This is a genomic window from Mesorhizobium sp. CNPSo 4671, from assembly GCF_057784245.1.
On record NZ_JBWLUW010000008.1, the window covers coordinates 52781 to 276189 of the forward strand.

228 protein-coding genes, 3 tRNA genes and 2 pseudogenes (1 of these 233 cut by a window edge) are annotated in these 223409 nt (G+C 62.5%); 102 read left to right on the forward strand and 131 right to left on the reverse strand.

Annotation, left to right across the window (positions count from 1 at the left end):
- Positions 1–133: 133 nt before the first annotated feature.
- The 5 genes from AC04SF_RS22085 to AC04SF_RS22105 form a co-directional block, all read right to left on the reverse strand.
- Positions 134–922 (reverse strand): GGDEF domain-containing protein, encoded by a 789-nt coding sequence (locus tag AC04SF_RS22085; RefSeq protein ID WP_488479518.1) that lies wholly within the window; start codon positions 920–922, stop codon positions 134–136.
- Positions 923–1097: 175 nt separating this feature from the next.
- Complete coding sequence (locus tag AC04SF_RS22090) at positions 1098–1319, reverse strand: hypothetical protein (RefSeq protein WP_096459099.1); 222 nt, start codon at positions 1317–1319, stop codon at positions 1098–1100.
- A 174-nt stretch (positions 1320–1493) separates the two neighbouring features.
- Complete coding sequence (locus tag AC04SF_RS22095; RefSeq protein ID WP_488479519.1) at positions 1494–1739, reverse strand: hypothetical protein; 246 nt, start codon at positions 1737–1739, stop codon at positions 1494–1496.
- Between the two features lie 139 nt (positions 1740–1878).
- Positions 1879–1955: transfer RNA gene (locus AC04SF_RS22100), tRNA-Arg, on the reverse strand.
- Between the two features lie 46 nt (positions 1956–2001).
- Entirely contained in the window at positions 2002–2307 is a 306-nt protein-coding gene (locus tag AC04SF_RS22105; protein ID WP_015318428.1) for an ETC complex I subunit, read from the reverse strand.
- 125 nt (positions 2308–2432) lie between these two features.
- Between AC04SF_RS22105 and AC04SF_RS22110 the strand changes: the two genes are divergently transcribed.
- The 3 genes from AC04SF_RS22110 to AC04SF_RS22120 all read left to right on the forward strand — a co-directional run bounded on the left by AC04SF_RS22110 (position 2433) and on the right by AC04SF_RS22120 (position 3325).
- Positions 2433–2509: transfer RNA gene (locus AC04SF_RS22110), tRNA-Pro, on the forward strand.
- Between the two features lie 112 nt (positions 2510–2621).
- Entirely contained in the window at positions 2622–2747 is a 126-nt protein-coding gene (locus AC04SF_RS22115) for a hypothetical protein (RefSeq protein WP_488479520.1), read from the forward strand.
- Positions 2748–2878: 131 nt separating this feature from the next.
- Entirely contained in the window at positions 2879–3325 is a 447-nt protein-coding gene (locus AC04SF_RS22120; RefSeq protein ID WP_488479521.1) for an integrase core domain-containing protein, read from the forward strand.
- A gap of 439 nt (positions 3326–3764) precedes the next feature.
- Here the strand turns inward: AC04SF_RS22120 and hdaA are convergent, their stop codons facing one another.
- From hdaA to AC04SF_RS22135, 3 genes are read right to left on the reverse strand one after another with little or no spacing between them, the layout of a single operon-like run.
- Positions 3765–4469 (reverse strand): DnaA regulatory inactivator HdaA, encoded by a 705-nt coding sequence (gene hdaA, locus AC04SF_RS22125; protein ID WP_488479522.1) that lies wholly within the window; start codon positions 4467–4469, stop codon positions 3765–3767.
- The gene (locus AC04SF_RS22130) at positions 4466–5674 is read right to left on the reverse strand and encodes an AI-2E family transporter (RefSeq protein ID WP_096456604.1); all 1209 of its coding nucleotides are present in this window, start codon (positions 5672–5674) and stop codon (positions 4466–4468) included. The genes hdaA and AC04SF_RS22130 overlap by 4 nt, the downstream gene beginning before the upstream one ends.
- A complete protein-coding gene (locus AC04SF_RS22135) occupies positions 5646–6203 on the reverse strand; it encodes a CDP-alcohol phosphatidyltransferase family protein (RefSeq protein WP_488479523.1) in 558 nt (185 codons plus the stop codon). Before AC04SF_RS22135 ends, AC04SF_RS22130 begins: the two co-directional genes overlap by 29 nt.
- 215 nt (positions 6204–6418) lie before the next feature.
- Here AC04SF_RS22135 and purM point away from each other — a divergent pair, with 215 nt between their 5' ends.
- The 4 genes from purM to AC04SF_RS22155 are packed head-to-tail and all read left to right on the forward strand — an operon-like array spanning position 6419 to position 9080.
- Positions 6419–7513, forward strand: a complete 1095-nt coding sequence (gene purM, locus AC04SF_RS22140; protein WP_488479524.1) for a phosphoribosylformylglycinamidine cyclo-ligase — start codon at positions 6419–6421, stop codon at positions 7511–7513.
- Positions 7510–8217 carry a phosphoribosylglycinamide formyltransferase gene (gene purN / locus AC04SF_RS22145; protein WP_096456598.1) on the forward strand — a complete coding sequence of 236 codons (708 nt, stop codon included), beginning with the start codon at positions 7510–7512 and terminating at the stop codon, positions 8215–8217. Before purM ends, purN begins: the two co-directional genes overlap by 4 nt.
- Before the next feature lie 12 nt (positions 8218–8229).
- Positions 8230–8574, forward strand: a complete 345-nt coding sequence (locus AC04SF_RS22150; protein WP_488479525.1) for a hypothetical protein — start codon at positions 8230–8232, stop codon at positions 8572–8574.
- Positions 8571–9080, forward strand: a complete 510-nt coding sequence (locus tag AC04SF_RS22155) for a SixA phosphatase family protein (protein ID WP_488479526.1) — start codon at positions 8571–8573, stop codon at positions 9078–9080. Before AC04SF_RS22150 ends, AC04SF_RS22155 begins: the two co-directional genes overlap by 4 nt.
- Before the next feature lie 45 nt (positions 9081–9125).
- Here the strand turns inward: AC04SF_RS22155 and AC04SF_RS22160 are convergent, their stop codons facing one another.
- The 3 genes from AC04SF_RS22160 to AC04SF_RS22170 all read right to left on the reverse strand — a co-directional run bounded on the left by AC04SF_RS22160 (position 9126) and on the right by AC04SF_RS22170 (position 10664).
- Positions 9126–9365 carry a DUF680 domain-containing protein gene (locus tag AC04SF_RS22160; protein ID WP_096456592.1) on the reverse strand — a complete coding sequence of 80 codons (240 nt, stop codon included), beginning with the start codon at positions 9363–9365 and terminating at the stop codon, positions 9126–9128.
- A 375-nt stretch (positions 9366–9740) separates the two neighbouring features.
- The gene (locus AC04SF_RS22165) at positions 9741–9974 is read right to left on the reverse strand and encodes a DUF680 domain-containing protein (protein WP_488479527.1); all 234 of its coding nucleotides are present in this window, start codon (positions 9972–9974) and stop codon (positions 9741–9743) included.
- A 462-nt stretch (positions 9975–10436) separates the two neighbouring features.
- Complete coding sequence (locus tag AC04SF_RS22170) at positions 10437–10664, reverse strand: DUF680 domain-containing protein (protein ID WP_488479528.1); 228 nt, start codon at positions 10662–10664, stop codon at positions 10437–10439.
- A 478-nt stretch (positions 10665–11142) separates the two neighbouring features.
- On the opposite strand from AC04SF_RS22170, the gene AC04SF_RS22175 reads away from it, so the two are divergent.
- Together AC04SF_RS22175 and AC04SF_RS22180 are read left to right on the forward strand one after the other, a co-directional pair.
- A complete protein-coding gene (locus AC04SF_RS22175; RefSeq protein WP_096456586.1) occupies positions 11143–11811 on the forward strand; it encodes a response regulator in 669 nt (222 codons plus the stop codon).
- Positions 11801–13159: a sensor histidine kinase gene (locus AC04SF_RS22180; RefSeq protein ID WP_488479529.1), complete on the forward strand. Its 1359-nt coding sequence runs from the start codon at positions 11801–11803 to the stop codon at positions 13157–13159. Before AC04SF_RS22175 ends, AC04SF_RS22180 begins: the two co-directional genes overlap by 11 nt.
- Positions 13160–13172: 13 nt before the next feature.
- Here AC04SF_RS22180 and AC04SF_RS22185 read toward each other — a convergent pair whose 3' ends face one another.
- From AC04SF_RS22185 to AC04SF_RS22210, 6 genes are all read right to left on the reverse strand, one after another.
- Positions 13173–14051 carry an ABC transporter permease gene (locus AC04SF_RS22185; protein WP_488479530.1) on the reverse strand — a complete coding sequence of 293 codons (879 nt, stop codon included), beginning with the start codon at positions 14049–14051 and terminating at the stop codon, positions 13173–13175.
- A gap of 11 nt (positions 14052–14062) precedes the next feature.
- Positions 14063–14872, reverse strand: coding sequence for an ABC transporter ATP-binding protein (locus AC04SF_RS22190; RefSeq protein ID WP_488479531.1), 810 nt, complete (start codon positions 14870–14872; stop codon positions 14063–14065).
- Positions 14873–14978: 106 nt separating this feature from the next.
- The gene (locus AC04SF_RS22195) at positions 14979–15935 is read right to left on the reverse strand and encodes an ABC transporter substrate-binding protein (RefSeq protein ID WP_488479733.1); all 957 of its coding nucleotides are present in this window, start codon (positions 15933–15935) and stop codon (positions 14979–14981) included.
- A gap of 257 nt (positions 15936–16192) precedes the next feature.
- The gene (gene dapB / locus AC04SF_RS22200) at positions 16193–16969 is read right to left on the reverse strand and encodes a 4-hydroxy-tetrahydrodipicolinate reductase (RefSeq protein WP_488479532.1); all 777 of its coding nucleotides are present in this window, start codon (positions 16967–16969) and stop codon (positions 16193–16195) included.
- Positions 16970–16977: 8 nt separating this feature from the next.
- A complete protein-coding gene (locus tag AC04SF_RS22205; protein ID WP_488479533.1) occupies positions 16978–19071 on the reverse strand; it encodes an ATP-dependent helicase in 2094 nt (697 codons plus the stop codon).
- 54 nt (positions 19072–19125) lie between these two features.
- Positions 19126–19299 (reverse strand): hypothetical protein, encoded by a 174-nt coding sequence (locus tag AC04SF_RS22210; protein ID WP_202350694.1) that lies wholly within the window; start codon positions 19297–19299, stop codon positions 19126–19128.
- A 303-nt stretch (positions 19300–19602) separates the two neighbouring features.
- On the opposite strand from AC04SF_RS22210, the gene AC04SF_RS22215 reads away from it, so the two are divergent.
- A complete protein-coding gene (locus AC04SF_RS22215; RefSeq protein WP_488479534.1) occupies positions 19603–19776 on the forward strand; it encodes a hypothetical protein in 174 nt (57 codons plus the stop codon).
- Positions 19777–20076: 300 nt separating this feature from the next.
- Here AC04SF_RS22215 and AC04SF_RS22220 read toward each other — a convergent pair whose 3' ends face one another.
- From AC04SF_RS22220 to AC04SF_RS22230, 3 genes are read right to left on the reverse strand one after another with little or no spacing between them, the layout of a single operon-like run.
- Positions 20077–21237: a M20 aminoacylase family protein gene (locus AC04SF_RS22220; protein WP_488479535.1), complete on the reverse strand. Its 1161-nt coding sequence runs from the start codon at positions 21235–21237 to the stop codon at positions 20077–20079.
- A gap of 4 nt (positions 21238–21241) precedes the next feature.
- Positions 21242–22474: an allantoate amidohydrolase gene (locus AC04SF_RS22225; RefSeq protein ID WP_488479536.1), complete on the reverse strand. Its 1233-nt coding sequence runs from the start codon at positions 22472–22474 to the stop codon at positions 21242–21244.
- Complete coding sequence (locus tag AC04SF_RS22230) at positions 22471–23679, reverse strand: diaminopropionate ammonia-lyase (RefSeq protein WP_488479537.1); 1209 nt, start codon at positions 23677–23679, stop codon at positions 22471–22473. Before AC04SF_RS22230 ends, AC04SF_RS22225 begins: the two co-directional genes overlap by 4 nt.
- Positions 23680–23784: 105 nt before the next feature.
- Between AC04SF_RS22230 and AC04SF_RS22235 the strand changes: the two genes are divergently transcribed.
- Entirely contained in the window at positions 23785–24264 is a 480-nt protein-coding gene (locus AC04SF_RS22235) for an Lrp/AsnC family transcriptional regulator (protein ID WP_488479538.1), read from the forward strand.
- Positions 24265–24300: 36 nt separating this feature from the next.
- Positions 24301–25488 carry a flavin-containing monooxygenase gene (locus tag AC04SF_RS22240; RefSeq protein WP_488479539.1) on the forward strand — a complete coding sequence of 396 codons (1188 nt, stop codon included), beginning with the start codon at positions 24301–24303 and terminating at the stop codon, positions 25486–25488.
- A gap of 33 nt (positions 25489–25521) precedes the next feature.
- Here AC04SF_RS22240 and AC04SF_RS22245 read toward each other — a convergent pair whose 3' ends face one another.
- Both AC04SF_RS22245 and AC04SF_RS22250 read right to left on the reverse strand, forming a co-directional pair.
- Positions 25522–27630 (reverse strand): molybdopterin-containing oxidoreductase family protein, encoded by a 2109-nt coding sequence (locus AC04SF_RS22245; protein WP_488479540.1) that lies wholly within the window; start codon positions 27628–27630, stop codon positions 25522–25524.
- 182 nt (positions 27631–27812) lie between these two features.
- Positions 27813–28715, reverse strand: a complete 903-nt coding sequence (locus tag AC04SF_RS22250; RefSeq protein ID WP_202350701.1) for a LysR family transcriptional regulator — start codon at positions 28713–28715, stop codon at positions 27813–27815.
- A gap of 131 nt (positions 28716–28846) precedes the next feature.
- Here AC04SF_RS22250 and AC04SF_RS22255 point away from each other — a divergent pair, with 131 nt between their 5' ends.
- The 3 genes from AC04SF_RS22255 (at position 28847) to AC04SF_RS22265 (ending at position 31972) form a co-directional block, all read left to right on the forward strand.
- Positions 28847–30127, forward strand: coding sequence for a serine hydrolase domain-containing protein (locus tag AC04SF_RS22255; RefSeq protein WP_488479541.1), 1281 nt, complete (start codon positions 28847–28849; stop codon positions 30125–30127).
- Between the two features lie 38 nt (positions 30128–30165).
- Positions 30166–31041, forward strand: a complete 876-nt coding sequence (locus AC04SF_RS22260) for an NmrA family NAD(P)-binding protein (RefSeq protein WP_488479542.1) — start codon at positions 30166–30168, stop codon at positions 31039–31041.
- A 103-nt stretch (positions 31042–31144) separates the two neighbouring features.
- Positions 31145–31972, forward strand: a complete 828-nt coding sequence (locus tag AC04SF_RS22265) for an aldo/keto reductase (protein WP_488479543.1) — start codon at positions 31145–31147, stop codon at positions 31970–31972.
- A 64-nt stretch (positions 31973–32036) separates the two neighbouring features.
- Here the strand turns inward: AC04SF_RS22265 and AC04SF_RS22270 are convergent, their stop codons facing one another.
- Entirely contained in the window at positions 32037–33914 is a 1878-nt protein-coding gene (locus tag AC04SF_RS22270; RefSeq protein WP_488479544.1) for an ABC-F family ATP-binding cassette domain-containing protein, read from the reverse strand.
- Positions 33915–34550: 636 nt separating this feature from the next.
- On the opposite strand from AC04SF_RS22270, the gene AC04SF_RS22275 reads away from it, so the two are divergent.
- Both AC04SF_RS22275 and AC04SF_RS22280 read left to right on the forward strand, forming a co-directional pair.
- On the forward strand, positions 34551–34757 hold the full coding sequence (locus AC04SF_RS22275) for a hypothetical protein (RefSeq protein WP_488479545.1): 207 nt from the start codon (positions 34551–34553) through the stop codon (positions 34755–34757).
- A 438-nt stretch (positions 34758–35195) separates the two neighbouring features.
- A complete protein-coding gene (locus AC04SF_RS22280; protein ID WP_488479734.1) occupies positions 35196–35732 on the forward strand; it encodes a Crp/Fnr family transcriptional regulator in 537 nt (178 codons plus the stop codon).
- A 65-nt stretch (positions 35733–35797) separates the two neighbouring features.
- Here the strand turns inward: AC04SF_RS22280 and AC04SF_RS22285 are convergent, their stop codons facing one another.
- From AC04SF_RS22285 to AC04SF_RS22300, 4 genes are all read right to left on the reverse strand, one after another.
- Positions 35798–36247, reverse strand: a complete 450-nt coding sequence (locus tag AC04SF_RS22285; protein ID WP_096459093.1) for a Ros/MucR family transcriptional regulator — start codon at positions 36245–36247, stop codon at positions 35798–35800.
- Positions 36248–36408: 161 nt separating this feature from the next.
- On the reverse strand, positions 36409–36612 hold the full coding sequence (locus AC04SF_RS22290) for a hypothetical protein (RefSeq protein ID WP_095202476.1): 204 nt from the start codon (positions 36610–36612) through the stop codon (positions 36409–36411).
- Entirely contained in the window at positions 36605–37483 is an 879-nt protein-coding gene (locus tag AC04SF_RS22295; protein WP_488479546.1) for a DMT family transporter, read from the reverse strand. The genes AC04SF_RS22290 and AC04SF_RS22295 overlap by 8 nt, the downstream gene beginning before the upstream one ends.
- Positions 37477–38313 (reverse strand): hypothetical protein, encoded by an 837-nt coding sequence (locus AC04SF_RS22300; protein ID WP_488479547.1) that lies wholly within the window; start codon positions 38311–38313, stop codon positions 37477–37479. The genes AC04SF_RS22295 and AC04SF_RS22300 overlap by 7 nt, the downstream gene beginning before the upstream one ends.
- A 112-nt stretch (positions 38314–38425) precedes the next feature.
- Between AC04SF_RS22300 and AC04SF_RS22305 the strand changes: the two genes are divergently transcribed.
- On the forward strand, positions 38426–39385 hold the full coding sequence (locus AC04SF_RS22305; protein WP_488479548.1) for a LysR substrate-binding domain-containing protein: 960 nt from the start codon (positions 38426–38428) through the stop codon (positions 39383–39385).
- A 65-nt stretch (positions 39386–39450) separates the two neighbouring features.
- Entirely contained in the window at positions 39451–40041 is a 591-nt protein-coding gene (locus AC04SF_RS22310) for a GNAT family N-acetyltransferase (RefSeq protein WP_488479549.1), read from the forward strand.
- A gap of 39 nt (positions 40042–40080) precedes the next feature.
- On the opposite strand, the gene AC04SF_RS22315 is transcribed toward AC04SF_RS22310, so the two are convergent.
- Positions 40081–40593, reverse strand: coding sequence for a DinB family protein (locus AC04SF_RS22315; RefSeq protein WP_095202479.1), 513 nt, complete (start codon positions 40591–40593; stop codon positions 40081–40083).
- A 68-nt stretch (positions 40594–40661) separates the two neighbouring features.
- On the opposite strand from AC04SF_RS22315, the gene AC04SF_RS22320 reads away from it, so the two are divergent.
- Positions 40662–41354 (forward strand): glutathione S-transferase family protein, encoded by a 693-nt coding sequence (locus AC04SF_RS22320; RefSeq protein ID WP_488479550.1) that lies wholly within the window; start codon positions 40662–40664, stop codon positions 41352–41354.
- Positions 41355–41437: 83 nt separating this feature from the next.
- Here the strand turns inward: AC04SF_RS22320 and AC04SF_RS22325 are convergent, their stop codons facing one another.
- Positions 41438–41695: a DUF2934 domain-containing protein gene (locus AC04SF_RS22325; RefSeq protein ID WP_096456543.1), complete on the reverse strand. Its 258-nt coding sequence runs from the start codon at positions 41693–41695 to the stop codon at positions 41438–41440.
- A 367-nt stretch (positions 41696–42062) separates the two neighbouring features.
- Between AC04SF_RS22325 and ndk the strand changes: the two genes are divergently transcribed.
- Positions 42063–42485, forward strand: a complete 423-nt coding sequence (gene ndk / locus AC04SF_RS22330) for a nucleoside-diphosphate kinase (RefSeq protein WP_008875017.1) — start codon at positions 42063–42065, stop codon at positions 42483–42485.
- A 129-nt stretch (positions 42486–42614) separates the two neighbouring features.
- Here the strand turns inward: ndk and AC04SF_RS22335 are convergent, their stop codons facing one another.
- The 9 genes from AC04SF_RS22335 to AC04SF_RS22375 form a co-directional block, all read right to left on the reverse strand.
- Complete coding sequence (locus tag AC04SF_RS22335; protein ID WP_488479551.1) at positions 42615–43196, reverse strand: LutC/YkgG family protein; 582 nt, start codon at positions 43194–43196, stop codon at positions 42615–42617.
- Complete coding sequence (locus AC04SF_RS22340; protein WP_488479552.1) at positions 43193–44578, reverse strand: lactate utilization protein B; 1386 nt, start codon at positions 44576–44578, stop codon at positions 43193–43195. Before AC04SF_RS22340 ends, AC04SF_RS22335 begins: the two co-directional genes overlap by 4 nt.
- Positions 44575–45318 carry a (Fe-S)-binding protein gene (locus AC04SF_RS22345; protein ID WP_488479553.1) on the reverse strand — a complete coding sequence of 248 codons (744 nt, stop codon included), beginning with the start codon at positions 45316–45318 and terminating at the stop codon, positions 44575–44577. Before AC04SF_RS22345 ends, AC04SF_RS22340 begins: the two co-directional genes overlap by 4 nt.
- A 196-nt stretch (positions 45319–45514) precedes the next feature.
- The gene (locus AC04SF_RS22350; RefSeq protein ID WP_488479554.1) at positions 45515–46279 is read right to left on the reverse strand and encodes a YbaY family lipoprotein; all 765 of its coding nucleotides are present in this window, start codon (positions 46277–46279) and stop codon (positions 45515–45517) included.
- A 93-nt stretch (positions 46280–46372) separates the two neighbouring features.
- Positions 46373–46852, reverse strand: coding sequence for a molybdenum cofactor biosynthesis protein MoaE (locus AC04SF_RS22355; RefSeq protein ID WP_488479555.1), 480 nt, complete (start codon positions 46850–46852; stop codon positions 46373–46375).
- A 5-nt stretch (positions 46853–46857) separates the two neighbouring features.
- Positions 46858–47115, reverse strand: a complete 258-nt coding sequence (gene moaD / locus AC04SF_RS22360; protein ID WP_027034532.1) for a molybdopterin converting factor subunit 1 — start codon at positions 47113–47115, stop codon at positions 46858–46860.
- 1 nt (position 47116) lies between these two features.
- The gene (gene pgsA, locus AC04SF_RS22365; protein WP_013896263.1) at positions 47117–47713 is read right to left on the reverse strand and encodes a CDP-diacylglycerol--glycerol-3-phosphate 3-phosphatidyltransferase; all 597 of its coding nucleotides are present in this window, start codon (positions 47711–47713) and stop codon (positions 47117–47119) included.
- A 97-nt stretch (positions 47714–47810) separates the two neighbouring features.
- Complete coding sequence (gene uvrC / locus AC04SF_RS22370; protein ID WP_488479556.1) at positions 47811–49880, reverse strand: excinuclease ABC subunit UvrC; 2070 nt, start codon at positions 49878–49880, stop codon at positions 47811–47813.
- The gene (locus AC04SF_RS22375; protein ID WP_488479557.1) at positions 49877–50641 is read right to left on the reverse strand and encodes an SDR family oxidoreductase; all 765 of its coding nucleotides are present in this window, start codon (positions 50639–50641) and stop codon (positions 49877–49879) included. Before AC04SF_RS22375 ends, uvrC begins: the two co-directional genes overlap by 4 nt.
- 413 nt (positions 50642–51054) lie before the next feature.
- Here AC04SF_RS22375 and AC04SF_RS22380 point away from each other — a divergent pair, with 413 nt between their 5' ends.
- The 6 genes from AC04SF_RS22380 (at position 51055) to AC04SF_RS22405 (ending at position 57257) form a co-directional block, all read left to right on the forward strand.
- On the forward strand, positions 51055–51711 hold the full coding sequence (locus AC04SF_RS22380; RefSeq protein ID WP_488479558.1) for an outer membrane protein: 657 nt from the start codon (positions 51055–51057) through the stop codon (positions 51709–51711).
- Positions 51712–51973: 262 nt separating this feature from the next.
- Positions 51974–52903 carry a sugar ABC transporter substrate-binding protein gene (locus tag AC04SF_RS22385; RefSeq protein ID WP_488479559.1) on the forward strand — a complete coding sequence of 310 codons (930 nt, stop codon included), beginning with the start codon at positions 51974–51976 and terminating at the stop codon, positions 52901–52903.
- 54 nt (positions 52904–52957) lie between these two features.
- Positions 52958–54019: an ABC transporter permease gene (locus AC04SF_RS22390; protein ID WP_488479560.1), complete on the forward strand. Its 1062-nt coding sequence runs from the start codon at positions 52958–52960 to the stop codon at positions 54017–54019.
- A gap of 3 nt (positions 54020–54022) precedes the next feature.
- Positions 54023–54811, forward strand: coding sequence for an ATP-binding cassette domain-containing protein (locus tag AC04SF_RS22395; protein WP_488479561.1), 789 nt, complete (start codon positions 54023–54025; stop codon positions 54809–54811).
- A complete protein-coding gene (locus AC04SF_RS22400) occupies positions 54808–55767 on the forward strand; it encodes a cyclase family protein (protein WP_488479562.1) in 960 nt (319 codons plus the stop codon). The genes AC04SF_RS22395 and AC04SF_RS22400 overlap by 4 nt, the downstream gene beginning before the upstream one ends.
- A gap of 14 nt (positions 55768–55781) precedes the next feature.
- Entirely contained in the window at positions 55782–57257 is a 1476-nt protein-coding gene (locus AC04SF_RS22405) for an amidase (protein WP_488479563.1), read from the forward strand.
- Between the two features lie 159 nt (positions 57258–57416).
- On the opposite strand, the gene AC04SF_RS22410 is transcribed toward AC04SF_RS22405, so the two are convergent.
- The 6 genes from AC04SF_RS22410 to AC04SF_RS22435 form a co-directional block, all read right to left on the reverse strand.
- Positions 57417–58097, reverse strand: coding sequence for an N-acetylmuramoyl-L-alanine amidase (locus AC04SF_RS22410; RefSeq protein WP_096456519.1), 681 nt, complete (start codon positions 58095–58097; stop codon positions 57417–57419).
- Between the two features lie 428 nt (positions 58098–58525).
- Positions 58526–59797, reverse strand: a complete 1272-nt coding sequence (locus AC04SF_RS22415; RefSeq protein ID WP_488479564.1) for an ROK family protein — start codon at positions 59795–59797, stop codon at positions 58526–58528.
- Positions 59798–59918: 121 nt separating this feature from the next.
- On the reverse strand, positions 59919–60611 hold the full coding sequence (locus AC04SF_RS22420) for a GFA family protein (RefSeq protein WP_488479565.1): 693 nt from the start codon (positions 60609–60611) through the stop codon (positions 59919–59921).
- Entirely contained in the window at positions 60514–60897 is a 384-nt protein-coding gene (locus AC04SF_RS22425) for a TfoX/Sxy family protein (RefSeq protein ID WP_096456513.1), read from the reverse strand. Before AC04SF_RS22425 ends, AC04SF_RS22420 begins: the two co-directional genes overlap by 98 nt.
- Positions 60898–61023: 126 nt before the next feature.
- The gene (locus AC04SF_RS22430) at positions 61024–61620 is read right to left on the reverse strand and encodes a glutathione S-transferase family protein (RefSeq protein ID WP_488479566.1); all 597 of its coding nucleotides are present in this window, start codon (positions 61618–61620) and stop codon (positions 61024–61026) included.
- Positions 61621–62042: 422 nt separating this feature from the next.
- Positions 62043–62417, reverse strand: coding sequence for a hypothetical protein (locus AC04SF_RS22435; protein ID WP_202350711.1), 375 nt, complete (start codon positions 62415–62417; stop codon positions 62043–62045).
- Between the two features lie 599 nt (positions 62418–63016).
- Between AC04SF_RS22435 and AC04SF_RS22440 the strand changes: the two genes are divergently transcribed.
- The gene (locus AC04SF_RS22440; RefSeq protein WP_488479567.1) at positions 63017–63328 is read left to right on the forward strand and encodes a transcriptional regulator; all 312 of its coding nucleotides are present in this window, start codon (positions 63017–63019) and stop codon (positions 63326–63328) included.
- A gap of 85 nt (positions 63329–63413) precedes the next feature.
- Here the strand turns inward: AC04SF_RS22440 and AC04SF_RS22445 are convergent, their stop codons facing one another.
- The 7 genes from AC04SF_RS22445 to AC04SF_RS22475 all read right to left on the reverse strand — a co-directional run bounded on the left by AC04SF_RS22445 (position 63414) and on the right by AC04SF_RS22475 (position 68193).
- Entirely contained in the window at positions 63414–64028 is a 615-nt protein-coding gene (locus AC04SF_RS22445) for a LysE family translocator (RefSeq protein ID WP_488479568.1), read from the reverse strand.
- Positions 64029–64104: 76 nt separating this feature from the next.
- The gene (locus AC04SF_RS22450; RefSeq protein ID WP_488479735.1) at positions 64105–65277 is read right to left on the reverse strand and encodes an MFS transporter; all 1173 of its coding nucleotides are present in this window, start codon (positions 65275–65277) and stop codon (positions 64105–64107) included.
- A 5-nt stretch (positions 65278–65282) separates the two neighbouring features.
- Positions 65283–66119 carry an EamA family transporter gene (locus AC04SF_RS22455; RefSeq protein ID WP_488479569.1) on the reverse strand — a complete coding sequence of 279 codons (837 nt, stop codon included), beginning with the start codon at positions 66117–66119 and terminating at the stop codon, positions 65283–65285.
- Positions 66116–66697 (reverse strand): TetR/AcrR family transcriptional regulator, encoded by a 582-nt coding sequence (locus AC04SF_RS22460; RefSeq protein ID WP_096459082.1) that lies wholly within the window; start codon positions 66695–66697, stop codon positions 66116–66118. Before AC04SF_RS22460 ends, AC04SF_RS22455 begins: the two co-directional genes overlap by 4 nt.
- Before the next feature lie 137 nt (positions 66698–66834).
- Positions 66835–67287, reverse strand: coding sequence for a hypothetical protein (locus AC04SF_RS22465; RefSeq protein ID WP_488479570.1), 453 nt, complete (start codon positions 67285–67287; stop codon positions 66835–66837).
- A 90-nt stretch (positions 67288–67377) separates the two neighbouring features.
- Positions 67378–67740 (reverse strand): DoxX family protein, encoded by a 363-nt coding sequence (locus tag AC04SF_RS22470; protein WP_488479571.1) that lies wholly within the window; start codon positions 67738–67740, stop codon positions 67378–67380.
- Positions 67741–67770: 30 nt separating this feature from the next.
- The gene (locus AC04SF_RS22475) at positions 67771–68193 is read right to left on the reverse strand and encodes a VOC family protein (RefSeq protein WP_488479572.1); all 423 of its coding nucleotides are present in this window, start codon (positions 68191–68193) and stop codon (positions 67771–67773) included.
- A 186-nt stretch (positions 68194–68379) separates the two neighbouring features.
- Between AC04SF_RS22475 and AC04SF_RS22480 the strand changes: the two genes are divergently transcribed.
- Entirely contained in the window at positions 68380–69147 is a 768-nt protein-coding gene (locus AC04SF_RS22480; protein ID WP_488479573.1) for a helix-turn-helix domain-containing protein, read from the forward strand.
- Positions 69148–69178: 31 nt separating this feature from the next.
- Here the strand turns inward: AC04SF_RS22480 and AC04SF_RS22485 are convergent, their stop codons facing one another.
- The 3 genes from AC04SF_RS22485 to AC04SF_RS22495 are packed head-to-tail and all read right to left on the reverse strand — an operon-like array spanning position 69179 to position 71305.
- The gene (locus tag AC04SF_RS22485) at positions 69179–70027 is read right to left on the reverse strand and encodes a 23S rRNA (adenine(2030)-N(6))-methyltransferase RlmJ (RefSeq protein WP_096456493.1); all 849 of its coding nucleotides are present in this window, start codon (positions 70025–70027) and stop codon (positions 69179–69181) included.
- Entirely contained in the window at positions 70024–70635 is a 612-nt protein-coding gene (locus AC04SF_RS22490) for a hypothetical protein (protein WP_488479574.1), read from the reverse strand. Before AC04SF_RS22490 ends, AC04SF_RS22485 begins: the two co-directional genes overlap by 4 nt.
- A gap of 19 nt (positions 70636–70654) precedes the next feature.
- Positions 70655–71305, reverse strand: a complete 651-nt coding sequence (locus AC04SF_RS22495; protein WP_488479575.1) for a TetR/AcrR family transcriptional regulator — start codon at positions 71303–71305, stop codon at positions 70655–70657.
- Between the two features lie 112 nt (positions 71306–71417).
- Between AC04SF_RS22495 and AC04SF_RS22500 the strand changes: the two genes are divergently transcribed.
- Both AC04SF_RS22500 and AC04SF_RS22505 read left to right on the forward strand, forming a co-directional pair.
- Positions 71418–71888 (forward strand): carboxymuconolactone decarboxylase family protein, encoded by a 471-nt coding sequence (locus AC04SF_RS22500; RefSeq protein ID WP_488479576.1) that lies wholly within the window; start codon positions 71418–71420, stop codon positions 71886–71888.
- Between the two features lie 180 nt (positions 71889–72068).
- Positions 72069–73226 carry an ATP-grasp domain-containing protein gene (locus tag AC04SF_RS22505; protein WP_488479577.1) on the forward strand — a complete coding sequence of 386 codons (1158 nt, stop codon included), beginning with the start codon at positions 72069–72071 and terminating at the stop codon, positions 73224–73226.
- Positions 73227–73295: 69 nt separating this feature from the next.
- Here the strand turns inward: AC04SF_RS22505 and AC04SF_RS22510 are convergent, their stop codons facing one another.
- From AC04SF_RS22510 to AC04SF_RS22535, 6 genes are read right to left on the reverse strand one after another with little or no spacing between them, the layout of a single operon-like run.
- Positions 73296–74303, reverse strand: coding sequence for a Rieske 2Fe-2S domain-containing protein (locus AC04SF_RS22510; RefSeq protein ID WP_488479578.1), 1008 nt, complete (start codon positions 74301–74303; stop codon positions 73296–73298).
- A complete protein-coding gene (locus AC04SF_RS22515; RefSeq protein WP_488479579.1) occupies positions 74300–75436 on the reverse strand; it encodes a GNAT family N-acetyltransferase in 1137 nt (378 codons plus the stop codon). The genes AC04SF_RS22510 and AC04SF_RS22515 overlap by 4 nt, the downstream gene beginning before the upstream one ends.
- Positions 75433–76689 (reverse strand): F390 synthetase-related protein, encoded by a 1257-nt coding sequence (locus AC04SF_RS22520; RefSeq protein WP_488479580.1) that lies wholly within the window; start codon positions 76687–76689, stop codon positions 75433–75435. The genes AC04SF_RS22515 and AC04SF_RS22520 overlap by 4 nt, the downstream gene beginning before the upstream one ends.
- Complete coding sequence (locus AC04SF_RS22525) at positions 76686–77510, reverse strand: MBL fold metallo-hydrolase (RefSeq protein WP_488479581.1); 825 nt, start codon at positions 77508–77510, stop codon at positions 76686–76688. Before AC04SF_RS22525 ends, AC04SF_RS22520 begins: the two co-directional genes overlap by 4 nt.
- Positions 77507–78517 carry an NAD-dependent epimerase/dehydratase family protein gene (locus AC04SF_RS22530; RefSeq protein ID WP_488479582.1) on the reverse strand — a complete coding sequence of 337 codons (1011 nt, stop codon included), beginning with the start codon at positions 78515–78517 and terminating at the stop codon, positions 77507–77509. Before AC04SF_RS22530 ends, AC04SF_RS22525 begins: the two co-directional genes overlap by 4 nt.
- Positions 78514–79503, reverse strand: coding sequence for a 3-oxoacyl-ACP synthase III family protein (locus AC04SF_RS22535; RefSeq protein WP_488479583.1), 990 nt, complete (start codon positions 79501–79503; stop codon positions 78514–78516). The genes AC04SF_RS22530 and AC04SF_RS22535 overlap by 4 nt, the downstream gene beginning before the upstream one ends.
- A 125-nt stretch (positions 79504–79628) precedes the next feature.
- Between AC04SF_RS22535 and AC04SF_RS22540 the strand changes: the two genes are divergently transcribed.
- From AC04SF_RS22540 to galE, 3 genes are all read left to right on the forward strand, one after another.
- Positions 79629–80051, forward strand: a complete 423-nt coding sequence (locus tag AC04SF_RS22540; RefSeq protein ID WP_488479584.1) for a hypothetical protein — start codon at positions 79629–79631, stop codon at positions 80049–80051.
- A gap of 1136 nt (positions 80052–81187) precedes the next feature.
- Positions 81188–82228, forward strand: coding sequence for a UDP-glucuronic acid decarboxylase family protein (locus tag AC04SF_RS22545; protein ID WP_096456471.1), 1041 nt, complete (start codon positions 81188–81190; stop codon positions 82226–82228).
- Positions 82225–83256, forward strand: coding sequence for a UDP-glucose 4-epimerase GalE (gene galE / locus AC04SF_RS22550; protein WP_488479585.1), 1032 nt, complete (start codon positions 82225–82227; stop codon positions 83254–83256). The genes AC04SF_RS22545 and galE overlap by 4 nt, the downstream gene beginning before the upstream one ends.
- 1 nt (position 83257) lies before the next feature.
- On the opposite strand, the gene AC04SF_RS22555 is transcribed toward galE, so the two are convergent.
- The 4 genes from AC04SF_RS22555 to AC04SF_RS22570 all read right to left on the reverse strand — a co-directional run bounded on the left by AC04SF_RS22555 (position 83258) and on the right by AC04SF_RS22570 (position 87666).
- Positions 83258–83683 (reverse strand): hypothetical protein, encoded by a 426-nt coding sequence (locus AC04SF_RS22555; protein ID WP_488479586.1) that lies wholly within the window; start codon positions 83681–83683, stop codon positions 83258–83260.
- Between the two features lie 411 nt (positions 83684–84094).
- Positions 84095–84595 (reverse strand): DUF995 domain-containing protein, encoded by a 501-nt coding sequence (locus tag AC04SF_RS22560; RefSeq protein ID WP_488479587.1) that lies wholly within the window; start codon positions 84593–84595, stop codon positions 84095–84097.
- Positions 84596–85077: 482 nt separating this feature from the next.
- Positions 85078–85491: a hypothetical protein gene (locus AC04SF_RS22565; RefSeq protein ID WP_488479588.1), complete on the reverse strand. Its 414-nt coding sequence runs from the start codon at positions 85489–85491 to the stop codon at positions 85078–85080.
- A 300-nt stretch (positions 85492–85791) separates the two neighbouring features.
- A complete protein-coding gene (locus AC04SF_RS22570) occupies positions 85792–87666 on the reverse strand; it encodes a glycosyltransferase family 2 protein (RefSeq protein WP_488479589.1) in 1875 nt (624 codons plus the stop codon).
- Positions 87667–88284: 618 nt separating this feature from the next.
- Between AC04SF_RS22570 and AC04SF_RS22575 the strand changes: the two genes are divergently transcribed.
- On the forward strand, positions 88285–89208 hold the full coding sequence (locus AC04SF_RS22575; RefSeq protein ID WP_488479736.1) for a glycoside hydrolase family 26 protein: 924 nt from the start codon (positions 88285–88287) through the stop codon (positions 89206–89208).
- A 68-nt stretch (positions 89209–89276) separates the two neighbouring features.
- Positions 89277–89795 (forward strand): DUF995 domain-containing protein, encoded by a 519-nt coding sequence (locus tag AC04SF_RS22580; RefSeq protein ID WP_096456459.1) that lies wholly within the window; start codon positions 89277–89279, stop codon positions 89793–89795.
- Between the two features lie 93 nt (positions 89796–89888).
- Here the strand turns inward: AC04SF_RS22580 and AC04SF_RS22585 are convergent, their stop codons facing one another.
- Together AC04SF_RS22585 and AC04SF_RS22590 are read right to left on the reverse strand one after the other, a co-directional pair.
- A complete protein-coding gene (locus AC04SF_RS22585) occupies positions 89889–90338 on the reverse strand; it encodes a DNA polymerase III subunit chi (protein ID WP_115145199.1) in 450 nt (149 codons plus the stop codon).
- Between the two features lie 9 nt (positions 90339–90347).
- Complete coding sequence (locus AC04SF_RS22590) at positions 90348–91859, reverse strand: leucyl aminopeptidase (protein WP_488479737.1); 1512 nt, start codon at positions 91857–91859, stop codon at positions 90348–90350.
- 364 nt (positions 91860–92223) lie between these two features.
- Between AC04SF_RS22590 and lptF the strand changes: the two genes are divergently transcribed.
- From lptF to AC04SF_RS22625, 7 genes are all read left to right on the forward strand, one after another.
- Positions 92224–93426 (forward strand): LPS export ABC transporter permease LptF, encoded by a 1203-nt coding sequence (gene lptF / locus AC04SF_RS22595; protein WP_096456455.1) that lies wholly within the window; start codon positions 92224–92226, stop codon positions 93424–93426.
- Entirely contained in the window at positions 93423–94508 is a 1086-nt protein-coding gene (lptG, locus tag AC04SF_RS22600) for an LPS export ABC transporter permease LptG (protein WP_202353805.1), read from the forward strand. Before lptF ends, lptG begins: the two co-directional genes overlap by 4 nt.
- Positions 94508–96934, forward strand: a complete 2427-nt coding sequence (locus AC04SF_RS22605; protein WP_488479590.1) for an LPS-assembly protein LptD — start codon at positions 94508–94510, stop codon at positions 96932–96934. The genes lptG and AC04SF_RS22605 overlap by 1 nt, the downstream gene beginning before the upstream one ends.
- 90 nt (positions 96935–97024) lie before the next feature.
- Positions 97025–97957: a SurA N-terminal domain-containing protein gene (locus tag AC04SF_RS22610; protein ID WP_488479591.1), complete on the forward strand. Its 933-nt coding sequence runs from the start codon at positions 97025–97027 to the stop codon at positions 97955–97957.
- Between the two features lie 13 nt (positions 97958–97970).
- Positions 97971–98987: a 4-hydroxythreonine-4-phosphate dehydrogenase PdxA gene (gene pdxA, locus AC04SF_RS22615; RefSeq protein WP_488479592.1), complete on the forward strand. Its 1017-nt coding sequence runs from the start codon at positions 97971–97973 to the stop codon at positions 98985–98987.
- A 25-nt stretch (positions 98988–99012) separates the two neighbouring features.
- A complete protein-coding gene (rsmA, locus tag AC04SF_RS22620; protein ID WP_488479593.1) occupies positions 99013–99852 on the forward strand; it encodes a 16S rRNA (adenine(1518)-N(6)/adenine(1519)-N(6))-dimethyltransferase RsmA in 840 nt (279 codons plus the stop codon).
- Between the two features lie 67 nt (positions 99853–99919).
- Entirely contained in the window at positions 99920–100213 is a 294-nt protein-coding gene (locus AC04SF_RS22625; protein WP_096456447.1) for a DUF1330 domain-containing protein, read from the forward strand.
- Between the two features lie 5 nt (positions 100214–100218).
- On the opposite strand, the gene gmk is transcribed toward AC04SF_RS22625, so the two are convergent.
- The 3 genes from gmk to mltG form a co-directional block, all read right to left on the reverse strand.
- A complete protein-coding gene (gmk, locus tag AC04SF_RS22630; protein WP_027053294.1) occupies positions 100219–100875 on the reverse strand; it encodes a guanylate kinase in 657 nt (218 codons plus the stop codon).
- A gap of 21 nt (positions 100876–100896) precedes the next feature.
- Positions 100897–101787, reverse strand: coding sequence for a YicC/YloC family endoribonuclease (locus tag AC04SF_RS22635; protein WP_488479594.1), 891 nt, complete (start codon positions 101785–101787; stop codon positions 100897–100899).
- A gap of 156 nt (positions 101788–101943) precedes the next feature.
- Positions 101944–103053: an endolytic transglycosylase MltG gene (gene mltG / locus AC04SF_RS22640; protein WP_488479595.1), complete on the reverse strand. Its 1110-nt coding sequence runs from the start codon at positions 103051–103053 to the stop codon at positions 101944–101946.
- On the opposite strand from mltG, the gene AC04SF_RS22645 reads away from it, so the two are divergent.
- Complete coding sequence (locus AC04SF_RS22645; protein ID WP_488479596.1) at positions 103052–103324, forward strand: hypothetical protein; 273 nt, start codon at positions 103052–103054, stop codon at positions 103322–103324. The two genes, mltG and AC04SF_RS22645, sit on opposite strands and share 2 nt — an antisense overlap.
- Here the strand turns inward: AC04SF_RS22645 and fabF are convergent.
- The 4 genes from fabF to fabD form a co-directional block, all read right to left on the reverse strand.
- On the reverse strand, positions 103312–104574 hold the full coding sequence (gene fabF, locus AC04SF_RS22650; protein ID WP_096456441.1) for a beta-ketoacyl-ACP synthase II: 1263 nt from the start codon (positions 104572–104574) through the stop codon (positions 103312–103314). The two genes, AC04SF_RS22645 and fabF, sit on opposite strands and share 13 nt — an antisense overlap.
- A gap of 34 nt (positions 104575–104608) precedes the next feature.
- The gene (locus AC04SF_RS22655) at positions 104609–104845 is read right to left on the reverse strand and encodes an acyl carrier protein (protein ID WP_006203723.1); all 237 of its coding nucleotides are present in this window, start codon (positions 104843–104845) and stop codon (positions 104609–104611) included.
- A gap of 199 nt (positions 104846–105044) precedes the next feature.
- Positions 105045–105782, reverse strand: a complete 738-nt coding sequence (fabG, locus tag AC04SF_RS22660; protein ID WP_096456439.1) for a 3-oxoacyl-[acyl-carrier-protein] reductase — start codon at positions 105780–105782, stop codon at positions 105045–105047.
- Positions 105783–105842: 60 nt separating this feature from the next.
- A complete protein-coding gene (gene fabD, locus AC04SF_RS22665; RefSeq protein ID WP_488479597.1) occupies positions 105843–106790 on the reverse strand; it encodes an ACP S-malonyltransferase in 948 nt (315 codons plus the stop codon).
- Positions 106791–107035: 245 nt separating this feature from the next.
- On the opposite strand from fabD, the gene AC04SF_RS22670 reads away from it, so the two are divergent.
- The 14 genes from AC04SF_RS22670 (at position 107036) to AC04SF_RS22735 (ending at position 122601) form a co-directional block, all read left to right on the forward strand.
- Positions 107036–108997 (forward strand): LTA synthase family protein, encoded by a 1962-nt coding sequence (locus tag AC04SF_RS22670; RefSeq protein ID WP_488479598.1) that lies wholly within the window; start codon positions 107036–107038, stop codon positions 108995–108997.
- A 349-nt stretch (positions 108998–109346) separates the two neighbouring features.
- Positions 109347–111023, forward strand: a complete 1677-nt coding sequence (locus AC04SF_RS22675) for a hypothetical protein (RefSeq protein WP_488479599.1) — start codon at positions 109347–109349, stop codon at positions 111021–111023.
- A 377-nt stretch (positions 111024–111400) separates the two neighbouring features.
- Positions 111401–111901, forward strand: a complete 501-nt coding sequence (gene rpsF, locus AC04SF_RS22680; RefSeq protein WP_010915168.1) for a 30S ribosomal protein S6 — start codon at positions 111401–111403, stop codon at positions 111899–111901.
- Positions 111901–112149 carry a 30S ribosomal protein S18 gene (rpsR, locus tag AC04SF_RS22685; protein ID WP_006203718.1) on the forward strand — a complete coding sequence of 83 codons (249 nt, stop codon included), beginning with the start codon at positions 111901–111903 and terminating at the stop codon, positions 112147–112149. The genes rpsF and rpsR overlap by 1 nt, the downstream gene beginning before the upstream one ends.
- A 217-nt stretch (positions 112150–112366) precedes the next feature.
- Positions 112367–112951 (forward strand): 50S ribosomal protein L9, encoded by a 585-nt coding sequence (gene rplI, locus AC04SF_RS22690; RefSeq protein WP_010915167.1) that lies wholly within the window; start codon positions 112367–112369, stop codon positions 112949–112951.
- Positions 112952–113126: 175 nt separating this feature from the next.
- Positions 113127–114419: a cyclopropane fatty acid synthase gene (locus tag AC04SF_RS22695; protein WP_488479600.1), complete on the forward strand. Its 1293-nt coding sequence runs from the start codon at positions 113127–113129 to the stop codon at positions 114417–114419.
- A 91-nt stretch (positions 114420–114510) separates the two neighbouring features.
- Positions 114511–114834: a YnfA family protein gene (locus AC04SF_RS22700; protein WP_202350732.1), complete on the forward strand. Its 324-nt coding sequence runs from the start codon at positions 114511–114513 to the stop codon at positions 114832–114834.
- Between the two features lies 1 nt (position 114835).
- Positions 114836–115813, forward strand: a complete 978-nt coding sequence (locus tag AC04SF_RS22705) for a small ribosomal subunit Rsm22 family protein (RefSeq protein WP_488479601.1) — start codon at positions 114836–114838, stop codon at positions 115811–115813.
- A 219-nt stretch (positions 115814–116032) separates the two neighbouring features.
- Entirely contained in the window at positions 116033–117523 is a 1491-nt protein-coding gene (locus tag AC04SF_RS22710) for a replicative DNA helicase (RefSeq protein ID WP_096456423.1), read from the forward strand.
- 66 nt (positions 117524–117589) lie between these two features.
- Entirely contained in the window at positions 117590–118993 is a 1404-nt protein-coding gene (gene radA / locus AC04SF_RS22715; RefSeq protein WP_096456421.1) for a DNA repair protein RadA, read from the forward strand.
- Between the two features lie 46 nt (positions 118994–119039).
- Positions 119040–119702: a CvpA family protein gene (locus AC04SF_RS22720; protein ID WP_488479602.1), complete on the forward strand. Its 663-nt coding sequence runs from the start codon at positions 119040–119042 to the stop codon at positions 119700–119702.
- A gap of 104 nt (positions 119703–119806) precedes the next feature.
- Positions 119807–121276 carry an amidophosphoribosyltransferase gene (purF, locus tag AC04SF_RS22725; RefSeq protein ID WP_488479603.1) on the forward strand — a complete coding sequence of 490 codons (1470 nt, stop codon included), beginning with the start codon at positions 119807–119809 and terminating at the stop codon, positions 121274–121276.
- A 127-nt stretch (positions 121277–121403) separates the two neighbouring features.
- Positions 121404–122144, forward strand: a complete 741-nt coding sequence (locus tag AC04SF_RS22730) for an SDR family NAD(P)-dependent oxidoreductase (protein ID WP_488479604.1) — start codon at positions 121404–121406, stop codon at positions 122142–122144.
- A gap of 238 nt (positions 122145–122382) precedes the next feature.
- Positions 122383–122601, forward strand: a complete 219-nt coding sequence (locus AC04SF_RS22735; RefSeq protein WP_096456416.1) for a hypothetical protein — start codon at positions 122383–122385, stop codon at positions 122599–122601.
- 49 nt (positions 122602–122650) lie between these two features.
- On the opposite strand, the gene AC04SF_RS22740 is transcribed toward AC04SF_RS22735, so the two are convergent.
- A complete protein-coding gene (locus AC04SF_RS22740) occupies positions 122651–123157 on the reverse strand; it encodes an OsmC family protein (protein WP_488479605.1) in 507 nt (168 codons plus the stop codon).
- A 231-nt stretch (positions 123158–123388) separates the two neighbouring features.
- Here AC04SF_RS22740 and AC04SF_RS22745 point away from each other — a divergent pair, with 231 nt between their 5' ends.
- Positions 123389–124276 (forward strand): DMT family transporter, encoded by an 888-nt coding sequence (locus tag AC04SF_RS22745; RefSeq protein WP_488479606.1) that lies wholly within the window; start codon positions 123389–123391, stop codon positions 124274–124276.
- A gap of 60 nt (positions 124277–124336) precedes the next feature.
- A pseudogene (locus AC04SF_RS22750) lies at positions 124337–125244 on the forward strand (DMT family transporter).
- Positions 125245–125441: 197 nt separating this feature from the next.
- Here the strand turns inward: AC04SF_RS22750 and AC04SF_RS22755 are convergent.
- Positions 125442–126305, reverse strand: a complete 864-nt coding sequence (locus tag AC04SF_RS22755; protein ID WP_488479607.1) for a LysR substrate-binding domain-containing protein — start codon at positions 126303–126305, stop codon at positions 125442–125444.
- Between the two features lie 113 nt (positions 126306–126418).
- Here AC04SF_RS22755 and AC04SF_RS22760 point away from each other — a divergent pair, with 113 nt between their 5' ends.
- A complete protein-coding gene (locus tag AC04SF_RS22760; RefSeq protein WP_488479608.1) occupies positions 126419–126826 on the forward strand; it encodes a tautomerase family protein in 408 nt (135 codons plus the stop codon).
- A 36-nt stretch (positions 126827–126862) separates the two neighbouring features.
- Here the strand turns inward: AC04SF_RS22760 and AC04SF_RS22765 are convergent, their stop codons facing one another.
- Entirely contained in the window at positions 126863–127369 is a 507-nt protein-coding gene (locus AC04SF_RS22765) for an RES family NAD+ phosphorylase (RefSeq protein ID WP_488479609.1), read from the reverse strand.
- Entirely contained in the window at positions 127366–127851 is a 486-nt protein-coding gene (parS, locus tag AC04SF_RS22770; RefSeq protein ID WP_488479610.1) for a type II RES/Xre toxin-antitoxin system antitoxin, read from the reverse strand. The genes AC04SF_RS22765 and parS overlap by 4 nt, the downstream gene beginning before the upstream one ends.
- A gap of 169 nt (positions 127852–128020) precedes the next feature.
- On the opposite strand from parS, the gene AC04SF_RS22775 reads away from it, so the two are divergent.
- The gene (locus AC04SF_RS22775) at positions 128021–130243 is read left to right on the forward strand and encodes an AMP-binding protein (RefSeq protein WP_488479611.1); all 2223 of its coding nucleotides are present in this window, start codon (positions 128021–128023) and stop codon (positions 130241–130243) included.
- A gap of 4 nt (positions 130244–130247) precedes the next feature.
- On the opposite strand, the gene AC04SF_RS22780 is transcribed toward AC04SF_RS22775, so the two are convergent.
- Entirely contained in the window at positions 130248–131066 is an 819-nt protein-coding gene (locus AC04SF_RS22780) for a CDP-alcohol phosphatidyltransferase family protein (protein WP_095204975.1), read from the reverse strand.
- Between the two features lie 3 nt (positions 131067–131069).
- Entirely contained in the window at positions 131070–131768 is a 699-nt protein-coding gene (locus AC04SF_RS22785) for a phosphatidylserine decarboxylase (RefSeq protein WP_488479612.1), read from the reverse strand.
- A gap of 204 nt (positions 131769–131972) precedes the next feature.
- Between AC04SF_RS22785 and AC04SF_RS22790 the strand changes: the two genes are divergently transcribed.
- The gene (locus AC04SF_RS22790) at positions 131973–132122 is read left to right on the forward strand and encodes a hypothetical protein (RefSeq protein ID WP_488479613.1); all 150 of its coding nucleotides are present in this window, start codon (positions 131973–131975) and stop codon (positions 132120–132122) included.
- An 18-nt stretch (positions 132123–132140) separates the two neighbouring features.
- Here the strand turns inward: AC04SF_RS22790 and AC04SF_RS22795 are convergent, their stop codons facing one another.
- Entirely contained in the window at positions 132141–133223 is a 1083-nt protein-coding gene (locus tag AC04SF_RS22795) for a DMP19 family protein (RefSeq protein WP_488479614.1), read from the reverse strand.
- Between the two features lie 407 nt (positions 133224–133630).
- Here AC04SF_RS22795 and AC04SF_RS22800 point away from each other — a divergent pair, with 407 nt between their 5' ends.
- On the forward strand, positions 133631–134494 hold the full coding sequence (locus AC04SF_RS22800; RefSeq protein WP_488479615.1) for an SMP-30/gluconolactonase/LRE family protein: 864 nt from the start codon (positions 133631–133633) through the stop codon (positions 134492–134494).
- 8 nt (positions 134495–134502) lie between these two features.
- Here the strand turns inward: AC04SF_RS22800 and AC04SF_RS22805 are convergent, their stop codons facing one another.
- From AC04SF_RS22805 to AC04SF_RS22820, 4 genes are all read right to left on the reverse strand, one after another.
- The gene (locus AC04SF_RS22805) at positions 134503–134850 is read right to left on the reverse strand and encodes an antibiotic biosynthesis monooxygenase (protein ID WP_488479616.1); all 348 of its coding nucleotides are present in this window, start codon (positions 134848–134850) and stop codon (positions 134503–134505) included.
- An 86-nt stretch (positions 134851–134936) separates the two neighbouring features.
- The gene (locus AC04SF_RS22810; RefSeq protein ID WP_488479617.1) at positions 134937–136820 is read right to left on the reverse strand and encodes an ABCB family ABC transporter ATP-binding protein/permease; all 1884 of its coding nucleotides are present in this window, start codon (positions 136818–136820) and stop codon (positions 134937–134939) included.
- A gap of 25 nt (positions 136821–136845) precedes the next feature.
- Positions 136846–137193 (reverse strand): ArsR/SmtB family transcription factor, encoded by a 348-nt coding sequence (locus AC04SF_RS22815; protein ID WP_202350741.1) that lies wholly within the window; start codon positions 137191–137193, stop codon positions 136846–136848.
- 67 nt (positions 137194–137260) lie between these two features.
- Positions 137261–138193: a LysR family transcriptional regulator gene (locus AC04SF_RS22820; protein WP_488479618.1), complete on the reverse strand. Its 933-nt coding sequence runs from the start codon at positions 138191–138193 to the stop codon at positions 137261–137263.
- Between the two features lie 93 nt (positions 138194–138286).
- Between AC04SF_RS22820 and AC04SF_RS22825 the strand changes: the two genes are divergently transcribed.
- Positions 138287–139084 (forward strand): NAD(P)H-dependent oxidoreductase, encoded by a 798-nt coding sequence (locus tag AC04SF_RS22825; protein ID WP_488479619.1) that lies wholly within the window; start codon positions 138287–138289, stop codon positions 139082–139084.
- 13 nt (positions 139085–139097) lie between these two features.
- On the opposite strand, the gene AC04SF_RS22830 is transcribed toward AC04SF_RS22825, so the two are convergent.
- The gene (locus tag AC04SF_RS22830; protein WP_488479620.1) at positions 139098–140633 is read right to left on the reverse strand and encodes a LysM peptidoglycan-binding domain-containing protein; all 1536 of its coding nucleotides are present in this window, start codon (positions 140631–140633) and stop codon (positions 139098–139100) included.
- A 115-nt stretch (positions 140634–140748) separates the two neighbouring features.
- On the opposite strand from AC04SF_RS22830, the gene AC04SF_RS22835 reads away from it, so the two are divergent.
- Positions 140749–141360, forward strand: coding sequence for an LOG family protein (locus AC04SF_RS22835; RefSeq protein ID WP_096456384.1), 612 nt, complete (start codon positions 140749–140751; stop codon positions 141358–141360).
- A gap of 21 nt (positions 141361–141381) precedes the next feature.
- On the opposite strand, the gene AC04SF_RS22840 is transcribed toward AC04SF_RS22835, so the two are convergent.
- Complete coding sequence (locus AC04SF_RS22840) at positions 141382–142266, reverse strand: LysR substrate-binding domain-containing protein (RefSeq protein WP_202350745.1); 885 nt, start codon at positions 142264–142266, stop codon at positions 141382–141384.
- Between the two features lie 107 nt (positions 142267–142373).
- Between AC04SF_RS22840 and AC04SF_RS22845 the strand changes: the two genes are divergently transcribed.
- The 4 genes from AC04SF_RS22845 to AC04SF_RS22860 all read left to right on the forward strand — a co-directional run bounded on the left by AC04SF_RS22845 (position 142374) and on the right by AC04SF_RS22860 (position 147822).
- Complete coding sequence (locus AC04SF_RS22845; RefSeq protein WP_096456380.1) at positions 142374–142664, forward strand: muconolactone Delta-isomerase family protein; 291 nt, start codon at positions 142374–142376, stop codon at positions 142662–142664.
- 145 nt (positions 142665–142809) lie between these two features.
- Positions 142810–143886, forward strand: coding sequence for a glycosyltransferase (locus AC04SF_RS22850; RefSeq protein ID WP_488479621.1), 1077 nt, complete (start codon positions 142810–142812; stop codon positions 143884–143886).
- 76 nt (positions 143887–143962) lie between these two features.
- Positions 143963–146671: a class I SAM-dependent methyltransferase gene (locus AC04SF_RS22855; protein ID WP_488479622.1), complete on the forward strand. Its 2709-nt coding sequence runs from the start codon at positions 143963–143965 to the stop codon at positions 146669–146671.
- Positions 146672–146823: 152 nt separating this feature from the next.
- The gene (locus AC04SF_RS22860) at positions 146824–147822 is read left to right on the forward strand and encodes a transporter (RefSeq protein ID WP_488479623.1); all 999 of its coding nucleotides are present in this window, start codon (positions 146824–146826) and stop codon (positions 147820–147822) included.
- Positions 147823–147858: 36 nt separating this feature from the next.
- Here AC04SF_RS22860 and rarD read toward each other — a convergent pair whose 3' ends face one another.
- The 9 genes from rarD to cysS all read right to left on the reverse strand — a co-directional run bounded on the left by rarD (position 147859) and on the right by cysS (position 155438).
- Positions 147859–148773: an EamA family transporter RarD gene (gene rarD, locus AC04SF_RS22865; RefSeq protein ID WP_488479624.1), complete on the reverse strand. Its 915-nt coding sequence runs from the start codon at positions 148771–148773 to the stop codon at positions 147859–147861.
- A gap of 136 nt (positions 148774–148909) precedes the next feature.
- A complete protein-coding gene (locus AC04SF_RS22870; RefSeq protein WP_488479625.1) occupies positions 148910–149449 on the reverse strand; it encodes a hypothetical protein in 540 nt (179 codons plus the stop codon).
- 4 nt (positions 149450–149453) lie between these two features.
- Positions 149454–151076 carry a citramalate synthase gene (cimA, locus tag AC04SF_RS22875; protein ID WP_488479626.1) on the reverse strand — a complete coding sequence of 541 codons (1623 nt, stop codon included), beginning with the start codon at positions 151074–151076 and terminating at the stop codon, positions 149454–149456.
- Positions 151073–152038 (reverse strand): prolyl aminopeptidase, encoded by a 966-nt coding sequence (gene pip, locus AC04SF_RS22880; RefSeq protein ID WP_488479627.1) that lies wholly within the window; start codon positions 152036–152038, stop codon positions 151073–151075. The genes cimA and pip overlap by 4 nt, the downstream gene beginning before the upstream one ends.
- Positions 152035–152511: a GFA family protein gene (locus tag AC04SF_RS22885; protein WP_488479628.1), complete on the reverse strand. Its 477-nt coding sequence runs from the start codon at positions 152509–152511 to the stop codon at positions 152035–152037. Before AC04SF_RS22885 ends, pip begins: the two co-directional genes overlap by 4 nt.
- On the reverse strand, positions 152508–152999 hold the full coding sequence (locus tag AC04SF_RS22890) for a GFA family protein (RefSeq protein ID WP_096459066.1): 492 nt from the start codon (positions 152997–152999) through the stop codon (positions 152508–152510). Before AC04SF_RS22890 ends, AC04SF_RS22885 begins: the two co-directional genes overlap by 4 nt.
- 6 nt (positions 153000–153005) lie before the next feature.
- Entirely contained in the window at positions 153006–153392 is a 387-nt protein-coding gene (locus AC04SF_RS22895; RefSeq protein WP_096456362.1) for a VOC family protein, read from the reverse strand.
- Positions 153389–153796 carry an endonuclease domain-containing protein gene (locus AC04SF_RS22900; RefSeq protein WP_488479629.1) on the reverse strand — a complete coding sequence of 136 codons (408 nt, stop codon included), beginning with the start codon at positions 153794–153796 and terminating at the stop codon, positions 153389–153391. The genes AC04SF_RS22895 and AC04SF_RS22900 overlap by 4 nt, the downstream gene beginning before the upstream one ends.
- 208 nt (positions 153797–154004) lie before the next feature.
- Positions 154005–155438, reverse strand: a complete 1434-nt coding sequence (gene cysS, locus AC04SF_RS22905) for a cysteine--tRNA ligase (protein WP_488479630.1) — start codon at positions 155436–155438, stop codon at positions 154005–154007.
- A gap of 417 nt (positions 155439–155855) precedes the next feature.
- Here cysS and AC04SF_RS22910 point away from each other — a divergent pair, with 417 nt between their 5' ends.
- The gene (locus tag AC04SF_RS22910) at positions 155856–156011 is read left to right on the forward strand and encodes a hypothetical protein (protein ID WP_488479631.1); all 156 of its coding nucleotides are present in this window, start codon (positions 155856–155858) and stop codon (positions 156009–156011) included.
- 68 nt (positions 156012–156079) lie between these two features.
- On the opposite strand, the gene AC04SF_RS22915 is transcribed toward AC04SF_RS22910, so the two are convergent.
- Positions 156080–156841: an SOS response-associated peptidase gene (locus tag AC04SF_RS22915; protein WP_488479632.1), complete on the reverse strand. Its 762-nt coding sequence runs from the start codon at positions 156839–156841 to the stop codon at positions 156080–156082.
- Between the two features lie 127 nt (positions 156842–156968).
- On the opposite strand from AC04SF_RS22915, the gene AC04SF_RS22920 reads away from it, so the two are divergent.
- From AC04SF_RS22920 to AC04SF_RS22935, 4 genes are all read left to right on the forward strand, one after another.
- Complete coding sequence (locus AC04SF_RS22920; protein WP_488479633.1) at positions 156969–157403, forward strand: NUDIX hydrolase; 435 nt, start codon at positions 156969–156971, stop codon at positions 157401–157403.
- A 62-nt stretch (positions 157404–157465) separates the two neighbouring features.
- Positions 157466–157843 (forward strand): TIGR02301 family protein, encoded by a 378-nt coding sequence (locus AC04SF_RS22925; RefSeq protein ID WP_140768500.1) that lies wholly within the window; start codon positions 157466–157468, stop codon positions 157841–157843.
- Positions 157844–158196: 353 nt separating this feature from the next.
- The gene (locus AC04SF_RS22930) at positions 158197–158454 is read left to right on the forward strand and encodes a hypothetical protein (protein ID WP_015318556.1); all 258 of its coding nucleotides are present in this window, start codon (positions 158197–158199) and stop codon (positions 158452–158454) included.
- Between the two features lie 71 nt (positions 158455–158525).
- A complete protein-coding gene (locus AC04SF_RS22935; RefSeq protein ID WP_488479634.1) occupies positions 158526–159314 on the forward strand; it encodes a hypothetical protein in 789 nt (262 codons plus the stop codon).
- Between the two features lie 34 nt (positions 159315–159348).
- Here AC04SF_RS22935 and AC04SF_RS22940 read toward each other — a convergent pair whose 3' ends face one another.
- Positions 159349–160680, reverse strand: a complete 1332-nt coding sequence (locus AC04SF_RS22940) for a dihydroorotase (protein ID WP_488479635.1) — start codon at positions 160678–160680, stop codon at positions 159349–159351.
- 75 nt (positions 160681–160755) lie between these two features.
- Here AC04SF_RS22940 and ygfZ point away from each other — a divergent pair, with 75 nt between their 5' ends.
- The 3 genes from ygfZ to AC04SF_RS22955 all read left to right on the forward strand — a co-directional run bounded on the left by ygfZ (position 160756) and on the right by AC04SF_RS22955 (position 164456).
- Positions 160756–161616: a CAF17-like 4Fe-4S cluster assembly/insertion protein YgfZ gene (gene ygfZ / locus AC04SF_RS22945; RefSeq protein ID WP_488479636.1), complete on the forward strand. Its 861-nt coding sequence runs from the start codon at positions 160756–160758 to the stop codon at positions 161614–161616.
- Positions 161616–162251 carry an HD domain-containing protein gene (locus AC04SF_RS22950; RefSeq protein WP_488479637.1) on the forward strand — a complete coding sequence of 212 codons (636 nt, stop codon included), beginning with the start codon at positions 161616–161618 and terminating at the stop codon, positions 162249–162251. The genes ygfZ and AC04SF_RS22950 overlap by 1 nt, the downstream gene beginning before the upstream one ends.
- 63 nt (positions 162252–162314) lie before the next feature.
- Positions 162315–164456, forward strand: a complete 2142-nt coding sequence (locus AC04SF_RS22955) for a putative bifunctional diguanylate cyclase/phosphodiesterase (RefSeq protein ID WP_488479638.1) — start codon at positions 162315–162317, stop codon at positions 164454–164456.
- Positions 164457–164478: 22 nt separating this feature from the next.
- Here AC04SF_RS22955 and AC04SF_RS22960 read toward each other — a convergent pair whose 3' ends face one another.
- Complete coding sequence (locus tag AC04SF_RS22960; RefSeq protein WP_488479639.1) at positions 164479–165396, reverse strand: LysR family transcriptional regulator; 918 nt, start codon at positions 165394–165396, stop codon at positions 164479–164481.
- A gap of 93 nt (positions 165397–165489) precedes the next feature.
- Between AC04SF_RS22960 and AC04SF_RS22965 the strand changes: the two genes are divergently transcribed.
- Positions 165490–166245 carry an SDR family oxidoreductase gene (locus AC04SF_RS22965; RefSeq protein WP_488479640.1) on the forward strand — a complete coding sequence of 252 codons (756 nt, stop codon included), beginning with the start codon at positions 165490–165492 and terminating at the stop codon, positions 166243–166245.
- Positions 166246–166305: 60 nt separating this feature from the next.
- Here AC04SF_RS22965 and AC04SF_RS22970 read toward each other — a convergent pair whose 3' ends face one another.
- Positions 166306–167196: a fatty acid desaturase family protein gene (locus AC04SF_RS22970; protein ID WP_488479641.1), complete on the reverse strand. Its 891-nt coding sequence runs from the start codon at positions 167194–167196 to the stop codon at positions 166306–166308.
- A gap of 112 nt (positions 167197–167308) precedes the next feature.
- Here AC04SF_RS22970 and AC04SF_RS22975 point away from each other — a divergent pair, with 112 nt between their 5' ends.
- Entirely contained in the window at positions 167309–168226 is a 918-nt protein-coding gene (locus tag AC04SF_RS22975; RefSeq protein ID WP_488479642.1) for a LysR substrate-binding domain-containing protein, read from the forward strand.
- Positions 168227–168244: 18 nt separating this feature from the next.
- Here the strand turns inward: AC04SF_RS22975 and AC04SF_RS22980 are convergent, their stop codons facing one another.
- From AC04SF_RS22980 to rpoZ, 19 genes and pseudogenes are all read right to left on the reverse strand, one after another.
- The gene (locus AC04SF_RS22980) at positions 168245–168517 is read right to left on the reverse strand and encodes a DUF3303 domain-containing protein (protein ID WP_488479643.1); all 273 of its coding nucleotides are present in this window, start codon (positions 168515–168517) and stop codon (positions 168245–168247) included.
- Between the two features lie 117 nt (positions 168518–168634).
- Entirely contained in the window at positions 168635–170101 is a 1467-nt protein-coding gene (locus AC04SF_RS22985) for a RimK family ATP-grasp domain-containing protein (protein WP_202350765.1), read from the reverse strand.
- Complete coding sequence (locus AC04SF_RS22990) at positions 170098–171204, reverse strand: peptidase C39 family protein (RefSeq protein ID WP_488479644.1); 1107 nt, start codon at positions 171202–171204, stop codon at positions 170098–170100. The genes AC04SF_RS22985 and AC04SF_RS22990 overlap by 4 nt, the downstream gene beginning before the upstream one ends.
- A 207-nt stretch (positions 171205–171411) precedes the next feature.
- Complete coding sequence (locus AC04SF_RS22995) at positions 171412–172203, reverse strand: anti-sigma factor family protein (protein ID WP_488479645.1); 792 nt, start codon at positions 172201–172203, stop codon at positions 171412–171414.
- Positions 172200–172718 (reverse strand): RNA polymerase sigma factor, encoded by a 519-nt coding sequence (locus AC04SF_RS23000; RefSeq protein WP_096456335.1) that lies wholly within the window; start codon positions 172716–172718, stop codon positions 172200–172202. Before AC04SF_RS23000 ends, AC04SF_RS22995 begins: the two co-directional genes overlap by 4 nt.
- Before the next feature lie 174 nt (positions 172719–172892).
- Positions 172893–175643: a DUF2339 domain-containing protein gene (locus AC04SF_RS23005; RefSeq protein WP_488479646.1), complete on the reverse strand. Its 2751-nt coding sequence runs from the start codon at positions 175641–175643 to the stop codon at positions 172893–172895.
- Between the two features lie 83 nt (positions 175644–175726).
- Positions 175727–176245 carry a PaaI family thioesterase gene (locus AC04SF_RS23010; RefSeq protein ID WP_488479647.1) on the reverse strand — a complete coding sequence of 173 codons (519 nt, stop codon included), beginning with the start codon at positions 176243–176245 and terminating at the stop codon, positions 175727–175729.
- Positions 176242–177018, reverse strand: a complete 777-nt coding sequence (recO, locus tag AC04SF_RS23015; protein ID WP_096456329.1) for a DNA repair protein RecO — start codon at positions 177016–177018, stop codon at positions 176242–176244. Before recO ends, AC04SF_RS23010 begins: the two co-directional genes overlap by 4 nt.
- Positions 177019–177150: 132 nt before the next feature.
- Positions 177151–178323, reverse strand: coding sequence for a porin (locus AC04SF_RS23020; protein ID WP_202350770.1), 1173 nt, complete (start codon positions 178321–178323; stop codon positions 177151–177153).
- Positions 178324–178922: 599 nt separating this feature from the next.
- Positions 178923–179812 (reverse strand): annotated as a pseudogene (locus AC04SF_RS23025) (aminoglycoside phosphotransferase family protein).
- 5 nt (positions 179813–179817) lie between these two features.
- A complete protein-coding gene (gene era / locus AC04SF_RS23030; protein WP_488479648.1) occupies positions 179818–180750 on the reverse strand; it encodes a GTPase Era in 933 nt (310 codons plus the stop codon).
- Positions 180735–181448, reverse strand: a complete 714-nt coding sequence (gene rnc, locus AC04SF_RS23035; protein ID WP_183457799.1) for a ribonuclease III — start codon at positions 181446–181448, stop codon at positions 180735–180737. Before rnc ends, era begins: the two co-directional genes overlap by 16 nt.
- A 2-nt stretch (positions 181449–181450) precedes the next feature.
- Entirely contained in the window at positions 181451–182200 is a 750-nt protein-coding gene (gene lepB / locus AC04SF_RS23040) for a signal peptidase I (RefSeq protein WP_095203241.1), read from the reverse strand.
- 77 nt (positions 182201–182277) lie between these two features.
- Entirely contained in the window at positions 182278–182691 is a 414-nt protein-coding gene (acpS, locus tag AC04SF_RS23045; RefSeq protein WP_488479649.1) for a holo-ACP synthase, read from the reverse strand.
- Positions 182688–183287, reverse strand: coding sequence for a DUF2062 domain-containing protein (locus tag AC04SF_RS23050; RefSeq protein ID WP_488479738.1), 600 nt, complete (start codon positions 183285–183287; stop codon positions 182688–182690). The genes acpS and AC04SF_RS23050 overlap by 4 nt, the downstream gene beginning before the upstream one ends.
- A 261-nt stretch (positions 183288–183548) precedes the next feature.
- Positions 183549–183929, reverse strand: coding sequence for a VOC family protein (locus tag AC04SF_RS23055; RefSeq protein WP_488479650.1), 381 nt, complete (start codon positions 183927–183929; stop codon positions 183549–183551).
- A 13-nt stretch (positions 183930–183942) separates the two neighbouring features.
- A complete protein-coding gene (gene pyrE / locus AC04SF_RS23060) occupies positions 183943–184521 on the reverse strand; it encodes an orotate phosphoribosyltransferase (RefSeq protein ID WP_488479651.1) in 579 nt (192 codons plus the stop codon).
- A 30-nt stretch (positions 184522–184551) separates the two neighbouring features.
- Positions 184552–186780: a RelA/SpoT family protein gene (locus AC04SF_RS23065; protein WP_488479652.1), complete on the reverse strand. Its 2229-nt coding sequence runs from the start codon at positions 186778–186780 to the stop codon at positions 184552–184554.
- A gap of 128 nt (positions 186781–186908) precedes the next feature.
- A complete protein-coding gene (rpoZ, locus tag AC04SF_RS23070; RefSeq protein ID WP_056563448.1) occupies positions 186909–187310 on the reverse strand; it encodes a DNA-directed RNA polymerase subunit omega in 402 nt (133 codons plus the stop codon).
- A gap of 326 nt (positions 187311–187636) precedes the next feature.
- Between rpoZ and AC04SF_RS23075 the strand changes: the two genes are divergently transcribed.
- Positions 187637–188218 (forward strand): LabA-like NYN domain-containing protein, encoded by a 582-nt coding sequence (locus tag AC04SF_RS23075; protein ID WP_010915096.1) that lies wholly within the window; start codon positions 187637–187639, stop codon positions 188216–188218.
- 11 nt (positions 188219–188229) lie between these two features.
- Positions 188230–188886: a uracil-DNA glycosylase gene (locus AC04SF_RS23080; RefSeq protein ID WP_096456309.1), complete on the forward strand. Its 657-nt coding sequence runs from the start codon at positions 188230–188232 to the stop codon at positions 188884–188886.
- Between the two features lie 10 nt (positions 188887–188896).
- Here AC04SF_RS23080 and AC04SF_RS23085 read toward each other — a convergent pair whose 3' ends face one another.
- Positions 188897–189910, reverse strand: a complete 1014-nt coding sequence (locus AC04SF_RS23085; protein WP_488479653.1) for a zinc-binding alcohol dehydrogenase family protein — start codon at positions 189908–189910, stop codon at positions 188897–188899.
- 110 nt (positions 189911–190020) lie between these two features.
- Between AC04SF_RS23085 and AC04SF_RS23090 the strand changes: the two genes are divergently transcribed.
- A complete protein-coding gene (locus AC04SF_RS23090; RefSeq protein WP_202350776.1) occupies positions 190021–190383 on the forward strand; it encodes a winged helix-turn-helix transcriptional regulator in 363 nt (120 codons plus the stop codon).
- Positions 190384–190534: 151 nt separating this feature from the next.
- Here AC04SF_RS23090 and AC04SF_RS23095 read toward each other — a convergent pair whose 3' ends face one another.
- The 3 genes from AC04SF_RS23095 to dapA form a co-directional block, all read right to left on the reverse strand.
- Complete coding sequence (locus AC04SF_RS23095; RefSeq protein ID WP_488479654.1) at positions 190535–191245, reverse strand: glycoside hydrolase family 25 protein; 711 nt, start codon at positions 191243–191245, stop codon at positions 190535–190537.
- 86 nt (positions 191246–191331) lie between these two features.
- On the reverse strand, positions 191332–191811 hold the full coding sequence (smpB, locus tag AC04SF_RS23100; protein ID WP_006202221.1) for an SsrA-binding protein SmpB: 480 nt from the start codon (positions 191809–191811) through the stop codon (positions 191332–191334).
- Positions 191812–191836: 25 nt separating this feature from the next.
- Positions 191837–192718 (reverse strand): 4-hydroxy-tetrahydrodipicolinate synthase, encoded by an 882-nt coding sequence (dapA, locus tag AC04SF_RS23105; protein WP_488479739.1) that lies wholly within the window; start codon positions 192716–192718, stop codon positions 191837–191839.
- A gap of 292 nt (positions 192719–193010) precedes the next feature.
- Between dapA and AC04SF_RS23110 the strand changes: the two genes are divergently transcribed.
- Both AC04SF_RS23110 and AC04SF_RS23115 read left to right on the forward strand, forming a co-directional pair.
- Positions 193011–195041, forward strand: a complete 2031-nt coding sequence (locus tag AC04SF_RS23110) for a lytic transglycosylase domain-containing protein (protein WP_488479655.1) — start codon at positions 193011–193013, stop codon at positions 195039–195041.
- 180 nt (positions 195042–195221) lie between these two features.
- A complete protein-coding gene (locus AC04SF_RS23115) occupies positions 195222–196106 on the forward strand; it encodes an alpha/beta fold hydrolase (protein WP_488479656.1) in 885 nt (294 codons plus the stop codon).
- A 230-nt stretch (positions 196107–196336) separates the two neighbouring features.
- Here the strand turns inward: AC04SF_RS23115 and AC04SF_RS23120 are convergent, their stop codons facing one another.
- A complete protein-coding gene (locus AC04SF_RS23120) occupies positions 196337–197413 on the reverse strand; it encodes a tyrosine-type recombinase/integrase (RefSeq protein ID WP_488479657.1) in 1077 nt (358 codons plus the stop codon).
- Between the two features lie 240 nt (positions 197414–197653).
- Positions 197654–198847 carry a porin gene (locus AC04SF_RS23125; protein ID WP_488479658.1) on the reverse strand — a complete coding sequence of 398 codons (1194 nt, stop codon included), beginning with the start codon at positions 198845–198847 and terminating at the stop codon, positions 197654–197656.
- A gap of 450 nt (positions 198848–199297) precedes the next feature.
- Between AC04SF_RS23125 and AC04SF_RS23130 the strand changes: the two genes are divergently transcribed.
- From AC04SF_RS23130 to AC04SF_RS23140, 3 genes are all read left to right on the forward strand, one after another.
- A tRNA-Ser gene (locus AC04SF_RS23130) sits at positions 199298–199388 on the forward strand.
- A gap of 172 nt (positions 199389–199560) precedes the next feature.
- Entirely contained in the window at positions 199561–199803 is a 243-nt protein-coding gene (locus tag AC04SF_RS23135; protein WP_488479659.1) for a GIY-YIG nuclease family protein, read from the forward strand.
- Between the two features lie 124 nt (positions 199804–199927).
- Positions 199928–201100, forward strand: coding sequence for a porin (locus AC04SF_RS23140; protein ID WP_488479660.1), 1173 nt, complete (start codon positions 199928–199930; stop codon positions 201098–201100).
- 440 nt (positions 201101–201540) lie between these two features.
- Here AC04SF_RS23140 and AC04SF_RS23145 read toward each other — a convergent pair whose 3' ends face one another.
- Both AC04SF_RS23145 and AC04SF_RS23150 read right to left on the reverse strand, forming a co-directional pair.
- On the reverse strand, positions 201541–203223 hold the full coding sequence (locus AC04SF_RS23145) for a tetratricopeptide repeat-containing sulfotransferase family protein (protein ID WP_488479661.1): 1683 nt from the start codon (positions 203221–203223) through the stop codon (positions 201541–201543).
- A 264-nt stretch (positions 203224–203487) separates the two neighbouring features.
- Positions 203488–205170 (reverse strand): tetratricopeptide repeat-containing sulfotransferase family protein, encoded by a 1683-nt coding sequence (locus tag AC04SF_RS23150; protein ID WP_488479662.1) that lies wholly within the window; start codon positions 205168–205170, stop codon positions 203488–203490.
- A gap of 245 nt (positions 205171–205415) precedes the next feature.
- On the opposite strand from AC04SF_RS23150, the gene AC04SF_RS23155 reads away from it, so the two are divergent.
- Positions 205416–206528: a pyridoxal phosphate-dependent aminotransferase gene (locus AC04SF_RS23155; protein ID WP_488479663.1), complete on the forward strand. Its 1113-nt coding sequence runs from the start codon at positions 205416–205418 to the stop codon at positions 206526–206528.
- On the opposite strand, the gene AC04SF_RS23160 is transcribed toward AC04SF_RS23155, so the two are convergent.
- Positions 206525–207133, reverse strand: coding sequence for a MarR family winged helix-turn-helix transcriptional regulator (locus AC04SF_RS23160; protein ID WP_488479664.1), 609 nt, complete (start codon positions 207131–207133; stop codon positions 206525–206527). The genes AC04SF_RS23155 and AC04SF_RS23160 overlap by 4 nt on opposite strands.
- 106 nt (positions 207134–207239) lie before the next feature.
- On the opposite strand from AC04SF_RS23160, the gene AC04SF_RS23165 reads away from it, so the two are divergent.
- From AC04SF_RS23165 to AC04SF_RS23195, 7 genes are all read left to right on the forward strand, one after another.
- Positions 207240–207524 (forward strand): acylphosphatase, encoded by a 285-nt coding sequence (locus AC04SF_RS23165; RefSeq protein ID WP_488479665.1) that lies wholly within the window; start codon positions 207240–207242, stop codon positions 207522–207524.
- A gap of 84 nt (positions 207525–207608) precedes the next feature.
- The gene (locus AC04SF_RS23170; protein ID WP_488479666.1) at positions 207609–208259 is read left to right on the forward strand and encodes a TetR/AcrR family transcriptional regulator; all 651 of its coding nucleotides are present in this window, start codon (positions 207609–207611) and stop codon (positions 208257–208259) included.
- Positions 208260–208318: 59 nt separating this feature from the next.
- Positions 208319–209482, forward strand: coding sequence for an isovaleryl-CoA dehydrogenase (locus tag AC04SF_RS23175; RefSeq protein ID WP_488479667.1), 1164 nt, complete (start codon positions 208319–208321; stop codon positions 209480–209482).
- A gap of 1 nt (position 209483) precedes the next feature.
- Entirely contained in the window at positions 209484–211091 is a 1608-nt protein-coding gene (locus tag AC04SF_RS23180) for a carboxyl transferase domain-containing protein (protein WP_488479668.1), read from the forward strand.
- A gap of 1 nt (position 211092) precedes the next feature.
- Positions 211093–211623 (forward strand): O-acetyl-ADP-ribose deacetylase, encoded by a 531-nt coding sequence (locus tag AC04SF_RS23185; RefSeq protein ID WP_488479669.1) that lies wholly within the window; start codon positions 211093–211095, stop codon positions 211621–211623.
- A gap of 120 nt (positions 211624–211743) precedes the next feature.
- Positions 211744–212112 (forward strand): hypothetical protein, encoded by a 369-nt coding sequence (locus AC04SF_RS23190; RefSeq protein ID WP_488479670.1) that lies wholly within the window; start codon positions 211744–211746, stop codon positions 212110–212112.
- Between the two features lie 175 nt (positions 212113–212287).
- A complete protein-coding gene (locus AC04SF_RS23195) occupies positions 212288–214270 on the forward strand; it encodes an acetyl/propionyl/methylcrotonyl-CoA carboxylase subunit alpha (protein WP_488479671.1) in 1983 nt (660 codons plus the stop codon).
- Between the two features lie 83 nt (positions 214271–214353).
- Here the strand turns inward: AC04SF_RS23195 and AC04SF_RS23200 are convergent, their stop codons facing one another.
- Both AC04SF_RS23200 and AC04SF_RS23205 read right to left on the reverse strand, forming a co-directional pair.
- Positions 214354–215475: a branched-chain amino acid ABC transporter substrate-binding protein gene (locus AC04SF_RS23200; RefSeq protein WP_027046653.1), complete on the reverse strand. Its 1122-nt coding sequence runs from the start codon at positions 215473–215475 to the stop codon at positions 214354–214356.
- A 427-nt stretch (positions 215476–215902) separates the two neighbouring features.
- Positions 215903–216169, reverse strand: a complete 267-nt coding sequence (locus tag AC04SF_RS23205; RefSeq protein ID WP_010915070.1) for an SEL1-like repeat protein — start codon at positions 216167–216169, stop codon at positions 215903–215905.
- Positions 216170–216607: 438 nt separating this feature from the next.
- On the opposite strand from AC04SF_RS23205, the gene AC04SF_RS23210 reads away from it, so the two are divergent.
- The 5 genes from AC04SF_RS23210 to AC04SF_RS23230 all read left to right on the forward strand — a co-directional run bounded on the left by AC04SF_RS23210 (position 216608) and on the right by AC04SF_RS23230 (position 220277).
- Positions 216608–216949 carry a DUF2147 domain-containing protein gene (locus tag AC04SF_RS23210; protein WP_096456274.1) on the forward strand — a complete coding sequence of 114 codons (342 nt, stop codon included), beginning with the start codon at positions 216608–216610 and terminating at the stop codon, positions 216947–216949.
- 224 nt (positions 216950–217173) lie between these two features.
- Positions 217174–217326 carry a hypothetical protein gene (locus AC04SF_RS23215; RefSeq protein ID WP_488479672.1) on the forward strand — a complete coding sequence of 51 codons (153 nt, stop codon included), beginning with the start codon at positions 217174–217176 and terminating at the stop codon, positions 217324–217326.
- A 39-nt stretch (positions 217327–217365) separates the two neighbouring features.
- Positions 217366–217560 carry a hypothetical protein gene (locus AC04SF_RS23220; RefSeq protein ID WP_488479673.1) on the forward strand — a complete coding sequence of 65 codons (195 nt, stop codon included), beginning with the start codon at positions 217366–217368 and terminating at the stop codon, positions 217558–217560.
- 116 nt (positions 217561–217676) lie between these two features.
- Positions 217677–219140, forward strand: a complete 1464-nt coding sequence (locus AC04SF_RS23225) for an AMP nucleosidase (protein ID WP_488479674.1) — start codon at positions 217677–217679, stop codon at positions 219138–219140.
- A gap of 126 nt (positions 219141–219266) precedes the next feature.
- Positions 219267–220277, forward strand: a complete 1011-nt coding sequence (locus tag AC04SF_RS23230; protein WP_244571325.1) for an endonuclease/exonuclease/phosphatase family protein — start codon at positions 219267–219269, stop codon at positions 220275–220277.
- Between the two features lie 39 nt (positions 220278–220316).
- Here AC04SF_RS23230 and AC04SF_RS23235 read toward each other — a convergent pair whose 3' ends face one another.
- Positions 220317–220913 (reverse strand): DUF922 domain-containing Zn-dependent protease, encoded by a 597-nt coding sequence (locus tag AC04SF_RS23235; protein WP_488479675.1) that lies wholly within the window; start codon positions 220911–220913, stop codon positions 220317–220319.
- Between the two features lie 138 nt (positions 220914–221051).
- Positions 221052–222731: an electron transfer flavoprotein-ubiquinone oxidoreductase gene (locus tag AC04SF_RS23240; protein WP_488479676.1), complete on the reverse strand. Its 1680-nt coding sequence runs from the start codon at positions 222729–222731 to the stop codon at positions 221052–221054.
- 220 nt (positions 222732–222951) lie between these two features.
- Between AC04SF_RS23240 and AC04SF_RS23245 the strand changes: the two genes are divergently transcribed.
- A protein-coding gene (locus AC04SF_RS23245) for a hypothetical protein (protein ID WP_488479677.1) crosses the window boundary here: on the forward strand, positions 222952–223409 show its 5' portion. The gene runs 187 nt beyond the window's last position; only the first 458 of its 645 coding nucleotides appear in the window; it begins with the start codon at positions 222952–222954; the stop codon falls past the right edge of the window.

The following is a 223409-nucleotide window of genomic DNA, read 5'->3' on the forward strand; positions in this document are numbered from 1 at the left end:
ATGATCGATGAAATCAAGAAAGCAGGAATGTCTGTGGCGATGCCCCGTACATCACCTCGGCCGGAGGAAGCACACCGACAAGAAGGCGTCAAGGAAGCGACCGACATCAGCCTTCACTGCCGGAAGGCTACGGTCAATGCACCGTGGTGGCGCTGGGCTGAGACACCAGGGCGGCTTCCGCCGGGTCGAAGCTGACCTGGTCGCGCCCATTCGACTTGGCGGCATAGAGCCGTCTGTCGGCGGCGGAGAATATCGCCTCATAGGTCGTCGGCCCGCTGAAGCTGGTGCCGCCGATCGAGACGGAAAGCGGACAGGCGCGACCGTCGGGCGAAAAGTCCATTTCGCGAATCCGTCGGCGGATGCCTTCGGCAACCAGCCAGGATTGCGAGGGGTCGACACCGGGAAGAAACACGCCAAACTCCTCGCCGCCGATACGGCCGACGATATCGCTGCCGCGCAACTGTCCCTTGATCGCCTGGGCGATCAGTTTGAGCGCCTGGTCGCCGCAGTCATGGCCGAGGCGGTCATTGATCGACTTGAAATGGTCGGCGTCGATGATCAGCAGAGCGCCAGAGCGGGTATCCTCCTGCTTGCGGGTCTGCTCGAGATAGGCCTCGACCAGCATCGAGAAGGCACCGCGGTTCAGCACCGCCGTCAGGCTGTCGGTCGCCGCGATGACGCTGAGGTCACGCTGGGCTATGGCCAGCTGGCGGATCTTCCACATGAGGAAAAACAGAAACGACCCGCCCAGCACCAGGGGCAGCATCAGGTCCGTCATTTGTGCCCGCCAGACGGCCTCGGGCGAGAGATAGGGGAAATTGAACGAATCGACGAAAAACGCCACGGCAATGAAGAATGCCGTGCCGGCAGCGGTGACAGCGACCACCCTGCCCCAGCTGGTCGGCGACAGGTCGAGCTTCATCCCATTTCACTCCGTTAGCCGCCTCTACTATGACGTGCCAACGCAAACAAAATGATAAGACTTTCCTTTCAATTCGAGATCAGGGAGCCGGGGCACGCTCGCTGGACGGCGTGCTCCGGCGATAAAAGCAAGCTCGTTCACTGAATTTTGCGCTAATGCGGAGAAATCCCGAACGTCAGCGGCTGGACGCCGATTCACCCGCCTCGACGACGAACGATGCCGCGATCAGGTCGTCAGCATCCAGTCGTAGGGACCCGTCGCTTGCCCCCATGATGGCTGCGACCTTGTGGAAGGTCTTCATCTCATAATCGGAAATTTCGGCATGCTGCATTCTGGCCTTGAGTTCAGCAATACGCCGCCCCAAGGCAGGGGACGTTCCAATTTCACGTTTCGACATGGCCTCGTTTTCTCCTCCCCCAACCCGCGCTTGTTTTGCCCCGCCCATTCGCCGGCCCGCACATTGCCTTTTATGAGGCTCCGCGAATACAAGGCCCCGAACGCTCGGTGTGCGCTAAGGTTCCAACCTCGGCGGATCACGAAATAATTCCTGATGGCCCCAGGCAGCGTTGCTCTATTGGCCGGCCGCCAGCACCAGTGTCGTAATAGAGTTGCGCGCCTCAACCCGCTCCAGACATCGATCCGGAATGTTCGGCCACGTCGCGGCGGCGCATTCCTTGTCGGTGACGGCAACGGGTTGGCCGTACTGCACGTCGGCCGCTTCAGTCGCTGTGGATGCGAAAAGAACCGTCTGCGTTATCAGAGCCGAGAAAACGGCAACCTGGAACAGCACGGCGGCGAAGGCGATCTTCTTGAGCATGCGAGGCAACGCGCCGGCAAGCGTCAGGTTCCCGCCGGTCATTTCTTGCGGCGCAGACTGGCATCATGGCGACGCGGCAGAGGGTAAGCCGACACGCCTTTAACAGAGCAGAAATAATCTCTTAAAATCAATTATTTAATGGCGATCCCGACAGGATTCGAACCTGTGACCATCGGCTTAGAAGGCCGGTGCTCTATCCAGCTGAGCTACGGGACCGCTGGCCGGCCAAAGAGGCCGGCTGGGTATCTGGCGCTGGCGCCGTTCAATGCGTCCAGGGCGTCCTGCGGTCATAGCGGAAATTCTCCGCATAGGAAATCTGGCGGCGCTTGGTCTCTTTCGGCTCCTCGACGCGAAAGGCAAGGCCTTCCTTTTCGGCGTAGGCCACGGCCTCTTCGCGTGTGTCGAAGGTGAGTCTGATCTGGCTTCTCATGTCTCCCGAGGTCGTATAGCCCATCAAGGGATCGATCTTCTTGCGCATCTCGGGGTCGAATTCTAACACCCAGTGGCCGGTCTTGGCCTTGCCGGACTGCATCGCGGTTTTGGCTGGGCTGAAAATGCGCGCGGACATGGCCACCTCATGGTTGTGCAAGGCAGCATCGCCGCCCCTTCGCCCGTCATTACTGCGCAATGCGCATGGCGGCAAGGTTTTTGCACTTGCCATGTAACACCGAAATGAATAGGCAACAGACCGTTCGGAGTGTAGCGCAGGCTGGTAGCGCATCTGGTTTGGGACCAGAGGGTCGGGAGTTCGAATCTCTCCACTCCGACCATCCTCTTGAAAATGCAGCATTGGCGTGGCCGCATGGCCATCTTGCGCCGCCCCGGTCGCGGGCCCTTGCTGCGACGGTTTTCCGGTGCGAGTCTGAGACCGGAGCGCTTCGAATGGCAGCCAATGACAGGCCGGTGATCACCCGGAAAGGCCAGGAGAGCAGCAAGACCAGCCAGTCCGGCGGCATGGCGCTGGTGACCGACGTTGGGCCGCAGCATACCTCGGCAACGAAATTGTAGTTTGGCAAGGCCAGCAACGCGCCGGCTTCAGATCGCCGCCGCCGGGCTGCGTCCATCACTCGGATCGAGGGGCGCAATATGCCGCGCGCCTCTATCGCAATCTTCTCGCCGAGCACGATCTTATTGGATCGATGGGTCGGCGCGGCAATCCCTACGATAATGCCAAAGCGGAGAGCTTCATGAAGACGATGAAGGTCGAAGCCATCTATCCGATGGCCTATGAAACCTTCACCGACGTCGCTGAGGACCTTCCCCGCTTCATTGATGAGGTCTACAACACCCGCCGATTGCATTCAGCGCTCGGCTATCTCAGCCCGCAACAGTTCGAAGACCAACACGCCCGGAAGATGATTCTTAGAGAAGGGTTGATCCCAGTATCCGGGTTTCACTATTTCAAGCTCGCATCCGTCGACATTGCCGGCTTACACTCCCGCAAAACGGGGGTAGCCGATGCTTGGGATCGATGCGGGGGTGTCGCTGTTCGGACCGGCTTATTTTGCTTATGCGGGCGTGACGGTTCCATTCATGGTGGCGTGGGCGGTCGCTTGTGCGGCGCTGGCGGCATGGAACAATCGTGAGAGCCGCAGGCAGGCCAGGCTGTCTCCGGGCACGCTCGCCTCCCGTTCCTGGCCTGTCAGTATCGGGATTTTTGTGCTGGTCGCAGCCTGCTACGTCGCCGCTCATTCGGCTGTCTATCTGCTGGTCCGGCATTTCGTCAGAATGTGGCTCTGAGATTGGCCAGGCTTGCTCCGCATGGACCATTGAATGGTCCATCTCAATAGTTTCGATGATTGAAGCGATGCGTGTCGCATGCCCGCTGCCGCGGTGGGGGCGATCGCTCGATACACCTGAAGGCAAGCTCGCCGGGCGAGAACCCCAAACTCATTCCCGGCGAGCCTACAACCTGATTTGGAACGCAATCAGGACCGGGGTCAGCCGGCAAGCTGGTGCAGCAAGATAGATGCCAGTCCTGTTTCCCAAAATGGGACACGCCTGGGTTCACCGGTCGTTTGAGATCTAAATCTCGAACGCTCCCTGCCCCTCGTCCATGGCGTTGACCGTTTCGGCGGCAAGCGCCCGGGTGATCGGCATCTTGCGCTCGAGTGCGGTGCGGTCCAGCCGCTCCACCACGCGCATGGCTGTGCCGAGCGAGCGTTCGATGCGCCGGACCAGATATTGCACGACATGCGGTTCGACCTCGACCTGGCGGTCGGCGAACAGTTTGGTGATGACACCAGCCAGCAGAAGATCGTCGGGCTCGTGGATTTCGACGGTTGCCGCCGCCTTCAGCCGCGAGGCCAGATCGGGCAGCGAAACACCCCAGGCCGAGGGAAAACGCCGCGCGGTCAACAGCAGCGTCGAGCCGGCGCCACGCACCGCATTGATCAGATGGAATAGGCCTTGTTCGTCGACCGCGCCCGCATCGACATCGTCGATGAGCGCCGGCCGCGCACCGAGACTGGCAATGCTGTCGCCGATGCGCCCGGCGTCGACGGCAACCGCTTTGGCACGCGCACGCCAGATGGCGGCCAGATGCGTCTTGCCGGAGCCGGCGGGGCCGGCCAGCACCACCACCGGTGAAGGCCAGTCCGGCCAGCGGTCGACCAGGGCCGCCGCCTGATTGTTGGTGCCGGAGACGACGAGTTCGTCGCGGGAATAGCCGGTGCCGTGGCCGAGATCGAGCGGCAGCTGGCGCGGCGGATCGGTTCGCTGGGCGGTCACTTCGAGCGACGCGGTTGCGTGCGGTGGCCGCCGCCGCGATCGGCCGGCAGCGGCGGCGCGGACTCTGTCGCGTGGCCCTTGTAGAGCGGCGATTCAAGATAGCGGGCGATGGCAAAGCGCACGAGAACGGCAACGGCGGCGGAAGCCGGCACGGCAATCAGCAGGCCGACAAAACCGAAAAGCGCGCCGAAGGCGAACAGCGCGAACATCAGCCATACCGGATGCAGGCCGACGCTTTTGCCGACCAGCCTGGGCTGCAGGATGTTGCCTTCGATGAACTGGCCGATGAAGAAGACCACGGCAACCGCGACGATCATGGTCCAATCCGGCCAGAACTGGACGAAAGCGACGCCGACGGCCAGCACCAGCCCGGTCAGTGAGCCGACATAGGGAATGAAAGAGATCAGCCCGGCGAACAGGCCGATCAGGATGGCGAAGTTCAGCCCAGTCAGCGTCAGGCCGGTTGCATACATGGCGCCCAGCACCAGGCAGAGCGTGCCCTGGCCGCGCACGAAGCCGGCGGTCGCCGTGTTGATGTCGCGCGCAATGGCGCGCACGGTCGCGACATTGTCGCGCGGCACCCAGCTGTCGATGACCGCGACCATACGATCCCAGTCGAGCAGCATGTAGAAGGCGACGACAGGTGTCACCACGAACAGGCTGACCACCGAAACCAGCGCCACGCCCGAACTCCAGATCGAGGTGAAGACCGTGGTGAGCAAGCCGAAACCGGAAGTCAGCAAAGAATTCAGCCCGTCGCGCAAGCCATTGGCGTTGACGCCGAATTTCTGCTCCAGCCATTTCGGGTCAAAGGAGGTGATCAGGCTCTGCAACCGGGTCAGATATTCCGGCAGCTTGCCGGCGAAATCGGCCATCTGCGTCGCCAGGACCGGAATGAGGATGACGAAGGCCAGCACCAGCAGAATGAGGAAGGTGATGAGGATGACCACCGTCGCCATGAAACGCGACAGGCCGAGCCGCTGCAGCCTGTCGGCAACCGGATCGAGGAAATAGGCCAGCACCATGCCGGCGACGAAGGGCAGCAGGATGTTGCTGAAGACATAGAGGAACAGCGCAAGTCCGGCGACGCCGGCCAGCCAGAAGAAGATCTGCCGGCGGAACGCGGAGGCCGCGGCAAGATCAGCAGCTGCAGCCTCGATCACTGCCGCGTCTTTCTCAGATGTCCGGATTGGAGCCTTCGCCATAGCCGCTCATATGCCTCAGCCAAGCCACGAGATAGGCTGCGGCCGAAGCCACGGTCAAGACCCCGGACAGCAATATGAGGCTTGGCCGCAAAGGGTCGAGGTGCACGGCAAAGGCCAGTTCCCCCAGCACGACCGCCGCCAGCACGATCTGGATGGCGGTGTTGGCCTTCGACACCAGAAACGGCTTTATCTCGACCGGATGGGCCATCACCGTGGACAACAGAACCGCGCAGATGATCAGTGCATCACGCGACACCATGGTGACGACCAGCCACAACGGCAAATGCCCAATGAAGCCCATGACGACGAACACCGAAACCAAAAGCAGCTTGTCGGCCATCGGATCGAGATAGGCGCCGAGCCTGGACTGCTGGTTGAAACGGCGGGCGATGAAACCGTCGACGCCGTCCGAGACGCCGGCAATGACGAAGCCGGCAAAGGCCCAGTCCCAGCGTGCCTGCAGCATGGCCAGCACCACGGCAGGCACCAGGACAAGGCGCAGGATGGTGATCAGGTTGGGGATGGTCAAATGCTCAGCCGTCCTCTCAGGTCAGGGATAGATGATGGAGATGGAGAGGCGCCGCAAGCTCCGTGCCGCGCAATTCGGCTGTCACGGTGTTCGCCGCGAATGTCGGAAAATGCTATCCACGCTTTTGTCAGGCCAAAAGGCGCTCGGTTCCGCCGTTATCCTTGCGGACCGAAACCGTTCATGCGAAGAGCCCGCAAACGAGCAGGAAAATTGCGATGAGCAAGCGCGAAACTGGCCAGAACAAAACGGGCAAGCGCAGGAACGGGCTCACCTATGCCGAGGCGGGCGTCGATATCGATGCCGGCAATCTCATGGTTGAGAAGATCAAGCCGCTGGTGCGTGCCACGCGCCGGCCGGGTGCCGATGGCGAGATCGGTGGTTTCGGCGGGCTGTTCGACCTCAAGGCTGCCGGCTTCAGCGATCCCGTGCTGGTCGCCGCCAATGACGGTGTCGGCACCAAGCTCAAGATCGCCATCGATGCCGGCAAGCACGACACGATCGGCATCGACCTTGTCGCCATGTGCGTCAACGACATCGTCGTGCAGGGCGCCGAACCGTTGTTCTTCCTCGACTATTTCGCCACCGGCAAGCTCGACCCCGATCAGGGCGCGGCGATCGTCGGTGGTATGGCCGAGGGCTGCCGGCAGGCCGGCTGTGCGCTGATCGGCGGCGAGACGGCGGAAATGCCGGGCATGTATCACGGCAAGGATTATGACCTCGCCGGCTTTGCCGTGGGCGCGGCCGAACGCGGCCAGCTTTTGCCCACGGACGACATCGTCGAAGGCGACGTGCTTTTGGGCCTCGCTTCCTCGGGCCTACACTCGAACGGTTTTTCGCTGGTGCGCCGCATCGTCGCCGCCAGCGGCCTTTCGTGGAGCGATCCGGCGCCATTCAACGACGACGCGACACTGGCCGAGGCGCTGCTCGAACCGACCCGCATCTACGTCAAGTCGATCCTCAAGGCCATCCGCAACACGCATGGCATCAAGGCGCTGGCGCACATCACCGGCGGCGGTTTTCCTGAAAATATTCCGCGCGTGCTGCCCAAGGATTTTTCGGCCGAACTAGACCTCGAGGCCATCGACGTCCCGGCGGTGTTCTCGTGGCTGGCCAAGACCGGCGGCGTGGCGCCCGAAGAGATGATGCGCACCTTCAATTGCGGCATCGGCATGATCCTGGCGGTCGCTTCCGGCCAGGCGGCGCAGGTCGCCGCCGTGCTGCAGGAAGCCGGCGAGACGGTGACGCCGATCGGCCGCATCGTGCCGCGCCGCGACGCCGGCGTCATCTATCGGGGCTCGATCGGCCTATGAGCAGGAAACGTACAGTCGTCCTGATCTCGGGGCGCGGCTCCAACATGACCGCGCTGATCGCCGCCGCCAGCGACCCGGCCTTTCCGGCCGAGATCGTCGGCGTCATTTCCGACAAGGCTGATGCCGCCGGCCTCGGCATCGCCAAGGCGCGCGGCATCGCCACGCAAGTCATTGCCCGCGCCGACCATGGCAGCAAGCAGGCGCATGACGCCGCGATCGACGCGGCGCTCACCGCCTTCAATGCCGAGATCGTGGCGCTGGCCGGCTACATGCGCATCCTCTCTTCCGGCTTCGTCCAGAAATGGCAGGGCCGGATGATCAACATCCACCCTGCCCTGCTGCCGGCATTCAAGGGCCTCGACACCCATGCGCGAGCGCTGGCCGCCGGCCTGCGCATCCATGGCTGCACCGTGCATTTCGTCACGTCGGAGATGGACGACGGGCCGATCATCGCCCAGGCCGCCGTGCCGGTGATGGTCGGCGACAATGCCGATACGCTGGCTGCCCGTGTGCTGAAGGCCGAGCACCGGCTCTATCCGCTGGCGCTCGGGCTGGTCGCCGAAGGCAAGGCACGCATGGAGGCCGGGCGCACGGTACTTGCCCACTTCGCCGACGATGCCGACAACGGCACCTCGGTGGTGATGGCGCCAGATCCGCTGCGCGAGGAAGCCGACCTCGAGCATCTGGCGCGGATTACGCCCTGAGGGCCCAGGCCAATGGACGTTTTCGACAGTGCGATCCGGACGAAAGGCGACCTGGCCGGAGTCTTTGAGTATGACGAGGCCGGAGACCCGCGAAACGCCACTGCGTATTTTTACCTCTATCGAGCACAAGGCGACGAGTCAGGCTCCGTCGTTGATACAATTCACATACGATCGGGCGCCTGGGCCATCAGCGGATCGGATATCGTTGTCCGGTGGGATAAGGATGAGCGGCGTGTCGGGTTGTTCATCTTCGGTGCCCTTTCCGCAGCTTTCGATACGAAAGCCGGCACAAAGCACGGCGGCGGATATGGCAAAGACTTTCATGCCGACATCCCCTGGTCGGACTCAAATCGATGAAACAACTACTCCTGCTACGCCACGCCAAATCGAGCTGGGACGACCCTGACCTCGACGACTTCGACCGGCCGCTCGCGCAACGTGGATTGAAGGCGGCCCAATTGATCGGGCGAGAGCTTGCAGCGCGCGACTGGCTGCCGGATCAGGTTCTGGTGTCGTCGGCGCTGCGCACCCGCGACACTTGGCGGCTGGTCGCCGCGGAACTGCCGGCGCACCCCCGGGTCGTGTTTGCCGAAGCGCTTTACGAGGCTTCGGCGGCCGATATTCTGAGCCAGATTCGTCTGGTCGAGCCGTCGAGCGGTTGTCTGGCGGTGGTCGGCCATAATCCGGGCCTGGAGGATCTTGCAAAACAGCTTGCCGGCCCAGGCTCGGAGACCAAAGCACGCAGGAGGCTCGAGGAAAAGTTCCCGACAGCGGCCCTCGCGCGCTTTGTCTTCGATGGCGACTGGTCTGGCCTGTCGTCCGGGCGGCTGACGCATTGCCTGCGGCCTAAGGACCTGAGCTAGACGTTTCATGACGGGCGGATGCAGCAGGCAAGCCCGTCGCGCTCCTCAGTTGCCCCAGATACCCTGGCCGGGTTCCGGCCAGTCGGTGGTGGTCTTCATCCTGGTGTCGGCTGCCTTGTGCCCGGCCGTGTCCGTGTTCTTGACCGCGCCGGTGACGGCATGATCCACGCCGGCGACCGAGGCTACCGGCTGATTGGCATTGTCGGAGCCATAATGGTCGCTGCCGGCAAAGGCGCTGCCGGTCGCAACGAGGATAGAGGCAATGGCGAAAGCGATCTTGTTCATTTCAATCTCCTGTTTCATCCGTTAAGCGGCGTCTTGGGAGGACGGTTCCGCTAGAGCATGATGCCGAAAAAGTGCGAAGCGGTTCTCGGACACATCATGCTCTATCTCTTTGATTTAGAGGCAGATTCAGATTTCAGGTCGGTTCGACCTGAAATCATCCGGCTCTAGGGATAAGACCCGAGGCTGTCCGATTTTATTCCTGGAGGTGGAGGCTTTTTCTGCCGGTTGAGACGACCGGCTGATCAAACCGTTGGCCGCCGGTGCCTGCCCTGTTGCGCAAAAAACAAGAGCAGTGGGCCAAGCCCACCGCTCTTTGTTATCAAGGCCTGCTGCGCGGGCAGCGGCCCAGGTGCTGCGGCCCTGTTGAGCGTTGGCTTAGTTGCCCCAGATGCCCTGGCCGGATTCCGGCTGGACTGAATCGGGCGTCAGCTTGAAGCCGTGGTGCTCGACCGGCTTGCGGGTCGAAGCCGTGTAGCTGTGGTCGATGTCGCTGGCGTGCGAGGTGATGGCCGGCTGGTTGACGTTGTCCGAACCATAATGGTCGCTGCCGGCGAAGGCGGTGCCCGTGGCAACGAGGATGGCGGCGGCGGTAAGTGCGATCTTGGTCATTTTAGGTACTCCAGTATTTCTCTGTTCTGTCCGTCTAGTGGCGTGCCCTTGGGAGGAATTTCGCGTCGCTCGGACAGGTCGGAAGTGGGTTTTTCGTTCGTCGACTTCCAATCACGAAGATGTTCCATCACGCGGCGAATCCAGACCTTGAACTTCCGCCAGGAGGTCAGGCAAGAAGGATTTTATTTATTAATATCATATGGTTATATGGAAACATCCAGCGAACGATGCGGCGATCCACCCAGCCGGCATCAATCATCCGCTCACGGTTCGTCAACATAACTTGAACCGACCGGTTCGATTTCGATCAGCACACCCGCGTGAACGTCTGGGCGCACCACGTCGTTCGACATGCCAGGCGGTAAGTTGCCAACCCGACCGGCAGACATCTGTCCCTGCGCACAAAAACAAGAGCGGCGGGCTAAGCCCACCGCTCTTTGTCGTCTTCCGGGATTGAAGGAATTAACGGCCCCAGATGCCCTGGCCCGACTGAACCCGTACGTTGGCATTGGCGTCGCCCTGTGCCTTCACGGACTTCGCGATCGAACCGGTATGCGTGGTATCGACGTTGGCGGACGACTGGCTGGCAGCCGGCTGGTTGACATTGTTGGAACCGTAGTTGTCGCTGCCGGCAAAAGCGGTGCCGGTGGCAACGAGGATGGCGGCGACGGTAAGAGCGATCTTGGTCATTTTAAGTACTCCGGTATTTGTCTTCCTGTCCGTCTGGTGGCGTGCCCTTGGGAGGATTTTCGCGTCGCTCGGACCACCCCGAAGTAGGGAATGCTTTTTAGGATTTCCAGCCGCGTCGGCTTTGAAGAATTTCATTATATTATAGACAATGCATGCTGCACCGCAGCAATCTCGAAGCGATTTACGAAGCAATTTCAGTCTATTAAGCTCATCACCTCCAACGGAACCAGCGTGCTTTTGGAGATCATTGTTCACTGTTTGCGATACAATCCGTCAATCAGAACCGAACCGTTCGGTTTGATTTCAGATAGAAATTGGCCGACCTGAACCTGTAACGATCTGCTGTTGCCGCGAGCCTAGATCGCATTTGTCTTGCTTTGGGATCGATACTGTCGCTCATTCAACGGAGATCAGGGATGCCGTGGCCGATCACGCCCAAGGCGATCCGCAGGGAAATGGGATCCGGACTGCCATAGATATGCGACTGCTGCTTGTTGAGGACAATCACGAACTGGCCGACTGGTTAGGCAAGACCTTGCGCCAGGCGAATTATGTCGTCGACATCGTCCATGAGGGCGAGGATGTCGAGCATGCGTTGGCCGCTGGCGACCACGCGCTTGTCATCCTCGACCTGGCGCTGCCGCGCATGAGCGGCCTGGAGGTGCTGCGCATGCTGCGGGCGCGCGGCAACCGGGTGCCGGTGATCGTGCTGACTGCCAATGCCAGCCTCGACGGTCGGGTCAAGGGGCTCAATGAAGGCGCCGACGACTATCTGGCCAAGCCATTCCAGGTCGAGGAGCTCGAGGCGCGCATCCGGGCGCAGCTGCGACGCGCCAATGACCGGACCGCGCCTGTCGTTGCCTGCGGCGATCTCGTCTTCGACACCAACACACGGCTGTTTTCGCTGGCCGGCGAGACACTGGCGCTGACGCCGCGCGAACATGCGGTGCTGGAGCAATTGATGGTCAAGGCCGGGCGTACGGTGAGCAAGGCAGCGCTTTCGGCGGCGATCTACGACTTCGAGACAGACGCCGACCCCAGCGCCATCGAGATCTATGTGCACCGTGTGCGCAAGAAGCTCGAGGGGTCGCGGGTCCAGATCGCCACCTTGCGTGGCCTCGGCTATCTCTTGCGACATGAGGATTAACAGTCTCCGCTTGCAACTGCTGGCCTGGGTGGTCTTGCCGCTCGTTGGGCTGGTCACCATCAATCTGTGGACCAGCCATCGCAACGCGCTGGCAACCGCGGATCTGGTCACCGATCGCATGCTGATGGGCTCGGCCCGGGCTATTGCCGAACGTGTCGCCGTGACTGACGGCGTGCTCGACGCGACAATACCACCGGCGGCGCTCGAGATGTTCGACACCGGCGACCGCGACAGCGTCTACTACCATGTCAAGGCCCGTGGAGGGCGGCTGCTGACCGGCTATCCCGATCTGCCGGAGGCGGTGAAGTATCCCGGCACCGAGGCAAGCTATCGGGACCATCTGCTGAGATTGCTTACTTACAGCCATACGGTGGTCGGCGCCGGAGACGACTCGCCGATATCAGTTACCGTTGGCGTCACGCTTGCCGGACATGATGCCATGGTGCGGCGTCTCTGGTTTGGCGCCTTTGCCCAGCAGCTGGCACTGGTGGCGATTGCCGGCCTGTTCGTTCTGCTCGGCCTGCATCGCGGCCTTGCACCGTTGATCCGGTTGCGCGACGCGGTGCGCTCGCCAAGTCGCAGCGATCTCGACCCGGTCGAGGTGCCAGGTGCGCAAAGCGAGATCCGCCCGCTGATCGATGCGCTCAACGTCTATATGGAGCGCGTGCGGGCGCAGATGGCAGCCCAGCGCCGCTTCATCGCCAACGCCGCGCACCAGCTGCGCACGCCGCTGGCGCTGCTGTCGACGCAAGCGAGCTACGCGCTGCGCGAAACTGTCCCCGACGCACGCCAGGAGGCGCTGGTGGCGCTGCAGACAAGCTCCGGCAAGCTCGCGCGGTTGGCAGAACAGTTGCTCACCCTGTCGCGAGCGGAACCGGGCAGCCGGCGACCGCGCGCCGACCGCATCGACCTGACCGAAGCGGCCCGACACGTGCTGGAGGCGCAAGCGCCGCTGGCAATCAGTCGCAACATCGATCTCGGCCTTGAGGAGGCCGGCCCTGTGCCGGTCATCGGCGACGGCACCATGCTGCGCGAGATGATCGTCAACCTCGTCGACAACGCGCTGCGCTACTCCAGATCAGGCGGCAGCGTCACGGTGAGGCTGGCAGCCGTCGATGGCGAAGCCATGCTGACGGTCTCCGACGACGGTCCGGGCATCCCTGTGGACGAAAGAGACCATGTGTTCGAGCGCTTCTACCGCATCGCCGGTTCGACCGAGGAAGGCAGCGGGCTCGGGCTCGCCATCGTGCGCGAGGTCGTCGAAAATGCCGCCGGCCGCGTCACCCTGCGGGATGGCGCGGCCGGCGGTCTGGTGGTCGAGGTCAGGCTGCCACTGGCAGGCAGCTGAAGTATTTCGCCGCTCACTGCGTCTCGTGCAATGGCTGGGGGCGCCATTTTGCGAGGCGGTTCTCGACCATCGTCATCAGATACTCGGCACCAAGCGCCACCACCATGACGATGACGATCGCGGCATACATGCCGGCGGCGTCGAAGGACCCTTTGGCGATATTGATCAGGAGGCCGATGCCGAAGCGCGCGCCGACGAACTCGCCGACGATCGCGCCGATGATGGCAAAGCCGAAGCTGACATGCAGGCTGGCAAAGATCCAACTCATCGCCGAAGGGACGATCACCGAGCGGGTCAGTTGCCAGTTGGATGCGCCGAGGATGCGGGCATTGGCGATCATTGCCCTGTCGGCCTCCCGCACGCCCTGGAAGGCATTGTGGAAGACGACAAAGAAAACCATCACGAAGGCAAGCGCCACTTTCGAGGCGAGGCCGAGGCCGAGGATCATGATGAAGATCGGCGCCAGAACCACGCGCGGAATGGAATTGATGACCTTGATATAGATCGAGAAAATGTCGGCGGCCATCCGGTTGCGGCCGAGCGCGACACCGATGATGATACCAGCGACCGAGCCGGTCGCGAAGCCGATGACCGACTCCTCCATGGTGACATAGAGATGATACCAGAGAGGCCCCTCGGACGTTCCTTCCGTCGTCCATTCATAGAGCCGCTGCGCGATCGCGCTCGGCATTGCGTAGAAGAACGGATCGATCCAGGCCTTGCGCGCGGCGACTTCCCAAAGGCCGAGAAAGGCAACGAGAATGGCGACCCGCCAGAACATCACGGTGCGGCGGCGATGCGTTGCCGCCTTCGCGGCGGCGGCTTCGATTTCGGCGTCTGATGTGCCAGGCTTGAAGGCCCCTGCTCTGATGTCGATGGCGGCATCGGTCATGGCTTTCCTCCTCAGGCTGCCGCACGCGCATAGCTGGTCTCGACCTCTTCCTTGAGGTCGGCCCAGATCGTGCGCGAGTAATTGATGAAGCTCTGTTCGTAGCGGATATCGGCGACGACGCGCGGGCGCGGCAGATCAATCGTGTAGAACGATTTTACCGTGGCTGGCCCGGCGGTCAGGACATAGACCTTGTCGGCGAGCGCAATCGCCTCCTCGAGGTCGTGTGTGACGAATACCACGGAGGCCTTGGCGTCGGACCACAGACGCAGCAACTCCTCGTGCATCAGCACGCGTGTCTGTACGTCAAGCGCTGAAAACGGCTCGTCCATGAGCAGGATCTCCGGGCCGTTTATGAAGGTCTGGGCGAGCGCCACGCGCTTGCGCATACCGCCGGAAAGCTGGTGCGGATAGTGGTGCTCGAAACGCGACAGGCCGACGCGCGCCAGCCAATCACGTGCGGCGGCCGTGGCATCCGACTTAGCCCTGCCGCGAAAGAGCGGGCCGGCCATCACGTTCTCGATCACGGTTCGCCAGGGGAACAAAGCATCGCTCTGGAAGACAAAGCCGATGCGAGGGTCTATCCCCTTGACCGGCGCGCCCATGACACGAACCTCGCCGGCACTTGGGCTTGCCAATCCAGTGACCAGGTTGAGAGTGGTGGATTTACCGCAACCGGTCGGGCCGACGACGGCGACGAATTCGCCGCGCTCTACGGTCATGGTGAAATCACGCAGTGCCGTCAGCGATTTGCCGGTGGGCGAGAGGAAGCGACGGCTGACATTGATCAGCTCAATCGCTGGTGTGGTCTTTTCAGGGGCCATGGTGGAACTCCGGGTTCGAGCGGACGCCAGCCGTCAGCCAAGGCCGACGGACGTCAAGAACTGACGATTGCCGGCGCGATGTCTCGCATCGCGCCGGCTCGCTGTGCTACTTGGCGTTCTTGACGAATTCGGAGGTGTAGGTCTTGGAGAGGTCGATCTGCTTGCCCTGCAGTTCCTTCTTGAAGGCTGAAAGAACCGTCAGCACCGTCTCCGGGCCCCCTTCGGGCATTATCCCGTCGGGGGTGAACATCGCCTTGCCGGCATCGAGGGCCTTCACATAGCCTTCCTTGTCGCCGACATAGTAGTCCTTCGGCATCTTTTCGGCGATCTCGGCGCCGCTATGCGTGTTGATGAACTTCTGCGTCTTGACGAAGGCATTGGCCAGCTTCTGCACGATGTCCTTATGCGCTTCGACCCAGTCGGTCTGCATATAGAGGGAGGCGGCCGGGTAAGTGCCGCCGAGCGCGGCCTTGGTGCCCTCCATCGTGCGCATGTCGATAAGAACGGTCGCTTCGCCGGTCTTCAGCAACCGGGTGATTGTCGGCTCGGTCGTCATGCCTGCCTGGATCTTGTCCTGCTGCATGGCGGCGATGAAGGTAGTGCCAGCGCCAACCGGAACCGAGGTGAAATCGCCCAGCTTCAAGCCGTTCTTGACGGCGAGATATTCCGTAAGAAAATTCGTCGATGAACCCAGACCGGTCACGCCCAGGCTTTTTCCCTTGAAGTCGGCGGGTGATTTGATCTCGGGATGCTTGGTCGAAACAAGCTCGACTTCGCCAGGTGCCTGGCTGAACTGGACAACGGATTCGACGAACTTGCCCTTGGCCTGCAGATCGATGCAGTGATCGTAGAAGCCGACAACCCCTTGCACGGCTCCGGCAAGCATCTCGTTTTCGGCATCGACGCCGGCCGGTTCATTCAGCAGCTCGACGTCAAGGCCCTCGTCCTTGAAGTAACCGAGCGCTTCGGTCAGCTTGGCGGGCAGATAGATCTGTTTCTCGTAGCCGCCGACCATGATGGAGATTTTTTCTTCGGCGTGTGCGGACGGCGCTGACAAGGCCATGGTGGCGACGAGTGCGGTTGTGGCGGCTGAATCAAGCAGAATTCGCGTGAGCGACATGGCCTCTTCCCTTTGTTCGTTTACCGCGCCCCTCTCTCTCCCATCGCTTTTGCACGACAATATGGGGGCGCCAAACAACAAGTTATGGCACCAACCTTTCATCCAGCTTTCAAGGAAAAGCTGAAATCAAAGCTCACGGATTGGTAAGCCGCCGCTTGCCCGCCACCACAGGGCAACATGCCGGGACGACGTGCGCCTCATCAATCGTTCAGCCTCAGCACGTCACGCATATCATATTCGCCAGGCGGGCGTCCCGATACCCAGAGTGCCGCGGCAATGGCGCCACGCGCGAACATGATGCGGTCGCCGGCGGAATGCGACAAGGTAACAAGCTCGCCCTCGGCACAGAAGCTGACGCTGTGCTCGCCGATGATGCTGCCGCCGCGCGTCACCGCGAACCCGATCTCACCCGTGGGACGCGCGCCGGTGACCCCGTCGCGGACGCGCCTTGCAACGGCATCCAGTTCGACGCCGCGTCCACCAGCAACAGCCTGTCCCAGCATCAGCGCGGTGCCCGACGGCGCATCGATCTTGTGGCGATGATGCGCCTCGAAAATCTCGGCATCCCAGTCATCGGCATCGAGTGCTCTGGCCGCCTGCTCGACCAGCCCGACCAGCATGTTGAGCCCAAGCGAAAAGCTGCCGGAGCGGACGATGGGAATCGTTTTCGCGGCATCGGCAATATCAGCCAGTTCGGCGGCATCGAAACCGGTGGACCCGATCACCAAAGCCGGTCCATCGCGCTTGGCACAGAAGCTCGCCAGATCGGCGGAGGTGGCCGGCGTGGTGAAATCGATCACCACATCGGCCATGGCAAGCGCCTCGTCGCGGGTCACCAGCCCGTCACCGACACTGCCTGGCCGATGGAAGCGGGCCGTAAGCGCCAGCCGTGGATCGGCCTGCACGGCCTCCGCCATCTGGCGGCCCATGCGCCCCAGCGCGCCGGCGATGGCGATCCTGATCGGCGGCTGCGCCATGATTTCAGCTATTTCCACATGCCGCGCATGCGCGCGCCGATGTCGACGCGCACCTCCGGCCGGGGCGCCCTGCCCTCAGCCGCTTGCGCGCCCGGCCACGACATCTGCTGGAACGCGCCAAGGATCGAGGCCGGGATGAAACGGGTGCGCGAGGCATAGAGATGGCGGTCGCCGCGTGCGGCCTGGCCGTGCGGAAAGAAGCGTTGCGGCATGACGAGGTTGAGGCTGTCCTTGGCTCGCGTCATCGCCACGTAGAGCAGCCGGCGCTCCTCCTCTATGTCTTCCTTGGTGCCGACACCGAGATCAGCCGGGATGCAGCCATCGACGGCGTTGAGCACGAAAACATTCTTCCACTCCTGGCCCTTGGCCGAGTGGATGGTCGACAGGATCAGATAGTCCTCGTCGCGATGCGGCGGCCCGGCCTGGTCGCTGGTCGCATCCGGCGGATCGAGCGTCAGCTCCGTCAGGAAGCGTTCGCGCGAGGCGTAACCCGAGCCGATCTGCTCGAGCTGCAACAGATCGGCGCGGCGCGTAATGACATCCTCATGGATGCGCTCCAGATGCGGCTCGTACCAGAGCCTGACCTGTTCGAGGTCGGCCGGCCATTTGGCGCCGGCCCGCAGGCCGGAATAGAGCGAGACAAAGGCTGGCCAGTCATCGGCCGCGCGTTGCGGCGGCCGCCAGCCGGCCAGCCCCATCGCCTCGTCCAGCGCCGACGTCATTGTCTCGACGATCTGTCCTGCGGCCGAAGGGCCGATGCCCGGCATCAGCTGCAGCACACGAAAACCAGCGACGCGGTCGCGCGGGTTTTCGGCAAAACGCAGCACCGCCAGCACGTCCTTGACATGGGCGGCATCGAGGAATTTCAGCCCGCCAAACTTGACGAAAGGAATGTTGCGCCGCGTCAGCTCGATCTCCAGCGGCCCGCTGTGGTGCGAGGCGCGAAACAGCACCGCTTGCGATTTCAGCGCCGTACCGGCCTCGCGCTCGGCCAGGATCGTATCGCAGACGAAGTTGGCCTGCTCGACCTCGTCGCGCACGGTCACCAGCCTTGGCTTGTCGGCGGATTTGCGTTCCGACCAGAGATTCTTGGTGAAGCGCTCCGAGGCCTCGCCGATCACCGCATTGGCGGCCGCCAGAATGGTTTCTGTCGAGCGGTAATTGCGCTCCAGCATCACCACATCGGCGGCCTGGGCGAACTGTTTGGGAAAATCAAGGATGTTGCGCACCTCGGCGGCGCGGAACGAATAGATCGACTGCGCATCGTCGCCAACCACCGTCAGCCCGGCGCCGTCGGGTTTCAGCGCCATCAGGATAGAGGCCTGCAGCCGGTTGGTGTCCTGGTATTCGTCGACCAGCACATGGTCGAAACGCCCACCCAGATGCGCCGCAATTTCCGGCTCGGCCGCCATCTGCGCCCAGTAGAGCAGCAGATCATCGTAATCGAGCACATTCTGCGCCTGCTTGGCCTCGACATAGCCGGCGAACAGCTGCTTGAGCTGATCGGCCCAACCGGCACACCAAGGGAAGGCGGATCCCAGCACTTCGCCGAGCGGCGCCTGCGCGTTGACGGCACGCGAATAGATGGCAAGGCAGGTGCCCTTGGTCGGAAAGCGCGCCTCGGTCTTGGAGAAGCCAAGCTCGTGGCGCACGAGATTCATCAGGTCGGCCGAATCCTCACGATCGTGGATGGTGAAGGCCGGATCGAGGCCGATCTCCAGCGCATAGTCGCGCAACAGCCGCGCGCCGATGCCGTGAAACGTGCCGGCCCAGGTCAGCGCATCGGTGATCACGGCGGCGTCACGGCCAAGCACCTCGCCGGCGATACGCTCGACGCGCTTGGCCATTTCGGAGGCGGCGCGCCGCGAAAAAGTCATCAGCAGGATGCGGCGCGGGTCGGCACCCCTAACGATCAGATGAGCGACGCGATGCGCCAGCGTGTTGGTCTTGCCCGAGCCGGCGCCGGCAATGACCAGCAGCGGCCCGGCGATCCTGCCGTCGCCATGCTCTACGGCCTGGCGCTGGGCGTCGTTCAGCCGGGCGAGATAAGCGGGCTGGGCAGTCGATTCCACAAAGGTCGAATCATGGGCGACGAGGTTCATCGCCCATCAAGCATCGTTTCCGCTTTGTTCGCAATACACAAGCGGCACGAGGAATTAGCGCCGGGGATCGACACCCATGGCCGCCGATTGGCGGCGCAGAGCCTCGCGGTCGCTTCTCGATGCAGGCAGCAACAGGGGATCGATGTCGCCGGGCACGTCATCGATCATCTTGCGCGCGAGGCGGTAAGCGAGAAAGGCAAAGGTGCCTGCCAGAAGCAAACGGATCATGCTGCGGTCCTCCTCTAATAGAGATCAACCGCATGCATGGTGTTTTGTTCCCTCAACGCTAATTCGCAACCAAACCAACATCGCCTCGTTTTGAATTGGAGGCTCGTTGTAGATTGGAGGCGGTAGCGATGAAAAAGCTAAGATTAAGCCTCGTTCTGGTGGCTTTGGCTGTCTCTGCCTGCGACAACAAACTGCCACCGACCAAGGCTCCTGGCGCCGAACAAAGCTCCCACGCTGGCAATCCTGTCATGAACGCAGGGACTGTCGATAAGTAAGTGCAATAAGGTTACCGTCGAAACCTCATTGCATTACCGCGATGCATTCCTCAAGGCGCTCAAGGCGGAACTTGGCGTTGCGCAGTTCGTGCCCAGCTTCCTGTCGCTGCTGACGGCCCCGGGACGGAGACGACGCCGTCAGGTTTTTCTCGAGTTCAGCGATGCGCGCACGCACCTGCCGCGCCTCGTCCTAACGCCTTAATCCAGTTTCGCCCGCGCATCCGTCTTCCCGCAAACACCTAACGACCGGTGGCTTCCCATGCCAGAAAGACGCTAACTTCCGGCAAGTGCGGATATTCTAAATTTAATAAATGCTAATCTAGACGAGGGTCGGCGCAACGAAGAAGGCCGGCGCCGCTTGGGAGGAGAAGGCGCCGGCCAAGCGGATAAATCAGGTCCGCCGCACAAGATAGGTTAGCTGAGTCTTGCCGCTGCGTCATCCGGGATCGCGGATTTCGGCCTTTTCCGGGCGTTTTTCCCCGCAAAAGCGCCGACAAGGCTGTCAAACCTCGAGCCGTTGCCTGGCGATGGCGACATGGAAATTCGCGCCGAACACCAGCCCGTCATCATTGAAGTCGTAGCTGGAATTGTGGAGCGGCGCTGAGGCCTCGCCATTGCCGAGGAAGACGAAGCAGCCCGGCACGTGATCGAGGAAGCGAGCGAAATCCTCCGACGCCGTCATTGGATCACGGGCACGCGCGATATTGCCTGGATCGAAGACGTTCCTGGCGGCGACGAAGGCCGCCTCGACCAGTTCGGCATCGTTGCGCAAAGGCACGAATTCCCGGCTGTAATTGACTTCGGCGGCAACGTTGTAGGCGGCAGAGGTACCCTCGGCGATGATGCGCATCTGGCGTTCGATCTCCGCGCTGACCTCGCCGCGAAAACTGCGCGCGTCGCCAAGGATACGGGTAAGACCGGGCAATGCATTGCGGGTGCCGTCAGTGATCAGTTCAGTCACCGAAACCACCGTTATGTCGGCCGGGCTCAGCCGACGCGAGACGATGGTCTGCAGATTGGTGACCAGGGCACAGGCGGCGACCAGCGTCTCGTTGCCCGAATGCGGCCGTGCCGCATGGCCGCCGAGTCCCCTGAGCACGATCTCGAAGTTATCCTCGGCTGACATGATCGGGCCGGCGCGGGTCTCGAAATGCCCGATGGGAAGGCCGGGCATGTTGTGCAGGCCAAAGATCTCGTCAAAAGGGAAGCGCTGCATCAGCCCATCATCAAGCATGGCCAACGCGCCCCTGCCCCACTCCTCGGCCGGCTGGAAGATGAAGCGGACGGTGCCGTCAAAACGCCCCTCGCCGGCCAGCAGCTTTGCCGCGCCAAGCAGCATGGCGGTATGGCCGTCATGACCGCAGGCATGCATCACGCCGGGATTGCCGGAGCGGTAGGGCGCGGTCGATTGCTCCGCTATGCGCAGCGCATCCATGTCGGCCCGCAGCGCAATGGCGCGGTTGCCGGTGCCGCGCTTCAAAGTGCCGACGACACCGGTGCCGCCGACACCTTCAGTGACATCGTCCAGGCCGAATTCACGCAGTTTTGTCGCGACGAAGGCGGCGGTGCGTTTCTCCTCAAAGCCGAATTCTGGGTGCGCGTGCAGGTCGCGCCGCCAAGCGGTCATCTCGCGCTTCAGTGTTTCGCGATCGAGTTCAGCCATCTCTTCAGCCTTCGAGTTCGGCAAGTTCGGCGACCACATCAAGCAGGATGTTGGCGCCGGCAACAAGCTCGGCATCTTCGGTGTGTTCGCTCGGACTGTGGCTGATGCCTCCGGCGCTCGGCACGAAGATCATCGCCGCCGGCGCGATGCGCGCGATCATCTGCGCGTCATGGCCGGCGCCCGAGGTCATGCGCCGCGAGGCAAGCCCGTGCTTCCTCGCTGCAGCCTCGATCAGTTCGACGACGCGACCGTCGAAGATAACCGGCTCGAAGCGCGCCAGTCTTTCGACCGTCACGGTGATGCCCTCGGCGACGAGCTGTTCCAAAAAGGCGGCCAGCGCTGCCTCCTGCGCCTGCAGGCGCTGCTCGTCGGGATCGCGCAGATCGACGGTGAAGACGGCGCGCGACGGAATGACGTTGATGGCGTTCGGCTCCAAACGCATCGTGCCGACCGTGGCAACGGTTGGCGAGTTGGATGCCCCTGCCCGGTCATGGAGGAAGGTGACCACGCGTGCCGCGGCATATCCGGCATCGCGGCGCATCGACATCGGCGTAGTGCCGGCATGGTTGGCGATGCCATCGAGGGTGATGCGCTGCCAGGAAATCCCCTGCAGGGTTTCCACCGCGCCGATCGGGATGCCCTCCCGCTCCAGAACCGGCCCCTGTTCGATATGCAGTTCGACGTAGATGTGCGGCTTGAGAAAACCCGGCTCGCGCTCGCCGGCATAGCCGATGCGGGCGAGTTCCTGCCCGAGGGTGCTGCCGTCGGTGCCGACAGCGGCAAGTGCTGCCTCGACATCGACGCCGCCGGCGTGGACCGACGACCCCATCATGTCGGGAGAGAAGCGCACGCCTTCCTCGTTGGTGAAGGCGGCGACCGCGAGCGGGCGCGATGGCGACCTTCCGGAGGCCTTCAGCGTCTCGATCACTTCCAGCCCGGCAAGCACGCCGTAGCAGCCGTCATAGATGCCGGCGTCGATGACCGTGTCGATGTGCGAGCCGATGAGCACCGGCGCCTTGTCTGCATTGTCAGCGCTTTGCCAGATGCCGAAAATGTTGCCGATGCGGTCGATGGCGACATCGAGCCCGGCCTGGCGCAGCCAGCCGACGAAGAGGTCGCGGCCCTGTCTGTCGGTGTCGGAGGCGGCCAGCCGGGTCAGCCTGCCCTCACTGTTGCGGCCGACAGCACCGAGTTCACGGATGCGGCCAAGCAGGCGCTGTGCGTCGATCGCGATCATGCTGTTGCCCCGGCAGCGCGCTTGCCGGCCAGCACATCGGCCGGGCTCAAGCCGACCAGTTCGGCATAGCGATGCGGGTCGGTGGCGCCTTCGGTGTTGATCACCAGCACGCGGGATTTGCCGTCGAGGCCGAGATCGTTCCTGTTCTCTGCCATTGCCCGGATCAGTCCGGCAAGGCCGACGCCGCCGCTCTCGCCGGCGATGATCAGCGGATCGCCGCCGGCAGGCCGGGCCAGCCGACGCATCACCGCGATGGCGTCGTCCTCGTCCACGGTCATGAAGGCATCGGCGGCGCGCGCCAGCACGCGCCAGGCGACCTGCGAAGCCTCGTAGCATTCAAGCATGGCCATGACCGTCGGCTGGTCGTGCGCTACCTTGACCACGCGCCCTTCCCGGGCAGCCCCGACAACGCAGGCCGCGCGTGACGGCTCGACGACGATGAAGGTTGGCCTGGCGTCGCCAAGCACAATGGCGAGATGGCCGGCCACCGCGGCGGCAATGCCACCGACGCCGGCCTGGACGAAGACATGGGTCGGCGGTTCGCTGAGCTGGCGCAGCGCTTCGCGCACGATCGCCGTATAGCCCTGCATGACGAGGCCGGGAATGCGCTCATAGCCCGGCCACGACGTATCCGACACCACGGTCCAGCCTTTCTCGGCGGCGACCTGCGCGGCTTGCCTGACCGAATCGTCATAATTGCCGTCGACGCGGACCATCTCCGCGCCATAGCGGGCGATCGCGGCGATGCGCTCGTCGCTGACGCCGGCGTGGACAAAGATCACCGCCCTGGCGCCGGCAAGTTCGGCGCCTTGCGCGACAGAGCGGCCGTGATTGCCGTCGGTGGCGCATGCAAAGGTCATCTTTGCCGCGACCGCGCGAACATCGGGGCTGTTGAGATCCTCGACATCGACAGGGCGGCCAAGCCGCTTGCCTGCCTCCTCCAGCACAAGTCGAAAGACAGCATAGGCGCCGCCCAGCGCCTTGAAGCTGCCCAGGCCGAGACGAAAGCCCTCATCCTTGACATGCAGTTGAGCGAGGCCGAGTTCGCTTGCCAGCGCCGGCAGCGCGTGCAGCGGCGTCATCGCGTGATTGTCGCGATGGGCAAGAAAGCGCTCGACCGTGTCGGCCCCGGCGATCCCGAGGGTTTCGGCATCGGCCGCATCAAGCGGCTTGCCGTACAAGGCATTGCGATTGGGCAGGAACACTGGCGATCTCCCTTGTCAGTGAGCGAGACCATATTGCAGGACAGACGCAAAGAGCGCTGTAATTGGCCCTGCGAAATGCAAGTTTGTTTCACCGGGATACCGACATTGCCTCCATCGCCACCCCCACTCGACAGTTTCGATCTCGCCATCCTGGCCATTTTGCAGCGGGACAACACGACGCCGCAGCGGCTGATCGGCGAAGCGGTGAACCTGTCGGCGCCGGCCGTGCAGCGCCGCATCAAGCGCATGGAACAGACCGGCGTCATTTCAAGCAATGTCGCTGTCATCGAACCCGCGGCGGTCGGCCAGCCCATCACCATCTTCGTCGAGGTGGAGCTGGAGAGCGAACGCACAGAACTGATCGACGCGGCCAAACGGCTATTCTCGCAAACGCCTGAAGTGCAGCAATGCTATTATGTCACTGGCGAAGCCGATTTCATCCTCATCATCACCGTGGCCGACATGGGCGCCTATGAGGCGCTGACGCGAAAACTGTTCTTCGACAGCAACAATGTCCGGAAGTTCCGCACCTTCGTGGCCATGGACCGTGTCAAAGTCGGGCTTACGGTGCCGTTGCCGGATTGAGCTCCTGCCGGCAGGCAGGCTCCGGTCCGTCCCGCCATGCTTTTGACATTCTCAGGACGCGAATTGAGCCGGGAGGCGCGCTTGGACGACACCATGACAGTTGCGATCATCGGTGCCGGGCCGGCTGGTCTGGCCGTTGCCGCATGCCTGCGACAGGCCGGCGTCGACTTCATCATCATCGAAAAAGAACGGCAGGCCGCGTCCGCCTGGCGGCGCCATTACGAGCGCGTCCACCTGCACACCACCAAGCGCTATTCGTCCCTGCCTTTCGTGCCCTTCCCCAAGCGCTATCCGCGTTATGTGCCGCGCGCTCTGTTCGTCGACTATCTCGACGGCTATGCGCAACGCTTCGACCTCAAGCCCCGCTTCGGGGAAACGGTGAAAGCGGTCAGCCGGGCTGGTCACGGCTGGCGTTTGGACGCGACCTCCGGCCCGTTGCGCGCCAAACATGTGGTGATCGCGTCAGGCTACAATGCCGAGCCCTTGCGGCCCGGATTTGCAGGCATCGACACCTTCGCAGGCAAGACACTGCACAGCGCCGACTATCGCAATGCCACGCCTTTCGCAGGTCAGTCGGTGCTGGTCATCGGCATGGGCAACACCGGCGCCGAGATCGCGCTCGATCTGGCGGAAAACGGCGCACGACCGACGATTTCCGTGCGCGGCGGCGTTCACATTGTGCCACGCGAACTGTTCGGCGTGCCCATCCAGATGGTCGGCATGGCGACGCGCCTGGGGCCGCAACGCCTCAATGATTTTATCTTCCCGGTCATCCTCGACCTGGTGCTGGGCAGGCTGGAAAAATATGGGCTCAAACGGCCGGGACAGGGGCTGCTGGAACAGATCGCGGTTGCATCGCGCATCCCGGTGATCGACGTGGGCACCATCGGCAAGATCCGCGAAGGCGCCATCAAGGTCGCGCCTGACATCGCCGAAATCTCGGAACGCGGCGTCCGTTTCGCCGACGGCAAACGCAGCGAATTCGACGCGATCATCTTCGCGACCGGTTACCGGCCGGGCTATGCCAGATTTCTCGAGACCGGCATCCAGCCGGACCGCAGCGGCGTTACCCCCAAAGCCTCGGATCTCGGCCTCTACCTCATCGGTTTCCACAATGCGGTCACCGGATTGCTGCGCGAAATCGGCATCGAAGCCCAGGCGATCGCCGACGACATCCGGCACCGGCTGAACAGGAAAAAGGCATCCGAAATCCTGCCAGTATAGTCAGGCCCCAGACGCCCGACACGCCCGCCCAGCTCAATTTGCCTTGCGCAGCCAGACCTTGTTGTCATGGAAGGCAGCGCCGCCATAGGGTGCCGGTGCATCGGCTCCGGTCAGGACGTTGATGCCCTCGCCACGCTCATGCGCGCTGTTGGGCCAGATGCCTTCGGCGATCACCACGCCGCGCTTGATGCCGCCGAAGACTTTCGCGTGCAGCACGAGGTCGCCGCGGCGGTTGCCGACCTCGACACGGTCGCCATCGGCAAGCCCGAGGTCCGCCGCATCGTCGGGATGCAGCAGCAGCACCGGCCTACCTTCCTTTTCCTTCGACACCGGCGTTTCGGCAAAGGTCGAGTTGAGAAAGTTGCGCGCCGGCGAGGTCGTCAGCCGGAACGGATGCGCCTCGTCGGCCACTTCGATCAGGTCGACATGGTCGGGAAACTCAGGCAGCCGTTCCACCGGTCCGAACAGGCCCATGCTCTTCGGCGGCCGGTTGGGAGCCGCCTGGCCGGTCCAGTCGGCGCGGAAGCGGAATTTTCCATCCGCATGGCCAAACCCCTTGATGAAATGCGCGGTCTCGAAATCCGGCTGCAGATCGAGCCATTTTTGCTCTTTCAAGCTGTCGAAGCTGCCCAGCCCGCGCTTGCCGAGAATGATGTCGATATGCTGCTGCTCGGTGAGGCCAAAGCCCGGGCGGTCGGCGACCCCCAGGCGCTCGGCCAGCTGCTCGATGACGAAATGGTTGGTGCGCGGGCCCTCCGGGGGCTCGATCAGCTTGGGGCCGAGCGTGATGTGCTGGTTGCCGCCGCCTTTGTAGACGTCGTCGTGCTCCAGGAACATCGTTGCCGGCAGCACGACATCGGCAAGCTTGGCCGTGTCGGTCATGAACTGCTCGTGCACGCACGTGAACAGGTCGTCGCGCAGAAAACCCTGCTTCACCAGCCGCTGCTCGGGCGCGACATTCACCGGGTTGGTGTTCTGGATCAGCATCGCCGTCACCGGCGGTCCGCCATAGAGCGCGTCGCTGGCGCCAGTCAGCACCGGGCCGATGCGCGAATGGTCGAGATAGCGGATCGAGGGATCGCGCATCCTGGTGCCTTCCAGCACCTCCTGGTTGAGCTTGAAGATGCCGGAATTGGAATGGAAGGCGCCGCCGCCCTCATATAGCCAGCTACCGGTGACCGCGGCGATGCAGGACGCGGCATGCATGTTGACGGCGCCGTTGCGCTGTCGGGCAAAGCCGTAGCCGAGACGGAAATAGGTTTTCTTGGTCGTGCCGACGAGGCGGGCGAAGGCTTCGATTTCAGCGACGCCAAGGCCGGTAATCGCGGCGGCCCATTCCGGCGTGCGCGTCTTTAGATGCGCTTCCAGACCGGCCGGATCGTCGGTGTATTTCGAGAGATAGACGCGGTCGGCTAGGCCTTCCCTGAACAGCACATGCATGACCGCGCAAGCCAGCGCGCCGTCGGTGCCGGGCTTCAGGACCAGACCCATGTCGGCCTGCTTCATGGTCGCGTTTTCATAGACGTCGATGACGACGATCCTGGCGCCGCGCTCCTTGCGCGCCTTGATGGCATGGGTCATGACATTGACCTGGGTGACCACGGCATTGGTGCCCCAGATCACCACGCAGTCTGATTTCGCCATCTCGCGTGGATCGGGCCCACGCAAGGCGCCGGCCCCCATCATCCAGCCGGTCCAGGCAAGATTGGTGCAGATCGAGCCGAAGAAGCCGGAATACTTCTTCGCGTGACGCAGCCGGTCGATGCCATCGCGCTGCACCAGGCCCATCGTCCCGGCATAGTAATAGGGCCAGACCGTCTCCGAGCCGTATTTTGCCTCGGCCGCGATGAACTTTTCGGCGACGAGGTCGAGTGCCGCCTCCCAGCTCGCTTCCTTCCAGGCGCCATCGCCTTTGGCGCCGGCGCGGATCAGCGGCTTCAGCAGCCGGTCGGGATGGTGGACGCGGTCGGCATAGCGCGCAACCTTGGCGCAGACGACACCGGCCGTATAGCTGTTGGACTTGGCGCCATGAACGCGGCCGATGCGGTTGCCGTCGAGCAGTTCGACCTCGAGCGCGCAGGTCGACGGGCAATCATGCGGACAGGCCGAATGGCCGATGCGAAGCTTGGCGTGCTGGTTCATGGGGGCAAGTTAGCTGGTTCCGAACGTGGCGTGTAGGGCCAGATTTGCCCATAAACTGCCTTTCGGGGATGCCTTTTCCACCCGATGGGTGGCGGCGCATTGCAAGCTCCGCACGTGGCGCCGGACATGGGCTGCCTGCTTCGATCCATAGTTCCATCGACATCGATGGCCTCCGGTATCGATTACAACCCAACGGCAATCTCCTGGATAAAATCCAGGAATGCCCTGACCTTGGCCGGTGGCAGATGGCGTGATGGGTGGTAGGCGTAGAGGGGATAGAGCTCTTCCGACCACTCCGGCAGGATCGGCACGAGGTCTCCCCGTGCCAGGAACGGCGCCAGGCCGATGGCGAGGCTTTGGAAAATGCCTTGACCCGCGACGCAGGCCGTTACCGCAACGGAAGGATCATCCAGCACCAGACGGCTTGGGATCTTGACCTCGACGATCTCCCCGCCTCGGTGAAACTCCCATGGAAAAGGAAGGCCGGTCTGGGGATCGCGGAAGAGAAGCGCCTCGTGATGGACGAGGTCGTGCGGCGATCGCGGCTCGCCGTGCCGTTCGAGATAGGCCGGCGCCGCAACCGTCAGAATCGGGGCTTCCAGGAGCTTGCGCACGATAAGGGACGATGCGTCGGGCGGCCCGAAGCGTATCGCCACGTCCACGCCGCTCATCATCTCCTCGCGATAGTTGCTGGTCAATAAGTCCAGCACGAGCAGCGGATAACGGGCGAGGAACCGCTGCAGCCCGCCTGCGAGCACCGTGCGTGCGAACCATGGGTCCACCGATACGCGCAACCGTCCGCGCACCACTGCCGCCGCGCCCGCGGCCTCGGCCGCCGCCTCGTCCAGGCCTGCGAGCAGCGGCATCACCTGCGCATGAAAGCGCCGGCCTTCCTCGGTCAGGCTGACCTCGCGTGGATTGCGATCGAAGAGCCGCACGCCGACCCGGGCCTCCAGACGCGCGACGGCGCGGCTCACCCCTGATGGCGTCAGGCCGAGCATCTCCGCGGCGCGGGCGAAGTTCCCGGCCTCCGTGACCGCTGCCAGGACCCCAACGCCGGTGAGAAGCCGCGTGTCGAAGACCATTGGATCTCCCTTCGCTTACACCTCGATGACGAAGATCGGTGATTTCCGATCATCATAACACTGATCTTAATGCGCGTGAATCACTGGATGGCGAGACTTACAAGCATGGCGTCACCGGAAAGGAGTTAGCCATGAACCACCTCACACGCAGAACGATGCTTCAGCGCGGCGGAATGCTGGGAGCCATCCTAGCTCTCGATGCGGTCAGCCCCGCTCTGGCCAAGACAACGCCAGCCGGTTCGTCGGTGCGGTTCAAGGCAATCGACGCCGCCTTGCGTGAAGGCGTTTCGAAGAACGACGTGGCCGGCGTCATCGCCGTCGCGGCGACGCCGAAAGGCATGATCTATGAGGGTGCCTTCGGCAAGGCGAACACTGCAACGGGGGCGCCGATGACGCTCGACACGGTGTTCTGGCTGCTGTCGATGACCAAGGCTTTCACGGCTACGGCCTGCATGCAGCTGATCGAGCAGGGCCGCCTCAATCTGGACGACGACGCGGCGAAATATCTGCCTGAGCTGGCCTCGCCGCAGGTTCTTGACGGCTTTGCCGAGGATGGAACGCCGCGACTGAGGCCGGCCAAGCGCGCGATCAAAGTGCGCCATCTGCTGACGCATACGTCCGGCTACACCTACTCGATCTGGAGCGAGGCTCTGACCCGCTACGAGAAGGTGACGGGCATGCCCGACATCGCGGCCTGCAAGAACGCTGCCTTCACCGCCCCGCTCGAATTCGAACCCGGCGAACGGTGGGAATACGGCATCAGCATGGACTGGATTGGCAAGCTCGTCGAAGCGGTGTCCGATCAGTCGCTCGAAATCTACTTCCGCGAGAACATCTTCGCGCCGCTCGGCATGAAGGATTCAGGCTTCCTGATCGGCACCAAGCAGAAGCAGCGCGTCGCCACCTTACACAACCGCGGGGCCGATGGCAGGCTGGAGCCGGCGCCCTTCGAGATGCCGCAACGGCCGGAGTTCTTCATGGGCGGCGGCGGTGCCTTCTCGACACCGCGGGACTATTTGGCCTTCCTGAAGGCACTGCTGAATGGCGGCGCGCTGCACGGCGCGCGAATCCTGCGTCCGGAGACGGTCGCCATGATGATGCAGAACCAGATCGGCGAGCTGAACGTCCAGAAGATGCGCTCGGCGCAGCCGTCCTATTCCCGCAGCTTCGACCAGTTCCCGCAACAGCCGCATAAATGGGGGCTGTCCTTCGACATCAACACGCAGCCGGGACCGAATGGGCGCTCCGCGGGCAGCATCTCCTGGGCAGGTCTGCTCAACTGCTACTTCTGGCTCGACCCGGTGAAGCACGTTACCGGCGCGCTCTTCACCCAGGTCTTGCCCTTCTACGACGAGCGGGTCGTCGCGCTCTACGGCGCGTTCGAGCGCGGTCTCTATGCCGGCTTCGCTTGAGCCCCTGGCGATCGACATCAACCTTTTGGAGAACCACCATGTATGCAATCACCGGAGTAACCGGCAAGGTCGGCGGCGCGCTTGCGCGCAGCCTTCTCGCCGAGGGATTGCCTGTCCGCGCCGTCCTGCGCGACGCGGCCAAGGCGGCGGAGTGGAGACGTCGCGGCTGTGACGTCGCCCTGGCCGAGATGGATGATGCGGCAAGCCTGGCCTCGGCCTTCAGGGATGCCGCGGGCGTCTTCGTCCTGCCTCCCTCCGAGTTCGATCCGGAGCCCGGCTTTCCCGAGGCTATGCGCGTCATCTCGGCCGTGACCGCTGCCTTGGCCGAGGCGCGTCCCGGCAAGGTGGTCTGCCTGTCGACCATCGGCGCGGACGCGCCGCACGAGAACCTGCTGACCCAGCGCACACTGATGGAACAGGCGCTGGACGGGATCGGGCTTCCGGTCACCTTCCTGAGGCCCGGCTGGTTCTTGGAGAATGCCCTCTGGGATATTCCCTCGGCGCGCGACGAAGGCGTGCTGCGCAGCTTCCTGCAGCCGACCGACAGGCCGTTGCCGATGGTCGCGACGCAAGATGTCGGCCGCCTGGCCGCCGTGCTGCTCCAGGAGAATTGGATGGGGACGCGGGTCGTCGAACTGGAGGGCCCTGTCCGCGTCTCGCCCAACGATCTCGCCCTCGCCTTCGCCACGGTGCTGGAGCGCCCGGTCAAGGTCGAGACGGTGCCGCGCGAGAGCTGGGAGCAGATCTTCCGTTCCCAGGGTACGCAAAATCCGTTGCCGCGGATCCGGATGCTTGACGGCTTCAACGAGGGCTGGATCGAGTTCAGCGACCAAGGCCGGTCGGCGATCAAAGGGACAACGACGCTCGATAGCGTTGTCGCCAACCTCGTCGCGGCGAGCCGGGCAGCCACCTGACACGATCACGATTTGCCGCATGGACTTGCGAACCAGCCACCCGCGCGAAGCGGTGGCGGTCGCCCGTGCCCTGCCGCCGCCACAGCTTCGAAAGGAAAACATCATGGAATCGATCATCACGCACGGCATTGCGATTCCGCGCCTTGGTTTCGGCACGTTCCGCATGCCGGGCGACGACGCCCAGCCGGTCATCGAGAGCGCCATTGCGCTCGGCTACCGGCATATCGACACCGCGGCGATGTACGAGAACGAAGCCGCCGTCGGCGCCGCCATAGCAGCGTCAGGCGTGAACCGGAACGAGCTCTTCGTTACGACGAAGGTATGGCACGACCAGCTTGCGCCGGCTGCGTTGCGCCGGGCCTTTGACGCCAGCCTGGGCAAGCTTCGGCTCGACCATGTCGATCTTTACATGATCCACTGGCCGTCCAAAGACCTGGACATCAAGGCGACGCTGGGGGCGTTGATGTCGCTGCAGGAGCAAGGCCTCACGCGTGCGATCGGCGTGTGCAACTTCAACATGCCGATGATGCGCCGCACCGTGGAGGAGATAGGCGCGCCGATCGCGAGCGTCCAGCTCGAATACCACCCATTCCTGTCCCAGGACCGGATGCTGTCCTACCTGCGGGGCAAAGGCATCCCCTTGACGGCCTACGCGCCGCTCGCCCAGGGCCGGGCCGCCAGTGACGCAACGCTCGCCGGCCTCGGGCGCAAGCATGGCTGCAGCGCCGCGCAGATGGCCATCGCCTGGCTTCTGGACCAGGAGGGCGTCATCGTGATCCCGAAAGCCGCCCACCCCGAAAGCCAGAAGTCCAATCTCGATGCGCTCGGCATCCAGCTCGACGATGAGGATCGCGCGACGATCGCTGCTCTCCCGAAGGACCAGCGCTTCGTTCGGCCACCCTTTGCGCCCGATTGGGATGCCGCTGCATGAAATTGCGGCATGGGCTGGCGCTGTGATCGGTCCCAATCGCGGTTTTGCGACAAAGTCGGCCGCCCTACTCCGCCGTGCCTTCCTCATATTCGGCCGACATGGTCAGCCATTTCTCCTCGTGCCCGGCGAGTGTCTGGGCAAGCTGTGAGCGTTCCTTGGCCAGGCGTGTCGCGGTCGAGGGATCCTTTTCGTAGATCGCCGGATTGGCCAGTTCGTCCTCGATGCCGTCGATGCGTTTGCGGATGCGGTCCATCAGCGCTTCGGTGGCGCGAATTTCCTTGGCCAGTGGCTCGAAGGCGGCACGGCGCGCGGCGGCGTCGCGGCGGCGGTCGGCTTTTGACGCCTTGTCCGCCTCGCGCTTGCCGCGGCGATCGCCGGACACGCCGGTGACCAGCGTCTTGTAGTCCTCCAAATCGCCATCATACGGGTTGACCGCGCCATCCTTGACCAGCCACAGCCGGTCGGCGGTCGCCTCAAGCAAATGGCGGTCGTGCGAAATCAGGATCACGGCGCCGGGAAATTCGTTGAGCGCATGGATCAGCGATTCACGGCTGTCGATGTCGAGATGGTTGGTCGGCTCGTCGAGGATGAACAGGTTCGGCCCCTCGAAGGCCGACAGGCCCATCAACAGACGCGCCTTCTCGCCGCCGGACAGGTCCTTGGCAGGCGTGTTCATCTTTTCGGTCGTCAGACCAAACTGGGCGACGCGGCCGCGCACCTTCGATTCCGGCGCTTCCGGCATCAGCCGGCGCACATGCTCATAGGCGTTTTCTTCCGGACGGAGATCGTCGAGCTGGTGCTGGGCGAAGATCGCCACCTTCAGCCCGGGCGCCACCGTCATGGTGCCGCTCTCCTGCTTCAGCCGCCCAGACAGAAGCTTGGCGAAGGTCGACTTGCCGTTGCCGTTGGCGCCGAGCAGCGCGATGCGGTCGTCGGCGTCGATGCGCAGCGTCATCTTCTTCAGGATCGGCTGGCCCTCTGTGTAGCCGACATTGACGTTGTTCAGCGCCACGATCGGCGAGGCAACCGTCTTCACCGGTTCGGGGAAGGAGAACGGCCGCACCGAATCGTTCACGATGGCCGCGATCGGCTTCATCTTTTCCAGTGCCTTGATGCGCGACTGCGCCTGTCTGGCCTTGGACGCCTTCGCGCGAAAACGCTCGACGAAGGACTCCATGTGCTTGCGGGCAGCTTCCTGTTTGACGCGGCCCTTTTCCTGCAATTCCTTCTGCTCGGTATACTGGCGCTCGAACTGGTCGTAACCACCGCGCCAGAAGGTCAGCTTCTTCAGGTCGAGGTGCACGATCGAGTTCACGGCACGGTTGAGCAGGTCGCGATCGTGCGAAATCAGCAGAACTGTGTGCGGATACTTCGACACGTAGTTTTCCAGCCACAACGTGCCTTCGAGATCGAGATAATTTGTCGGCTCGTCGAGCAGCAGGAGGTCGGGCTCGGAAAACAGCACGGCAGCGAGCGCCACGCGCATGCGCCAGCCGCCGGAGAAGGACGAGGCCGGACGGCGCTGCGCGGCATCGTCGAAGCCGAGGCCGGCCAGGATGGTGGCCGCGCGGGACTCAGCCGAATGCGCGTCAATGTCGGCAAGCCGCATGTGGATGTCGGCGATGCGGTGCGGATCGGTGGCGGTCTTTTCCTCCTCGAGCAGCGCCGTACGTTCGAGGTCGGCCTTGAGCACGATCTCGATCAGCGGCTCCTCGGTTCCCGGCGCTTCCTGCGCCACCTGGCCGATCCGCGTGTTCTTCGGCAGGCTGATCGAGCCGGTCTCGGAGGGAAAATCTCCGGTGATGGCCTTGAACAGCGTCGTCTTGCCGGTGCCGTTGCGACCGACAAGACCGGCCTTGGTGCCAGCCGGCAAGGTCAACGAGGCGTGGTCGAGAAGCAGGCGCCCGGCCATGCGGAGCGAAAGGTCATTGATGATCAGCATGGCCGCGCTTTTGCACCGGACATCAGCGCTTCGCAAGACCTTGCGGGCCAGTTGGCCGCACAAGGCTGAAGACGGGCGGGAGCGATGGTCCGAATTGGTAGCCCTGTCCGCGAAAATTCGCGCCTATCCTCGACCACCGCCGGAGCAGTCCGAACAGGCCTGATCGTGAAACGCGACGACGCTCATCGCCGGAGATCCTTGATGACCTTACGGTCAACAAAATCAGAGGGATAGGTGATCGCAGCGCGTCCAATTCGGGCCAAGAGCCGACAATAATTGACTCTTTGGAATTTTTCGATCTTTTCTTGCAAAAATCTACCCGCGATTGAGTTAGCCCCGCTTTGAATTGCAACAATTACTGCCTTCTTCCTGCACGCAAAGGCTCGAGGTGAAGTCTATCAGCACGCCCGTCCGCGCTGGGGTGGTCAATATTGAACAGACGGCCGGCCGGTGCGCATCCTAGGCTTCGCAGGCTGACGAAACCCGACTGCCCCCAGCCACAGTTGGTTGCGACAGCAGGAGCCCCGGCCGGGGATTTTCAGCACGGCAGAGGAAACAGCCCTGCATCACAGAAACGGGAGGGCCGCCAAAACTCCCATCAGGACCCGGATAAACCAAGGCGGCGGAGATTCGAGGATGCCCACGCTTCCCTTGGCGCTCAAGATTGCAGATGTCGTTTCCGATGCCGGGCGGCGTCGGCGCAGGCTGGACATAGCAGCCATTGCCAGCCTGTTGCTCGACGCTCATCCCGAGGCCGGACACAGCCTGACAGAAATTGCCGACACTTTGCGTGAGGAAGTTGCATCCCAGGGACCCTTGGCACAAGGAACTGTGTCTCGTTAGCGTCGCGATCGCGGTCCGCTTACCGCTCACCCCGGATCATCGACGTCAAACCGCTTCGCAAGCGGCTTCCCAACCATTCCGAACACTGCGACAGGCATGCCTTGCCTGACGAGAGCTCCGGCCAGGGACTCATCAAGGCGCCAGAGGATCGGGGGAGGAAGACACGAATAACGCCGGCCGCATCTGGATAGCCTTCGCAGCGAGCCGCGTCTGGTCAATATTGACCGGTCCCGCGAGATGTTGGATTCTGTTCCATCGAGGCTGAAGCCTCGCCCGCATCATGATGTCAGTGGATGAGGTCATTGATGGAAGGAAAGTCAGATCAGCCGTTCGATCCAAAGGTTTTCTGGCGAAAGCCGATCTTGGGCGCACGATTACACGTTATGGCCCAACCAGAAAATATTCTCGCAAGGCGATGTCGCAGCTTCGGTCTTCTACATCAATGAGGGCCAGGTAAAGATCAGTGTCCTGTCCGAACAGGGAAAGGAAGCTGTCGTCGCAATAATGGGGACCAACGATTTCTTCGGTGAAGGTTGCATGGCCGGCCAGACCCGGCGCATGGCAACGGCAGTTGCGATGACGGATTGCGAGATCATGCAGATAGACAAGAAGGCGATCATGCGCGTCATTCACAACGAGCCGGCATTTTCGGAAATGTTCATCGCCCACCTTCTGACACGAACCATCCGCGTCGAAGAGGATCTGGTCGATCAGCTTTTCAATTCGAGCGAAAAGCGCCTGGCACGGGCACTTCTCCTGCTGGCAAATTTCGGCAAGGAAGGAAAGCCTGAACCCATTCTCGGCAAGGTCAACCAGGAGACGCTAGCCGAAATGATTGGCACAACGCGGCCGAGAGTCAGCTACTTCATGAACAAGTTCCGTGACCTCGGATTCATCGAGTACAATGGGAAACTCGTGGTGCACAGTTCGTTGCTGAACGTGGTTCTGCACGATCAGCCGCAGATAAGGCGGTAACCCGGAAGGCAGAGCCGCATTCCGGGTTCCATTGGGTGTCGCGTCCTGGCCGGGTGGCCTCGCGCTCAGCCAGCTGCCTTGCGCTTCGCTCCCTTTGCCACGGCGGCCGGCGCTGCTGCCGGTTTGCGGCCAAGCCCTGTCGACTTTGCCAGCGCCGAACGGGTCGCCGAGTAATTCGGAGCGACCATCGGATAATCCGGCGGCAGGCTCCATTTGGCCCGATAGTCGTCCGGGCTCAAACCATAGTCTGTCCTGAGGTGTCGCTTGAGCGACTTGAACTTCTTTCCGTCCTCCAGGCAGATGATGTAGTCGGGAAACACCGACTTTTTCGGATTTACAGCCGGAACAAGGCTCGGGCTTTCCACCACGGCCGCACCAGCCAGCTTTCGAACCGATGCGCTCACGCTGGCAATCAGGTCAGGCAGGCCGGAAGCCGGAAGCGGATTGTTGCCTACATAGGCCGAGACAATATCGGCCGTTAGCTCGATAACGGTCTTATCCTCGATATTTGACAATTCTTTCACCCTATTTGCGACAAAGTCATCCACCCCAGCGAAGACTTTTGTCGATGTATCTCTTTAACCGCGTCCCCCAACGGGCCGCCAAGCTCCAAAACGAATCAAGACTTGACGTTAACTATTTTTATTGGAAATCGACGTCATGCAAATTAGAAAATCTAATACTTGGACGCGGCAGACTTGGTTGTCCGGCCATCAGCCAGTATCTCAAGAATACGCTTCCAGCGGGCACAGCGCCCGAAATCCTTCTGCTCAATCGCCTTTTCGGCCTTCATTGCAGCATAAAGCGGTGCTTCGGCCCCAAATTCCTTGATGAGCCAATGCGCTTCTTGCCTGGCGAGACGTTCATTGTCATCAAACATAGTCTTGCGCCTCCGACCGTTCCAGACCGACCGCGATACAACTGCCGATGACGAGGACGGCGCCGGCAATGGCGGTCGTCGTCAGCCGTTCACCGGACAGGGTCAGCAGCAGCGTCGACGCGATCGGCGTGAGATAAGCGACGACCGCGACCTTGCCGCTGCCTTCGAGCTTCAAGGCGCGCGACCAGAAATAGTAGCCCAGCCCCATCGGGCCAGCGCCGAGATAGAGCCCAAGCGCCAGATCCACCCCGGTCGGCCAAGCGACGCCTTCGCGAGCTGACCATAAAAGCGTCAAGGCGACGCCGATCAGCGACGAGGGCAGCAACAGTCGCTCCGGCGACGTACCGAGCCGTCCCACCGTCACTGAATAGAACGCCATGCACAATGCGGATCCAAATGCGGCGAAATAGCCGACGAGGTCGCCCTGGAACCAGGTGCGATCACGCCCTCCCGAAATCACCAGGGCGACGCCGACGAACCCAAGGGCCGCGGCAAGGCCCAGCAAAGCCGGACGCCGCGGATTTTCGAAGGCGATCACTGCCGCTGCAACCATCAGGGGCCAAGTGTAGGCGACGAGATTGGCTTCGATCACCGGCATCGAGGCGAAGGCGATGTATTGCAGCACCATGGTACCGACCAGACCGATGAGGCCGACAACGAACGCTGCGAACGCGCCGCTGGGCGCCACCGGCGGGGCGCCCTCCCGGCTCGTGAACCGGATCAGGGCGAAGACCAGTGCAGCTCCCGCAAATTGCAGGAACTGCACCTGCGATACCGGATGGGTCGCCAGCAGGGATTTGCCGACCAAGGCATTGGTCGACCACAAAGCCACCGCGCCGGCGGCAAAGACCAGCGCGGATTTGGCTACCATGATTCCCTGGCTCCACCCGGAACCCGTGCTTCGGCAGCCGGGGCGGGCGTGGGATGCTCCGCCTCGAACCGGCGATAGGCCGGCAGTTGGTTGGTCCAAACGTCTTCAGCCAGCTCGTTGACCCATTCGCGGTCGTGATCATTGTCGGCGGCAAGATAGAACATTCTGTTGTCGTCGACATAGGGCTTGGCCACCGAGCGCTGGTTGAGCACCAGGGTGACGCGGTCGCCATACTGGATCGGTGCCGTGCGATGCAGGACGCCAAGGAACTGCCCGAGCGTCGCGTAATTCATCTTGTGATCGATACGCATGATGCGGTTGCGCGGAATCTCGCGGCCGGATTCGAGGATGGCGCGGCCGGTTTCGGAATCGTCGCAATAGATTTCGAGATGGCCGCCGACCAGCGGATCGCTGATCGACAGCGGAATGAGCTCGGTAACCGGAACGCCATCGCAATGCCATTCGACGGCACCGTCCCTTGGATTCATGAAGGTGACAGTCGAACCGACGATCGACAGCGGATAGGGCTCCAGCTTCGTGCCCATCATGTCCGACAGCCGCTCCAGGCGCAGCTTGTCGTGCAGCAACTCCTTGATTTCGGGGATGAAACGGTCGGCACCCGTGATGAAGGTCAGATCGAGGTGCTTGTGCACGGCATGGCTGGCCTTGAGCTTCAAAGCGGCCTCCTCGATCGCTGCAAGCAGGGCCGGATCATAGCCATGCAGATACTGCGCAACGCCGAAACTCGATATTTTCCAAGCGGTTTCATGGCCGATAATGGCCTCACGGCTCATCGCGTAGCGCAGTTCGGGTATGGTATGTGCGTTCATTGTACTTCTCCAAGTGGGGGGCAAACACTTGGTTAACAGTCGATTAAATTAGCCCCCCCTGTAAAATTAGGAATGCTGGTGCTACTGTAAGCCCAGCTTAAGGTCGAAGCCCGTGCGTCTGCTCAGTCAGGTCAACCTCAATTCGCTGAAAATCGTGGAGAGTGCTGCGCGCCACGGCAATTTCACGCGAGCCGGCGAAGAGCAATTCATCACCGCTTCGGCGGTCAGCCAGCGCGTCAAGAGCCTTGAGGATCAACTGCGCTTCAAGATCTTCCAGCGCGGCGGCAATGCGGTGTCGCTGACGCCGGAAGGCGAGACCTATGTCTCCCGCGTTCGCGAAGCGCTGGAGCGGATCGTCGCCGCCAGTATGGAGGCGACCGGGCAATCGCAGGAGCATGTGCTGAAGATATCCGTGCTGCCGACCTTTGCCGCGCGCTGGCTGTTTCCACGCCTGCCGCAATTCCAGCGGCAATATCCCGATATCGTGATGCGGGTTTCGACCTCCTACGCGACGCATGAGTTCACAAGCTCCGATTTCGACCTCGAAATCCGCTACGGCGACGGCCAGTTCAACGGGCTGCCATCCGATCTGCTGTTTCGGGAAGACCTCACGCCAGTGTGCAGCCGCAAGCTGTTCCATGAGGTTCTCGGCCACAAGCCGGTGTCAAAGGTGACACCGGACGACCTCAAGCACTTCACGCTGCTGCATTCCGACACCTGCACCCAGAACTGGCAATCCTGGCTTGGTTTCGCCGGCGCCAGCTTCGTGCTCAGCGAAACCAAAAGCATCTATTTCGACTCGTGCATGATGTCTTACGAGGCGGCCAATGCTGGAATGGGCTTTGCCGTGGCCAACCGTGCCTATATGGCCAGCGACATCCGCGCCGAAAGGCTGGTCGCGCCTTTTGCCGTACACCACCCAAACACAGCCGGCTGGTATTTCGTCTCCCCCAACAAGAGCCTTGCCGCACGCAAGGTGCTGCTGTTCAAGCAATGGGTGATGGCGGAAGCGGCTCTCACGCAACGCCAGTTGGATAGCGAAGCCCACGACCTAGCTGCCGAAGCTGTCTGAAATTCGGAATCAGCCCCCAATTGCCCCCGATGCCCGCCGGTCAGAAAATTGAGGACCAACGGTTGATGGACGTCCAATCCATGCAACCCGCCCTGGCCGGCAAAATTGTTGAACTCAAGCCGCTTCAGCCTGGGCATTCGCAGGGCCTTCTGCTTGCAGCCTCGGACGGTGAGCTGTGGAACTTGACGGCCACCGTGGTTCCCGGGCCAGCCACGATCGATGACTATGTCGCCTGCGCCCTGGCCGGGCGAAGGGCCGGGACCGTCATGCCCTATACAATCATCCTGCGCGGCACCGGAGCGATCTGTGGGAGCACGCGGTTCTGGAAGATCGACCGCGTGAACAGAAAATTGGAGATTGGGCACACGTGGCTCAGCGCTTCGGTTCAGCGATCAGGGGTCAACACCGAAGAAAAGTACCTTCTCCTGGCCCATGCCTTCGAGGCCATGGCGTGTGTGCGGGTGCAGTTCACCACCGATGAACTCAATGACGCATCGAGAGCGGCCATTCTGCGGATAGGGGCAAAGCAGGAAGGGATCGTTCGCAATGAGCGGATCATGCCGGACGGCCGGAAACGCAATTCCGTGCGGTTCAGCATCATCGATTCAGAATGGCCTGACGTGAAGGCCATGCGTCTGCAGAAGATGCGGCGATAGTCAGCGCAGGCCGCTCGGTTTAGAACGAAACAATCTGGATCAGGCGAAAGCCCTGCCCTCTTCGGTGCGCTGGAAATGCGCCAGATCGAGCGGCACCGAAGGTCGGCCGAGAACCGTAAGGATCATATGCGCCTGGCCGCGATGATGGGTCTGGTGGTTGAAGACATGCGCCAGCGCGGGCGCCAGACGCTGCGAGACGGTGCGCATGTCCGACACCGTCATATAGGTGAAGCGGCCCGACAGCGCCTTGTCGCCCAAGCCGCCGAGCCAGTCGATGATCCGCCGGTCCTCCGCCTCGCGCGCCATCCTTAAATTGGGCAAGGCCCGGTGCAGGATGGCATCCAGCGCTGTCGGCGCATCGCCTTCGCCGGTGAAGCGCTTCATCCAGATGCGATCGGCGGCGAGCAAATGGTTGAGCGTGCCCATCAGCGAGCCGAAGAAGGCGCCGACATCGCGATTGAATTCCTCCTCATCGAGATCGGCGGCGGCATCGTAGATGCGGCCATTGGCCCATTGATTGTACGCAGCAAACATCATGAAGTGCTGTTTCATCTTTTCTCCCGCCGCCCCGTTTTCGGGATGTCGCGAGCGATACCTAGACCGCAAAGGGACCCGCGCCAATGACCATTCTGCTTTATGATCTCGTCGGGCGTGATGAGAGCCGTCCGTTCAGCCCGCATTGCTGGAAGGCGACGATGGCGCTGGCTCACAAGGGGCTCGACATCTCAACCGCGCCGACGCGTTTTCTCGAGGTCCCTACCATTGAGGGCGGTGCTTCGAAAACCGTTCCGGTGATCCGCGACGGCGACAAGGTCGTCATCGATTCCTTCGCCATCGCGCTCTATCTCGACGAGGCCTACCCGGACCGGCCGACGCTGTTTGGCGGCGAAGGCGGCAAAGCGATGGCGCGCTTCATCGAGCGCTGGTCGCAATTGACCATCCACCCCTATGTCACCACTGCTGCGATCGTCGATCTCCACACCATGCAGGACGAGGAGAACGCCACCTATTTCCGCCAGAGCCGGGAGCAGCGCCTGGGCAAGCGGCTGGAAGACGTCGTCGCGGCCCGCGACGCCGGGCTGGCGGCGTTTCGGGCGTCGCTCGAGCCACTGCGCTCGATGCTGAGCTACCAGCCCTTCATTGGCGGCGCCGCACCGCTGTTTGCGGACTATATCGTCTTCGGCGCGCTGCAATGGGCGCGCATCGCTACGCCCTATCAGCTGCTCGAAAACAGCGACGTCGTGGCGCAATGGTTCGCCCGCTGCCTCGACCTGCATGGCGGGCTTGGACGAAAGGTCGCCGCGGCGGCCTAACACCCGCAAAACGCCTGCCCTGCCCGCAAGGCAGCTTGGGCGCCGTCAATCCGTGGCGAAAATCAGCGGCAGAATAGCGGGCCTTACTTGGCCGCCTTCTTTGGCTTGCTGGTCTTCGGCTTGCTGGCTTTCGCGGCAGCTTTTTCTTCCTTGGGGGCGGCTTTCGCCTTGCCAGCGGCAGATGCCTTCTTGGCCGGCTTCTTCCCCGCGTCCTCACGATCGATGTCGGCTGCCGCCTGGTGCCAATGGCGTTCGTGGTGACCAGCCGGTTGCCCCTCTTCCTGCCAGATCTGATGTGCGCGATTGCGAATGCGCTCCTGACGATCGTCTGCCATGGTCATGTTGTCTCCATTCGGGCCGACTTCAGCGCGGCGCCGACACGTGACTATAGCAAGCAAAGCGTTGCTGTGCAGCCATCTGATCTCGTCTCCCGGCTCGCCTTGTCGACACCAGCCTTGCATAGAAACACGCACTGTTCCGGCCCTTCGCTATCGCTCCCTGCCCTTCGGGCGTTCAAACCCTTTGAAAGGTCCACTGGACCTTTCAATCCGCCCGAAGGCGGACCGGGCTTTCACCGTTCGTTACTCGGAAAGCCAAGCAATTGGCTTTCCGTCCGCTTTGCGGACCGCTCCTCACCCCTTGCTCTGGCTCCGGACGGCTTGTATAGAGCCCGCCACTCTCAATTCCATTCTCAGACAAGGACGACCCATGGCGCTCGAACGCACCTTTTCCATGATCAAGCCGGACGCGACCCGGCGCAACCTCACCGGCGCCATCACCAAGATGCTCGAAGACGCCGGCCTGCGCGTCATCGCATCGCGCCGCGTGTGGATGAGCCGCCGTGAGGCCGAAGGCTTCTACGCCGTCCACAAGGACCGTCCGTTCTTCGGCGAGCTGGTCGAGTTCATGTCGTCGGCGCCGACGATCGTCCAGGTGCTGGAAGGCGAGAACGCCATTGCCAAGAACCGCGAAGTGATGGGCGCCACCAACCCGGCCAACGCCGCCGAAGGCACCATCCGCAAGGTGCATGCGCTGTCGATCGGCGAGAATTCGGTGCACGGTTCCGACGCGCCGGAAACCGCCGCGCAGGAGATCAAGTACTGGTTCTCGGACACCGAGATCGTCGGCTGAGCCGATATCATCAAGTCTGAATTGGAAAAGGCCGGCGTTTCGCCGGCCTTTTTCTTCTGACCGATCGTATTCGGAGCACGTCGATATTCAGCGCGTCCGTATGCGTGCGGTGCTGCTACACTTTGGGCATCAAGGTACAAGCGCCACCGTCAACGATCTCACGCCTTGGGCGCCACGGATCATGATGCCTTCAATATCGGCGGTGGCGGATGGTCCGGTAACCAATGCGGCGTAGCGGGCGGTCCTGAAGTCTGGCCGGCGATAGGCTTCCTGAAGCCCACCCTCGATCCGCATGGGATCAAGCAGCACCACAAGATGCTGCACGAGATAGCCGATCGCATTGACGACGTATTCGTCCTCACTGAACCACACGGAGCCCGTTTCGGCGACGCCAAAGCGCGCCCGCACGATGCCGACGGCGACATCCTCCAGCGATGCGGGAAGGGTTCGATAATTGATCGCCCTGTTGCCATCGATTCCCCGCACCGCGGATGCGATCACAGCATCCGAGCCGAAACGATCGGCTACCCAGGTTCGAACCTCGCCAAGACCTTGCAGCGTGACGCATGTGCCGCCCATGAGCGCCAGCGCCGTCGCGAAGCGCGAGGCGCGATCGCCTGCGGGCGTGGCGAAGAGCGGCACGTCGGGCAGCGACACCGGCGAAGGTTGTGCCTTGCGTATTTTCGCCAGGAAAACGTCGCGGGAGGTCATCTCGGCTGCTTCCGATTTTCGCGGTACCAGTCGCGGAAGGTTTGCACTGGGGCATCGGGAAGGTCGCGCTGCCGGCCCCAGATATTCAGCGGGTTGTAAAGCAGGAAGTTGGGCAGCCGTTTCAAGGCACCGCCAAGCGAGGCAATGGTGGCGCGATACAATGTCGGGCTGGCGAGCAGCCGCCCGGCCATCTTCAACACCTCCGCCTTGACGAACGGTGTCTCGTGCCGTGCGCTGATCACCTCGCGCCATTTGTAGATCTGTTCGTGGATGTTGATGCGCACCGGGCAGACGCTGGTGCAACTGCCGTTCAGCGTCGAGGCAAAGGGCAGCGCGCTGAAACGCTGCAGATCGAAGGTCGGATTGATGATGGCTCCGATCGGTCCCGAATAGGTGCTGCCATAGGATAGGCCGCCGCTGCGGCGATAGACCGGACAGGTATTCATGCAAGCGCCGCAGCGAATACATTTCAGCGATGGCCAGAAGTCCTCCATGGCGAGGCGTTCAGAGCGGCCGTTGTCGACCAGGATGAAGTGCATCTCGGTGCCTGGCCGGGGGCTGCGAAAATGCGAGGTGTACTGCGTGATCGGCGAACCCAGCCCGCTGCGTGACAACATCCGGATGAAGACGCCGAGATCGGAAAGGCGCGGTATCAGTTTCTCGATGCCGATCGAGGCAATGTGCAAAGGAGGAATGTTGGCGGACAGGTCGGCGTTGCCCTCGTTGGTGCAGACGACAACTGTGCCCGTCTCCGCGACCGCGAAATTGCAGCCGGTCATGCCCGCAGTCTTGCCGCGCAGGAAATGCGGGCGCGTGTCCATGCGCTGGCTTTCGGCGAGGTAATGGATGTCGCTGTTTGCGGGATCGGTGCCGATGGTGCGGCCAAACAACTCGGCCACGTCGCTGCGCAGCTTGTGCACCGCGGGAACAACCATGTGGCTTGGGTCCTGATTGTCGAGCTGCTGAATACGTTCGCCGAGATCGGTCTCCATCACCACGATGCCACGTGGCTCGAGATGGGCCCGCATCGCGCATTCGTCGGTGAGCATCGACTTGCTCTTGACCAGCGTGGTCATGCCGCGCTCGGACAAAAGGCTGAAGACGATCTCATTGTGCTCGCGGGCGTCGGCGGCAAAATGGACGACGACGCCGTTGCCTTCGGCCGCATCGACAAACTGCTCCACGTACTGGGCGAGATGAGAGAGCGTGTGCTCCTTGATGCCGGAAGCGAGATCGCGAAGGGTTTCCCATTCGGGTAAGCCGCGCGCCTGTGCGTCGCGCTTCAACCGCAAATCCCAAAGCCGCCGGTCGTGGAACGACACGTGGTCCGGCTTGGCGAGGAAATTGCCTGCGGCCTTGGCGTGATCGACCCGCTTGCTCATGCCCGAGCGCCATTCAGAATTTGCGCAATGTGGATGAAGCGCGCATTGAGCTTCATACGATCGGCGCAGCCTTGCTGGTGCATCAGGCACGACATGTCGCCGGACACGATGTATTCGGCGCCCGCGGCCAGATGATCACGTACCCTGTCCTGACCCATTCGCACGGAAACGGCCTCTTCGGTGACGGAGAACGTGCCGCCGAAGCCACAACATTCATCCGGCCGAGACGGTGCGACGAACTCGATCCCCTTGACGCCTTCCAGCAAGGCACGCGGCTTCGAGAACGGCGGCTCATCGATTTCGGATGCTGTCGCCTGGCGCAGATGCCGGAGGGCGCTGCAGCTGTTGTGCAGCCCGACGCGATGTGGAAATTCCGCCCAGGGGAACTCACGCACGTCCAGCACGTCGTGAAGAAACTCGGTCAGGTCATAGGCCGCCGCCCTGACGTGACGCACGGACGCAGTCTGCTCGATCGCGGTCAGGTGGGACCGCACATGATTGATGCAACTCGCCGAAGGTCCGACGACATAATCGTAGCCGGCGAAGTTGCTGACGAAGACAGCCTCCGCGCCTGCCGCTTCCTTTTGTGCGCCGCTGTTGGCCATGGGTTGACCGCAGCAGGTCTGCTCTTCGGGATAGTCCACGTCCAGACCCAGGCGCTCCAGCAGCTCGAGCGTGGCAATGCCGACCCCCGGATAAAACGCATCGATAAAGCACGGGACAAAGAGAGCGACTTTCATGGCAGCGCTTTACGCATCGCATTTTCTTTCGCCTGAGGCGCACGGAGTATAGGTGGCCGCAAAGGCCGAGTCATCCGGCGGATGACGGCTGCTCTCCCCCCGGTCGAGAGCCGAGCTGAGCTGACTTGGATGCGTGTTTCGAGATCGTCAAGGTTATGGTCAAGGAGACGGCCGCGACGTGACGCCGATCCGGAAATCAGCTCGCGGCGCTGAAGCGCAGGATTTCGCGGCCGTCCTTGTCTGATATGGCGAGCTTGCCGGCATCGACATGGTATGATGCCGCCTTGGCCAACGCATCGAACAACGCCTTTTCCTCGGCCATCACCTCTGGCGCACAAGCCTTGTAGGTCGAGCCGATCTCGCTGATCGCGATCGCCAGGCCATCTACCTTGGCGGTGGCGAAATAGGTGTTGCAGGGGCCGCTGCCGCCGGCCTTGCCGGCCTCGCTGACCCTGAACGTCGCCTGCGGCGCGGTGATGGCGCCAATGCCGTCGACATAGTCGACCACCCAGAGCTGGCCAAAGACGGAAGCGGTCGGCTCGGTGCCTGGCGCGACCATTTTCACCATGATGGTCTGCGGCGCATCGGTCAGTGGATCGACTTGATGACGCACATCGGAGATGAACATCAGCTTGCCGTCGACGATGATCCGCGCCTGCAACGCATAGGTCATCTGCGGCCGGATCACCGATGGATCGAACTTAATCTCGAAGCTGATCGGCACCTGGCCGGCCGGCTTGACAGTCTGCGCGCCGATGATCTTGGCCGGCGCATCGGCCAGCGAGACATCGGCAAGCTGGACTGAAAGCACTGCGCTGGGCGGCAGGGCGATGCGCTCGCGATAGATCACCTCGCCCCTCACCGCCTTTTCAGCGGCCACGGACAGTTCCGGCACAGCCAGGATGCCGACGACCAGAGGCACGAAACCGAAGACGAAGAACTCCGCGAGCCTGCCCAGCATGACCACCTCCCTTGCCCGGGTTGCCTATCCCCGGGTTGATCAACCCTGCGCAGTTGGCCAAAGGATTGCGGTCAATGCGTGGCTGCGACAGGATTATTCGGAGGGCGATTTCCAGCGCTTCGCCGCTTGGGCGTCGGCTTCCTTGGCCTCGACCCAGCCGCCCTCCGAACCATCGGTGCGATGCTCCTTCTTCCAGAAGGGTGCCCGTGACTTCAGATAATCCATGAGGAAGTTCGCCGCCTCGAACGCCGCCTGGCGATGCGCCGAAGCGGCCACCACCAGCACGATGTTCTCCCCGGGCACGATCTTGCCATGGCGGTGGATGACGGTGAGGCCTTGCAGCGGCCAGCGCTGAACCGCCTCGGTGGCGATGCGGCCGATCTCGGCCTCCGCCATGCCGGGATAATGCTCAAGCTCCAATGCCGAGAGCGCGCCCTGCTCGTCCCGGCAAAGACCCGAGAAAGTGACCACCGCGCCGATATCGGCACGGCCTTGCGTCAACCCGGCGATCTCGGCGGCAACGTCGAAATCCTGGCGCTGGATGCGCACGCTCGGCACCAGGGCGGCCGACATGGGTGTCAGCCCCCGGTCATCGGCGGGAACAGGGCGATCTCGCGCGCGCCCGCTATCTTCTCGCGGTGGTCGACATGTTCTTGGTTGATGGCAACGCGGATCACGTCGGGATATTGCAGTGCGTGTTCGTAGCCTTCGCCCCGCGATTGCAGCCAGCGCAAAAGGTCGGCGACCGTCTCGATGCCGGCGGGCAATTCGACATCCTCCTCAGGCATGCCGATCCTTTCGCGAACCCAGGCAAAATAGATGAGACGGGTCGTCATCTCACTCGTCCATAATGTGCTTGAGGCCGGCGCGGAAATAGTCGTAGCCGGTATAGAGCGTGACGAGTGCCGCGATCCACAGCAGCACCAGGCCGGTCTGCGTGGTCAGCGGGAAGATCTTGTCACCGGCCGGCCCCGCCAGCAGGAAGGCGATGGCGACCATCTGGATGGTGGTCTTCCACTTGGCAAGCTGCGTCACCGGCACCGAGACCTTGAGCGCCGCCAGATATTCACGCAGGCCCGAAACCAGGATTTCGCGGCACAGAATGATGATCGCCGCCCACAGCGACCAGCCGGCAATGCCGGCGTGGCGGTCGGTATCGGCCGCCAGCAGCAAAAGGCAGGTGGCGACCAGCAGCTTGTCGGCGATCGGATCGAGCATCTTGCCGATGTTGGAGGTCTGCTGCCAGGCGCGGGCAAAATAGCCATCGAAATAATCGGTGATGGACGCCAGCAGGAAAATGACCAGCGCCGACCAGCGGGCGAAGTCGCTCGATTTCAGATGGCCTTCAAGAAAAAAGCACAGCACCACCAGCGGCACCGCGATGATGCGGGCGTAGGTCAGCATGTTGGGCAGGTTGAACGCGCGCTGGGCCATATCTTGTGGACTCTTTCTGCCTGCGTACTCAAATCAGAAGGCAATGTAGGGGGTCAACAGGGCAGATTCGACTGGCCAGCTGAAACTGCAGAATTTTCTAACTTTCGTGGAAATGATTGTAGACCAGTTTGGCGATCTGTTCGGAAATGCCGTCGACTTTCTTTAAATCCTCGATCGCAGCGCGGCTGACCGCCTTGGCGGTGCCGAATGCCAACAGCAGCGCGCGCTTACGGCCGGGGCCGATGCCGGCGATCTCGTCAAGCGGGCTCTTGACCATCTCCTTCTTGCGCCGCGCCCGGTGCGAGCCGATGGCGAAGCGATGGACCTCATCGCGCAGGCGCTGGACGAAATAGAGCACGGGATCGCGCACCGGCAGTGAAAACGAGGCCTTTCCCTTGACGAAAAAGCGCTCGCGGCCGGCATCGCGGTCCTGCCCCTTGGCGATGCCGATCGCCACGACGCGGTACTCGATGCCGAGATCCGAGAGAATCTTGCGCACCGCCGTCATCTGACCCTGGCCGCCATCGATCAGGATGACGTCGGGCCAGGCCGGGAAGCTGCCGGAGACATCGTCTTCGATATCATCGGCCGCCTCGCCCGCTGCCGCATCGTCGGCCACGGCAACATCGCCATGCTCCTTGAGCAATCGCGAAAAACGCCGCTCCATCACCTCGCGCATCATGCCGAAATCGTCGCCTGGCGTGATTTCGGTCGAGCGGATGTTGAATTTCCGGTACTGGTTTTTGACAAACCCTTCCGGTCCCGCCACGACCATAGCGCCGACCGCATTGGTGCCCATAATGTGCGAGTTGTCGTAGACCTCGATGCGCACCGGCGGCTTGGCCAGGCCGAAGGTCTCGGCGAAACCGGCAAGCAACCGCCCTTGCGTCGAGGTTTCGGCCAGCCTGCGGCCCAACGCCTCACGGGCGTTCTGCAGGGCGTTGTCGGTCAGATCCTTCTTCTCGCCGCGCTGCGGCACCGAGATCGCCACCTTGCGGCCAGCGCGGGTGGAGAGTGCCTCGGCCAGCAATTCCTGGTCCTCGACGGTCTGCGACAGGAAAATGGCACGCGGCGTCGGCTTGTCGTCATAGAACTGCGCGAGGAACGAGCCCAGCACTTCCGCTCCCTCCAGCGCCGGATCGGCCTTGGGGAAATAGGCGCGGTTGCCCCAGTTCTGGCCGGTGCGGAAGAAGAACACCTGGATGCAGACCTGGCCGCCTTCCTGATGGATGGCGAAGACATCGGCCTCGTCGACGGTCGCCGGGTTGATGCCCTGATGGCTCTGCACATGCGACAGGGCCGCCAGCCGGTCGCGATAGATGGCGGCGCGTTCGAAATCGAGGTCTTCAGATGCCTGCTGCATGGCGGCCGAAATCTCGGTCTTCACCTTCTGGCTGCGGCCGGACAAGAAATCCTTCGCCTCGGCGACCAGTTCGGCATAGCCCTCATGCGAGATTTCGCCGGTGCAGGGGCCGGCGCAGCGCTTGATCTGGTAGAGCAGGCACGGCCGCGTGCGGTTCTCGTAAAAAGAATTTGTGCAGCTGCGAAGCAGGAAGGCCCGCTGCAGCGAATTGATGGTGCGGCCGACGGCGCCGGCCGAGGCAAAGGGGCCGAAATAGTCGCCCTTGCGCGACCGCGCGCCGCGATGCTTGTAGATACCGGGCGACACGTGGTCGCCGGTCAGGAGAATATAGGGGAACGACTTGTCGTCCCGCATCAGCACATTGAATCGCGGCCGCAAGCGCTTGATAAGATTGGCTTCGAGCAGCAGCGCTTCGATCTCGGTGCGGGTGACGACGAACTCCATCGTCGACGTCTCGCGCACCATGCGGCCGATGCGGTTGGTGTGGAACCGGCCTTGCGCGTAGTTGGTGACGCGCTTCTTCAGGCTGCGCGCCTTGCCGACATAGAGCACGTCGCCGGCGGCGTTCATCATGCGGTAGACGCCGGGCGCGTTGGGCAGCCGCTTGACCAGCGTCTGGATCACCTCGGCACCGACCATGCCTTCGGCATCGCCGGCATGCGGCGTCCAGTCGATGGCTGTGAAGGCAACATCCGGGCCGGCCGGTTCGACGATCTCCTCCAGCGCCTCATCCTCGAGGTCAATTTCGGGAGGCAGATCATCGGCGCCGCCGCGCGGCTTGTTCTTGTGATCCAAAGGACTCATTCCGCCATGCCTGTCACATCGGGCGTCTGCCATGCAAGATGCTGGCCGCCATCGAGCGCGATCATCTGGCCAGTGACCGAGCGCGCATCCCAGAGATAGCGGATGGTGGCGCCGAATTCCGGCAATTCCGGGCCGCGCTTCAGGATCAGGCCGGCGAGCTGTGCGTCAAAGTCGGAATTGTCCTGGCGCACATTTTTCAGCGTCGGGCCGGGACCGATCGCGTTGACACGAATGCGCGGGCCGAGCGCTTGCGCCAACATCTGCGTCTGGGTCCACAACGCGGATTTGGACAGCGCATAGGAGAAATAGCGCGGCGTCGGGCGCCAGACGCGCTGGTCGATGATGTTGACGATCAGCCCCTCCTGCCGTTCCGGCAAGGAGCGGGCGAAATTCTGCGCCAACAGCGCCGGGGTTTTCACGTGAATGGCAAAGTGGCGGTCCCAGGCCTGCCAGTCGAAATCCTCAACGGAATCGTCGACGAAGAGCGAAGCGTTGTTGACCAGCAGCGAGATTGGGCCCAGCGCGGCTTCGGCCTGGCCGACGAGGTCGCTGACGGCGTCCATGTCCGTCAGGTCGGCACTTACCACCGCTGCGCGACCGCCAGACTGTTTGATTCCCGCGGCCAAGGCATCGGCCTCGTCGCCCGAGCGATTGGCGTGGATGGCGACCGCAAAACCATGGCTGGCGAGGTCTTCGACAATCGCCTTGCCGATCCGTTTGGCCCCGCCCGTCACCAGCGCCGCGGCAGTGGCTTTGCTCATCTGTTGTCAATCCTCAATTTCGGCCCGAAAACACGACGCCGACGAAATATGGCTCGGCATGCGTTAAACGGCATTCGCACCTGGGGCAGCATTGTGGCGAAACGCCCGGTTCGGCATGCCGACTCGTCTTGGAGCCGGACCCGCCGGACCGCAATATAGGACGCTGGACTCCTTGTACCAAGCGGTGTGCAGCGCAGCATGAAATGGCTGCTGACATTTCGCTGTTGCGAAGATGCAACGTCAAGGTTCCGCCTCATTCGCGCCGGGTAATGACCCAAGTTCAGGTTCGCTTCAGCCGCATTTTGACACGACATTTGGAACCGACGAACGCCAGATCCGTTTCACCCCCCGGACGGGTTGATGGCGATCGTGAGAAACAAGCCTGTGTCCTGTGGCTTAAGGAGTAAAGAACAATGCAAGCCAATCTCAAATTCGCACGGCCGTTGGCCGTTGCGCTCGGGCTCTTCGCCCTCGGTGGTACTGCCTATGCCGCAGACGTCGTCCAGGAAGAGCCCCCGGCACCCGCTCCGGTTGCCGAACTGCCTGTCGCATCCTGGGCCGGCCCTTACGCCGGTATCAACCTCGGCTATGGCTTTAGCGGCCGTACCAAGGAGAAGGATTTCGGCGATTCGACCGACACCAAGGGTTTCATCGGCAGTGTCTTCGGCGGCTATCAGTGGCAGCAGGAGAACTTCGTGTACGGCGGTGAAGCCGAACTCGGCTACAACGGCGTCAAGGGTGACGATAACGGCATCAACTCCAAGGCCGGCTTCGAAGGCTCGCTGCGTGCCCGTCTCGGCTACGCTGTGACCCCCGAAATCCTGCTCTACGGCACCGGCGGTCTCGCCGGCAGAAGCCTGAAGGTGGAAGACACCGTCCTCGGCGCCAGCGACCGCGCCACGATGATCGGCTGGACGGCCGGCGTCGGCACCGACATCAAGCTGACCGACAACATCTTCGGCCGTGTCGAGTACCGTTACACGGATTTCGGCTCGAAGGACTTCGACGGTATCGGCAAGGTCAAGGCCACCGACAACCGCGTCACCTTCGGCGTCGGTATGAAGTTCTAAGTCGTTCAAGCCACGACACGAAAAAGCCGGGCCTCGCGCCCGGCTTTTTTATTGCCTGTCTCCTCCCACCTGCCTCCCCTTGCGGAACAGGAGAAGCCCGCAAAATAGCCGTTGCACGCTCCCGAGCCTTGTGCCTATAGTTAGTACGTGTCTCGCACGAACAAACAGATGCACCTGTGACGACCCCGCAAACAGGCCTGACACAAGGCCAGGCGAGGTCGGGATGCGAACCGGAACACTCGGTCAAAAGGGGATTTGCAACGTGAACCGCTTTCAGAAACTGTCTACCGCGGCGCTCGTCGCGGCATCTTTCGCGCCGGCAGCACATGCCGATGACAAGCTGACGATCGGCATCGTCACCTTCTCGACCTCCGACGTCGACACCAACCAGATGGTCGACACGATGAGCAAGGAGGCCCAGTCCAAGGGCTGGACGGTGGAAACCCTCAACGCCAATGGCGATCCTTCGCAGGCGATCACCTCGATCAAGCAACTGGCGACCAAGAAGGTGAACGCCATCATCGTCACGGTGTTCGATTCGACCGGCCTCGCCGCCGGGCTGCAAGCGGCGGCCGATGCCAACATTCCGGTGCTTTCCGCCGGCGGCGGCATGGCCGACGGCATTGCGCTTTCGGCCAGCACCGGAGCGGCGCCGCCACTGCTCGACCTTATGCTGAAGGACATAGGCAATGCCGGCACCGTGCTCGACCTGACCTATCACCCCGGCATTCCGTGCCGCGAGCGGGCCGACGCCTTCGATGCCGCGGTGAAGGCCAATCCGGGGCTGAAGGCAACGTCGCACGAGATCAGCATTCCAGGTGCGGCCGAATCCTCGCAGGCCGCAACCAGTGCCTGGCTTGCCGCCAATGCCAATGCCAAGGGGCCTTTCGCGATCTTCAACTGCTATGACGACAACGCCATGGGCGCGATCGCGGCGCTGAAGCAGAACGGCCGCAGCGATGTGAAGGTCTATTCGTTCAACGCCACGGCGCCCGCCGTCCAGGCGGTCAAGGACGGGACGATGACCGCGACGCTCGGCGTCGACCTGACGTCCGCCGGCAAGATGCTGGTCGACCAGATCCCCGACATACTGGCGGCCGGCGACAAGTGGCAGCCGAAATCCTTCGTGCCGGGCTACACGCTGGTCACCAAGGACAATGTCGACCAGTTCATGAAGGACAATCCGCAGTAAGTCCTGCAGATTGACGGTGCGGCCGGGCACGCCCGGTCACACCGGAGTTCCATCATGCACAGAGCCGTCATGACCGCTGATCATCCCTTGCCCGAAACCTCCGCTCCGGCGGAGGCCGCCTTGCCGGTCGCGCAGGCCGGGTCTCTCCCTCCCGGCATGCGTGACCGGCGGGCGCTTCTGATGCGCCTGCTCGGCACCTATGGCACCATCATCGTGCTGGCGCTGATGCTGGCGATCTTCTCGGTGCTGCAGCCGGGGACCTTCGCGACGATCGGCAATTTCCGCAACATCATCAACGACATGGCGATCGGCACCATCGTCGCGGTGGGCCTCACCGTGCCGCTCGTGGCCGGCGATTTCGATCTCAGCATCGGCTATGTCGCGAGTTTTTGCGGCCTGCTCGTGGTCGGCCTGTTGAGCAGCGGTCTGTCCATCCCGCTGGCCGTCGTTCTCGTCATCGCGCTCGGCACGATCGTCGGCATCGTCAACGGACTCGTCGTCTCCAAGATCGGCGTCAACGCCTTCATCGCCACGCTCGGCACCGGCACCATCGTCGTCGGGCTGAACTACGCCTATTCCGGCGGCATCCCGCTGCAGCTCACCCAATCACGTGAGTTCACCAGGATCGCCATCGGCCGGATCGCCGGGGTACCGCATCTGGTCATCATCATGGCGGTGGTGCTCATCCTTCTGTGGGTGATCCTCAACCGCACGGTGCAGGGCCAGCACATCAAGGCGATCGGCGTCAGTCCGGAATCGGCGCGCCGCGCCGGCGTCGCCGTCGACCGCAGCCGCATCGTCGCTTTCGCCATTGCCAGCACATGCGCGGCCATTGGCGGCGTGCTGATGGCCTCCAACCTCGGCTCCGGCCAGGCGACGGCTGGCGACAGTTTCATGCTGACCTCGTTCTCCGCCGCCTTCCTCGGTTCAGCGGCGCTTAGGGAAGGTCAGTTCCACATTCTCGGCACGCTGATCGGCGTGCTGACGGTCGCCGTCGGCAACAACGGCCTGGCCATGATCGGCGCGCCGATCTTCACCCAGTTCCTGTTCACCGGCACCCTGCTCGTCGTCGCCGTGGCGCTCGGCGGCATCGGCCGCCGCTTCGCGAGGGGCTAGGCCATGGCACCTGACACACTGCTCAGCCTGCGCCGCATCTGCCGAAGCTTTGGCGGCATCCAGGCGCTCGACGCGGTTTCGCTCGATATCGCCAGGGGCGACATTATCGGCCTGGTGGGCGACAATGGCGCCGGCAAGTCGACGCTGATCAAGATCCTGGCTGGCGCGCATGACCCGACTTCCGGCGAGGTGCTCCTCGAAGGCCAGCCGCGCAAACTGTCGCCGCCGGCCGAGGCACAGCGCCTCGGCATCGAGACGGTCTACCAGGACCTGTCGCTGATCGGCACCTTCACGGCGGCCGAGAATTTCTTCCTCGGGCGCGAATTGGCGCATGGGCGCGGCCCGGCGCTGTTGCGCTGGATCCGCCTGAAATCGATGGGCGACACCGCGATTAAGGGGCTCGACGAGTTGCACATCGACATCCCCGGCGTGCGCTCGAAAACGGTCGAGCGCATGTCCGGCGGCCAGCGCCAATTGGTGGCGATCGCACGCGGTGCCTTCTGGGGCCATAAGCTGTTGCTGCTCGACGAACCGACGGCGGCACTCGGCGTGCGCGAATCGCGCGAGGTGCTCGAGCTGATCAAACGGCTGGGCGCCAAGGGACTGACCATCGTCATGGTCACCCACAATCTCGATCATCTCTGGCAGGTCTGCAATCGGGTGGTGGTGATGCGCAGGGGCCGCAAGGCCGCCGATCTGCCAAGTTCCGCCACCAACATGGAAGAGGTCGTCGCCTACATAACCGGCGCCAAGGAGGCGATGACCGCCGCGGCCATGGAGGCCGGCGCATGAGCGCGACCGACGCAATGACGCTGGGCCGGCTGCTGGCGAACGCCCCCAATCGCTGGGGCCATTGGGGCGCAGACGACGAGATCGGCGCGCTCAACTATCTCACGCCTGACGAGGTCAAGCGCGCGCTGGCGACAGTGCGGGACGGTCGCACCTTCACGCTTGGCGTGCCGATCGGCAGCCCCGAAGGCGACGCGGTGTTCCCCGGCCGCTGGCCGGCCAAGCATTTCATGGTCGCCGACAAGGCCGGGTTCGAGAACGGCCATTGGCATCCCCTGCCCGGCGGGCTCGAATTCGCCGATGACTATGTCACCGGCTTCGCGCAGGCCGGCACGCATTGCGAAGCGCTCGGCCATATGTGGTTCGACGACACGCTGTGGAACGGCTTTCCGGCATCGAGCACCAATGGCGGTATGACCAAGGCCGGCATCATGCCAATCGCCGAGCGCGGCATTGTCGGACGTGGCGTGCTGCTCGACATTGCCCGCTTCCGCGGCAAGCCGGTGCTCGATCGCGCCGAGACCTTCTCTCATCACGATTTGATGGACTGCGCCCGGGCGCAAGGCGTCGAGATCCTGCCGCGCAGCATCCTGCTCATCCGCACCGGCTGGGTCGGTGCGCTGGCAGCGGGAATTCAGACAGTGGGCGAAAGCTATTGGGAACCTGGCCTGACCTTCTCGTTGGACCTCGTGCGCTGGTTCGACGCCATGCAGGTGCCTTGTCTGGTCACCGACACGCTGGCCAACGAGACCACCTACGATCCCGAGACCGGCCTGATGCTGGTGCTGCATGCAGCACTGATGCGCAATCTCGGCGTCGTCTTCACCGAAATGGCCGCGCTCGACCAGCTTGCCGACGATTGCGCGGCGGACCGGCGCTACGAAGGCTTTTACTGCGCCAGCCCCGCCAAGGTGAGCAAGGGCACGGGCGGCTCGGCAAATCCGGTTTTCATCAAGTAGACGGAATGGCTTCAATGACTTCTGCGGACAATGAACTCTGTTTCCTGCCGGCTGCTGAACTGGCACAGCGCATCCGGCGCCGCGACCTGTCGCCGGTCGAGGTCACAGAGGCTTACCTGCGCCGCATCGAGGCGCGAAACCCCGTCATCAACGCTTACACGCTGGTCCTCGGCGACGAAGCGATGGACGCTGCCCGCGTTGCCGAGAAAGAGGTGATGGCCGGTGTTCCGCTCGGCCCTCTGCATGGCGTGCCGGTCGGCATCAAGGATCTCGACGATGTCGCCGACGTGCCGACATCGATGGCGTCGCGCGCCGTGCACAACAGGGTGCCGCAAACCAACGCCGCGGCTGTCGAGCGCCTGCTCGAAGCCGGCGCCATCGTGCTCGGCAAGACCAACACGCCGGAGTTCGGTCACAAGGGCATTACCGACAATCTCCGCTTCGGGCCGACCAGCACGCCTTTCGCGATCGGCTACAATTCCGGCGGCTCGTCGGGCGGCAGTGCCGCAGCCGTCGCCGACGGCATGGCGGCGCTGGCGCAAGGCACCGATGGCGGCGGCTCGGTGCGCATCCCCGCCTCGTTCAGCGGCACTGTCGGCTTCAAGCCCTCCTTCGGCCGCATTCCTTCCGTGACGCGCCCCGACGGTTTCCTGTGGGCACATCCGCTTGTCCATATCGGACCGCTGGCGCGCACCGTCGGCGACGCCGCGCTGATGACCAAGGTGATGGCCGGTCCGCACAGCCGCGATCCGCTCAGCCTGCCCGACGATGGCGTCGACTATGTCGGCGCGGCGAGCGGACCCTTCCGGCCGCTGCGCGTCGCCTACAGTCCGCGCCTCGGCAATTTCCCGGTCGACCCTAAGGTCGCGGCCGTGGTCGCCGACGCGGTCGCGGCCATGCGCGACAACGGCATTGCGGTCGACGAGATCGAACTCGATTTCAGGGCCGACCACAAGGACCTCGCGGCACTTTGGGTGCGTACGATCTCGATCCACTACGCGGCAATCGCGGTCTACTGGAAACAGGAAGGCATCGACCTGATGGGCGAGCATGCCGGCGTGCTCACCCCGCAATTCCTCGCCATGCTGAAGGACGCCTACAAAGTGTCCGCCGTCGACCACGCGCTCGACGATCTCCTGCGCACCGGCGTGCATGACGGGCTCGAGGATGTGTTTGCGAGCCACGATCTGATCGTATCGCCGACGCTTGCCATTCCGCCGGTCAAGAACGCCACCGACGGCAACACGATCGGACCGACCTCCATCAACGGCGAGGCGGTCGATCCGCTGATCGGCTGGTGCATGACCTATCCGATCAACTACACCGGCCATCCGGCAATCTCGGTTCCAGCCGGCCTGACCGCACAGGGCCTGCCGGTCGGCCTGCAGATCATCGGGCGACGGCATGCCGATGAGAGCGTGCTCAACATGGCGGCGCGCTTCGAGCGCATCAGGCCATGGTTCCAGACTTATCCGGGCTTAGCCGGGTAACCAGGCATATCACTCAAGAATGCGCAGCGGCTTGGAATAACGAGACGACGAATTGCAACCGGCTACGAAATCGCCATTGAATTTTTTGACACACTGCCAGCGGCAGCGCGGACGAACCACCGATCACGACGCAGCTATCTACTTTCGCCGGCTTCCGCTTTATTTAGGCTTTGCTGCGGGTGACGTTGCGTTCGAGGTTGCTATGCCTGCCATCGCGGCGGGTCCAATCGTATCCGATGATGGCCCCATGCTGTTGGCTATCGTTTGCGCCTTGGCGAACACCTTGCTCCATTCGAGATTACCTGGGTCCCAGTGCGTGTCTGGGCTGGGACAGTCCCCGTGGCCATACCACCCTGCGACGGTGCCGTAGTTTCCAGATGTACGGTGCGGATTTGGCCCCGCCTTGCCGAAATCGCCGTCGGCCCAAGGACGTGTAAGCGGTATTCCGTATTCGACGAAGCAAACAGCCATCAGCGAAGCCAAGGCCTCCACGGTGCCATCGTCAGGCAGCCACGGCGTGGGTTTCGAGAAGCCGATCATTTCTATTTGCACCAACGCTTTGTTGTTGTGTGCCTTCAGCGCGGCGCCAATGGTCCCCACCTGGACCAATTGAGCAATTCGTACTTCTTTGGCTGTCGCATCGTATCCGAGCATGAAGTGCGGAGCATAGTGTACTCGGAAGATTGCCAAACTGCCGGCCCAGCCTCCTTCCGTGGTATGGAGAACGCCGGTCCTCGGCGTGGTCGGAGAGACCGGTGTGTTGTAGTGCGGTATGCCGGCGATATGGGAAATTGGGAATGCTCCGGCTTGGTCCAACCATGGCTTGAATGGAAGTTTCACGGATTTCTCCCTTCGCGATTTCTGACCCCTTAAGGAAAGCTGGCTAGATCGTCTCTCTCCCAGCAAAAGGCCGACTGTCAAAACAAACAAAGCAACGCCGCCAAAGCAAGCGCCTTGACCATGCACGCTCCCCAGTAGTTTTCGATTTCAGAGTAACTGTGTATTTAGAATGCGCTAAACCACGATATTGTCAATCGCGTTTTGCGCACCACATCGGGTAGGGGCGACGACATCAATTGGCGCGGCGCCGATATTGGAGAGTAACGTTTATAGCCCTTTCTCGCGTCTCTACGAATAACCTGTCATGGGCGTCGCATGCCGCAGGACTCAAGCGATGAGGTCAGGCTTTGCGCTGAGATTGACTTGCGCGTTGCGACCGGTGCGCCATCGGGGCGCCACCCCGCTAGCCAAGTTAAAACGGCTAGGGTCTAGATCGGCAGCTGCAACAACTCCGAAATCACCAGGCCTGCGGCGCCGAGTAATGCCGCACCATCGCCCGCATCGCCGGCGATGAATTCGATCGCGCCGCCCGGGCGCGACGGCACCATAGCACGGACATGGTCAGCGATCGCGGCGAGCAGACGATCGCCGCCGAGCACGACGTCGCCATGCAGGATGAAGATGTTGGGCGCCACCGTCTGCTGCAGATTGGCGATGCCGACCGCCACGTTGCGGGCATAGCGGTCGAGCAGCTTTTCGGCGCCTGGCAGTCGGCGATCGGCCATGTCGACAAGGCGGGCCGAGTCGATTAGATGGGGTTCGGGCAGGCCAGCATTGGCACCCTCGCGCCGTAGCCAGCTCAGCGTGGCGATGGTGTCCCAGCAGCCGCGCCGGCCGCAGCGGCAGAGCTCGCCATCGAGCTGCACGAAAGTGTGGCCGAGCTCGCCGCCCGCGCCGGACGTGCCGCGATGGAGATGGCCGTCGAAATAGAGCGCACCGCCCAGCACTTCGCCGGTGTAGACGACCGCGAATTGCCTGACGCCACGGCCGGCGCCGAACCAGCGGTCACCGACCAGCAGGGCGCGCGGATGATGATCGAGCTTGACCGGCAGGCCGAAGCGCCGGCCGAGATCGTCGGCCAGCGGATAACGGTCGAGCGCCGGGGCCAGATTGACGGTGACGATCGAGCCGCGATCGGTGTCGACCATGCCGCCGACGGCCACACCGATGCCAAAGGGTTTGCGCCGTGCCTTGGCAAGCGTGTCGCCAACACATTCGGCAATCGTCTCGATGATCGGTGCGACCTGCCCCCTGCCGTCCGGCAGCACCATCTTGCGTTCCGACTCGATCTTTCCGTCGAGCGTCGCCACGCAGGCGTGCACCGCGTCCGGCATCAAGAGCACGCCGCAGATGGGACGGGCTCTCGGCGAAAACCACAGCGGCCGCGCCGGCTTGCCACCACCGGGATTGGCGGGCATGGGATCGCTCTCGACCAGCACCTCGTCGTCGATCAGCGGCTGCACGATGCCGGAAATCGTCGTGCGGTTGACGCCGGCCATGCGCGCGAGTTCGGCGCGGCTGGTGGGGCCGAGATCGAACAGCGCCTGCAGGACGCGGCCACGATTGGTCGAGCCGACCATGGAGGACGAGAGCAGCGCCTTGCGCGGGCGCCCTGCCCGCTCCACGGCAGCGCCATCACCGGGCGGCGTGAATGTGGCATGGCCTGCGCCATTCGGGCTGTCTTCGCTGGTTATGGTCATTGTCCGATTTTCGCGCCGCCATTCTCAAAAACCTTTCTAGCCCAGGAGCTTGCCGGTTTCGAGAACTTTGTGCGAGACAGCAACAAACTCGACCGTGCAGGCAGGCACGTTCGCTCCGCCCTCAGGGCGTATCGGCAGAATCCTGCGGAGCTTGCTGAAAACCCTGATGGGTGGGAAGCGACCGCAGCCGGTCGAGCCATTTCATCCGCGCGCCAATGAAGACTTGCGCGTCTGGTTGGTATTCGCCCGGATCGGTCATCGTCGCGGCGTGGACGTGAACCTCCGAAGGCCATCTCCCGGAGCGGAAATAGAGCCTTGTGCCGCAGGTCGGGCAAAATCCCCGGAACGTCCCGGGGCTGCTCTCATAGTGCACGACATCACCGGTCCAGTTCAGGTGCTCCCGCCTCATCCCCAGGAAGGCCGTCAAGGGAGAGGACGTGGCGCGCTGGCAGTCAACGCAGTGACAGACCAGATTGCGCGTGGTGTCTCCGGAGTAGGTCCAGCCAACCGCCCCGCACATACAGTTTCCCGTAAGGACCATCGCACCCTCCCCTCGCCATGCGCCCAACCCGCCAGAACTCACTGCGGAGCCTGAAGCACGTCGCGTCGAAAGGGATTTATGCGACGCGATTGAGGTTCTTGTTTCTATGCAATGTCGTTCTCCCAAAACCGACGTCACTTTGGGCGACATGCATAGAATGCGCTGAGCCAGCCGCTCAGGCGCGCTTATTTGCGACCTTGGCGGATTTCGATTTTGCTGGAAGCGTACTGACAAAGGCCAGCGCGAGATCGAGCCAGCCGCGAAGGTCGGCATCGGTCGCGGTGCCTTCCGGCGCGACACGGACGTAGCCTTCCATCGAACGCCCGCCCATCTCCATCGGTCGCGCATGGGGACGCAAGGCCGCCTCTGCATGCGCGGCCTTGCCGACGCGGACCAGCAGCCCACGCTTCGATGCGCCGACCAGCATGTTGCCGTTGATGAGGAAGCAGGTGCCGCCGAACATCTTCTGTTCGGTGAAGGTCCGGTTGCCAAGGGCACCGCGCAGACGAGCGACCATCGGGTCGACCGCGCTGCCGGTTGTGGTGGATGACTTCGCCATGCTCACCGCCTGTGTGCGATTTGCCGGGTGCTATGCGAGCACGAAAGCGAATTGTCTTCAACGCACAAGATAGCGAGAGGCAGCGAGGAAGCTGCTGATCTTCCGGCTAGGGGAAGTCAGCAGTTCTCACCCTGGAACCGCCGGCTTCAGCTCCGGGAATTTTTCGTCGAAACGCGCCGCCCAGCGGGTCAGCCGGCCACGGCCCTTTTCCCATTTGCCGGCAAAACGCAGGGAGAGATAGCCGAGGCAGGCACGCAACGCCATCTGACCGACGGTGATCTTCTTCGGCAACTTTGGCGGGTTGGCGTTGAGTAGGTCCAGTGCCGCGGTGACCTTGGCCCATTGCCGGTCGAGCCAGGGCTGATAGACCATCTCCTGAGGCCGGGTGCGGCGCTCATAGACCATGGACAGCGCGCAATCGCAGATACCGTCGGCCAGCGCTTCCAGCACTTCCGCTTCCAGCCGCTTGTCGGGATTGCGTGGGAACAACGCGTTCTTCGAAATCCGGTTGAGGTGCTGGGTGATGGCGCGGCTGTCGTGAATCGAGCGGCCATCGTCGAGCACCAGCACCGGTATCTTTCCGAGCGGATTGGCGCCGATCAACTCGGCCGGTTTGTCCTCCGTCTTGACCGGCACCAGATCCATCGCGATCCCGGCATAGGCCGCGGCCATCCTCACCTTCGAGCTGTATGGAGAGGTGGATGCGTAGAGCAGCTTCGGCATGGATCGGTTTCCTGTTTGCAGGCGTCCAGTGTTGACTGGACAGGCGCTTGCGATCAACCGCCAGAGCGCAGAAAAACAACAGCCAGAAACCGGTTGCGGTTTCCGCTCCAGATATCACGGACAAGCCTACAGACCGGTACGCTGGAAAATACGAGCAAACGACAACCGCAGGCTGACGGGATTTCAAACCTGCATTCGTATCTCACCAACCCAGGCATTGCGCCGGGGCCTTCGCCAACCGCGGCAAGGAGACAATTCAAAGGGCGAGCGAGGCAGCCAATCGGCGCCTCGCTTTGCTTGCCCCTCGGTCCCATCCCGATGGTCAGCCCTCCGGGCTGAACCTGCTGCCGGACTGTTTCGATCCAGTGCGTCAGAGCGTCCTTGCCGAGTCCCGGAGGACGCGCGACGCCCCAACGACCGGTCTACTTCTTGGCCGGAGCCTTCGCCTTCGCAGGCGCTGCCTTGGCCTTCGGCGCGGCGGCTTTCTTCACCGCAGGCTTGGTCGCAGCCGCTGCTGCTTTCGCGGCTGGCTTTGCTGCCGGCTTTGCCGCTGCCTTCGCGGCGGGCTTTGCCGCAGCCTTGGCGGGCGCTGCCTTCTTGGCCGCGGGTTTTGCCGCTGCCTTGGCTGCAGGCTTCTTCGCCGGTGCTGCCTTGGCCGCCGGCTTTGCCGCTGCCTTGGCGGGCGCTGCCTTCTTCACTGCGGGCTTCGCGACAGCCTTGGCCGCCGCCGGCTTCTTGGCCGGTGCTGCCTTCGCTGCGGGCTTTGCCGCCGCCTTCGCAGGCGCTGCTTTCTTCACTGCTGTTGCGGCCTTCGCCGCGACTGCTTTTGCGGGTGCTTTCTTTGCCGGTGCCTTGGATGCCGGCGCTTTAGATGACTGCTTAGCCATGTCATGCCCCTTCACGTTATGCCGATGGCCGTGAATGACCCCGGCGCGCAATGCATATCTGACTCGCGGCTCGCTAGCCAGCGAAGCAATGGTATGATTTTCTCAGCTTAAATTTTGGTTGAGATCGACACACGATCGCACTCATCATCGCAAAAATCCGCTGTTGATCTTTTGATACCGCCAGCAATTTCACACCCGCATTCTCGATGCGAAGCCACCATGACGCTGCAAAGATTAGCGAGCAGCTTCACGCATGATCTTCGGCCGCGAATATCATGACATGCCGCCTCGTCGTGGCGATCATCTTCTGCAGGCGAACGGCCCATGCGGATCACGAGCCTGACGCGACGACCGATCTGAAGATCACCTTGTCAAGCACGCTTCCGTCGACTGCTGACATGTTGACAGAATACTCTGTGTAGCAGAGTATTCTGCAAAAGAGCTACCGCTGCCGCGGTTGCCGAGCCCCATGGCGATGGCCCAAGGCTTTACCGCATTGGAGCCCATCGATGAGCGCCGACGACATCATCCACCAGAGCACAAGGCTCAGGATCATGGCCGTCCTGAACACGCTGGAAAGGCGCGAGGCGCTGGAATTCAGCCAGTTGAAGGCCATGATCGAAGCCACCGATGGAAATCTCGGGGCGCACATCGATACGCTGGCCAGAGCGGGCTATGTCGATGTCGAGAAGCTTTTCGTCGGGCGACGGCCGCAGACCCGGATCAAGGCAACGACGATTGGGCGGCGAGCCTTTCGCGGCCACATCGCCTATCTTCGCAAGCTCATCGACATGGCCGAGCCCGCGCGACGCAGGAAATAGCACTGCGATCGAGCGAACGCTCTAAGGCGCTTCGTTTGGCGCAATTCCCCGGGAAAACCGCTACACACCTTTCCTGGAATTGTTTTTAGCGCGTGGCGACCACGGCAACACCGGCCCCGATCATCACGCCGCCTGCAGCGCGGTTGACCCGGCGCACGATCCTGGGCGTGCGCAACAGATTGCGGGCGCGGCCGGCGAGAACGACGTGCCCGCCGATCACCACGATCTCGACGGCCATGATCACCGCGATCAGGATGCCGAGATGCGCTGATGTGAGCGAGGCTCCGACGACGTTGGGCAACAGCGCTACATAGAACAGCGGCATTTTCGGATTGCCGAGATTGAGCGCGACACCCGTGGCAAAGATCGTCAGCAGCCCGCGCCGACCGGAGACGGGCTGCAGCTCCGGCACGACGGGCACGGCCGTCCAGAGCCTGATGCCCATCCAGATCAGATAGGCCGCTCCGCCGTAGCGAAGCACCGTCATGACGCTTGCCACCTTGGCGGCGATGATCGACAGGCCGAAGGCTGCGAGCGTCAGGAAGATGAGGATGCCGACCACGGTGCCGGCGCCGTAGGCGATGCCCGACGCCGCGCCGCTGGAGATCGTGCGGGCGACGATCGTCATGTTGTCGGGGCCGGGGCTGGCGGCGAAGACGAAGAAGGCGGCCGCGAAGGCAAGGATGGTGGCAAGGTCCATGAAGGTTCCCGAAAGTGATGCGTTGCTCTCGGGTGCTCAGGTTAGCCGATTTGCCTGCCGGCGATAGCCCGAAAGTTCAGGACCTTCGTGACACCAGCAGTGCGGCCGCGGCGGATGCTGCGCCGAACAGGCAGGTGCCGCTCCACCCCCACGCCGAATAGGCAAGTCCCGCAAGACCCGAGCCGCAAGCGCCACCAAGAATCATCGTCGCCATGAAGATGGTGTTCAGGCGGCTGCGGGCGGCCGGATCGAGGGCATGGATGCGCGCCTGGTTGGCGACCTGCGAAGACTGCACGGCAAGATCGAGAATCAGCACAGCGACGATCATCGCCGCCAGTGATCCCTGGAACAGGCCAAGGATGGCGAAGGCGGCGACCACCAGGCTGGCGCCGATCGAGACGATGACATCGGGTCCGCGCTTGTCGGCGAAGCGGCCGGCGAGTGGAGCCGCAAGCGCGCCGGCGACGCTGATCAGCGCCATCAGGCCGACAGCCGTGGCGCCGAAATGATAGGGGGAGGCGTCAAAGGCCAGGGCGAGAGTCGACCAGAAGCCGATGAAGGCCGCGAAGATCAGCGCTTGCACGACGATCGCCTGCCGCAGGAGGCGGTGCGTGCGCAGCAGCGTCCACAGCGAGCCGAGCAGCCTTGCATAACTCAGATCGGTGACCGGCTCGACGCGCGGCAGGCGCCAGGCGAGTGCCGCGCCGGTGGCAAGCATCAATGCGGCGGCGGCCGCGAAGACGGCCTGCCATCCCCAGATATCCGAGATGAGGCCGCTGACGGTGCGGGCAAGCAGGATGCCGACGAGAATGCCGCCGGTGACGATGCCAAGCACGCGGCCGCGCTCATGCGGTGCCGCCAGATGCATGGCGAGCGGCACGATCTGCTGTGTCACCGTGGCGAAGAGACCAATGCCGATGCCGGCGACGACCAGCCAGGGAAAACTGGGCGCCAGTGCGGCACCGACAAGCGCGACGACCAGCGCCGCCGTCGTCGCCAGGATGAGGGAGCGCCGCTCGAGCCGGTCGCCCAGCGGCGCCAGAAATAGGATGCCGACGACGTTGCCGAGTTGCGTCACGACGGGAAGTGCCGAGACCGCGCCGGCGGACAGAGCGAACTGATGCGCCAGCAGGCCGAGCATCGCCTGGTTGTAATAATTGTTGGCGACGGTCAGGCCCGCGGCGACCACGAGTATGACAAGCAGACCATTGTCGATGGCAGTGGCGCGCGTGCCGGCAGGCGCATTCATTGCCGTCACGACTGATAGCCGAGGCAGATGGCGCCGAGCGCAACGACGGCACAGGCGCCGACCCGCCGCGGCGTCAGCGTCTCGCCGAGAAACAGCCGGCCGATGAACGCGGCGAAGACGACGCTAGTCTCGCGGATCGCGGTGATCGGACCGGCAGGCCCGAGCGCGAAGGCCGCCACCACGACGCCATAGGCCAGAAGCGCGAACAGGCCGCCGCCGAGTGCCCTCCAGGTCTCCGGCGCCCGCGGGTCGACAGCGAGCTGGCCGCGGCAGGCGACGTAGGTCGCCGGCAGCAAGACGCCATAGGCCAGCAGAACCCAGGCTGTGTAGGCGCCGACATTGCCTGCCGCACGAACGCCGATGGCATCGACCGTCGCATAGGCGGCGATGATGGCTCCTGTTGCCAGCGCATAAAGGATCGATGTCGTGGCCGATCTTCCGCGTCCGACCGAAAGACCCATGATGCCGCCACCGACCAGAGCAACGCCGACGGTCTCCAGAACGGTGAGCTGCTGGCCGGCGAGCAGGAAGCCGCCAAGGGTGACGAGCAGAGGCACGCTGCCGCGCACGATCGGATAGACCTGCCCCAACTCGCCATATCTGTAGGCTGCCACCAGAAACACGCTGTAGCCGACCTGCAGACAGGCCGAGAGCCCGACATAGAGCCAGGCCGATGTGGCCGGAAAACCGTTGAAGGTGGCCAGCGGAATGGCCAGCGCCGTGCTGGAGAAGCTCATGACGGTGACGGTCCACAGCCTGTCGGCGCCGGTGCGCAGGAAAGCATTCCAGCTTGCGTGCAGGATCGCCGCGAACAGCGCGAGGCCGATGACCAGCGGGCTCATTGCGGCCTGCGCGAGGCGGCGATGATGTCCAGGGCGGTCTTGCGGGCTTCACGAAGGGCGGTCTCCGCCTGCCCCATCTGCGCCATCAGGGTCGCGCCTTCGATCAGCATCAACAGTGTCGCCGCCACGTTCTCGGCCCTACCGCGTGGCATCACTTCCATAAGGATCGACTGCATGCGCTGCCTCAAGCCATTCTTCTGCCTGGCGACAGCCTCGAACACCGGATGCTCGGGGTCACCGAACTCGGCCAGCGCATGGGCGAACAGACAGCCATGGAAATCCGGGCTGCGAAACCAGCGGCCATGCCAGTCGAATATCCTGGCGATTTTCTGCTCCGGCGTGATGCTCTTGCGGGCAAGCTGGTCGAGCTGGTCGTCAAAACGCCTGGCGCGATAGTCGAGCACCGCGACGATCAGCTCGTCCTTGCTGGGGAAATGCCGATACATCGTCATCTTGGCCACATCGGCCTCGGCGATGATCCGGTCGATGCCGGTGGCATGGAAGCCGGCGCGCTTGAACAGCGCATAGGCGGTTTCGACGACATGCTGGCGTTTGTCAGAAAGAGGTGACGGTGTCATGGTGAGCGCCAAGTGATGAGACAGGTCTGTCTCATACCTATGAGACGGATCTCGCCTTCTGTCAACACGACATGAAAAACGCCTGCGGCTGGTCGAGCCGCAGGCGCTAAAGGAAATCGAAAATTGGAAGGCTGCGTCTAGCGGAGAACGCGGCAGCGGCCGTTGTAGACCATCCAGCGATCAAAGCCCGAGACGCAGAATTCGACATTGTCGCCGATCGAGGCAAAGCCCTGGCCTTCCTCGATCAGGTACCAGATGGTGCGGGCGCGGCCATCGGAGAGACTGACGGTGGCGCCGCAATAGCGACGGCCGATCGGCCAGGTGTCGTTGGCCGGCAGATAGCGATGCTGGTGGATGCGCTGGAAATCGGTGATCTGCACATCCGGCAGATGCGGCACGTGATGCACCTGGTAGGAGAAGCGGCTGGTGATCTTGCTCAGCACCCAGGGCTGGCCGCAGACGCCGCCATCGTCGTCGGAATAGACGGCAAGGTCGGCCGCGTGCACTGCCTGGGTGACCCCGAGCGGCGCGGCAAGCGGGGTGCATAGCGAAATCAGGGCGGCAAGAGCGGATTTGGCGAAGCGAGTCATGGCAGCCTCTCAAGGTCGGTTGCGCGCACTGTGCGGATTCGCTTGGCGCCGGTCAAGCGGTTGCCGAAACAATGGTTTCCAGAAACGAGACTAGACGGTTGCCGCAAGCAGCAATCCGCCAATAACGGCGAAATTGACCAGAAAGGCAGATCGCAACGTCTGCCGTTCCAGGCCCTCACAGGCCCAGAACCGCAACAGGAGCATGTTCACCGCCAGCGTAAACACGACCAGCGCGCCGGCGGCGAAAGGCCCCGCAATGCCCATGGCAAGCAGGGAGCCGGCGACGATCTCCAACGCCGAGCCCGCGGCGAGCAGGAAGGCCGGGGCCGGAAACTGCCGGGCGGCCAGGTACTCGGTCATTGCCTTGAACTTCACGAAATGTTCGATGCCGGCCCATGCAAACACGCCGCCCACCAGAAGTGCACCCAACGCCTGAATCGTTTGAGCGAGCATGCCAACCTCCTGCCAGACGCCGGCCAGGGTTCAATCCTCGGGAAGAAAGGCAGGGTTGAAGACGACTTCCCAGAGATGGTCATCCGGATCCTGGAAGTAGCCGGCATAGCCGCCCCAGAACGTGTCCTGGGCGGGCTTGACGGGGCGTGCGCCGGCGCTGATGGCCTGCGCCATCACGGCATCGACCTCGGCCTTGCTCGTGACATTGTGACCGATGGTGAACTCGGTCGGACTGCGGGCGGTTTGGGCGATGCCGGCGTCATGGGCGATGTTGGGGCGTTCGAAGATCGCGAACTTCAAGCCGTTCCGCAGATCGAAGAAGGCGACGGCGCCGTGCTCGAACTCCCTGCCGATGATGCCTTCGGTCGGAAACCCCAGCCCGTTTTGGTAGAATTCGAGCGACGTTTCCAGATTATCGACGCCAAGCGTGATGACACTGATGCGAGCTTTCATTTTGGTTTCTCCTTTCTATATTCGGGACTTGCACGGTATCGGTGACCGCGAAGGCACCGAGGCTTGGTGTGGTTTGCCATGGCGGGAGCGGCCCGCATTGAAGATTTCGGCCAAAATGGCCGAGGCCTCGGACCCGAATGACAAGCCGGCGAGAAGACCAAGGACGGACTGACGAAGGCTGAAGGGATGGAAGCGGTACTGGCGCAGACCACCGGCTTTTTTCGGGAACGGCCCGCAGACAGGCGGCTGGCTGCAGCTTTCACGTCCGTCTGGGTCCACCGCATGCAGGACCGGGATGCTCCGCCTGTCGTGATAACGCCGGATGCGACGATCGACCTGCAGTGGATCGACGGTCGGTTCCGGATCGCGGGACCGGACCGGGAGCCGCAGATCGAGACACTGGCATCAGGAGCGACGATTGTCGGATTCAGATTCCGGCCAGGGGCGGCAGCGGGTTGGCTGGGCGTGCCGGCCAACCGGATCGTCGGCGAACGTCTTGACCTCAGTGAACTCTGGGGTGCGAGCGCGTGCCATCTGTCAGGCCGCATCCAGGCAACGCCCGATCTCGCCAAGCTGGTGGGACAATTGGAGGAGGCAATCGGGGCACACACGCAAGACCACCGTGCGCCCGATGCGGCCATGGGCTTTGCCTTTGACGTGATCGACCGGGGTCTGCCAGCCGACAAGCCGCTGGTGCCTTTCCTCTTGCGCTCCCTGCATATGAGCGAACGAACGCTGCGGCGGCGTTTCGAGGAAAGTTTCGGCTATGGCCCGAAGACGCTTGACCGGATCCTGCGCTTCCACCGCTTCAGGCGCCTGCGGCAGGCATCCGGCGATACCTCGACCGCGGTCTTAGCGATCGAGGCCGGCTATGCGGACCAGGCCCATCTGATACGCGAGAGCAGGCGGCTCTCCGGCATCACGCCGGCCGCGCTGGCTGCCACCGGAGTATAGAATCGGCCGAGGCAGCCGAAGCCATGCCCGCCTACTCTCCGGCCAGCCATTCCAGCGACCAGTGCGCCGGCTTTTCCACCGCGAGCAATTTGTGCAGGGCCGGCAGCACGGTTCGCAATTCGCCTTCCAGTGTGAAGGGCGGGTTGACCACCACCATGCCGCTGCCATCGAGGCTTGGCTCAGAAGAAGCTGGCCTGATCTCGAATTCTATGTCGAGGATTTTCGGGATGCCGGATTGTTTCAGCGCTTTCCTGAAGGCGATCACCGCCTTGCGGTCCTTGATCGGATACCACAGCGCATAGATGCCGCCGGGCCAGCGCTTGTGTGCCCTTATGAGCCCGTCGACGAGGCGATCGAACTCGCCCTCCTCCTCGAAGGGCGGATCAATGAGCACCAGGCCGCGCTTCTCCTTCGGCGGCAGATGCGCGCCGAGCGCCAGCCAGCCATCGAGTTCCATGACTCGCACCTGGAAGTCGCCGGCGAATTCCGCCTTGAGCTTCGCGGCGTCTTTCGGATGCAGTTCGATCGCCGACAACCTGTCCTGCTTGCGCAGGAGGTGGCGTGCGAGCAGCGGCGAGCCTGGATATTTTTTCACGCCGCCATCGCGATTGAGCGACCGCACCGCCTCCAGATAGGGCGCCAACAGTGCACCCACCTTGGCGTCGAACGAGGCGTCGATCAGCCTGCCGATGCCGCCCTGCCATTCGCCGGTCTTCTGCGCCTCGAGCGACGACAGATCGTAGCGGCCAATGCCGGCATGGGTGTCGACGACGCGAAACGCCTTGTCCTTCTGTTTGAGATAGTCGAGCAGCCGCGTCAGCACGACATGCTTGACGACATCGGCGAAATTTCCGGCGTGATAGGCGTGGCGGTAGTTCACTTAGGTCCCCTGCCCCAGCGCGGCGGCGGTGGCTGCGAGTTCGGATTGTCCGGTCGGCCGCCACCGGAACGCAAGGACAGCAGGAAGCCGATCAAGCCGACCGCCATCAGCGAGAAGCCGACCGGCCGCGCACGCCGGTCGGTTTCGCCGACACCAGAGCGCAGGACAAGATCGACCGCGCGTATCGGAATGTCCTCCGCATCGCCCGGACCGACAGTGAAGGTATAGGGACCGGGACTGACGGTCGCGATCACACCAGCCTCGTCGCGAAAGATCTTGTCGGGCAGTTGCGGACTGGCCTGGCGCGGATTGTCCGAATGGTTGAACTGAAGCGTCGAGGCAAGCGCCGTGCGGCCGTTGCTGGCGGCGGTCAGGGTCAACACCGTGCGCTGCTGCGAGACGATGCGTTCGGCCCGCGCGGTCAGGTCGACCAGGACCCGCACCGGTGCATCGCGGCCCGCGAGCGACACGGTCAACGGCTTGAAGCGGCCTTGCTCATAGACCCTCCAGGTGCCGATCTCGCGACCGGAAAAATTGGTCATCGCCCAGGGATAGATGAGGCCGATGCCGGTGCCGGCAAGCAGGATCAGGACAAACAGAAAGCGCATTCAGACACTCATCTCGTATTCACACCTTGCCGGCCGACTGGCCAGCGCCGGCACCGTCGCGCAGGCGTTCCATTTCGTCCAGCAGCATGTCGAGCCCGAGATCGAATGTCTTGTCGAATTCAGCGGTGCCGAAGAAGGGCCCGGCGGCCATCACATTGGGAAAATCCCGGGCCAGCTGCTCCTCACCGACCGTGTTCACCGCCGACGGACCTCTGGCATAGCCGGCGTTCTCGTCCAGCACCGCGCCCATCAGATAGTAGCCGACGGCACGAAACAGCCGCGCGCTGAGTTCAGTGTCGAAACCGCCATCCCCGAACAGGCTCAGAATGCCGTTCAGCCAGGCGAGGCAGATCGGCGAGTTCATCCGGTAGGTGACAAGGAAAGTGGCATAGGCGGGATGGTCGCGGCCTATGCGGCGAAAATCCTCGATGGCGATGCGCATTCTTTGCCGCCAGGGAAGGCTGGCGTCGGGCATTTCCAGCGAACCGACCAGCCGGTCGACCAGCGCCTCGTGCAAATGCGCCACCGAAGGAAAGTGGTGGTAGATGCTCATCGCCTCGCAGCCGAGTGCCGCCGCCAGCTTGCGCATCGAAAAGCCGGCGAGCCCTTCCCTCTCGATCACCTCGAAGGCGGCGTCCTCGATCATTTCGCGCGAGAGGCGCCCGCGCACTCGCTTTTTTTTGATTGACGTGTCCATTGCGCCGCTTGACAACTTACACTGTAAGGTTCATTTTCCGCACTACCTTACATCGTAAGGCTAACAAAGACCAGAGGAGAATGTCATGTCCAATTATCGCATTCTTTCATCCGTGCTTTCATCGATACGCCGCAACTGCCTCGTAGTCGCCGCCGGCGGTGCGCTGGCCCTGGTCGCGGCACCTGTCTATGCCGACGACTATGATGCAACCCTCAAGGATATCCAGTCGACCATGGGCGGCGTGCCGAGCTTTGTGAAGCAGTTTCCCAAGGCCGGTCTGCCCGGTGCCTGGGCCGAGGTCAAGGCCATCGAACTCAGCGACAAGACGGCGCTGCCGCCGAAGGTCAAGTCGCTGATCTCGCTGGCGGTGGCGGCGCAGATTCCGTGCAACTACTGCATCTGGTCGGACACGCAGGACGCCAAGCGCGCCGGCGCCACCGACGAGGAGATCCAGGAAGCCGTGGCGATGGCCGCGCTCACCCGCCACTGGAGCACCATCTTCAATGGCATGCAGGTCGATTTCGACACATTCAAGAAGGAAATGGGCGGGCAGTGATGCCTGGCTAACCCCTGGCCAGCGGCATGGCCCGTCGACGGCGGGTCATGCCTGATCAAAGTACCGCATGCCTTCAGCGCTGATGACGACTTCGCCATCTCATATCGGCATTGCCAACGCCTGGGATTTCGCGCAACGCTCGTGGTGCCCGATTTCGAATGGCGCATGAGCCGATATCCCATGGCGAATAGCACGGTGCTGATCACCGGAGCCCGAGCACCGGTGGCGCTGCATCTGGCGCGCCTGCTTCACGGCGCCGGGCAGCGGGTTGTCCTGGCCGACAGCCCGGCCCGCCCTATCGCAGCGGCGAGCAACGCATGTGCGCTCTATCATCGCCTGCCGCCGCCGCGATTTGCCGGGCGCGCCTATGGCGAAGCCGTAGAGGCACTGGTCCGCAGCGAAGGCATCGAGCTGGTCATCCCGACTTGCGAAGAGATCTTCTATCTCGGCCAGCTCTGGCGCGACCGCGCCATGCCGGCAAGACTGTTCGCGCCCGACATGGCGCTGCTGGCACAGGTGCATGACAAGCACATCTTCATACAGCTGGTCGAAAGCCTTGGCCTCGCCGTGCCGGAAACAATGCTGCTGCAGAGCAAGGATGATCTGCAAGCCGTGCGCGGCCGGTCGCGCGAACTGGTGTTCAAGCCGGTCTGGTCGCGTTTTGCCAGCCATGTTCTGCTGCGCCCATCACCGGAAAAACTCGATGCCATTGACCCGTCAACGGCAATGCCGTGGGTAGCACAAGGCTTTGTCACCGGCGATGAGATCAGCGCTTATGCTGTGGCACTGAACGGCAAGCTCAAGGCACTGGGGCTCTATCGTTCGCTCTACCGCGCCGGCAAGGGCGCCGGCATCTGCTTCGAGTTGGTGGAAGACCCCGCCGCCCGCCGCTTCGTCGAGACCTTCGTCGCCGGCACCGGCTGGACCGGCCAGATATCCTTCGACCTGATGCGCGAGAAGGGCGGCCGGGTGCTGCCCTTGGAGTGCAATCCGCGTGCCGTGAGCGGCTTGCACTTCTTCCGGGATCCCCGGCGTTTCACTGAGGCCATGCTTGAGGATGGCCGCGAAGTGAAACCGGACGTCTCCACGCCGCAGACAGTGCGGCTGGCAATGTGGATCTACGGATTGCCGGCGGCCTTACGATCGCTGCGGATCGCGCGCTTCAGCCAGGCGATGCGCGCGGCCGACGAACTGCTCGACTGGCCCGGCGACCCCGCGCCGAAACAGGCGCAATGGCGTGCGCTGGCCGAAATCGCCGGCACGGCACTGCGCCAGCACATAAGCCTGCAGCAGGCGTCGACGCGCGACATCGAATGGGACGGACCGCTTCAAGACTGATCCTGGTCGAATCAAGAAATGGACCTATCTCGTTGTTCAGGAACGGTCTTTGTAAATATCGATCAAGAGCTAAAGCTCGATCTGGTGAACGCGAGGCTCCGCCGCGGCCGACGGCATATTGCCCTCTATGATGGCCGCTATGTCGCGACGCAGGAAATCCAGTGGACCGATTGCCGGCAACGCCTCCGGCAGCAAACGCGCATTGTCGCTCGCCGATTTCAGCACCTTGCGATCCTGTTCCAGGGCAATGTTGAACAGCGGTTTGAAGGCGAGCGCCTTTAAATGACCGATCCCGCCCTGGCGCTGACCGATCAGCCAGCCGACCCCCTCGACGGTCCGCTCATCGGCCTGGCGCAGATGGAAAGTCGTCGCCAGCACAAGCCCGTTTGTGCCCCAATATTCCAGTTCGGCGATACCGGGATGGCGAAAGCGGCCAATGGTCTTGGTGCGCGCGCCTTCCAGAAGCCGGCTGATCAATCCCTGCTGGCGCTCTTCGCCGGTGTAGCAGGCTTCGACCCAGCCCTCGCCGCCGGTCACCTCGACATTAACCAGATGCCGCTTGGCGCTGAGCCCGCGCAGCAAACCCTTGTGGGTGAAATGCGTGTGGGTGGCGTCAAGGATGTTTTCCGCCGCGTCGATGACCGTCGATTGCGTCGAAGAGCGCACGCGCCGCACGATCACATCCTGGCCCTGCATGCAGTGCAGATAAGGTTCGCCCTCGGGGGAGCCGACCGCGACGAAGACAACGCCGTCGCGCTCGATCGCGCGATAGCGCCGCACCCGGTAATGCGGCACCGCGCCAATATGGCCGGGAATGGCGGTGCAGCGGCCATGACCGTCGAAACGCCAGCCATGATAAGGGCATTCGATCTCGCCCTCGACGATCTTGCCGGTCGACAATTCGACCAGCCGGTGCGCGCAGCGGTCGAACAGGGCGGATATCCCGGTGGTCGAGCGGAACAGCACCACCGGCGCGCCATCCAGCAGGACCCGCTTTGGTTTGCGCCCGACATCGGTGGACAGTGATACCGCCTGCCAGTGATTCTTTTGCCCGCTCTTGCCTCTGCGCTCGCTCACAGCTCAAATCTCCGAAGCAGCGGAATGCCGCCCCATGTCAGCACCGTTTCCATGACCCGAACCGCAACGCGGCGGCGAAGCGGCAGATGCCTGACATAGACGGCGTTGTACTCGATCGCCGGCACGGCGCCGCGACGGCGTTTGAAATCGGCCGCACCGGCGCTCATGTTGAAGAACAGGCCTCGCGCCGTGGCATGATCCTGCGCCATCGCCATCATCATGCGGTAGAGCCCGTGGCCGATCGGCAGGCTGGTGTCGTAGCCGACGATGGGCTGGGTCAGCGTCCGGCCATTTTCGAACAGACCGGTGACGGCGACGAGCCTGCCGCTGCCGTCACGCAAGCCGGCAAGTCTGAGGATGCCTCGACGATGCATCTCTCCTATGAAGCGGGCCGTGTAGTGCGGATTGAGTGGCGTGTATTTGTCGAGATAGAGCATGGCGTAGAGCTCCTCGCTCCTGACGTAGTCGGCTTCGCTGAAGTCGCGATCGCCGACCAAGCGAAAGGGCGTCGAGCGCAGCCGGGTACGGTCGCGTTTCATGTCGCGCGTCGTCGACGGCGCCGCGCTGCGATCGGCGAAGATATAGATCTGCCGCGCCGCCAGCATGCGAAAGCCTTGCGCCTTCAGCGCCGCGATGGTCGAGGGGTCGGCGATATCGTTTAGCGAGCGGATGACAATGGCGCGATCGGGAAAGCGCGTGGTCAGCTCAGTCCGCATCTCGGCGACGGCGGCGCGTTCGAGCCGTGGCACCGGATTGGTCGAATAGAGCCAGTTGTTGAGCTGCACCTGATGGTCGAGGCCGCTTGCCTTCACCAGCGGCGCACAGGCATGGACCAGCGCGCGAACCGTGCGCTGCAGCAATCGGCTCGAAGCAAAGTTGCGCGTTTCGTCGATGGCATAGTCGATATAGGCGCTGGACGGGCAGCAGATGTAGCAGTTCGGCGCCTCGCTGGCGTCGTTCAACGTCAGCGGAAAGGTGCGCCCGGCGACCTCGAAAGCCTCGACCCTGACCGTCAGGTTGCGCACGAGATCGCAAGCCGGCACCTCGTTGAAAAGCTCGACCAATGCCTCGACCTGGCGCGGACTGTTCTCGACCCGATCGACTTGGCTTTCGTCAATGTTTTCAAGACTCACGGCCCCGCCCCCAGCCGGCATTCGACGCGGCGCAACTTGCGGCCGGTTTCCAGTGGCAGCGGTGCACGAACGAGCTCCACTGCAACGATTGCCTGGCGCGCGGCAAGCAGCGCGCGCACCGCCTCCACGGCAGCCTCCGCCGCGTCGTTGGCAAGGCCCGGCGCCAGCCGCAGCTCGACCCTATCGGCTGCCGTCTGTATCAGCCGGAAATCGTCGATACGGCGATCGGCCCCCAAGACCGCGTTTCGCAAAATATCTGGTGCAACCAGGATTGGTCCATGCATTGAGACCAGCCGGAAGACATCGTCCATGCGGCCGACAATCTCGTCCACCGTGCGCAGCGGCGAGCCACAGCGGCAAGGCCCCTTCGACAGGCGCAGCAGATCGTTCATCCGATAACGCGCCATGATCTGCGTCTGCCGGCGGAAGGCCGTGACCAGCGGCGTGACCAGGCCGTCGCCGACCGGCTCGAACTCGAAATACACCGAATCTTCGGCCAGATGCAGCCCGCCTTCCCGGCACGTGACCGCGAACAGTCCCTCCGTCGCCATATAGATCTGATCGAGCGGGAGCCCAAAAAACGTTTCGATGACCGGCCGGTCGACCGGATCCAGAGTTTCGGCAGCCGCGAAGGCGCGGACCGGCGCCAGCCTGAAACTCTCCGTCGCGACGTGGCGCAGTATCTTGGGCGGTGCAATGATCACTGTCGGCGCAAAATCCTCGAGCGCCTCGCGCCAATTTTCCGGGCCAAGCCTGAGGTCGAAGAAGCCGAGTTCGACGCGCCGGGATTGGCGCGCGCTGTCATAAAGTCCGCTGTTCTGCGGCAGGATCACAGCCACGCGCTGCCGGCGCCACAGAAGGTCGGGAATGGCCTTGGCCAGGATCGTACCCAGCCAGCGATATTTCTCTGCCTCGGAAATGATGAACAGGCCGCGATTGCCCGATGTACCGGTGCTGGCGCCGACGGTCAGATCGCCGAGGCAACCATCCGAGGAAGCAGCGGTCCAGGCATCGCTGGCCGACACGCCGCGACTATTGAAGCACTCGAAATTCGCCATCAGCAGCGCCTTGTCGGTCACCGGCAGATCGTCGAGACGGCGCGGCGGCTTGCCGTAGAAAGGCGCCAGCGGTAGATCGCGGTCGAGCCAGCGACGCAACGCGCGGGCCTGCCAGCGTTCGAAACTCCTGCGGCTCTTGTACGACACCCATCGGGTGTGGGCGAACGAGCCCAGCGCTTCTGCAAACCTGCTCATACGCTCTCGCCATCCAGATCGTATGATTTCGGTTCCGGATCATGGCAGAACATCACTTCGCCGCCATCCGCCAGAAAACGGCGCAGGACTTCGCTGGTCGGCTCGATAGCGGCGAAGTCTTCGGCCAGCAGGCTCGCGGGAAAGCCGGGTGTACGTCTCTGCACCAGTGCCGTGAGCAGCCATTGCACATCGACCGCGTAAAGCAGCGGCCGCTCCATTCCGGCGAACAACAGGCCGAACTGCCCGTCGGCATGACCGGGCAGATCGACCGCAACCACGCTGCCGTCGCCGAACAGATCGGCCCCGCCGGGAATGGCGCCACGCGGTGCGATCCATGCCTTGGTCGACAGCCCGTCGAGGCGGGTCTCGAAGTCGGTCGGAAACAGTTCGGCGAAGACGCCATGGCGCAGATTCTGCCACGCCGTGCGCACCTTCAGCCGCGACCAGGCGGCGTCGCTGGCAAAGAAACGGGCATTGGGAAACTGCGACAGGCCGGAAATGTGATCGGCATGGAAATGGGTGACGATGACAGTGCGCACATCTTGCGGGGTGAGGCCGAACCGCGCCAGCACCGGCAGCGGTTGCTCGGCCGCGTTGAGCTGGGGCTTCAGTATCGCGCCATAGAGGCGCAGTGCAGTGCCACGGTCGGTGCCGCTGGTCGCTTGCGGCGTATAGCCGGTGTCGATCAGCACCGGGCCGGTCCGCGGGTGGATGATGAGGCCATAGCGAACACGCAGCCGGACGCTCCGCCAGCTGCCGCCGCGCAGGATCAGCCTTTCGGCGGCACTGACCCAGGCGCTGTTGGCGAAGACAATCTTCACGCTGCCGCCCTCCCTGCTGCAAACCGGCTTTCCGCCGCTTTGCCGAATGTGCGGTCAAGTCCCTCCTCGAATGACACTTTCGGCGCCCAGCCCAGCATCCGCGCAGCCTTTGAAATATCGAGGCTCTGGGCATAGGCGAACAGGCCAAGGCCGTAGCGCGTGACCGGCGGTTCGGGCCGGCCCGGCAAGCGCAGCGCCACCGCCTCCATCGCACCCGCCGCCAGCATGGCCGGCCACAACGGCATTTTTCGCCACCGCGCCGCCACGCCGGCGCGCGCGCAGGCGGTTTCGGCAATGCGGCGCACCGGCAGCACCTCGCCACCGGAAACGTTGAAAATCTGGCCGTCGGCTGAGCTGCCGGCTTCGAGCGCCGCGACCACCGCCTCGACGACATCGTCGACATGGGTGAGGTCGATACGCGCCTGGCCGTCGCGAAACAGCGGCAATGGCCGCCGGGCCGCGGCAAGCAGGCGCGGCAGCAAGGCGCGGTCGCCAGCCCCGTAGATGCCGCGTGGCCTCAAGATGACCGGGCCAATCCCGGACGCAGCCAGCACGATCTCCTCCCCTTGCCGCTTGGTCAGGGCATAGGCATTGACCGGTTCCGGCAAAGCCATGTCCTCCGGCACGCCGAGCTGGTCGCGAAAGGCGAAGCAGACCGAGGGGCTGGATATCTGGACGAAGCGGCGCACGCCTTGCCGATGCGCGAAATCGACGAGATTGCGGGTTGCCGTGACGTTGGCCGCTTGAAAATCCGCCAGCCGGCCGAACGGCGCCGAGAGCGCCGCGCAATGCACAATGGCACCGAGTTCCCCGAATGCGGCCCCGGCATCCGCATCGAGCGGCTGCGACAGATCGCGGCGGACAACCGCATGACCGTCGGCTTCGAGCGCCGCACAGCGCCCGACATCGCGGCCTTGCGCCACCACCTGCATGCCGTCCGCTGCCAACCGGGCGACGATATGCGCGCCGAGAAAGCCGCTGGCGCCAGTGACGAGCACGCGCCTCATGCCTGCAGCGCCATGCCGCCGAACGACACGCCGGCCGAGGTGCCGAGGAAAAGTAGCTTAGCTCCCGGCGCGATGCGCCGCTCGCGCCGCGCAATGTCGAGGGCGAAGGGGATGGAGGCGGCGATCTGGTTGCCATAGCGCGCCGCGATATCGACGAGCTTCTCCCGGGCAAAGCCGGTCTGACGCGCCATATGGACCAGGGCGAAGGGGCTGGCCTGATGCGGCACGACGAGGTCTACCTCTTCGTGATCCCAGCCCGCGCGTTCCAACAAGTCAGCCAGGAAGCCGTTGAAATGTCGCGATGTGACGCGAAACAGCTCCTTGCCATCCATGTGAAACAGAGCGTGGCTGGCGAATTCCTGCGGCTGGCGATGGAAGTCGAAACGAGTTCCGCCGGAACCTATGCCACAGGCGTCATAGGCTGAGGGATAGGTTCGCATCAGACTGGCTACCATCTTGCCTTCTCCCGGCGCCGACCGACACAGAATAGCCGCCGCCGCGCCGTCGCCGAACAGGGCAGCGATTTCCGGCTGGTCTTTCCAGGGCAAGGCGCGCGAGGCGATCTCCGAGGAGAATATGAGCGCCCGTTTGCTTTGCCCGGCCTCGATCATGCGGCCGGCAGTCTCGAAGGCGGTCAGGAAGCCGAGGCAAGTGCTGTTGACGTCGAAGGCCGCCGCCGAACCATCCGCCATGCCCAGCCGCTGCATCACCAGCGGCGCGGTCGATGGTAGCGGCTGGTAGGGCACGCCGCAGCCGCCTACTACGAGATCGATCTCGCTTGCCTCGATCCCGGCATCAGCGAGCGCCAGACGGGCTGCCGCGCAAGCGAGATCCACCTGCGATTCCGCATCGCAGACATAGCGTTCGACGACACCGGTGGCGGCCTCAAGCTGGCCGAGGCTGAGTCCCAATTTTTCGTCGAGCGTGCGCGACGTCACGCACCTTGCCGGCACGGCACGCCCGGTTCCGATGATCTTGATCCGCACTCTCAGCCCGCCACGTGAGTTGCTCTTCTTCCAACTCATAGATCGATGCTAACAATTTATGGTGATATTCCGTCAATCGTCGTCGACGATGAAGTTCTTGAGTGAAGCAAAGAAGGTCTCCGCCCTTGCAAACCTCGATCGATCTTGCGTTGGTTTTGCTGCTTGGCGGAGCCACCTCTTGCTTTGCCAACACCGATTTTCTGAGAGTTTCGGTCGAGTGCCCAAATCCAGGCGGCAGCGGGATTCTCCAGACGATCGATGAAAAGCCCAATGGAAACCAATCGCGTGTCTCGACATCCTACATTGATGGGCAGGTAGACAGGATCACCGTGTCTTATTCGGGAGATGGATCGAACTTCCGTGACCGGTTCACACTCAGTCGTTCGACAAGTGTCGGAACGAAAGAGTTTCCGGCGTTTCGCGCGTTCGAAGACCGTGCCAACGAATTGCTGAGATTCTTTTGCCAGGCGGATCCGGAAACGAGGCAGCGGTATCTCGATCTGCTGCAAGCCAACCGGCAGTTGCTTATCGAAGAGAAGAGCCAGTAACAACCAAGCGCAGGCGACGATCATTTGCAAACGTTTCTCAGGCCTTGCGCTCCGGGCGCCGATCCGCCATCGGCTGTCAGTAGGCTATGGCGTCGGCGTGCTTTCATCTCTTCCAATGTCCCCTGGCCGCCTCGACCTGGATCGTGTCACGGCCGTTGAATAGGAACACGGGACGCTCGTAACCGACAAGGTCGGGCGACACCATGCCGGCATGCCGTTCCGCGCAGATACGCGATCGCGCAATGGACGGCGCTCTCTACCTATGCGCTCAATGCCATGCCGAAATGACCGATGTTACGGCATAGAATGGACATGTGCGCGCTTTCCGGCAAAAATGACCATTGATCCGCGCGGTGCGAATGAGAGGCCCTTTATGCGCAGAGCTTGCGAGCAGTGCGATGAAAACAACCCGCAATTGAGGCCTTTCTCCGCGAAGCGGCTTTCCGTTCAGGTTTTGGTTCTTGGCTTCTTTTCCGCTATAGCCGGTTGCGATCTATCCTCCCTTCATAAAGAAATATTGGCAAAATATTCTCATCCTGACGTTTATATTTGCAGCCCGAGCGGCTTTGGGCAACAATCTAGTTGCACTCTGAAAGTTTGACATCCGCCAAGATCGCGCAAGCCTCCGTCTTCATTTAGGTATATTTCCTGGGATATAGGCCGAGATGCAATAGGGTGCCGACATCGGTGTTTCCCGGCGCCCAGCCCCCTGGCAGGCCGTCAAATGGCCGATCCAAACTGTTGATTTGCAAAGGTATCCTCCTCGGACCCGCGCGGTATGGCATTGCGGGTCGAACCCACCCGAGGGTTAACCATTCGCAATTTGTTGTAGTTAACGAATTGCTAATTTAGTTGACTATGATCTCCACAGGTATATTTTCAATGCGTTGGGATGTGCAATTTGGGCGAGCAATCGACGATGATGTCACTGGGTACGTGATCGCGATTTTGGGGCGCGGAGCAGGGTAAGCGGCAGCACGTAAAGCGTGCGGCACCGGCCCGGCGAACCTAAAGAATAATTGACGCACATCAATGTTGGCGAATCCGCTGATGCGGAGGGTTTGTCACGTTCTGAAGGCGTAGTCGGACTGTTGTCCCGGCTCGGCGATAGCGTGCGCGTTGCGTAAGGGGCAAGCATGAGCAAGGTCATCAAGGTTCTGAAACTGGGATCCGGGATCGGTCAAAGAGAGCCGAACCAAAAACGACGTCGCGCCCTGGTTGCCGGGGGCGCGGGCTTCCTGGGGTCGCATCTGTGCGAACGCCTGTTGCGGGATGGGTATGATGTCGTCGTGCTGGACAATTTCCACACCGGCAAGAGGTACAATCTCAACGCCCTTCTGCGCGATCCAAAATTCACCTGCATCGAGCATGACATCGTCGATCCGCTGCCTGTGGATCTTCAAGTCGACGAGATCTACAATCTCGCCTGCCCTGCCTCTCCGCCGCACTATCAGGCGGACCCGATCCATACGTTCAAGACAAGTGTGCTCGGTTCGCTGAACCTTCTGGAACTCGCGCGCCGGAACAATGCCAAGATATTCCAGGCCTCGACTTCCGAGGTCTACGGCGACCCGTTCGTACACCCACAGCCCGAGAGCTATTTCGGCAACGTCAACACGCATGGACCGCGGTCCTGTTATGACGAAGGCAAGCGTTCGGCCGAAACCCTGTTCTTCGACTATTCGAGAACATATGGCCTCGACATCCGCGTTGCCCGAATCTTCAACACCTACGGCCGCCGCATGCAGCCCGATGACGGGCGCGTGGTCTCGAACTTCATCGTCCAGGCGTTGCGCGGCGAAGACCTGACCGTCTATGGCAGCGGCCTGCAGACCCGCTCCTTCTGTTACGCCGACGACCTGATCGAGGGCTTCATGCGGCTGATGAATGCACCGCATGCGCCCGCCCATCCGGTCAATCTCGGCAACCCCGGCGAATTCACCATCATGGAACTCGCGACGCTGGTCGTCGGCTACACCAACTCCAGATCCAAGATCGTGCACCGGCCATTGCCGGTCGACGATCCCAGGCAGCGCAAACCGGATATTTCCTTTGCCAGGGACAATCTCGGTTGGGAGCCAAAGATCAACCTGGCCCAGGGGCTCGCGCACACCGTCGACTATTTCGACACGCTGCTCTACGGCAGCCGGATGATCACGGGGGCCGCGGCTTCATGAGCCGACCGGCGATCCTGGTAACAGGTGGGGCGGGCTTCATCGGCAGTCACACCTGCAAGCTGCTGGCCGCCGCGGGCTATCTGCCCGTGGCTTTCGACAATCTGTGCCGCGGCAACCGGAAATCCGTCGCCTGGGGACCGCTTGTCGTCGGCGATATCCGGGACCGGGATGCGCTGCAAACGGCGATCGGGACATACAGGCCGACCTCGGTCATCCACTTCGCGGCGCTGGCCTATGTTGGGGAATCCGTTGGCGAGCCGGCCGATTATTATTCGACCAATGTGACCGGCACCATCGCCGTGCTCGACGCGGCACGCGCGCACGCCATTGAAAACATCATCTTCTCCAGCAGCTGCGCAACCTACGGCGTGCCGGAAGCGCTGCCCATTCGCGAGACCTCCTCGCAAAATCCGATCAGCCCTTACGGGCGCACCAAGCTGATGGGAGAACAGATCATCGGCGACTATGCGTCCGCCTATGGGATGAAATTTGCGATCCTGCGCTATTTCAACGCCTGCGGTGCCGATCCCGACGGCGAGCTCGGCGAGTGGCATTCACCGGAAACGCATCTGGTTCCCAGGGTGCTGATGGCGGCGTCAGGCATGATCGACGAAATCGAGGTCTTCGGCACCGATTATGACACGCCGGACGGCACCTGCGTGCGCGATTATATCCACGTCAGCGACCTGGCCCGCGCCCACCTGAAAGCCCTCCAGCACCTCGAGGGCGGCGGACAAAGCATGGCGGTCAACCTTGGCACCGGGCGAGGCGTTTCCATCAGGGAGATCGTACAGGCGGTCAGCCGGATAACCTCAAGACCGGTTCCGGCCGTCTTCAGAGCCCGGCGCCCGGGAGATCCGGCCGAGCTCTATGCCGATCCGGGCCAGGCACGCGCGCATCTTGGCTTTGTGCCGCAGCTTTCCGACATCGACACGATCGTCAGGACGGCGGCGCCGTTCTTCGGGCTGCAGACGAAACCGGTGAAACTGCCGCCAAGCCAGGCGGCCGCATCCGTCGCGGCTGGATAGATCAGAGATAGCGCGGGTGGCAACTTGCGAGTTGGCCAAAACCGCTAGGGCTGCAGATGTAAGGCGAACTGCCCAGCAACGCACTGTCATCGCCCGGATTGAAAGAGACTTTCAGAGGCCCCGGCGTGCGAACTTTGATCGGCTGCGGCGATGTAAAGGCGTAGGCACTTTCAGTCGTTCGTACCGCGCTCGTCATCAGAATCTGAGGATCGCTTCTGAGCGAATGAACCGTGGACATGGCGTAGACCGGCTGGGCCGCGGGCTTGGCGCGGACCGGATGGACCACAGGCTTGATGAAGACCGCATCGGTTTTGGTCGCATCCAGGCCCTGACAGCCTGCAACCGCAGAGATCATCGCCACAGCCGCAACAATAGATACTATATTTTTGCTTGGGCCAAATGCGCCCATTGCGGATTTGCTCATCATGTGTCCCTTGTTATCAGTATGAGCCAAGGGCGCATTGCGACATACCATGCCTTCGTCGCTTCTACGCCACGCGGGCGACCACTCGCACATCACGCATGAACATTAGACATCACTAATTATTAAATTTCATAAAAACCTATGGTAGGCCACCGTCTCGTCGTCCGTCAGTTGCAATTGAATGCGATCGATCGGCGGTCGGCGCGCCTACTGCCCCAGCAGAACCGCTTGATGCTTGACCATAAGCGATTCGCAAGTTCCCCGACAGGCGCCGGCAAAGCAGCGCACTGTCAAAATAGGGAAGGATTTGGGGGTTGCTCAGCCCGTCGCGACGGGCCTGGAGCGAAACGCACAATCGCTCACTGCGTCGACGCTCATGCAAGGCACCACCGGCTCAATATGGCTGAAACCGACCTAATTCTTGGAATCGATCAGCTTGCGGGTCTCCTCGAACTGCGCGCCCTTGGCGTCACCCACTTCGAATTTCTGATACTCGTCTGACGGGTCCTCAGGGGTTCGTTTGAAACTGTACCATACCCCATCCGGATCCTTGCGTTGCTGAATTGCTCCACCCACGATGCGGTGGCTGTAGCAGGTGCGCTGCTGCTTACCCTTGTAGCTCTTGGACCGCCAGGCAACGTCCATGCACATCTTGCCGTCTTTGGTCACCAGCCACCTGCCCTCTGCGACAGAGGCTGAATCCTGCCCCGACGTCCAGGCCCGAAGGGGGCGACCGATCTGTCCAAAATAGGCCGCTCCGTCTTTCCACAGCCATGTGCGGTCCGTGTAGAGAAGCTGCAGTTCAAAAGCCGTCGGCACGGCGGCGGCGGCTTCCGCAGGTTTGGGGTTCTTTTCGTTGGCCGCCTGAGCCGCTCCGGAAAGCGCCAACTGGCCACAAACGACCAGCAGGGGCAAAAGCCCGGCGCGCCTGGCAGGCTGGCCGCGTTGCGGCTCTGTGCGAGGCCGAGGCAATCCGGTCCAAACTGTCGGCACAATCAGCGGTCGCATTTCGGCTTGCGTATCCCGATCCAGCTTAACGCCGACATGATCGTGGCCGAGGACGCGCCACCTCGGAGCGTTCTCCCCATCGACGCAGCACCGGGTTTCCCGGGAGCGCGGTCTGCAGCTTTGGCTTGCGGTCATTAACAGCCGGGCAAAGACCGATGTCAACCTTTTGCGCCGTAGCGCGACGCTTCAGGCCAAGGGGTCAACAAGCCACCGCAAACACGCGCCGATGTGAGACTTCGACATCAAGCCACGAGGCCGCCCGAGGACGGTTGGAGGGCGTTTGCCGATTGATATCGGCACGAATGGAAATCCGGGCGCAAGGGGTGGCTGGCGCGCCCCGCGCCGCCTCACTTCTCGCGCCCGGATTCCAGTCCCCGCCGAAAGTCTTGCTAGCGCGCGCGGCAAGTCGCGCGCTGACCAAATCCGCTCGGACCGCAGATCCAGGGGGAATGACCCAGGAACGGGCCACCATTGCCTGGCTGGTAAGAAACCCTCACTGGCGCCGACGCGACGATCCTGGCCCGTTGCGGCCGCACGAAGGCGGCGTAGGCAGTCTCGGTCGTGCGTGTCACGCTGGTCGTCTGCATAAGCCGCTTGCGGCTAAACACATGACTCCGCTTCTTCCCGATGTAGTGGATCTTCTTGGCTGGCGCATGCACCGCAGGCTTGCCGGCGAGTGAGCCGGTCGTGGTCGCGTCCATGCTCTGGCAACCGGAAACCATCGAGATCAATGCAACAACAGCTATAGACCAGACATTTTTCCTGCTCTTGGCAGCCAAGCCCCTCATGAATTTATTCATCATCTATCCCCTGTCGATAAATGCAAGTCGATTGGACGCAGAGATATTTTTCTTTGGTGTCTTCCGCGCCGCGTGAACAGCCAACTGCCACTCACATCATTGCCAGAATATTAGAGGATACTTATTAAAATTCGCGCAAACGGCATGGTCAGTGCCGCCTTTCAGCGCTCGATCTATTATAATTAAAATTTGATCTTATTTGCTCACGCCTGAAGCTGCAGCAGGTCGCTGGCCGGCAATCGAGACCGTCAATCAAGGTGAATTCAGTTCGGGAGAACTCTTACGGGTGGATGAGTCTGGGCGTCAGCGCCGCGTTTCCCAACCTGGATCGAAGTAGAAGTTGCGGGTGCCGATATTGCCCTGGCCAGCACCGGAAACCACATAGGCGACGCGTACGATGCGCAAGCCGCCGGCGCCTTGCTGTAGCCCGTAGACGCCCTCCATGCCACGGTCGTAAAACCCCATCGCCGGCACGACGAGCGCCAACATTGCAAGCGAAGCCTGCAAGGCGAGCTTCGTCACATTCGCACGCAGCGGGATACTGTTCTCGATGACATGCCTTACGACGATGACCAACACCAGGAGCCCGTAGAGGAAGGCGTTGAGGGCAGCGAACCAGTAGAAGCCGGTGGCGTCGAAGGGGTGGTCAACGAGCAGGACGGGCAGCGCCGCACCGATCGCCAGCACCACATAGGGAAAGAAGGCGCGGAGCGGAATCAGGCTCTTTGGGCCACTGCCCTTTGGCGTGACGCGGAAATCCACGAAAGACTTCGTCAGATAGTCGCGCAGCGACGACACCGTACCGGCCAGCACCCAGGGCCAGCGCGCGAAGAAGAGGAACAGCGTACCTTCCCAACTTATCGTCTTGGCCGTCATCGGCCGCGAGAGGCCGAATGCCTTCAGCATCATTACAAGGCCAACCAGAGCGCCGGCGTTGGGCAGATAGTAGAAGAGGAAGTCGGCGTACATGACATTGGCAAAGTTGCGCCCGGTGAACAGCGCATACATCGGCATTGCGTACATCAACAGTGCAAAGACGGCGAACAGCGGATACCAGAGCTGGCAGAACAGGAACTGGAACCGCAACCTCGGCGACAGCTTGGGAAAGTATGTGGGCGAATATTCGAGCAAGATTGTCATCAGGCTGCGCGACCACTGGAATTCCTGGGTGACAAGATCGGCAAAGGTTTGCGGACCGTCGCCGTGGGCAATGGCATCCATCGCATGCACGCCGCGCCATCCGGCCGCGTTGATCAGCATCGAGGTGGAATGATCCTCCGCCAGTTCCGGACCGAGACCGCCTGCCTGCTTCAGCGCCCTCGTTCGCACGGCATAGTGCGAGCCGATGCAAAGCGGCGCCCCGCCGCCGGTATGGCCGGACTGCAAGGGGCCGTGGAACATCCCTTCCGGAAACAGCCGGCCGCGCGCCGACCAGCTTTCGGCGGCATTGTTGTCGCAGATGCTCGGCGCCGAGACATAGCCGACCCTGGGATCGGCGAAGGGATAAAGGATTTCCCTGAGATAGGTCGGCGTCGGTACGTGGTCGGCGTCCATCTGGGCGACGAAATCGTAACGCTCATAACCATAGTGATCATAGAAGAAGGCCAGGTTGCCTTCCTTGCAGCGGGTGCGGCGCGGCCATGTCTTGCGGTGATAGCCTTCCCTGCCGCGCCGCGTCGAAATCAGCACGCCGTGAGCATTGCACCAGGCGATCGTGTCTTCGGAGGGATCCTCGTCGGCAAGCCAGGTATCATGCGGGTAGTCTTGCGCCAGCATCGCTTCCAGCGTGCGCGCAACCACGGAAAACGGTTCCGATGGGGCCTTGGTGACAACCATCGCGACCCGCGAACGCTTAGGGACATTGTAAAGCTTTGAAGGTTTCCGCGACGCGTGCACGTTGAGCAGGAAATACATCGGCATCAAAGTCAGCCAGGCCAGCACAAGTGTGGCAAAGGTGAACGGTCCGATGTGTTCGATATGTTCCGGCTTCAGCCACCAGACCCAGAAAAAGCCGAGGGTGACGAACCAGAAAGCCAAGCCTGCCCGCAAGATCCATTGCTGGGCCGGAGAAAGTACGGGCACGAGAAAAGGAGCCTTCTGCGCCGCGTTGGCCAGAGCCGACCCGGGCCGCCTTGCCTGTGTGCTCGTACGGCCGATGATGCCTACGTCTAAACTCATACCCTTACACGCCGCCACTTTGGGCTGCAGCCAACGACTGCTGCAAGGCCCTTAAATCCCCGCAGCAGAATCGGCCGTCGCTCCGTTAGTGTCAACTAAATTAAACATTGCTTAACCATGCTTCTTGAGCATTGGTTAACCTAGCCGCCTTGAGCCGGAGCCCAAACTCTTCGGCACGACGGCCAATGATTGACCCTGGAATGGGATCGGGTGAAATTTTCAGCGTTGGGAAATAGCCGATTGGCCAAAGGCGCCCGGTGGGATTCCGGCAGGTCGGTCCGTTAACCATGCCGAGCGCATCATGGTTAAGCAACCGTTAATTGTACTTGACTCTTAACCGGGACCGGCTCTTAAATTAGCCAGGGATGATATGTCGGAATTTGACGCGAATTTGTGAGTATCGCGGCGAACCTTGTCTCTTGAGCTCGTCGTGTCGGCGCCTCGAGAGATGATTTCATGGCGGGATTTGTGCGTAGCACTGCCGCCAATAGTCGCTCCGAAATCCCACAGATTCCGCCGATAAAGCCGATCGGGTTTTGGATGGTTCGTGTCGATCACTCGTCGACACGCGGGCGAGGCTTCGACTTCCGCAGGATATCGAAGCCATGGGAGATCAAGATGAAACACACCGCAGTAAGTGCGCTTGCAATGGCGTTGGCTTTGGGCGGGAGCGCAGCGTTCCCAACTCTGGCGGGCGCCGGCTCGGCAGCCGCGACGGATCCCGTTCATACAAGCAGCGCCGCTTCGGCGTTCGGATCCTATGATCCCTACGGGGATTTCAGCGCCGACAAGAGTGCCAGCATCGAGGAACTCTTCCTGCCCTGGGAAGACGTCGACCTGGCGAGCCTACCGTTGGCCGATGCCTACGCTCTTCAGCGAAACCGGTCGCTCTTGATCACCATCGAGCCTTGGACCTGGTCGAAGGACTGGCGCATCACCCCGAACGAACTGCGCGACGGCATATTGAGCGGCAAATATGACGCAAACATGCAGGCAATCTGCAACCTGGTGGGGGCCATGAAGAGCCCCGTCACCATTCGCTGGGCGCAAGAAATGGAGGATAAGAACGGCCGCTTCACCTGGGCCAACTGGGCACCCAAGGACTGGATCGCCGCCTATAAGCGCGAGGTCGATGTGTGCCGCAAGGCTGCTCCAGCCGCCAAATACATGTGGTCACCCAAGGGTGAAGAGGGTCTGGAGAAATACTACCCTGGCGACGACTACGTCGACGTCATCGGCCTGTCGGTGTTCGGCCTGCAGAAAAAAGACAATGACGAAAAGGGGCGTGATCGCACGTTCGCCGAGACGCTGAAGCCCGGATATGACCGCGTCGCGGGTTTCAACAAGCCGATCGAGGTGGCGGAGCTCGGCTATGTAGGGAAGCAGGAATATGTTTCGCAATGGGCGGCCGATTCCCGCAAGTCCTATGCGGAATTTCCAGCCCTGACGTCGGTCGTCTACTTCAATCAGAAGGAAGTGTGGCCATGGTTGGGTGGCTATGGGCTGCCCGATTGGCGGGTTACCCAGCACGTCTTGCCCTAGACCTCGTGCACCGGGTGCAAATGCAGGCGTAAAGATTGGGTGTGGCGTAGAGTTGTAGGGGTAGGGTCGTGAAACGAGTACTGGGGAATTCCATTGGAACGGCACTTGCCTGTTCCATAGCAGTCTTAGTTTGCCAGCTTCCAGCGGCAGCCAAGACAGCGGCGCAAGTCGCCGAACTGGCCAAGCAGGCCGAAGCGATGCCCGACGAAGGCATCTACCAGATGTATCAGAACCGCTCGTGGCTCTGGGGCCGAAACGGCGCCGGATATTTTGCCGTGCAGCGTCGTCAGTTCAGCGCCTGGACTTCGGACAAGGGCAAGCTGGGCTACGGTGACGGTATTTGGTTCATTCCTGGCGGAGGCAAGCTTTGCTTCCGGGCGAAATGGCATGGCGCGGGAGGCGACTCGAACGCCCTCACCTGCTTCGAGCATCGCCAGGCCGGCAGGGTGCTCTATCAGCGCAAATTACCGGATGGCGACTGGTACGTCTTCAGGAGCTCGCATCGCAACCTGGCGGACGAGTTCATGAAATTGAAATACGGCGATTATGTCAGCCGGAAACAGAAACGGATCAAGGCACGAGAATAGAGCCTTATCATCCGCGCCAAATCGCTGGTTGAAACGCGTCGCATCGATACGGATCGATACGACGCGTTTCAGGCCTGTGTTCCCTGCGTGGCGTTAAGCCTTGCGCTCCCAGCGGCGGTCTGATGTCTGCTGCCAGTAGGTCACGGCATGGCCCGCGTCCTTCATCGTCTTCCAATGCCCCCTCGCCGCCTCGACCTGGGCGGCGTCATGGCCGTCGAACAGGAACACGGCACGCTCATAGCCGGCAAGGTCTGACGGTACTGCGCCGTCGACCAGGAATCTTATTTTGGCTTCGTTGGGGTTGCCGTCGCCAGTCGTCAACAGGATAGGCTGTTCGCCGGGATACGCCTCGCGATCGGTCGCGTGCGCCAGGAAGGAATCATCGCGGAAGGTCCACAGATGCTGATCGAGCGCGTCGCGTCGTTCCTCGGTGCCGGTCTGCACGACGGCGCGCCAGCCACGATCGACGCTGCGCTCGAGCAGGCCCGGCAGCGCATCCTCCAGCGTCGATTCGGTCAGGTGATAGAACAGCACATCGGCCATGGATCAAGGTCAGCTCTCGTAGTGATCGCGCACCAGCCGGTCGAGCAGCCGCACGCCGAAGCCTGAGCCCCAGGACTGGTTGATCTCGTTCGATGGCGAACCCATGGCCGTACCGGCAATGTCGAGATGCGCCCAGGGCGTGTCCTTGACGAAGCGCTGCAGGAATTGTGCGGCGATGATGGCGCCACCGTAGCGGCCGCCGATGTTCTTCATGTCGGCGTTCTTGGAATCGATCAGCTTGTCGTATTCGGCGCCAAGCGGCATGCGCCACAGGCGCTCCTGCGTCGCCTGCCCCGCCGCCGCCAGCCTTTCCGCCAGTTCGTCATTGTTGGAGAACAGGCCGGCATAATGCAGGCCGAGCGCGACCATGATGGCGCCGGTCAGCGTCGCCAGATTGACCATGAATTTCGGCTGGAAGCGGTCGTTGCAGTACCACAGCGCGTCGGCCAGCACGAGGCGGCCCTCGGCGTCGGTGTTGAGCACTTCTATGGTTTGGCCCGACATCGACGTGACGATGTCGCCGGGGCGCTGGGCATGGCCATCGACGGCGTTTTCGACCAGGCCGATGATGCCAACCACATTGGCTTTCGCCTTGCGCGCGGCCAAGGCGTGCATCAGCCCGGTGACCGCCGCGGCACCCCCCATATCGCCCTTCATGTCCTCCATGCCCGATGCCGGCTTCATCGAATTGCCCCCGGTGTCGAAGGTGACGCCCTTGCCGACGAAGGCGACCGGGCTGTCCTTGGGTTTGCCGCCGCTCCACTGCATGACGGCCATGCGCGCGCCACGTGGCGAGCCTTGCGCGACGCCGAGCAGCGAGCCCATGCCAAGCTTCTTCATCTCCTTTTCGGTCAGGATCTCAACCTTGACGCCGAGCGTCTCGAGTTCCTTGGCACGGGCCGCGAACTCGATCGGTCCCAGTATATTTGCCGGTTCGTTGACGAGGTCGCGCGCCAGAAGCACGCCGTCGATCACCGCCTCGGCATCCGCGAAGGCCTTCTTGGCGCCTGCCGGATCGGCGGTGTGGATGGTTACCTTGACCGGCTTCTTCGGATCGGCCTTCGCGTCATCCTTGTCCTTCCTGGTCTTGTACTTGTCGAAGGAATAGCTGCGCAGGAGAATGCCCGCCGCAAGGTTGGCGGCATCCTTGCCATCCGCCGAAGCGCCGACCAGGTCGAGCACCACGGAAACGTCGGTTGCCTTGCGCAGCGCCGCTGCAATGGTACCGCCCAGTTTCAGCCAGGCATGTTCATCGAGCCCCGCCGCCTTGCCGGCACCGACCGCGACCAGCCTGTCGAGTGACGTTCCTTCCGGTGCCAGAATCTCGACGACGCCGGCGAACTTGCCGGTGAACTCGGCCACCGGAAAGGCCCGTTCCAGCGTCTTGCCGGGATCGTAAGCCACGGCCGCGTCGCTCAGGCCGCCGTCATCCGCCGACAGCACGAAGACCGTGCCCTTTCTGCTTGCCGCCGTCTGAGGCGCGGCGAATTTTGCAAAGGCGATCGACGGTCTCGGATTCATCATGTCCTGCTTTCGGGGATTGCGCGATGGTAAGCGAAGCGGTTCGAAGCGATCCGCGACATTTGGTCGTTTTCCGGCATTTGGCAAGACTTTGCCGAAATGGCTACCCATATGACACGTGGAATCGATGGCGATTCGTCGCGGCACGGCCCCGCTTCATGCCGCAACCTGTTGTTAACCATCGATGTTTTCCCTTTCTTATCCATTCCCTCCGACACTCCGGTCCATTGCGGCACGCGACGTGGGACGGGAACCGGAGTGCCTGCCTGATCGAGCCTATCGGAGCCAGTTGTGCGGGCGCCGCCGGGCGGCTACCCTTAGCGTGGTGGCATGATGCCGTTCGAGAAAATCGAGTAAAGCCTTCATGAAGGTCGTTGAACGCTACATCATGCGCCGCGCTTTCGTGGTCTTCCTGGCAGCGCTGGTCTGGACGCTGGCCATCGTGTGGACCACGCAGGTGCTGGCCAAGATCGACCTGGTTACCGACAGCGGCCAGTCGTCGCTGACCTTTTTCGAGGTCGCCGCCCTCATTCTTCCCTCAATCATCCCGATCGTCGTGCCTTTCGCGCTGGTGGTGGCGGTCGCCCAGACACTCAGTGTCATGAATTCAGATTCCGAACTGGCCGTCGTCAACGCCGCCGGCGCCTCGCGCTGGACGATCGTGCGGCCAATCATGCTGCTGGCGCTCGCAGCCAGCGTTTTTTCCTTTGCCGTCGACAATGGCATCGACCCCTATGCACGGCAGAAGAACCGCGCCCTGGTGGCGGAGTCGCGCGCCGATCTGTTGTCGCTAATCATCCAGGAAGGCACTTTCCGCAAGATCGAGGACGGGCTGTTCCTGCAGATTGGCGAGCGGCTTCCCAATAACAAGCTGGGCGGCATCTTCGTCGCCGATTCGCGCGAGGAAGGCGTCAATCTCGTCTATTACGCCAAGACCGGCAGCGTCGTCGAACGCGGCGGCGAAAAGGTGCTGATGATGAATGACGGCGTCATCCACCGCAAAACGCTGACCGGCGACCTCAGTGTCATCCGGTTCACGTCTTATGCTTTCGACATGTCGGCCTTCATGGCGGCGGCCTCCGAAGTGACGCTGCTGCCGAAGGACCAGACAACCCAGTACCTGCTCAATCCCAACGTCAACGACAAGCTTTATCAGCAGAACCCCCAGGAGTACCGGGCCGAGATCGACCAACGATTTTCGGAATGGCTGTATTCCATGGTGTTCGCGCTGATCGCCCTCGCGGTCGCCGGCGACGCGCGCTCGCATCGCGAGGCACGCGTCAATCCTTTGATCACGGCCATCACCATATCGCTGTTCGTGCGCTGGCTGGGTTTCTTTGCCGCAAGCAAGGCCGATGAAGTGCCGCAATATGCCTACATGGTCTATGGCGTGCCCATAGTGGCTTCCGCAGTGGCGATCTGGTTCATCGTCTCCAACCGGACCATGGAACTGCCGGTGGCCTGGGCGGACTGGATGACGAACCTGGCCGGCCGCGTCGGTGACGGTTGGAACGCCCTCAAGCTGCGTTGGTCCAGGCGCGGCACTTCAGGCCAGGAGATCGGCTGATGGGCTGGACGCTGGGCCGTTACTTCTTCTTCCGCTACGTCACGATCACGATCTGGTTCTTCCTGGGCCTGTTGGCGCTGGTGTTCCTGATCGATTTCACCGAGCTGTCCGGCCGCACCACCGGCCTGCCCGGCTTCACCTACGGAACGGCGGTGGCCATTTCGGGCCTTCGCATGCCGATGATCATGCTGCAAACGGTGCCGTTTGTCGGCCTGTTCTCGGCAATGGCGACACTGGTTTCGCTCAACCGCCGCTACGAGCTGGTCATCGCGCGGTCCGCCGGCGTTTCCGCCTGGCAATTCCTTTTGCCATGCTGCATCGGAGCCTTGCTGTTCGGCTTTGTATCGGTCGGGCTCATCAACCCGCTCGCCGCGCACGCCTTCTCTCTGTCCGAGCAGATCGAGACGCAGTTGCGCTCCGGCAAATCAAATACGGTTTCGGCCGATGCCGCCCCCTGGATTCGCCAGAAAACCGGCACCGGCGACACCATCATCGGCGCGCGGGCCATCCTCAACCAGGGTCTGGAGATGTCCGACGCCGTCTTTTTCGTCCTCGACCAGCAAGGCAACATCGTCGAGCGCAAGGATGCCGCGCGTGCTTACCTGCGGGATGGCTATTGGGATTTGCAGGATGTGAAGACCTTCAGGAACGGCACCATCCAGCCTGCGGCAAGCGATCGTGTGCCGACCAATCTGAAGCCCGAATTCGTGCAGGAGCGACTGGCGCGACCGGAGACCATTCCGTTCTACGACCTGCCTGGAAAAATCGAGGTTGCCCGTTCCTTCGGCCTCAAGGCAAATGCGTTTGCCATGCAGTTTGATTCGCTGGTGGCGTTGCCGTTCCTCCTCGTCGCCATGACGCTGATTGCGGCAACAGTTTCAATGCGATTTGCGAGGATGGGACAATCGGCAACGATGATTCTGGGTGGCGTCGTTGCCGGGTTTCTGCTTTATGTCGTTTCGGTGCTGGTGAAGGCATTCGGCGTGGCGGGGTTCGTCCCGACAGCCATAGCCGCCTGGGTGCCGGTCGTGGTAGCTATGTTCTTCGGGGTGACTTTCCTGCTATACAAGGAAGACGGCTAGTGAGGGAGGCGTTTTTGCCCAGCAACAGGCAGGCCAATCTGGCGCGCCTCTATGCGGCGAGCGCCTTGGCGTGCCTGCTTGCCAGCGCCGTGCCATTGCCTGCGTTCGCCCAGGAAGTCGGCAAGATGGCGACCAACGTGCCGTCCGGCTCGCAGATGCTGCTGGCGGCCGACACTCTGGAGTACAACAACGACAACCAGACGGTGACCGCGGTCGGCGGCGTGCAGATCGACTATGGCGGCAACCGCCTCGTCGCCCAGAAGGTCGTATACGACCGAAACACCAAGCGGATGGTCGCCACCGGCAATGTTGAGATCGTCAACAGCGACGGCACCAAGATCAATTCGCAGCATATCGATATCACCGACGATTTCGCCGACGGTTTCGTCAACGCGCTGCGCGTTGAAACCATCGACAAGGCCTATTTCGCCGCCGAAAGCGCCGAGCGCATGGGCGGCGTGCTGACCACATTCCACAATGGTGTCTACACCGCCTGCGAGCCATGCGAGGACAAGCCCGACAAGGCACCGACCTGGCGCGTGAAGGCCAGGAAGATCATCTGGAACGGCGAGAAGAAGACGGTTCGCTTCGAGAATGCGAATTTCGAATTCTTCGGCTTTCCGCTCGCCTACCTGCCGGCGTTCGAGATCGCCGACCCGACGGTGAAGCGCAAGAGCGGCTTCCTGATCCCGGGGATCAGCTACAACAGCCACCTGGGATACAGCGTCAAGGTTCCCTATTATTTCGCCCTTTCGCCGACTTATGACCTGACGGTGACGGGAAGCGGCTACACCAAGCAGGGCTTCCTCGGAGAGGCCGAGTGGCGCCAGCGCTTCAACAATGGCGCATACAGTTTGAAGATCGCCGGAATCCAGCAGCGGGATCCGGACGCCTTCATCGACAGCGCCGGTCGCAACGTCGATTCGGGCGCGGCGGGCGATCCCAACAAATTCCGCGGCATGATGGGCACGCAAGGCCAGTTCGCCATCAACGAACGCTGGAATTTCGGCTGGGACGTGCTGCTGCAGACCGACAAGGACTTCTCGAGCACCTACAACATCGACAAGTACAATGCCGGCGTCCATCAGTCGACGGTCTACCTGACAGGTCTCAATGGCCGCAACTACTTCGATGTGCGCGCCATGCACTTCGACGTGCAAGAAAATACACTCAACAGCAATATCGCCGCGCGCAGCAACCAGCAGCCATGGGTTCTGCCGTCGCTTGACTACGCCTATATCCCCGACGCGCCGCTGGCCGGCGGCCAGCTGTCGCTCAACGTCAACACACGGGTCCTGCGCCGGAACCAGCTCGATCAGACTTTCAACGTCCCTTACAACGACGGCACGCCTGTGCAGCGCGTGCGCGGCATTGAAGGCGAATCCAGCCGTCTCACTGCCGAGACCGAGTGGAAGCGGTCGTTCGTCAGCGATGACGGGCTGGTGCTGACACCGTTGCTGGCGCTGCAGGGCGACGTCGACTACCTCAATGCCTCATCGTCTTCGCTCGCCGCCATCAACCAGATGGCGGCCAACCCTGATATTAATGCCAGCGCTGATATGCGTTCGTCGTTCGCCCGCTACATGGCAACTGTCGGGCTCGAAATGCGTTGGCCGCTGCTGTTCTCCATGGCCAGCGGATCGAGCCATGTCATTGAGCCGATGGCACAGGTATTTCTGCGTCCCAACGAACAATATGTCGGCGGCCTCGCTGTTCCGAATGAAGACGCCCAGAGCATGGTGTTCGACGCGACCACGCTCTTCGAGCGCGACAAGTTCTCCGGTTACGACCGCATCGAAGGCGGTTCGCGCGCCAATGTCGGCGTCCGCTATTCCGGCTCCTATATCAACGGCTGGGGCACCAACGCGATTTTCGGCCAGTCCTATCAGATTGGCGGCGAGAACTCCTTCGCCGAGCCGGATCTGGTCAATGTCGGCGCCTATTCGGGCCTTCAGACCACCAAGTCCGACTATGTCGGCCTGTTTGGTGTCAACAGCCCGAACGGATTTGCAGCCTCCGTCAGCGGCCGCTTCGACGAACAGACCTTCGAGATGCGCCGCGCCGAGTTCAAGGCCGCCTATTCAGGCCTGCCGGTGTCGCTCAGCGCTAAATATGCCTTCATCCAGGCCCAGCCGCTGTACGGCTTCACCACTGACCGTCACGAGGTCACGCTGGGTGCATCGACGCATCTTGCCCAGAACTGGCGCGTGTTCGGGACAGGAACCTATGATCTGCAGGAAAGCCTGCTGGTCAAGGATGGGGTCGGCTTCGCCTACAACGATTCCTGCTTCACCTATCTGATGACGTACTCGCAGTCGCGTGACCTGAACACCAGGGAAGTGACGCAGAGCATCGGCTTCAACCTGTCGTTCCGCACACTCGGCGACTTCGGCTCGTCGACCAGCGCAATCGACACCATCCAGTAGCCGGCGAGACATCGTTTCGCCGCATAGGGCTGGCACGGATTCGCGCACCCGGGAGAGGACGAAATTGGGCGGAACCGGGATAGAATTGGGATGCTAATGATGAGGAAATACCTCTTTTCAGCAGGGTTCGCGCTGCTTGTGGCGGCGACATCCGTGTCGATGACCGTCATGACGCCGCCGGCTTTTGCCAGCGAGATCAAATACGTCGTCAACGACATACCCGTCACGTCAGGCGATATCGCGCACCGCGCCGCCTTTTTGAAGCTGCAGCGCAAGAAGGGCGATGCCGCCCAGGAGATGATCGACCAGACGCTGCGCCTTGCCGAAGCCAAACGGCTTGGCATCCGCATCAGCGACACCCAGGTCGAGGCGGCCTATCAGCGCTTTGCCACCAACAACAAGATGCAGCTCAGCCAGCTTGATGGCGTGATGGAGAAATCCGGCGTCGGCAAGGACCATTTCAAGGAGTTTATCCGCGCCCAGATGGCCTGGAACCAGGCCTTGAGTGCGCGTTACCGTTCCGGCGAAGGCGGCAGCGTAACCGAACAGGATGCGGTCAGGCGCATGCTCGACAAGGGCGGGGCCAAACCAAGCGCCACCGAGTACATGCTGCAGCAGGTCATCTTCGTCGTACCGGCCGCCGAACGCAGCGCGACGCTGGCCAAGCGCAAGCGCGAGGCCGATGCCATGCGTGCCCGCTTCAACGGCTGCAACACGACGCGCGAATTCGCCAAGGGCCTCATCGACGTCACCGTTCGCGATCTGGGCCGGGTGCTGGCGCCGCAATTGCCGCCGGACTGGGCCGAGCAGATCAAGGCGACCAAGGTCGGCGGCGCCACCGTCACGCGCGAGACCGAGCGCGGCGTCGAGTTTATCGGCATCTGCTCATCCCGCGAAGTTTCGGACGACAAGACAGCCCAGATGGTGTTCCAGAGCGAAGGCTCCAACGACAAGGCGGCTGACGATCTGAGCAAGAAATATGTCGACGAGCTGAAGGCGAAAGCCCGTATCGTCAAGCGCTGACGTGAAGAGCGCGATGACTGCGCTGGCGCTGAGCGTCGGCGATCCCTCCGGCATCGGCCCCGAAATCGCCATCGCCGCCTTCCTGGCGCGCGAGGCAGCCGGCCTGCCCGCCTTCTATCTTTTGGCCGATCCGGCGCTGATCGCCTCGCGAGCAAGCCAAATGGGCCTGTCGGTGCCGATCGTCGAAACGACGCCGGTGCAAGCGGCGCAGGTTTTCGCCCATACCTTGCCCATCGTTCCACTGGCGGCCCCTTTCATCGACAGCCCCGGCCGGCCGGATCCGGCCAATGCGGCCGGCACCGTCGAGGCCATTGACCGCGCTGTCGCCGCCTGCCTTGCCGGCGACGCCGCCGCCGTGGTCACCTGCCCGATCGCCAAGAAGCCGCTCTACGACGCAGGGTTCCGCTTTCCCGGCCACACCGAGTATCTGGCGCATCTGGCGGCGCGGCACAGTGGTGTCGAGGCAATGCCGGTCATGATGCTGGCAGGCCCTGACCTGCGCACGGTTCCCGTCACCATCCACATCGCCCTGGCCGAGGTGCCAAAGGTCCTGACTACCGAACTGATCGTCGCGACCGCGCGCATCACCGCGGCCGACCTCGCCAACCGCTTTGGCATCACCAGGCCGAGGCTTGCCATTGCCGGCCTCAATCCGCATGCCGGCGAAGGCGGTTCCATGGGCCTGGAGGATGAGCGTATCGTGCGCCCGGCAGTCGACATCCTGCGTGCCGAAGGCATCGATGCTTTCGGCCCGCTGCCGGCCGACACGCTGTTCCATGCCCGGGCGCGGGCAGGCTATGACGCAGCACTTTGCATGTATCACGACCAGGCATTGATCCCGGCCAAGACGCTGGCTTTCGACGAGGCGGTCAACGTCACGCTTGGCCTGCCCTTCATCCGCACCTCGCCCGACCATGGCACCGCCTTCGATATCGCCGGCAAGGGCATTGCACGGCCGGACAGTCTGATCGCGGCGCTGAAGCTCGCCAGAAAGCTCGCCGACACCGACGCAAAGGCCGTGGCCGCATGAGCGCTGCCGTTTCGGGTTCGAACGCATGAGCATCGATGGGTTGCCACCGCTGCGCGACGTCATCGAGCGCCACGGGCTGCAGGCGAAAAAGGCGCTTGGCCAGAATTTCTTGCTCGACCTCAATTTGACCGGCAAGATCGCACGCAGCGCAGGCGATCTGACAAACACCGCGGTGATCGAGGTTGGTCCAGGGCCTGGCGGCCTGACAAGGGCGCTGCTTTCCAACGGCGCCCGCCGGGTCATCGCCATCGAACGCGACGAACGCTGCCTGGCTGCCCTTGCCGAAATCTCCGCTCATTATCCCGGCCGGCTGGAGGTGATTTCCGGCGACGCGCTGAAGACCGACTTTGCCGCCCTCGCCTCCTCGGCTGCCCAAGACGGCGGTCGGGTGCGGATCGTGGCCAATCTGCCTTACAACATCGGCACCGAGTTGCTGGTGCGGTGGCTGACGGGCCCCGACTGGCCGCCTTTCTACGCCTCGATGACGCTGATGTTCCAGCGTGAGGTGGCCCAGCGCATTGTCGCCGCGCCCGGCAGCGACGCCTATGGCCGGCTCGGCGTGTTGGCCGGCTGGCGCACGCAGGCCAGGATCGCCTTCGACGTGCCGCCCCAGGCCTTCACACCACCGCCGAAGGTGACCTCGTCGGTGGTGCATCTGGAGCCACGTGCGACGCCCCTGCCCGCTGATGTGAAAAAACTCGGCCGCGTCACCGAAGCCGCCTTCGGCCAACGCCGGAAGATGCTGCGGCAGAGTGTGAAAAGCCTGGGCGGCGAGGCCCTGCTCGAACGCGCAGGCATCGATCCGACCCGCCGCGCCGAAACGCTCAGCGTCGAGGAATTTGTGCGACTGACCAATGCGGCTTAGCACCGGCAGCCCTGGAATCGCGACGATAGCGGCATAGATAGGCTGGCGAGACTGCCGGAGAAGCCAAATGCCTGCCTATATCATTTCCGATGTCACGATCCGCGACCAAGAGGCATTCCAGACGTACCGCTCGCGTGCCGCGGCTTCCATCGCCCACTATGGTGGACGCTACCTCGTACGCGGCGGCCAAGTGGAGACGCTGGAGGGAGAGTGGCATCCCACACCACTGATCGTCGTCGAATTTCCTGATATTGAGCAGGCACGGCGTTGGTACGCATCGGCCGAGTATGCTGCGGCACTGGATGTGCGCGACGCCGCGCTCAGCCGACATCTGATCCTGGCCGACGGCATGGCGCCCTGAGCCGGTTAGACGGTCTTCTCGTCCAGCAAACCGGAGACGAAATCGAACAGACCGGGCCGGCGGTCGCGCCGCAATCGTTCGGCGACGACGATGCCGCGCACCTCGGCGAAGGCGCGGTCGAGATCGTCATTGACGATGACGAAATCGTATTCCTTCCAGTGCTCGATCTCGTTGCGGGCGTTCTTCAGCCGCGTCTCGATCACCGCTTCCTGGTCCTCGGCGCGACGCTTCAGCCGCGCCTTCAATTCCTTCATCGACGGCGGCAGGATGAAGATCGAGACGATGTCGGCGCGCATCTTCTCCTTGAGCTGCTGTGCGCCTTGCCAGTCGATGTCGAACAGCATGTCGCGGCCTTGCGCCAGCGCCAGTTCGGCGGGCTCGCGCGGTGTCGCATAGCAATTGCCATGCACCTCCGCCCACTCGAGCAGCGCATCGGAATCGCGCAGCCGCTCGAACTCGCGCATGGTGCGGAAATGGTAGTGAACACCCTCGATCTCCGAGCCGCGGCGCGGCCTTGTGGTGACCGAGACCGACAGTTCGAGGCTGGAATCGCTTTCCAGGAGGTTGCGCGCGATCGTCGACTTGCCGGCGCCCGACGGCGACGACAGCACAAGCATCAGCCCCCGGCGGCGGATGCGGGACCCCAAATCCCTGGGAACCATCGGTTCCTTGGCAACCATCGGCTACTCCAGATTCTGGACCTGTTCACGAAACTGGTCGACCACGGCCTTCAGCTCCAGCCCGATCGCGGTGACGGCGGCGGCGTTCGACTTCGAGCACAACGTATTCGATTCGCGGTTAAATTCCTGTGCCAGAAAATCGAGCTTGCGGCCGACAGCGCCGCCGCCCCCAAGCAGGGTCCGGCCAGATGCGACATGCGTTTTCAGCCGGTCGATCTCTTCGCGAATATCAGCCTTGGTGGCGAGGAATGCCGCCTCCATGTGCAGCCGGCTCGCATCCAGATTGGCGGACGCGTCCATCAGCAGCCTGACCTGTTCGGCGATGCGTTCACGGATCGCCGCCGTCTCGCGTGACGGATCCGCCTCCGCGCGTAGCGTCAGTGTCTCGATGGCGTCGATATGGCCGGACAGCAGCAAAGCCAGTGCCGCACCCTCGCCTTGCCTTGCCTGCTCCAGCCCTTTCAGCGCCACGTCGAGCGCAGCCATGATGGCGATGTCGAGCGCGGCGCGCGCCTCTTCGGTTTCCACGGTTTCGGGAATGTCGAGCACGCCACGCAGCGACAGCAACCCGTCAGCCGTGGCTGCAGCAACGCCGAATTGTTCCTGCAGCCGCTTGGCGAGGCCCGCAAGGTCTTTCAGAAACGCCTCGTTGACGACGGGTTGCGCCTGCGCACCGGCGGCGCGGCCGATGGTCAGCGTCGCCTGGAAATTGCCGCGGGCGAAACGCTTCTGCAGCGTTTGCCTGACCGCCGGCTCCAGCCGCTCGAAACCTTGCGGGAGCCGCAACCGCACCTCGACGCTCTTGCCGTTGACGGACTTGACCTCCCAGGCGATCGAGGTGCCGTCATGCTCGGCGACGGCACGCGCAAATCCGGTCATGCTCTGCAAATTCATGTCGCCTGCACACCCCTGGCGCATCACCCCAAACCAGCTTTCCGGACAGGGGCAAGTGCCGCTTAAAAATGACCACGCCGTGGGTGCGTCGAAATCGGACGCGCGGCGTTTCTTTCAAATGTCAGGCTGCCGCCTTCCGGGCAACGCCTTTTTATCTTACTGGGCGTCGCCCGCATCGCCGCCGGCATCGCCATTGTCGCCACCGGTGCCGTCGCTGCCATCGGCAGGCTTGTCGCCAGCAGGCTTTTCGGCAGCGCCATTGGTACCAGCGGCAGCAGCCTTGGCCGCGTCATCGGCCTGCTTCTTCTGCAGCGCACGATAACGGGCGACGTTCTCATTGTGCTCGTCGAGCGTCGCGGCAAAAACATGCCCGCCGGTGCCGTCGGCGACGAAATAAAGATCGTCGGTCTTCGACGGATTGGCCACGGCCTCGAGCGCGGCACGGCCCGGATTGGCGATAGGCGTCGGCGGCAGGCCATTGATCACATAGGTATTGTAGGGCGTCTGCTTCTGGATATCCGACTGGTAGATCGGGCGGTCGGCGGGCTTTCCCTTGCCGCCGAACAGACCATAGATGATGGTCGGATCGGATTGCAGGCGCATGCCCTTGGCCAACCGGTTGAGGAAGACGGCGGCGACGCGCGAACGCTCATCACCCCTGCCGGTTTCCTTCTCTACAATCGAAGCCAAGGTGACGAAGTCCTCGATATTGGCGAGCGGCAGGTCCGGCGCGCGCCGCTGCCATACCTCGTCGACCAGCTTCTTCTGATCTGCCACCAGCTTGTCGATCATCTGCTGGCGCGTCGCGCCGCGCGTGAAGCGCAGCGTGTCGGTGGCAAGGCTGCCCTCGGGGGGCGTTTTCGCCGGCATGTCGCCGCTCAAGGCGGGTTCGTCGGCGATACGCTGCAGGGCCTGGTCAACCGTCAGCCCTTCCGGAATGGTCAGCGAATACATCACCGACTTGCCGCTCTTCAGAAGCTCCATGATGTCGCGCATGGATGCCCGGGGCTTGATCTCATATTCGCCGGCCTTGAGCGCCGAATCGTTGCCGAAGGCACGCACGCCAAGGCGGAAGACGCGGGCGTCGCTGATCAGTCCTCGGCGCTCAAGCTGGTCGGCGATGTCCGCGACGCCGGTGTTCGGCTTGACCAGGAAGGTGTCGCCATTGGCCGAGGGACCAGCTTCGGTGAATTCCTGCTTGCCGAAGTAAAGCGCCGCGCCCGCAGCCAGAACCATCAGCATCACCAAGGAGATGACGAAGTTCATGAACACGACGACCTGGCTGCGCGAAGCACGCGAGCGCTTCGGCGGCGGCGTTCCGGCTTCCGGCCGCAAGGCCTCGCTGGCTGTCTTTGGCACGATCGGCCCGGTGTTCGCCGGCCTTTGCCCGAATTCTCCGTTGCCCGACGGATTTGTGTTCATCTTGCCCTACCGTTTGATCGCCCAACGAATCCCCTGCGGCAGAGTAGGGGCGAATATGGCAAAATTGACGGCACGCCGAAGCTTCGTCCGGCAGCCGGACGATCAGCCATTGTAGCGCTGGAACACAAGCGAGGCGTTGGTGCCGCCAAAACCAAAGGAATTGGACAACGCCACGTCGATCTGGCGGGAGCGAGGCTTGTTCGGCACCAGGTCGATCGCGGTTTCGCGCTCGGGGTTGTCGAGGTTGATGGTCGCCGGCGCGACATTGTCCCGGATAGCCAGGATCGAAAAGATCGCTTCGGCGGCACCCGCCGCTCCCAGCAGATGGCCGATCGACGACTTGGTCGACGACATCGAAATCTTCGACGCGGCATTGCCGACAAGCCGCTCGACGGCGCCGAGTTCGATCGTGTCGGCCATGGTCGAGGTGCCGTGCGCGTTGATGTAGTCGATATCCGCGGGCGTAAGCTTAGCCCGGTTCAACGCCGCGGTCATGCAACGGAAAGCCCCGTCGCCATCCTCCGCAGGTGCGGTGATGTGATAGGCATCGCCGGTGAGGCCGTAGCCGGTCACCTCGGCATAAATCTTGGCGCCGCGCGCCTTGGCGTGCTCGAGTTCTTCCAGCACCACAACACCGGCGCCCTCGCCCATGACGAAGCCGTCGCGGTCGCGGTCATAGGGACGCGACGCCGTCTGCGGCGCGTCATTGCGGTCGGTCGACAGAGCCCGGCAAGCGGCAAAGCCAGCGATCGACAGCCGCGTCACCGGCGCTTCGGCGCCACCGGCGACCATGACGTCGGCATCGCCCCACATGATCAGCCGGGCCGCATCGCCAATGGCGTGCGCGCCGGTCGAACAGGCCGTGACGACGGCATGGTTCGGGCCTTTCAGCCCGTGCCGGATCGAAACCTGGCCGGAGACGAGATTGATGATCTGGCCCGGAATGAAGAAGGGGCTGATGCGGCGCGGACCGCGCTCCTTGAGGATCATCGCGTTCTCGGCGATGCCCTCGATGCCGCCAATACCCGAACCGATGAGCACGCCGGTGGCGCATTGCTCTTCGTGGGTCTTGGGCTCCCAGCCGGAATCCTTCAGCGCCTCATCGGCGGCGGCAATCCCGTACAGGATGAAGTCGCCGATCTTGCGCAATTCCTTCGGCTCGAGCACGGCCTCGGGATTGAAGGTGGCATTGCTGCCGTCACCACGCGGGACGACGTGTGCGATCTTGCAGGCAAGATCCTCCACCTCGAACTCGGTGATGCGTTTGGCGGCGCTGCGGCCGGTCAGAAGTTCCTTCCAGCTGTGCTCAAAGCCCATGCCGAACGGCGACAACAACCCAAGGCCCGTGACGACGACACGCCTCATCGCAGGTCCTCCCCGGTGATGACTGCTGAAAGCGTCAGGCCGAAGCCTTGTCGATGTACTTGACCGCGTCGCCGACGGTCAGGATGGTCTCGGCCGCGTCGTCGGGAATCTCGACGCCGAATTCTTCTTCGAACGCCATGACGAGTTCGACCGTGTCGAGGCTGTCGGCGCCCAGATCATCGATGAAGCTCGCCTGCTCCGTCACTTTGTCGGCATCGACGCCAAGGTGCTCGATGACGATCTTCTTGACGCGCTCTGCGGTGTCACTCATTTGGGGCATCCTCGTCTTTTGTTTGTCTGTCTTCGTTAGCGGGCAGAATGCCGCTAATCAAGCTGAAAGATGGTCCTGCCGGAAACGCAACGGCTACAGACCGGTTTTTGCCCGAACCGCCGGGTTGCGGGCCGCATTACACGAAAAATGGCGGAGGTCCAAGGCGAAATGGTCTCTTTTCACAGCCCCGCTGTATCCGTCAAATCATGGCCATGCCGCCGTTGACATGGATGGTCTGGCCGGTGACGTAGGCGGCCTCGTTGGAGGCGAGGTAGGCAACGGCGGACGCCACTTCAACGCTCGTGCCCATGCGGCGCGTCGGAATCGCCGCCATGATCGCCTCTTTCTGCTTGTCGTTGAGCTTGTCGGTCATCGCCGATTCGATGAAGCCCGGGGCGACGCAGTTGACGGTGATGTTGCGGGTGGCGATTTCCTGGGCCAGGGATTTGGAGAAGCCGATCATGCCGGCCTTGGAGGCGCAGTAATTGGTCTGGCCGGGATTGCCGGTTACGCCGACCACCGAGGTGATATTGATGATGCGGCCATGGCGGCGGCGCATCATCGGATGGGTGAGTTCGCGGGTCAGCCTGAACACAGCAGTCAGGTTGACCTCCATCACCGTATCCCAGTCGGCGTCCGACATGCGCACGAACAGCCCGTCCTTGGTGATGCCGGCATTGTTGACCAGGATATCGACACCTTCGAGCTCGGCCTCCGCCTTCTGGCCAAGCGCCTTGACCTCATCGCGGTTCGACAGGTTGGCCGGGAACAGTTTGACCCGATCGCCGAGTTCGCCTGCCAAAGTCTCCAGTTTCTCGATGCGTGTGCCATGCAGCCCAACGATGGCGCCTTGCGCATGCAGCACGCGGGCAATCGCCTCGCCGATGCCTCCCGATGCGCCGGTGACGAGCGCCTTGCGGCCGGTCAGTTCGAACATTTTCGTCTCCTGATCTGAGGGAAACACCCTTCACACGGGTGGGGTCAAATCGCCAGTGGATTATGCAAGTGCGGCCAGCGCCGCCTCGACATCGGCCGATGTGCCGACCGACGCGGTAGCGATGTCGCGGTTGATACGCCGTGCCAGGCCCGACAGCACCTTGCCGGCGCCGATCTCGTAAAGCGTTGCAACGCCATTGGCGCCGAACCATTCCACAGTTTCACGCCAGCGCACGCGGCCGGTTATCTGCTCGACCAAGCGCCGCGCAATCTCGTCGGGGTCGCTGGTCGGGGTCACGGTGACGTTGGATAGCACGGGCACCGCCGGCGCATGCTTCGCCACACCGGCGAGCGCCTCGCGCATGACGTTCGCCGCCGGCGCCATCAGCGCCGAATGGAAGGGCGCCGAGACCTGCAGCATCAGCGCCCGCTTGGCGCCCTTTTCGGTGCACAGTTTCGCCGCAAGTTCGACCGCGGCCTTGGCGCCGGAGATGACCAGCTGGCCGCCGCCATTGTCGTTGGCGATCTGGCAGACCTTGCCGGACCCGTGCGCGGCCTCAGCGCAAGCGGCTTCTACGTCTGCCTGCTCCAGTCCGATGATCGCAGCCATGGCGCCCTCGCCCGCCGGCACCGCCGCCTGCATGGCGTTGCCACGAATACGCAGCAGCCGGGCGGCATCGGCAACGGAAACAAACCCAGCAGCGGCCAGGGCCGAATATTCGCCCAACGAATGGCCGGCGACATAGGCGACCTTGTCCTTCAGCGAGAAACCGCGCGCTTCCAGCGCCCTGATCGCCGCCAGCGACACCGCCATCAGCGCCGGCTGCGCGTTGGCCGTCAGCGTCAACGTCTCTTCCGGGCCTTCCCAGATCAGTTTCGACAGGTTTTCACCCAGCGCATCGTCGACTTCCTGGAAGATGCTGCGTGCCTCGGGAAAGGTGTCGGCGAGATCCTTGCCCATGCCGACAGCCTGGCTGCCTTGTCCCGGAAAGGTGAATGCGACGGCCATGCGAGGGCTCCCGAAGACTGGTTTTACTTGCCTGATAACACGAATTTTCCCTGCCTGTGGCGCAAGGCAGGCCGCCAAGTCAAGCCCGGTTCAACCCGGTGCCAGCTTCGAGCCGTGCGCCGAGTGCCTGTTCCAAAAGGCTTTTTGGCGATCACTCCTGATGAAAACCGCTCACGAATCGTTTGCTGGCTCTTCTTATTTCCGCCAGAGGCGCTAGCTTTGCGTGACAATTATATGACAATCGCATGACTTGGGTTGTCGCCGGGTGGGAAGTTAAAGTGGCAAAGAGTTCGAAACGCGCCAGCAAAGCTGCGCCGCAATTCCTGGAAGACGATCCGTCCACCGGCTATCTGCCGGGCCGGAGATGGCCGGTCGTCCGCTATGGGCTGATCAGCCTGGCGATCTCGGCCATCCTGGTGTTTGCCATCGAATTGATCGTGCGCGGTGACGTTGCCGGTACCGTTTCCTTCTTCCTGCAGCCGCTCAAGCCGGGCTGGACGACCATCGTCGTCTTTGCGCTTATCCTCATCGGTCTCGATGCCGTGCTCGGACGCAGCCATCAAAGCCTGATGATCGTCGCACCCTTGACCTTGTCACTGGCTTTTGTCGGCCACCAGAAATCGCATTATCTCGGCGATCCGCTCTACCCGACGGATTTCCTCTACTCCCGCCAGATCGTCGCCCTGCTGCCGCTGCTGGTGCGTGACCGGCCGATGACCGCGCTCGCGATGGTCATCGGCATCGTCGCCGGCCTGTCGCTGCTCGTCTATGGCTGGCGGCTGTGGCGCCGCAGGGTTCCCGCACTCAGCCACAAGGGCCGCCTTGCCCGTCTGACGCTGGCGGTGCCGCTGCTCGCCTTCTTCGTCTCGATCATGGACTACGCCACCTTCTCCTGGACCAGGGACCGGCTGCAGATCATCCCGATCATGTGGGACCAGAAGGAAAACTACGCCTCCAACGGCTTTGCGCTCGCCTTCGCGCTCAACGTGCCGATGGCGCATGTCTCGGCACCGCCCGGCTACTCCGACAAGGCGATCGCGGCGATCGACCGGCCGCAGATTGCCGCTTCAGTGCCCGAAGAAAAGCCCGACATCATCGTCGTCATGAGCGAGTCCTTCTGGGATCCGACCAAGCTGCCCGGCGTCACCATCACGCCGGATCCCATTCCCACCGTGCGGGCGTTGCGTTCCGGTTCGATGTTCTCGCCTGAATTCGGTGGCATGACCGCAAACATCGAATTCGAGGCGCTGACCGGTTTTTCCAACGCCTTCCTGCCCGCCGGCAGCATTCCCTACCAGCAATATGTGCGTACGCCGACGCCTTCGATGGCGACCTTCCTGAAGAGCGAGGGTTATCAGGCGCGCGCCATCCATCCAGGCACCAACTGGTTCTGGAACCGCGGCGCGGTCTATGCCGATTTTGGTTTCAACGATTTCAAGTCGGAAGAGACGCTGCCGCCGATGGAAAAGCGCGGACCGCTGGCGTCGGACGCGGCGATGACGGACGAGATCATCCGTGAAGCCGACGCCAGCGACGACCCGGTGTTCTTCTTCGCGGTCAGCCTGCAGAACCATGGCCCCTATGAACCGAACCGCTATTACAATCCGACCCACGCGGTGCAGGCGCCGATCAGCCAGTGGGCGCGCGATTCGCTGCTGAGCTATGCGGAGGGTTCGGCCGACGCTGACCGCGGCCTTGAACGGCTGATCGAGTGGGCCAAGAAGCGCTCCCGCCCCACCGTCATCGCCTTTTTCGGCGACCACCTGCCGCCGCTGGGGCCGGTCTATGTCGAAACCGGCTTCCTGAAGGACAATGTCGCGCCACGTAAGGAAGCAACACCGCAAGACGCATTGGAGCATCATCAGACGCCACTGATCATCTGGTCGAACCGCTCCGGTTCGGTCGAGAACCTTGGCGCGGTGAGCCCGGCCTTCCTGCCCTATCATATCCTCACCACCGCAGGGATTACCCATCCCTATTACACAGGTTTTCTGGGTGAGATGCGTCAACACTACCGCGTCGTCGACCGCAACCTGCTGCTGACGCCGGCCGACGAGGCCACGCCCGACTGGTCACGTCAGAAGGAGATCGACCCGGCGATCCGCGATTTCCGGCTCATCCAGTACGACATGATGTTCGGCAAACGCCAAGCCGCGCCCGACTTCTTCCCCGAGACGGTCGACAAGGTTGTCGCCCATACGAGTTGAGCCGGCCGCGCGTCGCGATCACACCGCCATTGCGGTCATTTCGCGCCGCCGGCATTCTTCGATGCCTCGCGCTTTTCGGCCACGAAATCGGCGAACGCGAGCAGCAGGCTTGCAAAAAATCGTCCTCGAACCTGATACCAGGCGTCAAGTCACGCTTGAAGGTCATCGGTTGACCCGTCGCGGACCTTTCCGTTCCCCTTCCCACAAGCCCTGAAGTTTCGTGTCCGCCGGTTCCCAACCCGGCGCCTCTCACGATTTCCAACTGAGCACCAATGAGGCAGGGCGAGGACATCCACCCCCAGTCGCCTGCTTGTACGAATTGTTCAGATACAGATAGTAACTACAACTTATGCGTTCGTACTTCCCAGTCTCGCTCGTCTTCTTTGCCGTGACCCTGGCCGTTTTCGTGCTTCAGGCTATTCCGGTCACCGGCATCTTCCTCATGTTCGCACTGGCGATGTTCTGGTCGGTATTCCTGGTCAACGCTGGAATGATCGGGATTGCAGCCGAGGTCGCGTTCGGCAGAGTGCCGCGGGGGTGGTTGCTGTTGCCGCTGGCATTCTACGGCGGCTATTTTGCATCGGCCGCCCATGATCACATGGTGCTGCATTCGCTTTCGGCCGCGTATGATGCCGCCAACGCGCGCGCTGCTATTCCATTCGATGCCAACCGCCAGTCGCTGGTTTTCACCAATGATGGAGATTCAGGTGGCTGGCTCACGCAAAACTATGCCCTGCCCATGGCATTTTCCGCCAACTCCAACTTTCCTGAAGGATATCTGTCCGATCGGATAGCGGAGGCCGCCGTCTGCACCAAGGTCAGAGAAACACCCGCGCTGCGCGCCGGCTTCGTGCATGCGTTCGGATTTCACGATGGAGACACTGTCGGCGAGCAGCGAATTGAGAACCGCTTCTGCGCGCTGTCAATGCCCGAACGGCCGGAGCTTCCTCAGGTCGAAGTGACGCGGCGGGAGGAGAAGGTTTCTCTATCAAGATTGCCAGCAACCCGTGTCACGACGACCATCCGGATGCCGGATGGACAGCGTTTCCAGCTTCTTGGAGGAGTGGCGGGGCCTCTGAGCTGGATACCCCTGCCGATAATAGGCTGCGGGGTGAACTTTTCAGGTGCAAGGTGGGATTGTGCGGCCCGGTTCTGGCGCCAGGACCTTACGCCCCTCGTTTCGGGCAATACGCGATACCGCCGGGATACAATGGTGCTTGCCCGGGCTTTGGGTTTGAAGCCAGCCACTATTGAAGAGCGCAAAGGCGGCGACCCTGCGGTCGTGCTGGCGAAGATGGCGACGGTCGAGGACGAGACGCTGACACGCCAACTGGCGAACATCGATGCCATGATCGATAATCCCGTTGCCAAGGGCCTCGATTGGCAGGTTGACGCGGTGACCACCCATCCTGGGGCCTTGGCCACTCGCGCCGATGCAATCATGCCCGGGCTGGAACGTGCGGCGGCGTTCATCGGCAAGGACCAGTACCGGGCGCGTGAAAGCGGCCTGATACTTGCCCGGCTGCTTGCCGCCATGCCTCACGAGAGGTTCGTCGGATTTGGCCCTCGCCTCCTTGCCCTCTACTCGAGGGCTGATGACAAACATTGGCTGTGGGAGGCAGGGGCTCTGCTCAGGCGACTGGGCGACCTCGGCACTGAAGCGCTACCCTATCTTGTCAATGCTCGAGCGTTGGCCCCGTCAGTTGACCAGGCCGGAATCGAGGGGCTTTGCCGCGTCGGTTCGGCTGGCCGCTCCGTTGCCGAACCAGTGCTCATTTCAATGTGGAACGGATCGCGTGACGGAATCGGCTGGAATACCCGCGTAGCCATGTTCGTTGCCATGCTTCGGATAGGGATTTCACCGCCGTTGTTGACTCAGGACAAGCCCAGCGATCTCGCCAGGCTGCAAGCTGAATGGGCCGACATCTCACCCCAGTCCCCGTCGAGGGTCTGCGCAATCGCCGCCGAACGACAGGCACGACGCGAAGAGAAGGCTGGTGGTCAGCGCCGGGCAAACCTCGACTGAACGTTCTGCGTGCTATACCAGCGTCCGGCGCGACCTGCAGGAAGCGGTCGACCGTTGGCGGACGTTGGCGTTTTTTCCACTCCTGCGACACCGTGGAAACGTGCCATAGCCCGGCCGCTCTTGCCTTCCCTATGGATTGCTGTATAGACGCCCGCAATCTGCCGGTCCCAGCTGGGGGCTGAACGGAGGGCCGGAGGTTTTATCAAAAGCCTTCGCGTGAAGCCGCAAGTGCTTCCGCCTCCCGTGTCTCCGCTCTCGACCGTCTCGTCATGCTCCTTTCTTCCCCGCCCCTTTAACCGGGACCAGCGGGTAGAGAAGTTGCAGAGGCTTTTGCCGCCGGGAACCGGGAGAGAAACGAAGAAAGGCACGAAGACATAATGGCTCTTTACGAACATGTGTTTCTTGCCCGGCAGGACCTCTCGCAGCAGCAGGTCGATGCGCTTGTCGAACAGTACAAGGGCGTCATCTCAGCGAATGGCGGGTCCGTCGGCCGGGTCGAGAACTGGGGACTGAAGTCCCTCACCTACCGGGTCAACAAGAACCGGAAGGCATACTACACGCTCATGGACCTCAACTGCCCGCCGGCAGCGCTCAACGAGATGGAGCGCCAGATGGGTCTGTCCGAGGACGTCCTGCGTTTCCTGACCATCAAGGTCGAGGCGCATGAGGAAGGTCCGTCGGCCATGATGCAGAAGCGCGAAGAGCGCTCCGAGCGCGGCAGCTTCGGTGACCGCGACCGTGGCGATCGTGGCCCGCGTTCGTTCGGCGACCGTGATCGCGGCGACCGTGGCGATCGTCCGCCGCGTTCGTTCGGCGACGCCGGTGGCGATCGTGGTCCGCGCCGTCCGCGCGAAGGCTTTGAAGGGGGTGCAGAATAATGGTCGACATCAACCAGATCCCGACCCGGCGCCCGTTCCATCGTCGCCGCAAGACCTGCCCGTTCTCCGGCGCCAACGCACCCAAGATCGACTACAAGGACGTGCGTCTGCTGCAGCGCTACATTTCCGAGCGCGGCAAGATCGTGCCGTCGCGCATCACCGCCGTCAGCCAGAAGAAGCAGCGTGAACTCGCCAAGGCGATCAAGCGCGCCCGCTTCCTCGGCCTGCTGCCCTACGTGGTCCGCTAATTGTCTCGAACGGGCGGTTCGCCGCCCGTTCCTTCCACCGGCCATGACGGGCATGACCGGTTCAGCCATCAAATCCCGAGTTGAGGTCAAAACCTCTAACTGCCGCGACAGGCAGGACAGCGACACCGGCGGCAACGCCCCTTTTGCTTCCTGACCTGTTCCAGAGAATACGGCGCCGGCCTTCATGGACGGACGCCCAACCAAAAGGAACAAAACCATGGAAGTCATTCTTCTCGAACGCGTTTCCCGCCTCGGCCAGATGGGCGATACCGTCAAGGTCAAGGACGGCTTTGCCCGCAATTTCCTGCTGCCGCAGGGCAAGGCACTGCGCGCCAACGAAGCCAACAAGAAGAAGTTCGAAGGCCAGCGCGCCCAGCTCGAAGCCCGCAATCTCGAGCGCAAGTCGGAAGCCAGCCAGGTCGCCGAAAAGCTCGACGGCAAGAGCTTCATCGCGGTGCGCTCCGCCGGTGAAACCGGCCAGCTCTACGGCTCGGTGTCGACGCGCGACATCGCCGAATTGCTGACCGCGGAAGGTTTTTCGGTCAACCGCAACCAGATCCTGCTCAACCAGCCGATCAAGACCATCGGTCTCACCAATGTGGCGATCGCGCTGCATCCGGAAGTCGAAGTCACCGTCACGCTCAACATCGCCCGCACGGCTGACGAAGCCGAGCGCCAGGCCAAGGGCGAGACGCTGACCACCGCCGAAGCCATCTATGGCGACGACATCAACGACAATGCGCGGCCGGAAAACTTCTTCGATCCGAACGCCGAGTTCGACGGCGGCGAAGACAACGCCTGATCGCATAAGACAAGCGAGGGAGCGGCGCTCCGATCACTTTGTCGTAATCCAGCCGTTCTGGACCAATGCCCGGGCCTCTCGCCCGGGCATTTTTGTGCCAAAAGGAACTTTTCGAACCCCCATATATTGTTGCAGAATTAAGGCAGCCAGTCTGACCGTGAGGGGACATTTGGTTATGAACATTCTGCTGAAGCGCGTTCTCGACCGCCTGGTGCGCACGGGCAATCTCAAGGTAACCGGGCCAAAAGGCACGACATTCGTCTTCGGCGACGGCAGCGGCGAGCCAGTGCACATGCACATCAAGACCCGACATGCCGAACGCGCCATCACCTTCGATCCGATGCTGGCGGTGCCAGAATCCTACATGGACGGCGAACTCGACATTCTCGAAGGCGGCGTGCTCGGACTGATGCGCATCGCCTTCCAGAACATGGGCAGCGGCGGCATCGATGCGACCTGGTCGAAAGCCATCGAAGGCCTGCGCCACGCCTTCCGCCGCCTTCAGCAAATCAACACAACCTCGCGCTCGCGCCGCAACGTGCAGCGCCACTACGATCTGTCTGGTGATCTCTACCGGCTCTTCCTCGATGAGGACATGCAGTATTCCTGCGCCTATTTCGAGCAGCCGGACATGACGCTGGACGAGGCACAGGCCGCCAAGAAACGCCATATCGCCGCCAAGCTCAGGCTGAAGGCCGGCCAGACCGTGCTCGACATCGGCTCTGGCTGGGGCGGGCTCGGCCTCTATTTGGCCAAGGCGTTCGACGTCGATGTGCAGGGCGTGACGCTGTCCACCGAACAGCATGGCGTCGCCACCGACCGGGCGCATGCGCAAGGCCTGGAAAACCATGTCCATTTCGAGCTGAAGGATTATCGGGAACTCAACGAACGCTTCGACCGCATCGTTTCGGTCGGTATGTTCGAACATGTCGGCGTGAACCACTTCCGCACCTTCTTCGACAAGGCGGCGACATTGCTGAAGCCCGATGGCGTCATGCTGCTGCACACGATCGGCCGCTCTGGCGTGCCGTGGGCGACCAGCGCCTTCATCCGCAAGTACATTTTCCCGGGCGGCTACATCCCGGCAATGTCCGAGGTGCTGCCGGCGGTCGAGAAGTCCGGCCTCGTGGTCACCGACGTCGAGATCCTGCGGCTCCACTATGCCGACACGCTGAAGCACTGGGGCCAGCGCTTCGCCGCCAACCGCGACAAGGCCAAGGCCATCTACGACGAACGCTTCTGCCGGATGTGGGAATTCTATCTGGCCGCTTCGGAAGCCGCTTTCCGCTGGCAGGATCTGGTCATCTTCCAGTTCCAGATCGCCAAGAAGAACGACACGCTGCCGATGACCCGCGACTATATGGCCAAATGCGAAAAGGCGCTGGAGATGCGCGACATGGGCCGCCGCGAAGCGGCTCCCGTCGAGAAGCCCGCCAAGCCAGCCCGCCGCCGCAAGGTGGCGGAATAGAGCCGAGCGTTCGCAGGCTTTCGCCATTCGCGCTTGCCATTCCCAGCCCCTGCCCTGAAAAAGGCCTTGTGATCGTCGCGAGGCCTTTTTCATGACCTATCTCCTCTATGCCGCTGCGGCGCTCGCCGAGATCGCCGGCTGTTTTTCGGTATGGGCCTGGTGGCGGCTGGAAAGATCGCCCTTGTGGCTGGCGCCAGGCTTCGTTTCGCTGCTTTTGTTCGCTTGGCTTCTGGCGCTGGTCGACACCAATGCGGCGGGCCGCGCCTATGCCGCTTATGGCGGCATCTACATCGTCGCGTCGCTGGCCTGGCTGTGGCTGGTGGAAGGCGTGCGGCCCGACCGCTGGGATTTTGCCGGTGCTGCGCTCTGCATAGCCGGCGCTTCGGTCATCCTGCTCGCACCGCGAGGAGCATAGCGTGGAACTGCCAGCCCCTCTTCGACAAGCTGTCGATCGCATCCTGGAAAAAGTCCCGCTGCTCGAGCTAAAGCAAGCGGCGAAAACACTGTCGGACCGCTACCGCGCCGAACTGCGCGACGGCCGCCTGCACATGGCGCAGGACATGGCGGTCAGGGCCTATCTGGCGACGCGGCTGCCGGCGACCTATGCCGCGGTCCGCGCCAGCCTCGATGCGCTCAACGAGGCGCGGCCGGATTTCACGCCGAAAACCCTGCTCGATGTCGGCGCCGGTCCTGGTACGGTGCTTTGGGCCACCAGCGCGCTCTGGCCCGATCTCGAACAGGCCGTTCTGCTGGAAGCAAGTGCCGCGGTGCGCAAGGTCGGCGAGACGCTCGCCGCCGATGCCATCACGGCCCGCACTGTCTGGCAGGCCGGCGACGTCACTATCGATCTTGCCGACCTTCAGCCGGCGGACCTCGTCACCTGCGCCTATGTGCTGGACGAGATCGTGCCGGCATCGCAGCCCAAGATGGTCGACCGGCTATGGCAGTTGACGACAGATACGCTGCTGATCGTCGAACCGGGTACGCCGGCCGGCTGGCAGCGCATCATGGCGGTGCGCCGGCAACTCGTCGAGGCCGGTGCGCATCTGCTGGCGCCCTGCCCGCACGCAGCGCCTTGCCCGCTCGCCCCGCCCGACTGGTGCCACTTCTCCCGCCGCGTCGCCCGCTCGCGCCTGCACCGGCTGGCCAAGGACGCGGACGTGCCGTGGGAAGATGAGAAATTCATCTATGTCGCCGCGTCGCGCCGGCCGGCCGCTTCGCACGCCGCGCGGGTCATCGCACCGCCGAAATCCGGTTCCGGCAAGGTTCTGCTCAAGCTTTGCGAACCGGACGGCGGCGCCGGCGAGCAACTGTTCACCAAACGCGACGGTGACCTGTTCAAGGCGGCGCGGCGCCTGGCCTGGGGCGATACGCTGGACGGGAGAAGCACGTGACCGTCAAAATTGTTCTTGCTCTGTTCCAGCGACTCGGATAGGGATCCGACCTCTCCGAGTCAACCGGAATCGGGACACAGGAAGACTGTCCTGTGGACGGTTTGTCGTTCCTGTGAACAACGGGAATCAAGGCCGTTTGGGCGTGCGGTGATGCAGAAAGGTCAGCACGGTTTCGTCTCGTTCTGATATCGAAAGGCCGGGATCTAAATCGGGGACATCATGGCAGAGGCAGCGCGGAAATTCGGCGTGGCGGAGCAACCGCTCTATCGCGAGGCACCGAACAATATCGAGGCCGAGCAGGCGCTGCTCGGGGCGATCCTCGTCAACAACGATGCCTTCTACCGTGTCTCCGACTTCCTGAAGCCAGGCCATTTCTACGAGCCCCTGCACCGCAGGATCTTCGAGATCGCGGCCGAGCTCATCCGCATGGGCAAGGTGGCGACGCCGATCACCTTGAAGACCTTCCTGCCGGCCGACGAAAAGGTCGGCGACATGACGGTGGCGCAATATATCGTGCGGCTGGCGGTCGAAGCCGTCACCGTCGTCAACGCCACCGACTATGGCCGCGCCATCTATGATTTGGCGACACGCCGCGCGCTGATCACCGTCGGCGAGGACATGGTCAACATCGCCTATGACGCGCCTGTCGACATGTCGCCGTCCGAGCAGATCGAGGACGCCGAGCGCCGCCTGTTCGAACTGGCCGAAACCGGCCGCTACGATGGCGGCTTCGAGAGCTTCACCGACGCGGTCAAGACCGCGGTCGACATGGCCAACGCCGCCTATATGCGCGACGGCCATTTGTCGGGCCTTGCCACCGGCATGCGCGATCTCGACCGCCGCATGGGTGGCCTGCAATCGTCCGATTTGATCGTGCTTGCCGGTCGCCCTGGCATGGGCAAGACGTCGCTCGCCACCAACATCGCCTTCAACGTCGCGGAGGCCTATGTGCCGGCGCAGCAGGCCGATGGCTCTTTCAAGGCCGCCAATGGCGGCGTGGTCGGCTTCTTCTCGCTCGAAATGTCGTCCGAACAGTTGGCCACCCGTATCATTTCCGAGCAGACGGAAATCTCGTCCTCAAAAATCCGCCGCGGCGAAATCACCGAAATGGACTTCGAAAAGCTGGTCGCCTGTTCGCAGACCATGCAGAAGATCCCACTGTTCATCGACCAGACCGGTGGTATTTCCATCGCCCAGCTGTCCGCCCGCGCGCGTCGCCTGAAGCGCCAGCGCGGCCTCGACCTGATCGTCATCGACTATATCCAGCTGATGCAGGGTTCATCCGCCAGGGCCTCGCAGAACCGCGTGCAGGAAATCACCGAGATCACCACGGGCCTGAAGGCGCTGGCCAAGGAGCTGGCGGTGCCGATCATCGCGCTGTCGCAGCTGTCACGTCAGGTCGAAAGTCGTGACGACAAGCGCCCGCAGCTCTCGGACTTGCGTGAATCCGGTTCGATCGAACAGGACGCCGACGTCGTGATGTTCGTCTACCGCGAGGAGTATTACCTCAAGAACCGCGAGCCCAAGCTTGGCACTGAGGAATACGTCAAGTGGGAAAACGAGATGAACGAGATGCGCGGCAAGGCCGAGGTGATCGTCGCCAAGCAGCGCCATGGCCCGACGGGCTCGGTGACGCTGGCCTTCCACGGCGAATTCACCCGCTTCTCCGATCTGGCTGAGGAGCACCATATTGCGGAGAGGTTTGAGTGACCTTTTGAGACAGGCCTCGACCCTTCTAGCACCCTTGTGCGCGTATCTGACGGCAGACCACGCCTGATGGCTAAATCGCGCGTCCAGTTCATCTGCCAGAATTGCGGATCGGTGCATCAGCGCTGGGCCGGCAAATGTGATGCCTGCGGCGAGTGGAACACGCTGGTCGAGGAAGGCACGTCCGGCGGCATCGGCTCGGGGCCGGCCAACACACGCAACGCCCGCAAGGGCCGCGCGGTGGTGCTGACCACGCTTTCGGGCGACATCGAGGACGCGCCGCGCATCATCTCGGGCATCGGCGAGCTTGACCGCGCCACCGGCGGCGGTTTCGTGCGCGGCTCGGCACTTCTGGTCGGCGGCGATCCCGGCATTGGCAAGTCGACGCTGCTCACCCAGGCTGCCGCTGCGCTGGCGTCGCGAGGCCACCGCATAGTCTATGTCTCGGGCGAAGAAGCCGTCGCGCAGATCAGGCTGAGGGCGCAGCGGCTCGGCGTCGCCGACACACCGGTGGAACTGGCCGCCGAGACCAATGTAGAAGACATTCTTGCCACGATCGCCGACGGCAAGCGGCCGGATCTGGTCATTCTCGATTCCATCCAGACGCTGTGGACCGACCTCGCCGATTCGGCGCCAGGCACCGTTACCCAGGTGCGCGCCGCCGCCCAGGCGATGATCCGCTATGCGAAATCCACCGGGGCAGCGATCGTGCTGGTCGGCCATGTCACCAAGGAAGGCCAGATCGCCGGACCGCGGGTCGTCGAGCATATGGTCGATGCCGTGCTCTACTTCGAGGGCGAAGGTGGCCATCACTACCGCATCCTGCGCACAGTGAAAAACCGCTTTGGGCCGACCGACGAGATCGGCGTCTTCGAAATGTCGGACAAGGGCTTGCGCGAGGTCGCCAATCCATCCGAGCTGTTCCTTGGCGAGCGGCATGCGAAATCGCCAGGTGCTGCGGTTTTCGCCGGCATGGAAGGCACAAGGCCGGTTCTGGTCGAGATCCAGGCGCTGGTGGCGCAATCTTCGCTCGGCACGCCACGACGCGCCGTCGTCGGTTGGGACGGAGCCCGCCTGTCGATGATCCTGGCGGTTCTCGAAGCCCATTGCGGCGTTCGTTTCGGCCAGCATGACGTCTATCTCAACGTTGCCGGCGGCTACCGCATCAGCGAGCCGGCGGCCGATCTCGCGGTCGCCGCCGCACTGGTTTCCTCGCTCACCGGTCTTGCCCTTCCCGCCGATTGCGTCTATTTCGGCGAAATCAGCCTTTCGGGCGCGGTGAGGCCGGTTGCGCATGCGCAGCAGCGCCTCAAGGAAGCCGAAAAGCTGGGTTTTGGTAGCGCGGTTCTGCCCTTGGGCAGCGAGGAACTTGCCGGAGGGATCGGGGCCGGCGCTTTCCAGCCCACCGAGCTTGCCGACCTCGTGGCGCGCATAGCCGGCTCACGGCGCAGCCGTGTCGACGATGAAGAGTGACGCGGCTCTCGAGCCGTGAAAAAGAGATCGGAGTGGGGCGAAAGACATGCCGATTACGCTGCTTGACGGAATCTTGGTCGGCTTCACCCTGGTCTCGGCGATGCTCGCCATGGTTCGCGGCTTCTCGCGCGAAATCCTGTCGGTCGTGTCGTGGGCGGCGGCAGCGGCGGCGGCTTTCTTCTTCTACAAGCCGGTCCTGCCCTACCTGAAGCCCTATATCGAGAATGAGAAGATCGCCATGGCGGCTTCCGCCGGCGTCGTCTTCATCATCGCGCTGATCGTCGTCTCGGTGATCACCATGAAGCTCGCCGACTGGATCATCGATTCGCGGATCGGCGCGCTCGATCGCACGCTCGGTTTCCTCTACGGCGCCGCGCGCGGCATCCTGGTCGTCGCTGTCGCGCTGCTGTTCTTCAACTGGCTGGCAGGCGCCAAGGCTCCGGCCTGGGTGATGGAGGCCAAGTCGCGGCCGCTGCTGGAACAGATCGGCGCCAAGCTCGAAAGCCTGCTGCCCGAGGATCCGGAAAACGCCATCCTGAAGAAGCTCAATCCAAATCAGCCGGCTGCCGAGACACCGGCAGCGCCTGACGCACCGGCGGCGGATGCCCCTACCGGCGGCGATGACGCCAACGCACCGGCTCCCGACGACAATGACGCTGGCCCTGCGGACAACACCACCAAGCCGGCGCCGGCAGCGCCGGCAAACTGACACCTGAAATGGGCGTCGGAGCGGACGATGGTGTGAACGACTGCACGGCGCGCGTTGCTTTCGACGCGAACCCGCACTATATGGCGATTTTAGCGGAGCTTAAGATGGCAGACGCAGACGACGTGCTTTCCGCAGAGGCCGACGACCATTTCCACGACGAATGCGGCGTGTTCGGCATTTTCGGCCGACAGGACGCGGCGGCAATCGTCACACTCGGCCTGCATGCGCTGCAGCATCGCGGCCAGGAAGCAGCGGGCATCGTTTCCTACGACGGCACCCAGTTCCATGTCGAACGTCATGTCGGCCTGATCGGCGACACCTTCACCAAGCAGCGCGTCATCGACAGCCTGCAAGGCAACCGCGCCATCGGCCATACGCGCTACGCCACGACCGGCGGCGCCGGCATGCGCAACATCCAGCCGTTCTTCGCCGAGCTTGCCGATGGCGGCTTTGCCGTTGCCCACAATGGCAATCTGACCAACGCCATGACGGTGCAGCGCGCGCTGCAGAAGCAGGGCGCGATCTTCTCCTCCACCTCCGACACCGAGACGCTCCTGCACCTTGTCGCGACCAGCAAGGAGCGCGACCTCAACTCGCGCTTCATCGACGCGGTGCGGCAGGTCGAGGGCGCCTTCTCGCTGGTGGCGATGACGGCCAAGAAGATGATCGGCTGCCGCGATCCGCTCGGCATCCGCCCGCTGGTGCTGGGCGACCTGGACGGCGCCTGGATTCTCGCCTCCGAAACCTGCGCGCTCGACATAATCGGCGCGCGCTTCGTGCGCGACCTGAAACCCGGCGAGATGGTCGTCGTCACCTCCAAGGGCATTGAAAGCCTGTTCCCGTTCGAGCCGCAGAAGACCCGCTTCTGCATCTTCGAATACGTCTATTTCGCCCGGCCGGATTCCTCGGTCGAAGGCCGTAACGTCTACGAAGTGCGCAAGCGCATCGGCGCCGAACTGGCGCAGGAGAACCCGGTCGAGGCCGATATTGTGGTACCTGTGCCGGATTCGGGCACGCCGGCGGCGATCGGCTTCAGCCAGGCGGCAGGCATTCCCTTCGAGCTCGGCATCATCCGCAACCACTATGTCGGCCGCACCTTCATCCAGCCTGGCGATTCGATCCGCCATATGGGCGTCAAGCTGAAGCACAACGCCAACCGCCGCATGATCGAGGGCAAGCGCGTGGTTCTGGTCGACGACAGTATCGTGCGCGGCACCACCAGCCAGAAAATCGTGCAGATGGTGCGCGACGCCGGCGCCAGGGAAGTGCATATGCGGATCGCGTCGCCGCCGACCAGCGCCTCCTGCTTTTATGGCGTCGACACACCGGAGAAGTCGAAGCTTCTCGCGTCACGCATGTCGGTCGAAGAGATGGCCGAATTCATCCGTGTCGATTCGCTCGGTTTCCTGTCGATCGACGGGCTCTACCGCGCCGTCGGCGAGGCCGGCCGCAATGACGAGCAGCCGCAGTTCTGCGACGCCTGCTTCACCGGCCAATACCCGACCCGCCTGCTCGACTTCGAAGGCCACGACAATGTGCGCACGCTGTCGCTGCTGGCGAACAACGGGGCGTAGGCTAGAGCAGTTCACCGTTTCACGGAAAACGGCGAACCGCTCTAACTCTTTGTTTTGACACAATTCCGGACGGAAAATCGCTTCACACTTTTCCTGGAATTGCTCTGGACCTTACGGAAATTCTCGCATGACCCTCGACCTTACCGGCCGCGTCGCGGTCGTCACCGGCGCCTCGCGCGGCATCGGCTATTTCATCGCCAAGGAATTGGCCGCAGCCGGCGCGCATGTCATCGCGGTTGCGCGCACGGTCGGTGGGCTGGAAGAACTCGACGACCAGATCAAGGCAGCCGGTGGCCAGGCGACGCTGGTGCCGCTCGATCTCGCTGACATGGCCGGCATCGACCGGCTGGGCGGCGCCATCCATGAGCGCTGGGGCAAGCTCGACATTCTCGTCGCCAATGCCGGCGTGCTCGGCGTCATCTCGCCGATCGGCCATGTCGAGGCAAAAACCTTCGAGAAGGTGATGACCATCAACGTCACCTCGACCTGGCGGCTGATCCGCTCGGTCGACCCGCTGCTCAGGCTTTCCGATGCCGGCCGCGCCATCATCCTGTCCTCCAACGCGGCGCATTCGGCACGGGCCTTCTGGGCGCCCTACGCGGCATCGAAGGCGGCGGTCGAAACCATGATGCGCTCGTGGGCACACGAGACGCAAAGCCTGCCGTTGCGCGTCAATGCCGCCGACCCCGGCGCCACCCGCACCGCCATGCGGGCCCAGGCCGTGCCCGGCGAGGATCCGGAGACGCTGCCGCACCCCTCAGAGATCGCCAAGCGTATCGTGCCGCTGGCGAGCCCCGAGCTGAAAGAGACTGGACTGATATTCCAGGCCAAGCACAATCGTTTTGTTGCCTACCAGCAACCGGAGTAGCTGCATCCTTTTGTCGGAAGAATTCGGTCACTCCCGACGTTCTTCGAATGTTTTGCGACAGACCGAGCCGATTTGGCCTCAAAATCTGGATGCAAAATCCGCTGGATCATCACGCGGCTGTGATCTGAGGGGGAAAGGCCGGGTCGCGGTCATGCTTTCGTCATTTCCAAGGAGTTGTTAGGATCGAAACGACTCCCACAACAACGAGCGCCCTGCTGGGCAGAACAAGGACATCCCCATGGCTACGACCGCAGCGTTGGTCTGGTATCTGGTAATCGCCGGCCCGCAGGGCGGCATGGTGGTACTGCCCAGCACCTTCGACAAGCGCGAGCAGTGCACCGCCGCCATCACCGAATATCAGAAGCAGCCGACACCCCCCGGCTGGTCTGTACAGTGCGTGCCGAGCGCCTCCCCCTTTACCGACGAGGGCGATGCCGAAGAGCCGGCGGCGCAGTAGGCATCCGTTACAGCAAGGCCCGCGGCCGCTGGCCGCGGGCCTTGTCGTTTCAGCTCCGGGCGCTCACCGTCAGCTCCGGCTTCTGGTTGATGGTCTGGAACACCACGCAATAGCGCTCGGTCAGCTTCAGCAGCGAATCTATCCGCTCCTGCGGTTCATCCGTGTTGAAGCTGAAATTGAGCCGGATGGCTCGAAAACCGACCGGCGCGTCCTTGGCAACACCGAGCGTGCCACGAAAATCAAGATCGCCTTCGGCCTCCACCGTGGCAGCGCCAAGTTTGAACTCGAGCGCCGTCGCCACCGCCTTCAGCGTCACCCCCGCACAGGCCACCAAGGCTTCCAGCAGCATGTCGCCGGAGCAGAGCTCGAGCCCAGAGCCGCCTGTTGCCGGATGCAGACCGGCGATGGCCAACGCCCTGCCGGTCTCCACCTTGCAGGCCACCGACTGGTCATCGATCGACCCCTTCGCTCTCAGTGTGATCAGCGCCTGCGAAGCATCGTCGCGGTAAGCCTGCTTCAGCGGCGCCTGCATGGCCTTCAGTTCGGTTGCATCCATGTCGCTGCCTCTTTCGCTTTTGTGGCCAGCCTTCGGCATGACTTTTCCAGATATAAGTGCCTATCGCCTCGCCGAAGCAAGACCGCCAGTTCCTGCCCCAACGCAAGCCCAGGGCTGGCGTAGCGCTGTGCCAACTTTCGACCGTATAGCTTGGCAAGAAGGCCTGACTTCCCGGCCATCGTGTTGATCCACGGCATCTCTGTCGCTTCCCGTAACACTGGTCCCGCGCCTATGGCCGACATCGCCATTCTCGAAACACGCGAAAGGGTTCTCGCTGGAATCCTGCTGACCGGTGCCGCCTATCTCTTGTTTTCGACGCAGGATGCCTCGATCAAGCTGCTGGTGACCGGCATGACGGTCTGGCAGATCATGTTCTTTCGCAGCATCACCATTCTGAGCGCCTGCGCGGCGATCGGCGGGCGAAAACTGTTTATCGACACGGTGCGCTCGCCGATCGTGCGGCCCATGCTGTTGCGCAGCGCTTTCACGCTTGCCGCATGGCTCTGCTACTACAACGCCGCGCGCAGCCTGCAGCTCGCCGAACTGACCACGGTCTATTACGCAGCGCCGATCATCGTCACCGTGCTTTCTGTGTTCCTGCTCGGCGAAAAGGTGCCCGTGCTGCGCTGGCTGGCGGTTTTGGTCGGTTTTGCCGGGGTCTTCATCGCCTGCGACCCGACCCATCTCGGCCTGTCCGTGCCGGTGCTGCTGGTGCTGGCGGCCGCCCTTTTGTGGGCCATCGCCATCGTGCTCCTGCGCAAGACCGCACTTGCCGAACGCTCGACGATCCAGCTGCTGCTCAACAATTTCTATTTCCTGGTGTTTTCGGCGGCACCGGCGCTGTTGTGGTGGCATACGCCTGATCTGACCCAGCTGCTGCTTCTCGGCAGCGTCGGCGCCCTTGGCGGCCTGGCGCAATATCTTCTCTTCGAAGGCATGAAGCGAACGCCGGCATCGATCCTCGCCCCGCTCGAATACAGTTCGCTGCTGTGGGCGTTCGCGCTCGGCTTTGCGATCTGGGGCGACGTGCCGCGCCGCGAAGTGTTTCTCGGTGCCGCCCTGATCATCGCCGCCGGGCTGCTGATCGTCGGCGGCGAGCATTTCCGCAAGCGGCTGTGATCGGGATGGCGCTCACTGCTGACACTACGATGTCAGGACCTGACGAGGTAGGCTGCGGGCATGACTGACGTCCCAGCCACCACAGCCGAAACCACCGAGCGCACGCTTGGCATCATCCTGGTGTCGTCATCGGCGGCCGTGTTCGGCCTGACCGGCGTGCTGACCAAGTCGATCCCGCCGATCCGCTGACGATTACCTGCTGGCGCGGCTTTGTCGGTTCAATCCTGATCAGCCTCTATGTGCTCTGGCGCCGCCGCCGGTCGGGCAACCGCGACGCGCTCCGCCTTGGCTGGCGCGGCTGGCTGCTGGCGGTGGAAGGCGCGCTGGCCAGCATCGCCTTCATCTCGGCGTTCAAATTCACCTACGTCGCCAATGTCGCGGTCATCTACGCAACGTCGCCCTTCATTGCCGCCGTGCTGGCCTGGGTGCTGGTGCGCGAGCCTTTCCGCCTGCAGACGATGCTCGCGGCCGCCGTATCGCTGTGCGGCGTGGCCATCATGGTCTGGTCGGGCTTCGGCACCGGCAATCTGTTCGGGGACGGGCTGGCGCTGCTGATGACGGCCGGCAGCGCGCTCTACATGATCATGGTGCGCGCTTTCCGCGACACGCCCGTGGTGTGGGCGGGCGCGGTTTCGGCCTTCCTGCTGTTCATTATCGGCTGGATCATCACCGATCCCTTGGCGGTTTCGGCAAGGGATGCTGTTCTGCTCGTCACCTTCGGCACATCCTTCGCATTGTCGTCGATCCTGTGGACGGAAGGCGCGCGGCTTATCCCGGCGCCCGAATCCGGCCTGCTCGGCTCGGCGGAGGTGCCGTTCGCGATCCTGTTTGCCTTCCTTTTCTTGGCCGAGATACCGCCTGTCGCCAGCATGGTCGGCGGCGTCATTGTCCTCGGCGCAGTGTTCGCCCATGCCGGCCGCGACTGGCTGGCGGCCCGCTCGCAGCAGGCAGCGTCAAATATTTCTTAAAAAAGTGACACAGTCACGGAACCATCATCCGAGTCAGACATTATTGGTGCGACGGGCCACCCCCCAAGTCCCCCCGAACCCCTCGGCCCGTCCTACTCCCAAGCCGACCGCAAGGTCGGCTTTTTCTTTGCCAGATAGGCCCGACCGCCAGGCTTTGTCCTTGCCGACAGGCTGACATGGCTCCGAGCCCTGCCAAATCAGGCAACTGGCTGGGACAGGGCCAGATTGCCGCTGAGCAGCGCCGCCAGATCGCCTGCGGAAGCATCGGCTCCAGCACGCAGCCGTATCGCGAATTCGGCCGCCGGAACCGGCGGCAGGCCCAGCTCACGCGGCGCTTCGACAATGCCGGAATGGGCAAAGCGCGGAGTTCGCAGGGTCAGCGCAAGGCCAGCATTCACGGCTGTACGCAGGCCGGCCAGGCTGGCACTGCCGGCGGCGATGCGGTAGCGGCGGCCGGCAGCATCGAGCGCCGCGAGGGCGGCCTCGCGAAAACCGCAATAGGGATCGAGCAACGCCAGCGGCAGCTCTTCCTGCCGCGAGGCCAGCCCTTTCTGCGAACACAACCAGATCATCGGCTCGCGCAGGACGCCGACCTCGTCCGGCGCCGCCGTCTGGCGCATGACGATCGCCAGATCGAGGCTGCCGGCCTGCAGCGCCTGCGCCAGTTCGGCGGAGCGGCCGACGCGCAATTCGATCCTGACGCGCGGATGGCTGGCAGCGAAGGCGCGCAGCAGGTCTGGTAGACCGCTGTCGGCGAAATCCTGCGTCGTGCCGATGGCGACGCGCCCGGCGGCCCGTGCCCCCTTCAGCGCCAGCCACGCCTCGCGATGCACGGCAAGGATGCGCCTGGCATGGCCGACAAGGTCCTCCCCGGCCGGCGTCAGGCCGCGCCCTCTGCCCTGTGGCGCCAGCAGCGGCTCGCCGACGATCTCCTCTAGCCGCTGCATCTGGGCGGTCACCGCGGAGGGCGAACGGCCGACGCTCGACGCCGCCTGCGCCAGCGAACCGCTGTCGACGAAGGCAAGGAAGGTTTTCAGCAAATCCGGATCGAGCGTTTCCATAATTCGACAATATCGAATCTTTAGTTGAAAACAATTCGATTTTTTTGATCTAGGGAGAGTGACATGGTCTCTCCAACGGCGATTAGACGCCGCTAGAACCAAGGAGACGAAAAATGCCCATCATCAACATCAGCGTCACCGGCAAGCCAGACGCCGCTTTGTCCGCCAGCATCGCCAGGGAAATCACCGAGATCACCGCCACGCAATTGCGCAAGGATCCGACGATCACCGCCGTTGCCGTGTCCTATGTCGACCCGCAGCATTGGTTCGCCGGCGGCAAGTCGCTGGCCGAGCACGGCACCAACACGTTCTGGCTGGATATCAAGGTGGTCGACGGCACCAACACCAAGCTCGAGCTGGAAGCCTATCTCAAGGCACTCTTCGAGGCCTTCGGCCGCCTGCTGGGTGGCGTGCACGAGGAAAGCTATGCCTTCGTGCATGAAGTGCCGGCAGCCGCCTATGGCTATGGCGGCAAGACGCAGGAGTTCCGCTTCATCAGCGGGCGGCTGAAGGCGGCGTAAGGGCATTTTGCTCCTGCGCCCGCTCCGACCGAACGGCTACCTGGCAGCAGGATGAAACCTTGTATCGAGGGCGAAATCCTCCTGGAGGTGTAGCCTGTAACGACCGGCCGCTTGGCCGGGGTCGAACACCAGGTTCCAGCTGTGCGGGGATACCGCACTGGGAATTAAAACCAAGGAATGTTTTGCCAGCAGGCCGTCACCAAATTGCTGCTGTCCTGCACTGGGAATGCCGGGGCGCATCCAGTTTGGGTTTGGAATATCGTCAATTTCCACCACATGAATCTTCGATGGATCGGCGATGTCGAATGCCGTCAGCACATGCGGAACCGTATCCAGCGTCCGAAACCCCTTGTGGACGCCCACCTCGAGAATGGCGGTCGAGGGGTCAATGGACGCATATACGGCCCTGACCCGTTTGCTGTTCCATCGTCCACCGAATTTGAAGGCCCCCTCACCGCTGTCCCAACTTGCCTGGAAGCGTTTGTGATCAAGTCTCCAGCCGAGGACTTCTCCCGTCCCAAGAGAGCCCGGCAAAGGCGTCACGTGTAGACACCATAGTCGAGCCGCTCGAGGAATTCCTGGACAAGGATGGTGCCCGCCGCCGTTGCCAAGAGATCAATCGGTCGCCGGTTGTCCAAGCCCATGGCGGGCTCAATCATCCATTTTTCAGCCGCTTCCTGGTTTCCCAGAACGGACGTGGCCTTGGTGAGGACCCTGGCAAAATTCCAGGTCCGTGAGCCTTGCTCCCGATTGAGCGTCCGGGAGTGATCAGATTTGTGACGCTGAAATGTCCGCTCGCTCATGCCGAATGCCGCCTCGAAGGCATCAGCATCAATAACGGTCAGTTGCCTGACAAGGCTTTCCAAGGCCTGGCTTGGAATTCCATGCAAGATCATTTCATGGGCCTCAAGCGGGCTGGATACCGAGGATCCAAGAACTTTCGGCCCGCCGAACAGGTCGACCAGCCGTTCGAACTCCGGCTCCATGTGTGGTGCTTCGGCAAATCCCGTCGGGAAACTGGCCATGCTCACTTCTCCGTCACGTGTCAGTTTATTTACGACATGTGTCGCAACCTTTCAAGTGGCGATCGAAGCACCGCATCAGTCCGCATTGACCTCGCGCGCACTTCCGCTACCCTCTGCCTCCGAAGCGGCCGCAGAGCCGTGATGACAAAAACGTTGGGAGAGACGCGGCATGATCCTGACACTGGCGCTGCTTGCGGGTCTTGCCCTGGCTTGGCTGCTGATCGGCGTTGTGGAGAAATTCCGCCTCGGCCTGCGTTTCACCCAGGCGCTGCTCTACGTGCCGTTCAAGCTCGCCTACCGAATCAGCGACAACCGCATCGGGATCGCACGCAAGGCGCAGGCTCCCGTCATCTACGTCATCTCGCACCAGTCGCGCTTCGAACCGGCGCTGATGCTGTCGCTGCTGCCGGACGACACGCTGCACATTCTCGATGAGGTCTCGGCGCGTTCGCCCTGGCTCGAACCCTGGCGTGAGCTTGGCCGCACCATTGCCTTCAATGCCGAACATCTTTTCGTCAGCCGCCGGCTGGTGCGGGTGCTGAAGGGCAAGGGCCGGCTCGCCGTCTACCTGCCGGATGCGGTCGAGCCCGACGTCAAGACGTTTCGGCTGTTTCGCGCCGTCACCCGCATCGCCATGCAGGCCGACGCCCGCATCGTGCCGATCTTCGTTGCCGGCGCGCGCAGCCTGCCTGTGTCGCTGACGCCGGCGGACAAGGCGCCGCGACACTGGTTTCCACAGCTGTCGATCAGTGTGCTGGAGCCGATGACCATCGCCGAACTGGTGGCGCGCAACCCGGACCAGGCCTCGAACACCAATGCGCTGTTCGACCGCGTCGCCGAAGCGCGGCTTTTCGGCACCAACCTCGACCGCGGCATGTTCCTGGCCATGCGCGATGCGGCGGCCAGGGTCGGCGCCTCGCATCCGATCATCGAGGACGTCATCTCGGGCGCGCTGAGCTACCGCAAGATGTTCATCGGTGCGCGTGTGTTGGGCCGGCGCTTCGAGGCGGTGACGGCGCCTGGCGAAGCGGTGGGGATAATGCTGCCCAACGCCAATGGTGTCGTGCTGTCGCTCGTCGGCCTGCTGTCGGCGGGACGGGTGACAGCGATGATCAATTATACGGCCGGGCCGGCGAGCGTCACGGCTGCCGTGCGCACGGCCGTCATCCGCACCGTCATTTCTTCCCGCGCCTTCGTCCAGAAGGCCGATCTCGCCGATATCGTCGCCGCGGTCGAAAAGGGCGGCGCCAGGCTGCTGTGGCTGGAAGATGTTCGGACCAGCGTCACCGCGCTGGACAAGCTTGCCGCCGCCTTGCTGTGGCGCTGGCCGCTGCAGCGGCAGGATGCCGCCAAGCCGGGCGTGATCCTGTTCACCTCCGGTTCGGAAGGCACGCCAAAGGCCGTTATCCTGTCGCAAAAGAACCTGCTTGCCAACGCCATGCAGGCCGAGGCGCGCATCACCATCTCGCCGGCCGATATCCTGCTCAACGTGCTGCCGGTGTTCCATTCCTTCGGCCTGACGGGCGGCACCATCCTGCCGCTGGTCACTGGGGTAAAACTATTCCTCTACCCCTCACCGCTCCACTACAAGATCATCCCCGAGATCGCGCGCAAGGTGAAACCGACGATCATGTTCGGCACCGACACATTCCTCGCCAACTATGCGCGCACCGCCAAGGACGGCGATTTCTCCAGCCTGCGCTTCGTCGTTGCCGGCGCCGAGGCGGTGAAGCCGGAAACGCGCCGCGTCTATCGCGAGCGCTTCCAGGCCGAGATCATCGAAGGCTTCGGGCTGACCGAGGCCGCTCCGGTGGTTGCCGTCAACACCGCCATCCACGGCCGCGACGGCACGGTCGGGCGGCTATTGCCGGCGATGCGCATGAAGCTGGAGCCGGTCGAGGGCATCTCGGATGCCGGGCAATTGTGGCTCGATGGACCAAACCTGATGATGGGCTACATGACCGCGGATCGTCCCGGCGAGCTGCAACCGCTGACCGGCTGGCACGACACCGGCGACATCGTCGCCGTCGACCGCGAAGGCTTCATCACCATTCGCGGCCGCGCCAAGCGCTTCGCCAAGATCGCCGGTGAGATGGTGTCGCTGGGGGCGGTCGAGATGCTGGTGCAGTCGCTCTGGCCGGAGGAACGCCACGCGGCGGTGGCGGTGCCGGATAAAAGGCGCGGCGAGCGCATCGTACTGGTCACCACCGCCGACGATGCCAATCCCGAAGAGCTGCGCCAGTTCGGCAAGAAGGCCGGGGCCGCCGAACTGATGGTGCCCAACGACATCGTCAAGGTGGAGGAAATCCCGGTGCTAGGTTCCGGCAAGACCGATTATGTCTCGACCAGGAAGCTGGCGATCGACAGGTTGGGGCTGGGTGTGGCGGCGTAGGGTTCTACCCTATATCCGAAGGCGGCACCTTCTCGCCCTCGAGCTTGGCGCGCTTGGAGTAGGCGCGCACGGAAAACGGCAGGAAGATCAGATAGCCCGCGACCGACGCCGTCAGCGTGTACCAGGGATAGGTCATCAGCAAGAGGATGTAGAGCACGACGGCCAGAATGACCGGCAGCACCCTGTCGCCCGGAATCTTGATGCTCTTGCCGGAATAGACAGGCAGCCGGCTGACCAGAAGGAAGGCGACCAGGATGGTGAAGCCGGTGGCGACGAAGGCGGCCAGGCGGCTTGGCTCCAGCCCGAGCCGCAGGAAAAACAGATAGAGCGGCAGCATCACCAGCACCGCGCCGGCCGGCGCCGGCACGCCGACGAAATATTCCGACTGCCACAGCGGACGCTCGGCTTTCTCGTCGTCGAGCACGTTGAAGCGGGCAAGCCTCAGCCCGCAGGCGATGGCGAACAGAAGGGCTGCTATCCACCCCGGCGAGCCGGCGCGGTCGAGCAGGAAGGCATAAAGTACCAAGGCCGGCGCGACACCGAAATTGACGATGTCGGCGAGTGAATCCATCTGCGCGCCGAATTTCGAAGTCGCCTTCAGCATGCGTGCAAGCCGACCGTCGATGCCATCGAGAAAGGCAGCCAGCAGCACCATCACCACCGCCGTCTCGAAGCGGTCTTCGAAGGCAAAGCGGATGCCGGACAGGCCAGCGCAGATGGCAAGCACGGTGACCAGATTGGGCAGCACCATGCGCATCGGGATCTCGCGGATGCGCGGACCGCCGCTGGCATGAGCCTCGAATTTCTTGAACGGCGCGCCCAAGGCTCAGGAAATCCGCACAAGAGGAGTGCCGGCGACGCCACCGAATTCGGCGAGCACGGTTTCGCCGCCGACCGCCGTCTGGCCAACGGCAACGCGCGGCGTCGCGGTCAAAGGCAGGAAGACGTCGACACGCGAGCCGAAGCGGATCAGGCCGAAACGCTCGCCGGTGCCGATCGAGCCGCCGGCCTCGGCCCAGCAGACGATGCGCCGCGCCACCAGGCCGGCGATCTGGACGGCGGCGACCGTGCCGTTGGGGCTCTCGATGACAAGGCCGTTGCGCTCGTTCTCTGTGCTGGCCTTGTCGAGTTCGGCGTTGAGGAATTTTCCCGGCCGATGCTCGATCTTGGCGATGCGGCCGCGCACGGGCGAGCGGTTCACATGGCAGGAAAAGACGTTCATGAACACCGAGATGCGGGTCATCTCGACATCGCCGAGGCCAAGCTCGCGCGGCGGCACGGCTGGTCCTACGGCCGAAATGATGCCATCTGCAGGGCTCACCACCAAGCGGTCGTCGACCGGGGTGACGCGCTCGGGGTCGCGGAAGAAGTAGACGCACCAGGCGGTCAGGATCAAGCCGATCCAGAACAGAATCGAGGAGAAATAGCCGAGGAAAAGGGTCGCTGCGCCAAAGGCCGCGATAAAGGGATAGCCTTCGCGATGGATCGGTACGAACGCGTTCTTGACCGTATCGACAAGGCTCATCGGGCTGGGGCGGGCTCCGTTTCAAGTCCGGCCTCAATAGCCGAAAGCCCCCCTCGCCGCAACGCAACAATCGGCGACGCGGGCGAACTGGCAAGGGCCGGCCGTGTCGCGATAGCCGGGCGCTCAGTATTTCGTGACGTTGCGACCGGCTTGCATGCCCATGCCATTGCCGCCAGAATTCCGGCCCGGGCGGGAAACAGACCGATGAAAGGCCTGAAATCCACGGGCCGCGCTATTGCGCTGATGTTGGCCATGGCGGTGTCCGGTCACGCGCTTGCGCAGACCAAGCTGTCCTTCGACTGCGCCAAGGCTGCCAGCGTGGCAATGACCGCAGAGCCAAGGGGCGCGTCCTAGCCATATCTGCCGAACAGTTTATTCGCCAGCCGCCACGGTTAGTGCGAAATATTCCTCAAGCTCGGTTCTATGAGCCTCCGCCAGACTTTCCTCATTGTCGCCGCGTAGCAGCACGCCGCGGTCTGGGTACGACTCGAAGAGAAACGCGTGACCGCCGGCCATCACCACCCAATTCACGGCCGGCCCTCCTTCCCGCTGCACGATGGAATTCGCCGAAAGGACAGCTTTGGTTGGATCGATTCCAGCCTTGCGCAACAGAAGGTCGACGGCGACTGGCGCGTGATACTCCTCGGCCAGTTCGATTACCTTCGTTACCGTCTGTGCATCGACTTGCCCGAGCTTGCGACCGACGCGAGGCGCGCCAGCGGCGAGTATATTTTCACCCGGGCGGGCAATTGGCGGATCCTCAGGAGCAATATATTCGTAGATCGCAGCATGGGTATCCGTGTCGACGCACAGGCGAAGCTCTTCTGCATTGGTACGCAGTTGAAAAGCCAATTGTTTCTCGCCCTCGACGTCCAGCATCCTCGCCACGCCGAGCGATAGTTTGACCTCGGGTGGCGACGCTTCTGCGCAGGCAAGACCAACTCCCACATCGCGCCGGCGAATCATCTGACCGACCAGTTCGGCGACCGACCGATGCAGAAGCCGGGATTCGCGGCGGGGATTGGCCATTGCCAACTGCAGGATAGCTTCATCCCAATTATCGTCGTCGACAATTTGCAAATCGGGCCATGACGCGACCCACCGCGCCAACAGGTCGATCATTGGCGCGGCCTCGTCGGCGTCATAGAAAGCATCATCAAGCGTGTCGAGAAAATCGTCGCGACCGCCCTCGAAGCCGGTCTGTCCTTCAGCTTCCTCAGGATGCTCCGCGACCCAGACGGACATATCTTCCAGCGTCGCCAACTGCCCCTTGGCGCCGGCAGCGGTGAGACCGGCACGAGCGTTGGCGACCATGGCATCGAACTCCCGGCCGGCATTATGGATGAATTGACTATGACCGCCGTTTTTTACCTCGGCGGAATATAAGTCGGCGTGGGAGACTTGCATCGCCTTCGGGCTGATCTCCGAATGATGGTAGAGCCCTTTGGAAACCATGGCGTGTATGAATTTTTCGACAGCGAAGACGAGCTCAAAATGGCTCTTCCGCAGCCTCTTCCACGGTCGAGCGCGGCACAATTACAGGCACCAACAAACCCGCCTTCGATAGACGCACTGAGGCAGGTGACGAAGCCTCGATCGGTTTCTTGGAGATTTTCTTGGACTTGCGCGAAAAGAATCCGAACATCCAAATACTTCCCTAAATACCAACAGCAATTGATAGCAATTTTCTGTGGTGAAACAATATCATCCGCAAGGGGAGATAAGAGGTATCCGAGCCCGATGTGTCGTATTTGCCGATAGGGAGGGAGACGCTTGATGACCGGCAGAAATTTCTGATCGCGATGTCGGCATGGCATCCCTTTGACCGTCCTTGGTGAGACAGCGCAACAAGGAGTTCCCCCATGCAGAAGCCATCAGTCGGCCAGGCACATCTCGTCACAGCCGGCCTCGCCTTCGGGGAATCGCCGCGCTGGCATGACGGCCGCCTGTGGGTCTGCAACTGGGGCACGGGCGAGATCATAGCGGTCGATGCCGAAGGCAACCGCGAAATCATGCTCACCGTGCCGGCTGTCCTGCCCTACTCCATCGACTGGCTGCCGGATAGACGGCTGCTCGTCGTCTCGGGTCGCGAAGGCTTGCTGCTGCGGCAGGAGGCCGACGGCAGGCTCGTCACCCATGCCGATCTGCGCGGCCTGTCGAAGAGCCCGTGGAACGAGATCGTCGTCGACGGGCGCGGCAACATCTATGTCAATGGCGGCGGGCCGGCGCCGGCTGCCGGTGAGTATTTCGGCCCGGGCACCATCGTGCTGATCACGCCGGACGGCGCGGTCCGGCAAGTGGCTGACAACATCGCCTTTGCCAACGGCATGGCGGTAACCCCGGACAACAAGACGCTGATCCTTGCCGAATCCCACGGCAACCAGCTGACCGCCTTCGACATCGCCGCCGACGGTAGCCTGTCCAACCGGCGCGTCTGGGCCGATCTCGACGGTTATCCCGACGGCATCTGCCTCGATGACGAAGGCGCGGTCTGGTACGCGGATGTTCCCAACAAGCACTGCGTGCGGGTGCGCGAGGGCGGCGATGTACTGCAGACCGCCACCGTCGATCGCGGCTGCTTTGCCTGCATGCTGGGCGGCGCGGACAGGAGGACGCTGTTCATCACCGCCGCCGAGTGGCGCGGCTTCGAGCACATGGTCAGCGATGCCCGCACCGGCCAGGTGCTCAGCGTCGAAGCGCCGGCACCTGGCGTCGGCTGGCCCTAGAACGAAACCTACAGTCCCGGGATCCGCTGATAGTTGGCGATGTCGGCTCGCACCCCAAGCCGAGCGATCGTCTCCTGCGGGTTGAACGCGACGCGTTCTTGCGCGGCCTTGACGATCGGCACGACCTTGTCGACGGCCGCCTGGCTTTCCCATTCGACGATCGTCACCAGGTTGAATTCGCCCGGGCCCGAAAATTGCTCGAGCAGGAAATCCTGCACGAAACCCTGCTGTTGGCGCAGCAATTCATGCGTCGTCCTGACCTTGGTGAGGATCTCCTCGCGAGCGGCGGCGGGGACGACGAACTTGTCCACCCTGAACACGCTGCCGCCGCTAACGTCCTGATTTATGTCGCTCATTTCGATTGTTCCGTTCCTGGTTGATGGGGTTTTCGGGCTCCAGGAACGACGTACAATCTCAACTTAAGTTGAGGTCAAGCATAAAATCAATTTACCTCTGAGGTCCGCCGGCGAACGATGACGCCGAGCTCGTCGCCCTCGCGGGCAAGGCGCAGCCGCTCCTCGGCTTCGGTCGCTTCGCGCTGGCGGTCCCACATCGAGGCATAGAGGCCGTGCTTGCGCATCAGTTCGACATGGGTGCCGCGCTCGGCGATCTGGCCGTCCTTGAGCACGATGATCTCGTCGGCGGAAATCACCGTCGACAGGCGGTGGGCAATGACAATGGTGGTGCGCCCCATGCTGACAAGATCGAGCGCGGCCTGGATCTCCTGCTCGGTGTGGCTGTCCAGCGCTGATGTGGCTTCGTCGAGCATCAGGATCGGCGGCGCCTTCAGGATGGTGCGTGCGATCGCCACGCGCTGCTTTTCGCCGCCGGAGAGCTTCAGCCCGCGCTCGCCGACCATGGACTTGTAGCCGTCGGGCAGCTTCTCGATGAACGGCCCGATCTGGGCGAGTTCGGCGGCCTTGCGCACCTCCTCCTCGCTCGCGCCAACACGACCGTAACGGATGTTGTAGGCGATGGTGTCGTTGAACAGCACCGTGTCCTGCGGCACCATGCCAAGCGCCGCGCGCAGGCTATCCTGGGTGACATCCCGGATGTCCTGGCCGTCGATCAGAACCTGGCCAGCCTGCACGTCGTAGAAGCGGAACAGCAGACGCGAGATGGTCGACTTGCCGGCGCCCGAGGGCCCGACAATGGCGACCGTCTTGCCGGCCGGCACTTCGAAGGAAACACCCTTCAGGATCTTGCGGTTCGGATCATAGGAGAAATGCACGTCACGGAACTCGACCTTGCCGGCGCTGACGGCAAGCGGCTTGGCGTCGGGCTTGTCGACGATCTCCTGCGGCACGTCGAGCAGGTCGAACATGTGCTCGATATCGGTCAACCCTTGCCGGATTTCACGGTAGATGAAGCCAATGAAGTTGAGCGGCACGGACAGCTGCACCAGCATGGCGTTGATGAAGACGAAATCGCCGACTGTCTGCGTGTGCGCCTGCACCTCCAGCGCCGACATGCACATGACGACGACCGTGCCGAGGCCGAAGATGACGCCCTGGCCGAAGTTCAGCCAGCCGAGCGAGGTCCAGGTCTTGGTGGCGGCAACCTCGTAGCGCGCCATCGAGCGGTCGAAGCGGTCGGCTTCCATGCGCTCATTGGTGAAGTATTTGACCGTCTCGAAATTGAGCAGCGAGTCGATCGCCTTGGTGTTGGCGTCGGTGTCGCTGTCGTTCATGTCGCGGCGGATGGAAATGCGCCAGTCGCTGGCTTTGACCGTGAACCAGACGTAGAGCCAGACGGTGATCGCCACCACCGCCACATATTTCCAGCCATAGGTAAAACCGAATATGCCGGCGGTCAGCGCAAATTCGAGGATGGTCGGCGCGGTGTTGAGCATGATGAAGCGCACGATCGTTTCGATGCCCTTGGTGCCGCGCTCGATGATGCGCGACAGGCCGCCGGTGCGGCGCTCCAGGTGGAAGCGCAGCGACAGCTGGTGCATGTGGACGAAGGTGCGGAAGGCGAGTTGGCGCACCGCATGCTGGCCGACACGGGCAAACAGCGCGTCGCGCAACTGGTTGAAGCCAAGCTGGACCAGCCTCAGCACATTGTAGGCGATGACCAGCATCACCGGGGCAAGCAGGAAAGACGGCAGCGGCGGCGGTGTTCTGGAGCCGCCCGCCAGCGCATCCGTTGCCCATTTGAAGAAATAGGGACCGGTAACCAGCGTCAGCTTGGCGACGACCAGCAGCAGCGTTGCCCAGGTGACGCGCGCTCTGAGATCGGCACGGTCGGCTGGCCACATATAGGGCCAGAGGTTGCGCAATGTGGTAAGGGTTGAGGTGTCGGCGGAGACGGTTTTTTCGGCCACTTTTCTTGCCTTTTGGGTGAGAGGGTCAGCGGCCGGAGCAGCAGGAATTGACGAGAGCGGCGAGCGATGCCGATACATCGGCAAGGGCTGCGCGATCGACGGCATAGCGCGAGCGCTGGCGGTCGGGCTCGAAGCGGACCAGGCCGGCCTCGACCAGGATTTTCAGATGCTGCGAGACCGTCGACTGCGCCAGATCGAAACGGTCGACGACCTCGCGGCAACAGCAGGAATTGCTGGCCGAGAGGTGCTTCAGTATCTCGATGCGTGCCGGATGCGACAACGCCGCAAATCGCGCCGCAACAGCACGGCTGTCGGAGATGCGGTTGGGTAGAGCGCTGGTCGCGCGGTCTGGTTCAAGGGTGGATTCTGCCATCGTTCATCGGCGATAGACGATGGACGGCACCGCCGCAAGCTACTCTTCCGGGCAGATCGGACGGCGGCTAGTCCTTTGAGACGGATTTCTCGATCCCAGGAATAGCGGCAATCTGCTCCGCCAGAAACTCGACCAGCAAGCGGACCCTTGCGACGCCCGCGCGCTCCGGGACAATCAACATGTTCAGCGGGACGGACGGCAGCGAATAATCCGTCAGGATCGTCTCGAGCAAGCCCGCCGCTAGGAGATCGTCCACAAGCCATCGATGCGCCGGCGCGATCCCTCGACCAGCGACCATGGCCTGCCGCGCGGCAAGTCCATGATCGATGCGCAGCCGCCCCGCGAAAGGCACCGTATGGCGTTCGCCGCCGGCGCCCTGCAAAACAAGCGTTTCGCTACCCGCCACATTCGACATCCGGATACCCTCATGCCGGGACAAATCCGAGAGGACGGCCGGCCTTCCCCGCGCCGCCAGATAATCCGGAGAGGCCACGAGCAGACGCCGCGACTGGCCAAGGGCCCGCAGTTTCAACGAGCTGTCCGTGAGCGGCCCCAGGCGAAGCGCGATATCGACACCCTCGCGGACGAGATCCACCCGCTCATCGGTGAGGCTGAGGTCAACGCCAATGTCAGGATGACGGTCCTGAAAAGCGAAGATCAGCCGGCTGACGTGCAAGACACCGAAGGCCGCCGTGCAGCTTATCCGGATCGTGCCGGCGGGCGCGCCACGCGTGCCCCGGGCCTCATCGCTGGCCTGTTCGACAAGACGCAGTATCTGGACGCTGTTGGCATAATAGCGGCTGCCTTCAGCGGTCATCGTGACACGCCGGGTCGTCCTGCTGAGCAAAGGCACGCCGACCGCTTCTTCGAGCTCCCGCACGTGCCGCGTGATCGTCGACTGCCCAACCCCACGTTCCCGCGCGACCGCCGACAGGCTGCCACGCTCGGCCACGCGAACGAAGCTACGCATACGCTCAAATGTAATGTCTGACTTATCCATTATTCGGCACAATATTATGCATTACCTTCATATAGTGGATCGTACCGTCGTTGGCTACGTTTGCGTCAGTTTCCTCAATACCGGATCTGACCCATGAAAGTTCTGCTTGTCTTCGCTCACCCTGAACCACGTTCGCTGAGCGGCGCCCTTCGTGACGTCGCCAGAAGGGAACTCGAGACTCAAGGGCATGAGGTGCGCGTATCGGACCTCTACGCCGATGGCTGGAAGTCCGAAGTCGATCGCGCCGACTTCCCATCACTGGAACCCGATGCACGGCTCATCCCAGTCGCGGCTTCCAAGAAGGGGTTCGAAGCCGACACGCTAACCGGCGATGTAAAGGCCGAGATCGAGAAACTCCTGTGGGCCGACACCTTGATCCTGCAGTTCCCGCTCTGGTGGTTCGCCATGCCGGCGATCCTCAAGGGCTGGGTCGACCGTGTGTTCGCCTACGGATTCGCCTATGGCGTTGGCGAGCATAGCGATCGGCGCTGGGGCGATCGCTATGGCGAGGGGACCCTTGTCGGGAAACGAGCGATGTTGATCGTGACCGCCGGAGGCTGGGAAGAGCACTATACGCCGCGCGGGATCAACGGCCCTATCGACGACCTGCTGTTCCCGATCAATCACGGGATCCTTTATTACCCCGGATACGACGTGCTTCCGCCGTTCGTGGTCTACAAGGTCGATCGTCTGGACGAGACCGGCTTCGAACCCGTGGCTGAACGCCTGCGCGACAGGATGCGGACACTAGCGACGACGACGCCCATCCCATACCGTCGGCAAAATGGCGGAGATTATCTCATCCCGAGTATGAATCTCCGCCCTGAGCTGGGCGATTCCGGTGCAACCGGCTTCGCGCTTCACTCCAATCAAGCAGGCGATGCCAGCTGATCGAAGTGGGCCTCTACTGCGTCTTGGCCGGCGCCGTCGTTGCCTGCTCGCCCATTGCCTTGAGGTCGGCGGCTTCGCCTTCCTTGGACTTTTCCGGCACCTTGAACACCTGCCCGGGCCAGATGCGATCGGGATCCCTGATCTGGTCCTGGTTGGCGAGGTAGATGGTCGAATAGCGCACGCCGTGGCCGTAAACGCGCCGCGAGATCTGCCACAACGTGTCGTTGCGGCGGATGATGACGGCGCCGTCGGCATGTTCGAGCTTGGGCGACACAACCTCCGGCACGTCGCCTGGCGGCGTGGTCGCAGCGACAACGGCCGGAGTCTCGGCGGGCGCAGCCGGGGTCGCCGGTGCCACAGGAGCTGGAGCGGCAGGCACTTCGGCGGCTGCAGGTGCGGCCGGCTTGGTCTCTGCAGGCTTGGTCTCGGCCGGTGCTACGGCGGCGACTGCTTCACCCGGCTCACGCTCGAATGGCACGGCGGCGCGGGCCACAACCTTCACGCCGTCGGCATCGAGGCCGTCGACATGGATGGTGTAGCTGCCGACCGGAATGTCGCGCTTCGCTTCGACGAGGAAATGACCATCCGGCGATGTCTGCGCGTCACCGAGCAGGATGTCGTTGGCATAGGCACGCACCTTGCGGCCCGGATCGGCGAGGCCGGCGACAAAGATCTTGTTGCCGTCGATCTCGACCGCCTCGACGACGATCTTGGGTTCGGCGACGGCTGCCGCGGGCGATGTTGCCGGAGCGGCCGGGGCCGGTGCCGTCTCGACGACGGCCGGAGCCGGTGCGGAAGGCGCCGGAGCAGCAGTCGCGGGCGCTTCGGCGGCCGGAGCTGGCGCCGGGGCAGCCGGTGCGGCAGCCTGGTCGCCGGTAGCAGGGGCTGCCGGTTTGGTCTCGGGCGCGGGAACCGTCAGCAGTTCGGCCGGCTTGCCCGGCTCCTCGACCATGGCCAGCACCTGGCCGGCGGCATTCTTGGGAACCGAAACAACGGCGGTCTGCACCGAGACGGTCACCACCGTGCCGACTGCCGAACGCAGGGCAATTGTGTAATCGCCCGGCTTCAGCGGATCGTCGAGCACGATGACGAAAGCGCCATCGGGCCCCGCCACGGTCGAACCAAGCACAGTCGTGCCGCTGAGGATCTCGACCTTTGAATTGGGCGTTGCATTTCCGGCAATGACGATCGAGCCATTGCTCTCGACGCGCACGACATCGAAAGTCGGCGCGATCGGGCCGGCCGCAGCTGGTGCCGCCGGAGCCGCCGCATCGGTTGAGGGCGCTGCTGGAGCCTCTGTCGCAGGTGCTGCCGGAGCCGCCGTCTGGGGCGCCGCGGCGGGAGCAGCCGGCACCGCAGGCGCAGGCAGCCGCCCTTCCGTGCCGGGATCAGCCGGTTTCGGCGCCTCTGGTGGCGTCAAGGCCGCAACCTGCGCCGGCGGCGTTGGATGAAGATATGGGTCGAGTGCGCCCGATACATAAGCCGTTCCCGCGGCCGCGACGGTCCCACCCGCCGCGAACAGGAACGCCTTCAATGGATTAATTGCCATATTTCCCTACCCCTTAGCCACCTAACGCCGGTCTAGCGTGTTTTGCCAAAGCCGACAAGAAAAAGCCCACCCCGGGGCTTGACCACGCTTTCAGACCCAATCACCAATCATCCGTATGAACACGATTCGATCCGTCTGCGTCTATTGCGGCTCGTCTCCGGGCCGCGATGAAATCTATGCGAAGGCCGGACACCTGCTTGGGCGCTCAATTGCCAGAGCGGGCCTGCGGCTGGTTTATGGCGGCGGCACCAAAGGCATTATGGGCGCAGTCGCCGAAGGCGCGCTCAAGGCCGGCGGCAAGGTGACAGGCATCATTCCCCGCTTCCTCATCAACAAGGAAGCAACGGAAACCGCGCTCGACCGGCTCGATGAACTCCTCATCACCGACAACATGCACGAGCGCAAGCACAGAATGTTCGAGAAATCCGACGCCTTTGTGGCGCTGCCTGGTGGCATCGGCACTGTGGAGGAGATCGTCGAGATCATGACCTGGGGACAGCTCGGCCATCACCGCAAACCGATCGTCTTTGGCAATATCAATGGATTCTGGGACCCGATGCTGTCGTTGCTTGATCACATGGCGGCAGAGGGCTTCATCCATACTGCAAAACGCGTTCAGCCATTGGTGATCAACGATCCGGAAGCCATCGTCGCCGCCATTATGGTGGCAGGCTCCTCCGTCGACGCGCCGACCGAGGGCATGCAGTCGGTGATCGACAAAATGTAGGGATAAGGCTTGCCTACTGCCCTACTGCCCTACTGCCTTCCGCAAATCCGCAATCACCGCCCGCCGATCCTGCCGCCGCCAGGCGAGATGGATCGCTACGCTGCGCTTGAACCAGGGAAGGTCGCGGAAGACGATTCCCGGCGGCGCGGCGCTTCGCAGGCTCTCCTGCACCGTCGCCAGGCCCAGTCCGGCGCTGACCAGGCCGAGCGAGGTCAAGGGATCGGCCGTCTCATAGGCGATGTCGGGCACGAAGCCGGCCTCGATGCAAGCGGCCAGGAACTGGCCACGGTTGGTGTCGGCGGGCTGGCGCACCACGGTTACCCAGGTGCGGCCGTCGAGATGATGCGGGCGGATGTCGGCAAGAGCGGTGAGCGCATCGCCCTCTGGGATCGCCAGCACCAGCGGTTCGCGGCGAGCTAGAATCGAAGCAATTTCGGGATAATCGGCCGGCGGCGGCGAATAGATCAGGCCGAGATCGAGCGTGCGCTGGCGCAGCCCCTCCAACTGCGCGGCAGAGCGCAGGCTCATCAGGCTGAGATGCAATTGCGGCCGCTCGCGACGGAATTGCCTGAGCATGCCGCCGATCAGGCCGGCATGCACCGCGCCCTCGACATAACCGATGGCGAGACGGCCGACGGCGCCGCTGGCGAGGTTGCGGCCGAACTCCTCCACGCGTCGCGCATTGGCAAGCAGCGCGCGGGCTTCGGTGAGGAAGGCGCGGCCCTCGGCATTGAGATGGACCCGCTGCTTTGCCCGTTCGAACAGCGCAACGCCCAGCTGCTGCTCGAGCTGCATGATCTGCCGGCTGAGCGGCGACTGCGAAATGTGCAGCAGTTCGGCCGCACGGCCGACATTGCCGGTCTCGGCGACGGTGACGAAGTAGCGGAGCTGGCGCAGGTCGAACATTTTATCCCAGGCTTACGTCCCAACAGGTCTCAACTTTAGCCTAATCAGTCTTGGACAGTCTAACCAGCCAGAAGGGATAGTCGGCCATCCCAACCAAGGAGACCGACATGCAGTTCTTCGCCCTTCTCACCCGCAACACAGAAAAGTTTGGCGACGCCGACTTCGCACCGCTTCTGCCCGGCGAGGCCGAGCAGCGGCGCGCGCTCTACGCCGAAGGCGCGGTGCGCCAGGTCTGGAACCGTGGCGACATTCCCGGCAGCGGCCTGATGTTCGAGGCCGCCGACGACGCCGAAGTGCGCGGCCATCTCGCCACTTTGCCGCTGATCAAGGCCGGCATGATGGACATCGCCGCGATCGTGCCGCTCAACCCCTATCCCGGGTTTGGGCCGAAGCGCTGAACCACATCGGACGGCTCGGTCGGCGGCGCTCACCGCCGGCCGCGGCCCGGGCGGCAATTCAGAGCCTCACGGACGCTCCGGCGATTTCCATTTGCGGCGAATCTCATGGTTGGCTATCGGGGAGATGCGCAAGGGGGATTGAACGGTGGCGGACAGAACAGGCGGCGACGCGGATCGTGTTCCACGCGCTTCCGTCGTCATGACCGTCTATACGGACCAGCGCTTTCTCGATGCCGCGGTCAACAGCATCCTGACCCAGGATTTCAACGATCTCGAACTCATCATTGTCGATGACGGAACGGGCCAGGACGCGGTCTTCCAGGAACTGGCGCGTCGCGATCCGCGCATCCGGCTGGTCATCAATCCGACCAATCTCGGCACTGCCGCCGCCGCCAACCGCGGCATCGAGGCGGCCCGAGGCGAGATCATCCTGCGCCTCGACGCGGACGATATCGCCGAGCCAGCGCATGTCGGGCGACTGGTCGCGGCATTGGACGAGGACAGCGAACTTGGCCTCGTCGGACACGCTGTGACGCTGATCGACGAGGCCGACCGTGTCGTCGGTGCGCAGCATATGCCCGAGACGGATCTGGAGATCCGCTGGACAATCCTGTTCCACAATCCCTTCTACCATTCCACGGTCGCCTACCGCCGCGGCTGCTTCGAGGCCGCCGGGCGCTACAGGATCGATGAACTGGTTTCGCAGGACCACTATCTGTGGTTCGACATGCTGCCTTTGTGCCGGGCGCGAAATCTTGCCGAACCGCTGACGCGCTACCGGCTGAACGCACTTGGGCTGACCGCGACAAACGCAACGAATGCCCGTAATCGCACGCATCCGATCCGCCAGGCATCATGGGCGCGCCTCGGCTTGACCTATGACCTCTATGACGATGCTTTCGCCCAGGACCTCACCCAGTTCATCCGCGGGCACGTGATCGCCGTCGACCGACGCGCCGCCGCCTACGGCAAGTTGCTTGGCGTATTCAAGGCTTTCCTTGCAGCGTCGCGGCCCTTCAGGCGCACGGAGGATGCGGTTGCGGCAAGGCAGCTGGCCCATGCCATCGTCGCGCGCATGCTGGCCAGCCCGCTGCCGGGTTTCACCGGGATGCTGCGCATCTGCTATCTGTGCTGGCCGCTCGACTGGCGAACCGTAGCCGGTGCGGTGACGAAGCGACTGGCGATCGGGCTCAAGGCGTGGTTGCCCAAGAGAGGCAGTTGAACTGATACTGCACCAATTGACGAGGAACAGATTTCTGGAAACCGAAAGGTGCCGTCTGCCGTAAAGAGTGAGAATTATGGACCTTGATTATTCTGCTTGGTTTGCAGGCAAAAGCCTTTCGACCGACTGGACTTCGCGCTTCTTTCCCCTCTGGGCCACACTGCTCCAGTCGCGCCGCGACGAGCCTCTCGATGTCCTCGAGATCGGCTCCTGGGAGGGCCGTTCGGCGATCTTCTTTCTCAACTATTTCGGCAAATGCCGGCTGACATGCATCGATACATTCGGTGGCAGTCCCGAACACACCTCGCGGCAGAAATGGAGCGACCAGCTTGCGCATGTCGAGCAACGCTTCGACAGCAATCTCGCCGCGTTCGGCAAACGGATCGAGAAGATCAAAAGTCCCTCGTCCCAGGCATTGGCCCGCCTTATCACCGACGAGCGACGTTTCGACCTCGTCTATGTCGACGGCAGCCATCACAGCGCCGATGTCCAGTCGGATGCCGTGTTCTCCTGGCCGATGGTTCGAGACGGCGGGATCGTCATTTTCGACGATTACGAATGGACGTTCTTTGCTGACGAGGTCGAGCGTCCAAAGCTCGGGATCGACAGTTTCCTGTCGGTACATGCTGGCCAATACCGCGAGCTGTGCCGAGGAGAGCAAGTCATCATCCAGAAGATCGGCGTCGCCAGGAATGAGCGCCCGGCAATTCCGTCTCCTGTCCCGCGCCAAGAACCCGTCGCCGAAGCCAAAGACAACGAATCTGAAAACGACGTCGAGTTCGTGCTGATTGCCGAGGCGGGCATTCTTGAAGCGCAGGCCCTGCTGCTGTGCGAAAGCATAAGATGTTTCGCCGGCTCTTATTCCCGATCCCGGATAACGGCGGTTTCGCCCAGAAGCAGCCGTCGTCCCTCGCCGTCGACGATAGACCGGTTCGGGCAACTCGGCGTCGACTATCTGCCAATCGAGGTCGACAGCTGCTGTCCCCAATATGGCACCTCATACCGGATACATTCCCTTGCTCATGCCGAGAGACGGTCCGGGCCGCCGGTCATCATCCAGCTTGATAGCGATGCGATATTCATAGCCGAGCCCGACTTTTCTTTGGGTACATGCTCCGCCGCTGCCCGCCCGGTGGACAGCAAGGGCATGTGCACGACCGGTCCTGGTGACCCATTCGACGCTTATTGGCGACAGCTATGCGCCCTTGCCGGTGTCGACTACGAGCACCTGCCCATCGTGCGCACGAGCGTCGACGGCCTGGCGGTGCGCGCCAGCTACAATGGCGGGCTCATCGCCGCAAAAAGGACGAGCGGCCTCTTTCAGCGCACCGAAGACATCTTCAGGAAGCTGGTGGCGGCCAATATGAAGCCATGGGCCGGAGCCGAGCCAACCTACAGCACCGGAACAGGCATTTTGCAGGGAGGGGCCACCGCCTTCTGGGGCACGAGCCAGGCTGCCTTCTCACTGGCGGCCACTGCCGGCAACCATTCCGTGCGGCTTTTGCCGGCCACGCATAATTTTCCGCTTCATAACTTCAACCCGGCCACGGCGCCTGATCCGGCCCGGCTGGTCCATATTCACTATCATGGACTGTTCAACGAGGAGTCGGCTGCCGCGAACCCGCTTCTGGACGGAACGCTGGCCCTGCCCGCGGGAATAGCCGAATGGCTCGAAGCCCGGCTGCCATTGCGGCAACAGCCGCCACAGGCCGCGCCGATGCCCGACCGCCCGCGCCGTTCCCGCAGAAAAGCGATCCTGGTGCTTGGAATGCACCGCAGCGGGACCTCGATGCTTGCCGGCACCATCGCCGCATTGGGATCGGCCCGCCCCAAAAAACCACTGCGCGCGGACCGCAACAATCCCCGGGGATATTGGGAAAGCACCCCGCTCAATTTCGCCAACGACGAGCTGCTCACAGCGGCAGCCTCCTCGTGGCATGACTGGCGGCCACTCGATCCGCAATGGCTGCAATCGCTGGCGGCGGAGCGTCACCACCACAAGATCAAGGCGATCCTTGCAAGCGAGTACGGCGATGAGCTGCTGTTTTTCGTCAAGGATCCCAGGATCTGCCGGTTCGTTCCGTTCATGTCGTCGATTCTTGCCGAGATGGAGACCGACCCGGTGGCCTTGCTCCCGCTCCGCAACCCTCTCGAGGTCGCCTATTCGCTGGAGCGGCGGGATGGATTGCCGCTGGCAAAATCGCTTTTGCTCTGGCTGAGGCACCTGCTCGATGCGGAATATCATTCGCGGCACATGCCACGTTGTTTCATTCGCCACGAACAATTCCTGATCGACTGGCGATATCATGTCGAGCGCGCGGCGGAGAAGACCGGCATCGTCTGGCCGACACCCTTAGACCAGGCGGAGACCGAGATAGGGCGTTTCCTGACAGCGAACCTGCATCATGAACGGGCAACGGTCGGGGACCTGCAGAATCATCCGGATATGACACCGCTGATCCGCGCTGCCTACGACATTCTATGTGCCATGGCGGACGACGGCGACAGCCTGGAATTGCGCGATGAGCTGGACCTGATGCGGGCGAAATTCGATGACGCCTGCGATGTCGTGGGCGCCGCGGCGGCGGCCGAGGCCGACCATTTGCGCGGCGAGCGCGACACAATCAACCGCGCCTATCGTGAGCTCGGCCTCGAACGGAACGCATTGGTGCATGATCGAGACAACCTTCTTGCCGAGCGCGACGCACTGCTCGCGTCACCCAGTTGGCGACGACTTACAGCCCCGTTGCGGTGGATGCGAAGTCCATCCAAGCGTCGAAGATGACGGCAACTGGTGCATCGATCCTCTCCCTGCTCGACACACTGTGATCGGCTGTCAAGAAACCGTCACACGGAACCGGGTTCGCACGTGCTAGAAATTGCGGCCAGGCGACCGCCAATGCGGCGGCGTATTGAAACCTGCATTTGGCACTGCCCATGGATACCGCCCTCGTCCCGGAAGGCACCGACCTGTCGCCCTATCTGCCCGATGAGCATGGGCTGTTCTTTACCTATCATTTCACAGCCGACGGCTCCCGCACCAAGGACCTTGCGCAGGCGCGATGGACCTGGCGCAGCTACCAGATCACCGACCTCCACGCTCGCCAGGAGATCAGCGCCGAGAAGGCTCTGCCGACCCCGGCGCGCGATGCTTTCCTGGCGCCCAGCCATGGTTGCCACATCGACTATGAGGATGGCTGGCTCTATGGCGACCTGCCGGACCTCAAGCACGATTTTTCGGAGGCGCGGGGGCTCGTCCATTTCCGTTTTGCCTTCAACGACACGATGCTGATCGGCGCCCGCAAGCAACCGTTGGAGTCGGTCGACGCAGTCCGCAAGGTGGTGGAAAATGGATCACGGAAATTCCGCTCGCCGGCGGACCTGATCGAGGCGGTCACAGGCCAGTCGCTCGACGGCATGTCGGCCGAGCTCGGCAAGCTCGGCGACACGCTCGACGGCATCGAGGATCGCGTCGTGCGCGACGCATGGCACAATGAGCGGCAAGCGCTGGTCGAGGCGCGCCGACAACTGGTGGTGATCCATCGGCAAATGGCGACGCTCACCAATCTGTTTCGGCATCTCGACCATTCGCATCGCGACGAGTTGCCTGACCCGATCAACGATATGGCCGCCCGGCTCTCGCACCGGGCGCAGACGCTTTACCATGACGGCGAGCAGTTGCAGGCGCGCACGAGGTTGTTGCAGGACGAGCTAATGGCGAAACTGACAATGCAGTCGAACCAGCTGCTCTACATTCTTTCGGTCATGACAGCGGTGCTGCTGCCGATGACCATCATATCGGGCCTGTTCGGCATGAATGTCGGCGGGCTGCCGCTGGTCGACACGCCAGTGGGCTTCTGGGTGGTGACAGCGGTGTCGGTGGCTATCGCCGCGGCCACCTATCTGTTCGTCAGGCGGCTTGGCCGGGGATTGTAGCGCACCTGGTATCTTTGCGCCAAAATGCGAAGATCCCTATCGAGCCGCCCGCCGTGCGCTCGTCAACATAGACCAGGAATACATCGCCAGGGCTGCCCAGATCAGGGCAAAGGCAACGGCCTGTGCCGTGCCGAACGGCTCGTTGAAAATCAAAACCGCGATCAGGAAAACCATTGTCGGCGCGATGTATTGCATGATGCCGATGGTGGAGAGGCGCAAAAGCTTGGCGCCGAACGCAAACAGAAGCAGCGGCACCGATGTGACCGGACCACAGCCGATCAGCAACGCCGTGTCGGTGCCGGTGCTGGATACTATGTGGTCCTGCCCGGTCGTGATCAGGTAGATGATGTAGCCGAGAGCCGGCACGGACAGCAAAAGCACTTCGAGCAGAAAGCCTTGGCTCGGGCCGATCGGCAGCGTCTTGCGGAAGAAGCCGTAGGCGGCGAAGGAAAACGCCAGCGCCAGCGACACCCAAGGCAGCTTGCCACCTTCGATCGTCAGCAGCGTGACGGCGACCGCCGCAAGCGCAACCGCCGCGATCTGCAACCGGTCGAGCTTTTCGCCCAGCAGCACGGCTCCGACCACGACCACCACCAGCGGGTTGATGTAATAGCCAAGCGCAGTCTCGACGGTGCGGTCGACCGCGATCGCCCAGACGTAGATGCCCCAGTTGACCGAGATCAGCGCCGCCGTCAGCGCCGCCATGGCGATGGTGCGGGGCGAGCGAATGGCCGCCTTGAAGTCCGCCGTACGGCCGACCCAGACCAGAACCGCCGCGGCGATCGGCACGGACCAGACGATGCGGTGGGCGATCACCTCGGCAAGCGGCAGATGCGCGACCGCCTTCATGTAGAAAGGCAGCAATCCCCACAAGAGATAGGCACCCAATGCGAGCAGGAAGCCGCGACGGGCCTTTGAATCTGCGTCCAGGGCAATTGCTTCAGTGACCATGGCCCAACGCTATGGCCCAGTAAACTTGGCAAGACCATCGCAAAGTTCTGATGGATCAATGGACTTTCGCTGATGGTTCAACCTGCCGCCTTCGAAGAACTGCGTCCCCGAGAGCTATGGCAGCAAACTTATCAGCTCATTTCTGGACCGGCTTCTCGACAAGCTCAAAGAAGACCCGGTCGGGCGCGCCCTCATCATGTCTGAAACCCGTCAACTCTGCCGCAAGATCGAGAGGAATGTCGAAAACGAAGTCGACTCCGGGGCGTTCGGAATCTTCTTTATCCTGTTTTGAAAAGGCCGCCTGCCTTACGGCTTCGAAGGATGTCGGAAGGTCGCCAGTGGTATGAAGGTCGCTGACGTTTTGGTCGCCGCTATGCCATACCCTCCAGATGTTCTTTCCGCTGCTCCAGAATTCGGCGCGAGCGAACATAGTATGTTCTTCAATGTGCACGACGACCATTTCCCTACCTTGCGAGAACGCCGACAGATAGCTGTCAGGAGGATTGGGAAAGCTGCAGTAGCCCAGGATGATAATCGCCCAATTCTTTTCGCTGCCATAAGCGTTGACCGTGGCATCGAAATCTTCCGACGAACCACCGACTTCCCTACCGAACAAGGCTGCGGCTTCCTTGATCCCGTAACCGCGAAAGCCAAACCAGCTTATCGAGAAGCCCACGTGCCTACTCCGCCGCCACCAGCCCTGCCATCTCGCGGTTCTTCATCAGCTTGTAGATGATCGAATCCATCAAGGCCTGGAATGACGCGTCGATGATGTTTTCCGACACGCCGACCGTCCACCAGCGCGCGCCGGTGCCGTCATGCGATTCGATCAGAACGCGGGTGATGGCCTCGGTGCCGCCATTGAGGATACGCACCTTGAAGTCGGCGAGCTCGAGGTCGACGATCTCGCTCTGATATTTGCCGAGATCCTTGCGCAGCGCGATGTCGAGCGCGTTGACCGGACCATGGCCTTCCGCGACTGACATCTTCTCCTCACCGTCGACCTCGACCTTCACGATGGCCTCGGAGACGGTCTTAAGATTGCCGTTGGCGTCGAAGCGGCGCTCGACCATGCAGCGGAATGAGGTGACGTTGAAGAATTCCGGCAGGCCGTGCAGCATTTTGCGCGCCAAGAGCTCGAAGGACGCATCGGCGCCCTCATAGGCATAGCCCTCGGCCTCGCGTTCCTTGACGACCGCGATCAGCGCATCGAGCCGGTGATCGTCCCTGGGCACCTCGATGCCGCGCCGCTTCAACTCGGCGAGGAAATTGGCTTTGCCGCCCTGGTCGGAAACCATGACACGGCGGCGGTTGCCGACGGATTCCGGCGGCACATGCTCATAGGTCGCCGGTTCCTTGGCCAATGCGGAGGCATGGATGCCGGCCTTGGTGGCGAAAGCCGAGGCGCCGACATAGGGCGCCTGCGCTTCCGGGGCACGGTTCAAGAGCTCGTCGAAGGCACGCGACAGACGCGAAATGCCGGTCAGCGCCTCCGCCGAAATGCCTGATACAAAGCGATCGGCGAAGGCCGGCTTCAGCGCCAGCGTCGGCACGATCGAGATCAGATTGGCGTTGCCGCAGCGCTCGCCGATGCCGTTCAGCGTGCCCTGGACCTGCCGCACGCCGGCCTCGACCGCGGCCAGCGAATTGGCGACCGCCTGGCCGGTGTCGTCATGAGCGTGGATGCCCAGATGATTGCCCGGAATACCCGAGGCGATGACTTTGCCGACGATGGCGCGCACTTCCGAAGGCTGCGTGCCGCCATTGGTGTCGCACAACACCACCCAGCGCGCGCCGGCATCGTATGCGGTCTTCGCGCAGGCAAGCGCATAGTCCGGATTGGCCTTGAAGCCATCGAAGAAATGCTCGCAGTCGACCATCGCTTCCTTGCCGGAAGCGACAGCGGTTTCGACCGAAGTCTTGATCGACTCCAGATTCTCCTCGTTGGTGCAGCCGAGCGCCACGCGGACGTGGTAGTCCCAGCTCTTGGCGACGAAGCAGATGGCGTCCGACTTCGACTGCACAAGCGCCGCGAGGCCCGGATCATTGGACGCGGAGACCCCTGCCCGCTTGGTCATGCCGAAGGCGACGAATTTGGCGCGTGCCGTGCGTTTCTGCTGAAAGAAGGCCGTGTCGGTCGGGTTGGCGCCGGGATAGCCGCCTTCGACATAATCCATGCCGAATTCGTCGAGCAGTTTTGCAATCGCGATCTTGTCCTCGACCGAAAAGTCGATGCCCGGCGTCTGCTGGCCATCGCGCAGTGTCGTGTCGAAGAGATAGAGGCGCTCGCGGGTCATGGTCATTTGCCTGCAAATTTGTCCGTCGCGCGGATCAGCCGGTCGAGGATGCCGGGTTCCGAATAGGCGTGGCCGGCGCCTTCGATCAGGTGGAAGTCGGCCTTCGGCCAGGCCTTGTGCAGCGCCCAGGCATAACGTGCCGGGCACGGCATGTCGTAGCGTCCGTGGACGATGGTGCCGGGAATGTTCTTGAGCTTATGCGCATCGCGCAAAAGCTGCCCCTCCTCCAGCCAGCCGGCGTGGACGAAATAGTGGTTCTCGATGCGGGCGAAGGCGACGGCATAGTCATCCTGCCCAAACGGCCCGCTGGTTTCAGGCTCCGGCAGCAGCGTGATCGTCTCGCCTTCCCAGAGGCTCCAGGCGCGAGCCGCCTCGATCTGCGCCTTGCGGTCGGAGCCGACCAGCCGCTTGCGATAGGCGGCCATCATGTCGCCGCGCTCGGCTTCCGGGATCGGCGCCAGGAAACGCTCCCACTTGTCGGGAAACATCTCGGAGACGCCGAACTGATAGTACCATTCGAGCTCGGCGCGGGTCAGCGTGTAGATGCCGCGCACCACCAGCTCGCTGACGCGGTCAGGATGCGTCTCGGCGTAGGCGAGCGCCAGCGTCGAGCCCCAGGAGCCGCCGAACACCAGCCATGTGTCGAAGCCGGCCATCTCGCGCAGCCGTTCGATGTCGGCGACGAGATGCCAGGTCGTGTTGGCCTCCAGCGAGGCGTTGGGCGTCGATTTTCCGCAGCCGCGCTGATCGAACAGGATGACATCGTAGAGTTTCGGGTCGAACAGCCGCCGGTGTTTTGGCGAGATGGTGCCGCCCGGTCCGCCATGCAGGAACACCGCCGGCTTGGCTCCTTTGGTACCGGAACGCTCCCAATAGACCATGTGGCCGTCGCCGACATCGAGCATGCCCGAGTCGAACGGTTCAATCTCCGGGTAGAGGGTGCGCAAGGAAGTGCTGTGAACAGTCATAGTTTCAGGCCCTGTTGCGGCCAGTTGGCCGTTTCGTGATCGGGGTGCTGGAAGGAGATGATCTGCTCCTGCCTTGCGTAATAGTCGCGGTCGTCATGGATCGGCGCCTCGAAGATTTTTTCCACCCAGGGCAGCCGGGCCGCATAGTTGACCTGGATTTTCGGCGTCAGATCCGAGCGGTCGTCGAAGGCGCCGATGGCGATCTCCAGCCCGCCGGGCTGGCGGTAGGTCAACGGCGTTCCGCAGCGGGCGCAGAAGCCGCGATCGATGTTGACCGACGACTGGAAATAGCTCGGTTCCTCATGCGTCCATTCGACGCCATCCTTGGGCACGGTCACGAGCGCGCCGAAGAAAGAACCGAACTGCTTCTGGCACATGCGGCAATGGCAGATGGACGGGCGCCCGAGCGCCCCCTTGACGCGGAAGCGCACGGCGCCGCACTGGCAACCGCCGGTTCGGACAGTCTCGGTCATGGTCTTTCCTCCGGCGGCCATTGGTCGGTGTCGTGATCGGGATGCTGGTAGGAGACAAGCTCGGCGAGATAGGGGGCCGACCCCATATCCGCCATCGTGTCCTCGCCGGGCAATTGCGGAATGGTGTCGACATAAGGCAGTTTCGCCTCCGTGCCCCACTGGATGGTCGGCGCGATGCCAGCCGGATCGTCGAAGGCGGCGATCGCCAGCGCCATGCCGTCGGGCGCCTCGAAGGTCAGGGGCGTGCCGCATTCGGCGCAGAAGCCGCGCCAGGCGGCATTGGAGGAACGGAAGCGCTTGGGCTCGCCGCGCGTCCAGTCAACCTTGGCGCCGCGCACGGAGACCAGCGGCAGGTAGAAGTTGCCGCTCGCCTTCTGGCACATGCGGCAGTGGCAGATCGAGGCGTCGCCAAGCGTGCCCTCGACGCGGAAGCGCACCGCGCCGCACTGGCAGCCGCCTGTGTAGACCGGCCGGTTGTCGAGGCTCATCATGTCTCACTCCGGATCATGGCAGACAGCCTCGACATTGTTGCCGTCGGGATCGAAGACGAAGGCGCCATAATAGTTCGGATGATAGTGCGGGCGCAGGCCCGGCGCGCCATTGTCCCTGCCGCCGGCGGCAAGGGCCGCGGCATGGAAGGCATCGACCTCGGCGCGGCTGCGCGCGGTGAAGGCGACGTGCTGATGGGCCTTTTGACCCTCCTTGCCTTCCTGCAGCCAGAATACCGGCCGATCGCGGCCATAGCCACCAACCTTGGCGCCACCGGTATATTCCAGCGGCACCATGTAGAGCAGCGAGGCACCCAGCGGCGCCATCGCCTTGTCGTAGAAGGCTTTCGAAGCGTCGAAATCGGCAACGTCGATGCCGAGATGGTCGATCATGGAAATGCCTCCCTTGCTGGTTCATGCGCCGGCACTTCGGCACCGGCGAGGCCGGCCTCGATGACGATGTGCTGGCAGACATTGTCGATATCGCGGATCACATCGTCGTTCCAGAAGCGCAGGATGGTCCAGCCCAGCGCCTCATGTTTGGCTGTTCGCGCGGCATCGGACGCCGAAATCTCATGAGAAGCATGCTGGGAACCGTCCAGCTCAACGATTAGCTTCTTGTTGGGGCAAGCAAAGTCGACGATGAAGCCGGCTATCGGCATTTGACGTCGAAACGCCAGCCCCATGAGTCGGTGTGCGCGTATCTCATTCCAAAGCTTCAGCTCGGCATCGGCCATGACCCTGCGCATCTTGCGCGCATTGCCGCGATTGATGGGAGATACCCGATGATGGGTCATTGCGAGGCCCCCCTCTCTGCCCTGCCGGGCATCTCCCCCTCAAGGGGGGAGATCAGCAGCTTCGCGAACCGCGGCCCACCATCAGCGTTGATGATTGGCGAAGGCGGCTGGGACAGCCAATCTCCCCCCTTGAGGGGGAGATGTCCGGCAGGACAGAGGGGGGCGCCTCGCACCGTCCTCTCCAATCCTGCGGTCCAAGCCTCCAACCTCACCGCTTAACCTCCCAGCTCGTGACGCGCTCGCCGGTCACCGGATCCTTGCCGTCCTTCAGCTGCACGCCCTGCGCCAGAAGCTCATCCCTAACCCGATCGGCCTCGGCCCAGTTCTTGGCCGCGATCAGCGCCAGGCGGTCGGCGATAGCCGTGGCGACCGCTGCCTCATCCACCTCTGCCGAGGCGACATCGAAGCCGAGGAATTGCAGCGACGCCTTCAGCGCAGCGGCGGCCTCGTTGCCGTCCGCTGCCTCGCTGGCCATCTGCGTCAAAATCTGGAACGCGGCATAGGTGGCGAGATCGTCCGACAAGGCATCGACCACCTGCGCCGGCAGTTGCCCGGCAGCCGGCGCCAGATCCGCCGCGCGTTTCCATTTGCGCAGCGTGTTCTCCGCCTCCTCCAGCTTGCGCACGGAGAAGTCGATCGGCTCGCGGTAGTGCGTCATCAGCATCGCCAGCCGCAGCACCTCGCCCGGCCAGCTGCGGCCGCCGAAGGTCTCGGTCTCCAGCAACTCATGGATCGAGTAGAAATTGCCGAGGCTCTTCGACATCTTCTGCCCCTCGACCTGGAGGAAGCCATTGTGCATCCAGACATTGGCCATGACTGACGTGCCGTGGGCGCAGCGCGACTGGGCGATCTCATTCTCATGATGCGGGAAGATCAGGTCGAGGCCGCCGCCATGAATGTCGAAGACTTCGCCGAGATAGGCGGCCGACATCGCCGAGCATTCGATATGCCAGCCCGGCCGACCCCTGCCCCACGGACTTTCCCAGCCCGGCTCTTCCGGTGACGACAGCTTCCACAGCACGAAATCGCCAGGGTTCTTCTTGTGGGCATCGACAGCGATGCGGGCGCCGGCCTGCTGTTCGTCGAGATTGCGCTTCGACAATTGGCCGTAGTCCGGCATCGACGCGGTGTCGAACAGAACTTCGCCTGCCGCGACATAGGCATGACCGCGTTTGATCAGGCTTTGAATCAAGGTGATCATGTCGGCCTTGCCGTCGGCGCGAGGCTCGACGAATTCGGTGGCGCGCGGTTCGACCGTCGGCTCCAGGCAGCCGAGCGTGGCGACATCCCTGTGGAACTGGTCGGCGGTCTTTTCGGTCACCCGCCGGATCGCTTCGTTGAGCGACAGTTTTCCGGCTGATATCTCGCCACCGAAATCGCGGAGCGCGCGCGCGTTGATCTTGTCGTCGACGTCGGTGATGTTGCGCACATAGGTGACATGCGTCTCGCCATAGACATGGCGCAGCAAGCGGAACAGCACGTCGAAGACGATGACCGGCCTGGCATTGCCGATATGCGCGAAGTCGTAGACGGTCGGGCCGCAGACATACATGCGCACGTTCAGCGCATCGATCGGAACGAAACTCTCCTTCGTGCGCGTCAGTGTGTTGTAGAGGCGCAGGCCCTGCGATGCGTCAGACATTCCATGCCTTCCCGGTTCAGAACTTCTTATCTGGATGGAGCCAACCGCGCGCCGAGGCGCAAATCAGACTCCAGCCTGCTGGCCGGGGCGTTTGTCCAATCTGGGGAAAGATGAGGCGAAAACGTCCGGACCAGCGCGAGGCTAGCCAATAATGCAAATGCCACAAATGGCGAAAGACGTTTTCATGGGCGGCTTTATCGCCTCGACCAGTGTTGCCGTCAAGTCGCTGCTTCCGAGAAAAACGCCGTAAAGATTGGCAAACGCGTCGCCCGATCACGCGGAATCAGGCAGTGAAACATTTTATTAAACATGTCGGCACAGTCATGAAACATTCGCCGGCTAGATCACCAACCGTCACGATTTGGTCGGATTCAACGGCCAAACGCGAACACGAAAACGTTACCTGGGAAGAGAAACATGCCTCGAAGCAAGCAAGACGCCACCCGCGCCAAGCAACCGGCGCTGGCCAGCCACTATCGCGCAATCGGCCCGGCCGCGATCGTCGCCGCCCTTCTCCACACCGCCAAGAAGAAGAAGCCGGCACCGAAGATCGTATCGCCCCGCGCTGCCTGAAGCGGTGCGCGACCGGCGCCAAAGGCGCCGATGAGGCGCTCATATACGCCTCCAGATAACAGGCTCAGCTAGAACAACGTCATCTGACTGTCGTCGGCGCCAGGCTTCTGGCGCCTGGCCTTCTCGGGCTCTGGCCCGATCTCGCCCCTCGCCTGAATCTCCGGTCCAGTGTTGGCAACCTTGTTGACGAGGTCGGAGACAGGGACAGCCTCGAAGAAATCGAGTTGCGCCGGCCGCAACAGGTCGGCGACATCGCGTGGCTCGAGCGTACGGCAATCCAGCCAGCGGGCGAAATCCCTGGGATCGATCACCACCGGCATCCGATCGTGGATATGGGCGATGTCGGCATTGGCGTTGACCGTCAGGATGGCGCCGGTGTCCATTTCCGAACCGCCCGGCTCGGCATAGGTCTCGATCAGGCCGGCAAAGGCGACCAGGCCGCCATGCCTGGGCCGGATCCAGTAGGACTGCCCCTTCTTGCCCCCGGTCTGCCGCCACTCATAAAAGCCGGATGCCGGCACCAATGCGCGGCGATGGCGCATCGCGGCCTTGAACGAGGCCTTTTCGATTGCGCCTTCCGAGCGTGCGTTGAACAGCAGCGGAAACTCCCTCGTATCCTTGACCCAAGCGGGAATGAGCCCCCAGCGCACCAGCATCGGCTGGCGGTCGGGCAGATTGGAGCCGGGCGCGCGCGGCGCGCCCGCGGTCGCCATCAGCACCGGCTGCGTCGGCGCGATGTTGTAGCGTGCCGGGAAATCCTCAAGCTCGGCCAAGCCCAGAAAGGCAGCGGTCTGATCCGGTGTGGCGGTCAAGGCAAAACGTCCGCACATGATCGATTGCTCCTGCCTTCGAATGGTTCCGGCAGAAAGTGGCGATGGAACAGCCGCACTGCAACCGCTAAAGCTGTCCGGCAACGACCGTCCACAACGGGCTGCGGCGTTCGAACGGTTGGGAGCCATGAACGAACAACGAAAGACACTGCCGGCAGTCTCGGTAGCGGTGGTGCGTGGCAACACCGTGCTGTTGGTCAAGCGGGCGCGGCAACCATCGCAAGGGCTCTATGCCTTTCCCGGCGGCAAGGTCGAGGCCGGCGAGACGCTGGAGGATGCCGCGAAGCGAGAGCTGCTGGAAGAGACAGGTTTGCGTGCCACCGGTTTTCGCCCGCTTCGGGAAATCCATATCGACGGCAGGGACGATTCCCATCCTGTCGATTACCGCCTTACGGTCTTCGGCGCGGCCTATGCCGGTGGCGAGGCCATGGCCAGCGACGATGCCGAGACAGCCGCTTTCTATACGCTCAACGAGATGGCGGCGCTGCCGCTTGCCGGTTCGGTGTTCGCGGTGGCGGAAGATCTGCTTGGCCGACCTGCTGGTTCTCCTGAAAGCCGCTGAATTCCCCAACTGGCGCGCCGGAAACGCCTTGCAGGCGACAAATTGTTTGGCCACATAGACTTATGAGCCGCGCTCCTCTTCTTGTCGCTTTATGCCTTGCCGTCAGTACGGCCGTGGCCGTGCGGCCGGCGTTCAGTGCCGAGTCGCCGTTCGAGCCGGGACTGATGCGGCTGGCGGAGGTTCTGGGCTCGCTGCATTTCCTGCGCAATCTGTGCGGCGAGAAGGGCGACCAGTGGCGTGGCGAGATGGAAAAACTGCTCGATTCGGAAAATCCGGACCCCGAACGGCGCGCCCGCTTCATCGCCAGCTTCAATCGCGGCTATCGTTCCTTCGGCGGCACCTATACGCAGTGCACCGCCTCGGCCACCGAGGCCATCAGCCGCTACATGAAGGAAGGCGAGACGCTGTCGCGCGATATCGCCTCGCGCTACGGAAACTAGGCATCCATCAACAGATATCCTAGCCGTCGCTGGGCATGTCGGACAAATCCGGCTTGTACCAGTCGATGTCTTGGTGCAATCCTGATGTTGCACTTCTGCAACAACGTTAATGAAACGTTAGCGCAAGAATGCGGAATTAACTCAAACTGAAGGTTTTCGCCCCGCAGGCCGGTCTAATCGGCTAAGTTTGATCCGGGTTGAAACGCAGCTTCGCCAAACACAGCCGCCTGCTGTAAAAGACGATCAAAAAAATGTCATATTTACAGATACTTACTTCGAGGCTGAGCGCAAACGGAACAGATCAAGCCTGATCCGCACTGGCGGATCGCCGCTTGAAAGGGTGGACATCGCTTATGGAACATGCTGCCAACGACATCGACGCCCTGGTCAGGGAAGAAAAGCGCCTGACGGCGGTGGAGAGCCACAGCGAGGCGTGGGCGGAGGGTCTGTCGGCGGGCATAGAGCCCGAAATCATTGCCGAGGCGGCGCTCGAGACCGCATTCGGTGAAATGCTGCGCGCCAACGGCGAGACCTCGGCCCTTGCCCTGCTCGACCGCATGCGTGAAAAGGTGATTGCTGGCGCCTTCGAACCTGAGCGGCTGCGGCACTGAACCGATATCCGGTTCTTTGACGATCGAGTGCCGTTTGGGCATCATGCCCGGGAGCCAAGGAGATACGGGCAGTGAATTTTCCGATGTCAGGCGGGCCGAAGGGCCTGGTCCTCTACATCCGCCTCGCCACATGCAGTGCCGCGATTGCCTTTGTAACGTGCCTGGCAAGCAGCCCAGCCTATGCGCTGAGCGAGATCCAACGCGAAGAGCTTCCCTCACCTGTCGCACCGTCGACGAATGACGACGTTTCGCCCGGCGGCGCGATTCCCATGCCTGACCCAATGGGCACGCCGCCTTCGACAGGCCAGCAGCCGGCCGCTCCGGACGCCGCGGAGCCTGACAGTCCGTCCGATGGCGGCACCAACAGGCCGCGTGTCGATCCCGAGGCGCCCTTGCCCGAGGTGGTCTACGATCTTGGCAAGCTGCCCGAGCCCGTGCGGCGCATGCATGACCTGATCATCGAAGCCTGCAAGAGCGGCGACATCGAAAAGCTCCGGCCCTTGATCGGCAAGGGCGACAGCATGACCCAGCTGTCACTGGCCGATATCGATGGCGACGCCATCGCTTTCCTCAAAGGCCTGTCCGGCGACCCTGACGGCCAGGAAATCCTGGCCATCCTGGAGGAAGTGCTCAGTGCCGGCTATGTCCATATCGACGCCGGAACACCGCAGGAACTCTATGTCTGGCCGTATTTCTTCGCGCTGCCGCTGGACAAGCTTGACGCCAAACAGCGGGTCGAACTGTTCAAAATTGTCACCGCCGGCGATTTCGACGACATGAAGCAGTTCGGTGCGTACATCTTCTACCGCGTCGGCATCACGCCCGCCGGGCAGTGGACATTTTTCGTCGCCGGGGATTGAGCGAACTCACCTCCGGAAGGGAGAGTAAGGAAGGTTATCCCGGCAACGCCTCGGAAAACTCCACCGCTCTGCCCTGGCTTGGTGTGACGATCTCGCCTTCCCACATAACGCGCTGGCCGCGAATGACGGTGCCGACCGGCCAGCCGGCCACATCCTTGCCGTCATAGGGCGTCCAGCCTGCCTTCGAACCGGCCTGCGCATTGGTGATGGTCTCACGCCGCTTCATGTCGACGATGGTGAAGTCGGCGTCGTAGCCGGCTGCGATGCGGCCTTTTCTGGCCATGCCGAAGATGCGCTGTGGGCCGTGACTGGACAGATCGACGAAACGCTGCAGGGTCAGCCGACCGGCGTTGACGTGGTCGAGCATGATCGGCACCAGCGTCTGTACCCCGGTCATGCCCGAGGGCGAGGCCGGATAGGGTTTTGCCTTTTCGGCCAGCGTGTGCGGTGCATGATCGGAGCCGAGCACGTCGACGATGCCTTGCGCGATGCCGTGCCAGACGCCTTCGCGATGACGGAAGGCGCGCACCGGCGGGTTCATCTGGATCAACGTGCCCAGCCGCGCATAATCGTCGGCGCTCAGCGTCAGATGGTGCGGCGTCGCCTCGCAGGTCGCGACATCCTTGTGCTGTTCGAGGAACAATATCTCCTCGGCGGTCGAGATGTGCAGGACATGGATGCGGGCGCGGGTCTGCCTGGCGATGCGCACCAGCCTTTCGGTGCAGCGCAAGGCGGCGATCTCGTCGCGCCAGACCGGATGCGATGACGGGTCGCCCTCGATCCGTTCGCCAAGGCGCTCGCGCAGCCGGAATTCGTCCTCGGAATGAAAGGCCGCACGGCGGCGGGTGTTCCGCAAGATCGAGGCGACGCCTTCGTCATCCTCGACCAGCAGGTCGCCGGTGGACGAGCCCATGAAAACCTTTATTCCCGCCGCACCCGGCAACCGCTCGAGCTCGCCGACATCTCCGGCGTTGTCGCGGGTACCGCCGACCCAGAACGCGAAATCGCAATGCATGCGGCCGCTGCCGCGCCGGACCTTGTCGGCAAGCGTTGCCTCGCTGGTGGTCAGCGGGTTGGTGTTGGGCATCTCGAACACCGCGGTGACGCCGCCAAGCACCGCCGCCCGCGAGCCCGTTTCCAGATCTTCCTTGTGCTCCAGTCCCGGCTCGCGAAAATGCACCTGGCTGTCGACGACACCAGGCAGGATGTGCAGGCCGCGGCAGTCGATCGTCTCGCCGGCCGAGACCTGGCGGAGATCGCCTATTGCGGCGATGCGGCCATTCTTCACGCCGATGTCACGCGCGCCCTCGCCGTCATGGTTGACCACTGTGCCGCCTGTCAGGATGAGGTCGTAGGTCATGGCCATGCTCTCTTGCGGGGGGAGTGTCAGCGGCTTACGTAATGGCCAACCGTTTTGCAAGATCAGGCTTTTACCCGCCCCATGCCCTTTGCCCTGCTGAAAGACCGCGCGCTCATCTCCGTCTCCGGCCCGGATGCCGAGCACTTTCTGCAAAACATCCTGACCACCGATCTCGACACGCTTGGCGCCGGCGAAGCCAAGCCCGGTGCGCTGTTGACGCCGCAAGGCAAGATCCTGTTCGACTTCCTGATCTCGCGTGCCGGCGAAAACACCTTCCGGTTGGAATGCCGAGCCGATATTTCAGGTGATTTCGTTCGCCGGCTGATGCTCTACAAACTTCGCGCCAAGGTCGAGATTACCAAGTCGGAACAGGCGCTTGTCACCGTTGCGTGGGGAAGAGAGTCAATCGCCTCAGAAAATGATTCAACCGCGGTTGCCGACAGGCGCTTTCCCGACGAAGGCGTTACGCGCTCCTATACCGGCGTTGCAGATACCGGCGAGATCGCCGCGTGGCAGGCCTTCCGCATCGCGCACGGCATCGCCGAAAGCGGCGCCGACTACGCGTTGGGCGACACCTTCCCGCATGACGTGCTGCTCGACGAGACCGGCGGGGTCGGCTTCAGGAAGGGCTGCTATGTCGGCCAGGAAGTGGTCTCACGCATGCAGCACCGCGGCACGGCAAGGCGGCGCGTTCTGATCGTGCAGGGTGGGCTTGCCCTGCCCGCTTCCGGCACCGAACTCACCGTCGAGGGACGGCCGGTCGGCACGCTCGGCTCGAGCGCCGGCACAACAGGGCTTGCCATTGCCCGCATCGACAGGGTCAAGGCGGCGCTCGACGCCGGCCAGCCGATCCTGGCCGGCCTTGTGCCGGTGACGGTGGCCATTCCCGCCTGGGCCAAATTCAGTTTTCCGCAGGAAACCGTCAGCGCGGAGGAAGCCTGATGGCGGCAGACCGCACCGGTGCGCCGCCACGCGCCTGGCAGCGCATGCTGTCCGGCCGCCGGCTCGACCTGCTCGACCCCTCACCGCTCGACATCGAGATTTCCGACATTGCCCATGGGCTCGCCCGTGTCGCCCGCTGGAACGGCCAGACCAGCGGCGAGCACGCGTTCTCGGTCGCCCAGCATTCGCTGCTGGTGGAGGCCCTGTTCAACGATCTGGTGCCACACGCTTCGGCCACCGACCGGCTCGCCGCACTGCTGCACGACGCGCCTGAATATGTCATCGGCGACATGATCTCGCCGTTCAAGTCGGTGATGGGCGGCAGCTACAAGGACTGCGAATTGCGACTGCAGCGCGCCATCCATCTGCGCTTCTCGCTGCCTCCCGAACCGGCCGCGGCGCTGCGCAGGGACATCAAGCGCGCCGACCAGATCGCCGCCTATTTCGAGGCAACGCTGCTCGCCGGCTTCTCGACCGCCGAAGCAACCGAATTCTTCGGCCGTCCGCGCGGTTTTTCCGCCGAGCGCTTCGATTTCACGCCGCGCTCGGTAACCTGGGCACAGGATGCGTTCCTGAAGCGGTTTTCGGCGCTTGAGACGTCGCGGCATCCCGTTGCGACGTCGGCGGTAGGGTAGAGAACGCTAAATTAACCGGAAACGGTAACAGTGTGGTGTTCGATCACACCGCAGGCGCGCCTCATGCCCGTCGTGGATGTCAAGGATGGTTCGATCGTCCCCGAGCGGGCGCCCGAAGGCGTGGAGCGCCCGCGACGCATGGAAGACGAGCTGCGCGAACAGAACGAACGCTTTTCAGCCGCTGTCGAGAACATGTCGCATGGCCTGTGCATGTTCGACGCCGACGAGCGCATGATCATCTGCAACGGCAACTACATCAACATCTTCTGCCTCGACACCAAGCTGGTACGACCGGGCATCCACTTCATAGACATCCTGCGCCACAGCGTCGACATAGGCATCGCCTCGCAAAGCGCCGACGAGCTCTACGCCATCCGCAAACCCTATATCGACCAAGCGAAACCCTCGACCTACGAAGAGACGCTGTCGGATGGTCGCATCATCAACATCTCGCATCGCCCGCTGGCCTTGGGCGGCTGGGTCTCGATCTACGAGGACATCACCGAACAGCGGCGCGCCGAGCAGGATCTCAAGGAACAGCATCGCCGTTTCGACGCCGCACTCGCCAACATGTCACAAGGCCTGCTGATGTACGACGCCGACGGCAAGATGATCGTGCGCAACCGGCGTTTTCTGGAGCTCTACAACGTCACCGCGGCGGACTTTCCGCTCGGAACGACGCACCGCGACGCGCTCGAAAAATTGCTGGAACTCGGCATCTATCAACAGATCGATGTCGACAGCGAAGTCGCCAAGACCGAAGCCTGCCTGGCGGCGGCAAAAATGCATTCGGCCTATCGCTATCTTACCGACGGCAGGACGGTTCTGGTCACACGCCAGCCGATGAGCGGCGGCGGTTGGGTGGTGACCTTCGACGACGTCACCGAACGCCGACGCACCGAGGAGCGCATGATCCATCTTGCGCATCATGACACGCTGACCGGACTGCCCAACCGCTCGATGTTTCGCGAACGGCTCGACCTGGCGCTGGAGGACGCGGCGGCTGCGCCGTTGGCAATCTTCTCGCTCGATCTCGACCGCTTCAAGGCGATCAACGACACCTGGGGACATCCTGCCGGCGACTGGCTGTTGAAGAGCGTGGCGGAGAGGCTGCAGCGTTGTGTGCGCAATGAATCAGACATCGTCGCCCGCTTCGGCGGCGACGAGTTCGTCGTCATGCAGTTCAATTCCAGGGGCATTGCCGATGCTGAAAAACTGGCGAAACGCATCGTCGAGGCAATCGCAAAACCATTTCGCGACAAGAGCCGGGACATGCATGTCGGCATCAGCCTGGGCATTGCCGTTTTCCCCGAAGACGGCAGGGACGTCGATACGCTGCTGAAAAATGCCGATACCGCGCTCTATCGGGCGAAGAGCGAAGGGCGAAACCTGTATCGCTTCTTCGAGCCCGCGATGGACGCCATAGTGCAGGCCCGCCGGGCGCTCGAGGTTGACCTCGAGGCTGCGCTGCCGCGCCAGGAGTTCGATCTCGATTTCCAGCCCATCATGAACATCGCCTCCGGCGAGATCATCGGCGCGGAGGCCTTGATGCGCTGGCATTCGCCAGCGCGCGGCACGGTCGCGCCGGACGCGTTCATTCCGGTCGCTGAAGAAACCGGACTGATCGTGCCGCTTGGCGAGTGGGCGCTGAGGAAGGCCTGCACGGCGGCGGCAAGCTGGCCTCCCGGCTTGCGCATCGCGGTCAATGTCTCGGCCGTGCAGCTCAAAAGCGGTGGGTTTGCCCGCAGCGTCATCTCGGCTCTGGCCTTTTCCGGCGTGCCGGCCGGACAGCTGGAACTGGAGATCACCGAAACCGTGCTGATGGACGAAAGCAAAGCCGTGCTGAAGACACTGCGCCAGCTGCGCGATCTCGGCATCCGCATCGCGCTGGATGATTTCGGCACCGGCTATTCCTCGCTCGGCTATCTCAGGCGTTTCCCGGTCGACAAGATCAAGATCGACCGCTCCTTCATTCACGACATGGGCAATCGCGACACGGCGGCGATCGTGCGCACCATTATCGGGCTCGGCACAGAGCTTGGCATTGTCGTCACCGCCGAGGGCGTCGAGACCGAGGTGCAGCTCGATATGCTGCGCGACACTGGTTGTGCCGAGGCGCAAGGCTATCTGATCGGCGTGCCGTCGAAGGCCGCGGACATCCAGCGTCTGTTGAAGGCGCGTGCTCTGCACAGCCGGACCGGCTGATTCGTTCGAGGCACCCTGCCCTCTATTGATGGATCGGTTGCCAGCTCGGTTTTGACAGGTGGGCAGCCATGAAACCGGCGACGGCTTCGACCTTGGCCGGGCGCGCGCGGGCCGACGGCGTTACGAAATACAGCGCGCCCCTCGGCAAAGTCCAATCGGTCAGGATCGCTTCCAAACGCCCGTCGGCAAGATACTCGCTGGCGATGAATTCCGGCAGCTCGGCGATCGCGGTCCCGGCCAGCACGGTCGGAACAAGGGCGTCGGAATTGGTGACCCGCAGCGGTCCTGACGGTGTGACAACCTCTTCATCGCCCGCGGCATTGCTGAAATGCCAAACGTCGTGCCGCGGCCGATAGGCATAGCCAAGACAGTGATGCGCGTCGAGGTCGCGTGGCGTGCTCGGCCGGCCATGCCTGGCAAGATAGGACGGCGCCGCAACGATGAACGGGGCAATGTTGCACAAACGCCGGGCAACCAACGAGGAATCCGGCAACACGGCAATCCGCAAAGCTGCATCGAACCCCTCGCCGACCAGATCGACGACCGCATCGCTTAGATGCATGTCGATCGACACGTCAGGATAGAGCCTGAAGAAATCAGGAAGCAGCGGCGCCACCCACCTCAGCCCGAACGACATTGGAACGGCCAGGCGTACAAGGCCGCGAGGACTGGCCGACAGTTCTCGCACCGCGTTCTCGGCATCCTCCGCGTCGCGGAGGCGAGACGCACGCTCGGCGAGCCGATGACCGAAATCCGTGAGGGCCAGGCGGCGCGACGTCCGGTTGAAAAGCCGCGCGCCAAGCCGCTCCTCCAGGCGGCTGACGCCACGTGACACCGTCGCCACCGACAGGCCAAGCACACGTGCGGCGGCGGCAAAGGATCGCTCCTCCGCGACCTTGGCGAACATGGCCAAACCTTCAAAGTCCGGGACTTTCGACATCATCAATCCTACAATGATTGTTTGCAAGCATTGCTATTTCGAAAGGATACACCTGTCCATATGTCTCTGTCACCCACAACAGGAGTGACGAAAATGACAAGGAAACTCGAAGGAAAGATCGCCGTGGTTACCGGCGGCAGCAGCGGCATCGGCCTTGGTATTGCCAAGCGCTTCGCCGCGGAAGGTGCGCATGTCTACATTACCGGACGGCGACAGGCCGAGATCGACAAGGCCGTCGCGGCAATCGGCAAAAACGCCACCGGTATCCAAGCCGACTCGACCAGTTTCACCGATCTCGACCGTCTCTACGCTCAGGTGACAGCACAAAGCGGCCGTATCGATGTGCTCTCGGTCAACGCCGGCGGTGGTTCCATGCTGCCGCTCGGCCAGATAACCGAGCAGCATTTCGACGAAACATTCGACCGCAACGTCAAGGCCGTGCTGTTCACGGTGCAGAAAGCGCTCGCACTGTTGGCCGACGGTGCCTCGGTGATCCTGACCGGTTCGACCGCCGGCTCAACCGGCGCTGCGGCGTTCAGCGTCTATGGCGCGTCGAAGGCTGCGCTGCGTAATTTTGCCCGCAGCTGGATAATCGACCTGAAGGAGCGGCAGATCCGCGTCAACATCCTCAGCCCTGGTCCGACCCGTACGACAGGCCTTGCCGAGCTTGCCGGACCCGAAGCCGAACAGCAGAAGGGTTTGCTTGATTTCCTTGCTACCCAGGTGCCTATGGGCCGGCTCGGCGACCCTGACGAGATCGGCAAGGCGGCTGTGTTCCTGGCCTCCGATGATTCCAGTTTTGTCACCGGGGCTGAGCTGTTCGTCGACGGCGGCACCGCACAGGTCTAGCCCGTCACGCCGGTCGCGTCCTCAAGCAGGGCGCGACCGGTTGCCGACCGCGCATCATCATCAACGCAGCGTTTCCAAATATTTCTCGTGGAAACTGACATAACCGGGTTCGACCACCTTTAGATGCCGCTCGATCAGCGCGTGAAATTGCGGCAGTTGATGAAACGGCACGCCGGGATAGGCGTGATGCTCGGCATGGAATGGCATGTTCCAAGCCAGCTTGCGCACCACCCAATTGGTCAGCGTGGTCCTCGTATTCTCCAGCATGTTGGCGACGAACGGACAGCGACCGTGCTCGGCCAGCAGATAGAGGCGCAGAAGCGGCTGGCCGAGCAGAGCGGGAATGATCCATACGTAGAGAAGCACGGTGAACCGGAAATAGGCGGCGAGCAGAAGGACGACGGCATAGAAGGCGATCATGGCCCGCGCCTCGGCCCGCACCTTGGGCCGGCCTTTCGGCGGTACATAGCTTTCCTGGCTGCCGCCAACCGCATTGGCGTAGAGCGTCTTGAGATGGCCCCACCACAGCGGGATGCCGGAAACATGCACGAGATACTGCCGCAGCGTTTCCGGTTTGGGAAAGGCCAGTTCCGGATCGTTCTCGGGATCCTGGGTGAAGCGGTGATGAGCGAAATGAAAGTAGCGGAACCAGTCCGCCGGCAGCGCCAGCGCCAGGCTGCACACCCGCGCCACGGCATCGTTCAGCCACTGCGTCTCGAAGGCGGTGCGATGAACCGTCTCGTGCAGCAGCGTGAACAGGAACACGATCAATATGCCTTGCGGCAGCATCAGCAGCGGCCAGAACGGCACCTTGGCCGCAATCAGCGATCCGATGATCACAATTGCACCCCAGTGGGCGCCGAGTTGCACGAGACCCGCAGCGTCGGATTTGGCGGTCAGGCGACTGCGCTCTTCAGGGGTCAGTGACGCGATTATGTCGCGATGGTCCATCGGCTTCGATCCTGGCTGGGGTTTGATGAGGCCCACTCTAGTCGATGAAAAAGCTTTCCAAAAACGACGATTGCTGCAATTTAGATAAGCTTACCTTATCTATCCGGTAGTCATGGTCACATCTCCATCTCTCAAAGGACTTCAGGCTTTCGAGGCTGCGGCGCGCACGGGCAGCTTTGCCGCTGCGGCGGAAGAGCTTTCGGTCTCGGCCGCCGCCGTCAGCCAGCTCATCCGCACCGTCGAGGAACAAATGGGCCGTCAGCTGTTTCATCGGGTCAGCCGCAAGGTTGTGCTTACCGAGGCCGGCGTGGAAATGCTGCCTCGGCTGACCATGGCCTTCCAGGAAATCGGCAGTGTCTCGCGCGAGTTGGGCGGCGATGCCTTCCGCCCGCGCCTGGTGGTCTCGGTGCCGCCATCCATGGCCATGGGTTGGCTTTCGCAGCGTCTCGCCGGCTTCGTCGCCAGCCATGGCGCCGCCGACATATCGCTGCGCGGCGACGACGACCCGGTGCCGTTCGACCGCGAACTGATCGACATCAGGCTCTCCTACGGTCCGCACTATCGCGAGCATCCGACCGAGGACATTGTCCGGGACGCCGTCTATCCGGTCTGTGCGCCAGGACTTGCCAGCACAATCAAGGCGGATGACAGTCCGCTCGCCGGACTGCCGCTGATCCATACCGACTGGGGACCGACCGGCGCCTCGTTTCCGTCCTGGCGCAACTGGTTCGAGGCTGAAGGTGTGCAACCCGGCCGGGCGGCGCAGCGCGGCTTGTCGGCCAACTCGTCGCGCGCCGCACTCGACCTAGCCATTTCGGGGCTGGGTGTGGCGTTGGCGCAAGGGGTCTATTGTGCCGAAGCGGTGGAGGATGGCAGGCTGGTCCGGCCCGCCGCCGGGGCGATCGTGCTGCGCCAGCCCTATTGCCTGACGATACCGGAGCGCAGCGCCAGGCGTGACGTGGTGGCGGCGTTTCGCGATTGGCTGATCACCGAATGCCAGCGCGCGGTGGGCTCGCCGGCGCTGCGTTGATCTGACAGACCGCGATGATCAGAGGTGCCCGCTCAAGGCCGCCACCATGTCCTTGCTCGTCGCGACCGGAACAATCTCGAACTCGACCAGATCAGCCCATTCGATCACCCAGCGCTGCAGCAGCGTGACGTCGTCCGTCTCCACCAGCAGGAAGCAGCGGCTCATATCTGCCGCGATCCAGCTGTGGTGCACGACAAGTTCCTCCGGCTTCAGGCGGCCCCGATCGCGGAAGCGGCGATAGATATCCTTGCGATCGCAGCCGGTGAAATCCTCGATCACGATGGACTGCATGTTTCCCCCGAGCAATTCCAGGAAAAGTGTGAAGCTGTTTCCCCACAGGGATTGCTTCAAAACAAAGAGATAGAGCGGCTCGCCGTTTCCGTGAAACGCAGAGCCGCTCTGGTTGAACTATTGTCGTCCCGGCCGGTCGAGCCGCTCCAGGAACCATTGCGTCAGCCGCACCCAGACCTCGTCCTTCTCGCCGGAATCCTCCCAGCCATGGTCGAGATTGGGGTTGTCGTTGACCTCGATGACGAAGACGCCGTCCTTGGTCTCCTTGAGGTCGACGCCGTAAAGGCCATCGCCGATGCAGCGCGCCGCCTTGACCGCGGTCTCGACGACATGGGGCGGCGTCTCCTTCAGCGTGAAGGTCTTGATGCCGCCTTGGTCGGGCTTGCCATTGGCCTTGTGGTTGACGATCTGCCAGTGCTTCTTGGCCATCAGATAGTGCACGGCAAACAGCGGCTGGCCGCCGAGCACGCCGACGCGCCAGTCATATTCGGTCGGAATGAATTTCTGCGCGATGAGAAGGTCGGAATCCTCCAGCCACTCCGTCGCAAGCCGTGTCAGCTCCTCCAGATTCCCGCATTTCTTGACGCCGCGCGAGAAGGACGAATCCGGGATCTTCAGCACCAGCGGAAAGCCCAGCGTCTGTGCGGCCAGTTCGAAGTCGGAGGTGCCAGCGATCATCACTGTCGGCGGCACCGGCACCTTGTTGTAGGACATCAGTTCGTTGAGATAAACCTTGTTGGTGCAACGGATCATCGACAGCGGATCGTCGATGACCGGCATGCCTTCCTGCTGGGCACGGCGGGCGAAACGATAGGTGTGGTTCGAGATCGAGGTGGTCTCGCGGATGAACAGCGCATCGTAGTTGGCGAGCTTGGCAAGATCCTTCTTGGTGATGGGCTCGATTTCGACCCCCATCTTTTCGGCGATCTTGGCCCAGTAGCGCAGCGACGAGATTTCCGACGGCGGCAATTCCTCATGCGGATCGACCAGCGTGGCGAAAGTGTAGCGCGCCGGCGTGCGCCCCTTGGTGTCGCGCCATTCGCGGTTGGTGTAGGTCTCCAGGCACTGGATGAAGCTTTTTTCCTCATCCTCGGTCATGCGCGCCAGCGGATGGAACCCGATCTTGCGGATCGAGGCCCATTCGGCACTGTCCTTGATGTGGACCTCGAGCGCCGGCGCCCGGAACCAGTCGAACAACAGCTTGGCGAAGCGGTCCCAGACCTTGGAGGGGCCGATGCCGAAGAAGATACACACCTTGGCCGGAAAGGCGCCGCCGAGGTCCTTGCGGCATTTGTTGAGCGCCAGTTCCAGCTCCGGCAGCGCATGTTCGTAGAGCTTGCGCTCCGACAGGTCGATCATCGTCTCGACGGTCGGGATAACCTTGTGGCCGCGCGAGCTCGCCAGCAGCGAGGCATAGTAGCCACGGCTCTGGTAGCCATAGTTGTTCGACAGGTTGATGACCTTCGGCCGCTGGCCACGGAACAGCGACGGATGCGCGAGATAATCGCGATTGGTGATGATCTTGTGCGGTGTCGCCACCTGGTCGAGATCGCTCTGCCGGCCGGTAAGGATGACCCAGGTCATTGTGTGTCGCGCTTCCCCAGAGTTATGGCGGCACGCAGTCCGTCGCGGCCGAACTGCGCCATGTTCATGAAGATGCCGTAGGGCACGGGAATATTGGCGGCATCAAGGATGGTTTCCTGCCTTTCGTCCTCGACCCAGGGATCGTGGATCAGAATATGATCGCCATCATCGCCGATGGCCAGCACCCAATGCGGCACCTTCTTGCCGAACATCAGGAAGCCGCTGATCAGCACCAGCACCAGTTTTCCCGCAGCGATCGCGGTTCGGATGTCATCGATGCTGAATGAGCGGTAATTCACCGGGATGCCGTATAGTTCCGCGCGGCGGCGAAAGTCGACCTGGGCCAGTTCCATGACCCGGCGCTTGTCCTCGCTGCGCACCGACTGCAGGAAAAGCGCGCCATAGAAGGAAACGAAAATCTCCGCCGCGAGGCCGCTTTCGTACCCCGAGACAGCGAGGCCAAATGGTTCGCAGCCGCCCGGTCCCGACATCATGAAGATGGTCGTCGCTTCGCGCCAGAGCCGGATTTCCATCACCGGATCGGGCACGAAGCCCCGATCGAAATTGGCCATGGCCATCATCAGGCAGCATGGGCCGCAGGTGAACTCGCAGGTCTGCTGATAGAACGGCACCCTGGTGGCGATCGGAACGTCGCCGCGTAAGGTTTTCTCATAGCGAAGTGCGGTCTCGCCGTCCTCGTAGTAGCCCGGCTCACGGCCGATCTTACGGTAGCCGGCCTGCTCGTAGATGCGGATGGCGCGGCTGTTGTCCTCGCGCACTTCGAGACGCAGCATCATGCGGTCGTGTTCGAAGGCCGCCTCCTCCGCCGACGCAAGCAGCATGCGGCCGACACCCAGCCCGCCAAAAAACGGACCCGTGGCTATGGAGTAAAGCCGCGCCACCCCACTGCCCTTGCGAAACAGCACGATCGCGTAGCCGGCGACGCGGCCATCGACTTCGGCGACCAGCGTCTCGGCGGTCTCGCGCTCGATGAACAGGCGAAAGGAGCGACGGGAAATGCGATCGCTCGAAAAAACGGCTTTCTCGATGGCGGCGAGATCATCGACGTCAGACGCGCGGGCCGTGCGGATCTCGGCAGGCATGCGACTTGAGAAAACCTCGATTGCGTTGCGGAAACGGCCCCGGTCAAAAGCGTCGCAAACACCGGCTGAAGCGCCGGTATTCATCAAGCGCTATCGCTCCTTGATTAGGGCCGAATTGTGACAGTTTCCGCGCCGGCAAGGAAGCCCGCGGCTTTGAACAGGATCGCTGTTTTGATAGGCCACCGGCTGCGAACAATTGCGGCCAACTCAGCTTGCGAGGCCTGCCAGAAGCTGGCCATAGGCGCTCTTGGCCACGACCGCCAATTGCTCGCGCGGCAACGAGCCGACGACGGCGCAGCCATAGCCCTTGTCCAGCCAGTAGACGGCCTGCGGGCCGTCCTGCGCCGAAGCATAGGTCCCCTTGGCATTCTCCGCCGATTCCGCGGTGACGAAAAGCGATATGCGTTCGCCCTTGTCGTCCTCGTAGAGCAGCATCGCGGCCTTGGCCTCGCCGGCCGGCAGCAAGCGGCCGCCGACCAGTTGGAAGCCGTTCGCGGTCAGGTCCGGCGCCACCAGCTTCAGCCCGACCCGATTGGACAGCCAGGTTTGCAAATGATCCTTGTCGCTGGCCGGCACTTCCACCGCATGGCGCTTCTCGGCGGCGTAGATGACATGGGCGGCAATCGCCTGTTCGGCGAGCCGATCCTCCGCCGGATCCTCCTGTCCGATGCCGCCGACGCCGGCAAAATAGCCGCCAAAACCGCCCGTGGCCAAAAGCACGGCCGCGGCAGCGGCAAGCCACCAGCGCGAGCCTGGCACCACGGCCTTAACAGGCGCTTCGCCGAGCACCACCTTGCGCAAGCGCGTGGGAACAGGCTCATCCAGCACGCCGGCAAAGGCTGAGCGCAATGCCTCGCGGTCGGCTGTGAAGCGGGCGCTCCTGGCCTTCATCTCGGGGTTGGCGGCGAGCCAGGCATCGTAGGCGGCACGTTCGTCGGCCGGCAGTTCGCCGTCGAGCGCCATGTGGATGTCACGTTCTGAAAAATCGCGGCGGATCATTTCTCGACGATCCTTATCGCGCGGCGGCGCGCCGTGTCATCCAGCAAGCCGCGCAATTCCTCACGCCCGCGCGCAATGCGCGACATCAGCGTGCCGGCGGGCACGCCCAGCATATTGGCGGCCTCGGCATAGGAAAAGCCTTCGATGGCGACCATGACAAGGGCGGCGCGGCGATCGGGGCTGATCGCCTGCAGCGCATCGATGATCTCGCGCGAGGCGATGCCCTCCAGCTGCTCGGCCGGCTGGGCCACCGCCTCGCCTGCTTCGAGCGGCAGCATTGCCGCTTCGCCGCGACGGTTCACCTTGCGCATCTGGTCGATGAACAAATGATGCATGATCGTAAACAGCCACCTCCTGGGGCTTTCTCCCGTCTGCCAGTTGTCGAGCCGCATGAGTGCGCGCTCGAGGCAGTCCTGAACGAGGTCGTCGGCAGAATCGCGGTCGCGCAACAGCGAGCGTGCGTAGCGGCGCAGGCGCGGTATTTCGCCAAGGATTGCTGCCTTCTTTTCGTCCATGACCGCTGGTTCTGAAATCGCCCTTATTGATCCCGATTCAACGCGCCTTCCGGGCGCGACGCAAGCGGCCAGCGCGAAGCGGTCCACCGCCCCGGTCACCCAAGCAATGAGATAACGCTGGCGGGTGCCGGTTTATTCCCGGCCGGACTGAAATCTTATTGTTCTTGTTTGCCTTTATCCGTTTTCCTTCGCTGCCCTGGTCAAAAGCCGCTGGTAGAACAGGCCGATGCCGATCAGCACGGCGCCCAGGCCGATGAAGGACAGCGCCCTGAGCACGCCTTCCAGTTCCGACATGTCGAAGAGGAAGACCTTCAGCACGGCGATCGCGATCAGCGCGGCCGAGGCAATGCGCAGCACCTGCGATTTCAGCCAGACGCCGGCGGTGAGCAGCGCCACGCCGATCACCAGCCAGAGCGCCGAATAGGTGTAGGTTTCCAGCTGGCCGAGCCCGCTCCACAGGCCGATAAACTCGCCCTTGAACAGCCGCCTCACCGACAGCGTGGCATACGCCAGGGCAAGCACGGCCGCCACCACCGCCAACATTTGCGCATACCATTTCGGCCGCTTGTTGCGAGCATACAGCGCCAGCCCGCCGGCCGCGAGGGCCGGCAGGAGATAGGCGAGGAACAACAGGTTGAACACAGGGATCTGGCCGGTCGATTCGTCGGTGAATAGCGGGTTCAGCACCACGAAATGCCTGACGGCGATAAGGGCGACCGAAACCACACCCGCCGCCATCGAACCATAGCGCAGCACCGAGCTTGGCGAGCGCATGTCGATGGCGACCAGGATGGCGCCGGCACCGATGGCAATCAGCGTGTAGATCGCCTGCTCGGCAAGCGTCATCGCCCCCGTGTCGATGACGCCGCCATGCATGGCGTGGCGCACCAGCATGGCAACGGCAAGTAGCGCAAGCAGCGCCGCCGCCGCCTCCATGGCGAGGCGAGGCCGGCCATTGGTGGTGCGGGCGAGCTGCCAGGCAGCGAAGCCGAAGGCGAGCGCCGGGACGCCATAGCCCGGCAGAAGCCAGTTGAACACCGGTGTCCTGGAGAGGAATTCAGCGCCGACGATGGTCGGATCGAAGCCGACACGACCAAGCACGGCGATCGCCGCGCCAACCGAAATCCAGCCAAGCACCGGGTAAGAGCGCCAACGCGTGGCCAGCGCCGGTACGATGGCAGCGGCACCGAGCAGAATGGTGGTCCAGCCGGAATCGAAAGCCATGTGCAACATCAAGAGACCGGCGATCGCCGCGCCGCCAAGAGCAAAGGACACCGCCATGCCGCCCCTGAGCGGTGGCTCTTCGGCGCGCGCGATCCAGTCGCCGCCGCCGGCGAAAACCACCACCAGCAGCGCTGCTGCGGCGGCGTGGACAAAGTCGCGGTCGAGGTTGCCGTAAGTGAGCCATAGCGCCAGCAGGATGACCAGCGGCGCAGCGATGCCCCATGCTGCCCAGCATGCCGCGCGGATCCGCGCGACGGCGGCGAAACGGCGGGCGGCCCAGAAACCGGCGCCGACGAAGACGAGACCGAGGCCAATGCCGATGCGCAGCGTCAAAGGATTTCCGGCCGCCACCTGCAGGCCGTCAAAGCCTATGTTGCCCTGGGACAAATCGGGGCCGATGGTGGTGGGCGGAATGATGCCGAGATAGATCATCACGCTCACCACCCCGGCGGTGTGCAGCAGCGGCAAAGCGCGCGGTCGGTAGAGCGCGGTGGCGACAAGGGCGACGAGGACCAAAGCGCCAGGCAAGGCATCGCCGGCAGCGACAAGTGTGGAGTCGACGGATAGGCCCAGCGCCGAAAACGCAACAAAAACGCCCGGCACGATCGACGGCCAGTCGAAGCCCTGCTTTGCAGTTTCTTCTTCGCCGCCACGACTGCCCAGCCAGACAAGCGCAAGCACGGCAAGCGTCACGGTGTCGATGAACAGGATGACGGCAAGGTCGGCGCCGGGCGCGTTCGTCATATAGGCGATGGTCCAGGCGCCGGTGCCGAAGAAGGCGGCCGCTATCAGGAACTTCCAGTCGCGCATGCGGGCGATCGCCGCTGTGGCGGCAAGCACGATCGCGAGATAGACGAACAACGCCCATGGATTTGGCGCCTGCGAGGACACAAGCGCCGGCGTCGCCATGGAACCGACGAGACCGATGCCGGCCAGGGCCTGACCGTGGACGAGAGCAGCGACGATCGTCGCCACGCCGATGGCGCCGAGCAGCGTGAAGGCAGGCGCCGGGCCGATGAAGCCGTAAATACCATGGGCGGCATAGACGGTGCCGAACAGGATGAAGGCGCCGGCCGCCGTCAGAATCGCCGGAATATAGGCGCCGGCAACGCCTTGCACCGGAACCTTGAAACCGGTGCGGCGAATGAACTCGCCGCCGGCGACCAGCACCAACCCGAGGACCGCTGCCATGGTCAGCCGCACGCCGGGGCCGAAAATGCCGGCCTCGATGGTGTAGCGGATCAGGAACAGGCCACCCAGCGCCAGCGCGATGCCGCCCACCCAGACCGCCCAGCGCGTGCCGAGCGCCGTTTCGATGTCCGGCTTGCCGGGCGCCTTGGCTGCCGCAGCCGGCTCGACAGGTTCCGCGGCCTTCGGAGCCTCGCCCGCGGACCAGGGGCCTGGCACAGCCTCGCTGGTCGCGTCGGCCACCGGCTCGGGAGCCGGCGCCGGCGCGGCGATGGCCCCGCTCACTGCAGGCGAAGCCATATCGGCCGCAGCTACCGTTGCAACCACAACGGCAGGTTTGCTGTCGGTCGCGGCGTGCTCGGACGGCTTGGCCACCGACGGCACCGCGCCCGAAAGGACGAGACTGCGCAGTGCGCCAAGTTCGCGCTCGACAAGGCCGATGCGGCTCTGCTGGCGCGAAATAATGACGAACAAGGCGATGATGGCGACAAGGCCGATCAGGCTTTCAAACATGGCGGTTCCCCCAAACCAGGCCAGTTTTCACTGACGTTTCATCTCACTGACATTCAAATGCGGCGGCTAAACGGCTGGAAAACTCAACGTGCCGCCAGATTGGCGGCTGGAAATATCGAACATGTCTCGGTGCCGAAAGCCAGCAACTTGCCAGCGGCATCCCTGAGCGTCGCTTCCGAAACGGCAAGCGTTCGGCCCTTGTGGACCACCTTGCCTTCGCAGACCACCTCGCCGGTCCTGGGCGTGATCGGCCGCGTGAGATTCACCTTGAACTCCGCCGTCGTGTAGGCCTCGCCCCTCTCAAGCAGCGTCTGCACGGCGCAGGCCAGCGCCGAATCGAGCAGCGTCGCCGCCCAGCCGCCATGGACGCCGCCCAAAGGGTTGAGGTGGCGCTCATTCGGCACGCCGCGGAACACAGCACGACCTTCCGACACTTCGGTCAGTGCGAAGCTGAGCTGGAACGAGATCGGCGGTGCCGGATATTTGCCGTCGATGATTCGCTGCAGCAATTCCAGGCCAGTGTATTTCAGGATGTCGGCGCGCGGAATGGTGCCGAGGCCGAGTGGCGAGACCCGGCCCGGATAGAGTTCGACTTCGCTCATGTGATGATTTCTCTGGCAGCATTGTCTCCGGCAATGGCCTTGCGCGCCGCGTGATGTTTGCGCAGTGCGGCAAGAAAGCCGGCGCGGGCGTCGGGCTGTTCGATGGCACGCGGTTCATAGACATGGCGGGCAAAGAAGAAGCCGGTCAGCCGGAAGGCATCCTCGACCGCCGCGGGATCGGCGCGCAGGCCGGAGCCGCGCTGTAGAAAGGCCGGCAGCGCCAGCATCTTGTCGCGCCATGGCGCACCGGCTTCGCGCGACACCGCGCGGCCCGACTTCGGCGAGACATAGGCAAGATCCTGCCTTGTGCCGGTCGCCGCGCATTGACTGAGGTCGAGGCCAAAGCCGAGTTCATCGAGGATCAGAAGCTCGAAGCGCGCCACCAGTTCGCCGGCGGCATCGGCATCGTCGAGATGGACGATCATCACCGAAAGCGCCTCGTAAAGGCCGCCATGGGCGTCACGCTCGGGCAACAGACGCAAATGCGCGGCCATGGTCTGAAGGCCATAGACAGCAACGGCGCTGTCCATCAGCCGCGCGGCATTCATCTCGATCGCCTCGGCCTGAAAGGTGCCGAGATGCTCGTCAAGGCGTGCGCGCCATAACAGATCGACGCGATTGCCGGGCTGGAGAACGGGTTGCTGCTTGCGCGAGCGGCCGCCACGGACAAGGCCGAGATGGCGGCCATGCGCACGGGTCATCACCTCGAGGATGGCGCTGGTTTCGCCATGCTTGCGGGTGCCGAGAATGATTCCCTCGTCGCGCCATTCCATGCCCAGAGCTTTTCACCCGTTGGGTGGCGAAATCAAGATGAGGCTTTGGTGCCTGGCAGACCAGCACCGTGACAGCGCGCAAAAACGCCCGCAGCGATGCGCTGCGGGCGTTCGAGTGGAATCGGTCGATCGTTAGAACGAGCGCTGGAAGCGGAGGATGCCGCCGAGGCTGCTCTTCTTGGTAGCCTTGGTCCAGTTGTTGAAGTCGGGGTCGCCGAACTTACCCGCATTGAGGTAGTCGACTTCAGCCGTGACCGTAAAGCCGGGCACAACGGTATAGGCAACGTTGGCGGCGATGCCGAGGTTCTTCCAGTCGTCGTAGGAGATCTGAGCGTTGAACGCAGTCTTGTCGTTGAACTTGTAGGTGCCGCCGCCCCAGACTGCCCAGTTGCCACCCCACTGCTTATAGAAGCCGCGGCCGCTGGCATCGATGGCGTTGCCCGCATTGTCGTTGAGGTTGTTGTCCGAACCGTAGCCGCCCATGACGAACAGCGTCAGTTCCTTGCTGACATTCACGTCCAAACGAACCTTGCCGGCGACTTCTTCATAGTTGCTGTCATAGGCGACGACACCGGTGATCGCACCCCAATCGCCCTTATACTTCAAGCCGCCGACGACATGCGGAACATAGCTGTCGATCGTGCCGACCTTGCCGGCGCCCTCTTCAAGAGAGACCAACCCGGTCAGCCCGTTGCCCGCGTCGAAGTAGTACTGAACGACGTTGCTCTCCTGCCCGCCATACGGAACCAGCGTATCCTGGATGACGTTGCCGGCGTAGCCGATGAACGTATCGAAAGCCGTATCGTCCTTACCGACGCGCAGGCCACCGAGCTGAATCCAGGCGAAACGCAGCGAGAGCGACTTGTTGCGGCCCTGCCAGTCGTCCGCATTGGAAGCGTTCTGGTTGGCATAGTCGCCACTGCTGTTGCCGTAGTTGAAGCGAGTCTCTGTGTAGGTCTTAAGGGTACCGAGTTCGGTTTCCTGGCCGGTCCAGGTCTTCAACGTGAAACGGGTGTTCTTGTAGTAGGTAGAGTGCGTGTCGCCGGCGTTCTGATGGTCCGGAACATGGTTGACACCATCTAACGAGCCGGCATCGCCGACGCCGATGTCATAGCGGACGTAGCCGCCGATGCGTAGGCAGGTCTCGGTGCCGGGGATGTAGAAGTAGCCGGCGCCGTAGACGTCGCAGATCTTGACGTATTCGGCCGGTTCCGGTTCGGCGACGACGACAGCGTCCGCGGCGCGAGCGCCGGAGACCGCGATCAGTGCCGCGGCTGAGCCGAGAAGGAGGCTCTTGATGTTCATTTTCTGACCTCTCCAGTCATAGTTTTAAATGGCTTCGGATTTGTGGCTGGCGGATATGTTTTCCCGCCTCACCCCAACAACGAAAAAGGCGCGCACCGCGTCCCCTTTTCGCGGCGAACATACCCATCAAACTTCCGCCTTCAATGACGGTTTTGGAAATAAATGAGATTCTGATAACAGATTAATGTTGTGTTGCACAAATAACACTTGCCGATATAGCGGTTGGCACAATTGGCACAACGTTACATATTCAATATATATTCGGATAGTTTCTCGGCTAACTATACGTTCAGCACGAGATGTTTCCAACTAATGGCCTGAAAATGGCATTTTTGGCTACTTATATTGAAAAGCAACCGTTACGTTGCGTGCCACAGATGTGAAGCAGGCGTCCGATGTCCCGCGATGACGCAGGGGAATTCCAACACCGCCTGCCAAGTCGGCCAAATCTCGCCAAGGCGGTCGAAACAGGCTGTCGCACGCTCCAACGCTATCGATTGTGACAGCCACCCGCTTACCGTGAGTCTGCACGGGACCACTTTTCAAGCCCAACGCGACAAACACAGGCGAGCAGAAACAAGGACGATCAAGGAATCACATCACGTCCGGCGCCTGTGATCGGCCAGCACCGCGTCGATGACGCGCCAGGATTTGTCGACTTCAACCGAGTTGTCTATATGACCGGCGGCGGTGATCAGCGCCTTCCACAGCGCCCAGCCACGTCCACGTGCCCAGGCTGCGTCATCGACAGCGATGCCGGCGCGGAAAACTTCCCTGCTCTCGCCCTCGAACAGGGTCCAGGCGATCACGAGGTCGCATGAGGGATCGCCGACGCCGGAGGTGCCGAAGTCGATCACGGCGCTCAGGCGGCCGTCCTCAACGAGGAGATTCCCCTCGGCAACATCGCCATGGAACCAGACAGGCAGTACTTGCCAGGTCGCAGCAAGGGCTGCTTCCCAAACGGCGCGCGCCGCACTGGCATCGACGCGGTTGCCGAGGGCGGTGATGGCTTGCCTTGCCTCGTCGTCATAAACGGTCAGTGGTCCGCCGCGACAGAAGTTGTGCTGCCCTGGCGAAGGTCCATCGGTCGGATCGATGCGTTTCAACGCAGTCAGGAACCCGGCCAGATCCGCAGCGAATTGAGACAGGTTGGCGATGCGATCCGGTTTCGCGGTCTCGCCTTCGATCCAGCCATAGACGGACCAATGCCAGGGATAGCCACCAGCCGGAACGCCCATCGCCAGCGGTACCGGAATGGGCAGCGGCAAAAGCGGCGCCAATCTCGGCAGCCAGCGATGTTCCTTTTCCACTTGCAGGAATAGGCGGCAGCGCTTGGCAGCCGCACGGTCATCTCGTCACCGAGATGGAAGGTGCGGTTGTCCCAGCCGCCAAATTCAACCGGCCTGACGGCAAGGCACTGCCACTGGGGAAATTGCGCGGCGACCAACCGGCGAACCAGGGCTGTGTCGATGGTAACCGTGCCGTCCATCTTCCCTAGTGAGGAAACTCGAGACCCATCTCGCGGTAACGCTCGGGATCGTCGCCCCAGTTCTCGCGCACCTTGACGAACAGGAACAGGTGCACCTTCTGCTCGAGGATGCCTGCAATCTCCATGCGTGCCGCCTGGCCGATGGCGCGGATGGTTTCGCCCTTGTGGCCCAGCACGATCTTCTTCTGGCTGTCGCGCTCGATATAAATGGTCTGGTCGATGCGCACCGAGCCATCCGGCTTCTCTTCCCATTTCTCGGTCTCGATATGCGAGGAATAGGGCAGTTCCTGATGCAGCCGCAGATAGAGTTTTTCGCGGGTGATCTCGGCCGCCAGTTGGCGCATCGGCAGGTCGGAAATCTGGTCTTCCGGATAGTACCAGGGGCCGGCCGGCAGCGCCTGCGCCAGATAATCGAGCAGGTCCTTGCAGCCGGAGCCGGTCAGTGCGGAGACCATGAAGGTGCGCTTGAACGGCACTTTCTCATTCGCCGCCGCGGACAGGGCCAGAAGCGTTTCGTGCTTGACCCGGTCGACCTTGTTGAGGATCAGCGCCATCGGCTGGCGCACGTCCTTCAACCGTTCGAGGATGGCGTCGGCGTCGCCCCTTATGCCGCGCTCGGCGTCGATCAGCAACAGCACGATATCGGCATCCTTGGCACCACCCCAGGCCGTGGTCACCATTGCCGTGTCGAGGCGTCGCTTGGGCTTGAAGATGCCCGGCGTGTCGACGAAGACGATCTGCGCGTTGTCATGCGTGGCGATGCCGCGCACGATGGCCCGCGTCGTCTGCACCTTGTGGGTGACGATCGACACCTTGGCGCCGACCAACTGGTTGACCAGCGTCGACTTGCCGGCGTTAGGCGCGCCGATCAGAGCGACGAAACCGGAATGCGTGGCAGGGGCTTCAGCAGTTTCAATATCTGTCATGCCGCGTTCCATACACCTTCGCGCAGCAGAAGGGCAGCCGCAGCTGCCTGCTCCGCTTCACGTTTGGAGCGGCCGCTGCCGGTTGCCGGCTGAAAAGCGCCAACCCTGACGCTGACGGTGAACAGCGGATCGTGGTCCGGCCCCTCGCGGCTGTCGATCTGGTAGGCCGGAACGGCACTCGCTGCCTGATGTGCCCATTCCTGCAATTCGGTCTTGGCATCGCGGCGCGCCGCACCGGAAGCCTGCGAACGCGGCTGCCAGTATTTATGGATGAAAGCACGCGCCGCCTCCAGCCCACCGTCGAGGTAGAGCACGGCGATCAGCGATTCCAACGCATCGGCGCGCAGATTGACGCGCTTGCGCCCCTCGAGCCCGCGCACATCGGATCCGGCGCGGATCAGGTCCGGCAACCCGATATGTTCGGCGATCTCGGAGAGTGCCTCGGCATTGACCAGCGCGTTGAGCCGCAGCGACAATTCGCCTTCCGCCGCATCGGGAAACGCGGCCAGCAGCATGTCGGCAACGACCAGGCCGAGAACCCGGTCGCCGAGAAATTCAAAACGCTCATAGTCGGTGCCGGCATTGGCACCGCGGGCGCTGGCATGGGTCAGCGCACGCTGCAGGCGCTGGCGGTCGGCAAAGGCATGGCCCGTGCGTTCCACAAGCGCTTCGGCGAGCGCGTCGGCGGTCAGCCGTTTTGCCGCTGCCATCCCTAATTGACGAAATGGAACAGGCGCGAAACGCGCATCAGCGACGGCCATTTCCAGATTTCGAGAGGGCTTGCCTTGCCGGCGATCGAGAAGAAGACAAGGTTGGCGCGGCCAACCAGGTTCTCGGCCGGAACGTAGCCGACCGTGAACCGGCTGTCGGCGGAATTGTCCCTGTTGTCGCCCATCATGAAATAGTGGCCTGGCGGCACGTCGAATTCGCGCGTGTTGTCGCCGATCGAATTCGGATTGAGGTCGAGCGTGTCGTAGCTGACGCCGTTGGGCAGGGTTTCCCGGTAGACATCGATCGGCTGAGGCATTTCGGTGATATCGGGATTGTCGATCTGGCCGGTCTTCACGCGCGGCACGCCGACGCCGTTGATGAACAGCTGGCCATCCTTCATTTGAATCTTGTCGCCGGGCAGGCCGACCACGCGCTTGATGTAGTCGACGGACGGATCCGGCGGGAACTTGAACACCACAACGTCGCCGCGCTTGGGCTCGGAGCCCCAGATGCGGCCCGAGAAGATGTCAGGTCCGAAAGGCAGCGAATAGCGCGAATAGCCATAGGACCATTTGGTGACGAACAGATAGTCGCCTTCCAGAAGCGTCGGCCGCATCGATCCCGACGGGATCGAAAAGGGCTGGAACAACAGCGTGCGGATGACCAGGGCGAGCAAAAGCGCCTGGACGATGACGCTGACGGTTTCGCCAAGCCCGCCGGATTTCTTCTGGGATTTTTCAGCCACGCTCATGTCGTCCTCGATTGTGCGTTGGATGTATAGAGTCTCGGCGCGCGCTGGGCAACGTCAATGCCGGTCGTCAAATGCAATCAATGTGGCGCTTCTTCGACGGGCAACGCCTCGATGATCACAAAGGCTTGAGCGAGCGGAAAATCATCCGTGATGGTGAGGTGGATCGCCGCGCGATGGCCTTTCGGCAGGATCTTTTCCAGCCGCGCCAGCGCGCCACCGGTCAGCGCCATGGTCGGCGCGCCGCTGGGCAGGTTGACGACACCCATGTCGCGCCAGAAGACACCTTGTGCCAGGCCGGTGCCCAGCGCCTTGGCGCAGGCCTCCTTGGCGGCGAAGCGCTTGGCGTAGGAGGCAGCGCGGGCACGTCGGTTCTCCGAACGCGCCTGTTCGACCTCGGTGTAGATTCTCTGGACGAAGCGCTGGCCGTGACGATCCAACGATTTCTCAATGCGCCTGATATCGATCAGATCGCTGCCGATGCCGATGATCATTGTGCGGCGGAACCGACGCTTCCGCCGGGATGAGACGATTGCGCGTGGCGACGCGCGCGCTCGGCCAACCGCTTGCGCCTTTGCTCGCGGAAGACAGTCATGCCCCAGCGCGTGACACCGTAGAACAGGAGGCCGAAGACCAGCCCGAGCGGCACCGCGCCGATCAGCATGGGTTCCAGCACGGGATGCCACAGTCTCGCGAAGGAAAGCGTGTGCAGCATCTCGCCCAGATGCGCCGGCGGACCATGTGCCGGCAGGCGATCGTGCAGGATGAGCTTGCCAGTTTCCCAGGATGCGCCCCACAGAATCGGAAAAGTCAGCGGATTGCCGAAGAAAACAGCGCCGAGCGCCGCCGCCACCAGATTGCCGGCGATCACCCAACACAGAACGGCGGCAATGATGAAATGGAAGCCCACGGGAAAGAACGAAGCGAAGACACCGGCCGCCACTCCGGCGGCCACCGCATGCGGCGTGGCCTTCAGCCGCAGGATGCGCTTCGAAAAATACTGCAGCGAACGCGAAAACGAGCGGCGCGGCCAAAGGTAGGTACGCACCCGTTCGAAAAGGCCATCAGGCTTGCGACGTCGAAAAAGCACTCTGTTCCCGTTCCACGGCTCTCGCGCCGGCAATTTCAGCCGAATGTGAGATGTATCATCTTGCGCTAAACGATCGCCCGATGGCAATCGCAACGTTGATATAGCGACGCGCTTCCGGAAGAACAACCGAACACCGTCTGTGCGGCGCCTACATGTTGCCGTCCTTTCGGCATAGGCAGTCCTCGGTTCGAACATTGGACAATCGCGGCGAATTTATGGAGCCGGCAGTTGCTTCGCCGAAGGACACGGCCTTGCTGACGGCTAAGACCGGTATTCGCTGACCTCGACCAAATTGTCGTCCGGGTCGCGGAAATAGACAGACATCATTGGGCCCCGCGCCCCAATGCGTTCGACCGGTCCCAGCTCGAGCATAACGCCATTGGCGTCGAGACGGGCACGGATTTCGTCGAGCGGCCGTTCGGTGATCAAGCAGAAATCGCCTGACCCTGGCGTCGGCACCTTCGCCTTTGGCTCAAAAGTGCGGCGGACTTCGTGGACATTGATCTTCTGGTTGCCAAAAGCCAGCGCCGTCGGTCGGCCCGGCGTATCGATGCGCTCAAAGCCCAGCACGCGCTGGTAAAAGGCGCAGGTCGCTTCGAGCGACGCCACCGTCAGCACGAAATGATCGATACCGACGATCATCTCGCCCTCCTCGCTAGATATTGCGGCTGCCGGGCTTCACCGCCGGTATCGCGGCGAGTTCCGGCGGCAGCCGGTCCGGCGGGTAGGCCGGAACCTCGTATTCGGCGAGCGCGATCAGCGGCACGCCGACATGGGTCTTGCCGGCCGAACGGTCGATGATGCAAGCAGCGGCAACCACCTCGGCGCCAAGCTCACGCAGGCAGTCGATGGTTTCGCGGATCGAGAGCCCCGTGGTGACGATATCCTCGACGATGACAACGCGCGCTCCCCGAGCTATCTCGAAGCGGCGCAGGCGGAACTCGCCCCCTTCCCGCTCGACCCAGATCGCCGGCACGCCGAGATGGCGTGAAGTCTCGTAAGCCGGAATCAGTCCGCCGATCGCCGGGCCGACAACATAGTCGATCTTGCCCGGCACAGCGGCGCGGATCTTCTCGGCCAATGCCTTGCACAGCCGCTCGGTCTTGTCGGCATGCATAAACACCCGTGCTTTTTGCAGGAAGACCGGGCTGCGCAGGCCCGACGTCAGGATGAAATGCCCCTCCAGAACGGCACCCGCCTCACGGAAAATGCCCAGCACTTCATCGGTCTTCATCTGCGCCTATTCCCTCATAGATCAGTCGTGTCAGCCATTTACACGCCGTGCGTCGCTGACGCTGGAATTGTCCTTGAGCTGCGATAGCAGCCGGTTGAGATGCTTCAGATCCCAGACCTCGAGATCGATCAGCATTTCGGTGAAGTCGGGCGCGGTTCGCACCATCGACAGCGTATGGATGTTGGCATCGTTGGACGCAACGACCTGGGCGATATCGGCGAGCGAGCCCGGCGCATTGATGGCGGTGACCGAAACACGCGCGGGAAAGCGTTCCTTGGTGCGCTCGTCAATGTCCCAACGCACATCGATCCAGCGCTCGGGCTGATCGTCGAAGGCCTGCAGTGCCGGCGACTGGATCGGATAGATGGTGATGCCGGTGCCCGGCTGGACGATGCCGACGATGCGATCGCCCGGCACCGCGCCTTCCGGCGCGAAGCGCACCGGCAAGTCGCCGCGCACGCCGCGGATCGGCACGGCGCCGTCCCGCGGCTGGTCCTTGTCCTTGCGCGCGGCGCGGCCCGGAATCTGGAACAGCATGCCGGCGGCGTTGCGGATCTTCGACCAGCCCTCCTCGCGCTGCTTGGGCGCTGCCGGCGTGACACGCTCGTCCTTGTAGTCGGGGAAGACCGCTTTCATGACATCGGCGGAAGCAAGTTCGCCACGGCCGACCGACGCAAGCACGTCCTCGATGTCCTTGCGCGCCAGCCGGTGCAGAACCGGCTTCAGGCTTTCCTTGGTGAAATTCTTGCCGGCCCGTTCGAAGGCGCGCTCCAAAATGCGCGCGCCTAGACCCGAATACTGCTTGCGGATGGCGTTCTTGGTGGCCCGGCGGATGGCGGCGCGCGCCTTGCCGGTGACGACGACCGATTCCCAGGCGGCCGGCGGCACCTGCGCCTTGGAACGAATGATCTCGACCTCGTCGCCGTTCTTCAGTTCCGTCATCAGCGGCATGATGCGGCCATTGACCTTGGCGCCGACGCAGGTGTCGCCGACATCGGTGTGCACCGCATAGGCGAAATCGATGGGCGTGGCGCCGCGCGGCAAGGCAATCAGCATGCCTTTCGGCGTGAAGCAGAACACCTGGTCCTGGAACAGTTCCAGCTTGGTGTTTTCGAGGAAATCCTCGGGATTGTCGCCTTCGGCAAGCTGCTCGATGGTGCGCCGCAGCCAGGCATAGGCGTTGGTCTCCTTCGAGATCGCATGACCGGCACCGTTCGTCTTGCCGCCGGTGTCCTTGTAGATCGAGTGCGCCGCGACGCCGTATTCGGCGATCTTGTTCATCTCGCGGGTGCGGATCTGCAGCTCGACGCGCTGGCGCGACGGCCCGACTATGGTGGTGTGGATCGAGCGATAATCGTTCTGCTTCGGCGTCGAGATGTAGTCCTTGAAGCGGCCAGGCACCATCGACCATGTGGTGTGGATGGCGCCGAGCGCGCGATAGCAGTCCTCGACCGTATCGACGACGACGCGGAAGCCGAAAATATCGGACAGCTGCTCGAAGGACAGTGCCTTGGCTTCCATCTTGCGGAACACCGACCAGGGCTTCTTCTGCCGGCTTTTCACGCCGGCGTTGATGGCATGCTTTTCAAACAGTGCCGACAGCGCCTTTTCAATGTCGGTCAGCACGTCCTTGTTGCGCTCGAAAATCTCGGCAAGCCGCGCGGTGACGGCGCGGTAGGCTTCCGGATTGATGAAGCGGAAGGCGATCTCTTCCAGCTCCTCGCGCATGCCTTGCATGCCCATGCGCCCGGCCAGCGGCGCGTAGATGTCCATCGTCTCCTCAGCGATGCGCAGGCGCTTGGCCTCCGGCATGTGGTCGAGGGTGCGCATGTTGTGTAGGCGGTCGGCGAGCTTGACCAGCAGCACGCGCACATCTTCCGAGATCGCCAGCAGCAGCTTGCGCAGGTTTTCCGCCTGCTCTGCCTTCTTGGAGACGAGATCGAGCTTCTTCAGCTTGGTTAGGCCCTCGACCAGCTTGCCCATTTCGGGGCCGAACAGATCGTCGATCTCGGCCCGCGTCGCGGTCGTGTCCTCGATTGTGTCGTGCAGCAGGGCGACGGCGATCGTCGCTTCGTCCATGTGCATTTCGGTGAGGATGGCGGCGACTTCGAGCGGATGCGAGAAATAGGGGTCGCCGGAAGCCCGCTTCTGGTGGCCATGCTTCTGCATGGCATAGACATAGGCCTTGTTGAGCAACGCCTCGTTGACGTCAGGCTTGTAGCGCTGGACGCGCTCGACAAGCTCATACTGACGCATCATGGGCGGAATCTCGCGGTGCTGAAATGATTGATGCGCCGCACTAGCGTACGGCGCACCTCATAGATAGCCACGAAACTGACCGGACGGAAGTGCCGGAAACGTATTCCGGGCAGGTCCAGAGTGCTGGCTTAGTAGTCGTCGCTCTTTTCCGGCGGCACCAGACCCTCGATGCCGGCCAGCAGGTCTTCCTCGGTCATGCGATCGAAGGTGATGTTGTCCTCGGCGTCATCGGTTTCGGCGGCTGCAACGGCGCCGCCGGTTTGGTCGGCAATCACTTCGCCGTCGGCTTCGGGCTCATCAACCTCGACATGCTTCTGCAGCGAATGGATCAGATCTTCCTTGAGGTCGTCGGGCGACAACGTCTCGTCGGCGATCTCGCGCAAGGCGATGACCGGGTTCTTGTCGTTGTCACGAGGAACGGTGATCTGCGCGCCCTGGCTGATCTGGCGAGCGCGGTGGCCGGCCAAAAGCACCAGCTCGAAGCGGTTGTCGACCTTGTCGATGCAATCTTCAACGGTTACGCGGGCCATGGACTGCCCCTTTCATGCCTGGATTTGATGGAAAACAGGCGCGGTCCATAACCCGAACGCCACCAAAATACAAGCATCATGCCAAAGTCGGCGCTGCAGGACACGCAATCCTGCGGTCAAACACTAGATTGAAGCAAAACGCCGTTGCGTCCATGGCGCCCTATGCCGCGATCACAATTGCTTGCGTTGCGCCATCTCGCCTTGGATTGCCAGCAAACTGGCGTTATCTCGGATGGACAAGGTCAGCCGGTTTATTATGAGCCTGACCGATAGTCGCTACCGCATTTCGTTTAGACGGCCGCATTTTTCGAAAAGGAATATTTTCCATGTTCGACCCTCGTGAAAAAATCGCCCTGTTCATCGACGGCGCCAATCTCTATGCGACGTCGCGGGCGCTCGGCTTCGATATCGACTATCGCAAGCTCTTGTCGAGTTTCCAGAAGCGCGGCTATCTCTTGCGCGCCTATTACTACACGGCGCTGGTCGAGGATCAGGAATACTCCTCGATCCGCCCGCTGATCGACTGGCTCGACTATAACGGCTTCAAGGTGGTGACCAAGCCGGCCAAGGAATTTACCGACTCGACCGGCCGCCGCAAGATCAAGGGCAATATGGACATCGAACTTACCGTCGATGCACTGGAACTCGCCGATGTCGTCGACCACTATGTCATCTTCTCCGGTGACGGCGACTTCCGCACGCTGGTCGAGGCGCTGCAGCGGCGTGGCCGCAAAGTGTCGATCGTCTCGACCATGGCCTCGCAGCCGCCGATGATCTCGGACGATCTGCGCCGCCAGGCCGACCATTTCATCGACCTGACGACGCTGAAGAACGAAGTCGGCCGCGATCCCTCCGAACGGCCCGTACGGCGGCCCGAACCGGCTGAGGTCGATGAGGACGACTACTGAGACCGGGCGCCTTGACCGCCCTCTCCGCTTCCGAACCGAACCGCGACTGCCCGCTCTGCCCGCGGCTGCATGATTTCATTGCGCAGTGGCGGCAGCTCGAGCCATCCTGGTTCAACGCGCCGGTGCCGACTTTCCTGCCGCTGGGCGGCGAGGATAGCGTCCAGCTTCTGATCGTCGGGCTGGCGCCCGGCCTGCGCGGAGCCAACCGCACCGGCCGCCCCTTCACCGGCGACTATGCCGGCGACCTGCTCTATTCGACCCTGATCGCCCACGGCTTTGCCCGCGGCGAGTTCAAGGCGCGGCCCGATGACGGGCTGGAGCTCGTCGGCACGGCGATCACCAACGCGGTGCGCTGCGTACCGCCGGAGAACAAGCCGGTCGGCGCCGAAATCTCCACCTGCCGCACATTCCTGGTGCCGACGATCGCCCGCTTCCCAAACCTGCGCGCCGTGCTGGCACTGGGATCGATCGCGCACCAGTCCACCGTGCGTGCGCTCGGCGGGCGCGTCGCCGCCTATCCGTTCAAGCATGGCGGGCAATTGCCGGCCGGCGGCATCACGCTGTTTTCGAGCTACCACTGCTCGCGCTACAACACCAACACCGGCGTTTTGACGGAGGAAATGTTCGTCAACGTGTTCAGCGAGATCGCGGCGTTCCTGCGGACATAGTGCCGCTCTTTTAGAACCCCTCCAGCACGATCTTACCCTTCGCCTTGCCGGTCTCGATCAGCGCATGGGCGCGTTTCAGATTGGCGGCATTGATCGGACCGAACGTCTCGCCCAAGGTGGTGCGGATGGTGCCGGCGTCGACAAGTCGTGACAGTTCGTTGAGATGCTCGCCCTGCGCGGCCATGTCCTGCGTCTCGTACAGCGAGCGGGTGAACATCAGTTCCCAATGGACCGAAACGCTCTTGCGCTTGAACGGATTGATATCGAGCGTCTGCGGATCGTCGATCAACCCGAACCGGCCTTGCGGAGCGATCAGTTCGGCGATCTCGGCCAAATGCCGGTCGGTATTGGTTGTCGAGAACACGAAGGCCGGTGCGCCGATGCCGAGGGCAGCGACCTCGGCAGCCAGCGGCTTGGAATGATCGACGACATGATGGGCGCCAAGCCCAAGCACCCAGTCGCGTGTTTCAAGCCTCGATGCGGTGGCGATCACCGTCAGATCGGTCAGTTGGCGCGCAAGCTGGACCGCGATCGAGCCAACGCCGCCGGCGCCGCCGATGATCAGGATGGCATTCGCGGCACCCACGACAGGCTTCTTCACATCAAGGCGGTCGAACAGCGCCTCAAAGGCGGTGATCGCTGTCAGCGGCAGCGCCGCCGCTTGCGCATAGTCAAGCGAGCCGGGCTTGCGGCCGACAAGGCGCTCATCGACAAGGTGGAACTCGGCATTGGTGCCCTGCGGCGCGAGCGCACCGGAATAGAAAACGTCGTCTCCAGCCTTGAACAGGCTGGCATCCGGACCCGTTGCAACGACCCTACCGGCAGCGTCCCAGCCGAGCACGCGCCAGCTTCCGGCTTCGGGTTTGGCACTTCGCCTTATCTTGGTGTCGACCGGATTGACCGAGATCGCCTTCACCTCGACCAGCAGTTGACGGCCTTTCGGCTCCGGCTTGGGCAGGTCGATATCGACGAGGGAGGCCTCATCGGTGATGGGGGCTGGGATCTGATAGCCGACGGCGCGCATTTTTGTCTCCGCGATTGCTGTTGAGCTTTGTCTGGGGCAGAGATGCGGACTATGCGCGTCAAGCGCAAGAATGCACATATAAAGCACATAGTGTCGAAAAGGATACCGTCATGCCGCGCATTCGCCATGAGCGATTCGATTGCAGCCCCGGCTGCACCGTGGAGGGAACGCTGCGCTATATCGACGGAAAGTGGAAAGGCGTTGTGCTCTACCATCTGTTCCAAGGCACGCTGCGCTTCAACGAGATCCGCCGGCGGATTCCCAACTGCACGCAGCGCATGCTGACCAACCAGTTGCGCGAGTTGGAAGCCGATGGGCTGATTGCCCGCAAGATCTATCCGGAAGTGCCGCCGAAGGTGGAATACAGCCTGACGCCGCGCGGCAGAAGCCTGGAACCGGTGATCACCGCCCTGAAAGTGTGGGGCGATGCGAATGTGACGCTGGCGCCGGAGATGGCCCAGGCCGCGGCTTGAAGCGGCGGCGGCTCAGCAATGGCAAGGCACGCTGCCGAGGCGGTTTGACGATGCCGGCAGCAGCCGGATCGTCAATGCATACAAGAGCATAGCCCGGTTTATGAAGAAACAGATTCGGACTTGCAGCCCCGATCGATTCGGCCAGAAGACTTCAATGCGCTGACGCAAGCAGCGCCGCCAATTTCTCCGGCCCGCCCTGCAAAATGTTGAGGTCGACGTCACCCACAATACCGTCCACGCGCCCCCTGTTGTGGTATTGCCAATAGACCCAGTCGTGGCGGTCAGGCTCCATGAGCAAGGAGCGGAGCCAGAGCGGGCGAGCGGCGATCTGCCCGGCATAGGCGGCCTCAGCTTCATCGGTCAGATAGACGATCGCCGTCTTGCCGAACGCCGCCTCGACAGGTCCAAGGAAAGCCTGAAGTTCGGCATTCAACTGTTCGGGCGATGGACGTTGCGGACAATTGCCGCCGAACTCGATGTCGACGACCGGCGGCAGCAAGGGCTGATCGTGCGGCACGACCGAGATGAAATTCTTCGCCTGGTCGGCGCCGGGCCGGCAGAAGGTGAAGAAATGGTAGGCGCCGACGGCGATGCCGGCCGCGCGGGCCTCACGCAAATTGGTGGCAAAGGTGCGATCGACATGATCGCCGCCCTCGGTCGCCTTGATGACGGCGAAGGCGACATCGTCGGCGGCAACGCGGCGCCAGTCGATCTGGCCCTGATGATGGGAAACGTCGATGCCCCTGACCGGATATTTGGTACGGTCGGGAGAATAGGTGTGGAAGTAGATGAAGCCACCGGCCACGGCCAGCGCTGCAAAAACCAAAGTGACCGATCCCCAGAGGATGATCCGGTTCTTCAAGGCTGCCCCCTCTGGTATCTGCCGACCGCGCTTGCACGAAACTTGAAAGCCAAGCAGGCTTTTCTAGGGCTACCGCCAGATGTCTCTCACCCACGCTCCTTCAAGAGCCGGCCCTTCTCGCGCGACCAGTCGCGCTGCTTCTCGGTCTCGCGCTTGTCGTGCAGCTTCTTGCCGCGCCCCACGGCGAGCAAGAGCTTGGCGCGGCCCTGGTCGTTGAAATAGATTTTAAGTGGCACCAACGTCATGCCTTCACGGTCGACGCTCTGCGACAGCTTGGCCATCTCGCGCTTGTTGAGCAGGAGTTTGCGGCGCCGCCTGGGCTCGTGGTTGAAGCGGTTGGCCTGCAGATATTCCGGCAGATAGGAGTTGATCAGCCAAATCTCTCCGCCCTCGACCGAGGCATAGCTGTCCTGGATGTTGGCCTGGCCCTGGCGCAGCGACTTGACCTCGGTGCCGGTCAGCACCAGGCCGGCCTCGATCGTGTCGAGCACCTCATAGGAAAACCGCGCCTTGCGGTTTTCCGCAACGGTCTTGTTGTTGGGATCGGCTTTTCTGACTTGATTCATAATGCGGAGAGGTGGCGCCTCATTCCTAGTTAATCAAGCCGGCGTGCTTCATCGCCGCATCGATCTTCTCGGCCGTCGACTGTTCGACCGTGACCAGCGGCGAACGCAGCATGTTCTCGACCTTGCCCAGCTTCGACAGCGCGTATTTGGCGCCGGACACGCCGGGCTCCAGGAAGATCGCCTTGTGCAGCGGCAAGAGACGATCCTGCAGCTCGAGCGCCTTGGCGCTGTCGCCGGAAAGCGTGGCTTCCTGGAATTCTGCGCACAGCCGCGGTGCGACATTCGACGTCACCGAGATGCAGCCGACACCGCCATGGGCGTTGAAGCCGAGCGCCGACGCATCCTCGCCGGAAAGCTGGATGAAATCCTTGCCGCAGGTCATGCGCTGCTCGGACACACGCTCGACCTTGCCGGTCGCGTCCTTGACACCGACGATGTTCTTGAAGTCATGCGCCAGCCGGCCCATCGTCTCCGGCATCATGTCGATCACCGAACGCGGCGGAATGTTGTAGATGATGATCGGCAGCTTGGTCGCCTTGGCGACAGCGGCGAAATGCTCGTAGAGGCCGCGCTGCGTCGGCTTGTTGTAATAGGGAGTGACGACCAGGGCGGCATCGGCGCCGGCCTTTTCGGCATATTGCACGAGGCCGACGGCTTCCGCGGTGTTATTGGAACCGGCGCCGGCGACGACCGGAGCGCGGCCCTTGGCCACCTCGATGCAGACCTTGACGACATGGCGGTGTTCGTCATGCGACAGCGTCGGCGACTCGCCGGTCGTGCCAACGGGAACCAGGCCAGTCGTGCCTTCCCCGAGCTGCCATTCGACAAACGCGCGAAAGGCTTTCTCGTCGAAACGCCCGCTCTTTTCGAACGGTGTCACGAGCGCAGTAAGCGAGCCTCTCAGCATGTCGTCCAACTCCTTGGGACTTCTTTGTTTATGCATGTCGTTGTTCCCAAAACCGGTATCCACTTTTGGGCGACATGCATCGGTGTTTTGTCGTGCGCGCCTTCTAACCGAAAGCGAAGCGGCGCACCATAGTCTCGACATGGTTGCGCGGCAAGCATTGCCATGGTGCCAGCAAGCGCAATTCGAACGGCCTCGATAACCTTTTGTTTACGAGCCCTTCACGACCTAAGTTTAGGCTTCGAGGCTTCTTCGCCTGCTGATAAAATGCTGGATTAGGGAAAGACACGAAATCATGCCGACCAGTCGGCCCCACCTCTTCGCGCTGCTTGGCGCCATTGCCGGGCTGATGCCCGGCGTGGCGATCAGCGGCAGCGTCGATGCGCGGGTCACCTCGGCGATCCCGATGCCGAGCCCGCAGGACAATGCGCAGCAGGCCCCCTCGCCCAGCGTTGCGGTGTTGAAGAGCGGGTTGGACGCTCTGGCGGCCGGCGATATTCCCACCGCCCGCGGTGTGCGCGATGCGCTTCCCGCTCAATCGCTCGATCAGCACATACTGGCCTGGGCGATCGCGCTTTATGGCGGCGACAAGGTTCCGAGCGGCGACATCGCCGCCGCCGCGAAGATGCTGCCCAACTGGCCGGGCACCATTGCCCTGCGCAAGAACAGCGAGCGCGCGCTCTACCGCGAGAACCCTGCCCCCGACATCGTCATTGCGGCGTTCGATGGCAGCCAGCCACAGACATTCGAAGGCGTCATGGCTCTCGCCGGCGCCTATGTGGCGAACGGCAACGTCAAGGCGGCGCGCTCGGTGCTGTCGCCGTTCTGGCGCACCACGGTCCTTGAAGCCAAGGATGAGACGGCGCTGATCAAGGAATTCGGCAGTCTGATCCCTGCCGCCGACCACCGTTTTCGCATGGACCGCATGTTCTATGCCGACCGGGTGAATTCCGCGCTGCGCCTTGCCGGCCTCGCCGACGCCCAGCAGTTTGCCGAGGCCTGGGCCGCAGCCGACAGAGGCGACAAGAATGCACTGAAACTGCTGAAGGCTGTGCCGGCGGCCCAGCGTTCAGCCGGCTATTTCTTCGCGCAGGCGGAATATCTGCGCAAGCAGGAGGATTTTGCCGGCGCCGCCGCCGCTGTGATGAAGGCGCCGACGGACCGCGAGGCTCTGGTCGATCCCGATGCCTGGTGGGTCGAGCGCCGGGTGCTGTCGCGCGAACTGGTCGACCAAGGCGACATGAAGACGGCCTATAAGATTGTCGCCACCCATGCTGCCGAAAGCGCTGCCAATGCGGCCGAGGCCGAGTTCCATGCCGGATGGTATGCGCTGCGCGGCTTGAACGACCCCAAGCTTGCCGCAACGCATTTTTCGCGTATCGCCGACCTTGCCCAGGGGCCAATGACGCTGTCGCGCGCCTATTACTGGCTCGGCCGCGCGGCGGAAGTCGGCGCCCCCGGCAATGCCAAGGACTATTTTGGCCGCGCCGCCACTTACGGCACGACCTTTTACGGCCAGCTTGCCGCCGAGCGTGTCGGCCGGCAGGCGCTCAACATCGTCTATCCCACGCCAAGTGCCGCCGACCGGCAGAATTTTGCTGGCCGCGAAGCCGTCAGCGCCATCAAGCGACTGCAGGAGGCAGGCTACGACCGCTATGCCGAAACGCTTTATCGCGACCTCGCCGGGCAGTTGACCAGCCCGGGCGAACTGGCGCTGCTTGCTGCCCTTGCCGAGAAACAGGACAACCATTTCATGGCGCTGAAGGTCGGCAAGATCGCCGGCGCACGCGGCATCGATGTCGGTGCGCTGTCGCACCCGCTCGGCGTCATCCCTGATTCGGCCAATATTTCCGGCTCGGGCAAGGCGCTGGCCTATGCGATCGCCCGGCAAGAGAGCGAATTCAACGTCGGCGCCGTATCCAGTGCCGGCGCGCGCGGGCTGCTGCAGCTGATGCCGGGCACCGCCAGGCAACTGGCGAAGAAGGCCGGATTGCAGTTTTCGCAGGCACGGCTGACCACCGATGCCGGCTATAATGCCACACTCGGTTCAGCCTTCCTTGGCGAGCAGCTCGACCGCTTCAACGGCTCCTATGTGCTGACCTTCGCCGGCTACAATGCCGGCCCCAATAGGGCCAGCCAGTGGGTGGCAAAATACGGCGACCCGCGCGGCAAGGACATCGATGCGGTGGTGGACTGGATCGAGCGGATTCCCTACACGGAAACAAGAAGTTACGTGCAGCGCGTGATGGAGAATTACGAAATCTACAAGATGCGTATTTCCGGCAAATACGACATCGTCGGCGACTTGGTGAACGGACGCAGCTGAGGTTCTTTCCTTCTACGTCTCAACCGTCTCGGCGCTGCGCGCCGATCCACCGCCCTGGGCGAGCCACGCGCCTCGCCCGCCCTTCAGGCCCCAAAAGGGGGAGAAGGGAAGGCCTTCATTTGACGCTCCCCGCCCTCGCCTGTAGCAGTCAGAGAAGCAGCGAGAAGGTGGCGTGTCCAGATGTCGAGCACTGAAGGTTTTTCCGACTTCTTCTATGGCGCGCCAGACGGGCTGAGACTTCATGCGCGCGTCTATGGCGAAGCGAATTCCGGACACTGGCCGGTCGTCTGCCTGCCTGGCCTGACCCGCAACGCACGGGATTTTCATGAGCTTGCACTGTATCTTTCGACGCGATCCCCGGTAACGCGCAAGGTGGTTGCCTTCGACTATCGCGGACGCGGGGAGTCGGCCTACGATCCCGATGTCAGCCACTACAATGTCGGCGTCGAGGCCGGCGATATCCTTGCCGGGTTGGCCGCACTTGGGATCGAGGAGGCCGCTTTCATAGGCACCTCGCGTGGCGGGCTGATCATCCATGTGCTTGGCGCGCTGCGGCCGGCCGCGTTGAAAGCCATTGTTCTCAACGATATCGGGCCGGTGATCGAGCCGGCCGGCCTCGCCCACATCCAGTCCTATCTCGAACGCGCGCCGAAGCCTAAAACTTTCACCGCAGCGGTGAATGCTCAGCGCGGCGTTCACGGCAAGGATTTTCCCGTGCTCACCGACGCCGACTGGGCGCGAATGGCGGGGGCGCTCTACCGCGAGACGGATCAAGGGCTGTTGCCGGATTTTGACCCGAAACTGGTCGACACGGTCGCTGGTCTCGACCTGTCGCAGCCATTGCCCGCTCTGTGGCCACAGTTCGACGCGTTGGCGGCCATTCCCTTGCTCACCATCCGCGGCGCCAATTCGAGACTGCTGTCCGAAGACACCATGCGGCAAATGCAAGAACACCACCCGGCGATGGAAACGATCACGGTCGACGGCCAAGGTCACGCGCCATTTCTCGAAACCGGCGGCCTGCCCGGCGATATAGCGACCTTCCTTGATCGGGCTGAACGCTAACGCGCGCCGCGTCTGAACGGATTCATGCCACGCGCTTTAGGTCTTTGTTTTATGCATGTCGTTCTCGCAAACCGAGGCCAATTTTGGGTGACATGCATTGGAGCTGGAGCATGATATCGTCCGAAAACCGCTTCATACTTTTCGGCATCATGCTCTAGACCAAACAAAGTAAACCCCAAGACCATATCTGATCCCGGGGTCATCATCACAGTATATGCAGGCCAGCGGAACTATTTGGCCTTCGAGCTTTTCCCGGACGCTTTGGCCGGCTTCGCTGCGCCCGCCTCGCCTGTATGGCCCCGCTTTGGCGTCGAAGCCGCGGTCAACGGAGACGAAAACACCGAGCTTTCGGCACCGCGCTGCGACTCTTCGCTTCGCGGCGTTTCCAGCACCACGACACAGCCATCGAGATCGTTGGTGGCCAGATGCGCATAGCGCATGGTCATCGACAAGGTCTGATGGCCGAGCCACATCTGCACACGCCTGATGTCGATACCACCCTGGACAAGGCGCGAGGCGCAGGTGTGGCGCAGGATGTGCGGCACGACCTGATCGTCGGCGCCCAGGCCAACTTCGGCTTTCGCCTCGTTCCAGATCGCACGGAACTGTGCCTGGCTCAGTTTGGTGAACGGGCCTTTGGGCCGGCGGCCTTCGGTCGGAGGCAGCTTGATGACCTCCTTGACCCGCTCGGTCATCGGAATGGTGCGGCTGCGGCCGGATTTGGTAATCCAGAAGGAGACGCGATGTTCCTGGATGTCGTTCCAGATCAGCCCGAGCGCCTCGCCGAGACGGCATCCGGTGTCGACCAGGAAGACGGAAAGCCTGTAGGCATCCTCGCTGCGGCTCCTGATGGCAGCGAACAACCTTGCCTCTTCCTCCCTCTCGAGGAAGCGAATCCGTCCCGCCCGCTCCTTCTGGCGGCGGAACTCGGGCAGGCTGTGGATATCTCCCATCTTGTAAGCCTTGCGCAGCAGTTTGCTGAGGGCAGCCATCTTTCGATTGATGGTTGCGTTGCTGTTGCCGCGCTGGCGCAAGGTGCCGATAAGGTTATCAAGGGTACTCTGGTCGACGGCGCTGAAACGCTCCCCAAGGAGGATCTCGTCTATTTCGCCGATGAAAGAGCTGACATTGTATTTATGCCGCCCATCATCCCACAGTATGTCCCGGTAAGCTGAAAAAAGCTCTCCGACCCTGTACGACTTTACTTCTCTTATCTTGTTGTAGGTGTACTTGATCTTTGAGTTCTGAGAAGAAAACATCGAAAACGGATCCGGGGGGCTACCCTCTTGAATCGCTTCGTTGGTCATAATTGATCACACCCCCGAGTGGATAGATCAGCCCTACCCGCTTGGAAGCGTCCTTTCAAGAGATTTTAATCACGCGGTTGTGATCTCATCCGCCCATCAACGGATCCCACGATATCGTCCCGCGGATTTATTCAGCTACCGATTCCCCCTGTTCCTTCTGTTGCGTTGACCAGTCACGAAACAAAAACAGCCCGGGCGTTTGCGCGCCCGGGCTGGATTTCACCTGTAAGGAACCAGCCCTTAGAAGGAGCGCTGGAAGCGGAGCATGCCGCCGACGCTGTTCTTCTTGTCGGCATTGGTCCAGTTGACGGCATCGGTGGTGACTTCACCGAACCGGCCTGCGTGGAGATAGTCGACTTCGGCCGTAACCGTGAAGCCGGGAACGATGTCGTAAGCGATGTTCGCAGCGACGCCGAGGTTCTTCCACTCGTCATACGAGATCTGGGTGTTGAACGAGGCCTTCTCGTTGAACTTGTAGGTGCCGCCACCCCAGACTGCCCAGTTGCCGCCCCACTGCTTGTAGAAGCCGCGACCGCTGGCCGGGATTGCGTTGGTCGGATCGTTGAGATTGTTGTCGCTGCCATAGCCGCCAATGATGAACAGCGACAGCGCGCTGGAAACGTTCACGTCCAAGCGAACCTTGCCGGCCACTTCCTCGTAGTTGCTGTCATAAGCAACGACGCCGCTGATGCCACCCCAGCCCTGCGTCCACTTCAGACCGCCGACGACATGCGGCATGTAGCTGTCGATCGTGCCCACGACGCCCTGGCCTTCTTCGAGCGAAACCACGGCCGAGAAGCCATTGCCAGCGTCGAAATAATACTGAACGACATTGGTGTCGAAATCGCCATAGGGAACGAGCGTGTCGTTGATGACGTTGCCAGCGTAGCCGATGAACGTATTGAAGGCCGATTCGTCCTTACCAACGCGGAGACCACCGAGCTGGATCCAGGCGAAGTTCAGCGACACACCCTTGTTGAAGGCAGGATTGCCTTGGAGGGTGGTTACGGTTCCGCCGCCGGTGGTGTCGGCGGTGGTGCTCTGGCCGTAGTTATTGCGGTTGCCGAAATTGAAGCGGGTCTCGGTGTAGGTCTTCAAGGTGCCGAGCTCGGTTTCCTGACCGGTCCAGGTCTTCAGCGAGAGGCGGGCGTTCTTGTACCAGGTGCCCTGCTCTTTGCCGCTCTGATGGTCAAAGGACTTCGCGCCATCGAACGAGCCGACGTCGCCACCGCCGATGTCATAACGGACGTAGCCGCCGATGCGCAGGCAGGTTTCGGTGCCGGGGATGTAGAAGTAGCCAGCGCCGTAGACGTCGCAGATCTTGACGTATTCAGCGGGTTCCGGCTCGGCGACGACGACGGCGTCGGCGGCGCGCGCACCGGAAACTGCGATCAGGGCCGCAGCGGAGCCGAGAAGAAGGCTCTTGATGTTCATTTTCTGACCTCCAGTCAAAAGTTAAAAAACGGGTCTGGGTATTCTTTGCTGAAGGACAGCGTTCCCTGCCCCATCCCCACTACCGAAAAAGATGCGCACCGCGCCGCTCCTTCGAATTCGACATTACCCATGAGGCGGCGGCGTTCAACCACGATCGTACCTGCGAAAGGGCTGTTCGGCTGCTATCCCCCAGCGTTGTTGCACAAATGACACGATTTGGCCTCACTCAGAAAGCTCTCGTTAACCATTGGCCCCGCCGCAGCGGCCTATTTCCAGCCGAATCCGGCAACCGGCCGACGGAATCATGGCAAGGCCGCGAGTCACCGGCCCGGGAATTGCCGCAGAACCGCCGCACCTGGGAAAGCCGCGGTTCGGTGCGCCGTTATTTTTCCATATAATGACGCGGACTTGTTGATTGTGCCGGCGCTTTTCTTTATCCAGCGGCGCAACGGAGAGGTGGCCGAGTGGTCGAAGGCGCTCCCCTGCTAAGGGAGTAGAGGTCAAAAGCTTCTCGTGGGTTCGAATCCCATCCTCTCCGCCATCCTGCTTCGCGCTGCGCGCTTCGCAGGACAAGCCCAACCTTCCGCACGAAGCAGGATGCCCTCCGAAGCCTCGGCGAAGGAGGGCGGCAAGTACCTAAAATTCCTCGTAAAACAGGGTTGGCAGCCGCCCTGCTGCGAAGCAGGATAGCCTTGGCTAGGGAGGGGTGGTTCGTGTGGTATGTCTATCTGTTGGAAAGCAAGGCTGTGGAAGGTGAGCGCTATATCGGGTTAACTTCAGACCTGAGGCGCCGGCTTGCCGAGCACAATGCCGGAAAATCCAATCATACGGCTAAGTTCCTGCCGTGGCGGATCGTGAGCTACACGGCCTTCTCGAACCAGGCCAAGGCGACTTCATTTGAGCGCTATCTCAAATCCGGTTCCGGGCACGCTTTTGCCAATAGGCGCCTGTGGTGAAGGCTCGCATCCTTAGTGAAATCCAAGAACTTCTCCTGGAAAATCGTGCAAATACAAAAAGTTAAGGCAAAAACGCGCATTATCAAAGCCGCCGTTTCGTTCGATTCTGACTGGAGGTCAGAAAATGAACATCAAGAGCCTTCTTCTCGGCTCCGCTGCGGCCCTGATCGCAGTTTCCGGTGCGCGCGCCGCCGACGCCGTCGTCGTCGCCGAGCCGGAACCCGCTGAATACGTCAAGATCTGCGACGTGTACGGCGCTGGCTACTTCTACATCCCCGGCACCGAGACCTGTCTGCGCATCGGCGGCTATGTCCGTTACGACGCCGCCGGCGGCGATCTCGGTTCATTCGATGGTGCCCGCACCGACGACGTCACAAGCGGCAAGAACCAGGGGACCTGGCTGAAGAATGAGCGCTTCACGCTGAAGACCTGGACCGGCCAGGAAACTGAACTCGGCACCTTGAAGACCTACACCGAAATGCGCATGAATTTCGGCAACCACGCCGCTAACGACTACGTCAACAGCGCCGGCAACAAAGGGTTCGACCTGCACTTTGCCTGGGCCCAACTCGGCGGCCTGCGCGTAGGTTTGGACGAATCGGCCTTCGACACGTTCATCGGCTACGCCGGCAACGTCATCAACGATACGCTGGTTCCCTATGGCGGTTTCCAGACCAATGAAATCCAGTACTACTTCGACGCCGGCAACGGTTTCTCGGCAGTGGTCTCGCTCGAAGAAGGTTCGGGCGATGGCCTCGGCTATAATACCGCGATCGGCGTGGGCACGATCGACAGCTACGTTCCGCATGTCGTCGGTGGCGTGAAGTACACGCAGGGCTGGGGCGCCATCACCGGTGTCGTCGCCTATGACAGCAATTACGAATCAGTGGCAGGCAAGGTTCGCTTGGACGTCAATGTCTCGAACGAGTTGTCGCTGTTCGTCATGGGCGGCTACGGCAGCACCGGGAAGCTTGACGATGCACCCCCGATCGGCGTTCCCGCAGCAGGCGGTCGCGGCTTCTACAAGCCATGGGGCGGCCATTGGGCCTTCTGGACCGGCGGCACCTACAAGTTCAACGAGAAGACCTCGTTCAACGTCCAGGTGTCTGGCGATCAGTGGAAGAACTATGGCCTTGCGGCGAACGTTGCCTACACGCTCGTTCCCGGCTTCACGGTCACCGGCGAAGTTGACTACCTCCACGACGGCAAGTTCGGCGAGCTCGACAACTCGAACTGGACCGCTGCCGACAAGAAGAACAGCGTCGGCGGCATCATCCGCTTCCAGCGCGACTTCTAACACCAGGTATTTTGGGATGCAGAAACCCGGCGGGCGACCGCCGGGTTTTTCTTTATCTGTTCGAGCGCATCGTGTCGACGGATACAGGCGACGCACCGGAAGTTTTTTGTTCCACCATCTCAGAATCCGCAGGCAGCCGGAGACACTTGACTACCCAGGCATTCGGCAAGCCAAAGCCTCGTTTCGGCGCACCATAGCAGGCGTTTCCGATTGGCTGATGCCTCACAGCTTCAACATCCTTGGGCATCGCGATGCGAAGGGGCGTGAGGACTCAAGCATACATCCCGTAGCCGTAGCAGAGGAATGCGATGGGCAGCATCTGAACCGCAGCAACGTTCTCGAGCCAGGCCATGAACCCGCATACCGCACCGAGTCGCTTCCTGTCGCTTCGCGCCGGGATGACGAAGTGGTGGTTCCGGCAAAGGATCCGGAAACCGCCGTCAAATTTCCGCGAGATCGCCTAATGCCTCGATCAGCGGTTGAACCTCGCTTTCGTAATTCTTCCACCGCTTAACCGAGGATTTGTAGATCGGCTGCCGAACCTGCCAGCGGCTCGGCGTGGTGACCGAGCCCTCTCGATCGAAGAAGCGCAAGCACGCGTCATCCCAAGGCAGCCCGAGATAATCGATGAGACGGCGCGACTGCTCTGCCTGGTCCTCGACAAGGGTTTCGTAGCGATTTTCGAAAATGCGTCCCGGAAAAACCTTGTTCCAATGCCGCATCAAACGGTCATATTCACGGTAGTACAGGCCGAGCGTTCGCAGGTCGCTATTGTAGCTGTGTCCTTTGGAAAAGGGCAGGACAAAGCACGAGACGCAATTGTCAATCGCGTCGCGGCGGCAGTGAATGATGCGCGCATTAGGGAACAGAAGCGCGATCAGCCCGATCAGTTGAAAATTATGCGGCATCTTGTCGACAATGCGCAACGCGGCCGGCGCTTGCTCTCTCAGGTAGGATATATGCTCATCAGACAGAGTCTTGATCAGCTCCGGCGTGAGGGAATTGACAGACCGAACCACATCTCCGGCCGACGACGGTTTGAGGCCGATCGCATTGGCGATGCGCTTCAACTTGCTAAGCTCCCCAGCGCCATGGACGTTGGGGTGGCTGGCCAGGATCTGTTCCGTCAGTGTCGTACCGGAACGGGGCATGCCAACCACGAACACGGGCGCCTCGGACGGATTGCCAAAACCGGACGCGGCGGCAAACAAACCCGGCGTGAAGGTTTCGATTACCGAGTCGATCCAGCGACTATACTGGCCGATATCGAACTCGCATCCGACAACCTGTTTCGCCTTGTTAAAATGGTGCAATGCCTCTTTGTAACGCTTGAGATCGTTGAAAACCTTGCCCGCGGCGTGATGGAGCATTTCAGCGCCCTCCGAATCGAGCCTGGGATTGCCAAGTTCCTTCAGGATGGACTGGAGTTCTGGAGGTTCGGCGGTAAATTTTCGTGTCTGGACCAAATCGTTGTAGGCGACGGGTAGGTTGACGCGGCGTTCGATTGTTTCCTTCAAATATACGCCGGCTTCATCCATACGCCCCAAGCTGCTCAGCGCGGCAGCCATTCCGATTCGTACCTTGGGGTGATCGCGGTTGATGTTCACCGCCTTCTCGTAGAGCGGCAAGGCCAAGGAGGGCTTGCCAGACGCAACGTATGTTCTCCCTAATGCACAAAGTGCATCTATCAAATCAGGCCGCAGTTTCAGGGCATACTGTATATGTTTGATTGCGGGCGAAAATTCGGAAATCACCAGATAAGCTTCGCCAAGGCTCAGATGATAGTAGGGGTTGTTGGGCACTTCTCCAACCGCCCGTGCGAAGTAGCGCAAAGCCGCCTCGTCGTCATAACCCAGGCAAAGCGTGCCCATGATGTACAAGGCCAGCGGATGGTTTGGCGTGCGCTCTAAAACCTGCAGGCATAAGTCCTGAGCCTCAACAAGCCGGTTGGCCTGTTGATACTCATAGGCTTTCTTCAGCAACAAATCGTCAGCGCGTGCGCGTGCGAACGAATTTGTTTTCGGCAGATCCGCTTGTATCGGACCTGTCTGTGACAATCCAGGTTTCGGCGCAGCGCTGGACTTGAGGTGTTTAGACCAGGCGGGCGGAAGACGATTGTTCATGGTTTCTGGCTAGCAAAAAAGGCAGCCTGAATCCAGCTTCGGACAAGCCATCCTGCAGAAGGAAACCATCACTTTTCCGTCGTCAACCGGAGACACTGCGATCAGATGTTCTGCCAAGCCTACGCAGGAGGCACGGTCGCCTGCTGAGACCATGAAAATGGTTCATATTGAACTAAAGTTTACCTATGACGCTTGCCCGCGACGCAACGTTGAGACCAGATTCCGTTATCAATCTCGCCACTCCAGCCGCGCGGTCGGACGCGTTTAGATTTCAGCCAAATCTCCTAGGGCATCGATCAGAGGCTGGATCTTGCCGCCATAATTTTTCCAACGCTTGACCGACGATGTGTAGATCGGTTGGCGAACTTGCCAGCGACTGATTGTCCTGACTGAGCCTTCTCTTTCGAAGAAGCGCAGGCAAGCGTCATCCCAAGGCAGCCCGAGGTGATCGATCAGACGATGTGATTGCTCCTCCTGATCCGAAATAAGCTCCTCATAGCGATTTTCAAAGATGCGCCCAGGCAGGAGTGCCTTCCAGTGCGTCATAAGACGATCATACTCACGATAATAAAGGCCCAGGTCATGAAGATTCGAGGTATAACTGTGCGTCTCGTTAAGATCGGAAGTGAAACACGACAGACAGTTGTCGATCGGGTCACGCTTGCAGTGAATTATACGAGCTTTCGGAAACAAAATCGCGATCAATCCGATAAGCTCGAAATTATGAGGCATCTTGTCGACAACCCGCAATTCGGCATGCGAATACTGCCTCAAATACGCCAGGTAGTCCTGTGCCTTTGTTTGCGATTGTTCGATTGTCATCGACCTGAGCAGCGGCCCGGAACTCCGATCCACTTCGCCGCGTAGCCCGTTGGCAGCCGCTATTCGCCCGAGCTTGAAGAGTTCTCCCGCGCCATAAACATCTGGATGGCTCGAACATATCTGTTCCGTCAGCGTCGTTCCAGAACGCGGCATCCCAAGAACGAATACCGGAATATCGGAGGGGTCCCCAAAGCCAGTCTTCGCAGCCAAGAGGTCGGCGTCGAATATCTCGATTAGAGTGTCCACTCTCTTGCGATAGGATGCGATGTCGAAATTCCGCCCGGCGAATGTCTTGGCTTTCAGGTAATGATCCATAGCATCGTCGAAACGCCTGAGATCGCTCAAAATCTTGCCCGCTGCCATATGAAGGTCGTACGAGCCGGCGTCGATAACCGCAGGATCCTCAAGTTCAGCGAGAATCGACTTGAGTTCGGGCGGCTCCGCGGAGAATTTTCGCGTGTTAACAAGCGCGTGGTAAGCTGCAGGTGCACCCAAGCGCTCTCCGATGGCTTCGCTTAGACAGGCTGCAGCGTCGTCCATCCGTCCTAGGCTGGTTAGTGCACTTGCCACGCCCAATCGAACCTGTGGGTGATCCCTGTTGATTTTGAGCACCCGTTCGTATGCCGCCAAGGCCATCTCAGCCTTGTCAAACTTGTTGTAGGCTTGGCCCAATCCCAAGAGCGCCTCTACCAGATCCGGCTTGAGTTCGCACGCCCGCTGAAAATGTTTGATCGACGGCAAATAGTCCGCCGCCTTCAACCAGGCTTCCCCCAAGCTGAGCTGGTAATAGGGATTGTTGGGCTCCCGGGCAGCCGCACGCTCGAAATACTTGATGGCCAGATCGGCGTCAAAATCGAGCCCCAGCGTTCCCAGTATGTACAATGCAAGTGCGTGTTCGGGCGTTCTAGCCAGAACGCGGTGACAGAGTTCTTCGGCCTCCGGTAAACGCTCGGCTTTCTGAAGTTCAAGCGCCTGCCTCAATATCAAGTCGTCGGCCTGAACGTGCGAGGGAGTGGCCGTCAGGGGCTGCGGTTTCGGCAGTCCAACTTTCGGGGACGCGGCCTTGGGCGTTCCGGGTTGGGTCTTAATGTGCTTGGCCCAGGCGGGGGGTAATCGGTTGCTCATTCTGTTTCGCTAGCAAAAGCAGCCACTAGAATCCAGTCTGGAGCGAGACGCACTATGCAAGACCGCATGTCGGCGCCCCACGGCCACGACCTCCGGCGGAACGTCCAGGCCTCGCAGACACCGACGAGCAGCCAGAAGTGAGAAATCGAAAGCTGGTCAGCTCCGTAAGTTCCCGGCTCCCGCAGCTTGCACCCCCCCTTCGCCCACGCTAGCAAGAAGCTCCCTTTTCAACCGAGACCTTTGCCATGCGTCTGCGCCCTCCCCTCTCGCCGCTTATCGCAGCACTCCCGTCGACCGTGCCGTTTGTCGGTCCGGAAGCGCAGGAGCGTGAGCGCGGGCGCCCTTTTCGTGCCCGCATCGGCGCCAATGAAAGCAGTTTTGGTCCTTCGCCGCGCGTCATCGCCCGGATGGCCGAGATTGCCCGCGACATGTGGATGTATTGCGATCCCGACAATTTCGATCTGAAGGTCGCGGCTGCCGCGCATCACGGTGTGGCGGTTGAGAATGTCGTTGTCGGCGAAGGCATAGACGGCCTGCTCAGCCTGGTGGCGCGCATGTATGTGGCGCATGGCGATGCGGTGGTCACTTCGCTCGGCGCCTATCCAACCTTCAACTTCCATGTTGCCGGCGTCGGCGGGCGGCTGGTGGCCGTCCCTTACGTGAACGACCACGAAAGCCTGGATGGTTTGCTCGCGGCGGTCGTCAAGGAGAAGGCTCCGCTGGTCTATCTGTCCAACCCGGACAATCCGATGGGCAGCTGGTGGGAAGCGGACGAGGTGATCCGCTTTATCGAAGCGCTGCCGGCGACCACCATGCTGGTGCTCGACGAGGCCTATGGCGAATTGGGGCCGGCCTCGGCCCTGCCGCCGATCGATATCTCGCGGCCGAATGTCATCCGCATGCGCACCTTTTCAAAGGCTTATGGGCTTGCCGGGATACGCTGCGGCTATGCGGTGGCGGAGGCCCAGGTGATCCGCGACTTCGAGAAGATCCGCAACCACTACGGCGTCAGCCGCATGGCACAGATCGCCGGCGTCGAGGCGCTTGCCGACCGGGCCTATCTCGAGACGGTGGTGGCGCGGGTGGCTGCCGGGCGCCGGCGCATCGCTGATATCGCCGAGCAGAACGGGTTGAAGCCGCTGGCCTCGGCGACCAATTTCGTCACCATCGATTGTGGCCACGATGCTGCCTTTGCGCTGAAAGTGCTGCAGGGGTTGTTGTCGCGCGACGTCTTCATCCGCAAGCCGATGGCGCCAGGGCTCGACCGCTGCATCCGCGTCAGCGTCGGCCTCGACCACGAACTGGACATTTTTGCCGAGGAACTGCCCGGCGCCTTGGCGGCGGCGCGAGGGAACTAGCCAATTTCGCGGCGTTCGGATGCCGGCACTCCGCCCAGCAGATCCCTGACGCGTGCCAGCATATTCGACAGCTCGGCAGCTTCCTCGTCATCCAGGTTTGAGGTCAGGCGGGCGAGATCGCGATCCGCAGCCGACTGAAGCGCTGCAAGCGCGGCCTGGCCGCGCGCGGTGAGCGAGAGAATGCGCCGGCCCACAGCATCGGGACCAACACGCATTTCGGTCAGGCCGGCGGCAGCGAATTTTCGAAGGATTCTCGTGACGTAGGCCGGTTCCAACTGGAGTTCCCGGGCAACGTCGGACGCCGCTGGTGCGAAATCGATTTGAAACGCTCTTGCCAGGAAACCTGTCTTGCCGTCAGGGGCGGCGGCAATATGGCCGGATCGACGGCCCAGTTCGAACAGCACCCGCGCCTCGGTCAGCGTGTAGGCGCTGTGCGTCAAGGTTTCGTCGAGCAGCCCGATCAGGCCGGTATAGAACCGATTGAAGCACCTGAGGTCGCGGACCAAAGCATTCCGATCGGTTGACATGTCAGGCACCCCAGAAGATTCCCATGCTGCCGGATCATCGCGAAAAAGGTTGACCAAGTCAATTATATACTGGATCAAGTCATCTATCTTCGGACAACCGCGGCTCATCAATTTGATAGCGTCCCCAGTCAACCCAGTTGCCTTGGCTCGATCCTGCGCCAGACTCTATGAAAGGGAGTGAGCCATGAGCGATCGGAAGCGGGCAGTGCAGGCCCGCATATACGGCAAGGTGCAAGGCGTCGGCTACAGGATCTGGGCGAGAGGCGAAGCGACGGGGCTTGGGCTGATGGGTTGGGTGCGCAACGAAAGAGACGGCTCGGTAACGGCATGGCTTGCCGGCGCCGACGCCGCGGTTTCGGCCATGATCGATCGGCTCTGGCGAGGCCCGGCGGGGGCTTCGATCTCACGGATCGATGTGGAGGAGATCGAGACCTGGACCGCGCCTGGAGACTTCAGGATCGTCGCATAGGCGCATGCGCATCACTTGAATTCTTCGGGTACCCTTGAATTAATTGAACGTTCGTTTTATTATTGCCGCCTTAACGAGGCGATCATGGCGCGCACCACAGGATCCGACGGCGGGCGAACCGAGGCGGCAGTCCGCGAAGCGGCGGTCAACCTGATCGCACGCTACGGCTACGAGGCGATGTCGATGCGTCAGCTGGCGGCCGAGGTCGGCGTGCAGGCGGCCGCGCTGTACCGCTATTTCCCAACCAAGGAAGACCTGCTGTTCACCCTGATGCGCGGGCACATGGAAGGGCTTTGCGAGGCTTGGGAACATGCCCGGCCAACCGGCGCCGATCCGGCGGAGCAGCTTGCGGCCTATGTGCGCAACCATATCGCTTTCCACATCGAACGCCGGCACGCCACGCATGTGTCGAACATGGAATTGCGCAGCCTGTCGCCCGACAGGCTGACACAGATCCTGCGCATGCGCACGGCCTACGAAAAGGACCTGCGCACCATCCTGCGCGACGGCGCCGAGGCCGGCGCCTTCGAGATCGAGGACACCGGCCTGACGGCCATGGCGCTGATCCAGATGATGACCGGCGTCATCGTCTGGTTTCGCCCGGGCGAACGGCTGTCGGTCCCTGAAGTAACAGCGACATATCTTTCAATGACAATGCGCCTGGTTGGCGCGAGGATCGGCGCCTACAGCGCCGCGCGTCCCTTCGGACGCCCAAAAGACGCTGTAGCACTTTGATTTGCGTATGCCCCGAAGGTCGAGAGCGATCTTCGGGGCATACGCCGGGGAGGAACGGCATGTATACGAACACGCTCAGCTTCGGGCATGACGAGGACATCGAGGCGCTGCGCGACCTGGTGCGGCGCTTCGCCCAGGACAGGATCGCGCCGATCGCCGGCGACATCGACCGCCAGAACGAATTTCCGGCGCATCTGTGGCGCGAACTCGGCGCGCTCGGCCTGCTCGGCATCACCGCTGATCCCGATTTCGGCGGCAGCGGCATGGGCTATCTCGCCCATGTGATTGCGGTGGAAGAGATTTCCCGCGCCTCGGCTTCGGTCGGTCTCTCCTACGGCGCCCACTCCAACCTCTGCGTCAACCAGATCAACCGCTGGGCGACGCCGGCGCAGAAGGAAAAATTTCTGCCGCCGCTGTGTTCAGGCGAGCGCGTCGGCGCGCTGGCGATGTCGGAATCCGGCGCCGGCTCCGACGTCGTCTCACTCAAGCTGCGTGCCGAAAAGCGCAATGACCGCTATGTGCTCAACGGCACCAAGATGTGGATCACCAACGGGCCCGACGCCGATACGCTGGTCGTCTACGCCAAGACCGATCCGGAGCGGAAATCGCGCGGCATCACTGCCTTCATCGTCGAGAAGACGATGAAGGGATTCTCCGTGGCGCAGAAACTCGACAAGCTCGGCATGCGCGGCTCCAACACCGGTGAACTCGTGTTCGAGAATGTCGAGGTGCCGTTCGACAATGTGCTGCACGAAGAAGGACGCGGCGTCGAAGTGCTGATGTCGGGCCTCGACTATGAGCGCACGGTGCTTGCCGGCGGCCCGATCGGCCTGATGGCCGCCTGCCTCGATGTGGCGATCCCCTATGTGCATGAGCGCAAGCAGTTCGGCCAGCCGATCGGCGAGTTCCAGCTGGTGCAAGGCAAGCTGGCCGACATGTACACGGTGATGAACGCCGCGCGTGCTTACGTCTATGCCGTCGCCGCCGCCTGCGATCGCGGCCAGACCACCCGCAAGGATGCCGCCGGCTGCGTCCTGTTTGCGGCTGAAAAAGCAACGCAGATGGCGCTGGACGCCATCCAACTTCTGGGCGGCAACGGCTACATCAATGATTATCCGACCGGCCGCCTGCTGCGCGACGCCAAGCTCTACGAGATCGGTGCCGGCACCAGCGAAATCCGGCGCTGGCTGATCGGCCGCGAGATCATGGCGGAGGGGGTATAGCATGGCCGTCCTGCAAACCCAGATCTCCCCCTCCTCCGACACCTTTCGCGCCAATGCCGAACGCATGCGCGCGCTGGTCGCCGACATCGCCGAAAAAGCCGCGACCGTCGAGCGCGGCGGCTCGGAGGAGGCGCGCGAGCGCCATATCTCGCGCGGCAAGTTGTTGCCGCGCGAGCGCCTCGCTCAATTGCTCGACACCGGCTCACCCTTCCTCGAAATCGGCCAGTTCGCGGCGTGGTCGATGTATGGCGAGGAGATTTCCTCGGCCGGCATGATCGCCGGCGTCGGCCGTGTCGAGTGCACCGAGGTGATGGTCGTCGTCAACGATGCCACGGTGAAGGGCGGCACCTATTATCCGCTGACGGTGAAAAAGCATTTGCGGGCGCAGGAGATCGCGCTGCAGAACAATCTGCCTTGCATCTATCTGGTCGACAGCGGCGGCGCTAACCTGCCCAATCAAGACGAGGTGTTTCCCGACCGCGAGCATTTTGGCCGTATCTTCTACAACCAGGCCAACATGTCAGCCGCCGGCATCCCGCAGATCGCCTGCGTCATGGGGTCCTGCACGGCTGGCGGCGCCTACGTGCCAGCGATGTCGGACGAGACGATCATGGTGCGCAACCAGGCGACCATCTTCCTCGGCGGACCACCACTCGTGAAGGCGGCCACAGGCGAGGATGTCAGTGCCGAGGATCTGGGCGGCGCGGACGTACATACGCGGCTTTCCGGCGTCGCCGACCATTATGCGATGGACGACGAACATGCGCTCGCCATCTGCCGGCGCATCGTCAAAAATCTGAATCGGAACAAGACCGTAAGCCTGAACTTACAGAAGTCGATTCCGCCGCTTCATCCGGCGGATGAACTCTACGGCGTCGTGCCGACCGATCTGCGTCAGCCCTACGATGTGCGTGAAGTCATCGCGCGTCTTGTCGACGGCTCCGAATTCGATGAGTTCAAGCAGAACTACGGCACAACGCTGATCACCGGCTTTGCCCATCTCCATGGCATGCCGGTCGGCATCATCGCCAACAATGGCGTGCTGTTTTCCGAAAGCGCATTGAAGGGCGCGCATTTCATCGAGCTGTGCTGCCAGCGCAAGATACCGCTTGTCTTCCTGCAGAACATCACCGGCTTCATGGTCGGCCGAAAGTACGAGGCCGGCGGCATCGCCAAGGACGGCGCCAAGCTGGTGATGGCGGTTGCCACCGCCAGGGTTCCGAAGGTGACCGTCATTATCGGCGGTTCGTTCGGCGCAGGTAATTACGGCATGTGCGGCCGCGCCTATTCCCCGCGCTTCCTGTGGATGTGGCCGAATGCGCGCATCTCGGTGATGGGCGGCGAGCAGGCGGCGACTGTTCTTGCCATGGTCAAGCGCGAGGGCATCGAGCGCAAGGGCGGCGAATGGAGCGCCGAGGAGGAAGCAAAATTCAAGAAGCCGATCCTGATGAAATACGAGCATGAGGGCCATCCGCTCTACTCGTCCGCCCGCCTTTGGGATGACGGCATCATTGATCCGGCGAAGACGCGCGAGGTGCTTGCGCTCAGCCTTTCCGCGGCGCTCAACGCGGAGATCGAGGACACGCGCTTCGGCGTGTTCAGGATGTGAGATGAGCAAGGCGCTGGACAGGATCCGCATCCACACCGGCGACATCACGAAGCTGGATGTCGACGCCATCGTCAATGCCGCCAATTCGTCGCTGCTCGGTGGCGGCGGGGTCGATGGCGCCATCCACCGCGCGGCGGGCCGCGAACTCGAGTTCGAATGCCGGATGCTGAACGGCTGTAAGGTCGGCGACGCCAAGATCACCAAGGGTTATAAACTGCCGGCTCGGCACATCATCCACACGGTCGGACCAGTCTGGCAAGGCGGCGGCAAGGGCGAAGCCGAACTGCTGGCGTCCTGCTATCGCAGGTCGCTCCAACTCGCGGCCGTCAATGGCTGCCGCACGGTGGCGTTTCCGGCGATCTCGACTGGTGTTTATCGCTACCCGAGAGATGAGGCGACCGGGATCGCTGTCGGCACGGTCAGCATGGTCGTCGAAGAGAAAAATATGCCCGAAACCGTCATCTTCTGCTGCTTCGACGAGCATACGGCGCAACTATACCGACGAACCGTTGCTGCGCTCCGCAAGAGTTGAATTGTATGGACCAACAGATTCATCAGCATAGGCAAACTCGGACCCCCGACAAGGAACTGGCGGCGAGGAAAAATATTCGCTACTGCTTGTCCCGCGCAATGCAATGGGGACAGGGTGGAAATGAAACTGAAATATTGCCGGCGGATGGCTGCCTCGATACTTGCAGGACTCCTAATATTCGCAACAGCCGGCGCCAGCCAGGCGGGATCGCTCGCAGGAAGCAAGGGAGACGTGCGTTTTCCACCGACCCTAGGTTCGGGCGAATGCAACGTTGCCTACAAGAGCTACGTCGCGGCGAACGGTCATTCGGCCTACGCCACGACCTTTTATTCGCGCGTTGTCGACCTCTACATCATCTGCGGCACGAAGCTCAACGCGCCGTCCCAGAAGGCAGCGGAAGAAATGGCGCTGCGCAACTGCCAGGCCGGCTTGACGCGTTGGAAGCTCAAGACCGCAAGTGGCGGCTGCGCGATCTCGGCATCGAAGTAGGCAAGTGCGCTTCGCTCGCAGAGCGCTCCCTTGGTGAGGGAATGCTCTGCATCAAGTGCCGAACTGCAAGGCGGTATCCAGCGAAGGGGAAGCCTGCCTGTATAGGTTCGCGGGACGGCGGGAGCGCGAAGGAACGCCTGCGTCGCTTTCAGCAAGCCCTGGCTATGGAGGCTCCATGTTCGCCAAGATCCTGATCGCCAATCGGGGCGAGATCGCTTGCCGTGTCATCCGCACGGCCCGCAAGCTCGGTGTGCACACCGTCGCCGTCTATTCGGACGCCGACGCCAGATCCCTGCATGTCGAGATGGCCGACGAGGCTGTTCATATCGGCCCCTCGCCTGTCGGCGAGAGCTATCTGCGTGGCGACAAGATCGTCGCGGCGGCGCTTTCGACGGGGGCGCAGGCGATCCATCCCGGTTACGGCTTCCTGTCGGAAAATCCCGATTTCGTCGACCAGGTGGTGGCGGCGGGGCTCACCTTCATTGGCCCGTCGGCGGCCTCGATCCGCGCCATGGGGCTCAAGGACGCCGCCAAGCGGCTGATGGAAAAGGCCGGCGTGCCGGTGGTGCCGGGTTATCATGGCGAGGCGCAGGAGATCGTGCTGCTTGCGTCCAAGGCACGCGAGATCGGTTATCCCGTGCTGATCAAGGCGCGCGCCGGCGGCGGCGGCAAGGGCATGCGGCGCGTCGAGCATCCCGATGATTTCTCCGAGGCGCTGTCCAGCGCCCGGCGCGAAGCAAAAGCCGCGTTCGGCGACGACCGCGTGCTGGTTGAAAAATATGTCGACAAGCCGCGGCACATCGAGGTGCAGGTGTTCGGCGATAGTTTCGGCAATGCGGTGCATCTCTACGAACGCGATTGCTCCGCGCAACGCCGCCACCAGAAGGTGATCGAGGAGGCGCCCGCCCCCGGCATGACGCCGGCGCTGCGCAAGGCGATGACAGAAGCGGCGGTGAAGGCCGCCAAGGCGATCGACTATTCCGGCGCCGGCACCATCGAATTCATCGTCGATGCCTCGCAAGGGCTGACGGCCGATCGCTTCTGGTTCATGGAAATGAACACGCGCCTGCAGGTCGAGCATCCCGTCACCGAAATGGTCACCGGCACCGATCTGGTCGAATGGCAGTTGCGGGTCGCCAGCGGCGAGAAGCTGCCGAAAACGCAGAGTGAGATTGTGCTTGCCGGCCATGCCTTCGAGGCGCGCGTCTATGCGGAGGACGCGGCAAAGGGGTTCCTGCCGGCAACGGGCTCACTGCATCATCTGAAATTTCCGGAGGCGGCACCCGATGGTGCCGCGATGCGCATCGAGACCGGCGTGCGGGCCGGCGATGCCATCTCGCCCTATTACGACCCGATGATCGCGAAGCTGGTGGTCCATGCAAAGGACAGGCAGTCGGCGCTGGAGGCCCTCGGCGCGGCGCTGTCGCGAACCGAGATCGCCGGCTCCACCGTCAACACCGCCTTTCTTGCCGCCCTTGCCGCCGATCCAGACTTTTGTGCCGGCGACGTCGACACCGGCCTGATCGGCAGACATCAGGCGGCCCTGACCGAGGTCGTACCGCCGACCGGCGAAATCGTCGCGGCAGCAGCTCTTGCCGCCTCCGGTGCAGAAGCTTTGCCGCAAACGAGCGAGCCATGGTCTTCGCTTTCCGGCTATGCGCATTTCCACGGCGTGGCGCGGCGCACGCGGTTGAAGTTCGGCGAGCACGATATTCTGGCAAAGGTTTCTGTGCGACCGGACGGGCGCTTCCAGGTGGCGCTCGGCGCGCCCTATGACAGCGCCAATGCACATGATTTTCGCGCCGTTCCCCGCCTCGCCCGCTGGCCAGGTCACATCACGGTGTTCGAAGGCGCCGTCGGCTATACATTCGCGGTGCAGGACCCGTTGGCACGCAGCGATGACGCGGCTGCTGCCTCCGGCAGCCTGCGCGCGCCGATGCCGGGCCTGGTGAAGCTGGTGCGCGTGGCCAAGGGCGACGCGGTGATCAAGGGACAAGCGCTGCTGATCCTGGAGGCGATGAAGATGGAGCACACCATCGCCGCCCCGCATGACGGAGTGGTTGCCGAGATCGCCGTGGAGGGAGCACAGGTCACCGACGGGACGGTGCTGGTGCGGTTCGTCGAAGAGCAGAACGTCCCGACCGCTGCCGCCGGCTGATACACGGAGCGCATTGCGGACCACAAACAAAATGGCCGGGACGAACCCGGCCATTTTTTTGGTCTATCTGATCACCAGAGTGATTACTGCGCGATCGGAGCGTACTTGCCGTCATGCCACTGGTTGATGTCGTAGCTGGCGTTCTTGAGGTCACCCTTCTCGTCGAAAGTGACGTCGCCTACCACAGTGCTGATCGGCGTGCCGTTCTTCAACGCTTCGGCGACCTTGGCCGGATCGTCGCTGCCGGCACGCTTGATGCCTTCCGCGAAAGCCTGGACCACGGCGTAGGAGAACAGCGTGAAGCCTTCCGGCACGAAGCCGCCAGCCTTGATCTTCTCGACCGCGGCCTTGGCTTCCGGCTTCGCCTGCGGGTCCGACGGGAAGACGAACATCGTGCCTTCGCCGGCCGGGCCTGCAACCTGCCAGAATTCCGGCGAGGCGATCGAGTCCGGCATGATCAGCTGGAACTTCAGGTTCTGTTCGGCCGACTGACGCAGGATCAGGCCGGCTTCAGGATGGTAGCCGCCGAAATAGACGACGTCGGCCTTGAGATCCTTGAGCTTGGTGACGAGCGCCGAATAGTCCTTCTCGCCGGGATTGATGGCGTCATAGTAGACTTCCTTGAGGCCACCAGTGTTCATGGTTGCCCTGACGGCATCAGCGACGCCCTGACCGTAGGCGCTCTTGTCGTGCAGGATGACGACGTTCTTGCCGGCATACTTCTTGGCGATCCACGGGCCGATAAAGGCGCCCTGAGCGTCGTCACGCGTATAGAGACGCATGATGGTCGGCCAGCCGGCCTTGGCGGCCGCGTCGGTCAGCACCGGGTTCGAGGATGCCGGGCTCATCATCAGCGCGCCGGCTTCGGCATAGACGGCCGAGGCCGGAATGCTCGAGCCCGAGCAGGCATGACCGTCGATGAACTTGACGCCATTGGCGACGATGCGGTTGGCTACCGACACGGCCTGTTTGGGGTCGCACTGGTCGTCCTCGATGTCGAGCTTGATCATCGAACCGTTGACGCCGCCCGCGGCGTTGATGGCATCGGCGGCGGCTTGTGCACCCTGCTTGAACTGATCGCCGATGGTGGCGAGTTGCCCAGTCATCGGGCCGACCACCGAAACGGTGATGTCATCGGCGAAGGCGACCGGAGCACTCATCATCAGGCCGAAAATGGCCGCGCTCAAAATACTCATTTTTTTCATAGCAATAGAACTCCTCCACTCACGCGCGGCCGCCCCGGCCGCGCTTCTTCCAGAGAGGCGGGACAATTTCATCCTTCATTGGGCCTGTCTAGGCGCATTGGCGCCACTCGATTGGGCCTGCGAGGCCCCATCCACGCGAAAAAGCCACGCCAGCCTTGTTCCGGCTGGTCGTGGCTTTTTTGCCTGTCGGGCTGTTTCGCCAGCGCCCCCGCGCCACGAACCCCAACGTCGCCTTCCCTGTCTTCCCTGCCTGTCCGAAAACCGGATTCCACTTTTCGGGATCATGGTCCGTCGTGCGGCTTGGCCTGTCCGGCTGCCGCATTCTTGTCGTTGATGGCCTGTGGCCCGGCTGTCTGCGCAGCCTTATCCCTGTTAGGCCCGACCGTCTTCGAGCGGTCGTGGCCGGAGCGTCCCCGTCTGCCGGAACTCAGTGCATGGTCATCCATTCGCGGGCTTCGCGCAGCGCCTTGGCGATCTCGACCTTCGACATGGCGGCCGACAGTTCCGAGCGCAGTTCCGCGGCGCGGGCCGAACCCTTGATGGCGGCTATGTTGAACCATTTGTGGGCGGCGACGACGTCGGTCTCGCAGTCGCGGCCGGTTGCATACATCATGCCCAGTTCGAAAAGAATGTCGGCCTGGGCAGTTGCCCCCATGGCGCCGAAACCTGCTTCAAGCATTTCAAAACGTGCCATTTTAGTCCCCTGTCTGGCTCCCGAGAGCTGCCTCCGTTTGTCTTGTCCGGGCCGCTCTTTCGATGCTTTCGAGAATGCCGGTGAGGCTTGAATCCGTCGTTAAATGGCGTGCTTAATTTGAGGAAAACAAAGCTAAAACAAGAGGTAAACGCGGAAATTCGTTAAGGATACGAAGCCAGCAATTCGGCTGGTTTTCGCCAAATTTGACGAAAATTTTCGGAGGCGGAATCAACACTCCGCTAACCACGGGAAACAAACACGATGCGCCGATCACTTTATTTCCTCCGCGACAAGGCGGATTCAGGTGCTTTCAAAATCCCAAAGTCTTCCGTTGCGGCACCCGCTTTTGTTTTGTCGGGAGCTGGATTAGCTTACGTTTGCGTAAGCGGCAGACCGGCGAGGCGGAGAATTCGGCCGGCTATCCAAAGGGAGCAAGACATGTTTCGAAAAGTGAGCCTGGCTCTTGCAGCCACATTGATCATGGCCGGTGCGGCGTGGGCCGATCCGATCGAGGGCAACTGGAAGACGCAAGCCGGCGACACCGCCGCCATTTCAGGCAGCGGCTCGTTTTCCATCACGCTCAAATCAGGAAAATACGCCGGCAAGACCATCGGCTCGCTGAAAGCGGCCGGCGACAACAAATATGCCGGCAGCATCACCGACCCGGCGAACGACAAGACCTATTCGGGCAAGGCAACATTGGCGGGCACCTCGCTCAAGATGAGCGGATGCGTGCTTGGCGGACTGATCTGCAAGAGCCAGACCTGGCACAAGCTCTGATCGACCACATCCTTGTGACCTGACGACGGGGCCCAGCGGGCCCCGTTTTCGTTTCAGCGGCACGTCGAGCCCTGGTGCTCTCGCCCTGCCGGCTGTGGCCGTCCTAGTTCGCGGCGACCCGGTCAGATCCCGTCAATCAATTTGAACCGCAGATGAATGCCGGCATCAGAGCCGGTTCAGAGGCGTTGGGGCATTCTCTCGCGTGTTGAAGGAGACACGACCCAATGCTTGCTCGCCGCTTCACCATCGTCTGCCTGCTGATGAGTCTGTTTGGGATGTTCTTCGCCATCCTCGTCGCTGAAGCGGGCCGTTACCCCCGCTCCTGGGACCAAGCCAGTTCCTGCCAATTCGATTGCGTGAACCATTTTCGCCGCTGAAGCGACAAAGACACAGATCCAGAGAGAAAAGCAAAAGCCATGACCCGCATCGCCGCCAATACCCTCCAGATCCTTCGGCTCCTGCCGCGGGCTGCGCTCGTCCTGGTGGCTCTTTCAGCACCGGTTCTGGCCGTGCCGATGATGCGCGCCGACGCCGGCTCGACGATCGAGGCGCCGGCCCTGAAGAATTCAGGCGTGGGTTTCGTTCTGCTGGTCAGCCTGCAGCGTGGATAAAGAAAAATGGCGCTTTGGGCGCCTTCGACAGCGACACCCCTCCCAACCGCTCGTCCAAGTCTCTATATTGAGCCATGGAAAAGCGAATCTATCCCCAAGCCATCGAATCGGTCGTCATGCCGGAGCCTTTTGGCCGGCAAAGCTTTGATAGCGCCGAAAAAGCCGTTGCGGCGCTGCAGCTGCTTTACGACCGCAACACCAAGTTCCTGCGCGACGCCTTCGCGGCCCTGGCCTCGGCCGGCGGCGACAGCAGCAAACGCTACCGCGCCTTCTATCCCGAGATCGGCGTCACCACGAGTTCGTTCACCCAGGTCGACTCGCGCCAGGCCTATGGCCATATGCCGACGCCCGGCCATTTCGCCACCACGATCACGCAGCCGCGGCTGTTCGAGCCGTACCTTATCGAACAGCTGCGCCTGATCATGCGCAACCACGGTGTCGCGGTCACGGTTTCGGAATCGACCACGCCCATTCCGCTGCATTTCGCCTTCCTGGAGGGAGCTTACGTCGACGGGGCCGCCGCGGAGCGCATCAAGCGGCCGATCCGCGACCTGTTCGACGTGCCGGATCTCGACGGCACCGACGACCAGATCGCCAATGGCACGTTCGAAGTGGCCTTCGGCGAACCAAGACCGCTGGCGCCGTTCACGGCGCAGCGCATCGACTATTCGCTGCACCGCATGACCCATTACACCGCCACCAGCCCGCAGCATTTCCAGAACTTCGTGCTGTTCACCAACTATCAGTTCTACATCGACGAGTTCGTCGCCCGCGCCCGCGACCTGATGGAGAAGGGCGGCGGCGGTTACGCTGAATTCGTCGAACCGGGTAATGTCGTGACCAAGGCCGGACAGAGCACGCCCAGCGAAGGTGTTGGACCGCAGCGTCTGCCGCAGATGCCGGCCTATCATCTGAAAAAGCCGAACCATGGCGGCATCACCATGGTCAACATCGGTGTCGGCCCTTCCAACGCCAAGACGATCACCGACCATATCGCCGTGCTGAGGCCGCATGCCTGGGTGATGCTTGGCCATTGCGCCGGGCTGCGCAACACCCAGGCGCTCGGCGACTATGTGCTGGCGCATGCCTATGTGCGTGAGGACCATGTGCTGGACGACGATCTTCCGGTCTGGGTGCCGATCCCGCCGCTGGCGGAAATCCAGGTCGCGCTGCAGGAAGCGGTCGCCGAAGTCACCGGCCTGTCCGGCTACGATCTGAAGCGCATCATGCGCACCGGCACGGTGGCCACCATCGACAACCGCAACTGGGAACTGCGCGACCAGCGCGGACCGGTTCAGCGCCTGTCACAGTCCCGCGCCATCGCGCTCGACATGGAATCGGCGACGATCGCCGCCAATGGCTTCCGCTTCCGCGTGCCCTACGGCACGCTGCTGTGCGTTTCCGACAAACCGCTGCATGGCGAGTTGAAACTGCCTGGCATGGCGACCGAGTTCTACAAGCGGCAGGTGGCGCAGCACCTGACCATCGGCATCAGGGCGATGGAGAAGCTGGCCGAGATGCCGATGGAGCGGCTGCATTCGCGCAAGCTCCGGAGCTTTTCGGAGACGGCGTTCCAGTAGGCGGCCGCCAAGCCTCGGCGAGGCAATTCGCCGTCTTGCTCAAGCCGCAATTTGGCCGATAAGCAGATCGAACGCAGGCGGCATTCGGCAGACACGACCTCAATGACAACAGGCGCGCGCTTGAATATGACGGCTGGGTTGGCATTCCTGGCGATGACGGCTCTGTCGGCCGCGCTGTTGGCCGGGTTCTTCGGCACGCTGCATCCGGCTTTCGATTCCTTCTCGCATTTCCGCATGCACTTCAGCGTGCTTATGGCGCTCCTGGCGCTGCCGCTGCTTGCCAGCTCGTTTCGGCTGCAGGCCGCAGCGGGGCTGGTCTTTGCCATCGCCTGCCTGGCCACGACAGCAAGCGCCCTGCCCAGGCTTTGGCCGCAGCCGGCGGTCGCCAAGCCCGCCGATCAGGCTGTGTACAGCCTGCTGCAGATGAACCTGCGCTTCAACAACCCGACACCGAAGAAAGTTCTCTCCCTGATCGGCCGCACCAACCCGGACGTGATCACCCTCGATGAGGTGTCGGAGATGTGGACGACCGAGCTTGGCACCATCACCAGCGCCTACCCCTACCGTATCCTCTGTCCCTATCCGAACGGCATGTTCGGGGTGGCATTGCTGTCGCGCAGGCCCTTCATGGCAGGCACGGCACCGCGCTGCGAGCCGCGCGGCGCGATGGCAACCGCCACCGTCGACTTCGGCGGCATCGGCGTCGATGTCGCCGCGATCCATCTGAGCTGGCCGTGGCCGAAGGAGCAATACTGGCAGATCGGCGAACTGGCGCAGACATTGGCCGGGCTTGGCGAGACCGCGATCATGGCCGGCGATTGCAACGCTGTGCCGTGGAGCGCGGCGGTGCGGCGGGTCGCGGCGCTCGGCGGGCTGACGCTCATGCCCTCGGCCGGGCCGACCTGGATCCACCGGACACTGCCCGATGTCCTGCGCCGCTATGCGGGCCTGCCGATCGACCAGGTGTTCAGCAAGGGCGGGTTGACGATCCTGTCTTCGACGCGGCTGGAGGATACCGGCTCAGACCATCTGCCGGTGCTGGTCGAGTTCACGCTTCGCCCCGACGACAAGCAGCCTGAGAATGACCACGCCACAGCGCTCGCGGCGAGCGACTTGTCAGCCAAGCCTCACGGCTGAGCGAAGCCCGCGCGCCACGACGCTGAGCGGATCACACGTTCATGGTTTTCTGATCAAGGCAGCGATCAGATGTTCGACATGTCCGCCCTTGCTGTGCTCGCGCCGATCGAAGGCGTTTTGTTTGGCCTCATATTCGGCATAGACAGCCCGGATGCGAAGCTGCGCTTCGTGGCGCGTCTTGTAGCAAGACGGGTCGTTGGCGACCCGCAGGCCGGCTATCGACCTTTCCGTAGCGCGCATCATCTCCCTGGCGATGCGCCCATGTGTTTCCTCATGGGCGCGAACACCGGCGAAAAACCTGCCCCAGCGCCTCTTCAGTTCCGGCGTCGCGGGCGACGCAAGGCGAGGGAAGGTGTAGAAAAGGTTGAGCGTGCCATTGACCCGCCGCATCCGGCAGAAGCCGTTGCCCTCAGTGGCGTTGAGGTTCCAGTCGACCGTATAGGCCGTGGTGGCGATGGCATGCGTCATGAAGCCGTGCCTGGGGCCTTTGCTGTCCATCGCTTCGACGAGAGCGGCGCCCGAGCTTCCCGCAATGTCGTAGGTCCGCGTCTGGACCACTGCCCTGATGCCTGCCAAAGCCTCTGGCGCACACAGCGCCCCGATGGCGACGAGGCATGTCAGAACAATCCGGCGCATCGGCCTTTCTCCCTATCGCTGGAGAGGGAACCATAGACCGGTTGCCGTTTCAACGGTTCTGCCGGCCTGCATGCCCTCGCAGCCAGCACTCACCTGCATTTTTTGCTGCAGAGACCTGAACCGCCCGGCCGCGCGAGGTCACATGCCCTGGTAGACCGGACCTTCGCCGCCCTGCGGCGGCACCCAGTTGATGTTCTGGTTCGGATCCTTGATGTCGCATGTCTTGCAGTGGACGCAGTTCTGCGCGTTGATGACGAAGCGCACATCCTTCGCCGCCGGATCGGCGGCGGCGTTGCCGTCCTTGTCGACCCATTCATAGACGCCAGCCGGGCAATAGCGTGTCGAAGGTCCGGCGAAGACATCGTGCTCGGAGCGCTGCTGCAAGGCCATGTCGCCGACCAGCAGATGGACCGGCTCGTTTTCCTCATGGTTGGTGTTGGACAGGAACACCGAGGACAGGCGGTCGAATGTCAGCACACCATCGGGCTTCGGATAGGCGATCTTTTGGTGCTTGGCAGCTGGCTCGAGCGCCGCATAGTCGGCCTTGCCATGCTTCAGCGTGCCGAAGGGCGAGACGCCGAACAGCGTGTTCAGCCACATGTCGAAGCCGCCAAGGCCGACGCCGACGATGGTGCCGAAGCGCGACCACAACGGCTTGACGTTGCGCACCTTCTTCAAATCCTTGCCGATGTCGGTCGCGCGCCAGGCTTGCTCGTAGGAGGTGAGCTCGTCATTGGCGCGGCCAGCGCCGATCGCTTCGGCGACATGCTCGGCCGCCAGCATGCCGGAGAGCACCGCATTGTGCGAACCCTTGATGCGCGGCACGTTGACGAAGCCCGCCGCGCAGCCCATCAGCGCGCCGCCGGGGAAGGACAATTTCGGCACCGACTGCCAGCCACCCTCGGTGATGGCGCGCGCGCCATAGCCCAGGCGCTTGGCGCCTTCGAAGGTGCCGCGGATCGCCGGATGGGTCTTGAAGCGTTGGAATTCCTCGAAGGGCGACAGCCAGGGATTCTTGTAGTTGAGGTGGAGAACGAAGCCGACCGCCACCTGATTGTCCTCGAGATGGTAGAGGAAGGAGCCGCCGCCGGTCTTCATGTCGAGCGGCCAGCCGAAGGAATGTTGCACCAGGCCCGGCCTATGGTTCTCCGGCTTGACCTGCCAAAGCTCCTTGAGGCCGATGCCGTATTTACCGGGCTCGCGGCCATCGGAGAGCTTGTATCTGGCGATCAGCTGCTTGGCGAGCGAGCCCCGCGCGCCTTCGCCGATCAGCACATATTTGCCCATCAGCGCCATGCCCGGTGCAAAGCCCGGGCCGTGCGTGCCGTCCTTCTCGACGCCCATGTCGCCGGTGACGACACCGGTGACAGCACCTTCTTCATTGTAGAGCAGGCCTGCGGCGGCAAAGCCCGGATAGATCTCGACGCCCAGCGCCTCGGCCTTGGCGGCCAGCCAGCGGCAGACATTGCCGAGCGAGACGATGTAGTTGCCGTGATTGTTCATCAGCGGCGGCATCAATATGTTGGGCAGGCGAAACGAGCCGGCGGGGCCGAGCACCAGGAAATGGTCCGCCGTGACCGGCGTCTTGAAGGGATGCCCCTCCTCCTCGCGCCAACCGGGCAGCAGCCGGTCGATGCCGATCGGATCGACGACGGCGCCGGAGAGGATATGAGCGCCAACCTCGCCGCCCTTTTCCAGCACGACGACGGAAAGCTCGGGATTGACCTGCTTGAGGCGGATGGCCGCGGCAAGGCCGGCCGGACCGGCACCGACGATGACCACGTCGAATTCCATGCTTTCGCGTTCGATATCGCTCATCAACCCCTCCGCACTGGCTTGCCGCTGTTGCGTATCTTGCTGGCTCCTGCGCTGCATAGCGCATCAATTGGCGACAGGAAACCGGCGCATACGTGACAATGCGGATTTGGCCAAAAAGTCGCGCATCCTGCGGCAGGGCAGCCGTTCGTGCCTGGCGCGACCTACGGTGCTTGCGTTTTTTAATTGTTCGGCGGCTTGCTTATCGGCCATACTTCCCGCCATGCGCATTCCTGGGCCTGCCGGCTTTCCTTCGACGCGCTTTCTTTTCACGCCCGGCCGGGCCTGCCGGGCGATTCTTCTCGCCCTTCTGATGTTGGCACCGCGGCACGCAGCCGCGGACGAGGTGAAGGTCTGGGCGACAGGCGCCTACTCCTTCTCCGACGAGCTCGGCGGCTTCCGCATCACCGGAGCTTCCGGCATCGGTACCAAGGACGATCCGCTGGTCATCACCGAAGAACTGAATTCGGCGACACCCGTGACGCTGACCATCCGCACCACAAAGCCGATCGAGACATTCGGCAAGGCGGGCGAATTCGCCAATGGCATCATGTATATGCGCATCGACGTGCTCAACAACAGCGGCCAGGCCTGGATCGAATTCCAGTTCGAGCTTCAGGAGATCCTGGATCAGCCGAGCGTGTTTGGAGACGGGCTTTCCTTCGACCAGCGCAACAAGAC

Excerpts from the sequence above, each read along its gene's own strand:
- AC04SF_RS22085 (WP_488479518.1), bottom strand. The coding sequence starts at position 922 with ATGAAGCTCGACCTGTCGCCGACCAGCTGGGGCAGGGTGGTCGCTGTC.
- AC04SF_RS22090 (WP_096459099.1), bottom strand. The coding sequence starts at position 1,319 with ATGTCGAAACGTGAAATTGGAACGTCCCCTGCCTTGGGGCGGCGTATT.
- AC04SF_RS22095 (WP_488479519.1), bottom strand. The coding sequence starts at position 1,739 with ATGCTCAAGAAGATCGCCTTCGCCGCCGTGCTGTTCCAGGTTGCCGTT.
- AC04SF_RS22105 (WP_015318428.1), bottom strand. The coding sequence starts at position 2,307 with ATGTCCGCGCGCATTTTCAGCCCAGCCAAAACCGCGATGCAGTCCGGC.
- AC04SF_RS22115 (WP_488479520.1), top strand. The coding sequence starts at position 2,622 with ATGGCAGCCAATGACAGGCCGGTGATCACCCGGAAAGGCCAGGAGAGC.
- AC04SF_RS22120 (WP_488479521.1), top strand. The coding sequence starts at position 2,879 with ATGGGTCGGCGCGGCAATCCCTACGATAATGCCAAAGCGGAGAGCTTC.
- AC04SF_RS22130 (WP_096456604.1), bottom strand. The coding sequence starts at position 5,674 with ATGGCGAAGGCTCCAATCCGGACATCTGAGAAAGACGCGGCAGTGATC.
- purM (WP_488479524.1), top strand. The coding sequence starts at position 6,419 with ATGAGCAAGCGCGAAACTGGCCAGAACAAAACGGGCAAGCGCAGGAAC.
- purN (WP_096456598.1), top strand. The coding sequence starts at position 7,510 with ATGAGCAGGAAACGTACAGTCGTCCTGATCTCGGGGCGCGGCTCCAAC.
- AC04SF_RS22150 (WP_488479525.1), top strand. The coding sequence starts at position 8,230 with ATGGACGTTTTCGACAGTGCGATCCGGACGAAAGGCGACCTGGCCGGA.
- AC04SF_RS22155 (WP_488479526.1), top strand. The coding sequence starts at position 8,571 with ATGAAACAACTACTCCTGCTACGCCACGCCAAATCGAGCTGGGACGAC.
- AC04SF_RS22160 (WP_096456592.1), bottom strand. The coding sequence starts at position 9,365 with ATGAACAAGATCGCTTTCGCCATTGCCTCTATCCTCGTTGCGACCGGC.
- AC04SF_RS22165 (WP_488479527.1), bottom strand. The coding sequence starts at position 9,974 with ATGACCAAGATCGCACTTACCGCCGCCGCCATCCTCGTTGCCACGGGC.
- AC04SF_RS22170 (WP_488479528.1), bottom strand. The coding sequence starts at position 10,664 with ATGACCAAGATCGCTCTTACCGTCGCCGCCATCCTCGTTGCCACCGGC.
- AC04SF_RS22175 (WP_096456586.1), top strand. The coding sequence starts at position 11,143 with ATGCGACTGCTGCTTGTTGAGGACAATCACGAACTGGCCGACTGGTTA.
- AC04SF_RS22180 (WP_488479529.1), top strand. The coding sequence starts at position 11,801 with ATGAGGATTAACAGTCTCCGCTTGCAACTGCTGGCCTGGGTGGTCTTG.
- AC04SF_RS22185 (WP_488479530.1), bottom strand. The coding sequence starts at position 14,051 with ATGACCGATGCCGCCATCGACATCAGAGCAGGGGCCTTCAAGCCTGGC.
- AC04SF_RS22190 (WP_488479531.1), bottom strand. The coding sequence starts at position 14,872 with ATGGCCCCTGAAAAGACCACACCAGCGATTGAGCTGATCAATGTCAGC.
- AC04SF_RS22195 (WP_488479733.1), bottom strand. The coding sequence starts at position 15,935 with ATGGCCTTGTCAGCGCCGTCCGCACACGCCGAAGAAAAAATCTCCATC.
- dapB (WP_488479532.1), bottom strand. The coding sequence starts at position 16,969 with ATGGCGCAGCCGCCGATCAGGATCGCCATCGCCGGCGCGCTGGGGCGC.
- AC04SF_RS22205 (WP_488479533.1), bottom strand. The coding sequence starts at position 19,071 with ATGAACCTCGTCGCCCATGATTCGACCTTTGTGGAATCGACTGCCCAG.
- AC04SF_RS22210 (WP_202350694.1), bottom strand. The coding sequence starts at position 19,299 with ATGATCCGTTTGCTTCTGGCAGGCACCTTTGCCTTTCTCGCTTACCGC.
- AC04SF_RS22220 (WP_488479535.1), bottom strand. The coding sequence starts at position 21,237 with ATGGCTGAACTCGATCGCGAAACACTGAAGCGCGAGATGACCGCTTGG.
- AC04SF_RS22225 (WP_488479536.1), bottom strand. The coding sequence starts at position 22,474 with ATGATCGCGATCGACGCACAGCGCCTGCTTGGCCGCATCCGTGAACTC.
- AC04SF_RS22240 (WP_488479539.1), top strand. The coding sequence starts at position 24,301 with ATGCTTTTGACATTCTCAGGACGCGAATTGAGCCGGGAGGCGCGCTTG.
- AC04SF_RS22245 (WP_488479540.1), bottom strand. The coding sequence starts at position 27,630 with ATGAACCAGCACGCCAAGCTTCGCATCGGCCATTCGGCCTGTCCGCAT.
- AC04SF_RS22250 (WP_202350701.1), bottom strand. The coding sequence starts at position 28,715 with ATGGTCTTCGACACGCGGCTTCTCACCGGCGTTGGGGTCCTGGCAGCG.
- AC04SF_RS22255 (WP_488479541.1), top strand. The coding sequence starts at position 28,847 with ATGAACCACCTCACACGCAGAACGATGCTTCAGCGCGGCGGAATGCTG.
- AC04SF_RS22260 (WP_488479542.1), top strand. The coding sequence starts at position 30,166 with ATGTATGCAATCACCGGAGTAACCGGCAAGGTCGGCGGCGCGCTTGCG.
- AC04SF_RS22265 (WP_488479543.1), top strand. The coding sequence starts at position 31,145 with ATGGAATCGATCATCACGCACGGCATTGCGATTCCGCGCCTTGGTTTC.
- AC04SF_RS22270 (WP_488479544.1), bottom strand. The coding sequence starts at position 33,914 with ATGCTGATCATCAATGACCTTTCGCTCCGCATGGCCGGGCGCCTGCTT.
- AC04SF_RS22275 (WP_488479545.1), top strand. The coding sequence starts at position 34,551 with ATGCCCACGCTTCCCTTGGCGCTCAAGATTGCAGATGTCGTTTCCGAT.
- AC04SF_RS22290 (WP_095202476.1), bottom strand. The coding sequence starts at position 36,612 with ATGTTTGATGACAATGAACGTCTCGCCAGGCAAGAAGCGCATTGGCTC.
- AC04SF_RS22295 (WP_488479546.1), bottom strand. The coding sequence starts at position 37,483 with ATGGTAGCCAAATCCGCGCTGGTCTTTGCCGCCGGCGCGGTGGCTTTG.
- AC04SF_RS22300 (WP_488479547.1), bottom strand. The coding sequence starts at position 38,313 with ATGAACGCACATACCATACCCGAACTGCGCTACGCGATGAGCCGTGAG.
- AC04SF_RS22310 (WP_488479549.1), top strand. The coding sequence starts at position 39,451 with ATGGACGTCCAATCCATGCAACCCGCCCTGGCCGGCAAAATTGTTGAA.
- AC04SF_RS22315 (WP_095202479.1), bottom strand. The coding sequence starts at position 40,593 with ATGAAACAGCACTTCATGATGTTTGCTGCGTACAATCAATGGGCCAAT.
- AC04SF_RS22320 (WP_488479550.1), top strand. The coding sequence starts at position 40,662 with ATGACCATTCTGCTTTATGATCTCGTCGGGCGTGATGAGAGCCGTCCG.
- AC04SF_RS22325 (WP_096456543.1), bottom strand. The coding sequence starts at position 41,695 with ATGACCATGGCAGACGATCGTCAGGAGCGCATTCGCAATCGCGCACAT.
- ndk (WP_008875017.1), top strand. The coding sequence starts at position 42,063 with ATGGCGCTCGAACGCACCTTTTCCATGATCAAGCCGGACGCGACCCGG.
- AC04SF_RS22335 (WP_488479551.1), bottom strand. The coding sequence starts at position 43,196 with ATGACCTCCCGCGACGTTTTCCTGGCGAAAATACGCAAGGCACAACCT.
- AC04SF_RS22340 (WP_488479552.1), bottom strand. The coding sequence starts at position 44,578 with ATGAGCAAGCGGGTCGATCACGCCAAGGCCGCAGGCAATTTCCTCGCC.
- AC04SF_RS22345 (WP_488479553.1), bottom strand. The coding sequence starts at position 45,318 with ATGAAAGTCGCTCTCTTTGTCCCGTGCTTTATCGATGCGTTTTATCCG.
- AC04SF_RS22350 (WP_488479554.1), bottom strand. The coding sequence starts at position 46,279 with ATGCTGGGCAGGCTCGCGGAGTTCTTCGTCTTCGGTTTCGTGCCTCTG.
- AC04SF_RS22355 (WP_488479555.1), bottom strand. The coding sequence starts at position 46,852 with ATGTCGGCCGCCCTGGTGCCGAGCGTGCGCATCCAGCGCCAGGATTTC.
- moaD (WP_027034532.1), bottom strand. The coding sequence starts at position 47,115 with ATGACGACCCGTCTCATCTATTTTGCCTGGGTTCGCGAAAGGATCGGC.
- pgsA (WP_013896263.1), bottom strand. The coding sequence starts at position 47,713 with ATGGCCCAGCGCGCGTTCAACCTGCCCAACATGCTGACCTACGCCCGC.
- uvrC (WP_488479556.1), bottom strand. The coding sequence starts at position 49,880 with ATGAGTCCTTTGGATCACAAGAACAAGCCGCGCGGCGGCGCCGATGAT.
- AC04SF_RS22375 (WP_488479557.1), bottom strand. The coding sequence starts at position 50,641 with ATGAGCAAAGCCACTGCCGCGGCGCTGGTGACGGGCGGGGCCAAACGG.
- AC04SF_RS22380 (WP_488479558.1), top strand. The coding sequence starts at position 51,055 with ATGCAAGCCAATCTCAAATTCGCACGGCCGTTGGCCGTTGCGCTCGGG.
- AC04SF_RS22390 (WP_488479560.1), top strand. The coding sequence starts at position 52,958 with ATGCACAGAGCCGTCATGACCGCTGATCATCCCTTGCCCGAAACCTCC.
- AC04SF_RS22395 (WP_488479561.1), top strand. The coding sequence starts at position 54,023 with ATGGCACCTGACACACTGCTCAGCCTGCGCCGCATCTGCCGAAGCTTT.
- AC04SF_RS22400 (WP_488479562.1), top strand. The coding sequence starts at position 54,808 with ATGAGCGCGACCGACGCAATGACGCTGGGCCGGCTGCTGGCGAACGCC.
- AC04SF_RS22405 (WP_488479563.1), top strand. The coding sequence starts at position 55,782 with ATGACTTCTGCGGACAATGAACTCTGTTTCCTGCCGGCTGCTGAACTG.
- AC04SF_RS22415 (WP_488479564.1), bottom strand. The coding sequence starts at position 59,797 with ATGACCATAACCAGCGAAGACAGCCCGAATGGCGCAGGCCATGCCACA.
- AC04SF_RS22420 (WP_488479565.1), bottom strand. The coding sequence starts at position 60,611 with ATGCCGACCTTCGCGGCTGGCTCGATCTCGCGCTGGCCTTTGTCAGTA.
- AC04SF_RS22425 (WP_096456513.1), bottom strand. The coding sequence starts at position 60,897 with ATGGCGAAGTCATCCACCACAACCGGCAGCGCGGTCGACCCGATGGTC.
- AC04SF_RS22430 (WP_488479566.1), bottom strand. The coding sequence starts at position 61,620 with ATGCCGAAGCTGCTCTACGCATCCACCTCTCCATACAGCTCGAAGGTG.
- AC04SF_RS22440 (WP_488479567.1), top strand. The coding sequence starts at position 63,017 with ATGAGCGCCGACGACATCATCCACCAGAGCACAAGGCTCAGGATCATG.
- AC04SF_RS22445 (WP_488479568.1), bottom strand. The coding sequence starts at position 64,028 with ATGGACCTTGCCACCATCCTTGCCTTCGCGGCCGCCTTCTTCGTCTTC.
- AC04SF_RS22450 (WP_488479735.1), bottom strand. The coding sequence starts at position 65,277 with ATGAATGCGCCTGCCGGCACGCGCGCCACTGCCATCGACAATGGTCTG.
- AC04SF_RS22455 (WP_488479569.1), bottom strand. The coding sequence starts at position 66,119 with ATGAGCCCGCTGGTCATCGGCCTCGCGCTGTTCGCGGCGATCCTGCAC.
- AC04SF_RS22460 (WP_096459082.1), bottom strand. The coding sequence starts at position 66,697 with ATGACACCGTCACCTCTTTCTGACAAACGCCAGCATGTCGTCGAAACC.
- AC04SF_RS22465 (WP_488479570.1), bottom strand. The coding sequence starts at position 67,287 with ATGACTCGCTTCGCCAAATCCGCTCTTGCCGCCCTGATTTCGCTATGC.
- AC04SF_RS22470 (WP_488479571.1), bottom strand. The coding sequence starts at position 67,740 with ATGCTCGCTCAAACGATTCAGGCGTTGGGTGCACTTCTGGTGGGCGGC.
- AC04SF_RS22475 (WP_488479572.1), bottom strand. The coding sequence starts at position 68,193 with ATGAAAGCTCGCATCAGTGTCATCACGCTTGGCGTCGATAATCTGGAA.
- AC04SF_RS22480 (WP_488479573.1), top strand. The coding sequence starts at position 68,380 with ATGGAAGCGGTACTGGCGCAGACCACCGGCTTTTTTCGGGAACGGCCC.
- AC04SF_RS22490 (WP_488479574.1), bottom strand. The coding sequence starts at position 70,635 with ATGCGCTTTCTGTTTGTCCTGATCCTGCTTGCCGGCACCGGCATCGGC.
- AC04SF_RS22500 (WP_488479576.1), top strand. The coding sequence starts at position 71,418 with ATGTCCAATTATCGCATTCTTTCATCCGTGCTTTCATCGATACGCCGC.
- AC04SF_RS22505 (WP_488479577.1), top strand. The coding sequence starts at position 72,069 with ATGGCGAATAGCACGGTGCTGATCACCGGAGCCCGAGCACCGGTGGCG.
- AC04SF_RS22520 (WP_488479580.1), bottom strand. The coding sequence starts at position 76,689 with ATGAGCAGGTTTGCAGAAGCGCTGGGCTCGTTCGCCCACACCCGATGG.
- AC04SF_RS22530 (WP_488479582.1), bottom strand. The coding sequence starts at position 78,517 with ATGAGGCGCGTGCTCGTCACTGGCGCCAGCGGCTTTCTCGGCGCGCAT.
- AC04SF_RS22545 (WP_096456471.1), top strand. The coding sequence starts at position 81,188 with ATGAGCAAGGTCATCAAGGTTCTGAAACTGGGATCCGGGATCGGTCAA.
- galE (WP_488479585.1), top strand. The coding sequence starts at position 82,225 with ATGAGCCGACCGGCGATCCTGGTAACAGGTGGGGCGGGCTTCATCGGC.
- AC04SF_RS22555 (WP_488479586.1), bottom strand. The coding sequence starts at position 83,683 with ATGATGAGCAAATCCGCAATGGGCGCATTTGGCCCAAGCAAAAATATA.
- AC04SF_RS22565 (WP_488479588.1), bottom strand. The coding sequence starts at position 85,491 with ATGATGAATAAATTCATGAGGGGCTTGGCTGCCAAGAGCAGGAAAAAT.
- AC04SF_RS22570 (WP_488479589.1), bottom strand. The coding sequence starts at position 87,666 with ATGAGTTTAGACGTAGGCATCATCGGCCGTACGAGCACACAGGCAAGG.
- AC04SF_RS22575 (WP_488479736.1), top strand. The coding sequence starts at position 88,285 with ATGAAACACACCGCAGTAAGTGCGCTTGCAATGGCGTTGGCTTTGGGC.
- AC04SF_RS22585 (WP_115145199.1), bottom strand. The coding sequence starts at position 90,338 with ATGGCCGATGTGCTGTTCTATCACCTGACCGAATCGACGCTGGAGGAT.
- AC04SF_RS22590 (WP_488479737.1), bottom strand. The coding sequence starts at position 91,859 with ATGAATCCGAGACCGTCGATCGCCTTTGCAAAATTCGCCGCGCCTCAG.
- lptF (WP_096456455.1), top strand. The coding sequence starts at position 92,224 with ATGAAGGTCGTTGAACGCTACATCATGCGCCGCGCTTTCGTGGTCTTC.
- AC04SF_RS22610 (WP_488479591.1), top strand. The coding sequence starts at position 97,025 with ATGCTAATGATGAGGAAATACCTCTTTTCAGCAGGGTTCGCGCTGCTT.
- pdxA (WP_488479592.1), top strand. The coding sequence starts at position 97,971 with ATGACTGCGCTGGCGCTGAGCGTCGGCGATCCCTCCGGCATCGGCCCC.
- rsmA (WP_488479593.1), top strand. The coding sequence starts at position 99,013 with ATGAGCATCGATGGGTTGCCACCGCTGCGCGACGTCATCGAGCGCCAC.
- AC04SF_RS22625 (WP_096456447.1), top strand. The coding sequence starts at position 99,920 with ATGCCTGCCTATATCATTTCCGATGTCACGATCCGCGACCAAGAGGCA.
- gmk (WP_027053294.1), bottom strand. The coding sequence starts at position 100,875 with ATGGTTCCCAGGGATTTGGGGTCCCGCATCCGCCGCCGGGGGCTGATG.
- AC04SF_RS22635 (WP_488479594.1), bottom strand. The coding sequence starts at position 101,787 with ATGAATTTGCAGAGCATGACCGGATTTGCGCGTGCCGTCGCCGAGCAT.
- AC04SF_RS22645 (WP_488479596.1), top strand. The coding sequence starts at position 103,052 with ATGAACACGACGACCTGGCTGCGCGAAGCACGCGAGCGCTTCGGCGGC.
- mltG (WP_488479595.1), bottom strand. The coding sequence starts at position 103,053 with ATGAACTTCGTCATCTCCTTGGTGATGCTGATGGTTCTGGCTGCGGGC.
- fabF (WP_096456441.1), bottom strand. The coding sequence starts at position 104,574 with ATGAGGCGTGTCGTCGTCACGGGCCTTGGGTTGTTGTCGCCGTTCGGC.
- AC04SF_RS22655 (WP_006203723.1), bottom strand. The coding sequence starts at position 104,845 with ATGAGTGACACCGCAGAGCGCGTCAAGAAGATCGTCATCGAGCACCTT.
- fabG (WP_096456439.1), bottom strand. The coding sequence starts at position 105,782 with ATGTTCGAACTGACCGGCCGCAAGGCGCTCGTCACCGGCGCATCGGGA.
- fabD (WP_488479597.1), bottom strand. The coding sequence starts at position 106,790 with ATGGCCGTCGCATTCACCTTTCCGGGACAAGGCAGCCAGGCTGTCGGC.
- AC04SF_RS22670 (WP_488479598.1), top strand. The coding sequence starts at position 107,036 with ATGACTTGGGTTGTCGCCGGGTGGGAAGTTAAAGTGGCAAAGAGTTCG.
- AC04SF_RS22675 (WP_488479599.1), top strand. The coding sequence starts at position 109,347 with ATGCGTTCGTACTTCCCAGTCTCGCTCGTCTTCTTTGCCGTGACCCTG.
- rpsF (WP_010915168.1), top strand. The coding sequence starts at position 111,401 with ATGGCTCTTTACGAACATGTGTTTCTTGCCCGGCAGGACCTCTCGCAG.
- rpsR (WP_006203718.1), top strand. The coding sequence starts at position 111,901 with ATGGTCGACATCAACCAGATCCCGACCCGGCGCCCGTTCCATCGTCGC.
- rplI (WP_010915167.1), top strand. The coding sequence starts at position 112,367 with ATGGAAGTCATTCTTCTCGAACGCGTTTCCCGCCTCGGCCAGATGGGC.
- AC04SF_RS22695 (WP_488479600.1), top strand. The coding sequence starts at position 113,127 with ATGAACATTCTGCTGAAGCGCGTTCTCGACCGCCTGGTGCGCACGGGC.
- AC04SF_RS22700 (WP_202350732.1), top strand. The coding sequence starts at position 114,511 with ATGACCTATCTCCTCTATGCCGCTGCGGCGCTCGCCGAGATCGCCGGC.
- AC04SF_RS22710 (WP_096456423.1), top strand. The coding sequence starts at position 116,033 with ATGGCAGAGGCAGCGCGGAAATTCGGCGTGGCGGAGCAACCGCTCTAT.
- radA (WP_096456421.1), top strand. The coding sequence starts at position 117,590 with ATGGCTAAATCGCGCGTCCAGTTCATCTGCCAGAATTGCGGATCGGTG.
- AC04SF_RS22720 (WP_488479602.1), top strand. The coding sequence starts at position 119,040 with ATGCCGATTACGCTGCTTGACGGAATCTTGGTCGGCTTCACCCTGGTC.
- purF (WP_488479603.1), top strand. The coding sequence starts at position 119,807 with ATGGCAGACGCAGACGACGTGCTTTCCGCAGAGGCCGACGACCATTTC.
- AC04SF_RS22730 (WP_488479604.1), top strand. The coding sequence starts at position 121,404 with ATGACCCTCGACCTTACCGGCCGCGTCGCGGTCGTCACCGGCGCCTCG.
- AC04SF_RS22735 (WP_096456416.1), top strand. The coding sequence starts at position 122,383 with ATGGCTACGACCGCAGCGTTGGTCTGGTATCTGGTAATCGCCGGCCCG.
- AC04SF_RS22740 (WP_488479605.1), bottom strand. The coding sequence starts at position 123,157 with ATGGATGCAACCGAACTGAAGGCCATGCAGGCGCCGCTGAAGCAGGCT.
- AC04SF_RS22745 (WP_488479606.1), top strand. The coding sequence starts at position 123,389 with ATGGCCGACATCGCCATTCTCGAAACACGCGAAAGGGTTCTCGCTGGA.
- AC04SF_RS22755 (WP_488479607.1), bottom strand. The coding sequence starts at position 126,305 with ATGGAAACGCTCGATCCGGATTTGCTGAAAACCTTCCTTGCCTTCGTC.
- AC04SF_RS22760 (WP_488479608.1), top strand. The coding sequence starts at position 126,419 with ATGCCCATCATCAACATCAGCGTCACCGGCAAGCCAGACGCCGCTTTG.
- parS (WP_488479610.1), bottom strand. The coding sequence starts at position 127,851 with ATGGCCAGTTTCCCGACGGGATTTGCCGAAGCACCACACATGGAGCCG.
- AC04SF_RS22775 (WP_488479611.1), top strand. The coding sequence starts at position 128,021 with ATGATCCTGACACTGGCGCTGCTTGCGGGTCTTGCCCTGGCTTGGCTG.
- AC04SF_RS22785 (WP_488479612.1), bottom strand. The coding sequence starts at position 131,768 with ATGAGCCTTGTCGATACGGTCAAGAACGCGTTCGTACCGATCCATCGC.
- AC04SF_RS22790 (WP_488479613.1), top strand. The coding sequence starts at position 131,973 with ATGAAAGGCCTGAAATCCACGGGCCGCGCTATTGCGCTGATGTTGGCC.
- AC04SF_RS22795 (WP_488479614.1), bottom strand. The coding sequence starts at position 133,223 with ATGGTTTCCAAAGGGCTCTACCATCATTCGGAGATCAGCCCGAAGGCG.
- AC04SF_RS22800 (WP_488479615.1), top strand. The coding sequence starts at position 133,631 with ATGCAGAAGCCATCAGTCGGCCAGGCACATCTCGTCACAGCCGGCCTC.
- AC04SF_RS22805 (WP_488479616.1), bottom strand. The coding sequence starts at position 134,850 with ATGAGCGACATAAATCAGGACGTTAGCGGCGGCAGCGTGTTCAGGGTG.
- AC04SF_RS22815 (WP_202350741.1), bottom strand. The coding sequence starts at position 137,193 with ATGGCAGAATCCACCCTTGAACCAGACCGCGCGACCAGCGCTCTACCC.
- AC04SF_RS22820 (WP_488479618.1), bottom strand. The coding sequence starts at position 138,193 with ATGGATAAGTCAGACATTACATTTGAGCGTATGCGTAGCTTCGTTCGC.
- AC04SF_RS22825 (WP_488479619.1), top strand. The coding sequence starts at position 138,287 with ATGAAAGTTCTGCTTGTCTTCGCTCACCCTGAACCACGTTCGCTGAGC.
- AC04SF_RS22830 (WP_488479620.1), bottom strand. The coding sequence starts at position 140,633 with ATGGCAATTAATCCATTGAAGGCGTTCCTGTTCGCGGCGGGTGGGACC.
- AC04SF_RS22835 (WP_096456384.1), top strand. The coding sequence starts at position 140,749 with ATGAACACGATTCGATCCGTCTGCGTCTATTGCGGCTCGTCTCCGGGC.
- AC04SF_RS22840 (WP_202350745.1), bottom strand. The coding sequence starts at position 142,266 with ATGTTCGACCTGCGCCAGCTCCGCTACTTCGTCACCGTCGCCGAGACC.
- AC04SF_RS22845 (WP_096456380.1), top strand. The coding sequence starts at position 142,374 with ATGCAGTTCTTCGCCCTTCTCACCCGCAACACAGAAAAGTTTGGCGAC.
- AC04SF_RS22855 (WP_488479622.1), top strand. The coding sequence starts at position 143,963 with ATGGACCTTGATTATTCTGCTTGGTTTGCAGGCAAAAGCCTTTCGACC.
- AC04SF_RS22860 (WP_488479623.1), top strand. The coding sequence starts at position 146,824 with ATGGATACCGCCCTCGTCCCGGAAGGCACCGACCTGTCGCCCTATCTG.
- rarD (WP_488479624.1), bottom strand. The coding sequence starts at position 148,773 with ATGGTCACTGAAGCAATTGCCCTGGACGCAGATTCAAAGGCCCGTCGC.
- cimA (WP_488479626.1), bottom strand. The coding sequence starts at position 151,076 with ATGACCATGACCCGCGAGCGCCTCTATCTCTTCGACACGACACTGCGC.
- pip (WP_488479627.1), bottom strand. The coding sequence starts at position 152,038 with ATGACTGTTCACAGCACTTCCTTGCGCACCCTCTACCCGGAGATTGAA.
- AC04SF_RS22885 (WP_488479628.1), bottom strand. The coding sequence starts at position 152,511 with ATGACCGAGACTGTCCGAACCGGCGGTTGCCAGTGCGGCGCCGTGCGC.
- AC04SF_RS22890 (WP_096459066.1), bottom strand. The coding sequence starts at position 152,999 with ATGAGCCTCGACAACCGGCCGGTCTACACAGGCGGCTGCCAGTGCGGC.
- AC04SF_RS22895 (WP_096456362.1), bottom strand. The coding sequence starts at position 153,392 with ATGATCGACCATCTCGGCATCGACGTTGCCGATTTCGACGCTTCGAAA.
- AC04SF_RS22900 (WP_488479629.1), bottom strand. The coding sequence starts at position 153,796 with ATGACCCATCATCGGGTATCTCCCATCAATCGCGGCAATGCGCGCAAG.
- cysS (WP_488479630.1), bottom strand. The coding sequence starts at position 155,438 with ATGTCTGACGCATCGCAGGGCCTGCGCCTCTACAACACACTGACGCGC.
- AC04SF_RS22910 (WP_488479631.1), top strand. The coding sequence starts at position 155,856 with ATGCCTCGAAGCAAGCAAGACGCCACCCGCGCCAAGCAACCGGCGCTG.
- AC04SF_RS22915 (WP_488479632.1), bottom strand. The coding sequence starts at position 156,841 with ATGTGCGGACGTTTTGCCTTGACCGCCACACCGGATCAGACCGCTGCC.
- AC04SF_RS22920 (WP_488479633.1), top strand. The coding sequence starts at position 156,969 with ATGAACGAACAACGAAAGACACTGCCGGCAGTCTCGGTAGCGGTGGTG.
- AC04SF_RS22925 (WP_140768500.1), top strand. The coding sequence starts at position 157,466 with ATGAGCCGCGCTCCTCTTCTTGTCGCTTTATGCCTTGCCGTCAGTACG.
- AC04SF_RS22930 (WP_015318556.1), top strand. The coding sequence starts at position 158,197 with ATGGAACATGCTGCCAACGACATCGACGCCCTGGTCAGGGAAGAAAAG.
- AC04SF_RS22940 (WP_488479635.1), bottom strand. The coding sequence starts at position 160,680 with ATGGCCATGACCTACGACCTCATCCTGACAGGCGGCACAGTGGTCAAC.
- ygfZ (WP_488479636.1), top strand. The coding sequence starts at position 160,756 with ATGCCCTTTGCCCTGCTGAAAGACCGCGCGCTCATCTCCGTCTCCGGC.
- AC04SF_RS22950 (WP_488479637.1), top strand. The coding sequence starts at position 161,616 with ATGGCGGCAGACCGCACCGGTGCGCCGCCACGCGCCTGGCAGCGCATG.
- AC04SF_RS22955 (WP_488479638.1), top strand. The coding sequence starts at position 162,315 with ATGCCCGTCGTGGATGTCAAGGATGGTTCGATCGTCCCCGAGCGGGCG.
- AC04SF_RS22960 (WP_488479639.1), bottom strand. The coding sequence starts at position 165,396 with ATGTCGAAAGTCCCGGACTTTGAAGGTTTGGCCATGTTCGCCAAGGTC.
- AC04SF_RS22965 (WP_488479640.1), top strand. The coding sequence starts at position 165,490 with ATGACAAGGAAACTCGAAGGAAAGATCGCCGTGGTTACCGGCGGCAGC.
- AC04SF_RS22970 (WP_488479641.1), bottom strand. The coding sequence starts at position 167,196 with ATGGACCATCGCGACATAATCGCGTCACTGACCCCTGAAGAGCGCAGT.
- AC04SF_RS22975 (WP_488479642.1), top strand. The coding sequence starts at position 167,309 with ATGGTCACATCTCCATCTCTCAAAGGACTTCAGGCTTTCGAGGCTGCG.
- AC04SF_RS22980 (WP_488479643.1), bottom strand. The coding sequence starts at position 168,517 with ATGCAGTCCATCGTGATCGAGGATTTCACCGGCTGCGATCGCAAGGAT.
- AC04SF_RS22985 (WP_202350765.1), bottom strand. The coding sequence starts at position 170,101 with ATGACCTGGGTCATCCTTACCGGCCGGCAGAGCGATCTCGACCAGGTG.
- AC04SF_RS22990 (WP_488479644.1), bottom strand. The coding sequence starts at position 171,204 with ATGCCTGCCGAGATCCGCACGGCCCGCGCGTCTGACGTCGATGATCTC.
- AC04SF_RS22995 (WP_488479645.1), bottom strand. The coding sequence starts at position 172,203 with ATGATCCGCCGCGATTTTTCAGAACGTGACATCCACATGGCGCTCGAC.
- AC04SF_RS23000 (WP_096456335.1), bottom strand. The coding sequence starts at position 172,718 with ATGGACGAAAAGAAGGCAGCAATCCTTGGCGAAATACCGCGCCTGCGC.
- AC04SF_RS23005 (WP_488479646.1), bottom strand. The coding sequence starts at position 175,643 with ATGTTTGAAAGCCTGATCGGCCTTGTCGCCATCATCGCCTTGTTCGTC.
- AC04SF_RS23010 (WP_488479647.1), bottom strand. The coding sequence starts at position 176,245 with ATGAGCGAAGTCGAACTCTATCCGGGCCGGGTCTCGCCACTCGGCCTC.
- recO (WP_096456329.1), bottom strand. The coding sequence starts at position 177,018 with ATGGAATGGCGCGACGAGGGAATCATTCTCGGCACCCGCAAGCATGGC.
- AC04SF_RS23020 (WP_202350770.1), bottom strand. The coding sequence starts at position 178,323 with ATGAACATCAAGAGCCTCCTTCTCGGCTCAGCCGCGGCACTGATCGCG.
- era (WP_488479648.1), bottom strand. The coding sequence starts at position 180,750 with ATGGAACGCGGCATGACAGATATTGAAACTGCTGAAGCCCCTGCCACG.
- rnc (WP_183457799.1), bottom strand. The coding sequence starts at position 181,448 with ATGGCAGCGGCAAAACGGCTGACCGCCGACGCGCTCGCCGAAGCGCTT.
- lepB (WP_095203241.1), bottom strand. The coding sequence starts at position 182,200 with ATGAGCGTGGCTGAAAAATCCCAGAAGAAATCCGGCGGGCTTGGCGAA.
- acpS (WP_488479649.1), bottom strand. The coding sequence starts at position 182,691 with ATGATCATCGGCATCGGCAGCGATCTGATCGATATCAGGCGCATTGAG.
- AC04SF_RS23055 (WP_488479650.1), bottom strand. The coding sequence starts at position 183,929 with ATGATCGTCGGTATCGATCATTTCGTGCTGACGGTGGCGTCGCTCGAA.
- pyrE (WP_488479651.1), bottom strand. The coding sequence starts at position 184,521 with ATGAAGACCGATGAAGTGCTGGGCATTTTCCGTGAGGCGGGTGCCGTT.
- AC04SF_RS23065 (WP_488479652.1), bottom strand. The coding sequence starts at position 186,780 with ATGATGCGTCAGTATGAGCTTGTCGAGCGCGTCCAGCGCTACAAGCCT.
- rpoZ (WP_056563448.1), bottom strand. The coding sequence starts at position 187,310 with ATGGCCCGCGTAACCGTTGAAGATTGCATCGACAAGGTCGACAACCGC.
- AC04SF_RS23075 (WP_010915096.1), top strand. The coding sequence starts at position 187,637 with ATGTTCGACCCTCGTGAAAAAATCGCCCTGTTCATCGACGGCGCCAAT.
- AC04SF_RS23085 (WP_488479653.1), bottom strand. The coding sequence starts at position 189,910 with ATGCGCGCCGTCGGCTATCAGATCCCAGCCCCCATCACCGATGAGGCC.
- AC04SF_RS23090 (WP_202350776.1), top strand. The coding sequence starts at position 190,021 with ATGCCGCGCATTCGCCATGAGCGATTCGATTGCAGCCCCGGCTGCACC.
- smpB (WP_006202221.1), bottom strand. The coding sequence starts at position 191,811 with ATGAATCAAGTCAGAAAAGCCGATCCCAACAACAAGACCGTTGCGGAA.
- dapA (WP_488479739.1), bottom strand. The coding sequence starts at position 192,718 with ATGCTGAGAGGCTCGCTTACTGCGCTCGTGACACCGTTCGAAAAGAGC.
- AC04SF_RS23110 (WP_488479655.1), top strand. The coding sequence starts at position 193,011 with ATGCCGACCAGTCGGCCCCACCTCTTCGCGCTGCTTGGCGCCATTGCC.
- AC04SF_RS23115 (WP_488479656.1), top strand. The coding sequence starts at position 195,222 with ATGTCGAGCACTGAAGGTTTTTCCGACTTCTTCTATGGCGCGCCAGAC.
- AC04SF_RS23120 (WP_488479657.1), bottom strand. The coding sequence starts at position 197,413 with ATGACCAACGAAGCGATTCAAGAGGGTAGCCCCCCGGATCCGTTTTCG.
- AC04SF_RS23125 (WP_488479658.1), bottom strand. The coding sequence starts at position 198,847 with ATGAACATCAAGAGCCTTCTTCTCGGCTCCGCTGCGGCCCTGATCGCA.
- AC04SF_RS23140 (WP_488479660.1), top strand. The coding sequence starts at position 199,928 with ATGAACATCAAGAGCCTTCTTCTCGGCTCCGCTGCGGCCCTGATCGCA.
- AC04SF_RS23145 (WP_488479661.1), bottom strand. The coding sequence starts at position 203,223 with ATGAACAATCGTCTTCCGCCCGCCTGGTCTAAACACCTCAAGTCCAGC.
- AC04SF_RS23150 (WP_488479662.1), bottom strand. The coding sequence starts at position 205,170 with ATGAGCAACCGATTACCCCCCGCCTGGGCCAAGCACATTAAGACCCAA.
- AC04SF_RS23155 (WP_488479663.1), top strand. The coding sequence starts at position 205,416 with ATGCGTCTGCGCCCTCCCCTCTCGCCGCTTATCGCAGCACTCCCGTCG.
- AC04SF_RS23165 (WP_488479665.1), top strand. The coding sequence starts at position 207,240 with ATGAGCGATCGGAAGCGGGCAGTGCAGGCCCGCATATACGGCAAGGTG.
- AC04SF_RS23170 (WP_488479666.1), top strand. The coding sequence starts at position 207,609 with ATGGCGCGCACCACAGGATCCGACGGCGGGCGAACCGAGGCGGCAGTC.
- AC04SF_RS23175 (WP_488479667.1), top strand. The coding sequence starts at position 208,319 with ATGTATACGAACACGCTCAGCTTCGGGCATGACGAGGACATCGAGGCG.
- AC04SF_RS23180 (WP_488479668.1), top strand. The coding sequence starts at position 209,484 with ATGGCCGTCCTGCAAACCCAGATCTCCCCCTCCTCCGACACCTTTCGC.
- AC04SF_RS23185 (WP_488479669.1), top strand. The coding sequence starts at position 211,093 with ATGAGCAAGGCGCTGGACAGGATCCGCATCCACACCGGCGACATCACG.
- AC04SF_RS23190 (WP_488479670.1), top strand. The coding sequence starts at position 211,744 with ATGAAACTGAAATATTGCCGGCGGATGGCTGCCTCGATACTTGCAGGA.
- AC04SF_RS23195 (WP_488479671.1), top strand. The coding sequence starts at position 212,288 with ATGTTCGCCAAGATCCTGATCGCCAATCGGGGCGAGATCGCTTGCCGT.
- AC04SF_RS23200 (WP_027046653.1), bottom strand. The coding sequence starts at position 215,475 with ATGAAAAAAATGAGTATTTTGAGCGCGGCCATTTTCGGCCTGATGATG.
- AC04SF_RS23205 (WP_010915070.1), bottom strand. The coding sequence starts at position 216,169 with ATGGCACGTTTTGAAATGCTTGAAGCAGGTTTCGGCGCCATGGGGGCA.
- AC04SF_RS23210 (WP_096456274.1), top strand. The coding sequence starts at position 216,608 with ATGTTTCGAAAAGTGAGCCTGGCTCTTGCAGCCACATTGATCATGGCC.
- AC04SF_RS23215 (WP_488479672.1), top strand. The coding sequence starts at position 217,174 with ATGCTTGCTCGCCGCTTCACCATCGTCTGCCTGCTGATGAGTCTGTTT.
- AC04SF_RS23220 (WP_488479673.1), top strand. The coding sequence starts at position 217,366 with ATGACCCGCATCGCCGCCAATACCCTCCAGATCCTTCGGCTCCTGCCG.
- AC04SF_RS23225 (WP_488479674.1), top strand. The coding sequence starts at position 217,677 with ATGCCGGAGCCTTTTGGCCGGCAAAGCTTTGATAGCGCCGAAAAAGCC.
- AC04SF_RS23230 (WP_244571325.1), top strand. The coding sequence starts at position 219,267 with ATGACGGCTGGGTTGGCATTCCTGGCGATGACGGCTCTGTCGGCCGCG.
- AC04SF_RS23235 (WP_488479675.1), bottom strand. The coding sequence starts at position 220,913 with ATGCGCCGGATTGTTCTGACATGCCTCGTCGCCATCGGGGCGCTGTGT.
- AC04SF_RS23240 (WP_488479676.1), bottom strand. The coding sequence starts at position 222,731 with ATGAGCGATATCGAACGCGAAAGCATGGAATTCGACGTGGTCATCGTC.